Raw genomic sequence first — 229762 nt, forward strand, 5'->3', positions numbered from 1 at the left:
CCCAGGCTTTCCAGGTTGGCATCGGCACGGATACCTTCATCGCGACTGAATAGAAGGGGTTCGCCCTTGCGTTGCGTCACACTGACCGGGACGACTTCGGCTTCGAACCGGCCTTCGGCCCAGGCTTGTGCTGCTCGACGGTGGCTTTCAATCGCGTAGGCATCGCTGGCCTCACGGCTGATGCCATAGCTGCGGGCAAGATTTTCTGCCGTTTCGATCATCCCGGAGATGAAGCCGAAGCGCTCTTCCGGTTGAGAGCGTTCACGCCCACGCTCGAGGCGGTCATGCAGCTTGACCGTACCAGCCCGTGAGCCCCAGCGCATATCGGTGCTGTAGTACTCGATATTGCTCATGCTCTCGACGCCACCAGCGACCACCACATCAGCAGCGCCGGTTTGTACCATCATGGCAGCACTCAATATCGCTTGCAGTCCGCCGCCGCAGCGCCGGTCCAACTGCATGCCCGGGACTTCCACCGGCAGGCCTGCCTGCAGACCGATCCAGCGGCCCACGCAAGGGGTTTCGCTGTTGGCATAGGATTGGGCGAAGACGATATCGTCGATACGCGCGGGGTCCAGGCCGCTTTTGTTCAAAACTGCGTTCACTACATGGGCGCCGAGTACCTCTACGGCAAGTGGCCGCAGGCTACCCCCGAAAGTACCAACGGGGGTTCGCAGGGGGGCGACAATTGCTGCACGTCTCATGGTGGGCTCCTGTTGCCAGCTAAAGGCTGGCGGCGTCTCGTTTCAGTTGTTCGCGATAATCGGGGTGGGCAATTTCAATCATGCAGCGGGCACGCTGGCTGAGGCTCAAGCCGCGCAGGTCGGCAACGCCGTATTCGGTTACGATCAACCCCGCGTCGCTGCGCGGGGTGCTGACTGGGCCACTGAGTTGGGAAACGATACGGCTGCGCGCCCCGGCAGTGGAGGGCAGGGCAATGATTGGCAGGCCGCCCCGGGACTGTCGTGCCCCGCGCAGGAAGTCGACAGCGCCACCGAGCGCGCCAATGTAGTTGCCACCCACGCTTTCAGCGTTGATTTGCCCGGTCAGGTCAACCTCGATTGCCGAGTTGATGGCCACAAATTGATGTTGAGCCGCGAGGGTTTGTGCGCAATGGGTGTAGGCGGTAGAGCGCATGCGGATGGACGGGTTGCAATGAGCGAAGCGATGAAGCGCCTCACTGCCCATCAGTACGCCCGCCACCGTGACCCCTTTGTCCTGGCTCTTGCGGGAATTGGTAATCACGCCGTTCTGCATGAGGTCGGCTACTCCATCGCCGATAGTCCCTGAGTGAACGCCAAGCTCGCGATGGCCGTGCAGGGCATGAAGCACGGCTTCAGGGATTGCACCAATACCCAGTTGGAGGGTGGAGCCGTGCTGGATACGCTCGGCAACGCGCTGGGCGATGTCGCGCTCTACCGGGCCGGGCGCTATGGCTCGGCTTTGCAGGGGAGGACGGTTGGTGTGCACGATCAGGTCCAGTTCTTTGGCGTGCAGGTAGCGCTCGCCATACGTCCAAGGGCACGCCTGGTTCACTTCGGCAATGACCAGCCTGGCTTTTTCCAATGCTGGCAGAAGGTACTCGTGGGCAAGTCCCAGGCTGTACCGCCCCAATGCGTCTGCGGAAGCCAATTGCAACATCAGCACATCCACCTGCAGAAGGCCTTGGCGGATCAGGCTGGGAAACTCGGAATAATGGCTTGGCAGAATCTGCAGTGCACCCGCCTTGGCGAGCGCCCTGTTCTCGCCGCTGCCGCAATATGAGAGAAACTCAACACAGTCGGCATGTTCGGGGCGACAGGTGTCGCTGTCGGTTATCCCGAGGAAAACACGAAAATTGCCGATACGCTGACGCTGTTGCATCAAAGCCTGGGTTAACGCCAAGGGCTCCGCATTGGCCTGCCCCCACATCACGGTATCACCGCGCTTTACCAGGCCGCTGAGGTCGAGTGAATGTTCGCTAGCCAGCAATTCAGTCATGGTCATTTTTCTTGTGGGGGTGAGTCAGTTGGCCGAGACGGCTCATGGCATTGCGTGCGTCATCGATGATGTCGTCAAAGATGGCTTCAACAGGTTTGATGGCGTCGGCGAACACCACAGCAGGGCCGTAGTCGAGCATGCCCAGGCGGCTGTCGCCGCTTCTGTAGGCCTCGGTTGCCAGGGCGCCAACCACGTGAGGTCGGTACTGTTCGAAGTCGTTGGCCCCAGTAGCATCGAGCGCAGCAACGGCTTTGGCGCTTTCGTTGAGGAGCACCCGGTGATGGTCCCGCAGGCCGGTCTTGACCACGATGCTCTCAGTGCCGTCGCCGCATACCACCTGGGTTTTATAGGCCTCATGGATTGCCAACTCCTTGGCCACCAGCATGCGTGAACCCATGAGGATGGCGTCGGCACCCATGGCAAGCGTGGCCGCCAGCTGCCGGCCAGTGCCTATACCTCCGGCAATGACGATCGGGACGCTGAGTTCGGCTGTGGCCTGTGCGGCCTGGACCATGCTGCTGATGCCATGAATGCCGGGGTGACCGCCGCAGTCGTTACCGACCACGATCACCGCATCAACGCCTAGCCGTGCGGCACTGCGCGCATAACGCACGGCGGGAACTTTGTGCAGGACCTTGATGCCCGCATCGCGCAGTGCCGGTAGCACTGCCTCGGGGCTCGCGCCAGCGGTTTCCACGCACTTCACGCCTTCTTCGATAAGCACCTGTATCTGCCGCTCAAGGCGTTGGGCTCCGCCGGCCTGGCGAGAAATATACAAGTTGACCCCAAAGCCTTGGCCACCTGTGAGATGGCGGCAGCGCAGCAATTGCTCGCGAAACATCTCCGGGTCCGGGAAGCCGGCCGCGACCAGGAATCCCATGCCGCCCGCATTGACCACCGCAGCTACATACTCGGCGTCGGCAAGTGCAGGGCCCAGGCCGCCACACAGGATCGGGTGACGAATGCCGAGAAGTTCTGTGATGCGGGTAGTGAACAGTGCTTCTCGCATTGTTGTTACCTCTGAAATGAAGCGCCCGGTGAGGCTGCCTTGGGCGAATCGGGAGCAAGCGCAGGGTGTGCTTCACGGCTGATGTAGAGGGTGCAGCGGCCGCTGGCCAACAGCGTGCCTGCGCTGTCCAGGACACGTGCATGAGCAGTACACAGGCGCCCACCCCGATGCACCACACAACCTTCGACGCGCAGCGCGCCGGGTGTAGCTGCACGATGAAAATCGGTTTGCAGGCTGACGGTGCTGACCCCGCGACCATTGACGCACATCGCCGCGTATCCGCAGGCGACATCGATGAGGCTGGAGATAACGCCTCCATGCACCCGCTGCAATGCCTCGGTGCCAAGCATCTCCGGACGGCTCGGCAGGTGCAGTTCGATACCGTTCTCGCTGACCCGGTGAACACGAATTTGCATCCAGGAGCTGAACGCATTGGCGTCGATGACCCGTTGGAGCTGTGTAGATGTCAGGGGGTGCTCTATAGCGTTCATTTGCCGCTGTGCCCTCGGCGTGCTTTAGGGAAAAGCCAGTAAAGCAGTGACGAATTCACGTCAATTTAAACTGAACGCCGTTCGTATATCAATACGAATGATCACTTGCTCTGCCTTTTAAGCAAGCGTCCTGGGTAGGTTTCAAACGGTCTACTCGCTGAGAGTGCAGCACCTACGCTGCTTTGAATTTTTCAGATGCTTTCTTGCGTGGCGGAATCATCTGGTCTATTTATGGAACTCCATTCACAAATATGAATCTGCGACGGCCGTACCCTTCCAATAAAAAAGCCAAAATGGGTTATCAATGATGATGAAGGCGATGTCACCGGGGCGCTTGCAGCCCCATTTGCTTGGCGTAGCGATTGCGTGCATGACGGTAGGCCAGGCCCAGGCGTTCGAAGTTGACTTGGGTGATTCCGATTTCCGTCTCCGTTGGGACAACACGGTGCGTTACAACTGGGCCATGCGCCTGCAAGACCAGAGCCACTTGATCGACCGGGCAGGGGGCGGCGCTTACGATCAAAGCAATGCCGCGTTCGACAAGTACGACACCATCAGCAACCGTCTGGACTTGCTCAGTGAGATCGACCTGAACTACCAGGGGCGTTACGGGGCCCGTTTGAGTGCGGCGGCTTGGTACGACGAGGCATACGACGGCAAAAACCCTGCGACGGTCCCCGGTGGCACGAGCTACGTTGACAATCGATTCACGCATATCGTCAAGCGCTATTACGCGGGCCCTTCCGGGGAGTTTCTTGACGCCTACGTGTATGGCCGCTTCGAACCCGCAGGGCTCCCCACGGACCTGCGCCTTGGGCAGCATGCGGTAATCTGGGGCGAGGGGTTATTCGGCAGCACTAACGCAATTTCGTACTCGCAAGCGCCGGCAGACCTACGCAAAGCGACCGCCAACCCAGGCGCATCGGCCAAAGAAACGGCCTTGCCGATAGACCAGATATCGTTCATGACGCAGGCCAGCGACCAGATTGTCGTGGCAGGCCAGTATCTGTTCGAGTGGGACCCGAATCGCATTCCTGAAGGCGGTACTTACTTTGCGGGGAGCGATGCGATACTCGAAGGCCCCAACGTTGGTCGGGGCAAGGCTATCGAGGGCGACAAGGGGGATTACGGCTTGTCGGTACGCTATCGACCGGACTGGTTTGATGGCACGCTGGGCCTGTACTACCGCCGTTTCGATGAAAAGTCTGCATGGGTCTCCCAGCGCGACTTCGCCACTGGTTTGGTGCACGCTGTCTATGCCAAGGATATCGAGCTCTATGGCCTGAGCGTCAGCAGCAACATCGGCGGTGTGTCGATCGGCGCTGAGTTGTCCTACCGCGAAAACATGCCGCTCAACTCCAGTGGCGCCGCCGCTGACCAGGCTCGTCGTCTGGAGGGCGCGCGCGGCTCTACGTGGCATGCTTTGGTCAATGCTGTGCAGACCTATGGTGATACCGCGCTCTTCGATTCCGCCAGCCTTTCCGGTGAATTGGCCTGGGCCAAGCTGGACAAGGTCACCGACAACCGCAGTGCCTACCGCGCCAAGGGCTACAACGCCGGTTGCAACAGCAACGCCAAGATGCTCGGTTGTTCCGATGATGAGTTTTACTCGGTGGCCGTGGCCTTTACCCCGACATGGGTCCAGGTATTCCCCAGCATCGATCTCAAGCTGCCGATTTTTCTCTCTAGAAACCTCAGTGGCAACGCCCCTACCAATGGCGGTGGCAGCGAAGGGTTCACCACCGCCAAGGTGGGGATTTCTGCAGAAGCCTACTCACGCCATTTCGTAGACCTCGCCGTTACCTATTACGACCAGAAGAAAAGTGATTCGGACAACCTGATTCTTGGGGCTCCGTACCTGGACAAAGCGTGGGTGTCATTGACCTACCAGACCACCTTCTGATCTGCCGATAATCACCACGAGGCAAATCCATGTTTAGAAAAATGTGTGTAGCTTGCGCACTGGCAGGCCTGAGCAGCAGTGCCCTTGCGGCAGTCAGTGCTGATGAAGCGGCCCAACTGGGCAAGACCCTGACGCTGTTCGGATCTCAAGCCCAGGCCAGTGCCGACGGGAAAATACCCGCCTACGATGGTGGCCTGCCGACTACCACCAACCCGCCAGGCTTTGTAAAAGACAGCGGCAAATGGGTGAATCCGTACGCTGCAGAGAAGCCGCTATACGCTATCACGGCAAATAACATGGCCGAATACGCGGACAAGCTGTCGGAAGGTACCAAAGAAATGTTGCGGCGCCAGCCCAGTTATCGTCTGGACGTCTATCCCACACACCGCAGCGTCAGTTACCCGCAATTCATTCTCGACAAGACCCGCAACAATGCGACCCAGGCCAAACTGATCAAAGGTGGAGATGCACTTGAAGGCGCCATTGGCGGCATCCCTTTCCCGATCCCCAAGACCGGCCAGGAGGTCATGTGGAACCACATGGCAAGGTACAACGGGCTTGCGGTTGAAGACCACATGCGCAACTTCTACGTCGACAGTAACGGCAAATTGATCAACTCGGGTGAAATCAAGCTATCGCGCAACTTTGCGTTTCATAACCCGGAGGCTACCGCCGAGTCGGTCAAGAAGAACGATTCGTTCATCTTTCAAAACGCCTACCACTTTACCGGGCCGGCCCGCAGCGTAGGTGATGCGACCATGTATTACGACACGATCGACATGGTCGACATGCCCCGGCGGGCCTACACCTACTCGGCCAGTACGCGCCGTGTGCGCTTGAGCCCGGACATCGCCTACGACACACCAATCGCTTCCCAGGGCGGGGTGACTACCTATGACGACGCAGAGCTGTACACCGGCCGTCTTGACCGTTTCGACTGGAAGCTGGTGGGCAAGCGTGAGCTGTACATTCCTTACAACATCTATGACCTCAGCTTCAATGTCGGCTCTGACAAGTCACTGACGCCCAAGCACGTGAACCCCGACCATGTTCGCTGGGAGCTGCACCGGGTATGGGTAGTGGAAGGTACCCTCAAACCGGGCGTGCGACATGTATACAGCAAGCGGGTGTACTACTTCGATGAGGACTGGTCTGGCGCTGGGGTGGCTGACGAATACGATGGCTCGGGCAAGCTCTACAAGTCGATGCAGCAGGGGATGAGCCAGCTGTATGACAAGCAGGCGCCCATGTCGCGCACCTATTGGGCGTATGACTTTGCCACTGGGGCGTACTCGTTCTCGCAGCACTATGCCGACCTGAAGTTTGGCTGGCGGGTGATGGATAAGCTTCACCCGCGCTCTACGTTCACGCCAGAGGCCTTGCAGGCCCGCAGTGGCCGCTGATTATCGGTGATCGGCCCTGGCGCAGTGGCGCTCGGGGCCACCTACAAGGAGTGGCCGATGTTACTGATACAACGAAAACTGGCGCTCGTTGCCGGGCTGCTGTTGAGTGTCGCTTGCGCAGCGGCAGCCCAGTTCCGCGACCCGCTGGATATACCAGCCAGCCCCAGCAGGCTTGCCCAGCACAGCATGCTCACTGGTATCACCCAGACGCCAGAGGGTCGCTGGGTGGCAGTGGGCCGCCGCGGTCACGCCTTATATTCCGACGACGGCACTACATGGCATCAGGCCGATGTGCCGGTGTCTGTAGACCTTGTTGCCGTGCACTTCCCCACACCGGTTCAAGGCTGGGCGGTTGGGCATGGGGGCGTAATCCTGCACTCAGCCGATGGCGGCAAGACCTGGCTCAAACAATTGGACGGGCGAGCGCTGGCAGACCTGTTGATCGCGTACTGGAAGCCGCTTGCCGCGCAAGCTGACGAAAGTGATGCCGGTCCGTCAGCAGCACTGCTGGATGCCGAACGTTTCAAGGAGGAAGGGCCTGGCCGGCCGTTTCTGGACGTGCGCTTCAAGGACGCCCTGAGCGGTTACGCAGTCGGCGCCTACAACCTGCTACTCGCAACCGAAGATGGCGGGCAAAGCTGGCAGGTGCTCTCAGACAAGACCGACAACCCAGGTGGTTTGCACTTCAATGCGGTCCAGTTGGGTAACGCCGGGCAAGTCTACCTGGCGGGGGAACAAGGGCTGCTGCTGCAAAAAAATCTGCAGACTGGGCGCTTCGGCTCCGTCTCTACACCCTACGACGGCACCTGGTTCGGCATGCTCGAGCAGGGTAACCGCCTGCTGCTATTTGGCCTGCGCGGCAACGTATACGTCAGCCATGACCGGGGGCAGCACTGGAGCAAGGCCAATACCGGAACTGACAACACCATTACCGCTGCGACCTCATTGAAGGATATGCAGGTGGTGCTGGTTACTCAGGCTGGCGAAGTACTGATCAGTGAGGACAGGGCTGCGGAGCGCTTTCGGCCGGTCTCCACCCCAAGAACCATGCCGTTATATGGCGTGGCCCCGGCGGGCACTGCTGCCGTGGTCGCGGTGGGTGCCGGCGGGGTAGTGCATCTCGAACTTGGACGTCAGTGAGGAATCCCGCATGACCATTTTCCAAGACAGCGGCGCCGGTGACCGGCCCGCAGCCAGTGAGGCTGCGCAGTTCGATCCGCATTCAGGCAGCTACCTGGAGCAATTGCTGTTCAATCACCGCTTGTTCATCATGCTGGCGTGCGCCTTGCTGACGGTCTGGACTGCATTCCAAGCCAGCAACCTGCAAGTAAACGCTGGTTTCGAGGACATCATCCCGCAGTCTCACCCCTATATCCGCAATTACCTTGAAAACAAGGCAGACCTGCGCGGGTTGGGTAACAACCTTCGCGTTGTGGTCGAGAATACCCAGGGTGATATTTATGACCCTGAGTACCTCGAGGCGCTGAAGCAGGTCAATGACGCACTGTTCCTCATGCCCGGGGTAAATCGTTCTTTCGTCAAGTCAATCTGGATGCCAGTGGTGCGCTGGACCGAAGTGACTGAAGAGGGCTTTCGTGGCGGCCCGGTGATGCCGGACACCTATGACGGCTCCGCTCGGGCCATCAATGAGCTGCGCACTAATGTCAGTCGTGCTGGGTTACGTGCCAACCTGATAGCCAACGACCAACGCTCGGCAATGATCATTGCGCCGCTGCTGGAGCGTTATGCCGACACCGGCGAGCCGATCGACTACGGCACCCTGCACGCCCAGCTCGAAGCGGTGCGAGCGTTGCAAGATTCCGTTCTGCCAGACAAACCCGGGAAAGTTCGCATCCATATCGTCGGCTTCGGCAAGTTGGCGGGCGACCTGATCGCGGGCTTGTACCAGGTCATGATGTACTTCGCTGTCGCAGCGCTGGTCACTATAGTGATCCTTTACGGTTATACCCGGTGCGTGCGCAGCACGATGTTGGTGGTTGCCTGCTCACTCGTGGCGGTTGTCTGGCAGCTGGGCATGGTGCGGGCATTGGGATATTCACTTGACCCTTACTCGGTGTTGGTGCCGTTCCTAGTATTTGCCATTGGCATTTCCCATGGTGCGCAAAAGATGAATGGCATCATGCAGGACATCGCCAGGGGGACTGACAAGTATGTTGCTGCACGCTTTACGTTCCGTCGCCTGTTTCTGGCCGGGCTGACAGCCCTGATCGCTGACGCGGTTGGCTTTGGGGTGCTGATGATCATTGACATCCCTGTCATCAAATCGTTGGCACTGACAGCAAGCATTGGCGTGGCAGTGTTGGTGTTCACCAACCTTATCTTGCTGCCAATTCTCCTGTCGTACTTGGGCGTAGGGGCCAATGCGGCGCGGCGCAGCCATGAGTCCAGTCAAAACCCGCCAGGGGCATGGGACGTCCTGGTACGCTTCACCGAACCCAAGTGGGCGCTTTTGGCAATCGGTTTTGCGCTGGCTTTGGCGGCCGCTGGTTTTGTCATCAGCTTGCAATTGCAGATAGGTGATCTGGACGCGGGGGCTCCGGAGCTCCGGCCCGATGCGCGTTATAACCAGGATTCGGCATTCATTACTGGCCACTACGGGCTTTCCAGTGATCAGTTTGCGGTCATGGTCAAAACCCCGCCAGGCGGCTGCGAAGCATGGCAGACACAGATGGAGGTTGACCGCCTGGAATGGGCGCTACAGCAGGTGCCGGGCGTGCAGAGCACGGTGTCGCTGGCGGGGGCTGTCAGCCGGCTGTCTTCCGCGCTTTTCGAGGCATCGCCGAAGTGGATCACCATCAGCCATAACCAGGCCTTGGTCAACACATCCGTGCTGCGTGCGCAGGAGGCCAACCCGGATCTGGTCAACTCGGACTGTTCGCTGGTGCCCGTTATCGCTTACCTGGCTGACCACAAGGCGCAGACACTTGCTCGGGTCCTGGCTGCGGTGGAGGCCTTCGCCCGTGAGCATGACTCCGATCAGCTGAAATTCTTGCCGGCGGCAGGTTCCGCAGGTATTGACGCGGTGACCAATATCGTCGTGCGTGATGCCAACCGCACCATGCTGCTGTTCGTATACCTGGCGGTTGCCGCGCTCTGTTTCATCACCTTCCGCAGTTGGAGAGCGGTTGTGGTGGCGCTGGTGCCATTAGTGGTGACATCGATCCTGTGCGAGGCGCTGATGGTGGCATTGGGCATTGGCGTAAAGGTAGCGACGCTGCCAGTCATTGCCTTGGGCGTCGGTATCGGGGTCGACTACGCGCTGTATCTGCTCAGCGTGCAATTGGCGCAGCAGCGTAGCGGGGTGCCGCTTGCAGAAGCGTACCGGCGTGCCTTGCTGTTCACCGGCAAGGTAGTAGCGCTGGTAGGCATCACGCTTGCTGCAGGTGTCATCACCTGGGCCTGGTCACCCATCAAGTTCCAGGCAGACATGGGCATCCTGCTGACCTTCATGTTCCTCTGGAACATGCTCGGTGCGCTGGTTCTCATTCCTGCCTTGTCCTGCTTCCTGCTACGGGGTACTGCACGATGAAATTGGAAACGCCTGCTTTGGCAGCCAATCTGCAACCATTCCCTCGGCACACGACCGCGTGGTACATGACTGCGATCTTGTTCCTGCTTTATTGGTTGTCACTACTGGACCGACTGGTTATCTCGTTGCTGGTGGACCCGATCCGGCGGGACCTGGGCATCACCGACTTTGAACTGTCGCTGTTGCAAGGTTTTGCTTTCGGCCTGTTTTATGCCGTCTGCGGGTTGCCGCTGGGTTGGTTGGTCGACCGCTTCAGCCGCCGCTGGGTCATTTTTGGCGGTGTGACGATTTGGACGCTTTCAACCACTTTCTGCGGCTTGGCGCACAATTATTGGCAGCTGTTCCTGGCGCGTATTGGCGTGGGGGCGGGGGAAGCCGCATTGAGCCCAGCTGCCTATTCGTTAATGGCAGACAGTTTCCCTGCGCACCGGCTGACAACAGCCTTGGCGGTGTACTCCCTGGGCTCGCTGTTCGGAACAGGCATGGCCTACCTGATGGGCGGGGTAATCGTGGGCTTGGTGGCAGAGCATGAGTCGGTACTGCTGCCTGTCGTGGGTGAGGTCCGTTCCTGGCAAATGGTGTTCATCACCATTGGGTTGCCCGGCGTATTGCTAGGTTTACTGGTATTCACCTTCCGCGAGCCGGCCAGGCGCACAATGATGACGGTTCGGCCAGCCACTGCGCTCGCGACGGCGATTTTCGGGCAGGTGTTTGCTCACATACGCCGCCATGCGCGATTTTTCTTCTGTCACCATATCGGCTTTACCCTCTGTGTAATGGCCGTTGCCGGGCTGGCGTTGTGGGCGCCTTCCTACTTGCATCGCGCATTTGCCTGGAAGCCTGCTCAGATCGGGGTTTGGCTTGGAGTGGTGGGCACTTTGGGTGGGGTAATTGGCGCTGTGGGATGCGGACAGCTCATCGACCGACAGATCGCGCGCGGGCGTTTGGATGCGCATATGCGTTTGTTCTGTTTCACATCGTTGGTGAGCGTACCCGTCGCGGTCGTCGGGGTGCTATGGCACGACCCTTACGTGTTTCTGGGTGCGTTTTTTATAATACAGGTGCTGGTGAGCCCTATCATGGGGATTTCAGCTGCGGCATTGCAAATTGCCACACCCGCTGAATTGCGGGGGCGTTTGTCATCTCTCTACCTGTTTGTGATGATTTTGTTGGGGATAGGGGCTGGGCCGTCGGTGGTCGCGGCGTTCACTGACTTCATCTTCAAAGACGATAGTAAGGTGGGGCACTCACTGGCTTTGATCTTTGCCTTGGCGTTACCTTTGGCGGCGCTGGCCTTGCACCTGGGCAGGCCGGCGATGCGTTTGGCAGTTGAGGAAAACATGGTGAGCTAGGTTTCACATGGAAGTCGCCTAGCAACGATCAAAAAAAAGAGGCGTCATGTTGCACGCCTCTTGAAGGGGTCCATCGAAGGGGTGTTGCTAGCGATGCTCGATAAGGCTCAAGGCGCATCATCTCCAGGCAGGTTGACGAATTTGAAGATGCCGCTGGCAGTCGCTACCAGCCTTTCTTGGTCGTCAACCAGGTCACCCTCGCAAAACGCTAGCGTCTTGCTAGCGTAGCGCAGCTTGCCACGGGCTGACAGCCGACCGCCGCTGCCGCCCCCGGGGCGCAGGAAGTTGGTTTTCATTTCCACCGTGACGCATGAACGTTTTTTGCTGTCAGTGGTTCGCGCTGCAGCGGCCATGGCCATGTCAAGCAAGGTCATCATCAGCCCACCATGTGCCTGTTCGGCGCCGTTGAGATGCTTGCGTTCAAGATCGACAACCAGGCAAGGAGGCTCCGGCTCTGGTTCGACCAGGATATCGAGGTGGTCCAGAAAGGGTACTTCCACGCGGTACTCGGCATACCGAACGGCCTTTGAGGGGAGCGAATCGTGCTTTGCCATGGGGGCTCCTATCGGTGCTTGAACTGTGGCGGGCGTTTTTCCACGAATGCAGCCAGCCCTTCGCTTTGGTCCTCTGTGCCGAATGTCACGTAGGCCATACGGCGCTCGTACAGCACACCTTCGCTGAGACTGCTCTCAAAGGCCCGATTGACGCATTCTTTCGCCAGTGCCACCACCGGCTGGGAGAACCCAGCCATTTTTCCTGCCAATGCCAACGCTTCGGACTGTAGGTCCGCCAGTGGCACTATCCGGCTGACCAGTCCGCTACGCTCGGCCTCGTCGGCGAGCATCGGACGGCCGCTGAGAATCATCTCCATCGCCTTGTACTTGCCAATGGCGCGAGTCAAGCGTTGTGTTCCCCCTGCACCAGGGATGGTGGCCAGGGTGATTTCCGGCAGCGCGAATCGGGCGTTATCCGCAGCGATGATGACATCGCACATCATCGCCAGCTCACAGCCGCCACCCAGCGCCAGGCCACTCACCGCGGCAATTACCGGTTTGCGGCAGCGCGCGGCACGCTCCCAATTGGCCGTGATGAATTGGCGCTTGAACACGTCCATCATGTTCCATTCGCGCATCATCTTGATGTCTGCGCCTGCAGCAAACGCTTTTTCACTACCGATCAGCACGATGGCGCCAATGGCGTCGTCGGCCTCGAGGTCGTCGAGCGCGGCTGTCAGGTCATTCATCAGCTGGTCGTTCAGTGCGTTGTACGCTTCAGGCCGGTTAAGGCGAATCAGGCCGACCTTGTCATGTTTATCCAGAATCAGGGTTTCGTAATGCATCATTCTGCTCCTGTATTGGCACACGCATTGGGCGCCCGGGGTGGCTTACATGTTGGGGTAGTTGGGGCCGCCAGCGCCTTCTGGAGTCACCCAGGTGATGTTTTGAGCGGGGTCCTTGATGTCGCAGGTCTTGCAATGCACACAGTTTTGCGCGTTGATCTGGAACCGCTTGCCGCCATCGTCTTGTGTCACGACTTCATAAACGCCGGCGGGGCAGTAACGCTGCGCAGGTTCGTCATACCGAGGCAGGTTCCAGTTCAAGGGTACGTCCGGATCGGTCAGCCTCAGGTGGCAAGGTTGCTCTTCCTCGTGGTTGGTATTGGACAGGAACACCGATGACAGCTTGTCGAAGCTGAGCTTTCCGTCGGGTCTTGGGTAGGCAATCCTGGTGCACTCGGCGGCAGGTTTGAGGCAGGCGTGATCTGGCTTGTTGTCGTGCAAGGTGAAGGGCAGCTTGCCGCTGAAGATGTTCTGATCGATGAAGTTGAACGCCCCGCCTACCAATGCGCCGAACTTGTGCAAGGCTGGGCCGAAATTACGGCTGCGGAATAACTCGTCGTACAGCCAGCTGGCTTTGAACCCTTCAACGTAACCGTCAAGCATATCGCCACCTTCGCGCCCTGCGGCCAGTGCGGCCGCTACCGCTTCTGCGGCGAGCATCCCGGATTTCATGGCGGTATGGCTTCCCTTGATCTTGGCAAAGTTCAAGGTCCCCAGGTCGCAGCCTATGAGCGCGCCGCCGGGGAAGATCATCTTGGGCAGCGAGTTCAAGCCACCTTTGCAGATGGCCCGCGCACCGTAGGTGACGCGCTTTCCGCCCTCCAGGTACTGCTTGACCACAGGGTGGTGCTTGTAGCGTTGGAATTCGTCGAATGGCGATAAATAGGTATTGCTGTACGACAGGTCGATGATCAAACCCACGACCACCTGGTTATTCTCCAGGTGATAGAGGAACGAACCGCCAGGGTTGTCGTCATTGAGCGGCCAGCCAGCGGTGTGGACCACCAGCCCAGGCTGGTGCAGGGACGGGTCGATATCCCAGATTTCCTTGATCCCGATACCGTAGTGCTGTGCATCTGCCTCACTGTCCAGCTGATACTTACGGATAAGTTGTTTGCCTATATGGCCTCGGCAACCCTCGGCAAACAAAGTGTACTTGGCCCTCAGCTCCATACCTGGGGTGTACAGGCCATCTTTGGGCCGGCCCTCACGGTCTACCCCAAGATCACCTGTCACGATGCCGCGCACTACACCGTCGTCATCGATCAATGCCTGCTGGGCGGCAAAGCCTGGGTATATCTCGACGCCCAGATTCTCTGCCTGCTGGCCGAGCCAGCGGCACAGGTTGGCAAGTGAAATGATGTAGTTGCCTTGGTTATGCATGGTTTTAGGCACAAACAACCCCGGGATCTGGGTGGCTGTCTCCGGGCCTTGCAACAGGTAGATGTCGTCTCGCACCACCGGCGTATTCAGCGGTGCACCGAGTGCCTGCCAGTCGGGGAACAGTTCATTCAGCGCTCGGGGTTCGAACACTGCGCCAGAAAGAATATGCGCGCCCACTTCAGAGCCTTTTTCGACGATGCACACGCTGATGTCCTGGCCTGTCTGGGCAGCAAGCTGCTTCAGCCGACAGGCAGCCGAGAGGCCTGATGGGCCAGCGCCGACGATCACCACGTCGAATTCCATATACTCACGATCGGACAACAGATTTCTCCTAGGCCACGTCTTCGGTGGCGTCTGGTTTCACGGTTACGGCGTGGGAACGACGAGCAGGTAGTGAGACACGCTAGGGGTCGTCCCTGGCTGCAGGTAATGCGTCAGTTGTTTTTCTTGTTCGTGATCGGCGAGCGTGCTTCTGCGACGTTGCAGCAAATGCTCGCCCCAAGAAGCTGTGACAAAGCGTTCGCTGAATCGCTGCGGGTCAGCCAAGTCGCGATAGAGCAGCCACTGCGTGGCCCCATCGCGTTTGCGAATCTGGCCCAAACGGGAAATCAGCTGACAAAAATCTTGCTGATGCTCAATGGCCACGTGGTAATCGACTTGGACGACTACGGGGCCGTCACTCACGTCTGGGTTGATGTCTACACGGTGTTCGGCCCAATGCGAGGACAGGGTGACCTCGGCTTCGCGTCCCATTCGCAACGGGTAACGGCGGGTGACGGCCATGCCGAGAACGATCAGGCCAGCTGCCAGGGTCAAGGTCCACGACACACCCAGTTGGTTGGCTACAGCGCCCCAGAGCATGCCGCCAATTGCCATGGACCCTTGGAAGGTGAGCATGAAAATGGCCAGTGCACGGGCCCGTACCCAACCAGGCAGGGTTGTCTGGAACGCCGCACTGGTTGTCGAGTTGAAGTTGATCCAGGCTGCACCCGCGAGTACGAGAGTAACGCTGATCACTGTCAGGTACGGGGCCCAGGCGGCGACCAGCATGGCAAGCAGAAAAACCACCGTGGATAACGTCGAAAGGCGGTGAAAGTTGCTGATCCGCGGCCTTAGCTGGTTCAGCACGATTCCGCCTGCTACAGCGCCGGCACCAAGGCTGCCGACCAGCAGGCCGTAACCACCCACGTTGTCTCCGCCGGCAACCAAGGGAAGCAGTGCCCACAGGCTGCTCGCGCAGCTGACGAAGAACAATGTGCGCAGGATGTGACCGTGCAGCGGGTGTGCATGCCGAACATAACGCAACCCCGTACGCATGGCAGTGAATAGCGGCTCTTTGGGCGCGAGGGTGGTAGAGCCCGGTCGATAGGCAAAGATGAAAATCGCCAGAACGCTCACCAGTAGCACGATGTTCAAGGCGAATACCCATTCCAGGCTGGAATTGGCGATGATGATTCCGGCCAGGGCAGGGCCGACAGCACGCGCAGCATTGTAGGCGATAGCATTGAGGTTGATCGCTGCCCCGAGAACAGTGCGAGGCACTGCGTCGGAGGTGGTCGCCTGCCAGGCAGGAATGCTCACAGCGCTCCCAGTACCGAGGCTGAATGCCAGCAGCAGAAGCCCCCAAGGTGTCAGCTGGTCGCTGGTCAGCAGCAAGTAGAGCAGCAAGGTGGCTGCCAACATCCAGGCGTGGGTCCAGATAAGGATGCGTCGCTTGTCCAGCAGGTCGGCATAGACCCCAGCCGGCAGACCAAAGAGGAATGCCGGCAGGGTAATCGCGGTCTGCACCAGTGCAACCATCAACGGAGACGGGTCAAACTGGACCATCAGCCAGGCTGCGGCGACATTCTGCATCCACAGGCAAATGTTGGCCGTGAGGGTTGCGCACCACACGGCGCGGAATAGCGGGTAGCTCAGCGGTGGCAGGTTAGCTGCCGGTGAGGCTACAAGAGTGCTCTGGCCGTCTGGCTGCATACAGGGTCCGTGGGGCCTAATGCCCGGTTTGTTATTATGAACACTGTTTACAATTCTGAATGCGATCGGCCGTTGCTGTCAATCGCCTTGCTGTTTCTGTGAAGCCAGCAATGCACGCAGTACCGACACAAGCGCAAGCGGTTGGTCCAACATCAGATGATGATGACTGTTGGGAATGCCAACAGCACCGCGACAATGGCGTAGCCGGGCAGCGATCCTCTTTGCGCGCCACTGTTCCACTACGATGCTCTCTTCGCCGTAGACAAAATCCACCGGCACATTGATGCTCTCCAGTAACGCATCTCCGTCGGTTTCTCCCACGGTGAACGGCAGCGCCGGGTCGAGGCGCCAATGCCAGCCTTGTGGGCTTGAGGCAATGGAATGGAATGCAACATGCTCGAAGGTGTCGGCAAGGGGTAGCGGTTGTGCTGGGATAACCCGATAGCGCTGGCGAATGGTCGGGTAATCAGGGTAGTGCCGCGCGCGGCCGCTACGCGCTGGAGGTAAAGGGAACGCTGACTTTGGTTCATCGAGGAAGCGAACCCGGCTGTCGATGATCACCGCCTGCTGAACCAGGTCTGGACGATCGGCACAGACGCGCAAGGTCCGCAGTCCGCCATAACTATGGCCAACCACCGTGGCGGGGCCTAATTCGCGCTCGAGAATGGTAATAAGGTCGTCGGTGAACGCTTGTGCGTTGTAGCTGCTGCGTGGCCCGCTTTCACCCATACCCGAAAAGTCCATTGCATAGACGCGGAACCGGTCAATGAAGAAGGGGGCGATAAAATCCCACCAGTGGCTGTTTGCCCGATAGCCGTGGGCGAACAAGAGTACCGGTTTGGTAGTGTCGTCTGCGTTCCAGCTGCGATAGTGCAGCCGAGTGTCCGTGCATTGCACAAAATGAGAGCGCGTCGGTGCATTCACGGCGCGCAACAACCAGGGCTGGGCTTCGGTGTACTGAGGCGCCGGTAATGGCTCTGCAGGCGCCGAGGAGCTATCCAGCGCAGCTGCCAAGCTGGCGAGTTTGGCTTTCCAGATCTTGCCGGTGCTGCCTTGGGGCAGTTGCGCCATGAAGACGACTCGGTTGGGGCGCTTGTAGGGCGCAATCAACTCGCGTAGAGCACCATCGATCTGCTGTGCATCAATTTCATAGCCGGGGCGAACCTCGATGAAGGCAACGATTTCCTCATCACCATCGGCAAGCGCTCGTCCCACCACACCTGAGGCAACGATGGCCGGCAGGCTGTTGAGGGCGGCCTCGACCTCGGCGGGATATACATTGAAACCAGAGCGAATGATCATTTCCTTTTGCCGGCCCACCACCGCCACGGCGCCGTCCGGCAGGCGGCGGCCCAGATCGCCGGTTGCGACCCAGCCGCCTGGACGCAGGGTCGCAGCGGTTGCGGCCGGGTTGCGGTAGTAGCCGAGCATGGTGGCGGGGGCACGCATCCAGAGTTCGCCAATGCCGCCCTCGGGCACATCAAGACCCTGGTTATCGACAAAGCGCAGCTCTACGCCTTCTTCGGCAAAGCCAACGGTGCCGGGTTCGCTCGTGCGATCGGCCCGGGTACGCGCCCCAGGTGCGCATTCCGTCATGCCGTAGCCGTTGACCAGCGGCAACCCGAACAGTGCCTGTACACGCTGCTGCAGCGTGTGATCGAGTGGTGCGCCGCCACTGCTGATGTAGCGCAGACGATGACCTGACACATCGAGCTTTTGCGTGGCGATGTAATCGAGCAAACGTACGTAAACCGTCGGTACGAACGACAAGTGCGAGATGTCGCCTTGGGCTATGGCATTAGCCAGTTGTGGCAGTTCGAGTCGCCCCATCAAGCGCAGGCTGGCACCGGCGACCATCACCGACATCAGGTTGGCCACGCCCATGATATGGGCCAGAGGTGCTACGCCGTTGTAACAGTCCGTCGGGCTGACCTGGCGCGAGCGGCTGAGAATGGCACCTAGCGCCAATAGCCCGGTATGACTGTGCATGACTGCCTTGGGCTGGCCGGTGGTGCCGGAGGTGAAGATCAGTAGACCTACCTGGGCATCCGCTATTTGTGGTTCGGCGCAAACGTGCGCATGTGTATCGCCCATCGCGAGCGGGCCGGCCAACAACCCCTCGACTTGCGCCGCGCCCGCGCTTTGGGCATGTGCTGCGCAAGCCTTGCTGTCCGCAGTGGCATACACGCAGAGGCGGGGTTCAACGAGTGCTTGCAACCCGGCCAGCTCTGCCGCTGGCAATCTGGCGTTGACCACCGCCGGCCACGCTTCGAGCGCTTGGCAGGCAAACAGTACGACAACAGCGCCAATGTTGTTCTCCGCAACAATCAGCACTCGATCGCCAGCAGTGACACCCCTCGCGCTCAGCAGCTCACTGACTTCATCGATGGCGCGGGCCAACAAGCCATAGTCGAGCGCCAGGCTGGCGTCACTCAGTGCAGGTGCATCGGGGGTGACGCGAGCCCAATGACGGACTACGTCGCAGGCCAGAGACAAGCTGGGGAGGACCCCTGGAGCGATGTGTGACGAGCTTTCTTGAGGAGTCATGGCATTCAGGTCGGCAGGGTTGGAAGGTAAAGTGTTGTTCAAATATAAGACCGATGTTCTACTATGTGAAGATATTTGATGCGTCGCAGCTTCGCTCTGTGCTCAGAATCAAGGCGTGAATGCAATCTGGGAGCAGGGCATGGCACAACAATGCATCAGCAGTGAAGCCCTCAATCAATACCTATTCTGAAGAGGATTGCACCCCATGAGTGAAGCTCAACGCGACCCGGATGGTCGTATCAAGCTGGAGCAGCGCGGCCCCTTGTTGCTTATCGGCATCGACCGTCCTGAAAAGCGTAACGGGTTCACGCCAAAGATGTTTGCCGAGCTGGCGGCTGCGTATACCCGGCTGGAAGAAGATCCTGAGCTGCGGGTAGGTGTGCTGTATGCCGAAGGCGACCACTTTACGGCCGGCCTGGACATGCCCAAGTGCGCGCCACTGCGCAAGGAAGGTAAACCCTACATACCACCTGCCGAGGTCGATCCTTTCGGCCTGCGTGAACCAATTCGCACCAAGCCTATGGTCATGGCGCTGCAGGGCATCAGCTTCACTGTCGCTATCGAGTTGATGCTGGCTGCGGATATCGTTATCGCTGCGCAGAATTGCCGCTTTTCGCAAATCGAAGTCAAACGCGGGATCATGGCCGGCTGCGGCGCCACGTTCAGGTTTGTGGAGCGTGCAGGTTGGGGTAATGCCATGAAATTGCTGCTCACCGGTGACGAATTCGATGCCGCCGAAGCGCTGCGTCTTAATTTTGTTCAGGAAGTCGTACCGGTAGGCGAGGAGTTCAAGCGCGCCATCGAGCTGGCCGAGCGCATTGCCGAGCAGGCACCGCTGGCGGTGCAAGCGACGTTGCAGAACGCCCGTACGGCGGTAAACCATGGCTGGCAAGCGGCTTATGCCTCAATTGCCAATACCCAGCGCAGGCTGTTCAATACCGAAGACGCCAAAGAAGGCGTGCAGTCCTTTATCGAAAAGCGGCCTGCCCGTTTCGTTGGGCGATAACAAAAAAAGAGGAAACGATGATGAGTAAGGGCCCGCTTAGCAATGTCCGTGTGCTCGACATGAGCCGCATCCTCGCCGGCCCCTGGGCCGCGCAGATGCTTGCCGACCTTGGGGCTGAGGTGATCAAGATCGAACGCCCTGGCAAAGGTGACGATTCACGCCAGTTCGGCCCGCCTTTCCTGCAGAATGCGCAGGGGCAGGACACGCGAGAGTCTTCGTTCTACATCAGCACCAACCGCAACAAGAAATCCATTACTTGTGACATTGCAAAACCTGAAGGCCAGGCGCTGATCCGCCAGTTGGTGGGCAAGTGCGACGTTTTGCTGGAAAACTACAAGGTGGGGGACCTCAAGCGCTATGGCTTGGACTACGCCTCGTTGCGCGAAGTGAACCCACGGCTCATCTATTGCTCTCTGACGGGCTTTGGCCAGACGGGCCCTTACGCTCCGCGACCAGGTTACGATTCGATCTTCCAGGCCATGGGCGGGTTGATGAGCATCACCGGCTTGCCCGATGAAACCCCCGGCGGCGGTCCTATGAAAACCGGGCCGAGTCTGGCCGATATCCTGGCTGGCCAATACGCGGCCTATGCCATTCAAGCGGCGCTGTATGCGCGCGACGTCAATGGTGCCCCGGGTCAGCATATCGACATTGCCTTGCTCGATGCCCTGATCGCTTCGACCTCCCACTACGCCAGCCAATACCTGGTCTCAGGTGACATCCCCGTGCGCCGGGGCACAGAGGGCAACGGCGGCATGCCTTCGCGGATGTTCCGCTGCGCCGATGGCGACATCATGATCGTCGCCGGCAACAACGAACAGTACGCCCGTTTTTGTGAGGTGCTCGGCCATCCAGAGCTCGCGCTAGATGCGCGGTTCGCCGAGATCCCTCTACGGGTGGTCAACCGTCGGGCCCTGGGCGAGGTGTTCGAACCACTGGTGGCTACGTGGACAGTGCTTGATCTACTGCGCGCCCTGGATGAAGCGGGCGTGCCGGCCGGCCCTATCAACAACCTGGAACAAGTCTTCGCCGATCCGCATGTACAGGAACGTGGCATGTGCGTGGAAAGCCCACATGCCGCTTCAGCGAATGGCAAAGTCAGGATGGTCGCCAACCCGGTCAAGTTCTCGGCTACCCCCATCGTCGACTACAAGGCACCGCCGACTCAGGGTGAGCACACCAACAGTATCCTGGGTGAGTGGCTGGGCCTGGACGAAACCGAAATAAAAGCGCTGCGTGAGAAGCGTGTGATCTAGCGCAGAGGGGCGTCACTGCTGTACCGTCTTTGCCTATACCCAACCCGGCTCCGCCATGCGTAGCCGGGTTTTCTTTTGCTGGGGATAGGCATAAATGCAGGGCAAAAAAACGCCGCCGGCATAAAGCGGGCGGCAAAAGGGTACCAAGCCAAGGTGCGCCGATAACCCTGCAGTCACCCTGGCGATGCGCGCCAGGGGCTGACAGCAGTCATCTTGCGAGCATTCGGGTGATCATTTCACGTATTTGCGGAACTCAGGCTTGCGCTTCTCGCGGAACGCGTTGCCACCTTCCTTGGACTCTTCAGTGTCGTAGTACATGGCCAGGGCTTGCATGGCGAATGCGCCAATTCCTCGGATATTTTCGTTGTCCATGTTGAAGGAGCGTTTTGCCAGTGCGATAGCGGTTGGGCTCATCTGCAGGATGTCGTCACACCATTTTCTGACTTCGGCATCCAGTTGATCTGCCGGGACAACCGCATTGACCAAGCCCCAGTCCAGCGCTTGCTGGGCACTGTAGCGTTTGCACAGGTACCAGATCTCGCGGGCACGCTTGTCACCGGCCAGGCGGGCGAGCAGGGCGGTGCCGAAGCCCGGATCCACAGAGCCGACTTTCGGGCCAACCTGGCCAAGCTGCGCAGTATCGGCGGCGATCGCCAGGTCGCAGAGGGTTACCAGCACGTTGCCGCCGCCAATCGCGTAACCGTTGACGCGCGCAATGACCGGCTTGGGGATGTCACGGATGATGCTCTGCAGCTCTTCGATCGGCAGGCCAACCACCCCGCGGCCCTTGTGCCGGCCGCCAGATTGATCGCTGCCGGTGCAAAAGGCCTTGTCACCCGCGCCGGTGAGCACCACAACGCCGACGTCCTTGTTGTAGCCGGCCTGGCTGAACGCCACGATCAGCTCTTCACAGGTGTTGGCAGTGAAGGCGTTATAGACCTGAGGTCGGTTGATGGTGATGGTGGCGATGCCGTTGTCTTCGGTGTAGAGGATATCTTTGAATTCCATGCTTCACTCCTTTAAAAGTTTTTGGCTCAGCCGACCATCGTCAAGCCGCCGGACACGCTGATCACCTGACCGGTGATGAACGCAGCATCGTCACTGGCCAGGAACAGCACCGTCCCGGCGATATCGTCTGGTTGCCCCATACGTCCAAATGGCACAGCCTTGACCAGCCCGGCCTTGATCCGCTCGCCCTTTTCGCCCTGGGCGAGGTTGTCCAGCAGTGCAGTGGCGGTAGGCCCTGGGCATACGACGTTGACCGGTATCTGCTGGCGGGCCATTTCCCGCGCCATGGTTTTGCTGAAGGCGATCAGGCCGCCCTTGCAGAAGGAATACACGGCCTCCATCGAGGACCCGACGCGGCCGGCGTCGGAAGAGATGTTCACCACACGGCCATGCCCGCGCTCGCTCATCCGGCGCAATACTGCATGGTGCATGTTCAGCGGGCCGTACAGATTGATGGCGACAACCTTGTCCCAAAACGGCTTTTCGGTCTGCAGGAAGAACGCACCTGTGTCCCAGCCAGCGTTGTTAACCAGCACGTCGATCGGTCCCAGTTCTTCTTCCACGCGGGCGACCGCCGCGTGGACGACTTCATGGTCGGTGATATCGACGCTGTAACCGCGGGCGCGACCACCGGTTGCTTCGATTTCGCCAACCAGGGCGCTTGCAGCCTGGGTGTTCAGGTCGAACACGGCCACCACCGCCCCGGCTTCGCTAAAGCGTTTGCAAATGGCGCTACCGATACCACCCGCACCCCCGGTCACTACAACGACTTTGTCTTTCAGTCCTTTCATCACGAGTACCTTTGAGTCTTGCATCAGGGACGCGGCTGAGCCGCGGTTTCAGGGGTCATGCTCTCAGCGCTTGCGTGCGGCGCAGGTGCCGGCGCTGCTGCAGCAGGTGCACGGCCTGCGCAAAGTGCACTGATCTGCTCATGGCTGTAGCCCAGCTCGCCGAGAATTTCACTGCTGTGTTCGCCCAGATTCGGTGGCAAATAGCGCACGTTGCCGGGGGAGGCGGAGAACTCCACCGGAATCGAAGTCATGACCAGTTCACCCTCGGTGGGATGTTGGACTTTCTTGAAGAATTCGGTCCCCTTCAAATACTCATCGTTCATCATGTCGCTCAGTTCGCGGACCTGGCCATGGGGCACATCGGCTTGATCGAACAAGGTTTCCCAGTGCGCGGAGGTCTGCGTGGCGATCACATCCCCGAGGATGCTGTACAGCTCATTGATATGGCGCATGCGCTCGGTCATGCGACAGAAACGAGGATCTTCCAGCAGCTCAGGCCGGCCGATAGCTGTCAGCACACGTCGCCATTGCTCGTCATTGACCGCCAGCAGGCAAATGTAGCCGTCGCGCGTGGCGTACGGCCGGCGATTGGCCGAAAACATCCGGGTGTAGCCAAGGCCGTCGGACTTGCCCAGTGCGCCCTCCCAGAGATGTTCGAACAAGTTGAACTGAAGCATGGTCTCCATCATGGGGACGCGTACTTCCTGGCCCTGGCCGGTACGCTCGCGATGCAGCAAGGCCATGCTGATGGAGGATGCCAGTACGTAACCGCAGAACTTGTCGACGATCACCGTAGGGAAGTAACGAGGGCGGCCGTCGCTATCGCGGTTGATGGCCGCCAAGCCGCTCTCGCCCTGGATGACGTCATCGAACGCCGGCATGTTGGCGTACGGACCATCGCTACGGTAGCCAGGCGCGAAGGCGTAGATGATATTGGGGTTGCGGGCGCTCAGCTTCTCATAGCAGATACCCAGCCGCTTGGCGGCGCTGGGCCGCATGCTATGTACGACGACATCGGCTGTTTCTACCAGCTTGAGCAATGCCTCCATGCACGCCGGTTGCTTCAGGTCGAGCACCACGCTGCGTTTGTTGCGGTTCATGATGAGGTAGAACACCGACATACCGGGATTTCGACCCGGGCCGTTCTGCCGGTTCTGATCGCCCGTGGGCGGTTCTACCTTGATCACGTCGGCACCCATGTCGCCCAGAATCTGAGTGGCGACGGGGCCGAGGACGTTGATCGTGAGGTCGATCACACGCAGCCCCGACAGCGGGCCGGTGGGTTGTGCCAATGCCCGTTGGGTCATGATCAGTCAGCCCTGTAGTCCTTGCCTTTGACCAGGCGCAGAGGGGTGTACTCCTGCACCAGCGTGCCGTCTTGCTTGTAGATACGGTTGCGCGTACGCACCAGGCCCAGGCCAGGACGGCCCTTGCTTTCGCGGCACTCGATGACTTCACACTCGACATGAATGGTGTCACCGACGAATACCGGGCCCTTGATGTCCAGTTCCATATTGAGGAACGCAAAACCCACCCCTTGCATCGTCGCCTGGGTAAGCAAGCCTTCTGCAAAGGTGAACACCAAGGCACCAGGGGCGACGCGGCCCTTGATCGCAGACTGTTCTTTGAGGAATTCGACGTTGGTGAAAAGCACTTCAAGCATGCCGGTCACTGAAACGAAGTTGACGACATCCGCCTCAGTGACGGTGCGGCCCACGGTTTTGAAGCGGCGCCCGACCGGGAGGTCTTCCCAGTGAATGCCAAGGCCCACGGTTTCGATCTGTTCCATTCTTGTTGTTCCCTGAGGTTGGTTATTTGGAACTGCAACTGACTGCGCCTTAACGGGGTTTGGCGTCGTTGCGGGCAACACGTCCGAGCACGCTGTCGGCAATGATGTTTCGCTGAATCTGGTTGGTGCCTTCGATGATCTGCACCACCTTGGCGTCGCGGAAATAGCGGTTGATCGGGTATTCGTTGGAAATACCCGCAGCGCCGAACAGCTGCACGGCGTCCGTGGCGACTTTCATCGCCACGTCCGAGGCGAACATCTTCGACATGGCTGCCATCGGCGCGAGTGTGCGGCCGGTGACGCCGTCATCGACCATGGACGCGGTGCGATAGACCAACTGGCGGGCAGCTTCGGTCTGGGTGACCATGTCTGCGATCATCCAGCGTATGCCTTGGAAGTCGCTGACCTTCTGCTTGAAGGTGACGCGGTTCTGGATGTAGTCGACCGAATGATCGATGGCTCCCTGAGCCAACCCCACCGCCCTGGCAGCCACCAGTGGACGGCTGGTATTGAGCGCTTCCATGGCGATCTTGAAACCTTCCCCACCCTCGGGGCCGAGTCGGTTGGCGACTGGCACGAAGGCGTCATCGAAGAACAGCGGGCATGCTGCTACCCCCCTGGCCCCCATTTTGTGTTCTGGTGCGCCAATCGTCAGGCCGGGTGTATCGCGATCAACGATGAACAAGTTGATGCCCAAGCCCGTGCCATCCTCGGCGACAGTTTTGGCGGCGACCAGGATGAAGTCGGCGATGTTGGAGTTGGTGCACCAGATCTTCGAGCCGTTCAGCACATAGCCGCCATCGGTGCGGCGTGCAGAGGTCTTGATGCCGGAAACATCCGAGCCGCTTTGCGGTTCGGTGATCGATAGGGCGCCGCGCAAGTCGCCGCTGGCAAGACCTGGCAGTAAGCGTTGCTTCTGCTCCTCGGTACCGCCAGCGAGGATCGCCCCAAACGGCGTCCATTGCACAACGAGCAGATAGCCGGTGTTGTAGCAGACACGGCCCAGCTCCTCGACGGCGATGCAGGCCGACAGCAAGCTGTTGGTGCCACCGTATTCCGTCGGAAACGGCAGGGCGAACAGCCCCAACTCTTTCAGCAGCGCGAACATGTCATGGGGGTATTGCGCCGTGCGATCGATCTCGTCGGCGCGCGGCGCAACTTTTTCCCGTGCGACCCGACGAATCAGGTCCTGGATCTCACGCTGCTCATCGGTCAATTCGTAGTTCACGGTTCTGTCGGCTCCAATCGAGGACTGCTCACCCACTGCGCTCAATGTCGTTTGGGGTGGAGTGTTATTCTGAACGCTGTTCGTAAAAGTAAACGACGTGTATTGAAGGTGTCAAGGCGCACTGAGCGGGTAAACCGTCATGGCAGATCCTGATTTTGTGCTTGAGCCAGTCCTGGCGGGTGTTCAGGCGTGTCGCGGAGTTACTGGGCTGGAGGCACAAGGGAAGGGAAAGCGCAGAAAATAATGGAAACGGCGTTTGGCATAGTGCATAAGAGGAGGGGGAACGGTATCGAGCAGCTTGACGGATACAGATGTCAGCGTTTAGCATTCGGAACATCGTTCATAAAAACTAATTCTGCAGTTCAACGGAGGGCTTATGCAAAGCCTGTTGCCAGAATCGGATTACCAACAGTTCCTCAGTGAGGGGCGTTTCATGCTGCAGCGCAGCCGTCAGAACGGTGGTTATTGCTTCTATCCCCGGGTAGCTCAGCCCGGTACCGGCAATACCGACCTGGAATGGGTCGAGGCCAGTGGGCGCGGTGTGGTGTATTCCTCCACCGTGGTCCGCCAGCGTCCCCCCACCCCGAACTACAACGTCGCTTTGATCGACTTGGAGGAGGGCGTGCGCATGATGTCCCGGGTTGAGGGTGTGGCACCCGAAGACGTGCAGATAGGCATGAGCGTGCGGGCAAAGATCGTCCAGCCCGATGATGGCGCGGCGCTGCTGGTATTCGAGCCAGCCTGACCTGACCCGCGGCAAAACCATTCGCAACCTGCAGCAATAACAATAAAGGCAGGAAACTATGAAACAAAGTCTTCGTGGACAAACAGCCATCGTGGCGGGAGCCACATACGGGATGGGCGAGGCGCCAGGGCTGTCGTCCATGGACCTGGCCGCTGCTGCCAGCGTACGTGCCCTGGCGCAGGTAGGGCTGACACCGGCTGATGTAGACGGGCTGTTCGTCAGTGTGCCGGACGACATGCTCTCCGGGCTTACCTTTTCCGAGTACCTGGGCATTCACCCCCGGTTCACCGACAACAACCGCACCGGCGGTTCGGCTTTCCAGATCTATGCCCATACTGCCGCGATGGCCTTGGCCTCGGGGCAGATCGATGTCGCCCTGATCGCCTACGGCAGCAACCAGAAAAGCGCGTCGGGCAAACTGGTGCAGTCTTCACGCCCGTCGCCCTGGGAAACCCCCTACAGGCCGATGAACCCTGTGTCTTCTTACGCGCTGGCGGCCGCACGGCACATGCATCAGTACGGCACCACCCGTGAACAGCTTGCCGAGGTTGCCGTTGCGGCGCGTAAGTGGGCGCGGCTCAACCCCGATGCCTACATGCGCGATGAGCTGAGCATCAGCGACGTGCTGGGAGCGCGTATGGTCTCAGACCCGTTGACCGTACGTGATTGCTGCCTGGTGACCGACGGTGCTGCAGCGGTGGTCATGGTTCGGGCCGACCGTGCCCGTGATCTGGCCAAACGCCCTGCTTATGTGCTGGGCGCAGGTTCTGCCACCACGCACCGAGAGATTGCGTCGATGGCAGACCTGACGGTTACCGCAGCGCGGGAATCTGGCCAGCGTGCCTATGAGATGGCCGGTGTCAGCGCCTCGGATATTGACGTGGTGATGCTCTATGACGCCTTCACCATCAACCCGATTCTGTTTCTCGAGGACCTCGGGTTCTGTCCGAAAGGCGAGGGTGGGCGCTTTGTATCGGGCGGCGCGATCGCGCCCGGTGGCCGGCTGGCAGTGAATACCAACGGGGGCGGCCTGTCGTGTGTCCACCCGGGCATGTACGGCCTGTTCACCATGGTCGAAGCGACCCAGCAGTTGATGGGGCAATGCGGCGCGCGGCAAGTGGCCGACGCCAAGCTGGCTATCGCCCACGGCAATGGCGGTGTGCTGTCGAGCCAGGCAACGCTGATCCTGGGTACGGAGGAGACGCTGTGAGCGAGGTCCAGGCGAATACCGACGATATTGTCCAGGTCGAGTACGACGAAGGCGTCGCCATCGTTACGTTGAACTACCCCCAGCGACGCAATGCCTTCTCGCTCAAAATGCGCGAAACCCTGTATGAGCGCCTCTATGGCCTCATGTACCACGACGCTGCATGTCAGGCTATCGTGCTGACCGGCGCCAACGGCGTGTTCTGCGCAGGTGGTGACATCTCCGAAATGAAAGAGCGCACGGTGATGGAGTACCGCGAACGCAACCTGCTGCCGCTGAACATCTTCCGCCTGCTGGTTGAAGGGCCTAAGGCGGTGATCGCTGCTGTCGAAGGGTTTGCCATGGGCGCAGGCGTTTCGCTCGCCGCAGCCAGTGACTACGTTGTCTCGGCGCCCGGTACCCGCTATGCCTGCGCATTCGTCAAAGTTGGGCTGATGCCCGATACCGGGCTTTTCTGGTCCCTCGCTCAGCGCGTGGGCGCTGGCAAAGCCCGTGAACTGATGCTCACCGCCGATGAATTCAATGGCGAGCAAGCGTTGCGTAGCGGCTTTGCCAATGAGCTGGCGCCCGCTGGCGAAACTCGCCAGACCGCATTGGCGGTGGCTCGCCAGTATGCGCGGATGCCACCGCTGGCCGTTGCACACCTCAAGGCTGCTCTGGCCAATGGCATCGGCTCGCTGGATCAAGCGATCGAGACCGAAGTGAACCTGCAACCGATCATGCGCCGTAGCCAGGACCATCTGGAGGCAGCAAAAGCCTTCATGGAAAAACGCCCTGCCGTGTTCGTTGGCAACTGAGGAGAGCACGATGTCCGAACATACCGACGAACGCATTCAGGTTACCCGCGATGGCGAAGTGGCCATCATCACCCTCAACAATGCCGAGCGCCGCAATGCGATGGGCCGCCAGATGCGCCTGGCGTTGCGCGACACCGTGCATCGGCTGATGGTTGCCGACCCTGAGTCCCGTGCTGTGGTGCTGACGGGGGCGGGCGGACAGTTCAGTGCCGGCGCCGACATTTCCGAGATGACCAAGCGCACCGTGCTGCAGAGCCGAGAGATCCTTGCAGAGTCCTGCGAAGTGGTGCGCGACCTGCTGGGTGGCCCCAAGCCTGTGGTGGTGGCAGTGGAAGGCGTGGCGTTCGGCGCCGGCCTGTCGCTGGCCGTGGCGAGCGATTACCTGGTAGCGGCTTCGAACGCGCGGTTCTGCGCCGCCTTTCTGCGCATAGGGCTGATTCCCGACACCGGCGTGTTGTGGACCCTCCAAAACAGGGTTGGCCCCGCCAAGGCGCGCGAGCTGCTGTCGTTGGCGCGAGAGATTGACGGCGTCGAAGCCGGGCGCATCGGCTTGGCCAACCAGGTGGTCGAACCAGGCCAGGCGCTGAGCGTAGCCATCGAGTACGCCAAGACTTTGGCCAAATTGCCCCCGCTGGGCGTGGCCTTGACCAAGACGGCGTTGACGTTTTCAGCCGACGACATGGACGCTGCGTTGCGCGCCGAAATCGACTATCAGCCGCTGTTGCGTCAGTCATGCGATCACCTGGAGGCGGCCAATGCCTTCCTCGAAAAGCGCGCCCCTGTATTCACCGGCCAATAAGGAACCTGTGATGACTCAACACAGCGAAATCGTCCAGGTCGAGCATCGGGGCGCGGTGGCAATTGTCACCATGAACTACCCGGAGCGTCGCAACGCCTTCTCATTAAAGATGCGTTTGGCGTTGTTGGAGACTTTTCACCGGCTTCATCACCAGGACGACACTTGTCGCGCCATCGTTCTGACCGGTGCAGGTGAACACTTCTGTGCCGGCGGTGACCTTTCGGAGATGACCACCGTTTCGTCTTCGTTGCTGGACATGCGTGAGCGCATCAGCATCGGGGTCAGGCTCTTCCGTCTGATTTTCACCGGCGACAAGCCTGTGGTGGCCGCTGTTGAAGGCAACTGCATGGGGGCTGGACTGTCGCTTGCCGCAGCCTGCGACCTGGCCGTCGGGAGTGAGTCGGCCAAGCTGGCTTGCTCGTTCGTCAAGGTAGGTCTGCTGCCCGATACGGGGCTGTTGTGGACCCTGCCGCAGAAAGTCGGTGCCGGCAAGGCCCGCCAGTTGATGCTCAGTGCCGAACCGTTCGACGGCATCAGGGCTGGCGAACTGGGATTGTTCAATCAGGTGGTTGCGCCGGGGCAGGCCTTGGAGGCAGCGGTGCAGCGTGCGCAGAAGCTGGCGCACCTGCCACCTGTGACATTGGCGTTGCTCAAAGCTTCGCTGGTGCGTGGTGGTGACAGCGTGGAGGCCGCCTGGCGCCGTGAGGTCGACCTCAACCCGCTGACGCGCCAGACCCAGGATCACCAGGAAGCCGTTGCGGCCTTCATGGAAAAACGTCAACCGACATTCAGCGGGAATTGAAGCATGTACGCAAACGACCTTTTGGCTGGCAAGAAAATCCTCATCACCGGAGGCGGCACGGGGCTGGGCAAGAGCATTGGCAAGCGCTATCTGGAGCTGGGCGCTGAGCTGGTGATCGCCGGGCGCCGCAAAGAAGTGCTTGAAGCGACTGCTGAAGAGTTCCGTACTGCACTGCCAGGGGCACGTGTCGCCACCGTGCAAGCTGATGTGCGTGACGCCGAGTCGGTCGAAGCCATGATGGAAGAAGTGTGGCGTAGCGGCCCGTTGGATGTGTTGCTGTGCAACGCCGCCGCCAACTTCATCGCGCGTACCGAAACGTTGTCGCCGCGGGCAGTGGATGCGGTTTTGGACATCGTCCTGCACGGCAGCTTCTATTGTGCGATTGCAGCCGGCAAGCGCTGGATTGCCGAAGGGCGCCCGGGCAATGTCATCAGTACGGTGTCTACGCCAACCATGACCGGTTCGGCCTTTACCGCGCCCAGCGCAGCGGCCAAGGCTGGCGTGCTGGCCATGACCCGGAGCCTGGCCGTGGAGTGGGGGCCCAAGGGCATTCGTCTCAACTGCGTAGCACCGGGCTTGTTCCCCACCCCTGGCGCCTGGGAGCAGCTGTATCCGCCAGGTTCGCAGGTCGAGCCGCAGGAAAAGAGCGTGCCCTTGCGGCGTTTTGGCGACCACCGTGAGCTGGCTGACCTCTATAGCTACCTGGCTTGCGATGGTTCTTCCTACATCACGGGTGAAATGGTAGTGATTGATGGCGGGCGCTGGATGCAAGGGGTTGGCGGGCCCAGCTTCCGTGCCATGCAGGACTGGAATGAAGAGCAATGGCAAGCGATGCGCGGCCAGGGGCGCAGCTGACATGGCCGGCCCACTTTCCGGAATCAAGGTTGTCGAGCTCGCCGGCATCGGCCCAGGCCCTATGTGCGCCATGTTGTTGGCCGACCTGGGCGCAACGGTGATCCGCGTCGACCGTAAACAGCCGGCCAAGCTCGGTATCGAGCGCCCGCTGCAGTACAACACCCTGCTGCGCAACCGCTACGCAGTCGCCGTCGACCTCAAGGACCCGGCAGGGGTGGAGACCGTACTGCAGCTGGTTGAACAGGCCGACGCGCTGATCGAAGGCTTCCGCCCTGGGGTGACCGAACGCTTGGGCCTGGGCCCAGATGACTGCCTCGCGCGTAATCCACGCCTGGTGTATGGCCGCATGACCGGTTGGGGGCAGGACGGCCCCTTGGCCAAATATGCGGGGCACGACCTCAATTACCTGGCCTTGACCGGGATCCTCGATGCCATCGGCCGTGAGGGACAACCGCCAAGCATCCCGTTGAATCTCGTGGGAGACTACGCGGGTGGTTCGCTGTACCTCGCTCTGGGTTTGCTGGCTGGCATCCTAGAGGCGCGCGGCTCAGGCCAAGGCCAGGTCGTTGACGCGGCCATCGTCGATGGCGCGGCGCACCTGGCAACCACGTTCTTCGGCATGTTGGCCGCAGGCATGTGGAAAGAGGGGCGGGGCACAAACATTACTGACAGTGGGTCACCGTTCTACGACTGCTACCTGTGTGCCGATGGCAAGTTCATCAGCGTTGGCCCGATCGAAAGCAAGTTCTACGACGAGTTGCTGCGGCTGATGGACCTGGACCCGCAGCTCTTGGGGGAGCAGATGGATCGCGAGGCGTGGGCAAGCGCCAAGAAGGAGCTCGCCGCACGTTTCCGTACCCGCAGCCGTGATGAATGGGTTGCCGTGCTTGAGGCCAGCGATGCCTGTGCCACCGGCGTGCTGACGTTCTCTGAGGCGGCCGGGCATCCGCATCTGCGCGCCAGAGGCACGTTCATTGAGGTTGATGGCGTGACTCAACCTGCGCCAGCGCCCCGTTTCTCCCGCAGTGTGCCAGTTACGCCTTTCGCACCGCAGCCCATCACGCCGGCCAATACCGATGCAGCGTTGTCCGCCTGGTTCACCCCGGAGCGGGTTGAGCAATTGCGCGCCAGCGGCATCATCGACTGAGGAAACCCTTATGGATTTGCGATTTACACCGGAAGAACTGGCTTTTCGCGATGAGGTCAGGGCTTTTCTGAAAACGGCAGTGCCGGCGTCGATTCGGCGCAAGGTCGAATATGGCCAGCGACTCTCCAAAGAAGAAATGGTCAGCTGGGTACGGATCCTCAATGCCAAGGGCTGGGCGTGCCCGGCTTGGGCACCCGAGTGGGGCGGCCAGGCCTGGAGTGCAACACAGCACTACATCTTCAAGGAAGAGCTGCACATGGCACCTGCCCCGGAGCCGATCTCGTTCAACATGAACATGATCGGCCCGGTCTTGATCGCCTTCGGCACCCAAGCGCAGAAAGAGCATTTCCTGCCCCGCGTGGCAAACATGGACTACTGGTTCTGCCAAGGGTTCTCTGAGCCGGGTTCGGGGTCCGACCTTGCCTCATTGCGCACCAGCGCAGTACGCGATGGCGATCACTATGTGCTGAACGGCCAGAAACTATGGACCTCCACGGCCCATCATGCTGACTGGTGCTTCATGCTTGTGCGCACTGATGCGACGGCCAAAAAACAGCAGGGCATCAGTTTCGTGCTCATGGACATGAAGACACCGGGTATTTCGATTCGCCCGATCGTCACCCTCGATGGCCATCACGAAACCAACGAAATGTTCCTGGATAACGTCAGGGTTCCGGTGGCCAACCTTATTGGTGAGGAAAACCGCGGTTGGGATGTTGCCAAGTTCCTGCTCGGTAGCGAGCGTGGCGGCATCGCCCGAGTCGGCCTGTCGAAATTCCGCGTAAGACGGGCCAAGCAACTGGCCCGCAGCGTGGCCACGGGCGCAGGCGTTCTGGCGGACCAGCCACGCTTTCGCGAACGAGTCGCGGCGCTGGAAGTTGAACTCAAGGCACTGGAAATGACCCAGATGCGCGTTATCGCTGACAGCGAGAAGTACGGGCACACCCCAGACCCGCGCAGTTCGATCCTGAAAATGAAAGGCTCGCAACTGCAGCAGGCGGCGACTGAGCTGTTGATGGAGGTGGCAGGCTACAACGCGCTTGAATACGACCAGGCGTTCGTGGTGGGTGAGCGTGAGGTACAGCATGACGATGATTGGGCGCGCACCATCGCGCCAAATTACTACTGGGTGCGGCATGTCTCCATTGTCGGGGGCTCCAACGAAATCCAGCACAACATCCTGGCCAAAACTCTGCTCGGACTTTAAGCATGAATTTCGATTTCAATGAAGAACAGCGCATGCTCAAGGACGCGGTCGATCGCCTGGTCGGCGACCGTTATGGCTTCGAGCAACGCAGCCGTTATCTGGACACGAAGGAAGGCTGGAGCCGAGAGCTGTGGGCTCGCTACGCCGACCTGGGGTTGCTGGGTCTGCCGTTTAGCGAGGCCGATGGTGGCTTTGACGGTGGTCCGGCTGAAACCATGATCGTCATGGAAGCGGTGGGCCGCGGCCTGTTGCTTGAGCCTTACCTGGCCAGCGTGGTGCTCGCCGGCGGATTGCTGGCCAGTGCTGGCGACGTGCAACAGCGGGCCGAGATCATCCCGGCGCTGATCGCCGGCGAGCGCTTGCTGGCCTTTGCCCACAGTGAAGCCCAAGCACGCTACGACCTCGCTGATGTTGCCACCCGCGCCCGTCGCGAGGGCGACCATTGGGTGCTCGACGGTTGTAAACGCTTCGTGCTGCATGGCGATTGCGCTGACCAACTGATCGTTTCTGCGCGTACCCATGGCGGGCAACGAGATACCGACGGCATCGCACTGTTCATCGTCGACGCCAATACTGCGGGTATCAGCCGCCGCAGTTACCAGACTCAGGACCGCCTTCGCGCCGCAGACATCACGCTCGATGGCGTACGCCTGCCTCTGGCAGCATTGCTGGGTTCGTCCCGCCAAGCCTTGCCGCTGATCGAACACGCCGTGGATCGCGCCGTCGCCGCGCTGTGCGCCGAGGCTGTCGGGGCCATGCAGCAGGCTTTCGACATGACGGTCGAGTACCTCAAGGTCCGCAAGCAGTTCGGCGTGTTGATCGGCTCGTTCCAGGCGCTGCAGCACAGCGCCGTGGATATGTTGGTGATGATCGAGCAGGCGCGCAGCATGGCTTACTACGCCAGCATGATGGTGAACGATGACGATGCCCTTGAGCGCCGTCGGGCCATCGCTGCGGCGAAAGTGCAGATCAACCGCTCGGCACGCTTCGTGGCGCAACAGGCTGTGCAGTTGCACGGTGGCATCGGCGTCACCGAGGAATGCCAGGTGGGTCATTACATGCGCCGCCTGTCCATGATCGAAATACTGTTCGGCGACGCCGACCACCATTTGGCGCAACTGGCTAGCGATGGCGGCCTGATCGCCGCAGACGCTTGAATCGACGAGAGAACGCTATGAAACATGACGCTAACGATCCGTACCGTGAACTGCGTGACTCCCTGCGAGGCCTGTGTGGCGAATTTCCTGATGAATACTGGCGTCAGATCGACCATGCGCGGGTCTACCCCGAAGCGTTCGTCGACGCGCTGACCAAGGCGGGCTGGATGGCCGCATTGATTCCCGAGGAGTACGGCGGCTCGGGGCTGGGCTTGGCTGAGGCCTCGGTGATCATGGAGGAGATCAACCGCAATGGCGGCAACTCCGGGTTCTGCCACGGCCAGATGTACAACATGAACACCCTGTTGCGTAATGGTTCCGACGCACAGAAGCGCAAGTACCTGCCCAAGATCGCCAGTGGCGAATTACGCCTGCAGTCCATGGCCGTGACGGAGCCTACCACCGGCACAGATACCACCAAGTTGCGCACCACTGCGGTCAAGAAGGGTGATCGCTACGTGGTGAACGGGCAAAAGGTGTGGATTTCCCGTGTCCAGCACTCGGACATGATGATCCTGCTGGCGCGTACCACACCGCTGGCCGATGTGAAGAAAAAGTCCGAAGGCCTGTCCTGCTTCCTGGTCGACTTGCACGACGCCATCGGTAAAGGCCTCGATGTGCGGCCTATTCCCAATATGGTCAACCACGAAACCAACGAGCTGTTCTTCGATAACCTCGAGATCCCGGAAGAGAACCTGATTGGCGAGGAAGGCCAAGGGTTCAAGTACATTCTCGACGGGCTCAACGCCGAGCGTACCCTGATCGCCGCTGAATGCATCGGCGACGGCTATTGGTTTGTCGACCGTGCCACCCGCTATGCCAATGACCGCGTGGTGTTCGACCGGCCAATCGGGAAAAACCAGGGCATTCAGTTCCCCATCGCTGAAGCCTACATGGACATTCGGGCTGCCGACCTGATGCGCTACCGCGCCTGCGAGCTGTTCGACGCGCACCAGCCGTGCGGAGCCGAGGCCAACATGGCCAAGCACTTGGCGGCTACCTCATCGTGGAAAGCGGCCAACGCTTGCCTGCAAACCCATGGCGGTTTCGGCTTTGCCTGTGAATACGACGTAGAGCGCAAGTTCCGCGAGACGCGCCTGTATCAGGTGGCTCCGATTTCCACCAACCTGATCCTGTCCTATGTAGCCGAGCACATACTCGGCCTGCCACGGTCGTTCTAAGGGAGCTGGCATGAGCTACGAGAGCATTCTCTACGAGGTCAAGGACCGCATCGCCACCATCACCATCAATCGGCCTGACCAGCTCAACAGCTGGAATGACCAGGTCGCGACCGAGGTGTATGACGCCATGCAGGCTGCAGGCGCCGATAAAGGCGTGCGGGTGATCGTCTTCACCGGTGCAGGCAAGGCATTTTGTGCAGGCGGCGATATCAATAGTTTTGGCGGTGACCCCAACGGGTTGATGACCAAGCTGCCGCGGCCTTTCGACATGCGCAAGCGCGCCGATTGGCAAACGCGTTGCTCTTATTACCCCGCGATCCCGAAACCTGTGATCGCCATGCTCAATGGCGCCACCGTGGGCATAGGCCTGATCCATGCGCTGTTCTGTGACATCCGTTTCGCCGCAGAAGACGCCACGATCACCACCGCGTTCGCCCGCCGTGGCCTTACGGCCGAGTACGGCATGGCCTGGATCCTGGAGCACCATGTGGGCCAGGCTCATGCGCTGGACCTGTTGCTGTCCGGGCGCAAGATCAAAGGCGTCGAGGCCCAGCGTATGGGCCTGGTAAACCTTGCGGTACCGGCCGATCAACTGGTCGAGCACACCTATGCGTACGCCCGCGACCTGGCGCAGAACTGCTCGCCGCGCTCGATGCGCATCATGAAGCAGCAGCTTTGGGAAGTACCGTTCCAGACGTGCCACGAGGCGGTGATGAGCGCTGGCCTGGATATGCCAATTGCCAATCAGGGCCCGGATTACAAAGAGGGCATCGCCAGCTTCATGGAGAAGCGCCCGCCGCAGTTCCCTGACGACGAATGCTAAGCGTACAAGACCCTGCGCACCCAGGTGGGCAGCGGTACAACTAACAACAAGAGGAATACGCAATGAGTGGAATGGTTGAAGGCAAAGTGGTTGTAGTCAGCGGCGCGGGTAACGGCATTGGCCGCGCCATTGCATTGGCGATGGCCGCCGAAGGCGCCCGCGTCGTTGTCAATGACCTGGGTTCTTCCGTGCATGGCGAGGGCCAGGATGCAGGCCCGGCCCAGCGTGTGGTCGATGAGATCAAAGCCGCCGGTGGTGAAGCGGTGGCCAGCACCGACAGCGTCGCAGGCTGGGACTCGGCGCACCGTATCGTGCAGACCGCAATGGACACCTTTGGCCGTATCGACACGGTGGTGAACAACGCCGGTATCCTGCGCGACCGCATGTTCCATAAAATGGACGAACAGGAATGGCAGGCCGTGCTCAACGTGCACCTCAACGGCTCGTTCTTCCTGGCCCGCGCCGCAGCCCCGCACTTTCGTAACCAAAGCTCAGGTTGCTACATCCACATGACGTCCAACACCGGCCTGGTAGGTAACATCGGCCAGGTCAACTACGCGGCAGCGAAAATGGGCATTGTGGGTATGTCCAAGGCTATTGCGCTGGACATGGCCAACTTCGGTGTGCGCTCCAACTGCATCTCGCCGGCCGCCTGGAGCCGCATGATTGGCGCCGTGCCGACCGATACCCCAGAGAAAAAGCTGCAAGCCGAGCGCATGGAACGCATGATGCACCCGTCGCGCCAAGCGCCACTGGCCGTATTCCTGGCTTCCGACCAGGCCCAGGACGTGTCCGGGCAGATCTTCTACGTGCGCGCCAACGAAATCATGTTGGTCAGCCAGCCTCGCGTTACCCGTTCGGTGCACCGTGACAACGGCTGGACCCCGCGCGACGTCGCTGAACACGCCATTCCGGCCTTGCGTTCGAGCTTCCTGCCGTTGCACCAGACCCATGACGTGTACAGCTGGGAACCGATCTGAGCCATAAGCGACCGAGCCCCATCGGTGCCGCCGGTGGGGCGAGCCTGAGACCCGACTACGAGCTAACCCTATGCTGAACTATGAACGCGTCAAGCACTGGCCCATTGAAGAGGTCACGCGCACGTACACCGAGCGCGACACTATTCTTTATGCGCTCGGTCTGGGAGTGGGTGGCGACCCGATGGATCCTGTCCATCTGCGGTTCACTTTTGAGGACGGCTTGCAGGCAGTGCCAACCTTGGCGGCGGCGATTGCCTGGCCGAAGCCATGGATGACCAACCCCGAAACCGGAGTCAATTATTTGAAGCTGGTACACGGCGAGCAGGACACCCGTTGGTTCATGCCAATGCCAGTGAGCGGCACGGTCATCAGCCGCACCCAGGTCAATCGCATCTGTGACAAAGGCGAAGGCAAGGGCGCGATCGTCGAGCTGCTGCGCGATATCATCGACGCGGCCAGCGGCGAGCGCATTGCCCAGACGCGCCAGGTTTCGTTCCTGCGTGGCGATGGCGGCTACACCGCCCAAGGTGGCCGCAGCGATGAGCCGCCGCAAAGCCTGCCAAGCGTGCCTGACCGCGCTCCGGATTTCGAATACGAATTGCTCTCGCCTGCACAGGCTGCGCTGATCTACAGGCTGTCTGGCGATGCCAACCCGTTGCATGCCGACCCTGAAGTCGCTGCGCGTGCGGGTTTCAAACAACCGATCCTGCATGGCCTGGCCACCTACGGCATGGCCGCGTTCGCTGCAATCAAGCGCTGCGCCGAAGGCGACGCCAGGCGGCTGAAGCGTATAGCCGCCCGTTTTACCTCGCCTGTGTATCCTGGCGAAACGCTGCGCTTTCAGTTCTGGAATGGCGAGGGTGGCCAGGTACATTTGCGCGCACGCGTCGACAGCCGCGATACCGTTGTGCTGAACAACGGCGTGATCGAGCTCGCCTGAGGAGTATGAGTCGATGAACTTTCGGGAAAGCAGCGAAGAACTGGCGTTTCGCCTGGAAGTTCGTGCCTTTGTAGAGCGCGAGCTACCGGCTGATATCCGTGATCGGGTGTTGGACTTCCAGCACTTGGGGCGCGAGGACTATGTGCGCTGGCAACGCATCTTGCAACAACGCGGCTGGGGCGCGCCGGGCTGGCCGGTAGCCTTTGGCGGTACCGGCTGGACGGCTGCGCAACGTAATATCTTCGATGAAGAGTGCTTTACCGCTGGTGCTCCACGGCAGATGCCGTTCGGGTTGTCGATGGTGGCGCCGGTGCTGCAGAAATTCGGCACGCCGGAACAGCAAGCTCGGTTCCTCCCGCGCATCCTCGACATGAGCGACTGGTGGTGCCAGGGCTACTCCGAACCAGGCGCCGGCTCTGATTTGTCGGCGCTGCGCTGCCGCGCCGAAGTCAGTGGCGATGGTTACAGGGTCAACGGCCAGAAGATCTGGACCTCCTTCGCCCAGTGGGCGAACTGGATTTTCTGCCTGGTGCGCACGCATCATGAAGGCCGACAGCAGGAGGGAATCTCTTTCCTGCTGATCGATATGGCCACCCCGGGTATCCAGGTGCGACCGATCAAGACGCTCGATGGCGGGCACGACGTCAACGAAGTGTTCTTCGATGATGTGTGGGTGCCCCGTGACAACCTGGTTGGCGAAGAGCACAAAGGTTGGGGGATCGCCAAATACCTGCTCGGACATGAGCGCACCAACATTGCCGGTCTGGGCAACTGCAAGCGCTTCATGCGCCGACTCAGGGAGATCGCTGCCAGTAGCCAGAAGAAGGGCCGCCCGCTGCTTGAAGATGTTCGGTTTCGAGACAAGGTGGCCGTTATCGAGATGGAACTGCATGCCCATGAATGGTCACTGCTGCGCTTGATCGACCAAGAGGGGAAGGGCCAGGGCAAAGGAATTGAGGCTTCACTGCTGAAAATCCGGGGGTCCGAGATACAGCAGCGGCTGACCGAGCTGATCATGGAATGCGCAGGCCCGTACGCGGTGCCGTTCGTACCCCAGGCGCTGGAGGGAGATACGCAGGTCGATACCGCCAATGGGCAACTGCTCAATGCCTTGGCATCGCATTACCTGGACTGGCGCAAGATTTCGATCTACGGCGGCTCCACGGAAGTGCAGAAGAACATTATTGGCAAATTGACCCTTGGCCTGTGACCGGCGCTAACGCCCTGGAGGTTTTGCAATGGACTTCTCTCTCGATGAAGAGCAACAGATGCTCGCCGACATGGTCGCTCGCTTTGTCGAGCGCCAGTATGAGTTCGAGACCCGCCGCGCCCTGGCCCAGAGCCCCCGAGGCTGGTCCGAGGACAACTGGTCGGCCTTGGCTGAAACGGGCCTGCTGGCCCTAGGACTGGACGAGCAATACGGCGGTCTTGGTGCCGGCGCCGAAGAAACCCTGGTGGTGATGGAGGCCTTCGGTCGCGGACTGGTACTAGAACCCTTTCTCGCCAGCGCGTTGGTGGGGGGGCCGCTGCTCCAGCGGGTGGGCAGTGCGCAGCACAAAGAGCGGTTGCTGCCGTTGCTGGCGCGCGGCGAGTGCCGTATCAGCCTCGCGGCACTTGAGCCACAAAGCCGCTTTGACCTGGCGGATGTGACGTGCCAGGCCAGTGAAACTGGCACTAGCTATCGTCTGAACGGCCGCAAGAGCGTGGTTTCACACGGTGATTCTGCCCACTGGTTGATCGTTTCGGCCAGAACCCGCGGAGCCCAAAACGACCCTGATGGTATCAGCCTGTTCCTGGTTGAAGCAGCGGCGCCTGGTGTGAAAGTGCGCAGCTTCGCTGGGCTGGATGGTCAGCGCGTTGCTGAAATAGAGCTCTGCGACGTCAACGTGAGCCGCGAGGCGCTGCTGGGTATTGAGCACAAGGGGTTGGCGGATCTGGAGTGGGCCGCAGACCGAGCTTGCTTTGCCTTGTGCGCAGAAGCGGTTGGATGCATGGACCGCTTGATTGAATTGACAGTCGAGTACTTGAAGACGCGCAAGCAATTCGGCAAACCCATTGGCAGCTTCCAGGCGCTGCAGCATCGTGTGGCAGAGATGCTTGGCCTGAGTGAGCAGGCGCGGTCTATTACCCATTATGCCGCTGCCAACCTCGACAATGAGCGTGCCAATGAGCGTGCTCGGGCGATATCAGCGGCCAAGACACTGGTGGGGCGCGCAGGTAGGGTTATCGGGCAACAGGCCACCCAGTTGCATGGAGGCATGGGCATGACCGATGAACTGGCGGCCGGTTGGTACTTCAAGCGCCTGACCACGATCGATATGAGTTGGGGTGATAGCGATCACCACACCGAGCGATATGGTTCGCTGATGTAGCAACATCCGCGGCTTATTCGTACCCACACTGAAACCGGGCCGCCTAGCGGCCCGGTCTGCGTTGGCTGAAGTTGAATTCCCTGGATTTAACGGAGCATTGCCAGACTGGCAGAGGGGGTGTTGCAGGTATAAGGCTGGGCATGACATGCCGCGATGCGTGCTCGAAGATCCATCTGTCGAGCTTCGACGACAAAGTGGGCGACGATGACCAGTGCGAAAACCGACAGCGAAAGGCTCAAGGGTAAAGATAGCTTCATGTCGTTTATACCTGCTTCTGAGCAGTGTTATTGGAATGAGTAGCGCCTGTCCCTCTGTCAGGATGCGTGGTCCCTTGGAGGGTAGGTCAGGCGCTATCCGGATCTTGCCACACCGCCAAAATAAATTGAACGCTGTTTGTAAATATAAATAGCATACGTGCGCAGGCCTGCCAGCAGCAGAGGACGAATGGTCGCGCAGCGGCCTGCTCAACCGTCTCAGAAGGTTTGACATCCCTAAGAACTTTGTTCAACATCATGAATAACGTTCGTATAGATGCGAGGTTGCGATGAAAGTCCTGGTAGCTGTGAAGCGTGTTGTCGACTACAACGTCAAGGTTCGTGTCAAAGCGGATAACTCGGGTGTCGACCTGGCCAACGTGAAGATGGCCCTGAACCCGTTTTGCGAAATTGCGGTAGAAGAAGCGGTTCGTCTAAAAGAAAAAGGGGTGGCCACTGAAGTGGTCGCGGTAAGCGTGGGTTCAAGTATTGCGCAGGAACAATTGCGTACCGCGTTGGCTCTGGGTGCTGACCGGGCCATCCTGGTTGAGGCGGGTGACGAGCTCGGCTCTTTGGCTATCGCCAAAGCACTCAAGGCAGTGGTGGACAAGGAGCAGCCTCAACTGGTGATCCTTGGTAAGCAGGCCATTGACAGCGACAACAACCAGACCGGTCAAATGCTCGCTGCGCTCAGCGGGTATCCTCAAGGCACCTTCGCCTCGAAGGTCGACATCGCTGGCGACACGCTCAACGTCACCCGCGAAATTGATGGCGGCCTGCAGACGGTGGCCCTGAAACTGCCAGCGATCGTTACCACCGACCTGCGCCTTAACGAGCCGCGCTACGCCTCGCTACCCAACATCATGAAGGCCAAGAAAAAACCACTGGAGACTGTCACGCCAGATGCCCTGGGCGTGGCCCTGACCACCACCTTGCAGACTGTCAAAGTCGAGGCGCCCGCTGTTCGCGGTGCGGGCATCAAGGTCAAGTCGGTGGCTGAACTGGTCGAGAAACTGAAAAACGAAGCGAAGGTAATCTGAATGACTATCCTGGTTATCGCTGAACATGAGAACGGCGCCGTAGCGCCAGCGACCCTCAACACGGTTGCAGCTGCCACCCAGATTGGTGGCGATGTGCACATCCTGATCGCAGGCCAGAACGTCGGCGGTGTCGCTGAAAGTGCTGCCACGATTGCTGGCGTGGCCAAGGTCGTGGTTGCCGACCATTCTGCCTACGCCCACCGGCTGCCAGAAAATCTTGCGCCGCTTATCGTCGAACTGGCGGCAGCGTACAGCCATGTGCTCGCTCCGGCGACCACCAACGGCAAGAACGTCTTGCCGCGCGTTGCAGCGCTGCTGGATGTAGACCAGATCTCTGAAATCACTGCGGTCGTATCGGCCGATACCTTCCAGCGCCCGGTGTATGCGGGTAACGCCATCGCGACCGTGCAGTCGAGCGCCGCAGTGAAGGTGATCACCGTGCGCAGCACTGGGTTTGATGCGGTGGCCGGGCAGGGCGGTAGTGCCAGTGTCGAAATCGTCAACGCTGTCCATGATGCGGGCACTTCCTCATTCCTTGAAGAATCCCTGGCCAAGTCCGATCGCCCCGAACTGACCGCCGCAAAAATCGTCGTTTCTGGCGGCCGCGGTATGGGCAACGGCGACAACTTCAAACACCTTTACAGCCTCGCCGATACACTCGGCGCTGCGGTGGGTGCGTCGCGTGCTGCAGTCGATGCGGGTTTTGTACCCAACGACATGCAGGTGGGCCAAACCGGCAAGATCGTCGCGCCGCAGCTGTACATTGCCGTAGGCATCTCAGGTGCCATTCAGCACCTGGCCGGCATGAAGGATTCCAAGGTGATTGTCGCGATCAACAAAGACGAAGAGGCGCCAATCTTCCAGGTGGCTGACTACGGCCTGGTCGCTGACCTGTTCGAGGCTGTACCGGAGTTGACCGGAAGCCTAAAGTGATGAACCCGGGCGTCGCAGGATTTCAGTAGACTGTGTACGCCCCTTCAGGTGGGGCAGCCCCAAGCACCGTGCACGTTTGCCAGGCTGCCCACCCACGCCTCATCAGCAAAAGAGATAATAATGAAGACACTCGGTGAGTTGCTGGAACGCAACGCGCGCCTGTTTCCCCATCAAGAGGCGGTGGTCTACGACGATCGTCGCATCACCTATGCGCAATTGCTTGAACGTGCCCGCAGATTGTCGTCTGCACTTTATGCGCGCGGCATGCGCCATCAAGACCGCGTCGCGGTCCTGGCGATGAATTGCAATGAGTATTTCGACATCTACGGCGCATGCCAACTGACCGGTTACATCTGCGCGACGGTCAATTTTCGGCTTGCTGCCCCTGAGATCGAATACATCCTGCAGGACAGTGCCCCCCGGGTGCTGGTGTTCGAAGACCAGTACGCCGATGTGATAGACAGTCTCCGGCCGCAATTGAAGTCGGTTGAGCACTATCTGTGCATAGGCGCAGCCTGCCCGCCTTGGGCGCAGCCTTATGAGACGACGATTGCCGAGGCCGATACCGCCGGCGCCCCGTTGCGCGCGACTGCCGAGGATATCGTCCACTTGGTCTACACCAGTGGCACCACGGGTCGCCCCAAAGGTGCGGCGCGTAGCCAGCGTGGCGACCTCGCATTGGCACAGAACCAGGCCGAGGTGATGGACGTGCGCATCAACGGGCGTGTCCTGGTTATGATGCCGATGTTCCATGCTGGCGGTATTTCCATGATGCTGTCGGAGTTCTGGCATGCTGGCTGCGTCGTGCTGCATCGCAAGTTCGATGCCCGCGAGGTGCTGCGAACCGTAGAGCGCGAGCGTGTGGTCACCGTGCACATGGCGCCGACCATCGTGCAACAGGTGCTGGAGCTGCCTGACATCCGCGATTACGACTTGTCCAGCCTGGAAACCATCCTGTACGCCGCTGCCCCGATGCCTGTGGCGGTCCTGCGCCGCGGTGTCGAGTTGCTCGGGCCGATCTTCGTCAACTCCTGGGGGATGACTGAAACCAGCGGTACCGTCTTGCCGCGTCATCTTCACAAGCTTGAGGGTAATGAGGATGACCGGCGACGGCTGGGCTCAATAGGCCAGGCCATGGCCTATTGCGACATTCGCATTGTCGATGACCATGAGCAGGATTGCCCCGACGGTACGCCCGGCGAGATCTGGATTCGCTCGCCTGCCAACCTCGCTTACTACTGGAACAACAACGCTGCCACGCTGGACGCGCTGCGCGATGGCTGGCTGCGCACGGGGGACATGGCCTGGCGCGATGACCAAGGCTTTTTGTACTTGGTCGACCGCAAGAAGGACATGATCATTTCCGGCGGTGAAAACATCTATTGCCAGGAAGTCGAGCAGGCGCTCATGTTCCATCCGCAAGTTGGCGACGCTGCAGTAATAGGTGTTGCCCATGCGAAGTGGGGGGAGACCGTGAAGGCCATCGTAGTCCTCAAGGCCGGTGCCGAGTTAACCGCCGATGAGCTCATCGAGTACTCCGGCACACGCATCGCGCGTTACAAACGGCCCACCAGCGTGGATTTCGTGGCCGAACTCCCGCGCCTGCCCAGCGGCAAGGTCAATAAAATTGCCCTGCGGCAGTTGTTTTCTGCATAAGTAGTTGAGGCTGCGCTACCGTTGAAGTTCCCAGCGGTAGCCCCAGTCACCCGGCCTGGGCACGGGCTGGCGCTGCGATCTGCTGGCCCGTTGGGTAGTGCTCGAGCATGAAATCGACGAATGCGTGAATCTTGCTTGAGGCTCTTCTGCCTTGCGGGTACAGCAGCTCCATCGTCGGTGCAGTCATGGCCCAGTCCGGCAATACCTGGCAAAGCGCGCCACTGCGCAGGTGCTCCTCCAGATAAAATCCCATGCCTTGCATGATGCCCTGCCCATCGAGCGCCGCCTCGATCTGGATGCACCCTTGGGTGATGGACAGGCTGCAGGGCACGTCCAGTGTCTTGCGATGCCCATTGTGCTCAAAAGCCCATGGGTGCATGCGACCGGTCCTGGTGTTCCTGTAGCTGATGCAGTCATGCTCAAGCAGGTCTTCTGGAACTTGCGGCATCTTGCGAGTTGCAAAGTACCGAGGCGAGGCGACGGTAAGCAGCGGGGTATGGCCAAGCTGACGGGCGATCATGCTTGAGTCGCCCAATGGGCCGAGGCGCAGGATCACGTCATGTTGGCTTTCGACCGTGTCGTAGAGCTGCTCGGAGTCCGAAAAGTCCAGCTGAATATCCGGGTAGCGGCTGCGAAACGTCGACAGTAAAGGCACCACCAGGTACTGGCTTATGATGCTTGGTGCATCGACCCGCAGCCGCCCACGAGGTTGCACCTGCGAGCCGGCGAGCAAGGACTCGACGTCGGCGATCTCGTCATGCAGATGGCGGCAGTGTGCATAGTAGATCGTGCCTTCATCGGTGAGGTTGATGCGCCGCGTGGTACGGTTCAGCAGCCGCACCCTCAAGGCGCGCTCAAGGTTGCTCAGATGGGTGGAGACCATCGAGGGTGAAAGGCCCAATGCAGTTGCTGCACTGCTCAGGCTACCGTGATCGACGACAGCCATGAAGACCTCCATGCAGCGCAGCTTATCCAAATCCCTCTCCCGACTCAGCGATCTGCATGGATTCTAACAGGACAGTCCTGTGCCCCGGCTAGTGGCCGAGCGTACGTTCAATGATTGCGAATTCATCAGACAAGGAACCAGGGACGCTGAATTGGCTGATATCACTGATTTGCTGGAAGTGTTCGGCCAGCTTTTCTGCGCTAGCCGGATCATCTCGTGGGCCTGCCCAGCCTTCGGATACCCCGATAAAGGCGCGGGCATAGCGACCCAGCGCTGCAGAGTAAATCGACCGTGTGTTGGAACAGGCTTCGCTCGCCAGGTAGACCACTAGCGGGGTAACGAACTCCGGCAGGTAGGTGGTGCCCAGTTTCTCACCCAAAGCGGCATATTGAGCAGTGAATGCAGCGAGCTGCGCCGGGTCCATCGCTGCCTCCATGCGGCTTGTGGCGACCGGTAGCAGGGCGTTGCACTGTATGCCGTGTGCGCTACCTTCCAGGGCAAGCACATTCATGATGCCCACCAGCCCGGCTTTGGCGGCAGCATAGGCGGCCTGCTGAGGGTTACCAAACGCCGCGGCGGCAGAGGACATGAAGACGACCCGGCCATAGCCTTGCTGTTTCATGACTTTGTAAGCGGGCTGGGTGACATAAATGGCGCCTTTGAGGTGTACATCGATGATCGAGTCGAGTGTGTCATCATCGATCTCCTCGAAGGGAGCGTTGCGCAGGTGGCCGGCATTATTGATAACGATGTCGACCCTGCCAAAATGATCCAGTGCCGTTTGCACGATGTTCTCGCCACCGGCCCGGGTGGCCACCGAGTCGTAATTGGCGACAGCCGTGCCGCCGGCAGTGCGAATTTCCTCAACTACACGATCGGCCATGCCAGGCGAGCTACCTTGGCCATCGAAACGCCCCCCCAGGTCATTAACGACTACTGCGGCGCCTCTGGCCGCCAGCGCCATTGCAAAAGTACGGCCTAGTCCACCCCCGGCGCCGGTGACAATTGCGACGCGGCCGGTGAAGTCAATTGCAGTCATACGTTCCTCACTTTTTGTTGTTGTCGGGCGCAAAGCACGCGCGGGCTCGCACAACTGATCAGAAACTCGAAGCAGGCAACCTGATGATCAGCCCATCGAGTTCGGGGGCGACCATGATCTGGCAGCTCAGTCGGCTGTGCTCCGTGACGTCCACCGCGCAGGTCAACATGTCGTGTTCGTAGGGCTGGGCGGCGGGCATGTGCTGGGCCCACGCCTGGTCAACGTAGCCATGGCAGGTGGCACAGCTGCAACTGCCACCACAGTCTCCGAGGATGCCGGGCACCTGGTGGTTGATTGCCACTTGCATGACCGAGAGCCCGACAGGGGCATCTATGCGCTGCTCGCTGCCGTCCGGCTGGATGAAGGTGATTGTGGGCATGGCTATCCTCGTGGCGGGTTCAGGCGGGGGTAAGCAAGTCTTTGACGGGAATGGCTTCATCAGCCAAGCGGCGCGGGTCGACATGGATACGCTCGCTGATCAGCCGTTTGGCCACCATGAATTCTGGCGCGCGGTTAACCGTATCGACGGCCAGGATGTGACCGTCTTTCAGGTAGAAAGCGGCGAAAGAGTCTGTTTCAGGCGCCCCGCGCAACACCAATTGGTCATAGCCCTGGGACAGGCCGACCATTTTCAGCTTCAGCTGGTATTGGTCGGACCAGAACCACGGAACAGCCGCATAGGCCTTGGGCTTGCCGCAAAGGGATGCGGCTACGCAGCGTGCCTGTTCGAGGGCATTGGGCACCGACTCCAAGCGCAATCGCCTACCCAAAATCGGGTTGGGGTGGTTGGTGCAGTCGCCTGCCGCGTAAATGTTCGGGTCGCTGGTTTGGCCGAACTCGTCCACTACAATGCCGTCGTCCACAGCCAGGCCTGCCTGCGCTGCCAGCTCGACATTGGGCACAAGCCCGATGCCGACTACCACCAAGTCAGCGGGCACGCAGCTGCCATCCGCACACAGCACTGCCGTAACGGCTCCTCCGCAGGGCGCCAGCTGCACACCCTGCACTTGGCTATTGGTACGGATATCTACGCCTGCCTGGCGATGTCGCGACAAGTAAAAGGCCGATAGCTCCGGTGCAGTGACTCGCGCCAGCACGCGCGGTAGCGCCTCCAGCACCGTGACCTGCAGGCCGAACTCTACGGCCACGGCCGCAACTTCCAGGCCAACGTAACCGCCGCCAATGATAACCAGGCGCTTACCCGCTACGAACTGCTGGCGAATGCGCTCGACATCGTTGAGCGTGCGCAGGTAGTGGAAGTTGTTGGCGTTTTGCGCCTGCTCTATCTGCGGTATCGGAAGTGGCCGAGGCCTCCCGCCTGTAGTCAGGATCAGGCGGTCGTAGTGAATGGTCTTGCCATCTGCTAGCTCGACTGTGCAAGCCCTACGGTCGATTGCACTGACTCGTGTGCCACTGATGAACGCTACGTCAGCCTTGTCGAAGGTTGCTTTGGGCTTTATCAGCAGGCTTTCAGTGGTAACGGCGCCGCAAAGGTAGGCTTTGGACAGCGGCGGGCGGTGATAGGGAAGGGTTGGCTCTTCACCAATTAGAACGATACGGCCTTGCCAGCCGTTGTCACGTAAATGAGTTGCCAACTCAGCGGCGGCATGCCCCGCACCGACGATGATGGCAGTGCCTGTAACAACTTCAGTCATATCGACACCTTTGGTCAAAGCCCGCCAGCAAGGGCGGGGGAGTGAGCAAAGTATGCCTGTTTAATAACAGATGATTATTCAATTTCATTGAAAGATCCTGTCAGTCTTTGTGGATTTATTCCCTTTAAGTGGTTGCATAGAGTGGCCGAAACCGATCTTCAGGCAGAGGCTGGAAATGCTGAGTGCAAGACGTCGGGACAATAAACAAAGCCGGAGCAGCAACTGATGAGCGCAGTGAGCCCACTCGAGCAGTTTGACGATCCATCCTTCGATCCCTTTCTGGAGGATGCATTGGTGTTTGGCGACCATTTGGACCCTTATCCGAAGCTTGCCGAGTTGAGGGGTGAGGCGTCTGTGCTTCACGGGGAATACCGCGTGCTCATGGGGCTTGCTCCGGATGTCACCAGCCCTGCAGGTGCACAGCATTATTGTGTGTTGGGCTATGACGAAGTGGCGCAGGTGCTGGGAGACCCGCATACCTTCACCAATCACGCCTACACCTACAACCTGGGCATCAGTTTCGGGCGCAGTATTTCCACCATGGACGCCCCTGAGCACCCGCGATTTCGCCGAATTTTCCAGAAGGCGTTTCTGCCGCAGACGGTGGCTGCCTGGGGTGACGAACTGGTCGACCCGGTGGTGCATGAGCTGATGGCAGCGTTCGTTGAACGGGGCGAGGCCGACCTGGTCCAGGCGTTCACTCTGCATTACCCCTTCCAGATCATTTATCGGCAGCTGGCGCTGCCGCCGCAAGACGTAGCTACCTTTCACAAGATGGCCATTGCACAGACCATCGTTGCCGTGGATGTGGCACACGGCACGGAGGCATCACGCAAGCTCGGTGTCTATTTCAAAAACCTGGTCGCCGAGCGCAGACGTAACCCGGGGAGTGATCTGGTCAGCGCCTTGGCCCACGCCGAGGTCGATGGTGAGCGTCTGCCCGAGGATGTATTGATTTCCTTCCTGCGCCAGTTGGTCAACGCGGCGGGGGACACTACTTACCGTGCCACCAGCGTGTTGCTGAGTGCCTTGCTGCGTCATCCGCAGCAGCTGGAGGCGGTCCGCCAGGACCGCTCCTTGATCCCGCAGGCAATCGAGGAGGCCGTGCGCTGGGATGGTCCGGTGCTGATGCAGTCCCGCTTCGCCAGCAAGGCGGTCATGCTCGGGGGCGTTGATATCCCTCAAGGTGCTTTCATCGATGTCATCGCCGGCTCCGCCAACCGCGATGAGCGCAAATTCCCCGACCCTGACCGTTTCGATATTTTCCGCAAGCCCCAACACCGCCACTTCGCATTTGCCTTCGGCCCCCATGTCTGTATTGGCCAACATCTGGCACGTGTCGAGATGACCCGCGCACTCAATGCACTTCTGGATAAATTGCCCAACCTGCGTCTGGATCCGGACAAACCTGCCCCACAGATCCGTGGCGCGATGATGCGGGTACCGCACTCGATCCATGTGAAGTTCGGTTGAGCCTATGAACGATTACGACTACATCATCGTGGGTGCCGGCTCTGCCGGTTGCGTCTTGGCCGATCGACTGTCCGCCAATGGGCTTCATCGGGTTCTGCTGATAGAAGCGGGGCCTGAGGATCGCAACCCCTTGGTACGGATGCCCAGAGGCTTTGGCAAGTTGCTGAGCGACCCCACTCACGCCTGGCATCTACCCGTCACGGTGGACCCCGCCAGTGGGCGCACCCAAGAGATCTGGGCCCGCGGCAAGATGCTGGGTGGCTCCAGCGCTATAAATGGCATGGTATATATGCGCGGGCATCCTGCGGACTATGACGAGTGGGCCGCCAATGGTGCCAGCGGATGGGGCTGGGAAACCATGGCCAAGGCGTTTCGCCGCATCGAGAGACACGCGTTGGGCGAGACAGTGCTCAGGGGCGGCCAGGGCCCGCTGAAGGTTGCGCCCTATGCCCAGCGGTGTGATGTCAGCGAGGCTGTAATACAGGCCTGTGAGAGCCTGGGCTTGCCCCGCAAGCTCGATATCAACGAACTGGACCACGAAGGTGTCGCCTACCTCACCTATACCCTGTCAGGAGGAGTGAGGCAGAGCGCTGCGCATGCGTTTCTCGAACCGGCCCGAAAACGGCTCAATCTCAAGGTGTTGACCGATACCCAGGTACAGCGAGTGCTCTTCGAAGGGCAGCGGGCTGTCGGTGTCAGTGCACGCCACGGGAATGCAGCGCCCTGTGAATACCGCGCCCGTCGGGAGGTAATACTGTGCGCCGGTGCGTTGCAATCGCCTCGCTTGCTGCAGTTGTCCGGCATCGGCAACAGTAGCTTGCTGGGACGATTGGGGATACCTGTGATTGCGCACAGCCCCAATGTCGGACAGAACATGCGCGAGCACTTGCTGTGTTATCTGCAAACGCGCCTGAGCACCTGGCGCGGCAGCCAGAACCGAGAATTCTCAGGCGTGCGGCTGCTCAAGAACGTCATCCAGTATGGGCTCGCCCGGCGCGGCGTCATGGCGCTCGGTTCCTTCCCGGTCGGCGGGTTTTTCAAGACTCGCCCGGATCTTGATCGCCCCGATGCCCAGTTGATGATGGCCCCTTACTCGATGGACTTTTCCTCGCCGACTTACCGCTTCGAACCCCATCCGGGCATGCAGCTGTTCACCTATCCACTGCGTCCGCGTAGCCAGGGCAGCGTAACGATCGAGTCTGCGGACCCTGCACAGCCTGTGCGGATCGTCACCAACTACCTGGCCGATGAGTACGACCGGCAGGTATCGATTGGGGCTTTTAGAGTCATGCGCAAGGTCGTTGCCAGCGCCTCCATGCAGCATCTGGTAACGGCCGAGACCTACCCCGGCGCGCAGGTGCAGAGCGACGAGCAGATTCTTGAAGAATTCCGCCAACGGGGGCAGTCGGGTTATCACGCCTGTGGCACCTGCGCGATGGGTGCGGATAGCGCCTCGGTTCTGGATCCCAGGTTACGTGTCAGGGGTGTGCAGGGGCTGCGGGTAATGGACCTGTCGGTTATCCCGTCAATGATTTCCGGCAACACCAATGGCCCGATGATGGCCATGGCATGGCGCGCAGCAGAGCTCATCCTGGAGGATGCTCGCTGAGCTCTCTGCAGCCTCATATTGATCCTTCACTGAGTTTCACCGCACAAGAGAGAGGTAGTCCATGCAGCAGAAATTGGATCCGCGCGCTCAGGCGATGGTGCAGCATGCGCTGGACCACGCTACCACTGCCGGCGGTGAGGTCGGGTTGCAAGTAGCAGCGTATCTGGACGGCAAGTTGATCATCGATGCCTGGAGTGGCATTGCCGACCCGCGCAGCCGGCGCCCAGTGGACGGTGACACGCTGTTCAACGTCTATTCCGTAACCAAGGCCGTAGCGGCAACGGCCTTGCATATCCTGGCAGAGCGAGGGCACATCGAATACGACGCGTTGGTAAGCCGGTATTGGCCCGAGTACGCGGCCCAAGGTAAAGGGGCCACTACCGTGCGGGATGTGCTCACCCACAGGGCGTGTATTCCTCAGATGCCAGCGGGGGTTACGCCTGAATTAATGTGCGACTGGGCTTGGATGACCGATGCTATTGCGAACTTGAAGCCGCTGGCAGAGCCTGGCAGCAAGACCCTTTACTTGTCCATGACGTTTGGCTGGATCGTCGGCGAACTGGTGCGTCGGGCGGACCCGGAGCAACGCTCGCTCGGCCGGTTCGTGCGCGAGGAAATCGCCATACCCTTGGGGATCGATGATCTGTGGATCGGTATTCCTGACGCTGTCGAGCACCGCGTTGCGACGCAGGTCAATGCCATGGTTGCCAGCCCCATCCAAGACCTGCCACCGCTGTTTCTGGCTTCGATGCCAGAACAGGTCGCGCTGGTGCCCGAGGTGTTCGAGCGGGCAGATGTGCGCCGGGCCGAGGTGGCAGGGGTGGGCGGTATTTTCAACGCGCGTTCACAGGCGCGTTTCTGGGCCTTGCTGGCCAATGGTGGCGTGCTGGATGGCGTGCGCTTGCTTTCAGCGCAGCGGGTGGCTTCATTCAGCACACCCCGGGCCAACAGCCAGGAAGCGGACGCTGTGATGTTTGGTTTCCCTATTCCTATCACGGAGGGCGGCTTCTGGTTCGGCGGCGATCATCCGCCAGTCGGTTGCGTGCAAAACCCGAGGGCGATTTGCCACCCGGGGCAAGGTAATTCGATCGGCTGGGCTGACCCTGACCTGAACCTGGCGGTCGCCATTTGCCACAACCGACTGTTCAACCCCACCTCTGTCGCACAAGACCCGCTCGTCCCTGTGGCGCAGGCGATTCGCCAAGCCGCCGCGTTGCTGCGTTGAAGTGAATAACCAACCAGACAATACAACTACAAAGCTGCAAGCACCCGTGGAGGCTTCGATGATCCAACATACAACATGGACCGTACCTGACCATGTCCCCGAAGACCGTGTGGTCGATTTTGATTTCATGAACCCGCCCGACGCGGTCAACGATGTTCACCTGGCCTGGAAGAAGCTGCACGAAGGACCGGATATCGTTTGGTCGCCGTACAACGGAGGGCACTGGATTGCCACGCGGGCCGACGATATCGAGGCCATTCAGAAAGACCATCAGCGCTTTTCGCATGCCCAGGTCAATGTACCGCCGAGCCAGGACCTTCCCCTGGTGCCCCTTGAGCTCGATCCCCCCGAGCACACCGGCTACCGAGCACTGATCGCGCCGGCATTTCTGCCACAAGCCATCGCCGAACTGGAAGATGACATTCGCGCCCTGACGGTCGAGCTGATCGAAGGGTTTGCGGGGAGGGGGGGATGCGAGTTCGTGAGTGAGTTCGCCAAGATGCTGCCCATCGTGATTTTTTTGCGGCTGGTCAACTTGCCTCAGGAGGATCGACTGGAACTCCTGGAAATGACCGAGTTGGCCGTGCGTGGCAGCGTTGATGAACGACATCGCTCCCAGCAGATGCTCGCGGGCTACATCGGTAAATGGATCGAGGCCAGGCGCCGTGACCCTGGCGCCGACCTGATAAGTCGGATCGTCAACGCCAAGGTCAATGGAGAGCCGATTGCACCTGAGCGTATGTTTGGCCTGCTCACTGTGGTGATCTTCGGCGGCCTGGACACAGTTGCCGCGATGATGAGCTTCATTTGCCGTTTTCTGGCAGAGCATCCCGTCGAGCGCAAGCGCCTGGCAGAGCAGCCAGCGCTTATTCTGACTGCGGTCGATGAGTTGATCAGGCGACACGGGGTTACCAATACTGCCCGCGTGGTTGTAGCGGATGTGCAGTTCAACGGCGTAAGGCTCAAGCAAGGCGATCAGATCCAGGTGCCAAACGCTCTGTTCGGCCTTGATGAGCGGCGATTCAGCAACCCAATGATGGTGGACCTGGAGCGCAAGCCGGTTTTGCATGCTGCCTTCGGCAACGGTCCGCACCGCTGCCCTGGCTCATTCCTGGCCCGCATGGAAATCAAAGTTTTCCTGCAGGAGTGGCTCAAGCGCATTCCCGACTTTGAAACCGTGCCTGCCGACCCACCTCGATGCGCATCGGGCATGGTCAACGGCCTGCTCTATCTGCCGCTGCGCTGGCAAGTGGCAGGAAGGAGGATGAAATGAAACAGTGGCAATGCATATTCTGTGGGCACACCTATGACGAGGCTTTGGGTTGGCCTGATGACGGTATTGCCCCAGGCACCCGCTGGGAAGACGTGCCCGATGACTGGGTCTGCCCCGAGTGCGGGGCCACCAAAAGCGATTACACGATGGTTGAGGTCTGATCGGAGGAGGGCACCGAAGCAGCCCCCATTTACCCCTTTCTTTCTTTCACGGGGAGTAACCGGCAGTTGTTCATGCCTGGTCAATCCCCGCCCGCCTTGTTTGCAATGGGTGTTTCGCGTTGATCAGCAGTTCCTGACGCGTTGACACCCAATGTCGCCCCGTTTATAGTCTTGAACATCGTTCACAATAATGCAGGGTCGGTAATGCCGGCTCTACAACAAAAATACGAGCCCAGGCAGCTTTTCACAGGCTGCCGATGAAGGAGGTTTGCAGATGTCTGCTCGAGAATCGGCACCGAAGACCGTACGGCCTGACTTTGTACCCCGCGAAGCTTACTTGTCCAAGGATTACGTCCAGCTCGAAAAAGAGCGGATGTGGCCGAAGATCTGGCAGGTGGCCTGCCGTCTCGAAGAAATCCCCAATGTCGGTGACTACGTTACCTTCGACGTCATCGACGAGTCCATCATTGTTACCCGCCTTACCGGTGACAAGATCAAGGCCTACTACAACGTCTGCCAACATCGCGGCCGCCGCCTTACCAGCGGTTGTGGCCATGCCACCAAGTTTCACTGCAACTACCACGGCTGGCAGTGGAATCTCGATGGCAGCGTACTGCGCATCCTCGATGAGCAAGACTGGGCCGGTTGCCCGAACATGAGTCACGAAGAACTGGCGCTCAAGGAAGTGCTGGTGGATACCTGGGGCGGATTCGTATTCATCAATATGGACCCCAAGGCTGAACCGTTGGCCAAGTATCTCGCCCCGGTGCCCGAGATCACCGATTGCTACGAATTCGAGAAGATGCGGTACCGCTGGTACAAGTCGGTGCGGCTACCGTGTAATTGGAAAGTCGCACTGGAAGCCTTCAACGAGGGCTATCACGTCGCAGCGACCCACCCACAGATCCTCGATACACAAGGTGACGACGTTACCCGCAGCTTCGCCTTTGGCAAGCACGGCATGTTCGACTATTCAACCGCAACGCGTTTGCCGGGTACTCCGTCCCCGCGCACGGGCAAGCCGATCCCGGATGACATCCGCCCGGGGATGGTCAAGTTCTACCAGATCATGGAAGACCAGTTGAAGGCGATCTTCACCGATCGGGACAACGAGGCGACCAAACGGTTGTTGACGGAAGTCGAGCCGACGCAGGACCAGATGCTGGTGCTGGGCAAAGCCATGCAGTTTCAGGCCGAAGCGGCCATCGCCGACGGCGCTGGCTGGCCGAACATCTCCATGGAGCAAATGGCCCGCGCAGGTACCGACTGGCATGTCTTCCCCAACCTGGTGTTCCTCCTCTATCCGGACGGCGCGCTCTTCTACCGCGCCCGTCCTGATGGTGATAACCCCGACTCCTGCATCTACGACATCTGGTCGCTGAAGCGTTATGCGCCAGGCCAGGAGCCAAAGCTGGAGCGCGAGTTCTACCACGGTGTGGACGACTGGAAGAACGACACGGTGAAGAACTTCGGTCTGATCCTCAGTCAGGACTTCCAGAACATGGGGCAAGTGCAGGCGGGGATGAAGTCACGGGGCTTCAGCGGTTCGCGTACTAACCCCTTGCAGGAATCGTCGATTTCCAACTTCCACCGTGAACTGCAGGAATACCTGTTCGGCACGGAGTCCGCGCAATGAGCCAATGGGATGAGTCGTATGATCTGGTGATCATTGGCAGCGGTGGCGGCTCCATGTGCGCTGCACTCAAGGCCAAGGAGCTGGGCAAGCGTGCGCTGATCATCGAAAAACAAAGCAAGGTCGGTGGTTCGACTGGCTACTCCGGTGGTGTGTGGTGGGTGCCGAACAACGCGGTGATGAAGCGTCACGGCGTTGAGGATTCCTACGAACGGGCCCGCCAGTATTTCGACAGCGTCGTGACTTACGAAGGCCCTTCTACCAGTGTTCCGCGCCGTGAAGCGTTCTTGCGCACAGGCCCTGTGATTGTCGATTTTCTCGAGCGCAAAGGCATGGCATTCGAATATGCCGACGGTTGGTCCGATTACTACGATGACCGCCCAGGTGGCGAGCCACGCGGCCGCTCCCTGGTTGCCAAGTTGTTCGATGTAAGTGAGCTGGGGGAGTGGGAAGGGCGTCTGTCGCGTTACCGCGGCGCTGCGATGCCAGCCAATTCCAATGAATTTCCGACCCTGTTCCTGCTCAAACGCACGTGGGCAGGCAAGCGAAAAGCCATGCAATTGGGCTTGCGCCTGCTCAAACAGAAAGTACGCGGCCAGCATGTGCTCGGCGGTGGCGCCGCCATTCAGGGGCGGATGCTGCAGATCGCATTACGTGAACAACTGCCCATCTGGACCGAGTCGCCGGTCGAGGAACTGATCGTTGAACAAGGCCGGGTGGTGGGCGTAGTGGTGCGCAAGGGCGGCCAGTTGCGGCGCATTCAGGCCCATGATGGCGTGCTGATCAACACCGGTGGCTTTTCGCACAATGCCGAAATGCGCAAGCGCTACCAGCCGCAACCGGCGTCGGCGGCGTGGACCAATGCAAACCCAGGCGACACCGGCGAAGTGATCGAAGCCGCCATGCGCCTAGGTGCAGCAACAGATTGCATGGACGAGGCATGGTGGGTGGTGACCTCCCTCGGTCCAGGCGAGACGCTGCCCGAAGGGGCGCGCACGCCCGCCGGTGAGCCACTGCCATTCATGCATCACCTGGACTTGTCACTGCCTTACTCGATCATGGTCGATCAAGACGGCGAGCGCTTCTGCAACGAAGCCGGGTCGTACATGGAAATCGGCCAGCGCATGTACCAGCGCCAGGCCGAAACGGGCAAGGCCGTTCCAAGCTGGGTAGTGATGGATAGCCGGCAGCGCAAGTTCTACCCCTGGGGCACTGCCATGCCCGGCCAAATCCCCCAACAGTGGCTGGACAGCGGCTACATGATCAAGGCCGATACGCTCGAAGAGTTGTCGAGCAAGTGCGGCATCGAAACCGCCGGCCTGCTCAGGACCGTCAAACGCTTCAATCAATTTTGTGTCACTGGCAAGGACGAGGATTTTGCCCGGGGTGGCAAGGCCTTCGATCGTTGCCATGGGGACCCGACCATCAAGCCCAACCCCAACCTGGGTGCGATCGAGCAAGGCCCGTTCTATGCGGTGCGCATGTACCCAGGCGACGTCGGCACTGCTGGCGGCCTAGTGACCGATGAGTATGCACGGGTGCTGCGCGAGGACGGCCAACCCATTGCCGGGCTCTACGCCACGGGCAATGCGACCGCAGGGGTAAGCGGGCGAGCGTATCCGGGGGCCGGTACCAGCATCGCGGCATCGTTCATCTTTGCCTACATCGCTGCTGCGCATTCGGCAGGGCAAGAAAAGATCTGGTGAGTAAGTACTCAGCCTTGTGATTCGGTTCGAATGGAGAGCATTGAAATGACAGCCTCAGTTGCAGAAGGCGAGATCCTGGTCGGCATCTACCAGCGCATGACGCGGATCAAACAGAATGACGACCGTTTTCGTGCAGTGTTGAAGTCCGGCAAGCTGGTCATGCCGTATTACTCGCCACGCGGGCAGGAAGTGATTCCCTCGGCAGTATCGGCATGCCTGAACAACGAAGATTACATCTGCACCATCTACCGCGGCGTGCATGACATGATCGCCAAAGGTATCCCGCTCAAGGACCTCTGGGCCGAGTTTGGTGGCCGTGCGACCGGTACCTGCAAGGGCAAAGGTGGCCCTATGCATGTCACCCACCCGGCCACGGGGGTGATGGTTACCACCGGTATCGTCGGCAGCTCGATGCCGATAGCCAACGGCCTGGCCCTCGCCGCGCAGATTCGCGGTGAGAAGCGCGTCACCGTTGCGTATTTTGGTGACGGCGCGAGCAACATTGGCGCCTTCCACGAAGCGCTGAACATGGCGTCGGTGTGGAAATTGCCAGTGATCTTCGTGTGCCAGAACAACGGTTACGCCGAGCACACCAAGTATGCCTACGGCACTTCCGTGGCAAACATCGCACAGCGCGCAGCGGCTTATTCGATGCCCGGCATCACGGTAGATGGCAACGACCCGGTGGCCACCTACCGAGCAGCCCGCGAAGCGGTCGACCGTGCGCGCGACGGCCAAGGGCCGACACTGATCGAAGCCAAGACTTTCCGCTTCCATGGCCACGTGTTCGGTGACGCTGACGGCTACATGGACAAGGGCGAGAAAGAAGCCTGGATGGCCAAGGACCCAGTGCCACTGCTGCGTAACTGGCTCATCGCTACTGGCCTGGCCAGCGAAGACCACCTTGCCAGTATGGAAGCCGCTATCGAGCGCGAAATCGACGAAGCCGTGGAATTTACATTGAACAGCCCCTATCCGGATCTCGCAGAGCTCAAGCGCGACATCTTCAAGGACGAGGTGAACGTATGAACCAGCCAGCCAAGTTCAATACCATCCAGGCGATCAACCTGGCGCTCGACGACGCCATGGCTGCCGATCCAAACGTCATCGTCCTTGGTGAGGATGTCGGTGACAAGGAGGAGGGCGGCATCGTCGGCGTCACCCGCGGGCTGTCCCAAACCTACGGTGATTCGCGGGTACGCTCAACGCCGATTTCCGAGCAGGCGATTATCGGTGCGGCTATCGGTGCGGCCATCGTCGGCATGCGCCCAGTGGCAGAAATCATGCTGATGAACTTCACCACCGTGGCCATGGACATGATCATCAACCATGCCGCGAAGCTGCGCTTCATGTCAGGCGGCCAAACCCACGTACCCATGGTCATCCGTACCATGACCGGTGCGGGCTTCGGCACCGGTGGGCAGCACGCCGACTACCTGGAGGCCTGGTTCGCCCACACCGCCGGTATCAAGGTCGTGGCCCCGTCCAGCCCTGCTGATGCCTACGGCTTGATGCTCTCGGCGATCGAGGACGACGACCCGGTCCTGTTCATCGAAAACATGCCGACCTACTGGACACCAGGCCCTGCGCCAGAGCGTGGAAAGAAGATCCCGCTGGGCAAGGCCAATATCCTGCGCGAAGGTACCGATGTCACGCTGATCAGCTACAGCCGCCGCGTCCTGGACTGCTGCGCAGTGGCAGAGAAACTGGCGGCTGATGGTATCTCGGCCGAAGTGATCGACTTGCGCACCATTTCGCCATTGGACACCGACACTTTCCTCGCTTCGGTAGCCAAAACCGGCCGTGCGGTGATCGTCCATGAAGCGGTCAAGCCGTTCGGGGTCGGTGCCGAAATCGCCTCGCTGATCTACGAATCGCTCTATGGGCAGCTTAAGGCCCCCGTCCAGCGCGTAGGGTCCAACTATGCGCCTGTGCCTTTCTCCAAGCCGCTTGAAGACGCACATGTTCCCAGCCTCGAGCAGATTGAAGCGGCAGTCCGCGCAACGCTCAAGTGAAATTAAACCTAAGGAAACAGCCATGAGCACCCAGATCCTGCTGCCCAAACTGGGCTTTTCGATGAATGAAGGTACGTTGTCCGAATGGCTGGTTGCAGATGGCGCCACCGTGGAGGAAGGGCAAATCATCTATGCCCTGGAAAGCGACAAGTCGATCCAGGAGGTCGAGGCTCCGGCGAGTGGCACCTTGAAGATCATCGCTCAGGCCGGTGAAACCTACGAGGTTGGTACGGTGTTGGCCGAGATCGTCTGAAACGTCAGTCAGGTAGGGAGAAGCTAATGAGTGTCGAGAGCCCAGCGGCCAAACAGCCCAGTAACACCCAAGCCGCTCCAGCTGCACCGCTAAAGTTCGGTAGCGATCTGCCAGCTTGGCCGCAGGTTGATTTTGGCGAATTTGGCGAGATCGAGACGCGGCCGCTCAGTCGTGTGCAAGCGTTGACGGGCAAGTACATGGCGCGCAACTGGGTGATGATTCCCCATGTCACGCACCATGATGATGCTGACATTACCGAACTCGACGTCCGCCGCAAGGCGCTCAACGAGGCCGGGGCCACTACCAAGCTCACCCTGCTGCCCTACTTGATCAAGGCCGTTGTTGGCGCGCTGCAGAGCCTGCCACAGTTCAATGCATCACTGGACGGCAGTGGCAAGAACCTGGTGCTGAAGAAGTATTTCCACATCGGTGTGGCTGTTGATACGAAGTTTGGCCTGCTGGTACCGGTGCTTCGTGATTGCGACCGCAAGACCATTCATGAGCTGGCGGCCGAGCTGCAGGCCATCTCTGCCAAGGCCCGAGAGAAAGGCCTGGCCATGGCCGAAATGACTGGCGGTTGCTTCACCATCAGCTCGTTGGGAAGCTTCGGTGGCACTGCTTTCACGCCGATAGTCAACGCGCCGGAGGTGGCCATTCTTGGGGTTACGCGTACACAGGAAAAACCCCGTCGCGGTGCTGGCGACGCCATAGAGTGGCGCCAAACGCTGCCGTTGTCGTTGAGCTATGACCACCGGGTAATCAACGGTGCCGACGCCGCACGCTTTACTGCCAGGCTGGCCGAGTTGCTGGCAGACCCTGCCGCCTTGGAGTGCTGACCGCACACTTTGCACCTGCATAAACGTAATCCGTTCTACAACAGCCTGATAAGAATGACGGAATTTCGATGAAGACTCTTGGTGAGATGACCGAGCGCAACGCTCGCTATTTTCCTGCTGGCAATGCTTTCACCAGCGCGTCGCGCCGGGTTAGCAATCTTGAACTGGCCGTGCGTGCGCGTCGGCTTTCATCCCATCTCTATCGAGCTGGCCTGCGCCGCCAGGACCGTGTGGCAATCCTGTCGACCAACTGTGTCGAGTACTTTGAAACTTATCGTGCCTGTGAGTGGGCGGGCTTTATTGCGGCAACGGTGAACTTCCGCCTGGCGGCGCGGGAAGTTCACTACATTCTCCAGGATGCCTCGCCCAAGGTGCTGGTGTTCGAAGCACAGTACACGGCATTGGTCGACCAGCTGCGTGGCGAGCTGCCCACGATCGAACACTTTATTTGCATTGGCGTAACCCCACAGTGGGCTACACCGTTCGAGCAAGCCGTCAGCGACGGCGACGAGGCGGGGCCTCCTATCCGTTCGCAGCCCGAAGATTTCGCCTATCTGATGTACACGAGCGGCACCACCGGCACGCCGAAAGGCGTGGTGCGAACTCACCACGCCATGTGCAGAACGGCAGAAACCTGTGCATTGGTCACCGGGTTCAGCGGTGCGACGCGGGTACTGCAGACCACTCCGGCCTTTCATATCGGCGGTATTGGCTTTGTCAATTCCGCAGCGTGGGTGGGTGGTTCAACCGTGGTGCAAGCGGGCTTCGATCCGCTCGCGGCAATGCGGGCAATCGAGGATGAACGGGTGACGTTCACCTTCATGGTTGCCGCCATGCTGCAATCGTTCCTTGACCAGCCACAGATAGACCAGTTCTGCCTCAAGTCCCTCGATCATGTGGTCACGGCTGCGGCGCCCATTCCGGTGCCGCTGTTGAAACGTGCCATTGAAAAGCTCGGCCCGATTTTCTCGGTCCAGTATGGAATGACCGAAAGCAATGCCTGTGCATTACCACGCCATGAGGTAGATCCGTATGGCAGCGCCGACCAGATCAGACGACTGGAGTCGGTGGGTATCCCTGGCCCCGGGTTCGACCTGCGCATCGTCGATGACGAGGGCCGCGACTGCGACCAAGGTGTGCCTGGCGAGGTGTTGCTGCGCTCCGATACCCAACTGACCTGCTACTGGAACAATTCGGTAGCGACCATGGAAGCGCTGCGTGACGGCTGGTACCACACCGGTGACATGGGTTACCAGGATGCTGATGGCTACCTTTTCCTGGTCGATCGCAAGAAAGACATGATCATTTCCGGCGGTGAAAACATTTACAGCCGAGAAGTTGAAGTCGCGCTTGAGCTGCATCCCCAAGTTGTTGAGTCCGCGGTCATTGGCATCCCGGACAGCAAGTGGGGTGAGGCGGTGAAAGCCTTCATCGTGGCAACAACTGGGGCACACCTCAGCGAGGCCGAACTGATCGGCCACTGCAAGTCGGTCCTTGCAGGATACAAATGCCCCAAGGCCATCGAGTTCGTCAGCGAACTGCCGCGCATCGCCACCGGCAAGATCAACAAGGTGGCGCTGCGTCAACGCGCTCACGCTAGCCATGGTTAGGTGAAGATCATGCTGCCGCCAGACCTACCCTTCATCGACAATGAGAGACTGCAGTATGAATTTCGAATTCAGCCCCGAGGATGAGCGCTTCCGTCAGGAAGTCCGGCAGTTTTTTCAAGAAAGCGTAAGCCCCGAAGTAGCGCACTTCGGCTACGTGGGTGCACACCCTCCGCCCCGCGATGTGCTGCGTCAGTGGCAGAAGACCCTTCACGCAAGAGGCTGGGGCGCCCCGCACTGGCCCGAGGCCCATGGTGGTACCGATTGGTCACCCATTCGCAAGCATATCTTCCTTGAGGAAATGCTCAATGCCAATGGCCTGGACTACGGCTGGCAAGGCACCCACATGATGGCCCCGGTGGTGATTGCGTTTGGCAACGAGTGGCAGCAGCAAACCTTCCTCCCGCCTCTGCTGGCAGGCGAGGTGTTCTGGTGCCAAGGCTTCTCCGAACCCAACGCTGGCTCGGATTTGGCCAGCCTGAGAACCCGTGCCGAACTCGACGAAAGCGGGACGCACTACGTGGTCAATGGCCAGAAAATCTGGACCAGCGATGCGACGATTGCCGACTGGGGTTTCTTCCTCGTTCGCACTGATTCGACCGTCAAGCCACAACGGGGTATTTCGTTCCTGCTCATCGACATGAAAACCCCCGGTATCACCGTGCGGCCGATCATTTCAATCGACGGTGGGCATGGCTTGACCGAAGTGTTCCTGGAAAACGTCCGAGTTCCCAAGGAGCAACTGGTAGGCGAGCCGGGCATGGGTTGGACCTATGCGAAGTACCTTCTGGAGAAGGAGCGGACCTCCAGCGCATTCATTTATTTCAACAAGCGCGAGCTGGAGAAAGCCAAGGCCATTGCCCGCTCTGAAATGGTTGACGGTGTACCGCTGCTGGAAACGCCTGCGTTCGCTCGGAAAGTGGCGGAAATCGAATGCGACATTCTGGCGCTCGAATGGTCGGTACTGCGCATTCTCGCCAAGGAAGAGCTGCGCGATAACCTCGATGCTGTTGTCTCGACATTGAAAGTGCGAGGTTCAGAACTGCAGCAGCGCGTAACGGAGCTGCAGGTCGATGCCATGGGGCCTCGCGCGCTGCGCTTCTTCACCCACGACATGTTGGAACAAGACGCACCCGAAGCTGCGGATGATCTCTGGCCAGGCCATATGCTGGGACGTACCAACATGTACTTCTTCCAACGCGCCGCGACCATTTACGGCGGGGCACGTGAAGTGCAGAAGAACATCATCGCCAAACTGGCTTTCGGACTCTGAGGGTTTTCACATGGATTTCAATCTTTCCGAAGAGCAGTTGATGCTGCGCGATGGTGTAGAGCGTTATATCCGCGAGGATTACGGTTTTGAGCAGCGCCGGCATCAGGCGACTGCTGGTGAAGGCTTCAGCCGTGAACATTGGCAAACTTTTGCCGAACTTGGCTGGCTGGCATTGACACTGCCGGAGGATGTTGGCGGGCTGGACTGCTCATTCGTCGAGGCTGCAGTCGTACTCGAATCGTTTGGTCGGGGCATGGTGCTGGAGCCTTTCATCAGCAGCGTGATGTTGTGCGCGCGCATCGTCGACCGCTCGGGCAGCGACTACCACCGCAAGGATTTGCTGCCAGCCCTGGTCCAGGGGCGGATGTTGCTCGCGTTTGCCGACAGCGAATCTGGATCACGCTTCACGCTGGGTTGCATCGACGATACCGTAGCGCGTCGCGCCGGCGATGGTTATCAGCTTGATGGCTTGAAGACATTGGTATTCGATGCGCCCTCCGCAGACAAGTTGCTGGTCACTGCACGCCTGGATGACTATCAGCACCCGGCCGTATTCATCGTCGACCGCAAGGCTCCCGGTGTTGAGGTCATCGAATATGCCCTGGTAGATGGAACGCGGGCCGCCGATGTTCGGTTCAACCGGGTTGAGCTGGAAACGGCTGCCTTGCTCATCGAGCCTGCCCGCAGCCAGCCGATTCTTGAGGAAGCATTCGACCGTTCGGCGTTGGCTGTGGTGGCGCAGAGCCTTGGCGTGATGCACGGGGTGATGGACATGACGGCCGAATACATCAAGACGCGCAATCAGTTCGGCCAGCCTATCGGCAAGTTCCAGGCCTTGCAGCATCGTATGGCTGAAATGTTCGTAGAGGCGCAGCACGCGCGTTCCATCCTGTTCCGCGGCATGGCGTACCTCGACAAGCCCGTCAATGAACGCCGCCGAGCAGTCTCGGCGGCGAAAGCCGCGACTGGCAAGGCTGGGCGGTTTGTTTGCGCCCAGGGCGTGCAGTTGCATGGTGGTATTGGCATGACGGAAGAGTATCCGGTTGGCCACTATTTCCGCTTCATGACGCTGTTGGAAAAGCGCTTCGGTGACACTGATCACCATCTTGCGCGCTTTGCCAAGGGGTACTGACGGTCGTGTAGTCACCCACCATTTCACTTGAATGAGACGGGCTAGCCATGAGTAAGGCAGGACGGAACACGCCGTTGCTGAACACCACCAGGGTTCTGGTAGCGATACCCGGATGCCCTGGTTTACACGGCCTGGCGGATGCCATGCGTGATCAAGGAGCGGCCTGCCAGGTACTCGACGCCGACCAAGATTTCACTGACCTTGCGGCTGTCGAAGCAGCAGTCGCTCGGGCCAAGCTGGCATTGGGCGGCATAGACGCGGTTGTTCTGGCCGTGGGGAATGCGCAGAGCCGCGATGCCCAGCCCGTGGTGGCGCTTTCGCCTGAGCAATGGAGTTCAGCCTTGTTGGCTCCCCTGCGCACCAGCCGTCATTGCTTGCAAGCAGTATGGCGAGCATTGACCCCTGGCTCGGCAAGTGTGGTGCTGATCGGCCCTAACTTTTCACTCACAGGGGCGGGCGGATTTGCTGCCCTGTCTGCCTTGAGCGAGGCGCAGCGCGCAATGATGAAGTCGGCGGCGCGTCAGTGGGGAGGGCAGGGTATCCGGCTCAATTGGCTTGGGCTCGATCCCACTGTATTCGCTGGACAGCTGGTGGGCGCTGCACTGCCGCTGAGTCCGGAAATGGGCCCACCACCGCCTGCGCTAGGGTTCGTCCCAGGGATCGAGACGGGGGTCGTGCAAACCATCGCGATGCTGGTCGGCGCTAGCGCCGTGACAGGTGCATCAATCCCAGTGGACGGTGGCGTATGGATGGTCCCATGAAAAAGACAATGCCTGGCAACAGCCTGGCGGGGCAGACTGCCCTGGTTACCGGAGCGGGCGGAGGTATCGGGCGGGGTATCGCCCTGGAGCTGGCCGCCGCGGGTGCGCGTGTAGTGGTAGCGGCGCGCCGCGGTGCTACCGGCGAGGAGACCGTTCGACTGGTGCAGGCCGAGGGCGGGGAAGCGCTGGCAATTGAAGCAGACGTCACGTCTCTGCTGGACATGCAATCCGCAGTCAAGGCCTCCCTGGAACATTTCGGAGGGCTGGATATCCTCGTCCATAACGCCACCCACGGCGCCTCTGGTCATCCTAAACAGCTGCAGGACTTTGTAGACGAGGATTGGGACGCGCAGGTCGCTGTTGACCTTGTCGGGGCACATCATTGCGCGCTATCGGCCCATGAAGCGTTAAGCGCCAGCGGCGCCGGCCGCATGATTCTGCTGTGTTCGACATTCGGCCTACACGGCGCCGCGCTGAACCCTGCCTATGCCGCGATCAAGGGGGGCATCCGTGGTTTGACCAAGGCACTGGCTCGCGAATGGGGACCGCAGGGCATCACGGTCAATGCTATCTCGCCATCAGCGCTGACAGCGGCATCGGCAGCCTTCTTCGACAGCAACCCAGCACTGCGCGACGCGTACATCGCCAACTTTCCCCTCGGTCGCATGGGCCATGAGCGGAATGATATCGGTAGGGCGGTGGTTGGGCTTTGTGGCCAAGGCATGGGGTACATCACGGGGCAGGTAATCCAGGTCGATGGCGGCCTCTATACCGCCGTTTGAAGCGGGGAATGAAGATGAATCGACTTACAGGCAAGGTTGCCATCGTGACCGGGGCTGCGTCCGGTATCGGTTTGGCGACTGCCCGCCGCTTCGCGGAAGAAGGTGCTCGGGTGATGCTGGCCGATATCAACCAAGAAGGTGCATCGGAGCAGGCTGATGCCTTGTACCGCAGCGGGCTGCTGGCCAGCTCTGTGCGCGTGGACCTCGGTGATGAAAGCTCGATCCGCTCCATGATCGAGCGGACAGTGGCAACATTTGGCGGCGTCGACATTCTCTTCAACAATGCGGCTGCCACCCATTTGTCATCCCGGCTTGATTCGCCGGTTCAGGAAATGGATGTCCAGGTCTGGGACGACACCATGCGTATCAATCTGCGCGGCACCTTGTTGGCGATCAAGTACGCACTCGCGCCGATGCTGCAAAACGGTGGTGGCTCGATTATCAATACCAGCTCTGGCTCAGCGCAGGCAGGGGCAATGGGCTACAGCGCCTACGCGGTATCCAAGGCAGGTATTGAGAGCCTGACCCGTTATGTGGCGACACAACATGGCAAGCAAGGTATCCGCTGCAACGCCGTTGCGCCTGGCTTGATCCTGACGCCGGCCACGGCCGATGACTATGCAGGGGCGGCTGGCGAGATGATGTTGTCGCATCATCTGACGCCGAGGTTGGGCACGGTCGCGGACATCGCCAATGCGGCGCTGTTCCTTGCCAGCGAGGAGGCAGAGTTCATAACAGGCCAGGTGATCAACGTCGATGGCGGCTTGCTCGCCCATCAACCGTACGTGGCTGATGAGCGTCGCTGGGCCGCGGAGCGGTCGGCATGAGTCAGAACCCATTGCTGCAGCGTCTGGAGCGGGTGGAAGCACAGCTAGCCATAGGCCAGTTACCTGCACGCTATGCCTTGGCCGTGGATTCCCGCGATCTTGACGGCCTGGTTGGCTTGTTCGTGGACGATGTCGATTGCGGCCGCTGGGGCAAGGGGCGAGAGGCGCTCGCTGCGTTCTATGGCTCCGAGCAGATTCTCAAGGCGTTCCATCGCTGTGTTCACCAGATCTGCGGGCACACCATCGATTTTCAGGATGCGGACCATGCCACCGGCACCGTGTATTGCCGGGCAGAGCATGAGGACGGCGAGCACTGGGTGGTCATGGCCATCTGTTACTTCGACCACTACCAGCGTCGTGATGGGCAATGGTTTTTCCTTCGCCGCGATGAGCGCCACTGGTATTCCACCGACTGGTTGCAGCGCCCTGGCAATCCCCAGTGGCAGAACTGGCCGGGCAAATACACAACCGAGCGCCACCAGCCGCGCCTGCCTTCGAGTTTTCCAACCTGGGAAGGTTTCTGGTCTGGTTCTGGCAGCAATGCCCCTCGCCGATGATCCGCCACTCTATCTGAGGTGTCACACCATGGACTCGCTACTCGCTCCATTGTTCGAACCCCTGCGCATCGGCTCGCTTCAGCTGAAAAATCGCATCGTCATGTCGCCGATGACTCGTAATTTCAGCCCTGCGGGTGTACCCGGCGAGAGGGTGGCCGGATATTACCGGCGCCGCGCTGAAGGTGAGACCGGGTTGATCATCACCGAGGCCGTCGGGATCGATCACCCTGCTGCCTTGGGCGAGGCCGGGATCGGCGAATCGGATTTGCCTCACTTGTACGGTGAAAGCGCGCTCGCCGCCTGGCGCCACGTGGTGCAGCAGGTCCACGAGGCGGGTGGCGTGGTCTTCCCGCAACTCTGGCACCAAGGCGTCATGCGCCACCAGGGCACAGGGCCTTACCCAGAGGTCGCCTCCATGCGGCCATCGGGCATCTGGGGACCGCAGGGTGGGCTGACCTCATCCCCGGATAGCTATGTGCAAAGCCAGCTGGTGCCAACTCAGCCCATGACAGAGCGCGACATCGCCGACGTCATCCAGGCCTACGCACGCAGTGCTGCGCACGCCCGTGACTGTGGTTTCGATGGCATCGCCATTCATGGCGGTCATGGCTACCTGATCGATAACTTCTTCTGGTCGGTCACTAACCAGCGTCGCGATAGCTGGGGTGGCAACCATCGCGAACGGAGTCGCTTTGCAGCCGAGGTGGTGCGTGCCATCCGCAGCGCTGTGGGCCCGGACATGCCTATCGTGTTCCGGTTTTCACAATGGAAGCAGCAGGATTTCAAGGCGAAGCTTGCCTACAACCCCGAAGAGCTGGAACAGATACTGACACCGATCGCCGATGCGGGCGTCAGCGTCTTCGACGCCAGCGTGCGCTTCTTCGATCGTTCCGAGTTCCCCGATCAAGGTGGCGAAGATGGCCTGTTGAACCTCGCCGGCTGGGCCAAGAAGTTGACCGGGTGCTTGTCCATGACAGTTGGCGGCATTGGCCTGAACAACGGGATGTATGACAGCAACAAACAGGGCGGGGCGCAGGCCAGCGACAACTTGCCTGCGTTAATGAAGCGCTTTGACCGCGGTGAGTTCGACCTGGTGGGCGTTGGTCGGTCACTGCTACAGGATCCGCACTGGGCGCGCAAGGCACGCCTGGGCCTTGGTTTCGATACGTTTTCCAACGAAGCGCTGTCGGTCCTTAACTGACACATCCAGCTGCGATCACCTAACGTGCGTCGCCTCATTCCAATAACAAGAGGGTGCAGCATGACTGCCCATAACAACGATCAATGGCGTGTCGCGATGCGCGAATGGCGCGAGCACTGGCGCCTTGGGCTGGCGGCACTGATAGGCACGGGGATGTGCCTTTCGGTTTGGCCATCCGTGTCCAGTCTGTTCGTGGCACCGCTTCAGGAAGCTTTCGGGTGGAGCCGAGGCGACATATCGCTGGCACAAAACGCCAGCCTTGCCGCCGCACTGATCGCACCGGTACTTGGCCGGCTGGTGGACCGCGTTGGCGTTCGCCCAGTATTGATTGGCGGGCTTTTACTGACAGCTTGCGCGTACTTTTCGTTGGCCCTGATGCATGGGCCGCTACCGCTTTACTACCTGTTGTATGGGCTGCTCAGTGTTGTCGGTGCGGCGACTACGGGGTTGACCTTCACCCGCGTAGTCACAGGCGCTTTCGTGGGCTCTCGCGGCTTGGCACTGGCCATCACTCGCTCTGGCCTGGCGCTATCAGGCGCTTTGTTACCGCCAGCGGTGTTCGCCATAATCGCTACCTACGGCTGGCGCATGGGCTTCGTCGCCCTCGGTACACTCATTTTGTTGATTGCGTTACCCACGGCCTGGCTCTGGATACGGGGTGCGAGCGTAGCGCCCACTTCGGCGCCGGCGGGCGCAAAAGCCCAGATCTCACTCTGGGGGTTATTGAAAAATCACAAAGTGGTCCTGGTGTGCGTGGCCTCGGCATTGAACTATGCACCGATCGTTGCCTTGCTCTCGCAGTTTCAGCCGCTTTTGGTGGGCAAGGGGCTGGAGGCAGCCAGCGCTGCCGCACTGATCGGCGTAGTGGGTGTCTCAGCGCTGATTGGCGCCTTTGTCACCGGAATGCTGGTCGACCGCATCTGGGCTCCACTTGTGGCCTGCATCTTCACCCTGGGGCCTGCGGCAGGTTGTCTGTTACTGCTACCCGAATCGCTTGAGCCGTGGGTGGCGATTGTTGCGTTGATATTGCTGGGGCTAGGGCAGGGCGCCGAGATCGATGTCGTTGCATTCATGATCGCGCGTTATTTCGGCATGCGTTCCTACGCTTCGATCTACGGCATCAGCGTTTTCTGTATCGCCGTGATGATTGCGATACAAGGGTCGCTGATAGGACTCTCGTACGACTATTTCGGCAACTACAACGTGGCGTTGATGGTGGCAGCGGGCTGTTTCGTGCTGGCCGCGCTCAGTTACCTGGGCATGGGCCGGTACCCGACCGGCGATCAGGTATCCGCAGCCGCAATCGATACACAGGTCTCATCTAGCGCGAGCGCTGCGCCCTCGAAATGACAGCCAAAAAGCAGGCCGGCAAGCGCTGCCGGCCTCGTATTCGACCAGGAGCTTTGAAAATGATTGACAATGAAAACTGGAAAGCCGGCTATGACCTGATGGTCCGCATGATGGGCCCTGAGTTCGCCAAAACCATGGAGGCGAATGTCAACTCCGGGCGTTTTGCTGCGGATGTAGGGCGCATGGCAGTGGAACATGCTTTCGGCGCCGTATGGTCACGCCCAGGGCTGGACCTGAAGACGCGTAGCGTCGTGGTGATCAGCACGTTGATTGCGCTGCGCCAGACCGAAGAACTACGTAATCACTTGCGCTTCGGCATCACCAATGGTCTGACAGCCGATGACATTCAAGAAGTGATCATCCAGACCGTCCCTTATGTAGGGTTTCCTGCGGTATCCAGCGCCCTGGCTGTAGCGGTAGAGGTACTGCGCGAGCGTGGTATGGACGGCGGTGTGCAGACCGCTGCTGAGACAGGCCTGTTGTAACTCTGTAATCAGAAGGGGCGGCCGCGGCCAGGATCGCCCCTTCAGTCTCCTATACGCTGAACCGGCCTACGGCATCTTTTAGCTGTGAAACCAACACTGACAGTTGTCGGGACGCCTTCTCGGAGTGACCTGCTCCCGCCGCAGTGCACTCGCCCGTACGGTTGATTTCCAGGATATTGCGATCCATCTCAATGGCAACCGCATTCTGCTGCTGAGCCGCAGCGGCGATCTGCCGGCTTTGATCCAGGATGGCGCCAGTACAAGTCAGGACGTTGCCCAAGGCACTTTCCACCTGCTGCGACTGGGCCCTGCACAGGTTCGCTTTTTCGTGGCTGGCGTTCATGGTCTTGACAGCGACACCGACTCCTTGCCCTAGCATTTCGATCATGCCCTCGATTTCGCGGGTGGACTCCTGAGTGCGCTTGGCGAGGGTACGAACTTCATCGGCAACCACTGCAAAACCACGGCCTTGCTCGCCGGCACGCGCCGCTTCGATGGCGGCATTCAAGGCGAGCAAGTTGGTCTGTTGTGCGATGCTGTTGATGACCTCGACGATGCGACCTATCTCATGGCTGTTCTGGGCAAGCTGGTTGATGGCCGTGACCGATTTTTCCATTTCCCCGCTAAGGTCTGCAATCGCGCATACCTGTGAATCCACCAAGGTTTGGCCGGTAATAGTCTGCTGATTGACCTGTTGAGCGCTGTCCACAGCCAGTGCCGCATTCCCCGCAACCGACTCAGCGTTCGCCGACATCTGGCTCATGGCCGTTGCCAGCATGCCGAGCTGATCGCGCTGACTTGAAATTGCCTGGTAGCCATCAACCGAGTGCACTTCGACCTGCGCAGCGCTGCGTGCCACCTGTGCAGCGGTGGCGCTGACGCCAACGATCAGTTCGCGTATCCGGGCAAGGGCGCGAGCAAGCGTGCGCCCGAGATCGCCCAGCTCGTCCCGGCTCGGTGGTACGTAGGCGGCCGTCATATCGCCATTGGCGACCTGCTCGAGCAGCTTCCCCAGCCCTTGGAGCGAGGTTCGAATGGACATGTAATAGCCACCGAACAAGTAGGCTATGGCCAACAGCAACAACGCCTGCAGGGCGACAAAGGTCGTCAGGTTGACGACTTGGCGGTCGATGCGACTTTGCAGGTTCTCACCAACCTGATCGATAACGGCGCTGTTCAGCTGGTGGGTCTTGGCCATCTCTTCACTGACCTGGACAAAAAAAGCCTGCCAGGTACCCTTCAGTTCATCGCCAACCAGCAAGTCATTGGCCAGCAGGCGCTGCTGTTGCACCAGCGTTTGCAAGCTGTACGAGCCCAATTGGGCGAGGGCTGGCTCTTGCAGATCCGCAAGTGTCTGGCGGTATTCGTCTTCAAGGCCGCCCAGGGTCATCAGGTTTTGTTCCAGCCGTATGGCGTTGGCTGATCCAAGTTGTTGATCAAGCATCACCAAAGCACCGAGCCCACGGGTCGTGCCCAGCGCTGCGAGGACACGCGGCGTACTGCTGGTCACCAGGTCTACCCATTGCCGGATCACACGGCTGCCGTCTTGAGATAGACCGGCTTCGGAAATGATCGACTTGTTCAGGTTCAATGCATTTGCCAATTGCTTGCGGCGGACTTCCAGTTTGGTTGACCAGCGTGCCTCTTGGCCGGCTGCATTTAGCGCTTTAACGATAGCGTCACGCTTTTCGCCGAGTGCACTACCCGCGTCCCAAGGTATGCCGGCCAGCCGCTGTATAGCCGCAGCTTCAAGCGCCTCTGCCTGCTTGATTGCATCGGCGGCGCGGCCCGTAGTGCCATGTACCAGCAGCAACTCAGACAGGTCGACCAGCGCTTGGAGGTCACGACTGACATCCAGTGCCGTGCGTAGTGTGCGCAGGCTGTCGAGTTCAACCCGCGTTGTACTGATTTGTTCGTAGATATCGCGGGTCAGGTAATACTCGGCTGCCAGCAATGGCGCCAGCAGCAGTGCGCAGATCAAGCTGGATTTCAAGGTGAAGTTCAAACGGTTCATTAACGCGATCGCTGGGGTTAGCAAGAATTTCATGTTGGCTTCCTTTCCCGATTGGGTATCGGTTCTTATTGTTTGAAGGGGCGGGTCATCCGGCTCACGGCCGAATGGGTGCAACACCGTTTGCAAGTGAGTGCGGCCAGGGGTGTCGAGAGAGGGGTGTCAATTGGAGCGGCCTGCCCGGGCGGGCGGGCCGCTGTAACGCTGATAATTAAGCAGTTCTGGCCGTTGCAGCCTTTTTGTGACTCGGCTCGGCTGCCATTTCTGGTCGCATTTCATGCGCCTCCAGGCTGGCCGTCTGTGCTTGCTTGCGCTGTTCACGGCTTTGCAGCAGGAAGTAGGACAATGCAGGAATCAGAATCAGCGCGCCCAGCATGTTCCACAGGAACATGAATGCCAGGAGGATGCCCATGTCAGCCTGGAACTTGATCGGTGACCACGCCCAGGTAATCACGCCCGCCGCCATGGTCATGCCGACCAATGCGACAACCCTCCCAGTGAACTGCAGCGAAGCGGTGTAAGCCTGGAACAAGGTGAAACCACGGCGCTGCAACAGCAACTGGACCGACAACAGGTACAGCGCATAGTCGACCCCAACGCCAACCCCCAGGGCGATTACCGGAAGCGTCGCTACCTTGACCCCGATGCCAAGCCAGACCATCAGCGCTTCGCACAGAACCGTAGTGATCAGTAGTGGAATCAGTGCGACCAACACGGCACGCCAGCTGCGGAACGTGATCAGGCACAGCAGGATCACGCCCACATAAAGCAGCCCATGCATTTTGTAGAACGACTCTTTCACCACGATGTTGGTTACTGCCTCGATCCCCGCGCTACCTGCGGCTGGCAGGAACTGCACCTCGGCACTGTTGTGCTCCTTGGCAAACGCTTCGGCGCGCTCCAGCACACGGCTGAGCGTACTGGCCTTGTGATCGCTCAGGTACGCCATGACCGGGAACACCGAACACTTGGGGTTGAGCACGTCCGGGTTGTTGACCAGCACTTGCGACGCCGCATAGCCCAGCGACCGCGGCTCGCGGATGATGCTGTTCCACTTGAAGTAACCTTCGTAGGTACCCGCGACCCCACGCTTGGTGAGCGTGGCAAAGGACTCAGTGGCTTGCACCCCTGGGACATGGCTCAGCTCCCAGCCCAGCCGATCGGCTTCAAGCAAGTTGCTGAAATGGTCGCAGACGTTAGGTTGGGTCTTGACCAGGATCGCGAACTGGTCATTGGACAGACCGTAGTTCGCCGTGACGAAGGCGACATCCCGGTTGTAACGCGATTCTGGCCACAGTTCGGGTGCGCCGGCACTGAGGTCTCCGATCTGCAGGTCATGGCGAACGAATAGCGCGGCAGTGGTCAGCAGGGCAGCGACGATCACCGCACACCAGGCCCATTTGCGCTGGGTAAACGCTGCGAAGAAGGCCCATATCCCCGTGGGCCGGCTGTGATCGCCGCTCTGCTCACGCAAGGACCGCTCTGCGGCATGTTGACCAACGCCGGTGTAGGAAAGAAGGATAGGGATGAGGATGAGCTTGGTGAAGATCAGTACCGAGACGCCGATGCTGGTAGTCAGCGCGAGATCCCGAATCACCGGTATATCGACGATCATCAGTACCGCGAAGCCCACCACGTTCGCGAGCAGGGCAGTGAGTCCCGCCATGAACAAACGCCGGAAGGTGTAGCGCGCCGCCACATACTTGTGAGTGCCACGCCCGATATCCTGCATGATGCCATTCATTTTCTGCGCACCGTGGGACAGTCCGATGGCGAAAATAAGGAAAGGCACCAGGATCGTATAAGGATCCAGCTCATAGCCTGCCAGGTGCATTAGGCCCAGGAGCCAGACCACGCCGAGTATCGAAACGGCAACCAGCATCAGGGTACTGCGCAGACAGCGCGTGTAGCCATACACGAACACGGTGGCAATCAATGCAGAGATGCCGAAGAACATCAGGACTTTGTCCAAACCCTGAATCAGATCACCCACCAGCTTCGAGAAACCAACGATGTGAATCTTGATGCCGTCGCGTTCCTTGCTGCGCACTTTCTCTTCAAGGGCTTGGGACAACGCTTTGTAGTCAATGGGCAGACCGGTGTCGGCGTAGCGGTCCAGCACTGGCACGGTGATCATCGAGGACTTGTAATCGTTGGCAACGATTCGCCCTGGAGCGCCTGAGCGATTCAGGTTCTCGCGCAGCTCGGCGAGCTTTTCCGGTGAGCCATCAAAGTGGTCAGGCATGACCGGGCCACCGCGCATGCCATCTTCGGTCACCTGATTCCAACGCAGGATCGGGGTCCACAACGATTTCATCCATGGCCTATCGAGGCCCGGCGTCAGGAACACCTCATCGTTGACTTCTTTCAAGGTCTGCAAATATGCGGGGTCGAAGATATCGCCGTCGGTATTTTCGACCACGATCCGCAGGCTGTTGCCCAAGCCACTCAATTCGTTGCGATTGTCGATGAAGTTCTGGATGTAGGGGTGGGAGGTGGGAATCATCCGGTCGAAATTTGCGTTGACGACCAGACGCGTCGCTTGCCAGCCCAGAACTGCAGAGACCAATGCAATGATCAGTATGATCACCGCACGGTAGTTGAAAATAAGTCGCTCGATGCGGTTGCCGGTCTTCTCATCGAAGTCTCGACGATGCTTGATCACGGGATATTTGTCCGTGGCCTGGTCCATTTTTATAGCCATCGCGGTTTCTCCGATGGGGAAGCAGGTGCTCGCGCTGTCCAGAGGACGCACGACTCATTGTTGTTCAGGGTTGTGCCACGATCCGTACGCCATCAGGGCCAATTGCCACAAGTCCGGCGCTGGCTGAGGTCACCCCGTAGACGGGCGTGCGGCCAGCCGACGATTTGCTGACGATGCGACTGCCATCAGCGCTGCTGACCAGTAAGCTGCCGCCAGCGGTAGCGAGCACGACTCTGCCATCTGCCAGCACAGTGCCCGCGTTGATCGATTCGCTGCTACCCGTGTCAAGTTTTACCCAAGAGCTGCCGTCGTCGCGGCTGATGAATGCGTTGCCGCGAAGGCCGAAAATGACCAGCAAGCCATCTCGACCGGTCAGGCCAAAAAACGAACCAGGGTAGGGGCTTTCCAGCTTGACGAAACGTTGCTGATCGCGATCCAGGCGCATGAGCAGGCCCAATTCGCCCACGATATAAACTTGATCGCCAACTTTCCTGATGGCATGCAGCGAGTATTCATCAAGGTTTTCGGTACGTTCCATCCATGGCAGCCAATGTTCGCCGCCATCGGTGGTGTGGAGGATCAGGTTGTAGGCGCCTACGGCCCAACCGGTCTTCTCATCCTCGAAATACACATCCATGAGTGGCCGAACGGGCCCGCTTTGCTGCAGCGTCTGGGCATTCTCCCTGGCGCGATCCAAGGCTTCGCTGCTGCCTGCCAGGTTGGCGTAGTAGTGGGTCGCCAGTTCGCCGATCTGCCGCCCATCCAGTTGGCGCACCCAGCTTTCACCCCCGTCTTCACTGTGCAGGATGACGCCGTCGTGGCCTACCGCCCAACCTTGCGAAGCGGTTGGGAAATAAACCGCAGTCAAGTCGCTGCTAAGTGGCACCTTGCTTTGGCTGAAACGCTTGCCGGCATCGGCTGAGCGCAAAATGTGTCCGCGCGGGCCAACTACCACGATCTGAGCGTTGCCACTTGCCGCGAGCCCATAAAGGGCCGAGCCAGCCGCCCGGTCCGACATCATCGCTGGCTGATCGAGCGGGTCAGTGAAGGCCAGGGCAGGGGCTATGCAAGTGCACATCCCACCGCTCAACGCCAGCACCTTGAATAGTGCTTTCATTATTTTCTCCCTGTGTTGCCGAGCACCGGTCTACGTTGTGTCGCCGGTGATCGCTTTGAACGCTGAACGACAGCAGCAGGTCAGCCTGCTGCTGTCGTGTGCATCAACGCTGAGATTGACGAGCCAGCGATTCGGGAGTGAAGAACTGCACAGGTTGCATCTTGGCTTGCGGGAAGATGCCGCCTCGGGCACCACCGGTGATACTGGAGTGGTAGTAAACCCCGGTAGCGAAGTCGAACAGCCAGGTCGACGAGGTGTGGGGGATCTGTTTGTCATACATTTGATAGGCCGGCATGTAGACACCCTTGGCCAACTTGCCGGAAGCATCCCAGGCATCTGTCATACCGGCGCCGAGGATGTCTTCATCGTAATAAAGGGTACGCTTGGGCTGGACATGGCGCATGCCAGGTTTGAGGGTCAATTCGACCACGTGCACACGGTGCAGCTCCCAGCGGATGGCCTCAGGGTTCGGGTGGTTCGGCTGCAAAAGGTCATCCGGCGAGGTCGACGCCCAGTCGTAGTTGTTATACGGGATGATCATCTCTTTCTTGCCCACATACTTGAAATCGTAACGGTCTTGCTTGCCCGAGAAGCCGTAGATTTCGTCGTAAAGCATGGCACCGCCCGATGTGGAGACCGGGAAATCGTACTCGGCATCCGGTGAGCGGCGTACCCGACGTTGACCTGGCGAGTAAGCCCAGGTTGGGTTTGGTGTTGCAACTGGGTCAACATAGAAGCGCTGGAGGTTACCCTCGCCCACGTTACGCGACGGGGCAGTGTAAATGTTCAACTGGGTCAGGTAGGTGCCAATGGCGCTGAACTTGTCAGCATCGAGATCCTTGTTGTAATACTGCGCGTCGCCACGGTTGTTGATGCCCCCTGTCAGTACGCGGCTGCCCTTGGCGTCGACATACCAACCTTCACCCTTGGTGATGTTGGACTCACCTTTGTATTGCAGTTGAGCGTTCCAGACGACCTCGTGACCTGTCTTGGGAATCGGGAATGGCACGCCACCGAAGCAGCCCTCGACGGCCAGGCCATCCTTGGTGGTCTTGCAGCGGGTGGCATTGGCGATACTGTTCTTGTTGATCCAGTCTGGGTAGTTCGCGGTCCGGTGCGAGGGATACACCTGGACTTTGTAGGTATCTGGAAAACGCTTGAGCAACGCCTTGGTGCTTTCGGACAGCTTGTCAGCGTACTGGTCGACGTTTTTCGCAGTAATCACGTACAGCGGCTTTTCATTGGCGAATGGATTGACCCAGTGCCCGGTATCAGGCTGGAAGCCAGCGGGCTTGGTCGAAGTGGGAAGCCCGCCGGTATAGGCAGGAATGCTACCGTCCTTGTTGCCGGCGACCTCAGCGCCCCACGGAGTGAGTGACTTACCCAGCTCGGCGGCGTCCTGCGGCGAAACGGCTGCATGAGCGGCACTGGCTGAAAGGATGGCGATAGCCAGCGTTGGGGTAGTTATTTTCATGCTGGAACTCCCGATCAGAAAGCAGTCTGGTAAGTAAGGATCAGCGTGTCGCGGTCATGCAGGAAACCCAACCCGGAATAGGCATTGGCGCCTCCAATATTGCCGGTACGGCCATGACGCGCGGTATAGGCAAGATCAAACTGGTGCTTCATGGAACCTGCAAAATACTCCAGGCGTGGGCCCAGCTTGACCAGGTAGGAATCCTCTGGCGGGATGCCTGCGTTCTGGGCAGCCGGGTTACCGTACAAGCCGTAGGTGGCGAAAATTGGGAAAGACACATCCAGGCTAGGCATTACCTGTTGCCAAACCGGTGTGAACGAGACACTTGCAGACGCCGCATTGCGCGTTGAACAGCCACGCAGCAGCTCATTATCTTCGCAGCGCCCTGCAACCGAACCACCCTCGCTGTCGCTGGCGTTGAAGAATGCCTTGTTATCGGTCACTTTGACCAGATGCATGTAATCAAGCTGGGCGGCCACAGACCCGTTGTCGAAGAATGAATTTTTGTTGATGGTGAATACGCCGCTGAGCAGGGCATGCACAGTGTCGCCGCGCGCACCGTCCAGGTTGGAAGGCTCTGGCTGGCCGATCGCGACAAAGGTCTGGCCAGTGGTGTTAAGCGGCATGTTGGTGCGGTAGTTGACCTCGGCACCGATGCTGACCGACTTGTACACGCCGTTCCAGGTCAAGCCGTACAACTCGATATCCTTCGCATACACAGCCCGTGCATACGGTGCCCGGGGGTTGGATACGATGACCTGGTTAGCCCAGCTGGCGTTCTTGTCGTCAAATTTGCGGTACCACAGGCCAAAGCTGCTATCCAGGCCCCAGCTAGGTGACCAGCGCAGGCCGACGGAGACATCCCCGTTATCGCCTTCTTTTGCATCGTGACGTGCTACACCAGGCGCCAGGAAGTCCGGCCCGCGCAGGGCACCATCGGAAACGGCGTAGTAGGTACCGCCTTCCGACACCCGCGATGGCTCATAGTCGTAGGTGTACTGGAACATCAACGAGAGTTCCGGTACCAGTTGCCAAGTGGTTGCGAACTGGCCGATCGGGAGCGATGTTTCCTTGGCCGAGGCGCCTGGGCTGAGGTCGCTCAGGAGGCCATCGTTGGGGGCCATGGAGTACGACACACTGCTGCCGTTACCGAACAGGAATTCGCCCGGTAACCAGGCGAAGCTACCCACCTTCGCGTTGAGTTCGGTGGAGCCGATGTTGAAGTTGCCCCATACAAAGTAGTCACGAAACTCGGCCGAGGGGCCTGCGTAGTAGCGGTCCACCACGCTCGAATAGCGATTGTTGCGGTAGTTGGCTACGCCTTCGAGGCCGGGTGCGCTTTCGCTTTTGTCGGGGAAATTGTGGTCGTACCAAGCCGCACCGCTCACCCGCAGGCCGTACTTGTCCTGCCAGTTCAGGTCGAATTCGCTGAACAGATCAAGGCGCGAAAGGAACACATCACCTTTGTCGGCAAAGCGGTCGCCTTCGTCAAAATTCGGGTTGTTGGCCAGGTGATTGTCCCGCCCATCGACTCGCCAGCCCTGGTTGTAGCGCACGGTCGTGTCCAAGCTCATGTTGAGGTCGGGGATGCCGCTGTCAATGCGGAAGGCGAACGCTTCATCGCTGGCCCCCATGGCCAGGCAAAGGCCAGCAAGCATCATCGGCGCGGCAGTGAGGGGGCGAGAAACTAGCATTTTCCTTTTGTCCATCTGAAGTGCCCTCTGAATTGTTGTTTTTGTTTTCAAACGAAGCGCAGTGGCATAGAGGACCTGCGCTCGTAAATCTGTGCAACACCGGGAGCTCTGCTTTCTGACCCATGAGCCAGCCGGCTCATGGCGAATGCTCTAATTTCTCCTCTCCCGCAGCCTTATCCCTAGTGGTCCAAAACGTCTTTTTGTGAATCACGTTCACATACACGCACACCATTTATATGAGCAACCCGGAAGCAGTGCAAGTCCTCGAGAGTGATTGAGCGCGCTAATTTCATACAGCCGTTTTAATCGAAGTGAGGCAGCTCAACGGAGGCGGTGTGCGAGCTTGCCATGATTGAACGAATGGTAATATGCTGAACGCCGTTCGTCATCATGAATAGGTGGAGTTGCGTGATGCCACAGTCCAAGGTGCATAGGGAATGCCTGGGTCCGGTCGCTCTGCTGACGCTCGACGGGCCTCCAGTCAATGCTTTCAACCTGCGTATGCGCCGTGAATTACACGACGCGCTGCAATGGACCGGCGCTGATCGGCAGGTGAAGGCGGTGGTTATCACCGGTAGTGGGCGAGGTTTCAGTGCCGGGGGCGATATTCGCGAATTCGGTACGGCTGACGCCGGTGCGCTTCCGGGGCTTTCGAGCCATATCCACACGGCCATCGAACGCTTGCGCAAACCTGTAATCGCGGTTGTGCAAGGTTTTGCCTTGGGGGGTGGGTTGGAAACCGTACTGGCGAGCCATTACCGCGTTGCTGAAAACGATGCGTGGGTCGGGCTGCCAGAAGTCACACTGGGTACGCTGCCATTATCGGCCACACAGCGCCTGCCACGCCTTTTGGGCATTGTTCCTGCTGTGCAGTTGATGCTCGAAGGGCAGCGAGAAAGGGTATCTGAGTTTCATCAAACAGCATTGTTTGATCGCGTCGTCGAACCGGGGCAAGGGGTTTCGAGCGCCTGTGCCTGGGCCACCGAGATGGCGGCTTCACCGTTGTGCTATGCCGATCTGAAAAAGAGACTGGTGCGTTCCATGCCTATCCCAGGCAATGACCTGCAGCAGGATCTGACAGAGGCGAGGCAGTTATTGCAAGGCAGAACCGATGCCGCCTCCCACGCGTTACTGCAAGCCGTGCAAGCGGCCGTCGAGGGCCCGGACTTCGATGCGGGGCTCGCTTGCGCTCGACGCTTGTACGACCAGCTTATGTCCAGCGAAGCGCTGCGGCATGGCCGGGATCGATTTCTTGCCGGGACACCTGACTCTGGCGCCCTGGCTGACCCAAAGGCCCAATAAATGAGGATCGGCTAGCGTGCCTATCGATGAAAAGCTGCTTACGCAATGGATCGGTCGCCAGGAAACTCAGCGCGACCTGTTGACGTCCGTTCCTCTTCGCGCCCTCGCAGCTGTACTGGATCATGAAGACGACGCCTATGGTGGCGGTGCTCAAGTACCGCCGCTGTGGCATTGGCTGTATTTTCTGCCCTTGGCGCGGCAAACGAATGTTGGCGCCGATGGACATCCTCAACGAGGTGGTTTCCTGCCCCCAGTTAGCCTGCCCAGGCGCATGTGGGCGGGAGGGCGGCTCAGTTTCAGTGGCTCGTTGCCGGTAGGCTCTGAGGTCGAGCGTACTACGACGATTACTGATGTCACACATAAAGCTGGCCGTAGCGGAGAGCTGGTGTTCGTCAAGCTGTTGCACGAGCTGGCAGTTGCAGGCGAAGTTCGTGTGCGCGAAGAGCAAGATATCGTCTATCGCGATGCACCTGGACCCAATGACCCGCCCGCAGCGCCCCAGCCGGCACCGACAGGTGCACACTGGATAAAAGAGATTGTGCCGGACCCGGTTCTGCTGTTCCGTTATTCAGCCTTGACCTTCAATGGCCATCGCATCCATTACGACCGCCCGTACGCCACAGAAGAGGAAGGCTACCCAGGGCTGGTGGTGCATGGGCCATTGATCGCCACGCTACTCATGAACCTGCTGCGTGAACAGTTACCGCAGGCACAAATAACCGCATTTTCCTTCCGCGCGATGCGCCCCGCTTTCGACCAGCGGGCGCTGCGGCTGTGCGCGCGCGCTGAAGGCAACAGGGTGCATTTGTGGGCGGTAGATGAGCAGGGCTTCCTGTGCATGGACGCCCGAGCAGAACTTGCCTGATGCAACGGCGCAAACCGCTGTGCACCGACCTGATATGGGCGCTCCTGTGGGCGCTGGTTATTGTCATGACATTAATGGGCACGAGGTGAATATGCGTTCTTATCTTTTCGTACCTGGGGACCGCCCAGGGCGGTTTGCCAAAGCCTTGGCGGCCGGTGCCGACAGAGTCATTCTTGACCTTGAGGATGCTGTGGCCCCAGGTAACAAAGGGGCCGCGCGGGAGCACATTGCAAGGGCAGTCGAGGAGGGCGCGCAGGTGATGGTCCGCATCAATAGCCAAGGCTCAGATGCGTTTGCCGAAGACTTGGAGTTGATCCGCCGCCTGCCGGTGAAGGCCGTCATGCTGCCCAAGGCGGAATCTAGCGAGCCTTTGCGCGCATTGGCAGCGGTTACCACCGCCCCCATCGTGCCGCTGATTGAAAGCGCGTTGGGTGTTTGGCAGGTTATGGACGTTGCCAAGGGGGCTAACGTAGAACGGCTAGCGTTCGGGTCGATTGATTTTCAGGCTGACGTCGGGTGTGAACACACAGACGAAGCCCTGCTTTATTCACGCTCGCAGATCGTCCTGGCATCCCGTGTGGCTGGCCTGCAAGCGCCTATTGACGGCGTATCGGTCATACTCGATGACAGCCAGGTAATTACTGCCGAGGCCAAGCGCAGTCGAGCACTGGGCTTTGCTGGCAAGCTCTGTATCCACCCGCGCCAAGTGCCCATGGTTAACCTGGCATTCACGCCCTCGAGTGAGGAGCTGGCCTGGGCACGGCGCGTAGTGGAAGCCAGCAGCCGATCAGCGGGTGCGGCAGTTTCAGTCGATGGCGCCATGGTCGACCTTCCGGTGCTTGTCAGGGCACGGAGTCTGCTGGCAGTAGTGGGAGAGGGCTGAACACGCCCCCTCAGTACTGGGATGCTGGCAGCCGCACGACCAGCCCATCCAGAGCGGGGCTGACAATGACCTGGCAAGTGAGGCGGCTGTTCTCGGTGACTTCCGAGGCACAGCTGAGCATGTCGCGCTCATACTGCTGGGCTTCAGGAATTTTCGCGGCCCAGTTTGCCTTCTCGATATAGCCATGACAGGTCGCACAACTGCAATTGCCCCCGCAATCGCCGAGGATTCCAGGCACACGATTGTTCAAGGCCACTTGCATCAGGGACTGGCCGACATCGGCTTCAACGTGCTGTTCGCTGCCATCATGTTGAATAAAGGTGATCGTAGGCATTCTTGTTCTCTCGCCGCCTCTTGGCTGGGGCCGGTCAATCCGAGGCTCCGGCACCGTTGTGAAATATGTGTGACAGAGATATGTTATTTGGAACGACGTTAGAAATACTGAACGACTAAACAGGCTGCTGTCAAACGGGCCCGATTGCGGGCTGCCTTGTGAAGGCTCTCATTACTACCCACTGTGCAGGAATTTTCAATGACGCAAGATAATGCTTTCCGTCTCGATGATCGTATTGCCGTAGTAACGGGAGGCGGGGCAGGCATCGGCCGCAGCATCGCCGAAACCTTCGCCCTCGCCGGCGCACATGTGATCGTGGCAGATCTGGACGCAGCTGCAGCGCAACTGACCGCTGACGCTATTACCGAAGCTGGCGGGCAGGCGCATGCCTTGGCCGTCGATGTATCAAAGGAACAAGAGGTAATCGCGCTCTTCGAGGCGGTGGTCGGGCAACACGGTGGCCTGGACGTGCTGGTGAATAATGCGGCCATCTTTCCCAAAAAACCATTTCTGGAGGTCGATACGGCGTTCTGGGACAGCCTGCAGGCCGTCAATCTGCGTGGAACGTTCTTGTGCCTGCGCGAAGCGGTGCGCCATATGAAAGCAGGTAAAGGCGGCTCGATTGTGAATATTTCTTCGGTTTCGTCCATGCAGGCTGTGGTGCATCACAATGGCACCTATAACGCCACGAAGGCAGGGGTAAATAGCCTGACGCGCACCACCGCGCTCGAATTCGGCCCGGATGGAATTCGGGTGAATGCCGTGCTCCCAGGCGGTATCCCCACGCCAGGGGCGCGCACAGCATCGGCGGCCATTGAACTCAAGGGACCGATACTGGGTGAAGGGCGCATCCCGCTGGGAGGGATGGGTGATGTGCAGGATATCGCCAATGCAGCCTTGTTCTTGGCCAGCCCTGCGTCACGTTACATCACTGGCCAACTGCTGGCCGTTGACGGAGGGTTCTTGGTCAGCTGATGACACCTGAGGGCTCGCGCTGCTCTTGTGTAGCATCCGGTACTGGCTCGGGCTGGTACCGGCACACTCCTTGAACACCTTACGGAAGGTCTGCACATCGCTGTATCCGCTGAGGGTGGCGATCTGCGCGATCGAGCGACTGGTACGCAATAGCAAGCCTTGTGCTGATTTTATACGCAGTTGCCGAACGTACTCTTGTGGCGTGCTGCCAAGATGCCGCTGAAAATGCCGCAACACTGTCTGTTGGCTGACCGCCATGGCCTTGGCCAGCTCGGAAATGCGTACGTCCTGGGCGAACCGTTCTTCCAACCACAACTGGGCGTTCGCGGTGAGGGCGTCGTCAGCGAGGTGGTCTTCGGCCGCCTGATGCAAACTGGTCACATCGCTCAACCAACGGGCTAGTTCTGGCGTTGTAACATGCTCGATCAGTCGGGTGATCAACTGCATGTCCGCCGCCAGCCCACTACCAGTGATCACCCGGCCATGCTCGACCACGGCGCTGCGATGCTCGAGGCGAATATTGGGGTAACGACGTCGGAAAAGTGGCAACAGAGTGCGTCCTATCGTGGCCGTACCGCCGCTTAGCAGCCCTGTTTCTGCCAAAATGAACACCGCTGAGCCGCTTGCTGAAATCAGCGCGCCGCCGGCATGCTGGCGGATCAGCCACTCACACAGGGTGCTGTGCTTGGCAAGCCAATCAGGGAGAGAAAGCTGCTCGTCCAGGATGACAGCGGGCAAGTGAATCAGATCGAATTGCAAGCCGGCGTCCAGTCCGCCGTCGGAGGGTAGGGTGCGGCCTCCGGCTAATTTTGCGGCGCGGCCATCGGTTGTGAGCAAATGCACCCGGGTCTGCATGGTAATGGGGTGGCGGGTGCGATAAAGCTCCACGACCTGTCGGCCGATGAGCTCGAACGCATCGAGAAATACGCCCAGGCTCGAAAGGTATGCGCCTGTGATGCCTACTACTGCAAAGCCCGACATGGAGTGGTCCTTGGATCAGGAGAGTCGCTGCCGGAGTATGCCGCAAGCACGGTGTGAGGCGCACCCTTGCACTACTGGCAAGGGCTGGGCTCATACAAATCGCGCAGGGTTCAAAACCGGGCCTGCCAGGTGCTGGCCTCCGTCGCCGTGGAGGGTTTCACCATTGACGAAGCAGCAGGCATCCGAAGCCAGGAACAACGCGGCACCACCCACGTCCTCCACCGGATCGCCAAGGCGCCCCAGTGGCAGTTGCCCGATCATGAGGTCTATCACCCTGGGGCGTAGAGCATGGCAGTGTCGCACTTCGGGGGAATCGGCCAACGGTAGCAGCAGGTTGGTGGTTATCTGATATCGCCCCCAATCCAAAGCGGCCGTGCGGGTCAGCCCGACAAGGCTCCAGGCCGCAGCGTTGTATGCCGCCAGGCCTTCATTGATACCCTCCCCATAGCGGTGTCCAACGTTGATGATGCGCCCAGCGCCCGCCAATTGCATCGCTGGCACCGCGCACTGCATAGCGCAGATTGCTGCCTGCACACGTGCAAATGCCTCGTCGAATGCGGCGCGAGGCTGGTCTTCCAGAGGAGCAATGGTGGGTATTGGCAAGACGTTATTGATCAGCACATCGACACCGCTCAGCGCAGCGATGGCCATTTTCAAGGTGGCGCCAATCTGGCCGTCAAAGGCGGCGGCATACGCCAGCGCAGAACCGCCGTTGGCGTTAATGGCCTCGGCGACCTCAGTGGCTGCGCGGAGCGTGTGGTCCAGCACAGCGATTGAAGCTCCCTCGCGTGCCAAGCGGATGGCGATGCCGCGGCCGATACTGTCGGCGCCCAGTACCAATACCTTTTTACCTTGCAACAAGTTCATGGCGTGACCTTCTTGGCGAGTGTTTCCAGGGTATGCAACTGAGGCAGCCCGAGCAGGTTCTGGCCGCCATCAATGAAGAGCGATTGCCCCGTGATAAAACGGCTAGCCTCACTGGCAAGCCCTAGCACTGCCGAACCTATGTCCTCTAGCGCGCGACCGTGGCGACGCATCGGTGTCTGCCGCGCGACCGCTTCGAGCTTTTGCGTATCGTCGCCATAAAATGCCTGGTATGCAGCGCTCCAGCCGGAGGGCAGCACCGCATTTACCGTGACGTTATGCTGTCCCCACTCATTGGCCAGCGTGCGGGTCAGTCCTCGGATGGCTTCTTTGGTTGCGTTATAGGCCAAGCCGTAACGGCTGCCGTAGGCGCCATTCACGGATGCGAAGTTAATGACTCGACCGGCACCTGCCTGAATAAACCACGGCAGGGCGGCTTGCGCGGTCCAGAGCGAGGCGTACAGCCCGGAGCGAAGCGCCACATCGAGCAACCCATCATTGTCGTCTGAGCAGGCATGAGCCAAAGGCGGAACCACTTGGGCGTTATTAACCAGAATGTCGAGGCGCCCGAAGTGAGTAGCAGCTTGGCGGACCAGCGCCTGGGCCTGGTGTTTTTGGCTCAGATCGGCCTGCAGGAAAATCGCTTGCGCACCGAGCTCGCGTAACGCCTGCGCGACCTTTTCTCCGCGCTCCCGTGAGCGCCCGTTGACGATCACCATGGCACCCTCCTGCGCGAAACGCTGGGCGATGCCTTCGCCCAATCCTTGGGTAGAGCCGGTGACCAATGCTACCTTTCCGCTTAGTCGAGTCATGCTGTTTCTCCGTTGTTTCCCATGCGCTGATCGCACCAGGCCTACCCGGTCAGATTCGCATCGCCATCGATCCATTTCGCCAGCCGATCAGCGAGCTGCATATCCGCCAGCTCGACGAAATATCCCAGCTGGGTGACCGTGTCGAGGTGGATGATGGCGGGGTGGCCTTGCGCGTTGAGGTTGTCGATGGTCTCGAAGCAGACCTGCGCTCCACCTGGCCGCTGCTCCAGATTGGACGTGGCATAACCCAGGTGGAAAATGCCTTCACCCCGACTTTCCAGCCATTCAGACGCGCTGCTCTGGCCGCTACCAGGCTCTACCATTTCCAGATAAAGATCGCCCCAGCGCGCGAACGCATTGCGGTTGGCAATTCGCTGTTCGATACCCCGGTAACGCCCGGTGTAATCTGTATCGAGCCGTCGAAAAGGCCCGAGGCCAAACAGGGTTCGATAATGTTCCATGCTGGCTTCCAGATCGCGCACGACAACCCCGATCTGGTAGAGCTTTCCGTCGAATTCCATTGTGTTGATCCTTCGTTCAAACGGTGGAAAAGCGGCTGGCTTCACATCAACGACCAATGCCTGTGCAGAACAGCCGTGTGTATTGGTCGATGATATGGGCCACGTCCTGTCTGGCATTGCGCTGCAGCCTCAAGGCTGCGCAATGACACAGATCAACCAGCGCACGGACAGCCAGTGAGCAATCGATTGAGGTGTCTAACAAGCCCTGAGCACCTGCCTGTTCGAGCATTTCCTGGAGCAGCGTCCGATACTGGCGCGACTGGGCACTCACTGCCTCTTGCTGTTCCGCACTCAGGTATCGACGTTGTTCTGCAAGCACAATCATGCAGTCCCGATGGGCATCCAGGTCATGAAGGTAAGCGTGGATAACTGCGTAGACCCTATCGGCCAGCGTGGCGCTTGGAGTTCTACTGATCTCCCGTAGTCGAGCAGTGGCCGTTTCAACTGCGTAAAGACACACCGCATCCAATGCGGCCTCCTTGGTGGGAAAGTAGTAATACAAGCTGGCCTGTTTGAGCTCAAGCCGGTCTGCAATATCTTGGGTCCGGCACCCATGAAAGCCCTTTTCAGCAAAAACCGAGGCAGCGGCCATGAGAATTTCCAACCGGCGCTGTGTGAATTTGTCGGTGGTGGGCTTGATCGACATCTGAAGCATCCGCGCACAATTTAAAAAATGTCCTGCCAAGGTAAGCGACCGCCCTCTAGAAATTCAATAGCTCTATAGAAAATTCCCCCAGGGCTCTTGTGCGTGGATTGACACATAAGCCGATGCTTATTTTAATGCGTTACGGAAACAAGGCCTAAGGATGCATAAGTAATGGCTTATGATGAAAAGTTGCGAGCGCTTGCTGACTCTAGCCGGCGAGCCCTCTATGAAAGCCTGGCGCGGGAGCCTGCCTATACCGCCACGCTGGCTGAGGAATCACGCCTGAGCCAGCCGGCTGTATCGCAGCACCTGAAGGTGCTGCTCGAAGCTGGGCTGGTGTCTCTGCAGCGTGATGGACGGCGTACGTTGTATGCGGCAAGGCCCGGAGCACTGGACGAGTTGGTGAGCTATCTGGGAGGGCTGACAGCAGCGACTCCCAGCATCGAGCCGGGGCTGCCGCATGCGTTCGAAGCTGATGCAATCGCCTTGGCCGCGCTGCGTTGGGCGCGGGAGTGGCCGGGCCAGGATCCGAATGTCTACGCAGTGACCCAGCGTTTGCTGTTGATGGGGCGCCATGTGGAACGGGCGCTGAAGGAAACCGCTGAGCGTCATGGCCTGCAAGGCAGTGAGTTGCTGCTGCTGGATGCGATCAATCTGACGCCTGGGCATAGCCTTACGCCTTCGCAGTTGCAGATGCGGCTGGGCCTGACAAAAGGCGCAGTCACCAAACTGATGAACAATCTCGAGCGTTTGGGGCTGATTTGCCGATCGGCTTCCCAGCAGGACCGTCGCATCAGCCATGTCGCGTTGACCACCAAGGCTCAGGGCACGCTGAAAACCATTCTTGATCACCATGAATATGGTGCCGACCATGCCGCCGCCAAGCGCCTGACTGCCAACGGGCTGACCCAGTTGGCGCATCTGCTGCAGCACTTTCACGGCCTGATGGAGGAAGAGTTGGCGCGCCGCGCTGCGTCAGATAAATCTGAATAGCGTTCAAAAAAACTGTTGACGTTAAATGTTTCCTGGTGAACTATTGTTTCAAGGCGGTTGAGGCCTGTCATCTAGAAAGATGGTCGGTTGCTCCGCCAAACGTACTCACCTACGGAGAATAATAATGAGATCAGCGGTTTTTCACGCAGCCGGCGAGCCCTTGGTGATCGAGACGCGTCCCGATCCGGCACCTGGCCCAGGTGAAGTCGTCATGAAGGTTCACAGCTGCGGTATCTGCGGCACGGACCTTCACATGACCGAGGGCCATTCCCCCGGCTTTGACTACCCAGCCGGTACGGTCCCCGGGCATGAGTATGCAGGTGAGGTGGTGGCCGTCGGGGCGGATGTTCAGGGGCTGCAGATTGGCGACAGGATTAGTGCCTTGCCCTTTACCGGTTGCGGCCATTGCCTGGCGTGCAAGCGTGGTAGCCCGAGCCATTGTGCGGGGTTCCGCGGACTGGGTAGCGGTTTTAGCGAATATGTCGCAGTCAGCGAGCGTACCTCGATCAAGCTCCCGGACTCCTTGACCTACGATGACGGTGCCCTGGTGGAGCCTATGGCGGTGGGCCTGCATGGTGCAGCCATGGCAGGGATCACTCCTGGCGCCACGGTGCTGGTTCTGGGGGCTGGGCCTATCGGACTGGCAGCGACTTTTTTTGCGCGAAAACTGGGTGCTGGCCGAACTGTAGTCGCCGCCAATTCAACCCGCCGACAGGCGCTGGCACTGCAAATGGGCGCTGATTCCTTCATCGTCAAAGGCCAGGGGCAAGCGCTTGAAGCCGCGGTCATCGAAACCTTCGGTGCAGCGCCAGACATCGTGCTCGAATGCGCGGGCCAACCAGGCTGCATCAGTGAAGCCATCCAAACCGTTAACCGCGGCGGAACCGTTGTGGTGCTGGGCTACTGTACGACAGCGGACAGCTTTGTGCCCGCGACAGCGGTATGGAAGGAAATCACCTTGCGTTTTTCCAACACATACACCGTGGGTGATTTCCAGCATGTGGCGCAGGTGCTTGCGCGTGGGGCGCTGGAGCCGCGGGCAATGATCACCCAGCACGTTTCGCTGGACCAAGTGCCATCCGTGTTCGAAGCGCTGCGCGCACCCAGCGGGCAATGCAAGGTCATGATTCATCCCTGGGCCTGAACCGCCGGCGGCCATAGTGCTGCTCTTTCATCTATCTATCCAGATGCGCTCCACCGGAGGTGACTGAATGATTGCTTCCCTGCAACCATGGGCGGGCTACGTCGACCTGCTTAAAGCCGCCAGCGAAGTCGAACAACAGCTGTGGGATCCACTTGACGAACAATTGCGTGCCGAACTGTACCGCCAATTCGCGATGAACCTGTCGCAAGGTTACTTTCTGTATTTTCAGGCGGACCCCGATTACCCCGACTGGGCGCCTTTTGAAAATTCGGTGTTCCTGGCGCAGCCCAATCCGGACGCTGTTTACCACTTCAGTGCCGTAAGCGGGGAGGGGATCTACCGGGTGTCAGGCAACCGGGGGAATGTGCCGGTAGCGGGCTTCGCAACGGGCAAGCACATGATCGGTATGGGCAACCCACCTGGCCCGGGCTTCAACAACTATGACCTCAACCAGTTGGACATCTCCGAGGACGGCAGTTTTGAAGTCATCTTCAGCAGTGAGCGGCCGGAAGGCTACCTAGGCAACTGGTTTTACCTGAACCCAGAATCCCGCTTCTTGCTATTGCGCCAGTTTTCCTACGATTGGGGGAATGAACGCGAGGTCAAGGTATGTATCGAACGCCTGGGGGCGCAGCCGCTAAAACCACGCATGAGCGTGGCAACCATTGACCAGCAACTGCGCGAGCTGTTTGGCGGTTACGTGAAGCGTCTGTCACAACTGTGCCAAGGGATCATCGCCAACAGCCGCACCAGCCGCCCGCCGCACCAGATGCAGTTGGTCACCTTTGCCGAGCTGGGTAACGGAGATGACTGGCCACAGGCCTATTACGAATGCACCTACGACTTGCAGCCTGACGAGGCGCTGATTCTGGAAACCGAACTCCCGGAAAGCTTGGTGTATTGGAACGTTCAGGTCGTCGATGCCTTGTGGAACCAGGTCGAACTCGTTCATCGCCAGAGCAGCCTCAACGGTCATCAAGCACATGTGAATGGCGACGGGAAGTTTCGCGCGGTGCTATCCATCGAAGACCCAGGCGTTGCCAACTGGCTGGATACCGGCGGCAATCTGAAGGGTATGTTGATCGGGCGATGGTACCGCAGCAGCTCTCATCCCACGCCCACCCTGAAGAAAGTCAAACTGGCCGACCTGAATGAGCATTTGCCATTGGATACGTTGCGCGTCACGCCGGTGGAGCGCTGTGAGGCCCTGCGCGTGCGTCGCCTCGGGGCGCAATTACGCCGGCGTTGGTAGGAGGCAGCCAGCATGGAACAACTCAATGGCAAGGTGGCGGTCGTGCTGGGTGCCTCCACTAATCCGGGCATGGGCAGCGCTATCGCCCGACTGTTCGCGGCGCATGGCGCCAAGGTAGTGGTCGCGGCCAGGCGCATCGCTCCCCTAGAGCAACTTGCATGGGATATAGGCGGCAGTTGTCTGGCATGCGACGTGACCTGTAAGGCTGACCTTGAGCGCCTGGCCGAGATCACATTGCAACGCTACGGTCAGCTTGACATTGCGGTCAATGCTGCGGGCATGGGGTTGAGCAAGCCGTTTGCCGAGACCACCGAGGAGGACCTGGACCAGGTTTATCGCACCGTTTTCAAAGGCTCGTTCCAGTTTTTGCAAAGCATGCTGAGAGCGATGTCCGATGGGGGCTCGGTGATCATGCTGTCGTCGGCCATCGCCCGTATCGGCTTCCAGGACCAGACGTTGTACGGCGCCTGCAAGGCCGCCGGCGAGCATGTAGTGCGGGCGGTCGCCGATGAGTACGGGGTGCGCGGTATCCGTATCAACAGCATCGCCCCAGGCCTGACCGAGAGCGGAATGACCCAAGGCTTCACCGAAGTGCCCGGCGTGCGCCAGGCCTTCGAGCGGGAGTACCCGCTGGGCCGCTTGGGCACCGTGGACGATATCGCCCAAGCGGCATTGTTCCTGGCCGGCGAGGGGTGCTTCATGACCGGCCAGACCTTGCAAGTGAATGGCGGCCTGACGCTGCGCCGCAATCCTACCTTTGCCGAAATTCAGGCCGCTATCGCTACCGCCCGGCCGGGGTAACTGCAGCGACCGCAACGTGGCGTCCGCCATTTTCTATCACTAGCTAACGAGATGATCATCGTGACGATATCCGCCAACTTCAAGGGCGCGGAGGGGCAGTTGCACGCCGCCGCCAGCGCCGCAACGGGTTTGACAGACTTTGGTGACCCTGCTGAATACCTCCCGGGGTTGCAGCGGCTGCTGGCTGCCCTGGATGACAATGGCCCGGTCTTCAAGCCTGGCGGCCGCGAGTTTGCCTGGAACCTGCTGGTCGGCGTGCTGATTTCACGCGTGCTCAGCCAGCAGGGCTGGAAAGATCATCCAACCTGTTTGCAGCATCCAGTAACGCGCCCGCTGATCGTGATCGGCATCCCGCGTACGGGCACCACGGCACTTCACAAGTTGTTGTCGATGGACCCGCAATTCCAAGGGATGGAGCGCTGGCTCACTGCGTTTCCGATGCCGCGGCCAGAGCGCGCCACGTGGGCCACGAACCCTTGGTACCAGGCTTGCGCCGCCGGTCTCGAACAGTTTTTCGCAGCGGCGCCACACATGCGTGCTGCCCATGACATGCGAGCCGATGACGTAGACGAATGCCTGGAAGTGCTGAAGCAGAATTTTTGCAGCAACTTCTTCGGCTCTTCCCTGCGCGTACCCGACTACGACCGCTGGTGGCTGGAGCAGAGCGAGGCGAGCAGTTATCGGCACCTTCGCAAGGTCATTCAATTGATCGGCGCCAACAGCCCGGAGAAAACCTGGCTGTTGAAGAACCCAGGGCATGTGGCCCAAGTCGGCAACTTGCTGGACGTGTTTCCCGATGCTTGCGTGATCCAGACCCATCGCGCCCCGGCCAGCGCACTGCCTTCGCTGTGCAGTGTGCTTCGTGAGGCGCGCGGCATTCTGGAGGAGGGCGTTGATGCTCAGGCGATCGGTGAGCGTGAAGCCAGCTACTGGGGGGCGGCAGTGGAGGACGCACACCGCGCAAGAGCCAGGGCGCCAGGGCAGTTCCTGGACATTCTGCAACAGGACATCCAGCGGCAACCGATGGCTGTAATCCAGACGATCTACGACCACTTCGGCCTTACCTTAAGCGATGCGGCGCATGCGCGGATGCTTGCGCGGATAACCGCTGCGCCGGAAGCCCGCCACGGTGAGCACCGCTATAGCGCTGAAACCTATGGTTTGGACCCAGACCTGATCAACCAACGGTTCGCCCCCTACATCCAGCGCCAGGCACTGGCCTGAGCCACTTCCTGTACTTCAAGAGGTATCCCGATGGCCGATCCGACTATAGACGACGCCGAACTGGCGTTACGGCTGGCAACCGCTGCCGGCGAACATCTGCTCAAGCTGAGGGAGCATGGCCTGTTATCGAGTAGCTACCTTGGCGCGCATGGTGATCGCCTGGCGAATACCTTGCTGACCGACTTGTTGCGCAGACATCGCCCTGATGACGGCCTGCTTTCGGAAGAAGAGGCATCCGACGATGCTCGCTTGCACAAGCAACGGGTGTGGATTGTTGATCCGCTCGATGGCACCCGGGAATACGCGGAAGGCCGCTTGGATTGGGCCGTGCACATCGGCTTGGTCAAGGACGGCAAAGTCGCCGAGGCATGTGCTGTGAGCCTGCCTGGACTGGGCCAGGTGTTCAGTGCAGCTGCGTCAATCGCTCTACCTCCAGCGCCAGTAGGGGGCATGAAGATTCTGGTGAGCCGCACTCGAGCGCCGCGGATCGCCGAGCAGGTTGCACAGCGGCTGAACGCGCAATTGGTGCCCATGGGGTCGGCGGGCGCCAAGGCCATGGCGGTGGTGCGTGGTGAGGCCCACGCCTATCTGCACGCGGGTGGCCAGTACGAATGGGATTCTTGCGCCCCCGTGGGTGTGGCGCTGGCGGCGGGGCTGCATGCTTCGCGCATTGACGGTAGCCCCTGCAGCTACAACCAGCGTGACGTGTTTATGCCCGATCTTCTGATCTGCCGGCCAGAGGTTGCAGACGCTCTCCTTTCGACCATTGCCGAGTGCCAGCGGCACGAGGAGCTCCAACATGACTGATTTGACCCATCTGCAACGTCTGGAAGCAGACAGCATCGATATCCTCCGTGAAGCGGTATCGGAGTCAGAAAACCCGGTAATGCTTTACTCGATCGGTAAGGACAGCGCCGTGATGCTGCACTTGGCACGCAAAGCGTTCTTTCCGTCTCGCCCGCCGTTCCCGTTGTTGCATGTAGACACCACCTGGAAATTCCAGGCGATGTATCAGATGCGCGAAGAGATGGCGAAAGCATCGGGCATGCAGTTGCTGGTTCATCGCAACCCCGAGGCCCAAGCGCAGAACATCAATCCGTTCACCCACGGCTCGGCATTGCACACCGATATGTGGAAAACCGAAGGGCTGAAGCAGGCGCTGGCCCTGCACAAATTTGACCTGGCATTCGGCGGCGCACGCAGGGATGAGGAAAAGTCCCGTGCCAAGGAGCGGGTGTTCTCTTTTCGCTCAGCCCAGCAACGCTGGGACCCCAAGGCCCAGCGCCCGGAGTTGTGGCGCTTGTACAACGCGCGCAAACACCCAGGAGAAAGCATCCGCGTATTCCCGCTTTCCAATTGGACCGAGCTGGATATCTGGCAGTACATCTACCGCGAGAACATCCCCATCGTGCCGCTCTATCTCGCCGCTGAGCGGCCGGTGGTAGAGCGCGACGGCACGCTGATCATGGTGGATGACGAGCGCATGCCACTGCGAGACGGCGAGAGCGTGCAAATGCGCAGTGTGCGTTTCCGCACGTTGGGTTGCTACCCGTTGACCGGGGCGGTGGAATCTCAGGCAGACACGCTGCCGGCCATCATCCAGGAAATGCTGCTGTCCACCACCACTGAACGCCAAGGGCGCGTGATCGACCACGACAGCGCAGGCTCCATGGAAAAGAAAAAAGTCGAGGGGTACTTCTAATGAACGCAAACACTGCACTCATCGAGCAAGACATCGAGCAGTACCTCAACCTTCACGAGCAAAAGACGCTCTTGCGGTTCATTACCTGCGGTAGCGTCGATGATGGCAAGAGCACGCTCATCGGCCGCCTGCTGTATGAAGCGAAAGCCTTGCTCGAAGACCAGATGACCGCTCTGGAAGCAGATTCCCGCAAGTCTGGCACCCAGGGCGACCAGCTGGACTTTGCCCTGCTGGTCGATGGGCTGAGCGCCGAGCGCGAGCAAGGCATCACCATCGATGTCGCCTATCGGTTCTTTTCCACCGACAAGCGCAAGTTCATCGTCGCGGACACCCCCGGGCATGAGCAGTACACCCGCAACATGGTGACCGGTGCTTCCACTGCCGATGTCGCGATCATCCTGGTTGATGCTCGCCGAGGCCTATTGACCCAGACGTTTCGCCACAGCTACCTGGTATCACTGATCGGCATCAAGCATGTGGTGCTAGCGGTGAACAAGCTCGACATGGTCGATTACGCACAGGAAGTGTTCGAGCGTATCGACCAGGCCTACCGTACATTCGCTCAGCAACTGGAGTTCAGCTGCATCCAGAGCATCCCGCTTTCTGCCCTCAAGGGCGACAACATGACCGAACCCAGCCCCAATACCCCTTGGTATGCAGGGCCTAGCCTGATGCAATACCTGGAAAGCGTCGACATTGGCAATGTGAGTAACGACGCCCCTCTGCGCATGCCGGTGCAATGGGTCAATCGGCCCAATCTCGATTTCCGGGGTTTCTCCGGCCGCATGCTGGGGGGCTCGCTCAGGCCAGGTGACAATGTGCGGGTGTTGCCATCGGGTAATTGCAGTACGGTCAAACGCATCGTTACCTTCGACGGAGATCTGGCTCTCGCACAGCGGCATCAGTCCATCACCGTCACCCTGGCAGACGAAATCGATATCAGCCGCGGCGACGTACTGGTGGCAGCAGACGATCCGGCAGAGGTTTCGGACCAGTTCCAGATCACGCTGGTATGGATGGACGCCAACGAGATGCTGCCCGGCCGCCCCTATCTGCTGAAGATGGGCGCAAGCACAGTCAGCGCAACGTTCTCGACGCCGAAGCACCTCGTCGACGTGAACACATTGCAGCATCTGCCGGGCAAGACACTGCAGCTGAACGATATTGCTGTCTGCAACATAGCGCTTGACCGACCTCAGCCGTTTGACCCGTATAACCAGAATCGCGACATGGGCAGCTTCATCGTCATCGACCGTATCACCAACCTCACGGTCGGGGCAGGGATGCTGCAGTTTGCCCTGCGCAGAGCACAAAACGTGCATTGGCAGGCAGTGGAAGTGAACAAGGCCGCACGTAGCCGGCTCGGTGGGCATAAGCCTGTCGTTCTCTGGCTGACAGGGCTCTCGGGCACGGGCAAGTCCACCATTGCCAACCTGGTCGAGCAGCAGCTTCATGCGCTTGGTGTGCGTACCTACCTGCTTGATGGTGACAATGTACGCCATGGCCTGAACAAAGACCTTGGATTCACGGCCGCTGACAGGGTCGAGAATATCCGCCGTATCGCCGAGGTTTCCCACCTGATGGTCGATGCAGGGCTGGTGGTCATCAGTGCATTCATCTCACCGTTCAGGGCTGAGCGCGAATTGGCGCGTAGCCTGGTGGAAGAGGGTGAATTCGTCGAGGTCTTCATCGATACCCCACTGGCAGTGGTGGAGCAGCGTGACCCCAAAGGGCTATACAAAAAGGCGCGTCAGGGAACGTTGAAGAACTTCACTGGCATCGATTCGCCCTACGAGACTCCGCTTTCGCCGGAAGTCTACATCGACACCACACGCCAGAGCGCAGTGGATGCTGCCCAGCAGATCGTTGCCTGTCTGCGTGAGCGGGGCGTGGTGGCACGATAAGCATCGTTGCGCTGGGTCGACATCAATCGGAGGGTATTTCCATGGCTCGAATTGCGGGCAAGGTAGCAGTGGTCACAGGGGCGGGAGCGGGTATTGGCCGGGCAATGGCGCAACGGTTCGTGCAGGAGGGCGCGCGGGTAATAGCCGTGGACCTTGATACGGTCGAGCCTGTGCCGTCTGGTACGGGGGATAACGCCATGGGCAGTTTCGAGTCATGGCCGTGCGATGTCAGTGACCCAGCGGCGGTCGAAGCATTATTCGCGCATGTTCATGCGCGCTATGGCCGGCTCGATGTGCTGGCCAACAACGCCGGTATCGGTCCCACGCAGCGGGTACCCACTCATGAAGTGACTCTCACGGATTGGGATCGCGTCATCGATGTGAACCAACGGGGTGCGTTCCTGATGATGAGAAGCGCCTTGGTGTTGATGATGACCTCTGGGGGCGGTTCGATCATAAACACCGCTTCTGTCGGTGCATTTTCAGCCACCACCAATTCCATCGCCTATTTGGCATCCAAGGGGGCGCTGCTGATGATGACGCGGGCCGCGGCTTTGGAGTATCGACCCCATCGGATCCGCGTTAACGCCATTTGTCCAGGCATGACGCGTACGTCGATTTTTGAGGGGCTTTCCGATGAAAGCATGGCCAGCCTGTTAGCGCGAACCAGCGCCCGCATGATCGAACCGCACGAAGTGGCAAGCCTGGCGCTGTTCCTGGCTAGTGACGAAGCAGCAGGGATAACCGGCGCCATGCAGGTGATTGATGATGGCCGCACAGCGGGAGCGTAATCAATAGATACAACTCAGCGAATGAGGTGTCGAATTCACCCCCTAATTATGTTGAATTCGACACTAGTTGAGGCCCGAATTCCGATGTCAGCATGGGACATCATCAACCTGGTTGACTGAACTCAAGTCAGAAGGAAAGACGGTGTATGAACAATAACAACGCACAAACCGTACCGTTGAACCCGCCCAAACAAATGGGCCAATTGAAAACTGCTAATCACCTGCTCGGCGACCGAAAAGCGCTTGATCAGGCGTGGGAGCGTGACGGTTACTGGTACTTCAAAGGGGTCCTGGACAAGGGCGTTATCGGTGAAATGCGTGCTCGCTGGATTGATTATCTACAGCGCCATGGCCTGATTGACCCTGGCGTTACCGAAAATCGTTATAACGGCTCCAGCTTTGAAGGCAAGAGTGTATCCCCCGCCGAGCTCGCGCGTGTCAGCGAATTCAACCACAACGACATGCATCGCATGCTGACCGAAAACCCCAAGATCGTCGCGACCGTGAAAGAGCTGCTTGGTGACGATCCGTTCTGGCTGCCAATTGCCGAATACCGAGCCAATCCACCGGTAGAGGATCCAGGCCAGAACCGCTTCATCTACCCTCACCAGGATGGCTTCTACAGCCGCGGCCTGGAGATGAAAATCTGCTGGGTGCCAATCGATACGGTTGACGATGAAGTGGGTGGCTGCGCCTGGGTTGAGGGCGCGCACCGCGGCCCCATCTTGCATGACGTGACCAACCCTCCCTCATTCCCTATTCCGGCCGACCTTATTCCCATAGAAGGCTGGAAGCGGGCTGATTTCGAACCGGGCGACATTGTGATCTTCGATTTGAATCTGCCCCACAGTGGCTTGACCAATTTGTCGAAAGACCGCTTCCGGATGTCCATGGATATTCGCGTCACCGAAGCCTCGGGCAAGGTGCCGACGATTGGACAGGTACTCAGCATTACGCCGGATCAGGTTACCTTGCGTGACCAGCGCACTCAGCAGGAAAAGGGCTTTGAGATCGTACCGCAGACTTACGTGCGTGGGACCGACGGGAAGAAGCGCGAGGGCGATGACATCCCGAAAACCTTCCAGATCGGCGAGACAGTGCTGGTCAATAGCGACGATGGACTGATCGCAACACTGGTGCGGTCCATCCACTAACCCTTTACTTGGCGGGCTTGTCATTGATGCCCCGGCGCGAGCTCTTTTTAAGGGCACCGCGCCGGGGTGTTCGCCTGCCGGTTGAATACCTGCTTGCATCTGGAGCGCTGAATAATGCCTCAACCCAAACAATACAACTCAACGATGGCCGGCAAGGTCGCAATCGTCACCGGCGCTGGCGCCGAAGGCGACGGCATTGGTATTGGTCGTGCAATTGCAGTCGTCCTCGCCGGCGAAGGGGCCAAAGTGTGCCTTGTGGACCTGGACGCTCAGCGCGCGCAAGACACGCTCAAGCAGATAGAAAGCATGGGCGCTGAAGCGTTCGTTATCAGCGCAAATGTCACTCTGCGTGATGACTGTGCCCGAATCGTCGAGGAAACCATGAGCCGTTATGGCCGTCTCGACATCCTGGTGAACAACGTGGGTGTGGCTACGCCGGTCGCTCTGGAGGCAGACGATGAAGATGCGTGGACGCGTGTGCTTAACATCAACTTGACCAGCGCGATGCTTATGAGTCGTTACTCGGTGCCTGCAATGACCCAGAACGGCGGGGGCTCGATCATCAACATTTCGTCGATTGCGGGCATACGCGCACACGGCAGTATTGCCTACGGTCCTTCGAAAGCTGCCATGGCAGCACTGGCACGCGAGCTGACGGTGCTGTATGGCCGTCAAGGCATTCGGGCCAACACAGTTGCACCTGGCCACGTACTCACCCCGCTGGCGATGTCGCTGCTACCCGAACAGATGCGAGTCAAACGGCGCAATGTCGGCCCACTGGGCATCGAGGGTGATGGCTGGGATGTCGCCATGGCCGTGCGCTTCCTGGCCAGTGACGAGGCGCGCTTCATCACCGGTGTGCACCTCCCGGTAGACGGCGGGGTTACCGAAATCGGCCCACTGTCTGCCCATGCATTGATCGAGGCTGGCGCAGCGCAATAGCGCCGACAGGGGTCAAGAAGGCTGTCGCGCAGGGCATCAACAGTCATTTAAGAACGGCACCGCGAAAGGAATTCCAACGATGAAATTCATCGCTCCAAACGCTGCGGCGCATGCAGCGATTGCCGCGACACTGCCTGAAGTCAAACTATTGATCGGTGAACAGGCCCTTGTTCGAGGGAGTGGTGGGACTTTCAGCCACTGTAACGCCGCCACAGGCGAGTTCCAGATGGACGTACCCCTAGCCGGCCGAGACGAAGTGGATAAGGCAGTGGCTGCTGCCCGTGCTGCGTACCCGGCATGGCGTCTCACGAAACCAGCGCATCGCCGGTCGATTCTCGACCGTTTTGCAGGCTTGATCGATCAGAACATTGAACGGTTTTCCCAGATTGCGGTGGTCGAAAACGGCATTCCAATCAGCACCATGGTCGATGGCATTGCACCTCGGGTCGCCAATTGGGTGCGCTACTACGCCGGCTGGTCGGACAAAATAGAAGGGCTGGTGACGGGGAGCAATGCAGGAGGAGGCCACTTCGAGTACACCGTGCCTGAGCCGTATGGTGTCGTGGGGCATATCATCACTTGGAATGCTCCCTTGTTGTCGTTGGCCATGAAGGTCCCGGCTGCTCTTGCGGCCGGCAATTGCGTTGTCATCAAACCGGCTGAGTTCACCCCGTTCAGCTCCCAGCTTTTCGCGGAGTTGGCCTTTGAAGCAGGTGTGCCGCCTGGGGTCATCAACGTATTGCCAGGTGGAGTGGCGGCGGGCGCAGCACTTGTGAGTCATCCAGGCATCGATAAGATTTCATTTACAGGCGGGCCCGCTGCGGCACGTGCAATCATGCGGTCGGCCTCGGATACCCTAAAGCCCTTGGTGTTCGAGCTAGGGGGCAAATCGGCGAATGTAGTGTTCCCCGATGTGGATATCGACGCCACCGCAGCGTACTGCGCTGCGTTTGGGTTGTCCAACAGTGGGCAGGGGTGTGCCTTACCTACACGCTTGATCATCCATGAGGCGATCTACGAGCGCTTTATCGATGCGCTTCAAACCACCATTGAACATATACCTTACGGCGACCCGCTCGACAAAGACGTGATCGTAGGGCCTTTGATCAATGCCAATGCCTGCGAGCGGGTGCAGGACATGATTGACGCCGCGCGTGCAAGCGGTGCGGGCCGGTTCTTGAATGAGACCACAACTGCAAATACCCCTGGTAATTTCATCCCGCCGACGTTGATTGCAGATGTCGACCCTTATGCCTCCATTGCGCAGAAGGAAGTTTTCGGCCCGGTGCTATGCGCCTTCAAGTTTCATGATGAGCAGGAAGCTTTGGCCCTTGCTAATGCCACTGAGTACGGCTTGGCCGCATACGTTCAGACCAACAACCTCAATACTGCCCAACGCCTGGTCGAACGCCTGCACGCTGGGACTGTATATGTCAATCGCGCGACTCCTGCACTCCATCCGGGCTTGCCTTTCGGCGGATTAGGGAATTCAGGCTTTGGTCGGGAGGGCGGCAAAGCTGGCTTGGATGAGTTCATACGCACCAAAGGTGTGGGTGTCGGTATTTCACCAAGCTGAGGAGCCCAAGCATTGCCCGCACGGTGGTTTCATGATTCTGAATGTCGCTCAAATCAAGACCAATTCATGATCCCGCACAGGGAAAGAGGGCGTTATGAAGGCCGCAGTTACAGAGCTGTTTGGGATCCGAAAAACTGACTCGGGCTACCTGCAGGGGGCGCGCGACGGAGAAATTTTAAGCTGGTTGGGAGTCCCGTATGCGCAGGCGGAGCGCTTCGGTCCGCCTCAACCTGTAACGCCTTGGGAAGGCACCAGGCCCGCGATAAATTTCGCCGCGCAGTGCCCTCAAAGGCGCGGCAGCGAAGCCAAGCGCGCTCAGGTGGAATCCCCCGACTATGGGGAAAACTGCCTCAACCTTAACATCTGGGCACCCGTAGGAAAAAGTTCAGAGCTCAAGCCCGTAATGGTCTGGATCCACGGAGGCGCCTTCCTGATCGGCGGAAGCAACCCCTACAACGGCGCAGAACTCGCGGCCCTCGGCGACATGCTGGTGGTAACCCTGAATTACCGCTTGGGCATCCTCGGATTCGCGAATTTCGCTGAGGCGTTTGACCTTCCTGAAATACCCTCCAACCTAGGACTTCGCGATCAGATCGCCGCTTTAGAGTGGATCCGCGATAACATTCAGGCATTTGGCGGTGATCCGACCCGCGTTACCGTTGCCGGTGAATCCGCAGGATCCGTTAGCGTGTCTTTGCTGATGCTTAGTTCGAAAGCCTGGCCACTGTTCCATGGCGCCATCATGCAAAGCGGGGCAGTGAATCTCATACAGGATCGTGAAAAAAGTCGGGGGATTGGACGTCGCTATGCGAAGTTACTTGGGCTTGAAACGGTAACGATTGATACCTTGCGTCAAGTTAGCCTTGAGCAATTGTTAGAAGCCCAGGCCGCGATCAACTCGCAAGAGCTGTACGCACTGCCTGCTAGCCCATGGTTCGATGGCGACTTGTTACCAGGTTCACTGGCAGAGGCACATGCGGCGCCTACCGCGCCGGTACCTCTGCTGGCCGGCGCCAACCTGGATGAGGCGCGCAGATTCGAAATTTTTCCAGGCAACAAACTGGTGCCCGTCCGCTGGCTAGATATGGAAAAGCTACTGCGTAGCCAGCTTCCTTCCGATCAGGTCGAGCGTATTCTGGCCAGCTATCCCCGAACACGGGAAGGCCAGAGTGCCTTAGCCTCGGATCTTAACTTCATACTGCCCACGCGGCATTTTGCCGAGCGCCACAGTGCAGTTAATCCTACCTGGTTCTACCGATTCGACTACCGCCATCCGCTGCTGGGAGCCTGTCATGCGCTCGAACTTGCATTCCTGTGGCCGGTGCGGGGGATCTTTGGCTTCCTGATCAGAGGCGGCCCGATGTGCGGCGCGCGAGGGGCGCTCGGCAATTCGATGAAAGCCAACTGGGCGCACTTCGTCAGGAGTGGTTGCCCTCTGCCTGGCTGGCCTCAATACACCACCAATACCCCGAACGTACGAATATTTGACTTGCGAGAATCAGTCATCAGCGCACCAGAGCCCGAACGTTACACGGCGTGGGCTGGGCGGGATGTAATGACGGGGTTATGGGAATCCATGCAGCTAACGACTGAGCGGCATAAGCATTGTTCGCCTCACGATAAGCTGATAAATTGAACGTCGTTCACATAAAAGAACGAATGCGTGATCAATTGTTCAGGAGACAGTGCTGCATGAAGACTGCAATTACCGAGCTGCTTGGCATCCGCTACCCGATCGTACAAGGGGGCATGATGTGGGTGGGGCGCGCTGAACTTGCCTCTGCTGTTTCCAATGCCGGCGGGCTAGGTATTCTGACCGCTCTTACTCAGCCGACACCGGATGCTTTGCGCGCCGAGATCGACCGGTGCCGAGGGCTGACAGATCAGCCGTTCGGGGTCAATTTGACGGTACTCCCGTCAGCCAACCCGCCACCCTATGCCGACTACCTGCAGGCCATTATCGACAGCGGGGTGAAGATCGTCGAAACCGCTGGTAATTGTCCTAAAGAGTTTTTTGATCGGCTAAAGGCGGCTGGCATCAAAATCCTGCACAAATGCACTTCGGTACGTCATGCACTGAGCGCGCAGCGCAACGGCGTCGATATCATCAGCATCGACAGTTTTGAATGCGCTGGGCATCCGGGCGAGGATGATGTTGGTGGATTGGTTCTGATACCGGCAGCGGTCAAAGCCCTGACTATACCTGTGATTGCATCCGGCGGCATTGCTGACGGGTACGGCCTGGCGGCTGCGCTTGTACTGGGCGCCCAGGGGGTCAACATGGGTACCCGATTCATGCTTACCCAAGAAGCGCCCATCCATTCCAATATCAAGGAATCGGTTGTTCAAGGCAGCGAGCGTGACACGGTGGTTATTTTCCGCACGTTGAAAAACAGTGGTCGGGTCTTCCGTAACGAGATTTCCGAACAAGTGGTGGCGATCGAGCGTCGGCCGGGTGGTTGCACGTTCGAGGATGTCCGGCCCTTGGTAGTGGGTGCTCGAGGACGCGCGACTCTTGAGTCGGGGAGCGTCAACGATGGCTTGGTGTGGGCAAGCCAGGCGATTGGGTTGATGAATGACATTCCAACGTGCAAGGACTTGCTCGAGCGCATGATCGGGGAATGCCGCAAGCAGCTTGCTCAAGCATCCCTCTTTGCGTCGGCGTGAACGGCCCCCCCTAGGCAGTGACCGTGCTCAGCTCATCAGAGTAGCGGTTCGCGGTCACTGCACTTCAGATCCGATCTCTTGGAATTGCTATGTTCAAGACCAGAATCACAGAACTCTTCGGTATTGATTACCCTTTGATTCAGGGCGGCATGCGCTTCGTTTCGCGTGCAGAGCTTGTAGCAGCAGTTGCGAACGCCGGCGGGCTTGGCTTTCTGTCCGCCCACAGCTTCCCTTCACCTGGTGCCTTGCGAGAGGAAATCGAGAAGGTTCGCAGCCTCACCGACAACCCATTCGGCGTCAACCTTACGATCTTGTCTAAACTCAGCGTCAAGCCTGAGGACAGCGCCAAAGTGATTCTGGACGCTGGCGTGACATGCGTGGAAACGGCAGGTGGCAATCCCGCGTACTTTATTGCCGCTTTCAAGGAAGCAGGGATCAAGGTACTTCACAAATGTACTGCCGTGCGTTTTGCCCTGAAGGCACAGCAGCTCGGTGCAGACGCAGTGAGCTTGACCGGGTTTGAAGCGGCCGGGCATCCGGGCGAGGACCAAGTGCCCAGTATGGTGCTGGTCCCAGCGGCGGTCGACCAACTGACTATCCCTGTGGTAGCCAATGGCGGATTCGCTGACGGCCGTGGTTTAGTGGCTGCATTGGCATTGGGTGCAGAAGGGATAGCCATGGGAACGCGGTTTTTGATGACCCGTGAGTCACCGATGCCCGAAGCAGTCAAAGCCCGGTATCTGTCGGCGACGGAGCGTGATACCACGCTGATCTGCCGCAGCATCGGCGACTCCACCCGTGTGCTGAAAAATGCACTGACCGATCAGATTCTGGAGCTGGAGCGGGCAGGGGCGGACCACGACCAACTGATGACCTTGGCGAGCAGCCAGCGCTGGGTAAGTGCGGTGGAGCGTGGCGACGCGGATGATGGCGCCTACGCAGCCGGTATGGGGGCAGGCCTGATCCATGACATCCCGAGCTGCGATACGCTTGTGCAAACCATCATTGCTGGTGCCCGTGCAATCATTAATGAGCGGCTGCAGCGCTATGTAGAGCGCTGAGGCGTCTGACCTTCCCGAAACCGGCAGTCAGGTTTCGGGAAGGGAATCCAGCAGGCTCTCCAAAACGCTGTCCAGGCCCTCGCGCTGCGTCGGCGAAAGCGCGTTGAACCCGACGTAGCTGTGAGTGAACTGCTCGTGGCTGATCGCCTCGAAGGTGCGGGCGCCCGCCGCCGTCAAGCGCACTTTTACCGACCGACGATCCTGTTCGGCATGCGTGCGCTCAATCAAACCTGCCTGTTCAAGACGATTCAGGCGCTTGGCGATGCCCGTCACGGATATCAGCGAATGCCGACCTAATTCGGTCGGCGTGCAGGTGCTGTCATTCCCGAGCCTTTTCAAAGTGCCCAAGATCATCGCTTCGCCAACATTCAGCTGGTAAGCGGCTGCGGTGCGGGCGAGCAGACGCTCCATACGGTGACCCGCCACATAAAACCGCCCGGCCAATGAGACGGTTTGAGCGTCGACCTCGTCGTTCACGGCTGACCAATTCAATGCCCTCGACTCGCCTCGTTCCTGAAGGACAGATGGGGCACTTTTCGCATCCGCGTCGCCTGGCGGCGGGGCAACGAGCGACAGCGCATAATCGCTTAATCCCTTGAGCGCCCCCTGCGATTCGTTCATCACCGCATAAATGCGCTGCTGGCCCCGCTTGGCTTGTTGCACCAATCCCGCGGCCTTGAGCACCTTGAGGTGCTGCGACACCGCTGACCGTGACACTGGCACCTGCTGTGCCAACGCGGCCACATGGCTTGGAGCCTGGGCGAGGATTTCCAACAAGGTGCGCCGGGTGGGATCAGCCAGAGCAACAAATACAGCTTGGAGACACTCAGATCGGTTAGTCATAACTAACTAATAAATCTCGAAGGTATGTGCTCCATACATTATCAGCAGTGCTTGATACTGGCCAATTCTATTTCTCATGCGGGCTTTTCCCGTAAAGACAGCGCATTTTGTGCCGTTGACGCAGAGAAAAAACCGGTATATTAATTTCTACTGGAAAACAAAACGCCGTTCACATAAAAGAACAACACTGTGAGGTAAGCAATGAGTCCCGTACGTAAGCAATTGTTGTCGCACATACTCGACCCCGACAGCGCGTTCGATCAGCCGCCGGCTAAGGTGCATGAGATGCAGGTCCAGGCTGCCCAAGAGCTGTTCCAGGAACGTATTGAGCAGATACCGCTCCTGCGTCACCGGGCCGAGGAAGCCGGGATCACCCGCATCGACAGCCTCGAACAGCTGGTGCCCCTACTTTTCTCACACACGGTTTACAAGTCCTACCCGCAGTCCTTCATCGATAACAATCGTTGGGACCGGATGCTGCAGTGGCTGCAAACGCTATCGGTTGCTGACGTCAGCAATGTCAACGTGGACGGCGTGCGCGATGTTGATGAATGGCTTGAGCGCCTGTATGAAGCTGGCCATCGCCCATTGGCCACCAGCGGCTCGAGTGGCAAGTGCTCATTTCTCAACCACACGGCCGGCGACCAGGAAAACAAGGCGCTGCATTACAAGCATGCCACGGCCTGGCCATTTGCGAAGGCAGAGCCAAATCGTGCGTTGTTCTGGTTGGGCCCGATCAAGGGGTACAACAGCGCTATCGAATCGGCGCAGATCGGCCGCGTTAATTGGGGGCGGCCGGGCGCCATGTTTGCTCTGACTGAAGAGCCGCTGCTGATCAGTGAAGTGAGCCGTGCTGCGGCAATGCGCAAAGCCATCGCCGAGGGCACAGCGCTACCTGAAGAAATCCAGGCGTTTGAAGCCTCAGCACGGGTGAAAGCGCAGGAGGGCGCAGCGGCCATGCGCCTGCTTGCCGAGAAAATCCTCGACCACCGCCATGAACCGATCATGGTCAGTGGCCTTTGGGCCCAACACATGATGATTATCCAGTGCGCGCGCGAGCGCGGTATCGGCGACGGTGAATTCCACCCTGGGGCCATTATTCAGGCGGGTGGCGGTATCAAAGGCGTCGCACTGCCTGAAGACTACAAAGAGCAAGTGGAACGCTTCTACGGCAACGTCATCCGCCCGGCGGCCTATGGCATGACTGAAATGGCCCAGCTGATGCCCCGCTGTGAGGCCGGGCGCTACCATCGCGCCCCTGGCTTGATCTGGTTGATTACCGATGAGCCGGGGGAGCGCTTGCTGACGCCAGCGGATGCCGATGAAAACGGCAGGGTCGAAGGCCGATTTGCATTCCTTGACCTGCTGTTCGAAGGGCGCTGGGGGGGCGTGATCACCGGCGACAAAGTGACCGTCGACTTCTCTGATCAGTGCGCTTGCGGGCGCCACGGCCCTACCTTGCTCGACAACATCACGCGTTTTAGCCAGATTGGCCAGGACGACCATATCGGGTGCGCGGGTACGCTCGATGCCTACATTCGCGGAGCGCTTGCAGAATGACTACTTCCTCAGTTGCACAACCCGCATCCGAAGCGGTTGCTGTATGCCATATCATCAAAGGCGATGTGGTAGTAGGCGCCGAGTCGGTGCATGGTCCTGCTCAGGCGCGCTTCGCGACCCCTCGAATTGACCTCGATCAGTTGGTATGGACACGGGACAAGCCTGGCCCGGCCTTCGATACCCCAGTCAGCGAGATCATTGATGTATTGGAACAGACCGGCCAGTGGCTCAAGGCAGACCCTGAAGGGCTGGTAGCCCAAGCCTTGGAGAACTCCCTCAAAACAGGGCCGTTGCCGCGGCATATCATGGAGTTTTCCTATGAAAATATTTCAGCGCCGTTCAATCGGGCGGGGCTGGAATTTCAGATCCGCACTGAACTCGGCGGCGCGGATGTGCTCGACGGCTGGCGCGAGATCAAGGATTCGCCCAGTGGCCGCCAGAGCCGTATACGCGCATTTCCACCCAGGTTGATCCATATCGTTGCAGGTAACGCCCCGGGCGTTTCTGCATTGACGGTTGTACGTGGAGCACTGACCAAGGGCGTCCACCTGCTCAAGCTGCCTTCCAACGACCTGTTCACCGCGCCGGCTATTTTGCGGGCCATGGCGAGCGTGGCACCTGGGCATCCGCTGACGCGCTCGTTCTCGGCAGTGTACTGGCGAGGAGGCGATGAGCAGGTCGAGCGTGCACTGTTCAGGCCGCAGTTCTTCGACAAGGTGGTCGCTTGGGGCGGGGATAGCGCCATCCGCAGTGTCAGCAAGTACATTGGCCCTGGTTTTGAACTGGTGTCGTTCGATCCTAAAACCTCGATTTCGATGATTGGCCGGGAGGTGTTCGATTCACCAGAAACGCTGGCTGCAGTTGCCGACAAGGCAGCGTTTGATGTCACCCTCATGAACCAGCAGGCTTGCGCCTCCAGCCGCTTTCAGTTTGTCGAAGGCACGACCGAGCAAGTCGACCGGTACTGCGCACTGTTGCAGCAGCGCATGAATGTCGACCGACCTATGGCTTCGGCTATTGGGCCGCGAGTGCCAGCAGAGCTGCGTGACGAGATCGACGGTTTGCGGATGCTCGAGCCCGCCTACCGGGTGTGGGGTGGGTACGGCGGGGAGGGCGTGGTTATCCGTTCACACGATCCCGTTGACTTCCACCCTGATGGCAAGATCGTCAATGTCGTGCAGGTCCAGGACCTGCAAGATGCGATACGGCACGTGAACATCGCCACCCAGACGGTGGGTGTCTATCCAACGGAACGCAAAGCACTGCTGCGCGACCGGTTGGCAGGGGCGGGGGCGCAGCGGGTGGTGAATATCGGCGGCTCTGCTGGCATTGAGGCCGGGTTGCCTCATGACGGTTTCAATCCCCTGCAGCGCTTTGTCCGCTGGGTTAACGACGAGGGCTGAGCAGCTGCATGCGCAGCTATGACGCCGCTGCGCGCGGCGTCACTCCATTCACACGACTCAGCTCAGTGAGGGTAGGTATGCATTATCAACGACTAGGTCGCTCTGGTTTAAGGGTGTCGGAACTCTGCCTAGGAACAATGACCTTTGGCGCTAGGCAATGGGGCACCTCGGAGCAGGATGCTGGCCCGATTTACAAAATGTTCCGCGATGCGGGCGGCAACTTTTTCGACACGGCAAACGAAATCTATTCAGAAGGGCGCTCGGAGGAGATTCTAGGCAGACTGGTCAAAGGGCACCGAGATGAAGCGGTTATCGCCAGCAAATACAGCTTTCATGTGCCTGGGACAGGCAACCCCAACATTGCCGGCAACCATCGCAAAAGCCTGAAACGCTCCGTCGAGGCAAGCCTGCGCCGGTTGGACTCTGACTACATCGATGTCCTTTGGACCCACTGCTGGGACGGCATTACGCCCGTCGAGGAAGTGATGCGTGCACTCGACGACCTGGTGCGGGAGGGCAAGATCCTGCATGTCGGTGTTTCCAATACACCAGCTTGGGTCGTCGCGCAATCCAACACTTTAGCCGAGCTGCGAGGTTGGACTTCGTTTATTGGCCTGCAGATCGAATACAACCTGATCGAGCGCGCCGCTGAACGTGAGTTACTGCCCATGGCTGCTGCCCTAGGCTTGTCCGTTTGCGCCTGGTCGCCACTGGCCAGTGGCATTCTCAGCGGCAAGTACGGCGATCCACTCGACACGCAAAGCAAGCGTCTAGACACTTTCCAGCTCAAACCTCTGGATGAACGAAGTCTCGCCATTGCCCGAGGGGTAAGTGCGCTTGCCACTCGATTGGAAAGGCATCCGGTCCACGTGGCTTTGAACTGGCTGCGGGCCAAGAAAGGCGTGATACCGCTATTGGGCGCCAGAACCCTGGAGCAGCTAAGCGATAACCTGGCATGCCTGGATTTTCAGCTTGATGCGGAGCAGGTGGCATCACTGGACACACTCAGCGCCGTCGAACTGGGGTACCCCCATGACTTCATCAAGCGCACCCAGGGCATTGTCCTTGGTGGCTTTGAAGGGAAGATCAAACCGTAACAATGGTAAAAAGGAGCCGGCCAGCGGCTCTGTGGGTCTACACCGAATCCTGCTGGGGTCGCAGATAAATGCCGTACAGCATCAAATCTATGGCCTTTTGCAGATAGGCGTTCATCATCGCCGCATCACCCTTGGCAATCGGGTTCGCCAGTAATTCCCGCCTAGGCTGAGTTACGAGAATGTCGAAGACGATCGAGGCGGCGATCTGAATGGATTCCTCCTCGATCTCACCTCTATCGGCAGCCCCGCGCAGTAGAGACTCGATCAACGAAAGTCGACCTTTCTGAATGGTACCGGATACGCGCTGGTAGACATCGGGTATCCGGTATTGGACCAAGGCGATCAAGCGTTCCAGGCCGATCACCTCATGGCGCAGCGAAATCTGCATCATCTCGCCACCCAGAAAAAGCAGCTGATCCCGAAGCGCCCCATCGGGTATCGCAGTCGAGATCGGGGTGATCAACCTCTCGATACCATATTCAATCGCGTCCACCAATAGCGTTTCGCGGTCCTTGAAGCGTGTATACAGCGTGCGCTTGGATACCTGTGCCTCCTGGGCAATTTCGCTCAGGGTCACGCCATCAAGCCCATGCTGGCAGTAGGCACGCAGAGCCACTTCCAGGAGGTGATTGCGTAACTGCGCGGCGACCTCGCGGCTGGGCCGTCCACCTTTGCTGGAGCGCCCTTCAAGCAAGCCAGTAGCTTGCTGGTTCTCTTCTGTAGCTGCTCGTTTCAAACCTGTATCCCTTCAAATGTCGCCAATGATAGGCAAGCTATTCATGCATTAACGGAACTCATGAGTATACTTTACGATGATGAGCCTGTAGATTCCCAATCTGCTACCTCTGCTTGTCGCCTGAGACTGACGACAGCCCGACCCCGATGCACGATAAGCGAAAAGGACTGATAATGAGCGATGAATACAATTCCAAGTACACGTCCATCAAGCATTCCCATGCCGCGATAACCCTTGACGATGAGGGAACCCATTTCGAATCACTGTCCAAACCCTCTACCGAGACCGACTTCTGGGAAGAAACGGCGTTAGGTGTGGTCGGCCAGGCTGGCGATAATGATGTACTTCTGTGGGCCGCGGGTTATGCGTTGTCGGGCAATGGCGAAGGCATCTGGGGCGAAGGCCTGAGCGCAGAACGGGAGATTCAGCTCATCGTAGTGCCGCGGGCACAACGAGGCACGATGAGCGACAACAACTTCCTGCGCGTGGGCTGGACGCCGACAGAGCGCTTGTCGATGGAGCAACTGAAGGTGACCCGCACCGATGATAAAGTCACGTGGGATTTCAACGGCCTGCGCTTTGAGGCAGCCCCTCCGCTCTGGGCGTTGAAAGGGGAGGCGGGCGGCGCCCAGTTTGACCTCGCCTATGAACAAAACGGCACGCCACTCTGGAACTGGGGGCCGTTCAGCAACGCCGCTCAAGCGGATCGTGCTGGCTACGACACCTTCGTGAACGTCAATGGCTCGATCAAGCTACCTGAACAGACGCTGGAGCTTACCAACGCTTACGGCGTGCGCGAGCACATTCTGACTGGCCAGATGAACGACCCGGTCAAGAACCTTCCGGCGCCCAACTGGATGTGGTGGCTTTACACCATCGATGGCGACGTGAAGGTTAATTTCTTCCAGGTCAATGACGGCATGCAGCTCGGCTTCGTCAAGTACGGCGAACATGAACAGGTCAATATTGCATCGCATGGTGATGCGGGCTCGATCCGCTTTCAAGTGACAGAGAAATGGGAAGACCCGCGCACCGGTATGAACCTGCCGGTCAAATGGAGGCTGGACATGGAGCGTGAGGGATGCAAGGTTGCCGTTGATATCGCTGCTCATGGTCGAGCGTACAGCCACTGGCCGACTGCGCATGGGACACGCATGTACTGCTACTTGTTGTCGACCATGAGCGGCACAGTCGAATTGCCTGACGGCCGAACGATTGAGTTGCACCAGCACCTGACTGTAAATTCATTCTGCCGCACGGTCCTGACGGCTACTGAGTCTATCTCAGGAGCTGCTGCCAAGAAGCCTGTCTGATCGAGAAAATCAAAAGGCGATTGACTCGGTGAGTCGATCGCCTTTTGAGCGTTTACATGATTAACAACCAGGGGCGAGGCCAGAGTAAGCGGCAGCGTTAGCGACCTACAGCGCGATCGCGTTTAGCAGCCGCCAATGCTTCTGCAAATTCGGGGTTGACCGAGGCGATACCGGCCGATAGTTTCGCGCCCGATTGATCGGAGCTCTTTGGCACTGCGTAACCCGACTCATCGAGAATACGCGGCAACGCCTCGAGCAAGCCCTCCGGCGACATCGTATCGAGTGTGAAAGATGCGCCGGCAGTCTCACCTACAAATACGCGCGCAACGAACCCGCCGCCGCAATGAAACATTTCGCCATTGACAGGGCAATCGGTATGCGCGAGCAACAGCACCAGATTGCTGACCATTACCGGGGGCGCGAAGCGTTCCATGAGCGAAGGTATACCCTGAGCTTTGGACTGGTCGGTGAACGCTACAGGGCCTACCAAATTGACCTTGATACCTTGCCGGTCACCTTCGGTCGCAAGCACCTTGGTCATGCCGATGAGTGCGCTTTTGGCCACGCTGTAGGCTTGATCGCGGCGACGACCAAACATCCCGGCGCCTGACCCCGTCATGACGATGCGGCCGTGTCCATGACGCTGCATATGCGGCCAGACAGCATGGGTAACGTTCCAGCCCCCGGTAACATTCACGCGCATGATGCGTTCAAGGTCAGCCACACGGGTTGATTCGAATGGGCCAAGGTCAGCGTAGGTGCTGGCGTTATGGATCAGCATGTCAATCCTGCCCCATTGCGCGATAACCCCATTCACCATCTCTTCAACTTGGGCACTGTCACCGATATCGCAGCAAGCCACCATGGCTTGGCCGCCTGCGGCCCGAATTTCTGCCACCACTGAATCGGCCGGGCCCGTATTGCCACCGTGTTCGCCGCGCCCATCCACGCCGTAGTCATTTACCACGACGAAAGCCCCGCGCTCAGCGAGTGAAATGGCATGCTGTCGGCCTATGCCGCGCCCTGCGCCGGTAATGAGCGCGACTTGCCCATCGAATCTCAACATCGTGTTGTTCCCCTCAGTTGATTGCGGACGGAAATGGGTTTGCCAAGCAGTCAGTCTACAGTCAGCACAATTTTGCCTCTTGCCCTGCCGGACTCACTCCTTGCATGCGCCTGACTTGCTTGTGCCAAGGGGAGGACCTGGTCAATGATAGGTGTGAGCACACCGTCGTCCAACAGCGAGGCAAGCTTGGCGATACGTTTGCCATTTGCCGCGACCTCGACCAACGCCGTACGCACCCTCATCTGTTCTGCAAGCACAGCGTCGACCCCTGGCGGTTGCAGGGTTACGATCAGGCCATCGGTGCGCAGGACTCCCATCGATTTGACTTGGGTTTCGCCGCCCAAAGCGTCTAGGACAATGTCGATGTCTTTCACGGTGCTGGCGAAGTCAGCCATTCGGTAATCGATTACCTGGTCAGCACCCAACGAACGTACGAGTTCGACGTTGCCTGTAGAGGTGGTTGCTATGACTTCAGTACCGGCAAGCTTGGCCAACTGAACCGCATACACGCCTACGCCTCCGGATGCTGCATGAATGAGGACTCGCTGGCCCCGCTTGAGCTCGGCGTGGTCGAACAAGGCGCTCCAGGCCGTCAGCGCGGCCAGCGGCACGGCGGCTGCCTGAACGTGGCTCAACCGCTTTGGCTTTAAGGCAATTGCATCACTGCGCACGGCAATGTACTGGGCATAGCTTCCGCCCACCTGGACGTCCCGCATGCCGAATACTTCATCGCCTGGCTTGAAACCATGGACGCCTGGAGCGACCTGCTCGACCGTTCCGGAAAAATCCGCTCCGGGTATGAAGGGCAGGGTCAGGTTTACGAAATCCTTGAACCAGCCGGCGCGGAACTTGTAGTCGGCTGGATTGACGCCTGCGGCCTTGATCCGCACAAGGACTTCGCCTGCACAAAGATCCGGAGCTGGTACGTCATCCAGCACCAGCAGGTCAGGGCCACCGTAGTGGTGGAAGCGGATGGCTTTCATTCCATGTCCCCTCATTAGGCCCGGGGTCATCGACCGTCCGGTAGTTAATTGTCATCCGGTCTCACTGCGGACGCATCCGACTGCGTTCGCCAGCAGAAAGCAGAGGCGAACGCGGGACAAGGGTGCTATTGTTGCTGTGTTCCGTTATGCGCCCTATGTTCCGATATTCGCACGATAAGATTCATTGGTGAAGCGAATTTTCATCAACAAAAATAAGGATGAGCCATGAACAGCACAGCCATAGCCCCCGAACTGCAGGAACTGATTGACCGACAGAAAATCCATGACTGCATCGTTCGGTATTGCAGCGGCGTGGACCGGTTTGACCGGGAGATGGTGAGAGGCGTTTACCATTTTGATGCCATGGATGACCACGGGGCCTTTGTCGGGCCAGTCGAAGCGTTCATTGATTGGGCTTTCGCCTATCACTCGAAATACCAACACACCCACAAACACTACGTCCTCAACCACCGTTGCGAGCTCGATGGAAATACGGCACATACCGAAACCTATTGGATATTCTCGGGCAAGAACCAGATAGGGCCAGGGCTGACCCTGAGCGGCGGTCGGTACATCGACCGTTTCGAGAAGCGCGATGGGCGCTGGGCAATCGCTGCGCGTAAATGCGTCATTGAATGGAACGGTGCACTAGGCGAATTTCCCATGCCTCAGGAAGCACTTGACGCATTCGCAGCAACGGGCATCGCTTCTCGGGATAAAAACGATCCTTCCTACGAGCGTCCGCTATGTGTGACGCGCTCCAGCACAGTCTTGCCATTCTGAAGGCCCATCTCGTCCAACAATAGGGGTTATCCGATGTCTTTGAAGCGCAACTGGTTGATCACGGGTGTTTCAAGCGGGCTGGGCGAAGCACTGGCCAAGGCTGTGTTGGCGCGCGGCGAGGTCGTTATTGGCACATTGCGCCAGCCTGGGCAAATGGCGGCGTTCGAGGCCCTGGCACCTGGGCGTGCCCATGCGCTGGAGTTGGACCTGCGCAACTTTTCGCAGGTGTTGGAGCGTGTTACCGAAATCCAGCAACAGTTCGGCGGGGTCGATGTATTGGTGAACAACGCTGGCTATGGCCTTGCCGGTGCGCTGGAGGAGGTTAGCGAGCGCGAAGCCCGTGAGCAGATGGAAACAAACTTCTTCGGGGCCCTTGCGGCCACCCAGGCTGTGTTGTCATCGATGCGCGCCAAGGGCTGGGGGCATGTGGTGAATATCACCTCAATGGCTGGCTTCATGGGCATCCCAGGCATGCCGATTTACAGTGCCTCGAAATTTGCCCTGGAGGGGCTCGGCGCGGCCTTGGCAGCCGAAGCAGGGCCGCTGGGGATCCGAGTCACCAATGTCGAGCCTGGAGCCCTGCGCACGCGATGGGCCTCAGGTAATGCAATCGTTCGCTCGCAACGGGTAATCGAGGATTACCAGCGTACGGCAGGTGCCGTCCGTAGCGGGCTGGAGAAGATGGATGGCCACCAGGATGGCGATCCGGCAAAAGCGGCCTTGGCGATTCTTGCTGCAGTCGACGCAGAAAACCCGCCCCTGCATCTTCCGGTTCATCCTACTGCCTTTAGCACCTACAAATCGATCCTGAAGGCTACAGACGAACAGTTGGATAAATGGCGCGATGTCAGCGAGAACATCTTGTACGACTGATACCTGGACAGGTGCTGCTCAAACGCTGATTGCATCGTAACGTATATCTGCGGTTGCAAGGTGTTGCGCTATCGGGGCCGCTCTCGTGGCCCAGATGGCACCGGCAGTGCTGAAAGGATCAAGACCAGGCTGCCGAATCGTTATGCAGCGCGAATATTCACCTTTACCAGGATTGCTGAGTGAACGTAAATCCTACTTCTGAATTTCCGGTAGAGTTGGCTAGGGTTACCAAGCATTGGCGAGCCGCGCTCGACCAGAGGTTGGCTAAAATCGGGCTAAGTCAAGCACGGATGCAAGTCCTTGGGTATGTTCAGCAGTTTCCTATGCTGGCGCAGCAGCATGTGGCCAGAGGTTTAGGTATTGAAGGGTCCACGCTGGTCGCCCTGTTGCAGCAACTCGAGAAGGACGGCTTGGTTGAGCGTCGTGCGAACGCCAATGATAGCCGTGCCAGGCATGCTTTTTTGAGTGCGGCTGGGAAACTGCGATACGAGCAGGCTGAGGCCATATACCTGGAGTATTATCAATTGGCGATGGTCGGTGTGTCGCAACGCGAAATTGAATGCTTAAATAAAACTTATCAAAAATTACTCATGCATTTAAATATGCCTTCTGAATTCACTTCAAAAATAAATGCTACTCGGTAATCTGCACGACCTAGCCTGCGGACTTCATCCGTAAGGGCAAGAGTGAGCGACATGGAGCTTCATGGCACCCAGGCTACGGCTTCGCTTCTAGCGCGTGAATCAAATGTGGCACGGGCCCAATCAAGCAGATGCTTCTCGATTGCAGGGTATCTCTTACGCCCGATTTTTGAGTTAAACACGCTTGAGCGCGAAGGAAATCAGCTACCGCGTATGTTTCAGTAATGTTCATAATTTTCGGCAAGCTTTTAAGGCGTGCACGCGCGCGAATCCTTTTCACTCCCAATACCGAACCAGATGGCATACATGGCCGGCAGGAAAACCAAGGTCAGCACCGTCCCGGCGAAAGTGCCGCCAATCAGGGTATAGGCGAGCGTGCCCCAGAATATCGAGTGGGTCAGCGGGATAAACGCCAGGATCGCCGCCAACGCGGTGAGGATCACCGGCCTGGCGCGCTGCACCGTGGCTTCAACCACAGCGCGGAACGGATCGAGGCCGGCTTGTTCGTTCTGGCGGATCTGCCCGATCAGAATCAGCGTGTTGCGCATGAGGATGCCAGAGAGTGCGATCAGCCCCACCAGCGCATTGATACCGAATGGCTGCTGGAACAGGATCAGCGTCGGCACCACGCCGATCAGCCCCAGCGGGCTGGTAAGAAAAACCATGACCATCGCCGCGATCGAACGTACCTGCAGGATGATGATGATAAGCGTAACGGCCAGCATGATTGGGAACAGCGGCAGCATGGCCTTGCTGGCCTTGCCCGATTCCTCGATGGAGCCCGCCTGCTCGATACGATAGCCGCTCGGAAGCTTGTCGATGATTGGTTGCAACTGCTGACTGATAACGTCCGACACGTCTGGCGGCTGCAGGCCCTCGGCGATATCTCCGCGTACAGTGATGGTTGGTAGACGGTCGCGCCAGCGCATGATCGGTTCCTCCATGCGTACCTTCGCTTCACCCACCTGTGACAAAGGAATACGCTGGCCGTTGGCACCGGCCAAAGTAAAGTCCATCACCCGAGCCGGGTCCAAGCGAATATCGCCCGCGGCACGCGCCATAACCTGCACTGTGCGAATGTCTTCGCGCACGTCGGTAATGGGCACACCGCTGAGCAGAAACTGTAGTTGCTGCGCGACTGAGCGGGAGGTTAGTCCCACCGCTTGCAAGCGATCCTGCTGCAGGTTGAAGTGCAGCGTGGGAACGCGGGTGCCCCAGTCGGTATTGATCGTGCGCATCAGCGAGCTGGCGTCCAACACCTTTTGCACTTGGACGGCGATTTCCCGCAGACGCAATGGGTCTGGGCCTATTACCCGATAGGCCACCGGGTATGGCGAGTATGGGCCAAACACCAACTGAGTGACGCGCACCTGCGCCTCGTTCGCCAGCCCATCGGCAATCGCCTTGCGCAGCCGGTGCTTGAGCGCCTCGCGCTCCTCCGGGTTCTCGGTGCGTACGACGATCTTGGTAAATGACGGATCCGGCAGTTCCGGGCTCATGGCCATGAAGAAGCGCGGTGCGCCTTGGCCTATGTAAGCAGTGACAATCTTGGCTTCATCTTGCTGCGCCAACCAGGCTTCGACTTTTTCTGCTGCGGCACTTGTTTGAAGGATCGAGGTTCCGTAAGGCATCTGTAACTCAACCATGACTTCGGGACGGTCGGAGATGGGGAAGAACTGTTTCTTGACCAGTACCATGCCGAACACGGCCATCATGAACAGTCCGATCACGGAACCTGCGATCAGCCACTTGTGAGCGATCACACGGCCCAGCATCTGTCGAAAGCGGTCATAGCGCGGACTAACGTAGATGGCGTCGTGGCCGCCTTCGACCTTCTTGATCGCCGGCAGCAGCTTGACGCCGAAGTAAGGAGTGAAGATCACCGCGACCAACCAGGAAGCAATCAGAGCGATGCCGACGATCCAGAACATGTTGCTGGTGTATTCGCCAGCTGTGGAACGGGCGAAGCCGTTGGGCATGAAGCCGACTGCAGTGACCAGGGTGCCGGAAAGCATCGGTGCCGCTGTGTGGCTCCAGGCATAGGCGGAGGCACGCAGGCGGTCGTAGCCTTCCTCCATCTTCACCACCATCATCTCGATGGCGATGATGGCGTCATCCACCAGCAGGCCAAGGGCCAGGATCAGCGAGCCCAGCGTGATGCGGTCAAAGTTCTTCCCGGTAGCGGCCATTACCACGAAGACCATGGCCAGGGTGAGCGGCACTGCCACCGCGACCACCACGCCGACGCGCCAGCCCATACTGACAAAGCACACCAGCATGACCACCAAAAGCGCGACGAAGAACTTGATCATGAATTCATCGACTGACGCGCTGATGTTGACGGCTTGGTCTGTGACCTTGGTCAGGCTCATACCCAGAGGCAATTCACCGTTGATCTGCCGCACTTCGGCATTCAAAGCCCTACCCAGGTCAAGTCCGTTCCAGCCTTCACGCATGATGATGCCGAGCAACAGGGCCGGTTCGCCGCCGTTGCGAATCAGGAAGGTGGCCGGGTCTTCATAGCCGCGCGTGACGGTGGCGACATCGGAAAGCTTCAGGGTGCGGCCCTGGGCGATGATTGGGGTGTCGCGTATTTTCTGCAACTCGTCGAAGGCACCGTCGAGACGTAGGAACACCTCCGGGCCACGGGTTTCGACTGAGCCAGCCGGGGTAAGAGCGTTCTGCCCATTGAGCGCGGCGAAAACCTCCTCCGGTCCGATGCCCAAGGTGGCCAGACGCTCGTGGGAGAACTCGACGAAGATGCGCTCAGCCTGCTCCCCGATGATGTTGACCTTCTTCACGCCCGGCACATGCAGCAGTCGCTGTCGCAAGGCCTCGGCGTCGCGGACGAGGCGGCGTTGCGGCTCTCCCTTGGCCTTGAGCGCGAAAAGGGCGAAGGTTACATCCGAATATTCGTCGTTCACCAGTGGCCCGATCACACCAGCAGGCAAGTTCTTAGTCTCGTCGCTGATCTTCTTGCGGGCTTGGTAGAACTCCTCGGGCACCTCTGATGGCGGCGTGGTATCGAGCAGCGATAGCGTGGTGAAGGCCAGGCCAGGACGCGTATAGGTTTCGCTGCGATCGTACCAACGCAGTTCCTGAAGGCGCTTCTCGATTTTCTCGGCGACCTGATCGTGCATTTCTTGCGCGGTGGCACCAGGCCAGGCGGTGACTATCGTCATTACCTTGATCGTGAAGGCCGGGTCTTCAGCGCGCCCGAGCTTGAAGAAGGCGGCCAGACCCGCCAGGGAGATCAGGCAGACCAGGAACAGGGTGACGGAGCGCTCGCGTACGGCAAGCGCGGAAAGGTTGAATCGACCTTCGATCATGGCTGGCCTTCCTCGACCGCCGCTACAGTCGCTGGCTTGGCCAGGCGTACAGATTGGCCGTCGCGTAGAAGGTGGCTACCCAAGGCTACGATTTTATCCCCTGGTTTGATCGCGCCGGTAATGCGCGCGGTTTCGTCATCTATCAAGTGGACGGTAACTGGCGTCCACCTTACCTGCGCCGGCTCTCCGTTAATCATCCATATGCCAGGCCCCTTGCCAGCGTCGAACAGTGCTGCGATCGGTACTTGTACCTCATTGTCAGGGCCGGTTTGCGGATCGCTGATCTGCAAGGTGATGGTTGTGCCCAGTGGGGCATCGGCGATTTCGCCATCAAGCACGTAGCGCGCCTCGAAGGTCCGGGTAAGGCGATCTGCAACGTCCGACAGCTGGCGCAAATGGGTGGTGACACTGACATCGTGCCTGCCGAAGAGCGTGGCCTGGGCGGCGGACCCGATCGCCGGGCGCAGGGTTTCTGGCAGTTGCACCAGCGCTTCCCGTGGACCTGCATGCGCCACCCGCACCACGGTCTGGCCGGCGTTGACCACCTGGCCGGGTTCGGCCAAGGTTTCCATGACGATGCCGTCTGCATCAGCGAGTAATTCGGCATAGCGGGTCGCATTGTCGGCCACTTTGGCCTGAGCGTCGGTCGCGTTCAATTGTGCGCGTGCAGAATCAGCAGCCGCCTTGTATTGGTCGTAAGTCGAAGCGGATACCGCACCGGTGCCGCGCAGAGCGCGATAGCGCATCTCGTCATCGCTCGTCTGTTGAGCCCTGGCCCGCGCCGCAGTTACGGCCTCGCGCTGGGCATGAGCGGCGAGTTGCAGGTCGACAGGGTCCAGACGGAGCAGCACTTGCCCACGCTTGACCGTCTGGCCAGTGTCCACCAATCGCTGCAGCACCTTACCGGACACACGAAAACCTAAATCGCTCTGCACCCTGGCCGTGACGACGCCGGTGAAGGCGCGGGTGGACGCGGCCGACGATTTGGTCGTAGTGAAACGCACCAGAGGCGCATTGGTGCGAGGATCGGGAGGTGTCTGGTCACTGCAGGCAACCAGCGCAAACGGCATCACGCCGATCAAGGTGAACAGAAAAAGGTTGCGCCGGCGCATGAGTAGCCCGTAGTGAGGTATGAGATGACCTCACTTTGGGTCTTGTGACTAAATTAGTCAGTAGTCACTAATCAGGGGGCCAAGCTTCGCAGGATCTGGCTGGAGAGGAGGGCACGCGCCTCATCAGTAGTGTCGAGTCCATGCTGGAGCAGGAGCGGGTTGAAATAGGGCCGCATAATCAGGTGAATTGCCCTGGTGGTTTCGTCGAGCGGGGTCTTGCGCTCAAAATCTCCGCTCTGTCTACCCAGAACCAGGATTTCACGGATGCTCTGCTCGATGAAACCCTCATGGATGAGCGTTACCGGCCAGCGCTCAGAGGCGGCGGACGCGGCGATATCGTAAAGCTTGCGATCCTGGAAGAGCAGCCGTAGGCAGGCCTCGATCATCACCTTGAGCATTCGGCGCAGCTTCTCCGGGGGGCTATCTGCTTCAGCAATGGCGGCACTCACTTCCGAGTGAATCTGCTTCAGGCAGTTAGAGCAAATCATCTCGCCGATAGCTTGCTTGGACTCGAAAAATTTGTATATGTACGCCTTGGAAAAGCCTATAGCTTTGGCTAAGTCCGAAACCGTGGTCTTCTCATAGCCATAGAGGCGGAAGTGCTCGGTCGCCGCTGCGATGATCTGATCTCGGACTTCATGATCCACCGGACCGCGTGCGGTAATTCTGGGAGAGGATGTCTTGTTCATGAGGGCATAGCCTACAGAGCAGCACCGTGATGGACAATGAGTAACCAGCACGTATTCTGGTCACCATGTGCGCTACTCGGCAACGCCATGTCTATCAAGCTTTCTGATGAGCCCACCAAACTGCTTTCTTCAAAACCACAACTTGGATACCGCTTTTGGGTTCAGTGGCAGCCATGCAGGGCGACCAAGATGCGCTTCAGAAGCTATCGAGCCGCATTGTTCCCCAGCTGAAGGGGGTAACCATGGAGCGCTGGTACCCGCGCATCGGATCACAAACACTCACGGGCTCGAGGACGACCTTGTATTCGGTAGGCGTTTCTCGGGCGATCTCAGACTTTCGCAAAACACCGGAGGAGGAGGTCAGCGCTTCATTGCACCTGCCAGAACACGGCGCGGAGCAGACGGAATTCGAGTGGCACAACACGGCGTGGGAAGTGCTGGTCGCTATCTCTGCCAGGATGCACCGTCATCCGTTGCCCACGTGGTATCTCCAGAAGTGTGCTGCTAACCAAACCATTCCGTGAGCCGGCCAGAAGCCGTTGAGCAAATTGGTGCTTGCGAGAGGGGGGGCGCAAAAGGAGTACAAATGTTCCCACCAAACTGCTGAGCCGGCTCTACATAGCGAAGCGCGGATTTCATGTCGCGCCGGGCCACCTACTCCATCAGCGTTTTGATGTCCCAGCCCGACCTTGCGGCCACGTGGCAAAACAAGTACACAGGAGCTAAATGACGCACGCATGGAGGCGATAGCGGCCCACCAGCGTGAAGCAGGGCTAATGATCAGCTGAAACTCAAGGAAGCAGAGCTTGAGGGCCTTCATCACACCCTCAACCAGCATAAAGACGGTAAGCGAAACGCTGCGAGATTGCAGCTTGGATTTTCAAGGTCAACTCACCAAGGAGCAGGATTAATGCAGTTGAAGGCAGATTTCGTGGCAGATTGGACGGCTGAGCTGAAAAGGATCATGGAGCAGGACTGGTCAATGGATCTCAGGCGGACTCCAGATAAGGACATCTGCGTCTTGTTTCACCATGCAGGCAAACGCCGAATCGAGCCTCGGCCCCGTCAGGTAGTGCTGGCAAACACCTTCTAGGCAAGCGCGGTCATCAGGCCAGTTGGCCTGTAAGGCACTAAAGGCAACGATCTTGAAGATTGTTCGAACGCGGGGCAGGGTGGACGGCTATTTGGACTTCCGAACGAGCCTTCTACGCTATTCCAAGCCGGATGAGCCGCCTTTCGGCCCTAATGAAGTCGCAAGCTCCCTAATTCCTTTGAGATAGCGGCGAAGCCATTGCTCTTTAGCTGTCTGTCATCGATCAGATCTTGAGTAACAGCACGGCACCAACATGCTAGATGCGCAGCCCGTAAATGCGCTCAGTTCCGCATTAAATTTTCGGGATGATGCTTTGGAGCACCAAGCAGACTGTCTCATCCTGCAAAGCTCTCAGGTATCTTTGTGGCACCTCAATGCCAGCTAGAGCAGCCCAGCTCAAGCGCTCCTGATCTGGCAAAGGCCTCGTATTGCCACGACATCTGACTCAAGGGTGAAGCGCTTGCAATAGTTTTTAGAGCGAACCAATTCTTTGGCAGATGCTCCATAAGCCATGAAAGCCAGGGGATAGGTAGGTCTGGTGGGTGGGCCAATTAATTTTCAACGCTTACAACGGGATCCTGACAGAGACCTGAGCGCCTGCGGCATAATCAGTAATTTAACATAATATGCATTATGCGTGAGTCTATATATGGTCACCAATCCGTGAGTGAGGCACATTTCGACCAGGCTATGGCCTGTGGTCTGGATTTTTAGCCTCGATTTGTCGTTGGCTGACTACGGCAGTCATCAGAAGTAATTTGTAGGTCCTTCCCGGAGCGAAATCTTGGCCAGCGGGAATCTGCCGCGTGGCTCATGATTTTCTTGCCGCCACCGCTGTGCTGGTCTACGGTAGCCATACGGTACATCTCAACATCGTTTGCTTGACGTGGCGGCTTAACCTGCACGCGTTCAACGCTTCAAGTGCTGGCCAGAACATCCGTGAGGTCACTAAACGTGAACAGCGTCCTGCAGCTTCTGGTACGCGCACGGTAAACAGATCGTAGCAAGTTGTCCCTGTGGGCGCTGAGGGCTGCGAGCAATGTGGCACTGATTTGATGCGTGCCGGGGAAAATATTCTAGCGCGATGCGCATGAGGTCTGCTGCCGATCAAGCTCGCCAGCCAACTTCAGGTTAGCCACTTTCAACTGGGGTGCGCTCCAGAGTGAACGCCAGGCTCTGTCTGAAAAGCCTTGAAACTCGGTGATGCTGCGTTGAAAACAGCGTTTGAATGCTCATTTACAACCCGTAAAGTCAGCCGCGACCTTGGCCGTTGCTCGGTTGTTTTCGCCTTGTCTGACCTTAGTTGCAAGACTTTTCACACAGAGCCTAGGTTTCAAGGCCTATTTCTGGGGCTTATAAACTAGTTATGCAGCCAGTAATTTGGTACGGCGCTGCAAGGCATGTTAATGTAGCTCGGAAGATTAGCCTCCATGCCTTGTGGCACAACGTATGCGCTGTATTGCGATCAGGGATTGTTTACGGGGGTTATCTGCTCCGCCTAAATTCTTAGGATTTAAACTACCCCTACTCCAGTCACGCCTAAGTGCGATTGTGCACTAACTATACTAAATGACTATTTAGTGTAGTTATTACTGAGCAGCTCGCGAACATTGGCGAGAAGTTCGCCGTTATGCCCTTCACATATCCGAAGATTTCCAGGCCCGGATATCAATAAGCGTTGTGTGCAGAGCTACCTGACACGCTGTCGTCCACACCTCGGCTTGACGCCCCTGCCCTCGCCCCATGAATCGCACGCCAACGGCGCGAGTTGGCGGTATCCTGAAGCTACTCTCACGCGGGACACAGATCATGCTCAGGTCGATGCTGTTGCTCGTAATCACGGCAGTTGCTGGTTGTCAGGCGCCCCTGCCAACCGCCAACTCACAAATGGCCTGGGTCGATCTCTCGGTGCCATTCCCCAATGACAGGCTATTGATGGCCGAACGCCTGGATAAAGAGCGTTTGCGCGACGGGCGCTTTTTCCAGGTCAGCCCAGGTAGCCATGTGCTGCTCGTGCGCTTCGACTATGAAGTGGGCGGTGGTGGCGGCACGAGTTTGATGGGCGGCACCACTGTTCGCGAGTGCTACCTGACCATTCCATACGCGTATTTCAAAGCGGGCGAGCGTTACTTGCTGGAGGCTCGCTCGATGGCCCTGACACCGGAGGCACGCTTGTACAATGCCAAGCGCGAGGTGGTGGCAGAGGTCAGCGAATTCTATTGCTTGTAATCATCGCTGCCGGCGCGTCAGCGCTGAGCTTTGCGCTGGTAGCGCGTCACGGCGATATCAGCGAGCTCCTGCGCAGCGGGCCGAAATTTCAGCCGTGCTGACAGCCGGCCCGTCGGACTTTAACCCTTCGAGCAGATCAAAGGAGACAACATTGCCGCCCCGGACTTCCCACCCCGTCCGGCAGCGCGCTGCCGCAAACATTGCGGCGTCTTGCGGATGCGGTGCTGGAGGCTTGAGGCGCCAGACATCGGAGGACCCTCGTTTCACGACAAACGCGCCGTCGTCCTCGGCAAGGACTGTCGGTGACGAAACTTCACGCAGCACCTGGCGCCAACGCAAACGCGCTCTTTCTTTCTCCGACTTGTTGCGTGCATCAAAGAAGGCCGCCTCGGCTTGGTTCACCTCGTCATACCTTGGCACCGGCGCGAAATCAAACATGAACGTCTCCTGCACCGGCAAACCTGTCGATGCGTCGAGCACAGAGGCATAGGTGTCGCCTGACACCAGGATCCGCGCGCCGTCCTTAGAGACGATCGCATTCACGTTCGCGCCCTCGAAAGTCTCGTGCGAACTGAGCAGACGGAAGCGCCAGAGTTCTGAGTTTGTGGCCAGATCATAGGCCAATGTAAGTCCGGAGCTGCGGCTGACCACGACTGCGGACTCATTCACGAATGCCAGCGCGCCGAAAGTTGCCGGCCCCCTGAGACCCGCCCCGGAGAACCTGGAAGTAAGCTTCGGAATGATCCCATTCTCAAGATTGAAAACGAGAATCTCAGCGTTAACCACCATGGCAAGTCTCTGTCCGGACTTCGATATGGCTACATACCCGGGCGAGCCGCCATATTTGTCGCGTAAACTTTGCATAGTGAAATCGTGCAGGGTGGCGTCGCGCCGGTCGACAAGGCGGAACATCGGCTGCGTCACTTCATAAGCCCAGTCCCGAAGATAGACGAAACGGTCGAAGACGCGAGCTCCACTACTCCTGACACCCGGTGAAACGCAGACAGGCTGGGTGTCGGTTGGAATAAGGATACAGACATCTTCCTGCGCAACGCCTGCGTCGCCGGCTGTATGGAGGCGGATCAGGACGGGCGCGCCAGAACCCTGCGGTGTGAAATGGAACCAGTCACCCGTGCCGCATAATTGATACGGTTCGTCCGAAGCACAGAGCGCGGCGAGGTCGCCAACGGCTTCGTCCGGCGCATTCGCCGACTCAAGTCGCTCAGGCTGTTCCACGGGCGGTTGGGCGTCGATGTCGGCATAGATTGTGTCGAGCGACTGCGTGCGCACTCCGCAGGGTGTGCCATCGTCCTGCGGAGTGTGGGTGAACACCACCTCCGTCATCTCAACCACACCTGTTGCAGGATCAATGGTCGCGCACTGCTGCAGCGGTGCGGCGCGAGTGTCGTCTTCGTCGTCATAGTCATCGATCGATGGCGCGGCACCGACAAAGCTGACACGGCTCCCGTCCACACGGCCAGCTTGCCAGACGATATTGAGATCGAGCGCGGCAGCGAGCCTGATTTCCTCCGGTCGCCCTCCGGGTTTGGCACGCCAGAATTTTCCTTCACGGTCGATCGCGAAGATGACACCGTCATTACCGACCGCCACCGCAGTCTGAATATCAAACGGCAGAGCCCGCACTTTGCCAAGCTCTTTCAGGAACATCCGTTCGCCCGCGCGAAATACAGTGCCATTTTCGAGGTTGGCAATAACCGCCGCTCTATCGGGCCAGCGCGGAAGCCAGGCGCCCAGGACAGCGGAGTTCTTCGCCTGTTCTTCCGGCGTCATATCTGCGTAAAGATGCGTGAGAATGGTTGCACCACGGGTTTCGTCCCCATTCTCGAAGGCGGCGCGCATATTCACAACCAGTCGGGTGCGGTTTTCCTCGTCCGCGCGGTTGGATTGCAGGATCCAGGCAGTTGTCAAGATGCCGATCAAAGTCGCGGTCGCACCTGCAAGCGTTGCAATTCTGATTAACCTGCGACGCTTCTGGACTGCGTCTCGATTGATGAGCGAGCCGAGATTAACCCTGAGTATCCCTGCAAGTACCTTGAGCCATGCGTTGCGGAAACCGTCGAAACCTCGCCTCGCATCGCCTGCCAGTAGCTCAAGCGGCGCCGCTTCGCCAGCCCGGACCCGCGCATCGGTGCGCAGCGCCACTGGAAAACACTCCGCTGCGTCGTTACCTGTCTGCGCAACGCCTGGTTCGCCGCCCGCGATAACGGCGAAAATTCGGTCGCCACGTCCCAAACTCTGGTAGAAAAGGATCTCCTTGTTGACCCAGTCACTTTTCGCTGCGTTTGGCGAACAGATAACGATTAGCGCCCCTGATTCGCCAAGCGCATTCTTGATGCTTTCATTAAGGTCGCCGCTAGGCAGCTCTACCCGATCGAGGAAACAGGGATAGAGTCGGTTCTTGCCACGTGAGTCACTGCTCAGCGCAAACGAGCCAAGCTGAGGAGGAATCCGATAGCTCTCCAGGCTCCGATGCAAGCGCTTGGCGAAAGCGGCGTCCTTGCTTGAGTAACTGATAAAGGCTGCATAACGCTTAAGCTCCGACATTGGTTGCCTCCCGCGCCATCGGCAGGCGCCAATCGTAGGCGAACTCCAAAACTTTGTGGAATGATCACGTTAACTTCCTTGGCGTACGGCCTGATCATAACTAATACATACAGTAGTTGAACGCAGCGCTACCTTTATACTTATTCGTCAAGTGTGCATGCGCAAACACGCAGTCAATTCGGCAACCCGTCAGCCTCGTCGCTACGCTGGTAGATGTTGACGCTCCGTACCACCTCTTCCAGCACTGGCTGATAGGCTTCCAGGTCTTTCGCGTAATACGAGAAGGTAATCAGGATAGCCACTTGCGCTGTGAGCGTAGTCATGTAGTGCGTGCGATAGCCGATCACCTCGCTGTTGAGGTGAGTCCCTTCGACCCAGGTGCGGCCATTGATCACGGAGCGTTTGACCTGCTCTACGATCGATGTGGGCTCGTTGCTGGGTGAAGTGGGCATTTTCAAGTGGGTTTCATAGGCGGCGAACGTGTCCGTTTGCGGGTTTCGATACTTCATCGTCGCAATCAACATGGCGTGATAGGGTTGCGGCCCAGGTGGTGTGCAGACCAACTCGGAGCTTTCCATCTCGCACCCCCACCCCCTGGGCAGCGTAATGTCGTACACCGACATGCGGTAGATGTTCGCCGGGGCGGGCATCAGAAAGTTTGCAACTGCAAGGCCTGCTGCGGTCATTACGGCGAAGACCAGCGCCGCGGTGGCAATCGCTGTCAACAGGTTGCGCATCTAGTTGGCCTTCAGCGCAATCGCAGTTTCGGTGCTTGTAATACGCTGGGTGAAGAAGGCTTTTTCCCGCGTTAACGCCTCCCGCTGCGCTTCGCTGAGATCAAGGGCAAGCAGTTCGTCGGTAACGGCCAAGCCACGCTTGTCTACCACCACGCCTTCCGGCTGGCGACCGGTAGCGATCAACGCGGTTGCGCGTACCTCCTGGGCCAGAACTTCCTCCATGCGCAAGGCGATGTAGTATTCGTCGCCCTTCGTCGTCAGGCCAAGCCCTTCATTCACCAGTGCCAAGGCTGACGCCGTCGCGGCAAGCGAACCTGCATTGTCCCCGAGTTTCTCGGTAAGCAGCCAGCCCCGGCGGCGTTGAAACACAGCTGCCTGCTCAAAACCGGTGAGCTGCCGGCGATGCGCACCCTCCTCGGTTTCGCTTTTCATGCCCGGTTGTTTTTTCGCCATCGCTGCGAACAACCCGGCGGCTACCTCGGCCACCTGCGCCGAATCCCCGTAGTTGCCTGCCTTTTCCAACGCGTTGGTCAGCCAACCGACACGATCGGCATAATCGTTGGCCAGTGCTAGCGTGAGATGCGCCTTGAAAAGCTCGCCCTGCTCGCGCGCGTTGTCGCGTACAACGTGCAGTTGCGCGGCATCGTCCTGTGCTGACAGCAGGTTGATCCTGAGTTGCAGGTTGCTCAGCGATGAGACGGCTTCGGCCCAGTCAGCGGTGGATTTCTCGGCGTAGCGTGCTCGCACCTGGGCCTGCGTTTCCTTCAGGTACGTCTTTGCACGTTCCAAGTCAGGCAGCTCTATCAGGGTGCTGATGCGGTCAACGTCGCAGTTGAGGCTTGCGAGCTCGAACTTCTCCCGTGCGGCTTCATCCGCCATGTTGTCGAACAGGTCGCAAGCCATCATCAGCATGGACCGCCTCTGCCCCTCATGAGTCGGGCTAACGCTCAATGCGCTCGCGCCTTCGATGATCCGGCTGGCGGTGAACAGGCTGGTGTCGAGGGTATGCTGCGAGGCTCGCTGCTGGCTCAAGGCATACCAGGACAGCGCCACGGCGAACGCGATCGCACCGGCACTTCCCCCCAATACAATCGCCAATACGCGCTGTTGAGCCAACTCCTGCTCGCGCCTGAGCCTGGGCATGTCGGTGGCTGGCACATCGAACAGGGGCGCAACCAGTTTTATCCACTCATCCGCCAGGCGCGAAGTATGCAGGGGCGACATCATCGAAAAGAAACCCAAGCGCCTAAGGTCGATGATCTGGATATTGGGCGCGGTGACGTCAAGGTCGCCCGGTAGCTTCTCGAAAAGCTCGCCTGCTGCGCGCACGACCAGGATGTTCTCTTGGCCACGATGGGCACGAAAGTCCTGAATTTCACGCTGGATCCAGTCATCAGCGCCCGGTCGGTAAATGGCGTCCGGGGTGGCCAGCACGATCAATCGCCGCGAGGACAAGAGTGCTGGCCGGATATTGCGCTCGTAAAAGTCGTCAGCGCCGCGCTCGTACACCGTGTCGAGGAATACTTTGAGCTTTTCTCGCCGTAGATGCTTGAGCCGGCTGTGAATGTCATAGCGCTGAAGCTTTTGTCGCAGGCGACGTGCAGCCTGGGTGCCATCGGAGCGGCGATAGGAGATAAAAATATCAAAGGCGAAGTCTGTTGGCAGTTGCTCGTTCAGTGCAGGGAGTGGAGGTTGTGAAGACGCCACCATGTTTATTTCTCCCGCCTGCGATAACAGAAATCATCGCTACGAAAACGCGTTGGTGCTCACCGTTTACTCTAGCTCAGGAAATCAACGAAACGGCGTTACTGCAGCCGACCCCTCCCCTGGCATCTACACTCATTCGACACATGTCTGCATAGAGCCTGCCGCCATGCCTTCGCAAACTGCAATCGTCTTCGCCGGTGGCGGTAGCCTGGGTGCGGTGCAGGTGGGCATGCTGAGGGCTTTGGTCGAGGCCAATGTCAAATTCGACATGGTGATTGGCGCTTCGGTGGGCGCAATCAATGGCGCCTACTTTGCCGCAAGGCCCAATGCCCAAGGCGTCGAGACCCTTGCCAGTTTCTGGCTGGGGCTGAATAGAACCGATATCTTCCCTTTGTCCTGGCTCGACACCTGTAGAGGCCTGATCAAACGCCGCGGTTTTTTGCTGCAACCGGCGGCCCTGCGCCGGCTGCTTGGCCAGGCCCTACCTATTCATCGCATCGAGGATGCGCAGCTGCCCCTGCACATCGTCACCACCGACTTGCTCAGTGGTGCAGAGAAAGTCTTGTCTGAGGGTGAGCTTGAGCAAGCATTACTCGCCAGCGCCGCGATCCCGCTGGTGTTCCCTTGTGTGCAGATCGGCGGCCAGTTCCTGGTGGATGGCGGCGTTTCAAGCAACACGCCCATTTCGACTGCCGTAGCGTTGGGCGCCAACAACGTTGTGGTCATTCCTACCGGGCTCAGTTGCGCCTTGACACAGCCGCCAAAGGGCTTGGTTGCCCTGGCCCTGCACACCGTCAACCTGATGAGCATGCGCCAGCTTGTGAGCGACATCGAACACTTCCGCGCGCTCACCAGCCTGCACATCGTCCCGCCCTTGTGCCCTGTAGATGTCTCGGTGTTCAACTTTGATCAGACCGAGTCACTGCTGCAGCGTGCCTATGAGCAGACGCTACGATGGTTGGAGCACGGCGGGCTTGAACGAACCAAGGTGCCTGGTGCCCTGACCATTCACTCACATTAGTAGGGCGCCATGGGCCGATTACCAGGTTCGGTCAAGCTAGCCCGCCAAACCGCTTGTAGAAACTCTCGTTCACATCGGGCAAAGGCCCGTCTGCCGTCTCCAGTGCAGCGTTCAGCCATTCCTCCGCCTTGGCAAACACCAGGCGATAGAGGTTACGGCACAACTGGCGTGCGGCCCTTCCCTCCCAATCCCCTGGCAGCAACTCGTCGGGCAATTGCGGGTCGCGCAGCAGCAGGCGGCGGTACTCGTGAATCAGCAGCGTGCGTGCCAGGAAGCAATCTTGCGCTTCGAGCTGTTGCTGCTCTTTCAGGCCCTGCCACAGTGGGCGGAACAGCTGGATGAACTCGCTGTACTGCTGCCCCAACTCGTCGATACGCCAGCTTTCCCGCACCTGGGCGCGCATGGCCTTGGAGGCGAGTACTTCCTGGGTGTGGGTTTCGAAGACGATGCTGTCGTCGCTGGCCTCAAGGTCGCGCAAAGTGGCAGCCAGGTCGGCACGGTCTGCCCGTGGGCAACCCAGCAGGTTCGGTGCCATGACACCAAACCCTTGCCACTCCAGCTCTTCACGCAACGCCTTGCGCTTGCCACCTTCAAGTTGTGATAGCAACACCAGCGTCCAGGCCCCGTCCCAGGCCGGCTGGCTTGGGCTATAGACCCGCTTGAAGGCTTTTTCGAAACGCCGGCGGCCAGTGCCGGTCAGGCTGTAGTAACTGCGCCGGCCAACCTTTTCAGCAGTAAGCCAGCCTTCCTTGGTCAGGCGGAAGATCGACGTGCGGATCAGCCGTTCATTGATGCCGATCGGCTCCAGCAGGTTGATCAGGCTACCCAGCCAGACAGTCCCGCCGTGGGGCTCGATGGCATCGCCGTACAAGGTGATGATCAGCGAACTGGCGCGGATCGGCGTCTGTTCCTGAAAGCGAGTGATCAGAGTGTTCAGTGGGGCAAGATTGCTCATGGGCGAACTGTGCGCAGATAAAGCAGCGACTATACCTGCGCGGCGGGCCGCCTGGCCATTGCGTGACGCTGCCTGGTTCATGCCGGTGCCTGGCCTTTGGGCCTGACCCCGGTGTCTTCCATGCGTGGGCGACCCGGTTCGGCTTCGGCCAGTGGCGGGCACTCGACCATGCTGCTCATGCAACGCTGTGCCAGGTGCTGATACTCCGCCGTGCCGCGCTGCTTCCAGGCCAGCTCCTGTTCGCTCAGCGGCCGTTTGACCTGGGCGGGCGAGCCCATTACCAGGCTTTGCGCCGCACATTCGAAGCCTGCCTTAACGAACGCGGTAGCCGCGACGATGCAGCGTGGCGCGACATGCGCGCCGTCCATTACCACGGCGTTCATGCCAATCAAGGCGTCCTCGCCCACTCGGCAGCCGTGCAGCACAGCGCCATGGCCGACATGCCCGTTGCGCTCCACGACTGTGTCGCCCCCCGGAAAGCCATGCATGACGCAGGTGTCCTGCAGGTTGGCACCCTCCTCCAGCACGATGCGGCCGAAATCCCCCCTCAGCGACGCCAGTGGGCCGATGTAGCAACGAGGGCCGATGATCACATCGCCGATCAGCACTGCGCTTGGGTGCACGTAGGCGGTGGGATGAACCACGGGCGTCAGGCCGTCCAGTCGATAGCAAGGCATGGCGAAGCTCCTGAAATGATTTGAATTGCCATTCGATCTTGTATCACAAGGCATTTGGCCGTCAATCGTCTAAATCGTGTATCACTTTGACCGTACGTATATTTAATGGGCATTAATAGGCTATTTTCCGTGATAAATCTGTGATTAATCATTTCATCAGCTAGAAAAGCTCAGCCGTTTGTTCCGCCACAAACCAATAAAGAGATACATGATGCATTTTTTGATGTTGCATTCGTGTATCGCATAATGCATATACTGGCCTCACCTGGTCGTGACCCGCTCACACCCCTGCAAACAATTCCAAGAAATGCCGGCCCCACGATGAGCCGTGCCTGCAGCCAGAGGAACCCGACATGCCGCGATATCTCGATGTGCAGGCGCCGGAAAACGGCGTCCAGCTCATTACCCTGCAACGGCCCGAGGCACTGAACGCCCTGTGCACTGAGTTACTGGCAGAACTGGCCGCTGCGTTGGGCGCGGCCGCAGAAGACGAGCACACCGGCGCCGTGGTTATCACTGGCAGCCGCAAGGCATTCGCCGCAGGCGCCGACATCCGCGAAATGGCAGAGCGTAATCTGGTCGGCATCCTCAATGACCCGCGCGTGGCCCACTGGCAAAGCATCGCCGCCTTCGCCAAGCCGCTGGTTGCCGCAGTCAACGGCTACGCCCTGGGCGGCGGTTGCGAACTGGTGATGTGCGCCGACATCGTCATCGCCGGCAGCGATGCCCGTTTCGGCCAGCCGGAAATCAATCTCGGCATCATCCCCGGTGCCGGTGGTACCCAGCGCCTGCTGCGTGCCGTGGGCAAGCCGCTGGCCATGCAGATGGTGCTGACCGGCGAAGCCATCAGCGCCCGCCACGCACAGCAAGCCGGCCTGGTCAGTGAAATCACCCAGCCCGAATTCACTGTGGAGCGGGCCCTGCAGGTCGCTCGCAGCATCGCCGCCAAGGCCCCTTTGGCGGTGCGCCTGGCCAAGGAAGCACTGCTCAAGGCTGGTGATACCGACCTGGCCAGCGGCCTGCGCTTCGAGCGCCACGCATTCACGTTGCTGGCCGGCACTGCCGACCGCGACGAAGGCATTCGGGCCTTTCAGGAAAAGCGCCAGGCCCGCTTCCAAGGCCGCTGATCATCATTCCCTCGACTGACGGAGCGAGTCTGTCATGACTTTCCAGCACATCCTGTTTTCCATCGAGGACGGCGTCGCCCTCCTCTCGTTGAACCGCCCCGAGCAGTTGAACAGCTTCAACACCGCCATGCACCTGGAAGTGCGCGAAGCGCTCAAGCAAGTGCGCCAGAGCAGCGAAGCGCGGGTGTTGCTGCTGACCGGCGAAGGCCGTGGCTTCTGCGCCGGCCAGGACCTGTCCGACCGCAACGTCGCGCCAGGTGCCGAGATGCCGGACCTGGGCGAGTCGATCGACAAGTTCTACAACCCGCTGGTGCGCACCCTGCGCGACCTGCCGTTGCCGGTGATTTGTGCGGTCAACGGCGTGGCGGCCGGCGCCGGCGCCAATATCCCGCTGGCCTGCGACCTGGTGCTGGCTGCGCGCTCGGCCAGCTTTATCCAGGCCTTCTGCAAGATCGGCCTGGTGCCGGACTCCGGTGGCACCTGGCTGCTGCCGCGCCTGGTCGGCATGGCGCGGGCCAAGGCCCTGGCCATGCTGGGTGAGCGCCTTGGCGCGGAACAGGCCCAGCAATGGGGGCTGATCCACCGCGTGGTGGACGATGCGGCCCTGCGTGACGAAGCCCTCGCCCTCGCCCGCCAGCTTGCCACCCAGCCTACTTACGGCCTGGCCCTGATCAAGCGCAGCCTCAATGCCAGCTTCGACAACGGTTTTGATGAGCAGCTTGAGCTGGAGCGCGACCTGCAGCGCCTGGCCGGGCGCAGCGAAGACTACCGTGAAGGCGCAAGTGCCTTCATGAACAAGCGCACGCCAGCATTCAAGGGGCGCTGAACATGGGTCCACTCGCAAACAATGTGCAGGTGGCGGTTATCGGTGCCGGCGCCATGGGTGCCGGCATCGCCCAGGTCGCGGCCCAGGCCGGCCACCCGGTAAAGCTCTATGACAACCGCCCGGGGGCTGCCGCCCAAGCGGTCGCCGGCATTGATCGGCAACTGGCCCGCCTGGTGGAAAAAGGCAAGTTACAGGCCGCTGAGCACGCAGCGATCAGCGCCCGCCTGTGCCCGGTGGACATCCTCGACGCGTTGACCGATGCCCGCCTGGTGATCGAAGCCATTGTCGAGAACCTGGCAGTTAAACAGGCACTGTTCAGCCAGCTTGAAGCGTTGTGCGCCGACGACTGCATTCTCGCCAGCAACACCTCGTCGCTGTCCATCACCAGCCTGGCCGCCGGGCTGAAGCGCCCGCAGCAAGTGGTGGGCATGCACTTCTTCAACCCGGCGCCACTGATGGCCCTGGTCGAAGTGGTATCGGGCTTGGCGACCGACCCGGCTGTGGCCGCATGCATCTACGATACTGCCCATGCCTGGGGCAAAAAACCGGTACATACGCGCTCTACGCCGGGTTTCATCGTCAACCGTGTGGCGCGGCCGTTCTATGCCGAAAGCCTGCGCTTGTTGCAGGAAGGTGCAGCCGACTGCGCCAGCCTCGATGCACTGCTGCGTGACGCCGGCGGCTTCCGCATGGGCGCGTTCGAACTCACCGACCTGATCGGCCACGATGTCAATTACGCCGTTACTTGCTCGGTATTCGATGCTTTCTATGGCGACTTCCGCTTCCAGCCTTCGCTGGTGCAAAAAGAGCTGGTAGACGCCGGTCGCCTCGGCCGCAAGACCGGGCAAGGCTTCTATAGCTACGCCGAAGGCGCCGAGCGCCCGCAACCTGCCGAGCTGCACAGCCCCGCCAGCGCGCAAGCCTGCGTCGTCGAAGGCGACCTGGGCGTGCTGCGGCCGCTGGTCGAGCGCCTGCGTCAGAACGGCATTGCCGTAACCCAGCGTGCCGGCAGCGGCCTGATTCAGGTCGGTGACGCCACCCTGGCGCTGTCCGATGGCCGCCTGGCCAGCGAGCGTGCCCGTGAAGACGGCCTGCGCAACCTGGTGCTGCTTGACCTCGCGCTGGACTACAGCAGCGCCACGCGGATTGCCATCAGCTGGTCCGCCGATACCACCGACAGCGCCCGCGACCAGGCCGTGGCCCTGCTGCAACGCGCCGGCCTGAAAGTGACCGCCGTCGCCGACCTGCCCGGGCTGGTGGTACTGCGCACCGTGGCAATGCTCGCCAACGAGGCCGCCGATGCCGTGCTGCAAGGCGTCGGCAGCGCAGCCGACATCGACCTGGCCATGCGCGCCGGCGTCAACTACCCCTGCGGCCCGCTTGCCTGGGCCGCGAACATTGGCATCCGCCACACCCTGCGCGTGCTCGACAACCTGCAACGCAGCTATGGCGAGAGCCGTTACCGCCCATCCCTGCTGTTGCGCCGCTGCGAAGCCAAAGGAGGCACCCTGCATGACTGAAGTGGAACTGGCACAAGCCTGTGCCGACGCCATGTACGCCCGCGACCAGGCCACCCAGGGCCTGGGCATCAGCCTGCTGGATGCCGGCCCGGGCCAGGCCTGCCTGCGCATGCCGGTGCGTGCCGACATGATCCAGGGCCATGGCACCTGCCATGGCGGCTTCCTGTTCGCCCTGGCCGATTCGGCGTTTGCCTTCGCCTGCAACAGCTACGACCAGGCAACTGTGGCGCTGGGCTGCAGCATCGACTACCTGGCGCCGGCATTGCGCGACGACGTGCTTACCGCCCGCGCCAGCGAAGTCAGCCGCAAAGGCCGTACCGGCCTGTATGACGTGCGCATCGAGAACCAGCGCGGTGAGCTGGTGGCGATGTTCCATGGCAAATCCTACAAAGTGCGCGGCACCGTGCTGGCGCAGGAGACGCAAGATGACTGAACACACCCTCGCCGATGCCTTGATCATCGACGCCGTGCGCACGCCCATCGGCCGCTATGCCGGGGCCTTGAGCGGCGTACGCGCCGATGACCTCGCGGCGGTTCCGCTCAAGGCGCTGATCCAGCGCCACCCCGAGCTGGACTGGAAAGCCGTGGACGACGTTATCCTCGGTTGCGCCAACCAGGCCGGTGAAGACAACCGCAACGTGGCGCACATGGCCAGCCTGCTGGCCGGGCTGCCCCTCGAAGTACCGGGCACCACTATCAACCGCTTGTGCGGGTCGGGCCTGGATGCCATCGGCAATGCCGCCCGCGCCCTGCGCTGCGGCGAAGCCGGGCTGATGTTGGCCGGCGGCGTGGAGTCGATGTCTCGCGCGCCATTCGTCATGGGCAAGTCGGAGCAGGCATTCGGTCGTGCGGCCGAGCTGTTCGACACCACCATCGGCTGGCGTTTCGTCAACCCGCTGATGAAGGCTGCCTACGGCACCGATTCGATGCCCGAAACTGCCGAGAACGTGGCCGAACAGTTCGGCATCTCCCGTGCCGACCAGGACGCCTTTGCCCTGCGCAGCCAGCACAAGGCGGCAGCAGCCCAGGCTCGCGGCCGCCTGGCACAGGAAATCGTGCCGGTCGAGATCCCGCAGCGCAAAGGCCCGGCCAAAGTGGTCGAGCACGACGAGCACCCGCGCGGCGACACCACACTGGAGCAACTGGCCAAGCTCGGTACCCCGTTCCGTGAAGGCGGCAGCGTTACAGCCGGCAATGCTTCAGGTGTCAATGACGGTGCCTGCGCCTTGCTGCTGGCCAGCACCTCTGCCGCCCGCCGCCACGGCCTGAAGGCGCGCGGCCGTATCGTCGCCATGGCCGTGGCCGGGGTCGAACCACGGCTGATGGGCATCGGCCCGGTGCCGGCAACCCGCAAGGTGCTGGAGCTGGCCGGCTTGTCGCTGGCCGACATGGACGTCATCGAGCTCAACGAGGCGTTCGCCGCCCAAGGCCTGGCAGTGTTGCGCGAACTTGGCCTGGCCGACGACGACCCGCGGGTCAACCGCAATGGCGGTGCCATCGCCCTTGGCCATCCACTGGGCATGAGCGGTGCGCGCCTGGTCACCACCGCCCTGCACGAACTGGAAGAAACCGCCGGACGCTACGCCCTGTGCACCATGTGCATCGGCGTTGGCCAAGGCATTGCCATGGTTATCGAACGCCTCTGAGCGGTTCGGGCCATCGGCCTGTTACCGAACCGAACGCAGCCGTATATGCTGCGCTCATGACACTCACCGCGTGGCCGGCAACCGGTGCCACGCGGCGTACAAGAACAATTCGAGTGAAGCCATGAACATGTACCATAAAGCCGATCGTGCCCTGTTGGACCCGATGGAAACCGCCAGCGTTGACGCCCTGCGCCAGCACCAGCTGGAGCGCCTGCGCTGGAGCCTGAAGCACGCCTACGACAATGTGCCGCTGTACCGCCAGCGCTTCACCGAGTGCGGCGCTCACCCCGATGACCTCAAGTGCCTGGAAGACCTGGCCAAGTTCCCCTTCACCGGCAAGAACGACCTGCGTGACAACTACCCCTACGGCATGTTTGCCGTCCCCCAGGAAGAGGTGGTGCGCCTGCACGCGTCCAGCGGCACCACTGGCAAGCCGACTGTGGTCGGCTATACCCAGAACGACATCGACACCTGGGCCAATGTAGTCGCCCGCTCGATCCGTGCCGCTGGCGGGCGCAAGGGCGACAAGGTGCATGTTTCCTACGGCTACGGCCTGTTCACCGGCGGGCTTGGCGCGCATTACGGTGCCGAGCGCCTGGGCTGTACGGTGATCCCCATGTCGGGTGGCCAGACCGAGAAGCAGGTACAGCTGATTCGTGACTTCCAGCCCGACATCATCATGGTCACCCCGTCCTACATGCTCAACCTGGCCGACGAGATCGAGCGCCAAGGCATCGATCCGCAGGACCTCAAGCTGCGCCTGGGCATTTTCGGCGCCGAGCCGTGGACCGACGAGCTGCGCCGTTCGATCGAGCAACGCCTGGGCATCGATGCCCTCGACATCTATGGCCTGTCGGAAATCATGGGCCCCGGGGTGGCGATGGAGTGCATCGAGACCAAGGATGGCCCGACCATCTGGGAAGACCACTTCTACCCCGAGATCATCGACCCGGTCACCGGCGCGGTGTTGCCAGACGGCCAGCTGGGCGAGCTGGTGTTCACCTCGCTGAGCAAGGAAGCCCTGCCGATGGTGCGCTACCGCACCCGAGACCTCACCCGCCTGCTGCCCGGCACTGCCAGGCCAATGCGGCGGATTGGCAAGATTACCGGCCGCAGCGACGACATGCTGATCATTCGCGGGGTCAACGTGTTCCCGACCCAGATCGAGGAACAGGTGTTGAAAATAAAACAGCTTTCAGAGCTTTATGAGATTCATCTGTATCGCAATGGCAACCTGGACAGTGTCGAGGTGCATGTGGAATTGCGTGCGGAGTGCCAGCACCTCGATGAAGGCCAGCGCAAGCTGGTGGTCGGCGAGCTGAGCAAACAGATCAAGACCTACATTGGCATCAGCACCCAGGTGCACTTGCAGCCGTGCGGTACGCTCAAGCGTTCCGAGGGCAAGGCTTGTCACGTGTTCGACAAACGATTGGCCAGCTGATTCATTCGGCTGCCTTTTCGGCCCCGGCATTGTCCGGGGCTTTTTTTTTGCCTGCTCTCTGATAAAGCATCTTGGCTGTCAGGTGCTTGTCACAACATTTTCAGCGCCTATGAGATCGAGCGCCGCCCGCGCGGCGCTTCGCAGCACAAGGCTGCTCCTACATCTGTTTCGGGACAGTCACGCCTGTGAGGTCACCGCTGTCCGCCTTGTTTGTTCCATTTGATATCGAAGGGGATGCAGTTGCTCTTCATCGATCTCCAGCCATGCACCAAGGCTGCAACCCACCTGGCACAGGAATAACTGGCCCGAAACAGATGTAGGAGCAGCCTTGTGCTGCGAAGCGCCGCGCGGGCGGCGCTCGATCTGTGCATCAACCTTAATCCCAAGCCATCCACCTGGAAGCCCTCACCCCGCCTCCCCGACGGGCAAGCCCGCGAAGAGGCCGGCAATGTGATACACAAATCTTATTCGATACACATAAAACTGTTTGACGTTATGTTTTGTATCGCTTACAAATGACTCATGCCTTAGCAGGAGTCGCAGCACATGTACGCACAGCTAGTGGAAACCGGAGTCAAGCGCGTCAAGTCGCTGGAAGAGATGTCGCCCGAAGAGCGCAACTTCCAGGAAAAGATCGACGCCGAAATCAAGATCGAAGCCAAGAACTGGATGCCAGAGGCCTACCGCCAGACCCTGATCCGGCAGATCTCCCAGCACGCCCATTCGGAAATCGTCGGCATGCTGCCCGAAGGCAACTGGGTCACCCGTGCCCCCAGCCTCAAGCGCAAGCTGCAACTGATGGCCAAGATCCAGGACGAAGCCGGCCACGGCCTGTACCTGTACAGCGCCATGGAAACCCTGGGCGCCGACCGTGACGAAGAAATCGCCAAGCTGCACAGCGGCAAGGCCAAGTACTCGAGCATCTTCAACTACCCCACCCTCAGCTGGGCCGACATGGGCGCAGTGGGCTGGCTGGTGGATGGCGCCGCGATCGTCAACCAGGTCGTGCTGCAGCGCACCTCCTACGGCCCCTACTCGCGCGCCATGATCCGCATCTGCAAGGAAGAGAGCTTCCACCAGCGCCAGGGCTACGAAATCCTCCTGACCATGATGCGCCACGGCACCCAGGCGCAGCGCGACATGGTCCAGGACGCCATCAACCGCCTGTGGTGGCCGTCGCTGATGATGTTCGGCCCCAGCGACGAGCACTCGCCCAACAGCGCCCAGTCCATGGCCTGGAAGATCAAGCGCCAGACCAACGACGAACTGCGCCAGCGCTTCATCGACCAGACCGTGCCGCAGCTCGAACTGCTCGGCTGCACCGCCCCCGATCCTGAACTGAAGTGGAACGCCGAACGCGGCCACTACGATTTCGGCCAGATCCAGTGGGACGAGTTCTACGAAGTGCTCAAGGGCAATGGCCCGTGCAACCAGGAACGTGTCGCCACCCGGCGCAAGGCCATCGAGGACGGCGCCTGGGTACGCGAGGCCGCCGTGGCCTACGCGCGCAAGCAACAGAACAAGAACGCCGCCTGAGCGGCGATTGATGCGGAGATCGAAAATGTCTGTCTGGACCCTCTACGAAGTGTTCGTGCGCAGCAAGCACGGCCTTAACCACAAGCATGTCGGCAGCGTGCACGCCGCCGATGCCGCCATGGCCATTGAAAACGCCCGCGAGCTGTACACCCGCCGCAGCGAAGGCGTAAGCCTGTGGGTGGTGCCTTCGGCACTGATCACCGCCTCCTCCCCGGACGAGAAAGACCCACTGTTCGCCCCGTCGGACGACAAGGTCTACCGCCACGCCAGCTTTTATGAGCTGCCCGACGAAGTCGGACACATGTGAGGTTGGCCATGCACAAAGAAGCCCTTATTCCTTACCTGCTGCTGCTTGGCGACAGCGCCCTGGTGCAGGGCCAGCGCCTCTGCGAATGGTGTGGCCACGCGCCAGCCATCGAAGAAGAACTGGCCCTGATGAACGTCGGCCTCGACTTGGTCGGCCAGGCACGCAACTGGCTGGAGTACGCCGCCGAGCTGCTCGATGACGGCCGTGATGCCGATGCCCTGGCCTTCCGCCGCGATGAGCGGGCCTACCGCAACCTGCTGCTGGTCGAGCAACCCAACGGCGATTTTGCCGTGACCATGACCAAGCAGTTTTTCTACGACGCCTGGCACTTCGCCGTGCTGCAGGAGTTGGTCGAGTCCAGCGACGCGCGTATTGCCGGTATTGCCGCCAAGGCCCAGAAGGAAGTCACTTACCACCTGCGCCGTTCCAGCGAGTGGGTACAACGCCTGGGCGGTGGTACCGAAGAAAGCTGCCAGCGCATGCTCGCCGCCATCCCGGCACTGTGGCGCTTCACCGTCGAGCTGACCGCTGCCAGCGACAACGAAGTGCATCTGGCCGAAGCCGGGATCGCCGCTGACCCGGCGACTGTTGGCGCTACCTGGCTCAAGCAGGTGAGCGCGACCTTCGCTTCGGTCGAACTGCCGCTGCCGAACGCCGCCAGCCATTTCTACCTGGATGGCCGCAAAGGGCTGCACACCGAGCACCTGGGCCTGCTGCTGGCCGAGATGCAATTCCTGCCAAGGGCCTACCCCGATGCAACCTGGTGAGCTGATTGCCGGCGACCGCGGTGCGCGGGCGCAGCAAGGCGACGACCTGGCTCGGGCCTGGGCGGTGCTGGGCGAGGTCATGGACCCGGAAGTGCCTGTGGTCAGCGTGGTCGACCTGGGGATCGTGCGCGACCTCGACTGGCGCGCCGGCCACCTGCACCTGGTGGTTACCCCTACCTACTCCGGCTGCCCGGCCACCGAGGTGATCGAGGGCGATATCCGCCAGGCGCTGGAACAGGCGGGGTTTTCCGCGCCGGAGCTTGAGCGCCGGCTGACCCCGGCCTGGAGCACTGACTGGATCAGCGAGCTGGGCCGCGAGCGCCTGCGCGCTTATGGCATCGCGCCGCCGCAAGGCAGCGCCAGCAAGCGCAGCCTGCTCGGTGACACGCCCCAGGTGTGCTGCCCGCAGTGCGGCAGCGGCCATACCGAATTGCTCAGCCAGTTTGGCTCCACGGCCTGCAAGGCGCTGTATCGCTGCCGCGAGTGCCTGGAGCCGTTCGACTATTTCAAATGCATTTGAGCCGTGGAGAACGCCATGAGCCAGTTTCACAGCCTGACCATCAAGCAAGTGCGCAACGAGACCCGTGATGCGGTATCGATTGCCTTCGACGTGCCCGAGCACCTGCAGCAGCAGTTCCGTTTTACCCAGGGCCAGTACCTGGTCATGCGTACCCAGTTGGACAACGAAGAAGTCCGCCGCTCCTACTCCATCTGCAGCGCCGTGCAGGACGGCGAGCTGCGCGTAGCGGTCAAGCGCGTGCCGGGCGGGCGTTTCTCGGCGTTTGCCAACGAAGTGCTCAAGGCCGGCCAGCAGCTGGAAGTGATGCCGCCATCCGGTAGCTTCTTCGTGCCGCTGGACCCGGCCCGCCAGGGCAATTACCTGGGGGTGGCCGCCGGCAGCGGCATCACGCCGATCCTGTCGATCATCGCCACTACCCTGGCCAGCGAGCCACATAGCCGCTTTACCCTGTTGTACGGCAACCGTTCCAGTTCCGGTGCGCTGTTCCGCGACAAGCTCGAAGACCTGAAAAACCGCTACCTCGACCGCCTGAACCTGATTTTCGTGTTCAGCCGCGAGCAGCAGGACGTCGACCTGTACAACGGCCGTATCGATGCCGACAAGTGCGGCCAACTGTTCTCGCGCTGGATGGACGTTGCAAACCTGGACGCGGCGTTCATCTGCGGCCCCCAGGCCATGACCGAAACCGTGCGTGACAGCCTGCAGGCCAATGGCATGGCCAAGGAGCGCATCCACTTCGAACTGTTCGCCGCCGCCGGCAGCGAAGCCCGCCGCGAAGCCCGTGAAGCGGCACGCCAGGTGGACTCGGCGGTTAGCCACATCACCGTGATCAGCGACGGCCGCGCCCTCACCTTCGACCTGCCGCGCAACAGCCAGAACGTGCTGGACGCCGGCAACGCCATCGGCGCCGAGCTGCCCTATTCGTGCAAGGCCGGCGTGTGCTCCACCTGCAAATGCCGGGTGATCGAGGGCGAAGTGGAAATGGACAGCAACCATGCCCTGGAAGACTACGAAGTGGCCGCCGGGTATGTGCTGTCGTGCCAGAGCTACCCGGTAAGCGACAAGGTGGTGCTCGACTTCGATCAGCTCTGAGACCGCGTCGCCTGCTTCGCGGGCGCGCCCGCTCCCACAGGTTCGTCACCGCTCTCAGGCCTTGTGCGGTCCTTGTAGGAGCGGGTTCACCCGCGAATAGGCCATCAGCAACACCGCAACACCCGCGTGACCTCACAAAAAACAATTACAACACCCAGAGATCGCAACCCATGACACCCGAACGCATAGAAAGCATCGCCAACCACCCCGACTTCCAGCACCTGGTGCGGCGCAAGCGCCGCCTCAATGGCAGCCTGACCTTGGCCATGCTGGTGATCTACTACGGCTTCGTCCTGCTGGTGGCATTCTCCCCCAACACCCTCGGCCAGTCCCTCAGTGGCGGTGTGACCACCGTCGGCATGCTGGTGGGTGTGCTGATGGTGCTGTTGTCCTTCGCCCTGACCGGCATCTATGTGCACCGCGCCAACAACGTGCTCGACCCGCTCAACGACAAGGTCAAGCAGGAGTGCGCACAATGAACTGGACCGCCATCTCGATGTTCATGGTGTTTGTCTGCTTCACCTTGCTGGTGACCCGTTGGGCTGCCCTGCGCACCCGCTCGGCCAGCGACTTCTACACCGCCGGCGGTGGCCTGACCGGCATGCAGAACGGCCTGGCGATTGCTGGCGACATGATCAGCGCCGCCTCGTTCCTGGGCATTTCGGCGATGATGTTCATGAACGGCTACGACGGCCTGCTGTATGCCCTGGGCGTACTGGCCGGCTGGCCGATCATCCTGTTCCTGATTGCCGAGCGCCTGCGCAACCTGGGCAAGTACACCTTTGCCGATGTGGTCAGCTACCGCCTGGCACAAACCCCGGTGCGTTTGACCTCGGCCTTCGGCACCCTGGTCGTGGCGCTGATGTACCTGGTGGCCCAGATGGTCGGTGCCGGCAAGCTGATCGAACTGCTGTTCGGCATCAGCTACCTGTACGCGGTAATGCTGGTCGGCGTGCTGATGGTCGCCTACGTCACCTTCGGCGGCATGCTCGCCACCACCTGGGTGCAGATCATCAAGGCAGTGATGCTGCTGTCGGGCACCACCTTCATGGCCTTCATGGTGCTCAAGCACTTCGGCTTCAGCACCGAGACAATGTTCGCCAGTGCCGTGGCCGTGCATGCCAAGGGCCAGGCAATCATGGCCCCGGGTGGCTTGCTGTCCAACCCGATCGATGCCATTTCCCTCGGCCTGGGCATGATGTTCGGTACCGCTGGCCTGCCGCATATCCTGATGCGCTTCTTCACCGTCAGCGATGCCAAGGAAGCGCGCAAGAGCGTGTTCTACGCCACCGGTTTCATTGGCTACTTCTACCTGTTGCTGATCATTGTCGGCTTTGGCGCCATTGTCATGGTTGGCACCGAGCCGTCCTACCGTGACGCCACCGGCGCAATCATTGGCGGCGGCAACATGGTCGCCGTGCACCTGGCCCAGGCCGTGGGCGGCAACCTGTTCCTTGGCTTCATCTCTGCCGTGGCCTTCGCCACCATCCTGGCCGTGGTCGCCGGCCTGGCGCTGTCTGGCGCATCGGCGGTATCCCACGACCTGTATGCCTGCGTGATGCGCAAAGGCAAGGCCACCGAGCAAGAGGAAATGCGCGTGTCGCGTATCGCCACGCTGGTCATCGGCATGCTGGCGGTGATTCTGGGCCTGATGTTCGAGTCGCAGAACATCGCCTTCCTGTCCGGCCTGGTGCTGGCAGTCGCGGCCTCGGTCAACTTCCCGGTGCTGCTGCTCTCGATGTTCTGGAAGGGCCTGACCACCCGTGGCGCGGTGTGCGGCAGCATGGCCGGCCTGGTTTCGGCGGTACTGCTGGTGGTGCTGGGCCCGGCTGTGTGGGTCAACGTGCTGCACAACGAGAAGGCGCTGTTCCCCTACAGCAACCCGGCGTTGTTCTCCATGACCCTGGCCTTCCTCGGTGCCTGGGTGTTCTCGGTCACGGACAGCTCCGCACGCGCCACTGAAGAGCGTGGCCGCTACCTTGGCCAGTTCATCCGCTCCATGACCGGTATCGGCGCTGCCGGCGCCAGCAAGCACTGATTTTCAAGGACGAACAACCATGTCGGGTAAAACAACAACAATGAACCGCACGCACCTCATGTCAGCTGCCTGGCTGGCCACCCTCGCCCTGCCGTTGCCGGCACTGGCGGACTTTGTCGGCGACAGCCACGCACGGCTGGAACTGCGCAACCACTACATCAACCGTGACTTCCGCCAGAGCAACGCGCCGCAGGCCAAGGCCGAGGAATGGGGCCAGGGCTTTACCGCCAAGCTCGAGTCGGGCTTCACCGACGGCCCGGTCGGCTTTGGCGTCGATGCCATGGGCCAGCTGGGCATCAAGCTCGACTCCAGCCGCGACCGCCGCAATACCGGCCTGCTGCCCTTTGGCCCGAACAGCCATGAACCGGTCGACGACTACAGCGAGTTGGGCCTGACCGGCAAGGTGCGGGTGGCCAAAAGCACCCTGCGCCTGGGTACCCTGCAACCGATCCTGCCGGTAGTGGTGTACAACGATACCCGCCTGTTGGCGTCCACCTTCCAGGGCGGCCTGCTCACCAGCCAGGACCTTGCAGGCCTTACCTTCAACGCCGGCCGCCTGACCAAGGCCAACCTGCGCGACTCCTCGGGCCGAGACGACATGGGCTTCGGTGCCGCCCGCAGCGACAACCTGGACTTCGGTGGCGGCAGCTATGCCATTACCCCGCAAACCAGTGTCAGCTACTACTACGCCAAGCTTGAGGACATCTACCGCCAGCAGTTCGTCGGTTTGATCGACACCCGCCCGCTGGCCGAAGGCATAAGCTTGCGCAGCGACCTGCGCTACTTCGACAGCCGCAACGACGGTGCCGAGCGTGCCGGCAACATCGACAACCGCAACTTCAACGCCATGTTCACCCTTGGCGTGCGGGCGCACAAGTTCACGGCCGCCTGGCAGCAGATGTCGGGCGACAGCGCCTTCCCGTTCGTCAACGGCGGCGACCCGTTCACCGTCAACCTGGTCACCTTCAACACCTTCACCCGCGCCGGGCTGGACTCGTGGCAAGTGCGCTACGACTACGACTTCGTGGCCATGGGTGTCCCCGGCCTGAGCTTCATGACCCGCTATACCGACGGCCGCCACGCCGAAACCGCCACGGTCAGCAATGGCCGTGAGCGCGAACGCGACACCGACATCACCTATGTCATCCAGAGCGGCCCGTTCAAGGACGTCAGCCTGCGCTGGCGCAACGTCACCTTCCGCTCCGGCAATGGCCTGACCAACGCCGTGGACGAAAACCGCCTGATCATCGGCTACACCCTGGCGCTGTGGTAACAGCGCCCCCCTTACATTTGAACAGCATGGAGAACAGCATGTCTGCCGCCCCTACTCTGCAAAGCTTCATCGCCGGCCGTTGGCTCGGCCAGCACGGCGCCCAGGCCCTGCGCAGCGCCCTCGACGGCCACGTGCTGGCTTACAGCCACGAAGAACGCCCGGACTTCGCCGAAGCCGTGGACTTCGCCCGTGCCCGCGGCCTGGCCACGCTGATGGCCATGGACTTCCAGCAACGCGCCCAACGCCTCAAGGCGCTTGCGCTGTACCTGGCCGAGCACAAGGAACAGCTCTACGCCCTTTCCCACCACAGCGGCGCCACCCGTGCCGACAGCTGGATCGACATCGAAGGCGGCAATGCCACGTTGTTCGCCTATGCCGGCATGGGCAGCCGCGAGCTGCCGTCGGGCAACCTGGTGCACGAAGGCCCGGCCATCCCGCTGGGCAAGCAAGGTCATTTCGCCGGCAGCCATATCCTGGTGCCGCGCGCAGGCGTTGCGGTGCACATCAACGCCTTCAACTTCCCCATTTGGGGCATGCTGGAGAAGTTCGCCCCGACCTTCCTGGCCGGCATGCCGTGCATCGTCAAGCCGGCGACCTCGACCAGCTACCTGACCGAAGCCGTGGTGCGCCTGATGAACGCGTCCGGCCTGTTGCCTGAAGGCAGCCTGCAACTGGTGATCGGCAGCACCGGCGACCTGCTCGACCGCCTGCAAGGCCAGGACGTGGTGACCTTCACCGGTTCTGCCGACACCGCCGCCAAATTGCGTGTCACGCCTAACCTGGTGCGCAACTCTGTGCCTTTCACTGCCGAAGCCGACTCGCTGAACTGCGCCATCCTCGGCCCGGACGTAACCCCGGACAGCGAGGAGTTCGACCTGTACATCAAGGAGGTGGTGCGTGAAATGACCACCAAGGCCGGTCAAAAATGCACCGCCATCCGCCGCGCCATCGTCCCGGCCAAACACGTTGACGCGGTGGCCACGCGCCTGCGCGAGCGGCTGAGCAAGGTGGTGGTGGGTGACCCGTCGGTGGAAGGCGTGCGCATGGGTGCCCTGGCCTCCCACGACCAGCAACACGACGTGGCCGAGCGGGTGCGCAGCTTGCTGCAGAGCTGTGACCAACTGTTCGGCGCCAGCGATGGCTTTGCCCCGCGTGGCGAGGGCGTGGCCGAGGGCGCATTCTTCGCCCCGACCCTGCTGCAGGCCCGCGACCCGCATGCCGAAGGCGGTGCCCACGATATCGAAGCGTTCGGCCCGGTCAGCACGCTGATGGCCTACGACGGCCTCGACGAAGCCCTGGCCCTGGCCGCCCGTGGCAAGGGCAGCCTGGTGGCAACCCTGGTTACCGCCGACCGCAGCGTGGCCACCAAGGCCATCCCGGTGGCTGCTGCCTGGCATGGCCGCCTGCTGGTGCTCGACAGTGAGGCCGCCAAGGAATCTACCGGCCATGGTTCGCCTCTGCCACAGCTCAAGCACGGCGGCCCTGGCCGCGCTGGTGGCGGTGAAGAGCTGGGTGGCTTGCGCGCGGTCAAGCACTACCTGCAGCGCGCCGCGGTGCAGGGTTCGCCGAGCATGCTCACGGCCGTTACCGGCGAGTACGTGCGCGGTAGCGAAGTGATCGAGACCGAAGTACACCCGTTCCGCCGCTATTTCGAGCAGCTGCGCATCGGCGAGTCGTTGCTCACCCACCGCCGCACCGTGACCGAAGCCGACCTGGTCAACTTCGGCTGCCTGTCGGGCGACCACTTCTACATGCACTTCGACGAAATCGCCGCCAAGGAATCGCAGTTCGGCAAGCGCATCGCCCATGGCTACTTCGTGCTGTCGGCCGCGGCCGGGCTGTTCGTGTCGCCGGGGGCCGGGCCGGTGCTGGCCAACTATGGCCTGGATACCCTGCGCTTCATCAACCCGGTGGGCATAGGCGATACCATCCAGGCGCGGTTGACTTGCAAGCGCAAGATCGACCAGGGCAAGACCAGCCCGCTGGGCCAGCCGCAAGGCGTGGTGGCGTGGGATGTGGAGGTCACCAACCAGCTGGGTGAGCTGGTGGCCAGCTACGACATTCTGACTTTGGTATTGAAGCAGCCAGAGTGATGTGTTGACCTCGCGGGCCTCTTCGCGGGTGAACCCGCTCCTACGGGTTTGTGCAGTCCGTGTAGGAGCGGGTTCACCCGCGAAGCAGGCAACTGGGTATATGGCACCGGCTTCGCCGGTGTTCGCGGGTGAACCCGCTCCTACAGGGTTTTGTGCAGAGCTTTACACCATCGCCGCTGGGTCGCCCACCGACTGGTTCGGCTTGCTCCCGGAAAGCCGCCAACTTACCGCCGTAATCCCATAGCGCTCGGCCATCGGCCGGCTGACCTTCCTGATCTTCTCGCGGCCGAACTTGGGAATGATGCCGATGCCCGCATCGCAACTTGCCCAATGCCACGCCTCGGCATTGTCCATGCGCTCCAGACGAATGATGAAACTGCGCGGCTGGCCATGCAGTTGGTAGTCGATGATGTACAGCTGTGGGCTTGGCATCGCTGGGGCCTCCTCTTCTCCATGGATGACACCCTGATTGATCGGGGCATGGCCAGAAGATTCAATATATTGTCGAACTATTGGTACCAGTGGCCTTTGCAGCTTGCCCACAGCGGTAGTACGCGGCACCCGGCTCCCGCAGTGCCGGGCGCTTGGCGTCACTGCTGACGGCCCCCACCGTGGCTGTTCTGCCCACCCTTGCGGCCGGCTTCCGATGCCCGGTCACGGTCGTTGGCGAAGTTGCCGCCAGAGGCTTGGCCGCCCTTGTGGCCCGCGCGCGAAGCGCGTTCCCGGTCATTGGCGAAATTGCCTGGGTTGGTTTCCTTGGTACCGCCACGCTGGCTGGTTCGCTGTTGGTCCTGCGCCATGTCGTTTCTCCTTGCGATGGATTGGCTGCTCGCATGAATCTGAGCCATGCCTTATTTCCGAGCCGCCGGTTACCGGCTCTGCTCAATGCGTTTACCGGCAACTGACCGGTGGCACGAAACTCACGCAGGCAAAATGTTTGCGTGGCGGATGCAGGCAGATCGCACTTTGTGCCACCGGCAGCGGTCACAACTGCAAAGTGGCGGCCTATAATCCCGCCACTACACACGCCCGGCACAGCAGTTACGGGCTGCACGTAAGGCTCATGCACAAGGCTCCGTCGATGAAGTCGTCCTCCAAGCAACCCGCCTCGCCCCAGAACCCGGCGCTCAGCCCCAGCCATCTGGACTTCCCGGTGGTGGGCATCGGCGCCTCTGCAGGTGGCCTGGAGGCAATCTGCACGCTGTTCCGGCAAATGCCCAGCGATTGCGGCATGGCCTTTGTCGTGGTGCTGCACTTGTCGCCCGACCACCAGAGCGTGGCCGACCGCATCATCCAGGAAACCACGCGCATGCCGGTGCGCCAGGTCACCGAGCCGGTGCCCATCGAGCGCAACCACGTCTACGTGATTTCGCCGGCCAATCGGCTGTCCACCAACGACGGCTACCTGCGTGTAGCCCCGGCTAACCGGCGCCGTGGCGACCATGTGGCCATCGACCTGTTTTTCCGTGACCTGGCTGACGTGCACAAGGACCACGCCTTCTGCGTGGTGCTGTCCGGCACCGGTGCCGACGGTGCTGTGGGCCTGTCGCGGATCAAGGAGCAAGGCGGCGTGACCCTGGTGCAGACCCCGGACGACGCCCAATACGACAGCATGCCCCGCGCGGCCATCGAAACCGGCATGGTCGACCTGGTGCTGCCAGCGGCGGAAATACCGCAGAAGCTGTTGGAACTGTGGCGCAATGCGCGCCAGGTCAAGTTGCCGGAGATCGACGACGACACCTTGCCGCCCGCCCTGGGTACCCGTGCTGGCGACGCCCAGGCCTTCGAGCCGCTGCTTGAAGAAATCCTTCTGCAGCTGCGCAGCACCACCGGCCATGACTTCCAGCACTACAAGCGTGCCACCGTGCTGCGGCGAATCGAGCGCCGTCTGCACGTAACCGGGCAAGCGGACCTGGCTGGCTACCTGCATTACCTGGAGCAGCACCCGGCGGAATCCCGCGCCCTGCTGGCCGACATGCTGATTGGCGTGACCAATTTCTTCCGCGACCGCGACGCCTTCGAGGCCTTGGAGCGTCATGTACTGCCGCAGCTGGCCAGCGAGCGAGAGCCGGCCGACGGCGCCGACGAGATCCGCATTTGGTCGGCGGGTTGCTCCACCGGCGAAGAGGCCTACAGCCTGGTCATGCTGGTGTGCGAGCAATTGGCTCTGGAGCAGCGCGCGCGCAAGCTGCAGGTGTTCGCCACCGACCTGGATGAGCGCGCCATCGGCATCGCCCGCAGCGGTACCTACCCTGAGGCCATCGTCACCGACGTGCCGCCCAGCCGGCTGCGCCAGTTCTTCGTCAAGGAAGACCAGCATTACCGGGTACGCAAGGAAATCCGTGAAAAGGTGCTGTTTGCCCGCCATAACCTGCTGTCGGACCCTCCGTTTTCGCAGATCGACCTGATAGTCTGCCGCAACCTGCTGATCTACCTGGACCGCGAGGTGCAACGCGACATCCTGCAGATGTTCCACTTCGCCCTGCGCCCGGGTGGCTACCTGTTCCTTGGCTCGTCCGAGTCGGCCGACGTAGCCGGTGAACTGTTTGCCGCGGTGGACAAGCGCAACCGTATTTTTCGTGCCCGTGATGTCAGCAATGCCAGCCGCCGTTCAGGCCGCCAGTTACCCGGTACCCTCGCCGCCAGTAAAGCGCTGGATGCCTTGAGCAAGGCCAAGCCCGGGCGCAAGCCATCGTATGCCGAGCTGCACCATCGCGCGTTGGCGCGGCGCATGCCGCCCAGCCTTATCGTCGATATCGACGGCAACATCCTGCACATGAGTGACGGCGTGGGCCACTTCCTGCAACTGACCGGAGGCGAGCCGAGCCGCAACCTGCTCAACCTGGTGCTGCCCAGCCTGCGCCTGGCCCTGCGCAGCACCTTGTTCCAGGCGCGCCAGGGCAGCGTGGCGGTAAGCTCGCGCCCGGTCGACCTGGCGGACAGCGAACACCGGTTGCAGGTGGAGATCACCGTGCAACCGTACAAGGACGAACTCAATGGCAGCGATTACCTGCTGGTGGTGTTCGAAGAGCGTACGCCCGACCCGTCCTTGCCGTTGCCCGGGGTAATCCGCCAGACCGACAGCATGGTCCTGCACAACCTGGAACGCGAACTGCAACGTACACGCTTGCAACTGCAGGAGACCATCGAGCAATCGGAGGTCTCCAGTGAAGAGCTGACCGCCTCCAACGAAGAAATGCAGGCCATCAACGAAGAACTGCGCTCGGCCAGCGAAGAGCTGGAAACCAGCAAGGAAGAGCTGCAGTCGATCAACGAGGAACTGTTGACTGTCAACTACGAGCTGAAGAACAAGGTCGAGGAAACCGACAAGGTCAACGACTACCTCAGCAACCTGATTGCCTGCACCGAGATCGCCACGGTGTTCGTCGACCGCAACCTGCATATCCGCTGGTTCACCCCGCGCGCCACCGACCTGTTCAACATATTGCCGGTTGACACCGGCCGCTCTTTGCTCGATATCACCCACCGCCTGGATTACCCGGCGCTGGCCGATGATGCGCGCGCTGTGGCCCAGGGTGAAACCGTCATCGAGCGCGAAATCGGCGGCCAGAATGATCACTGGTACCTGGCACGCCTGCTGCCCTACCGCTCCAGCGAGCAGAAAATCGACGGCACGGTACTGACCTTCATCGACATCAGCACCAGCCACGCCGCCGAAGAGCGCGTGCGCCTGGGTGAAGAGCGCCTGAGCAAGCAACTGGCCGAGTCGCAGAGCAGCAGCCACATGAAGGACGAGTTCTTCGCGGTCATGTCCCACGAGCTCAAGCACCCGCTCAACCTGATCCAGCTGAATGCCGAAATCCTTCGTCGCCTGCCAACGATCAAGAACATCAGCGCCGCCAGCAAGGCCGTCGTCACCATCTGCGAGGCGGTCTCCAGCCAGGCGCGGATCATCGATGACCTGCTGGATGTGGCGCGCATCCGCACCGGCAAGCTGAAACTGAAGACCGAACCGGTAGACCTTGGCGCCATCCTGCAGGGTATCCATGGCGTGGTGCTGAGCGAGCAACACCCCTGCCCGGTGCGCCTGGAGCTGCCCGCCGACGGGTTGCCGCTGATGATCGAGGGCGACGTCACGCGGCTGGAGCAGATCATCTGGAACCTGTTGAACAACGCCCTGAAGTTCAGCCCGGCAGGCAGTGAGATACGCCTGGTGCTGAGCCACGACGATGACCAGGCACGCCTGCAGGTGATCGATCACGGCGTAGGGCTGAACCACGACAGCCTGGAGCATATCTTCGACCTGTTCAGCCAGGCGGCACCGCAATTGGCCAGCCACAGCCGCGAGGGCTTGGGCATTGGCCTGTCGTTGGTGCGGCAACTGGCCGAGGCCCAGGGCGGGACGGTGCAGGCCAGCTCGGCCGGGCTGGGCCTGGGCTGCACCTTTACCGTCTGCCTGCCATTGTGCGATGTGCAGGGCCCGCAGCGTGCGCAAGGCAGTGAACAGCTCAGCGAAGGCCGCTTGAACGGCATTCGCGTGCTGTTGGTGGACGACTCCGTGGACGTGCTGGAGGTGATGCAGGAACTGCTGGAAATGGAGAGCGCCAGCGTCTGCGCTTTCAGTGACCCGCGCAAGGCGCTGGAGGCCGCCGTAGGCGAAGAGTTCGACATCATCTTGTCTGATATCGGCATGCCAGTCATGGACGGCCACGCCTTGATCAAGGCGCTACGTGCCCATGTGCACCTGCGCCATACCCCGGCCATCGCCCTCACCGGCTATGGCGCCAGCGCCGATCAGCACAAGTCGCGGCAGTCGGGCTTCGACCGGCACCTGAACAAGCCGGTGGGCTACGACGAGCTGATCGAGGCTATCGAAGCCTTGAGTGGGAGCGTGCCGTACTGACCGTTCGTCAGCTTCAACGCAACGTTTATTGCCGCCTGGGGCCGAATCTTCATGGAATAAGGATTCGTCCAGGAGCCTGAATGAAACCCGTCAAGCACCGCGCCACCATCATTTGCCGGCATGGCAAGCAAACCCATAAATGGCTATGGGTAAGAAAGCCCAATGCCGCCTGGACCCTGCCCGGCGGCAAGATCGAGCCTGGCGAGACACCTGTGCAGGCGGCGGAGCGCGAATTGCTGGAAGAAACCGGGTTGCAGGCCGATTCGTTGACCTTGTTGATGCGCCATGAAGCGGCAGAGCGCATGCACTATGTGTTTGAGGCAGAGTTTGCCGATGCGCCGCACCCCAAGGCCCTGCATGAGATTGCCGACTGCCGGTTTGCCCACCTTGACCAGGTGGCGGTGCTCAAGGATGAGATCAAGTTGCTGATCCGGTTGTTGCTGGCCTGTGACAGGGCCACGGCGGCGTCGGTGCGGTAGGCCTGTTTCTTCTGTGCCGGCCTCTTCGCGGGTAAACCCGCTCCCACAGGATTAATGGTATCTCAGGCATACACTGTACCTGTGGGAGCGGGTTTACCCGCGAAGGGGCCGGCAAAGGAAAACGCTAGGCATGCACACTCCACTGCACCGCCTCCGCCTCGATCGGCATCTCGTCAATGGCATGGATCATGCCGCTCTCCAGCGCCTCCCGTGGCCCCAGTATGCGCGGGTAGGCCATGAGGTAACGCGGCACATCCAGCACCTCGGCCGCGCCTTCGGTCCGCTCGGCGACGATCTGGGCGTACAGCCGCAGGTCATAGTCCAGGCTCATCGCATACTCGGCCATGCGTGCATGGTCCACCGAGCCATGCAAGGTCCAGTGGAACGGGTGAAACAGGAATTTGCTCAAGCTGCACGCCGTGCGCCGCTCCCCGGCCAGGAACAGGATATTGCCCATGGACTCCACTGTGCCCAGGTTGTGGGTATGCACCTGCACCGGCAGTGATCGCAGGAAGTTATACAAGGTGAAGCCATAACTGCACTCGCCGCCCATGGTGGCGATGTTCAGCTGCAGGATATCAGCCCCCTGCTGCAGCGCCCGCGAGCAGTTGTTGATCAAGTTGCCACAGGTCGACGAGTTGATCGGCCCGGTAAAGTGAATGATGTGTCTGGCCATGCTTGCCTCCAGGGTTGGCAGGTCATTCCTTGGTGTTCTGCGCATCGTCACCCTGCCCGGCCATCTGCCGGTACTGTTTGCGCAAGGCATGCAGCTCGGCCGGGTCCATGTCTTCCAGGTCCAGCAGCGCTTTATGCGCCCGGCGCGTAGTGCGCAGCAGTTCGTCGATCTTGATGTGCAGTTCGTCGTTGTCGCGGTTCTGGGTGTTCTGGATCAGGAACACCATGAGGAAAGTGATGATGGTGGTCGACGTGTTGATCACCAGTTGCCAGGTGTCGTTGAAGTCGAACAGTGGCCCAGTGACAGCCCAGCTCACGATGAGCAGGCAGGCGACACCGAAGCTCAGCGGGCGGCCGGCCCAGTTGGCCAGCCATTGGGAGAAACGGTCGAATTTCATCCTCGCACCCTTCCTCATGGCAGGTATGCGGTGGAAAAGCCAGCGCCGGCAAAGTTCAACCCGCCATAGCCCTTTCCCGTTGGTCAACCGTGCTGAACCCTGGCCGGTGTTCACCAGTCGCACCTTCAGAGCGACCGAACAAGGAACCGGCTATGAGGAGCACAGCGTGAGCGATATCCGCATCGGTATCTCCGGGTGGCGCTATGGCCCCTGGCGCAAGGATTTCTACCCCAAGGGCCTGCGCCAGGCTGATGAGCTGGCGTTTGCTTCGCGGGCGGTGAACAGCATCGAGATCAATGGCTCGTTCTACAGCCTGCAAACCCCCAAGCGCTATCTGGACTGGCGCGACGAAACCCCGGAAGGCTTTGTCTTCGCAGTCAAAGGGCCGCGCTATATCACGCATGTACGGCGGTTGAAGGGCGTCGAAGAAGCCGTGGCCAACTTCTTCGCCTCCGGGCCGCTGTTACTGGGCAAGAAACTCGGGCCGTTCCTGTGGCAGTTTCCGCCGAACATGAAGTTCGATGAGGCGCGCTTTGCCCGGTTCTTCGAACTGCTGCCGCGCAACCGCAAGGCTGCCCGGGAATGCGCCCAAGGCTGCGCCGAACGCCTGAAAGATAATGGCAGCCTTGATATCCGCGGTAATTCCCGCTTGCGCCACGCCGTGGAAATCCGCCATGAGAGCTTTCTGTGCGACGCATTCGTCAAGCTGCTGCGCAAGCACCGGGTGGCCCTGGTGGTTGCCGACAGCGCTGGCAAGTGGCCCTATGTCGAAGACGTTACTGCCGACTTCGTGTATATGCGCCTGCACGGCGATGTGGAGCTGTACAGCAGCGGCTATACCGCGCGGGCCTTGCGGCGCTGGAAGCAACGCATCCAGCATTGGAGCCAGGGCAGCCAGGCAGACGACGCCCGCTTGATCATGCCGGGGCCGCCACCACGGCGCGCCGCGCGCGACGTGTACTGCTACTTCGACAACGACCAGAAAGTGCACGCGCCCTACGACGCCCGCCGCCTGCTGCAAAAGCTGTCACTGGACCATGAACTGATGACCGAACCGGGCGTGGTGCCGGAGGTGGCCTTGTGAACAGGACCCTGCCCGCCCCGCGCTGCATCATCGACAAGGTCACCGCGGTGCACCGGCTCAATGTGCTGACGCTGAACGTGCACAAGGGCTTCACCTTTTTCAACCGGCGTTTCATCCTGCCCGAACTGCGCGAGGCCGTGCGCGCCACCGGTGCCGACCTGGTGTTCTTGCAGGAAGTGCACGGCAGCCACCAGCAACATGCCCTGCGCCATCCAGCCTGGCCAGAAACGCCGCAGTATGAATTTCTCGCCGACAGCATGTGGCCGCAGTTCGCCTACGGCCGCAATGCCGTGTACCCGCATGGCGACCACGGCAACGCGCTACTGTCGAAATTCCCCATCAGCTGTTTCAACAACCTCGACGTTTCGGTGCACGGCAATGAGCAGCGCGGCTTGCTGCACTGCCAGCTTGAGGTCCCGGGGCACGACCAGGTGCATGCGGTGTGCGTGCACCTGGGCCTGCGCGAGTCCCACCGGCAGCGCCAGGTGAAGTTGTTGTTGGAGCTGCTCGATAGCCTGCCCCGCAAGGCGCCGGTTATTGTTGCCGGCGACTTCAACGACTGGCGGCTGAAGGCCGACACTGTACTGTGCGAACACCTGATTGAGGCCTTCGGTGAGCATTTTGGCACCCCGGCGCGCAGTTTTCCGGCCCGTTTGCCTATGTTGCGCCTGGACCGTATCTATTTGCGCAACGCCATGCCCGGCACGGCCCAGGTGCTGTCGAAATACCCATGGTCGCATCTGTCCGACCATGCCCCACTGGCTGCGGAGATCAACCTGTGAACCGGCCTTGGGTAGACGGCAACGCCGTGCAATTGCTGATCAATGGCGAACAGTACTACCCCCGTGTGTTCGAGGCCATGGCCCAGGCACGGGAAGAAATCCTGCTGGAGACCTTCATCATCTTCGATGACAAGGTTGGCCAGCAATTGCAGCAGGTGCTGATCGATGCCGCTGGCCGGGGCGTGCGTGTCGAAGTCGCCGTGGATGGCTATGGCACCGCCGACCTGCCAGCACCGTTCATTGCCGCCATGACCGACGCCGGGGTCAGCTTTCACGCCTTCGACCCGCAGCCTCGGCTGGTGGGCATGCGCACCAACCTGTTCCGGCGCCTGCACCGCAAGATCGTGGTAGTCGATGGTGAGCGGGCGTTCATTGGCGGCATCAACTACAGCGCCGATCACCTGGGCGACTTTGGTGCCATGGCCAAGCAGGACTATGCCGTCGAAGTCACCGGCCCGGTGGTGGCACAGGTACATGCCGCCAGCAAGCGCCTGATGTCGCCGGTGCTGCAACCACCCAGCGCGGTGCGGCCACTGACCGAGCCTGCCGGGGACAGCAGCGCAGTGTTGGTCGAGCGCGATAACGGGCTGCGCAGTACCGATATCGAGGCCCAGTACCTGCAGGCCTTTCGTGCTGCCAAGCAGCGCATCGTGGTGGCCAACGCGTACTTTTTCCCGGGCTACCGGCTGATGCGTGAACTGCGCAATGCGGCCCGGCGTGGTGTGGAGGTACGGCTGATCTTGCAGGGCCAGCCCGACATGCGCTGGGTTCGGGCGCTGTCGCGGCTGCTGTACAACTACCTGCTGCGCGATGGCGTGGCTATTTACGAATACTGCCAGCGGCCCTTGCACGGCAAGGTGGCGCTGGTGGACGAGCAGTGGGCGACTGTCGGCTCCAGCAACCTGGACCCGCTCAGCCTGTCGTTCAACCTGGAGGCCAACCTGTTCATCCGTGACCGTGCCTTCAACCAGCAACTGGACCAACATCTTCAGGCGCTGGCCAGTGAGCAATGCAAACCGGTCACCCTGGAACGTATGTTTCGCGGCTATTGGTGGCGGGCGCCATTGATCTTCGTGTGCTTCCACGTGATCCGCCATTTCCCGCGCATTGCCGGCTGGTTCCCGGCGCACCGCCAGCGTTTGCGTTCGGTGCAGCCGGAGGTCGAAGCCCACGGTGATCTACACGGGGGGCAGACATGATGGCGCGCAAAGGCTGGCATATCTGGGGCAAACGCCTGTTTACACTGGCCTTCCTGGTGCTGATCCCGACCCTGCTGTACGTGCTGGCACGCAACCTGGACTGGCACGAAGTGCGCCAGTCACTGCTGGCCTACAAGCCCGGTACGCTGGCCATCGGCCTGGCGATAGCCGTGTGCAGTTATTTGACGTTTGCCAGCTACGACCTGCTGGCACGGGCCTACACCGGCCACCACCTGCCAGCCCGCCAGGTACTGCCGGTTGCCTTTGTGTGCTACGCCTTCAACCTCAATTTCACCACCTGGGTGGGCGGCGTTGCCTTGCGCTACCGGCTTTACAGCCGCCTGGGCCTGGACACGGCGACCATCACGCGCATCCTGACCCTGGGCCTGCTGACCAATTGGATGGGCTACATGCTGTTGGCCGGCACGGTGTTCGCCCTGGGCCTGGTGGAACTGCCCAGCAACTGGGCGGTGGGTGCTACCGGCCTGAGACTGATCGGCCTGCTGTTGCTGGCCATTGCCGGGGGTTACCTGCTGGCCTGCGGCTTTGCCAAAAAGCGCACTTGGTGCTGGCGCGACCATGAGCTGACGCTACCGTCGCTGCGCCTGGCGCTGTGCCAAGTGGCGCTGGGCGCCAGCAACTGGGCACTGATGGCGCTGCTGATTTTCTGGTTGCTGCCTGGCCAAGCCTTCTACCCGTCGATACTCGGCATATTGCTGATCAGCTGCGTGGCAGGGGTGGTTGCGCATATTCCCGCCGGGCTGGGGGTGCTGGAGGCGGTGTTCCTGGCATTGCTGCACGGGCAGCTGGCCCAAGGCACGCTGGTGGCTGCGCTGCTAGGCTATCGCACGCTGTACTACCTGGTGCCGCTGCTGTTGGCAGTGGTTACTTACCTGATCCTGGAAAAGCGCGCCAAGGCCATGCGCCAGCGCGACAAGCCCGCCTAGACCTTGCAAGGGCCAATGGCCCGGGAGGTGGCAAATGCGTGTCCCTGTACTGATGTTGATGGTTGCCAGCCTGGCCAGCGGCCAAGCCCTGGCCGAAGCTTGTGACGTGCTCACCCGGTCCTCCAGCGACGCGGTAAAGCCGGTGGAGCGGCACACCTGCTACAGCTACGGCAACCTGCCCGCCGAAGCGATCAACTGGTCGTGCAGCAACGAGAGCAAAGACATGCTCAGCAGTACGAAGCACAAGGTCGCGCGTTGTGCCGACGGCAGTGTCGGCAGCTGCATTGCGCCATTGACCCAGGAAGCGCTGGCCAACCCCAAGGCCAGCGGCGGTGACAAGCCGGCGTTGCCCAAGGAGGCGCGGGTGATCACCTACTACTACGACACCCCCAGCCTGGGCCAGGCCCGCACCGATTGCGAGCGCAACAACGGCATCTGGCAGACGCACTGAGCCAAATGACCAAGCTGTGGCGCTCATGGAACTGCACACAACTCACTGCTTCAACAGGAACCCTGTGGGAGCGGGTTTACCCGCGAATGCGATGCTGATTCTACCGCCGCATTCGCGGGTGAACCCGCTCCCACAAGGTCTGCGACACGCTTGCGGGTTCTGTTCTCTGCGCGACAGCGCAGCCTGAAGGGCCGGGTGATCTCCCACAGGCGCCTGCCAACAGCAGGGATCAGCTATCAAGGCGAAATCGGGTCACTCGCCGGAAAGGTCTCATCCAGCGCATTGTCCACGGCGCTCTCCCCCGGCTTTTTCCCACAATTGCAATCCTGCATCCGGCACGGCTCAGCATTGCGATGCCCGCTGGCACAGGCCTCGCAGCAGTACAACTTACCGTCCCGTTGCACGGCATTGGCGTCCACAGTGCAGGAACAATGCGCACACGCACAGCGCTGCTCGTTCATGGTTTGTGCTCCTCGTCATCGATCACATCATCGGTCCACGGTTCGCCATCCAGCGGTGCGGAACGGGCCAGTTCGGCCTCGTCCAGGCCTATGCCGCCACCGATCTCATCGGCATTCACTCGCCGCAGGGTCTGGTCCGCCGGGCCGCCGCTGCCAGGTTCGTGTCGGTCGCGGGCGCCGGTTTCGTCCAGCAGGGTATCGGGGCTAAGGTCGTCATAGGTGACGTTGTCCTCATGCAGGCTGTCGCTCAGCGCCTCGCCGCCCGTCATGCCGCTTTCGGCCACGCGCCGGGGTGGAAACTCTTGGTCGGCTTCCTCGGCCGGGCGCTCATCTCCCACGCGCCCCTCACGCTCGTCCAGGCGCTCGTCGAAGTCCAGTTCGTGGACGCTGCCCATGCGGTCTTCGGTATCGTCGATCTCGGTTGGGGTATACGGCTTCGGTTCATCTGCTCGGGCCATGTGGGTTCTCCGTCAGGTGGCTTCATTCGGTCGACTACCCCCACCTGCGGAAGATTCAGAGTTTTTTGAACTACCACCCAGGCCGCCGCCTCCCACTTTAGAGAATGCAAAACCGCCCGGAGCCCGCCATGGCCAAGTCCCTGCAGGAATATGCGCGCAAGCGCGACTTCAACGCCACGCCTGAGCCCAGTGGCAAGGGCAGCCGTGGCAAGCGGGCCCATGCGCTGCAGTTCTGCATTCAGAAACACGATGCCAGCCACCTGCACTACGACTTTCGCCTTGAGCTTGATGGCACCCTGAAAAGCTGGGCGATCCCCAAGGGCCCGTCGCTGGACCCCAAGGTACGCCGCCTGGCTGTGCACGTGGAGGACCACCCGCTCGACTACGCCGACTTTGAAGGCAACATCCCCGAAGGCCACTATGGCGCAGGTGATGTGATTGTCTGGGACCGGGGCATCTGGGAGCCCGAAGGCGATGCGCATGAGGCCTATGCCAAGGGCAAGCTGCGCTTTCGCCTGCAAGGCGAAAAACTGAGCGGTGTGTGGAACCTGTTCCGCACCCACCTGGCCGGCAAGAAAGAGCAGTGGATGTTGGTCAAGTCGCACGATGGCCAGGCGCGCAGCGAAGCCGATTACAGTATCGTCGAGGCTCAGCCCGACAGTGTGCTCAGCGACCGCACCCTGGTGCCGCGCAAGGCTGCGGCGAAAAAGGCCGCTACCCCCCGCGCCAGCCGCAAACGTGCCGGCAAAGGCCATAAGGCGCCTTTGCCAGCGCAGCTGCAGCCGCAGCTGGCAACCCTGGTGGACTCCCCGCCCAGCGGCGACTGGCGCTATGAGGTCAAGTTCGACGGCTATCGCATCCTGGCCCGCATCGACGGCGACGACATCCGCCTGTTCACCCGCAACGGCCACGACTGGAGCAGCAAGATGCCCAGGCAAATCGCCGCCTTGCGCGCACTGGGCATAGATTCGGCATGGCTTGATGGCGAAATGGTGGTGCCCGACGACAACGGCGCGGCGGACTTCCAGGCGCTGCAGAACGCCTTTGACACCGACCACGACGAGCGCATTACCTATTACCTGTTCGACCTGCCCTTCCTCGGCGGCCAGGACCTGCGCCAGGTGCCGCTGCAGGATCGGCGCGACACCTTGCGGCGATTGCTTGAGCACGCTGAGTCGGACGTGCTCAAGTACTCCGCCGACTTTGACCAGCCCGTCGAGGCCCTGCTCGACAGCGCCTGCCGGCTGGAACTCGAAGGCCTGATCGGCAAGCGTGCCGACAGCCCCTACACTGGCCGCCGCAGCCCTGACTGGGTCAAGCTCAAGTGCAAGCAACGCCAGGAGTTCGTGATTGTCGGCTACACCGACCCCAAAGGCAGCCGCAGCGGCTTCGGTGCCCTGCTGCTGGCCCTGCACGACAACGACACTGGCGCGCTGCGTTATGCCGGCAAGGTCGGCACCGGTTTCAGCGCTGCGACACTCGCCAGTATCCACGCCCGGCTCAAGCCACTGCAAAGGGCCAAACCAGCCCTGGCCAAACCACCCGCGGGGGCCGAAGCCCGTGGCGTGCACTGGCTGCAACCGCAGCTGCTGGCTGAAGTTGCCTATGCCCAGATGACCCGTGACGGCATCGTGCGCCACTCGGTGTTCCATGGCCTGCGCGATGACAAGGCGGCCACCGCCATCGACCTGGAGCGCGCCATGCCTGCCAAGACCGTACCCAAAGGCGTCAAGCAGGCCAAGGGGCCAGGCACCTTGGGTGAACTGCGCCTGACCCACCCCGACCGGGTGATCGACGCCACCAGCGGTGTTACCAAACGTGAGGTCGCCGAGTTCTACGCCGCCGTCAGTCAGTGGATCCTGCCCCAACTCAAGCACCGCCCGGTAGCGCTGGTGCGCGCACCGGAAGGTCTGGCCGGCGAGCTGTTCTTCCAGAAAAACGCCGGCCAGCTGCACATACCCCATGTGCTCAGCTATGAAAAGGCCGAGGCAGGCCAGGCGGCGATGGTCATCAACCGCCCGGACACGTTGTTGGGCGCGGTGCAGATGAACATGCTCGAACTGCACACCTGGAACGCTACCGACAAGGACTTCGACAAGCCCGACCGATTCGTACTCGACCTCGACCCCGACCCCGCGCTGCCCTGGAAGGCCATGCTCGAAGCAACCCAGCTGACCCTGACCTTGCTTGACGAGCTGGGCCTGCAGGTGTTCCTGAAAACCAGCGGTGGCAAGGGCATGCACCTGGTAGTGCCGTTGACCCGCCGGGCTGGCTGGGACGAGGTCAAGGACTTCAGCCACGCCATCGTCAACTACCTGGCCCAGCTGTTCCCGGACCGCCTGAGTGCGGTATCGGGGCCGAAAAACCGCGTTGGGCGCATCTTCATCGACTACCTGCGCAACGGCAAAGGCGCCACCACGGCGTGCGCCTATACCTTGCGTGCCCGTGAGGGGTTGCCCGTTTCGGTACCGATCTGGCGCGAGGAGCTGGTGCAGATCAAGGCGGCCAACCAGTGGAACATTGCCAACCTGCGCGAGCGCCTGGCCGAGGTCGACGACCCTTGGGCCGACATGGGCAAGGTACGCCAGTCCATCACTGCCCGCATGCGCAAGCAACTGGGGCTTGAGTGATGGCGCTGCAGCGAATGGACATAACGCGGGAGACGCGCCCATGAGCATCGTTCAAGACTTCAACCTGACCACCCTTGACCGCTTGTTACGGGCCTTTGGTGAACGGCTGCAACCGCTCAACCTCGACACCCAGTTGCCGCAGCTGATCCAGGCGCTGCAAGCTGACCACCTCGACCTGCTGCCCTTACCGGGGCAAGGCAATACCTTGCGCCGCTGGCAGACCTTGGCGCGGGTGGCTGGCTGTGACCTGGCACTGGCCAAGCTTTATGAGGGCCACACCGATGCCTTGGCGATCCTGGCCGAGTGCGGTGCCGCGCACCACGTGGCTGACGGCATCTGGGGTGTATGGGCAGCAGAACCGCCCGATGCCCGCGCCTGTATCACGGCACGTGAGGGTGACCAGGTACGCTTGCATGGCCGCAAGGCCTGGTGTTCAGGTGCCTTGCAGATCGACCGGGCGCTGATCACCGCCTGGGATGAGGCTGGCCAACCGCAACTGGTGGCGATCGAGCTGTCGCAACCGAGCCAGGGGTTGAGCATCGAGCATTGGCAAGCCGTTGGCATGGCCACCACCGCCAGCGTAGACGTGGAATTCAACGATACCCCCGGCACGCTGATCGGCAAACCAGGCCAATACCTCACACGCCTGGGCTTCTGGCAAGGCGGTGCCGGTATCGCCGCCTGCTGGTACGGCGCGGCCGAAGCACTGGCGGATTACCTGCGCGAGCATTGCCGCAAGCCCCGCCCCGACCCGCATGCCGATGCGCACCTGGGCGCTGTGGATGCTGCATTGTACGGCGCACGCGCGGCGCTGCACGAGTGCGCCGCCTGGATCGACCGGCAGCCCGGGGTGGATGCCAGCTTCGAAGTGCGTCGTACCCGTGCCCAGGTAGAACAGGCGGTGGAACAAGTCATCAGCCACGTCGGGCGCGCCTTGGGCGCTACGCCGTTCTGCCGTAGCAGCCATTTTGCCCGGCTGAGCGCCGATTTGCCGGTGTTCCTGCGCCAAAGCCATGCCGAGCGTGACCTGGCGGTGTTGGGCCAGCAGTTGGCCCAGGTGCCGGCCGGGGCGTGGCAGCTATGAAGAAGAACCTGATCCAGGCCGCCAGCGGCACACCCTGGGCAGCCTGGCAGCAGGCGGCGCACCTGGCGCGTGCCACCTGGCTCGATCCACAGCAACTCTGCCCGCCGGGGCGTCGGCTGGTATTGATTGCGCCGCACCCGGATGACGAAATTCTCATGGCCGGCGGCCTGCTGGCAGGCTTCAAGGGCCGTGAGGATGACCTGCTGCTGATTTCCGCTACCGACGGTGAAGGCAGCCACCCCGGTTCCAGCCACTGGACCCCGCATCGCTTGCGCCGCCAACGCCCGCTGGAGAGCCGTCAGGCCCTCATGCAACTCGAGCTGGCTCCTAACCGGCTGGACTGGCGCAGGCTGCATCTCAAGGACGGCCAGTTGCCGCGCGAAGCCGCATTTCTGGTCAGTCACCTGACCCAGCTGCTGCGCCCCGACGATTTGTTGATGGCTACCTGGCGCGGCGATGGCCATTGCGACCACGAGGCCATCGGCCGCGCTGCGGCATACGCTGCGCAAGCCCGCCAGGTGCAGCTGGCCGAAGTACCGGTATGGGCCTGGCACTGGGCGCAACCCGACGACCCCCGGCTGCCGTGGCCCCGTGCGCACCGGTTGCAGCTGGACGAAGCCCGCGTGGCAGGCAAGCGCAAGGCCCTGTCCGCCCATGTCAGCCAACTGGAACCAGACGGCCACAACCCGCCCGTGCTACCGGCAAACCTGCTGGATTGCCTGCTACAACCCTTCGAACTGGTGTTCCTGTAAATGGAGTTGTCATGAGCCTCGATGCGCAGTATTTCGCCGACCTGTACGCCACCAACGAAGACCCTTGGGCCTTTCGCACCCGTTGGTACGAAAAGCGCAAGCGCGAGCTGGTGCTGGCCAGCCTGCCGCGTCAGTACTACCAGCGGGTGTTCGAGCCTGCCTGCGCCAATGGCGAGCTCAGCGCCTTGCTGGCCGAACGCTGCGCTGACCTGCTGTGCCAGGACCTGGACCCGACCGCTGTGGGGTTGGCCCGCGAACGCCTGGCTGATGTGCGAAATGCCTCGGTGGAACTGGCCCGGTTACCGGCGGACTGGCCAGGCGGGCGCTTCGACCTGATCGTGCTGAGCGAAGTGGGTTATTACCTCGACCCTACCGACTGGCTACAGGTGATCGAACAGTCGGTGGCCAGCCTTGGCTACGACGGCGGCCTGCTGGCGTGTCACTGGAAGCACCCCATCGCCGGGTGCCCGCAGGACGGGCGCGAAGTGCACCGCATGCTGGCCAGGCACCTGCCGCTGTATCAGCAGTTCCAGCATGAAGAAGCAGACTTCGTGCTCGAATACTGGGCCTGCCAGCCCAGCGTGGTTGACCTCGACGAGACCTGCCCATGATTGCCGTGGTCATCCCGGCGCATAACGAGGCCCGCCGCCTGGGGCGTTGCCTGCGGGCGGTGCTGATCGCTGCCCAGCAGGCATGGCAGTCGGGGCACCGCGTGGAAGTGCTGGTGGTGCTGGACCGCTGCAGCGACAGCAGTGCAGCGGTGGCGCGGCGTTTCGGTATACAGGTGCTGGAAGTGGATGCCGGTAACGTCGGTATGGCCCGCCGGGTGGGTGCGGCGCACATGGTCCAGCGTGGGGCGCAGTGGCTGGCGTGTACCGATGCCGACAGCCGGGTGCCGGCGCACTGGTTATTGTCGCAGCTGGCCTGTAGCGCCGATGTGGTGTGTGGCACGGTGCATGTGGCGTATTGGCAGCCTTGGCAGACCGCTGCCTTGCGCAAGCTGTATCGCAGCCGCTATGAAGCGCGGGAAGGCCACCGGCATGTGCATGGGGCGAATCTGGGGGTATGTGCCGATGCCTACGAGCGTGTGGGCGGCTTCCAGCCCTTGGCGGCACATGAAGATGTGCAATTGGTCAGCGACCTGCAGGCCAGTGGCGCGCAGATCGTCTGGACTGCCAGGCACAGTGTGGCCACTAGCAGCCGACGCGATAGCCGCGCCCGCGAGGGGTTTGGCGATTATCTGGCGGGGTTGCAGGCGCAGGTTTGATGGCGCTTGTACCGGCCTCATTGCCTGCAAGGCATGCACAGATCTGTAGGAGCAGCCTTGTGCTGCGAAGAGGCCATTACAGCCACACAGGATTTTTTGCCCTACCGGCCTCTTCGCAGCACAAGGCTGCTCCTACAGGATGGCATTGGCCCGAAGTCATGTGCAGTTCCTGTGGGAGCTGGCTTGCGGGCGATGAGGCCCTTGATGCCGGCTCAGGAACCTGGATGTTCACGAGGCCTTGCGCGTCTTCTTCGCGGGCTTCTTGCCACCCAGGCTGCGCTTGAGCAGTTCGGTCAGGTCGAGGATATCTGCGCCCTTCTCTGCCGCCGCACTTTCGCCCTTCTCCACCGTCTCGATCTTGCCCTTGCTGGCCTTCTCTTCTACCAGGTCCATGATGGTCTGGCGGAACGCATCGTGATACTCGTCGGGCTTCCATGGCCCGCTCATGTCCTCCACCAGCCGCTTGGCCATGTCCAGTTCGCGCTTGTCCACCTTGCTGTCAGTCACGCTGCTGTCCAGTTCCAGCGATTCCAACCCGCGCACTTCCTCGGGCCAACGCAGGGTGATCATCACCAGTGCATCGTCCAGCGGGCGCAGCAGCGCCAGGTGCTGACGGGTATGCAGTACCACCGTGGCCAGCGCCACCTTGCCAGTCTTCGCCAGGGTCTCGCGCAGCAAGGCATAGACCTTGCCACCTCGGCGGTCCGGGCTCAGGTAGTACGGCGTATCGAAGTGCTGCAGCGGGATCTCGCTGGCGTCGACGAAGGAAAATATATCGATGGTCTGGGTGGCTTCGGGCCGGGCCTTGCGGATCTCTTCCTCGCTGATCACTACATAGCGGCCTTTCTCGAACTCCACACCCTTGACGATGTTGTCCTTGTCGATTTCCTTGCCAGTGACCTTGTTTACCCGCTTGTAGCCCACCGGTTCCATGCTGCGTTTGTCGAGCCAGTCGAAATCCACACGCTCGGTGCGCACGGCGGTATTGAGGGCCACGGGGATGTGCACGAGGCCGAAACTGATGGCGCCTTTCCAGATTGCCCGAGCCATGACGGTTTACCCAAGGTTGCCTGCCGATACCTGTGCTGACTGCGGTGGGCGGCGAAGGTTTAGTTGGGCCGCCCTGTGGTTATGGGCTGGTGAAGCATTTTGGCTGGAAGGTGCCTGGCACAGCATTTTCAGCGCCTTTGAGATCGAGCGCCGCCCGCGCGGCGCTTCGCAGCACAAGGCTGCTCCTACATCTGTTTCGGGCCAATGAATCCTGTGCCACATGCGCGCGACCGCCTTGGCGCATGGCTCGATATTGAGGAGTACAAACAAGGGGCGCGCGCTGCCGCCTCAGGAATAACTGGCCCGAAACAGATGTAGGAGCAGCCTTGTGCTGCGAAGCGCCGCGCGGGCGGCGCTCGATCTGCGCACCACCTCAAATCCCAAGACATGCACCTGGAGCCCCACCTGGCCCCAACACCGCCCAGCCTTCAAACCTGGCTGAACAGCACCCGCTTGAACGCCTCGGCGGCCAGGTGCACCTGCACCGCCCAATCCCCCGCCGCATCGCTGCCGGCATCATCGGAAATGTACTTCAGGCACACGAACGGAATCCCTTCACCGCGGGCGATCAACGCCAGCACATAGGCTTCCATGTCAACCACGTCATAAGGCGCGTCGCCATGGTTGATCTCGAAGCTGTCGCCGCTGCCGCAGGTTTCCAGCGCCAGGCCAGGGATTACCGCCCCATGCTCCAGTACTACCGGGATATCCGACAATGGCGTTTCGTAACGAGCAAAGCCCAGCGGGGTCACGTCCATGTCGCGCTGCACGAAGCGGTTGCAGCACACCACCTCGCCCTTGCCATGCCGCTGGCTGCCGGCCGAACCGAGGTTGACGATCAGTTTGGGCCGGCGCAAGGCAACGGCTTTGGTCAGGGCGATGGCGGCATTGACCTTGCCAATGCCGGTGAACACGGTGTTCACCTCGGTAAATACATCGCCAGCCTCGGCCTCAAGGGCGAAGACGAACAACGTGTCATCCAGGGAAATCTCGGGGAATTGCTTGATCAGCATCATGGAGCAGGTGTTTCCGAATGGCTGCAAGGGGCGCGGCCATTGTCGGCCAACCCCGGCTAATTGCAAGTCCCGACAGCCACCACGGCCCGTAGCGCTTGCGCCTGGCCCTGCCCGGCAGCGGTGGCGTGTTCCAAGCAGCGCAGTTGCAGGTCGGCATGCGTACCGTCACGCAGCAGGTGCCGGGCATGCTGGTAGGCGCGCTCGGCGTCGACGCTGTCAATTGGCACTTGCTCCTGCAACTGGGCCAGCCAGCCTTCGGCGGTGACCGGCCGCTGTTCGTGCACGCCGATGAACTCGCCGTGGCGGCCATGGCGCATCGCGCGCCAGTAGTTCTCCTGAGCCACCCAGCGCAGCTCGCGGTTGCAAGGGGCCGGGGCATGAGGGTAGCTGATGTTGTGTTCCACCAGGTGACGAAACAGCGCGGCAATGCACAGGGCGTCCTCCAGTTGCGGGCAGCCATCGCATATGCGCAGCTCCACCGTCGGAAAGCGCCGTGAAGGCCGCAGCGCCCACCAGAAATCGCCATCTGCCGCCAACGAACCGGTGCGCTGCAACAGCGCACGGTAGCGTTCGTAGGCCGCCCAGTCTGGCAAGGCTTCCGGCAAGCCCATGTGCGGCCACTCCCCGCAAACCACTCGGCGGTAGCTCATGTAACCCGTACGCTGGCCGCCCCACAGCGGCGATGACGTACTCAATACCAGCAGCAACGGCAACCAGGCCAGCAGGCGGTTGATCAGCTGCATGCGGTCATACGCCGGGGGTACGCCAACATGTACATGCAGGCCATTGAGCAGGCTGCGCCGGGCAACCAGCTGGTAGTCATCGAACAGTTGCTGGTAATGCGTTGGCGCGGCAGGCTTTTGCCGCAGCCAGGCGGCGCTGGGGTGGCTGGCCGCAGCGTACAACCCCATGCCTTCCTCGGCCAACGTCAGGCGCAGCCGCTGGCGGCTCTGTTGAAAGAATTCGCGTGCTTCATGCAGGTTGCTGAATACCGGCGACGCCAGTTCGATCTGGCTGCGGAACATTTCCTGGGCAAAATGCTGCCCCAACGCTTCGCGACAGCGGCCAATAACGGCCGGCGATGGCGTGGCCGGCACCTGCCCGCTGGCCAGCCGCACCAGCAGGTACTCTTCCTCGATGCCGAATGTACAGGGCCGCGCCATGCTGCTTCAGCGGTTGCGGGTAACGGTAAGGGCCACGGCGGCGATGCGTTCGACCTGCTCATAGCCGGGTTCGGCCAGTTGCTCGCCGAACACGTCCGGGTCGATCTCGCGGTACACCCAGGCCCATTCCGGCCCCGCCAGGCGCAGGCGGATGGCTTCAAGCAATGCATCGCGGCCGTCAACAATGGCCACGCCGGTGTACAGCAGCAAAGTACCGTGCCGGCTCAGGCGCTCGCGGGCCTGTTCGATGATGCGCAGCGACAGCTCGGCACCCAGTGCGCCACCGCCGTGGCGATAGGTTCGCGCGCTGCGGTCAAACATGTAGGGCGGGTTGGCCACGATCAGGTCGAACGTGCCGGTGATACCGTCCAACAAGTCACTGGGTTCCACCGACACATTGCTCACGCCCGCCAGTGCGGCATTGATCGCGGTATAGCGCAGCGCCAAGGGGTTGATATCCACGGCGCTGACTTGTGCGTGCTGCGCGGCACGGGCAATCAGTAAAGCGCCTATGCCACTGCCGCAGCCGATATCTACCGCATGTTCGACCCGCGTGGGGTTGTGCTGCAGGTAGTCGTGAATGACCTGGGCAAAGCGGTAGCTGTCCGGCCCGAAGAACACGGCATCACTAGCGTCGGTTGGGAACGCCGAATGCACCAGCAGCAGTTCGTCCAGGCTGGACCAGCGTACCGTGCTGGCCAGCAGTTCGCCGTGCGGCACCAGTACCTGGGCGCGTTCGAGCAACTGCAGCTCGTCTGCCGATAGCAGCCCTGTGGCGAAGGGCCGGCTCCAGCCGAACACGTCGCGCAAGTTCTTTGCTTGCGCTGAGCCTTCGCGGGCATTGACCCTGGCGTGAGTGGCCGGCGTTACGCAGGTAAAGCGGTAGCCATCGGCACGCAGACGTTGGCCCAGTAGCAGCAGCGCCTGATCGGCCTCGGTTTGGCGGGGGTCAAGCATCATCAGCGGGGTTCCTCCTGCAGCAGCCCGGTTATGCGCATGTAGGCGCGTGTGGCCAACAGGCCGTCGGGGGTCGCATGGCGGTTGCCGGCCATGCACTTGATCAGCGTGGCTGGCGTTTCATCTGGCAGGCTGGCGGCGGGCTCGCCTTGTGCTTCAGGCATCTGCCAACTGCCGGGTGCCGCGCGGCGGATCGTTGGGCGCCAATCGTCAGCGATCCAGTCATGCCATAACTGTTTTTCGTAGGCATTAAATACGCCGAACATTGCGGCGGCAGGCCCTTCGATCAGCTTCCACCAGCGACTCTCTGCTGGCGGCTGGCCGCGGCGAATCCAGCCCTGGGCCTGCAAGGCGGCAACAAACGCTGGCATCGCGCCGGGCTCGGCCAGCCATTGATTGATGGTGCGCTGCTGCAGGCGGCAGCGGTCGGCATGCATGAACTGGCCGTAGACTCGCTTGCGCTCCAGCGCCGCGAACAGTTCGGCCTGCAGGTCGAACTGGCGGATCAACTCCGGCGCGGCAATGCCCAGGTCATTGAGGCGATAGCCGCAACGTACCCTGGTGTAGAACGACTGCTTGTCGTCTTGAGGGCACAGCTGGCGCAGCGCCTGAATGGACAGCTGGGCATGACCGCTGGCGGCATTGTCGATGGTCACGTGCAACTGGAAATAATGGCCGTCGATGCCCAGTTCGGCCAGCTCGAAGGTCGTGATCAGCAGGTGTAGCGGTGGCTGCTCGTATCCCAGGTTGTAGCCAATCACTTCTGGCAGGTACGTGTCGCCATGCTGCCCAAGGGCCAGTTGCAGGGTGCCTTGCAGGTAGCGTATGTCATCCAGCGGCATGGCTTCTACGCAGCCCAGCCGGCTGAGCAGGCGCTGGTAGATCAGCACGTGGTTGCATTGAGGATCGCCGTTGCCGAGTTCTTCAAGGTAAGTGCGGATCAGCCCATGGAAGCGCGGGTCGCGCCAATGCTGCAGGCTGCCGTGCAGCCAGGCCCCGTCCACGGCTTTGGTCGGCGCAACCTGTTGCAGAAACCACAGTGCGTGGGCGCGGTTGGTAAAAAAACGGCGTGGTGCGCCTTGCCGACGCTGCTGCAGGTAATCGGCGTAGGCGGCAGCGACCTTGGCGGCATGCATGGCGCTCCAGGCCGGCAAGTGTGACGGTGTATCGGGCAGGTCATCTGGCAAACTTGCGGCACGTGCCAGTTGCTCGTCGAGCCAGGCGACGCTGGTTTCATCATGGCCCTCCAGCAATGCACGGTAGCGCTGCTGCAAAATGTTTCCCCCGGCAGCCACGGGCGCAATTGCAGCAGTTTTGCGGTTCATCACCGTCATGCCGTGCTCCTTATGTGCTTACTGGCTCGGTTTCTGCCCCGGCATCGGCTCGGGGTCGGGTGCAGGCTGCGGTGCCGGCTGGGCATCGGGTTGCTGCATCTGCAGCGAGGGCTTGCTGGGGTCGGCGTCTTTGGCCGGGTGATCGTTATCGCGGTCGAAACAGCCGCTGAGCAGCGTGAGGGCGCCCATGAGGGCTATCAGAGGTGTCAAGCGCATACAGTCCTCCAGCGAGGGTAAATCGCAGTGCCGGTGCACCCGGCACTGCGTAGCTCACTTACGAACGGCCGCCTTTGCGGCTTGTGTCTTGGCTTTGGTTGCCACCGGAAGACTGGCCGCCCTTGCGGCCGGCTTCGGAAGCCTTCTCACGATCATTGGCGAAGTTGCCTGGGTTCTTGTTACCGCCCTGGCTACCTTGTTGATTGCCGGTACGGCTGTTCTCTTTGTTGGCCATGGTCTCAAACCTCATATGACTTCGGGGTGCACGGCTCGCTGCCGTACACAGGTTCGGAGTTCGGCGATATCGGGGGATTCGTTTTATTGCCAAGGGTTCGGACCGGTGGCGTTAAATAAGCGGCGGAGCCATATTTGGTGCGCCTGTCAGTCGTGCGGCGGGTTATCCAGGCGGGCTTGGCGACGGCCTAGCCAGGCACCGGTTGCTGCCCAGCCCAGGGCGATCAGCGCACCGATCAACATGGCCAACTGCGGGTGCTCGCCCATCACGTCCAGCGCGCGCTTGACCCAGCCGCTCAGGGCATCGCCGCCGCGGTAGACCACGGTGTCGATGAAGTTCTTGGCCTTGTACTTGTCCTCGGCGGGCAGCACGGTGAACAGCATCTCGCGCCCTGGCCGCACCAGCGCGTACTCACCGGCCCGGCGCACCACCATCACCACCACGAACACAGCGAACACCGGCGCCAGTGCCAGCCACAGGAAGCCCGCCGCCATTACCAGCGGCACGGCCACCAGCAATACCCCAACGCCCAGCCGACGGGCCAGGCGGCCAGTAAGGAATACCTGGGTAAGGATCGCCAGGGCCTGCACTACGGTGTCGATCAAGCCGAAGACTTGAGTTTGCCGGGTGCGGTCGGTGAAGGTTTCGCTGACGATGCGTGCCTGCTCGAAGTACAGGAAGGTGCTGACGCTGGCCAACAGCACCACGAACAGCGCAATGCCCAGCAGGTACGGCGAGCGCAACACGGCGGTTGCCCCGGCAAACGGGTTGCCACCCAATGGGCGCGAGTCGGGGCGTTCAGCTTGCACTGGCAGCGGCTGGCGCGCTCGCCAGCGTTGCAGGAAAACAGCCGCGCCAATGCTGGCCAGCAGAAAGGCTGCTGCCAGCACCAGCAGCCCGGCGTGGCCCAGCGGTGCCACCAGCAAGGTGCCGAGGATCGGGCCACTGAGCCCGCCGAGGCTGGCCCCCGCGGCCAGCAGGCCGAACAAGCGCTTGCCCTGGGCGGTGGAAAAAAGATCGGCGAGCACGCTCCATGCCAGCGAGATGGTCAGCAGGTTGAACACCGATAGCCAGATGTAGAAGGCCCGGGCAGTCCACAAGTCGTCCGGGTTACCGGCAAACAGCCCAGCGAACAGCAGCAGGTTGCCGGCAAAGAAGCCGTAGGTCCACGGCAGGATGTGCCGGCGTTGCACCCTGGAGGCCAGCCAGCCGAACAGTGGCAAGCAGGCCAGGGTGGCGATGAAGGTGCCGGTGAACAGCCATTGCAGGTTGTCTACGCCACCGGCAACCCCCATGGTTTCACGCACCGGGCGCAGCATGAAGTAACCCGTGAACAGCAGGTAGAACAGCAGCAAGCCGGCGATAACCGCCGGCCCCTCCCCTGGCTGGATGTTCAGCCCTTGGTCCAGGCGCCGCCGCCAGGCATTCATGGCTTCAGGCGAACTGCTTGATCAGCGCCTGTTGCTGCGCTTGGGTAAGCATCGGCTCATGCCCGGCCTTGAGCTGGTCGAGCTGGCGGTCGGGGCGCCCGGTCGCGGGAATGACCGTGGTCACCGCCGGGTGGCTGATGGCGAACTTGAGAAACAGCTGCGCCCAGCTGCTGATACCCGCCTCTGCAGCCCAGCCGGGCAAGGCCTGGTGCTTGACCCTGGCAAACAGGCGGCCATCGTCGAAGGCCCGGTTGATCAGTACCGCGACGCCTTTGTCCTGGCAAAGAGGGAGCAGTTCACGGGCGGCATCGGGCGCGTTGACCGAGTAGTTGATCTGGATGAAGTCCAGCGGCTCGCTACGCACCATGCGGGCGACTTCGTCGTGCCCGCTGTTGAGGTAGTGGGTGATGCCGACATACCGGGTCTTGCCCTGCTGCTTCAGTTCGCGGGCATAGGGCAGTTGGGTCTGCCAGTCGCGCAGATTGTGTATCTGCAGCAAGTCGACCTTGTCGGTGCGCAGGCTCTTCAGGCTGCCGGCCCATTGCGCTTCGGCGTCGGCCCGGCTGTCGGCGGCTATCTTGGTAGCAATGAAGCACTGCCGGTGCCAGCCACCCTCCTCCAGCAACTGGCCGAGAATGCTGTCGGCACCGCCGTAGTTGGGCGAGGTATCGATAACCCGGCCGCCGCCCTCGAAAAACGCCTTGAGCACCGTTTTCAGCTGCTGGTACTGGGGCGAGCCGGTTTCTACCTCGAAACTGCCGGAGGTACCGGCGCCGATCACCGGCAAGGCTTCACCGGTGGACGGCACTTTACGGGTCAGCAAGCCCGCCGGGGCGGCGGCGTGCAACCAGGGGGTTGCCGCCAGCAAGCCCAAAGTGGCACCTGCGCGTAGGACATCACGACGTGCGTACATGGAAAAGCCCCCGCCATGAATCGGAAACTTTCAAGGCTAGCCGCTCTACCCTGTGCCGGTGGGTGTTTCTGTATCTGGATGTTTAGTGATCAGGCCTGCAGCAGCGGGCTCAGGTCGACACCGGTCTCGCCCATTGGCGGGCACCAGTAGTAGCCACCGGTCAGTGGCCGGCTGAAGCGGTACAGGCCGTCGATGATGCCGTCTTCCAGGCCGCTCATACGGCGCAGCTGTACTTCGAATGCATCGAAGCTGTGGCCCAGGGCGACGAAGGCCAGGCCCGCACCGCGCTGGTCGGCCCAGGCCACCGAACGCCGGACCATGAACGCCTCGGGTTCGAAGCTTTCCTGGGCGGTGCGCTTGACATGCGCAGACTCGGGGGCGTCGTCGAGTTCTTCGTTGTCGCTCAGGCGGCGGCCGATGATGTTGTCCTGGTCAGCCTGGGGCAGCGACTTGAAGTACTCCAGGTCGTGCTTCCACAGTTGGAACGCAGCAAAACTGGAGCCGTCGGTGGCAATGGCCGCTTGCACGGCGTCTTCGTCCACCGGGTTTTCGGTGCCGTCTTCGTAGCCAGTCAGGTCATGGCCGCCACGGTGCAGGAAGCCATCAACGCTGTCGGCCAGGCGCAGGGCCGGTGCCAGCGCCTGCTCCAGCGCCTGGGCACGTAGCAGCAGGTCGCCACGTTCGTTGCCGCGCAGCCACAACCACAGGGCGTGCTGGGTGCTCGGGTTCTCCACTGCAGCATCCAGCTGCGGGAACGCGCGCAGGCCTGGCACTTCACGGCCCAGGGCCTTGGCCAGCGGGGCTCCGATACCCAGGATCAGTTGGTCGCCGTCGACTTGTGGCAGCAAGGCATCCAGGGCAGCAGGCAACGCCTCGGGCGACTGCAGGGTGAAGAACAGGTGACGGGCGTGGGCCGGCACCGGGGTGGCAAGCAGACCTGGCTGGAACGGCATCAGGCTAATCCTCGGTAAAAAAAGGAATGCTACTGCGCCTGCAGGCCTACTGCAACGCGGCATGCAGCCTTGCCAGCCGCTGCGCTTGGTAACAAACGGTTACCAAGAGCTGGCTGTTTGCATTTAGCCATCAATCCGGGCCGACCTACACTCCTGCAGATCCTTCGCCCGAGAGACCGCCCATGACCGCCTCGCCCCTGCTTACCGCCTTTCTACCGCTGGCCTTGGGCATCATCATGCTTGGCCTCGGGTTGTCACTGACCCTGGCCGACTTCGCGCGCGTGGTGAAGTACCCCAAGCCCGTGGTGGTGGGCCTGGCCTGTCAGATCCTGCTGCTGCCACTGGTGTGCTTTCTGATCGCCAACGGCTTTGGCCTGGAGTCGGCCCTGGCGGTGGGTTTGATGCTGCTGGCCGCGTCGCCGGGCGGTACCACGGCCAACCTGTTCAGCCACCTGGCCCACGGCGACGTGGCGTTGAACATCACCCTGACGGCGGTCAACTCGCTGATCGCGATCCTGACCATGCCGTTGCTGGTCAACTTGTCGCTGAGCTGGTTCATGGCCTCGGACCAAGCCATCCCATTGCAGTTTGCCAAGGTCATGCAGGTGTTCGCCATTGTGCTGCTGCCGGTGGCGCTGGGCATGCTGATTCGCCATTTCGCAGCCGCGTTCGCTGCACGCATGGCAAAGCCGATGAAGCTGGTGGCAGCGCTGTTCCTGGCGTTTACCATCGTCCTGGCCCTGGCCAAGGACTGGCAGACCGTGGTCGAGTACGCACCGGTGGTGGGGCTGGCTGCGCTGCTGTTCAACCTGCTGAGCCTGGCCGTGGGTTACTGGGTGCCGCGCTTGCTGAACATCCCCAAGCGCCAGGCGATTGCCATTGGCATGGAGATCGGTATTCACAACGGGACGTTGGCGATTGCCCTGGCGTTAAGCCCCTCGCTACTGAACAACGCGACCATGGCGGTGCCGGCGGCGCTATACAGCCTGATCATGTTCTTTACCGCAGCGGGGTTTGGCTGGTGGGTGAGCCGTGGGCATGTGGCGGTTCAGCCTAAAGGTGAAACAGTGAATTAAGGCTGATGGCCTCTTCGCGGGTGAACCCGCTCCCACAGGTACCTCTATCCCTGTGGGAGCGGGTTTGTTTACCCGCGAAGAGGCACGATCAGGCTGTCACAACTGGTTGCGCTTGCTGCGCAGCTGCTGCTTCAACACCTTCAACGGCGGCGCATAGAAAAACCCGAACGACACACTGCCGGTGCGCCCCTTCACCGCATGATGCAAGCGGTGCGCCCGATGCAAACGCTTGAGATAGCGATTGACCGGCCGTGGCTTAAGCGGCCAGTGCCGGTGAAAAAAGCCATCGTGGGCCAGCACATACAGCGCCCCGTACCCGGCCACGCCACCGCCCACCCACTGCAATGGCGCGTAACCACTCTTGCCCAGGGCCACCAAAGCCGTGGCGATCAGCCCCAGGGCCACCAGGTACAAGTCGTTGGTTTCGAGCATGCCGAGCTGTGGCTCATGGTGCGAGCGGTGCAGCCACCAGCCCCAGCCATGCATGATGTACTTGTGAGCCAGCGTGCCAACGCCCTCCATGGCCACCAGGGTGCCGAACAATACGGCGAGATTGAACAGCATGGAACGGTCCGGGTGATGGCAAAGGAAGGCGCAAGGGTACCGGCTACCCAGTTTTTTTTCCATGCAGGTGTGACCGGGTGCATGCCTGATGCCGATGAAGCTATCGTCATGTTTTTTTGAAGTGATCGAAGAGGGGCTGCTGAGTGAGCGGCTGCGGGGCATTCTGGCTAGCGAGCATGCCCACGGTCTCAACGGGCGTTGTGCCATGCGCTATCGTGTTGGTCCTTCGATCCCGGGGCCGCCATGCAGCCCATCGACGCGGTTCGTCGCCACGACAAGCCAGCCCCCACAGGGTTGGCGCCGAATTTGATATCTGCACCTTACCTGTGGGAGCTGGCTTGCCGGCGATAGGGCCAGTTCAGGCGATGCAAGGTTTACTGGTCTACGCCCGCCACCACACTCCCCGCCACACAATACCCGTCCCGCCCCTGCCTTTTGGCCTGGTACAGCGCCCCATCCGCCGCCGCCATCAGGCCTTCTGCAGTCACCTCGTCCCGCGCCAGGTCGCCCACTGCAATCCCGGCACTGAACGACACCCGCCCCAATGGGCTGCCGGCATGCTCCAGCAGCTGCCGTCGCAACAGTTGCTGCAGCTCCTGCACCAGCAGCTCTGCCCCTCGGCTATCGGTATCGGGCAGCAACAACGTGAACTCCTCGCCCCCGTAGCGCACAGCCAGGTCTGCTGGCCGTTTCAGCGCTTGTTGCAATACCTCGGCAAAGCGCCGCAAGCACTGGTCGCCCGCCGGGTGCCCATAACGGTCGTTGTAGGCCTTGAAGTAATCCAGGTCGAGCATCACCAGGGCCAGCGGATAACCCTGGCGCCGCGCCCGTCGCAGCTCCGGCTCGAATACCGCGTCCAGCCGCCGACGGTTACCCAGCCCGGTCAGGCTGTCAGTCAAGGCCAGCGCCTTCAGCGTCTGGTGTGCCTGGTGCAGCGCCCGCTCGATGACAATGCGTTCGCGCAACTGGCGCAGCACCACACTGCCGAAGGCGGCCAGCCCCACCAGCAAGAGCAGCAGTACCGCTACCGACTTGATCGCATCGTGCCGCCAGGGTGCGACGATCGATTCGCGCGACAAGCCTGCTTCCACTACCAGCGGGTAGCTCGACAGTGCTCGGTAGCCATATAGGCGTGGCGTGCCATCGACTACCGCGACCGCCTCAGCCACTCCTTCGGGGGCGTACGGCAGGTACTTGCGAAAGATATCGCTGTTGGCCAGGCTGCGGCCTACCACCTGCTCCACGAACGGGCGACGTACCAGGATGGTGCCGTCACGCTTGGCCAGCACCAGTGCGCCGCGTTCGTCAATCTTGAAGTCGCCGTAGTAGCGTACGAACCACTCCACTTTGATGGTGCCCAGCAATACGCCAGCGAAGCTGCCGTCGGCGTACTCCAGGCGGCGGGAAATGGGGATGATCAGGTCACCCGTGGAGCGGCTGCGCACCACCGAGCCTATGCGCACCCCGCGGTCCGTGTGGTCGCGGTGGTAGACAAAGTAGTCTCGGTCGCCATTGTTGGCATTGGGTGGAATTACCGCCTGGTCAGTAACGATCCAGCTGCCATCCGGGCCATACACGAACAACCCGTGCAGCTGCGGCATGATGCTTTTCTGCTGGGCCAGCAAGGCATGCAGGCGCGGCCGGTTGATGTGCTCGAAACCATCGCCTTCCAGGCGCTCGGCCAAGGCTGCGGTGATGGCATCGACCTGGCGGATGGCGTCTTCGGCATGTTGCGCTGTGGCTCGGGCCAGGTTGCTGACCATGTTCTCGGCATTGCTGTAGGCGTGCCGGTAGTCGCGCCAGATGCGCCAGCCTTCCACCATTACAAAGGCCAGCATCACCACCAGCATGAACGCCAGCACCAGGCGAAACAGCGCCACGGCGCGGCCTTCGCTGGTTACCGCGAGAAGCCCGTCATCATCCTGTTTCCTGGCTGCGCACATTGGAATCCCTAGCCATACCGCATTCGCCGCCTTTCACTATAGTTCAGCGCAGCACCGGCAAAACCAACGGCGAAAAAGATTAAACCTTTGCCCCGCCCTGCCCCTCAACCGTACGCGACACTGACGTCGCGTCAAGGTTAAGGAGTGAAGCATGAGCAGTCTCTTCATCAAACGCGTTGGTTTTTCCATGGTGTTGGGTTTGGCGTCGGTGCACGCAATGGCAGCGAGCTCCGATGACTTCGTCGACGCGGCAACCGAAGCCGGCATCGCCGAAGTGGTCACCGGCAACCTGGCCCAGGAAAAAAGCCAGCATGCCGAGATCAAGACATTCGCCCAGCAAATGGTCACTGACCACACCAAGGCCAACCAGAAACTCGGCGACATCGCCCGCAAGCTGGACATTTCCGTGCCCGATGACGCGGCAATGACCGACAAGGTCAAGAAAATGATCCTGGAATGGCGCGATGAATCGTTCGACAAGTCGTACATCAACAACCAGGTCGACGCCCACGAAAAAGCGGTGGAGCTGTTCAAGAAAGAGGCTGCATCGTCCGACAAGGCCGAGTTGAAGGCCTTTGCCAGTGAAACCCTGCCCAAACTCGAACAGCACCTGGAGCATGCCAAGGCGCTTCAGGCCAAGCATGGCAAGTGAGGCCCGAGATGAGTAACGATGCATTGAAAACCGAAGTGCTAACCCGGCTGTTGCACGCGCACCCTGAGGGGCTGGGCAAGGAAGTGCTGGACAACTATCGCGGTGAGAAAGCGGTGGCCGGAATGCTCAAGACATTGCAGGAAGCCGGCTTGATCCAGGATGGCAGTGTGGAGGTAAACAGTGATCACCAGATCAGTGTGAGCTACCCGATCAAGCTGTCGGCGGCGGGTGTGGAAGCAGCCAGGCAAGCCGAGCGCTAAAAGTTGCCAGCCCCGGCCTTATCGCCGGCAAGCCATGCGCTACCCCTGTGGGCGCTGGCTTGCCAGCGATGGGCTGCATGGCAGCCCCGGATTTACCTCTTTTTCTCGATGTCTCTGGGCGGCTTGGCCGGCCCTTGCGGGTCGACCTGTGGGTCATCGACATCCGGCGAGTCCGGGTCGAATCCCAGGTCATTCTGTTTATCGGCCTGCTCGGACGAGTGCGGCCCTTCTTTGTGCGGTGGTCGTGATTCAGGCATGGCGTCATCTCCCGTGAGTGTCTAGGGAAGAAAACGCTGGCCCGGAAAAGTTTGATTAATCTGCAGCTTCAGCCACCTGTGCCTTGCACTGCGCCAACGCCTCGTCACGTTCCTTTAGCTGCTCCTCGAAGCGCTGCAATTGCCGCGCCTGTTCAGCACACAAGTCGCGCCTGTCTTCCAGGCTCTGCGCCTGCACGTCCAGCTGCCGGCGCATTTCCTCGCTGGCGCCCTGGGCCTGGGCCAGGATCGTGCGCAAGCCCTGAATCTGCGCATCACGTTGTTCCAGCAACTCGTCCTGGGCCCGGCATTCGCTGGCGGCCTGGCGGTGTTCACCCAGCAAGCGCTCGTTATCGCGGTGCAGGCGGGTCAGCTCGTCCTGCTTGATGATCATGCCTTGCTGCAGTTGGCGCACTTCTACCTGCATCTGCTGCAGCTGCGCTTCATGGCGGCGTTGTTCCTGTTCACGCTGTTCGCGGCTGGCGCTGCGGTAGTGCTCCAAGGCATCGCGGGCATGGCGATGCTTGTCCTCCAGTGACTTTACTTGCTCGTCCTTGTCGGCCAGGCGCACCTGCAACTCACCTAGCGACTGGTTGAGGCTGGCACTGCGCAGCTGTTCGGCCTGCAGCGTACTTTGGGTGGAGAGCAGTTTTTCCGACTCGGCGGCCAGCGCGGCCACGTCTATCTGGTGTTGCTGGTGCGCTGCGGCCAATGCCTGCTGGGCGAGGGCCAGCTGCGCTTCCAGCTGTTCGCGCTGCTGGGTGAAGGTGCTTTCGGCCTGCTCGATCGTCAGGTCGGCTTCGTCCTGCAGTTGGGTTGCCAGTTGCCCTACCAAACGGCTCAGCACATCGCTCAGCGCCGCGCCGCCTTCCGACGCTACAGGCTGCTGACCGTTCAACTCCTTCAGGTAGCGGTGAATCGTGGTCTTGGAACCGGTATTGCCCAGCTCGATACGTATGGCATCGATGCTGGGGTTCTCGCCCCGGGCAATCAGCGCCTGACGCGCCTGTTGCACTACAACCTTGTTGATACCGCCCCGGGCCATGCTTGCTCCTACGATTTTGTACTGTGTTATGTAACATGTAATTACGTACCAATTATGAAGATAACAAATGGCAGCTGCAAACATTTCCTAAGGTTAAATAATCACGGCTTATCGCATCTGATAGGCTGATAGCGTCGAATAAGCGCAGCGCAAAGCGTACCGCCCACAGCAAAGCGCCCCGCCAGGCTCAAGGCCGGCGGGGCGCTGAATGGATCTGAAGGGTGCTTGGCGTCAGTGCGTCATGCGCTCAACCACGGCTGGCGTCCTGCGCATCAGCACCTTGCCGTTGCGCACCGACACCAATGCATGCCCCTGGCTGCGCGCCATCTCGTAATCATCCGGCGCCGACAGCAACAACAGGTTCGCCGGCCGCCCCACCTCGATGCCATAGCGCTCGCCCAGGTTCAGGGTGCGGGCGCTGTTGTCGGTGATCAGGTCCAGGCAACGCTGCAGGTCGTCGTAGCCAAGCATGTGGCAGATATGCAGGCCGGCTTCGAGAATGCGCAGGATGTTGCCATTGCCCAGTGGGTACCACGGGTCGACGATGGAGTCCTGACCAAAGCACACGTTCATCCCGGCGCGGTCGATTTCGGCCACACGGGTAACGCCGCGGCGTTTCGGGTAGTTGTCGAAGCGCCCCTGCAGGTGAATGCTCTCGGTCGGGCACGACACAAAATTGATGCCCGACAGCTTGAGCAGGCGGAACAGCTTGTAGCAGTAGGCATTGTCGTACGAGCCCATGGCCACGGTATGGCTGGCCGTCACCCGGGCACCCATGCCGCGTACCCGGGCTTCTTCGGCCAGTACTTCAAGGAAGCGCGACTGCGGGTCGTCGGTTTCGTCGCAATGCACGTCAACCAGGCAGCCGCTGCGCTCGGCCAGGTCCATAAGGAACTTCACCGACGATACACCCTGGTCACGGGTGTTCTCGAAATGTGGAATACCGCCGACCACATCGGCGCCAATCGCCACCGCTTCGGTCATCAGCGCCCGGCCGTTGGCGTACGACTCGATACCTTCCTGCGGGAAGGCAACGATTTGCAGGTCGACCAGCTCGCGTACTTCGTCACGCACCTCGACCATGGCCTTGAGCGCCGTGAGCTTCGGGTCAGTCACATCGACATGCGTGCGCACATGCTGGATGCCGTGGTCCACCAGCATGCCGATGGTCCTTTTCGCACGGCTCTTGATGTCGTCGTGGGTGGTGATTTCCTTGCGCTCGGCCCACCGCTCGATGCCTTCGAACAGGGTGCCGCTCATGTTCCACTTCGGTTCACCGGCAGTCAGCGTGGCGTCCAGGTGGATATGCGGCTCGACAAAAGGTGCCACCACCAGGTTCTGCCCGGCATCCAGGTCATGGGCAGCGCCCGGCACCAACACATCGGCCTGAGGCACGATGGCGGCTATGCGCTCGCCGTTCAGTTCGATGCGGAACAAGCCAGGCTTGCCGCGCAGGCGTGCGTTGAGGATGTTCATGCTGTTACTCCTTGCCGTGGGCTTCGCTGATGGTGCGGTAATGCCGAATAAGCATGATTAGCTTAGAACCCATGAACCTTTCAACTTGCGGCGCCAGCGCAAAATTGAAACGCCAGGATTTTATGGCTGGAAACTGCCGTGGAAACCGGGCGGAGTACATTTGTGCTCCAGCCAAGTGATGGAGAGCATTGTAGGAGCGGCCTTGTGTCGCGAACGGGGGTGCGTAGCGCCCCCAGGATTTGCGCATCAAGCTGATATCGCAGGGGCCGCCATGCGGCCCGATCGCGACACAAGGCCGCTCCTACAAGGGCCTGTACTCGCTCTAGAAAAAGGCTGTAAACAGCTTGCTAGAGCGGTTATTTCATTTTCATTAGGCAACTAATTAAGTTACCCTCGCCCGCGCCAGAACAACATCAAGGAGCAGGCATGAAGATCGAAATCGTACGCAATGAGCAGGACGCAGGCTGCAAGGTCATCATCGACGGGCACCCCGTGTCGTTCTCCGACATCCACCGCGCCCAAGCCTACGTGGACCAGTTGCAGTCCCGTGTTCAGGCCGCTCCAGAGGCTTTCGCCAACCCCGTGGCAGAAACCGCCTGACCCTGGTCAACACGCGAGGAAGCCGGTCAGCTTCCTCGACGTTGCAGTCACAGATTGACTATGATCCCGCCTTGAACGTTTCAGCATGTTTCAATAAGGATCCCGATGTCAGTCCAGGAACTACCCCCTCTCCCCAGTAAAAGCACCGTCGCCAAGATGGAAGCCGCCATGGCGCTGGGCAGCTTTGCCATCGGCACCGGCGAATTCGCCATCATGGGCCTGATGCCCGACATCGCAAGCAACCTGCAATTGAGCGAGCCCCAGGTGGGCCACGCCATCAGTGCCTATGCGTTGGGGGTGATGGTCGGCGCCCCGACACTGGCGATTCTCGGTGCCAAGCTGCTGCGCAAGCACATGCTGCTGCTATTGATGCTGCTGTATGCCCTGGGCAACCTGGCCACCGCCTTCGCCCCCTCGTTCAGCGGCCTGGTCGCCTTCCGCTTCATCAGCGGCCTGCCCCACGGCGCCTACTTTGGCATTGCCGCGGTAGTGGCATCGAGCATGGTGGCCAAGGACCAGCGCGCCGGTGCCGTTGCCCGGGTGATGATGGGCCTGACCTTGGCCATGTTGCTCGGCAACCCGGTCGCGACCTTCCTGGGCCAGTACTTTGGCTGGCGCTCGGCATTCGTGCTGGTGGGCCTGATCGCCTTGTGCACCATCGCCATGGTCTGGCGCTTCGTACCACAGCGCCACGATGAGGCGCGCAGCGACCCTCGCAAGGAGCTGCAAGCCTTCACCCTGCCCCAGGTGTGGATGGCACTGGCCATCGCCTCGATCGGCTTTGCCGGCATGTTCTGCGTGTTCAGCTACCTGGCGCCGACCATGCTGCAGGTGACCCAGGTGTCGCCGCAGTGGATTCCGTTCGGCCTGGCGGCGTTTGGCGTGGGCGGCATCGTCGGCAACATTGCTGGTGGCAAGCTGTTCGACCGCCTGCAGTTCCGCGCCGTGGGGTTGGTGTTGGTGTGGTCGATTGCCGTGCTGCTGTTCTTCACCTTTGCCGCACAGGCGCTGTGGAGCTTGCTGCTGGGCATCGGCCTGGTCGGCACCATGATTGCCTTGGCAGCGCCGCTGCAGATCCGCTTGATGGACATTGCCCATGAAGCACCGAGCCTGGCGGCTGCGTCGAACCATGCGGCGTTCAACCTGGCCAATGCTTTGGGGCCGTGGCTGGGTGGTATGGCGATTACGGCGGGGATGGGCTGGACCAGCACCGGGTACATTGGCGCTGCGACCGCGCTGGTTGGGTTGGGTATCTACCTGGTGGCGCGGCGGATGAAGGGCGGGCATTGACCCAGAAGCAGGTTTGGCACACGACCCCTTGTAGGAGCGGCCTTGTGTCGCGATTGGGCTGCAAAGCAGCCCCGGCGATTTGTGCATCAAAGCAGAAAAATTGGGGCAGCGTTGCGGCCCTATCGCGATACAAGGCCGCTCCAGGGGGACGCGTCAGGTCATCAAAATCGATGATCAACGCGGCAGGCTAAGCCGCACCACCTCGGCAAAATAGCGGGCCCCGGTCGCCAGGATCGCATCATTGAAATCATACGACGCATTATGCAGCGGCGTAGCCCCCGCATCACCCTCCGCACCATTACCGCCTACCCGGCATGAGGCGATCGCTTCGATGGGAATCACCGAAACGATCGAGATCCAGTTGGCCCAGGCCGCCAGAAAGCCCACCAGCGAGCCGGGGTTTTGTCCGGCCCTGGGGTGTGGGTCAGGCGCGTGCCCAGACGCACTGGCGGGCCAGCACCGAAGCGGCCGGCTCGCCCAGCAGTTCGGCGTAGACGCCTGGGGCGGTGGCGCCTTCGGTACTGATGAACAGGACGCGGGCATTGCCGTCGAGGCCCAGGTCCGTGGCTGCGCCGGCACCCTTGACCAATTGGACCAGCCCGGCCAGGCCGGCGACGCTGGACTCACCGGCCACCAATGGAATATCGCCGGCGCTGCCGGCCGCCAGGCGGCGCATGGCGGCGACGGCCTGGTCGTCGGTAATGGTCATGAAGTAATCGACGCTCGGCTCAAGGAAGCGCCAGGCCAATGGCGAGGTCTCGCCACAGGCCAGGCCGGCCATCACCGAGTCCACCGAGCCAGTCGCCTTGGCCGGCTTGCCGAGCAAGGCGCTCTGGTACAGGCAGTCTGCCTGCTCGGGCTCGACCATGACGAACAGCGGGCGCTGCTCACCGTAGTGCTCCCACAGGTAGCTGACGATGCCGGCCGCCAGGCCACCTACCCCGCCCTGCAGGAACACGTGGGTGAATGGCGGCTGCCCAGCGGTGGCTTCAATGATTTCCGCGGCGATGGTGCCGTAGCCCTGCATCACGTCACGCGGGATCACCTCGTAGCCTTCATAGGAAGTATCGGAAACCACGGTCCAGCCGTTGCCGCCCGCCAACTCGGCGGCGTGCTCGACCGACTCGTCGTAATTGCCGGCAATGCGTACGATCTTAGCCCCATAAGCGGCAATGGCTTGCTCGCGCTCGATGCTGACGTTGGCGTGCAGCACGATCACGCAACGGCAGCCAATGCTTTGCGCAGCCGCCGCCAGGCCCTTGCCATGGTTACCATCGGTGGCGCTGATTACAGTGAAATGGCCCAGCAGGTCGGCATAGCGGCCCTCCAACAAGCCGCGCGGGTCGAATTGCTGTTCGGGGAACGTGCGCAGGATCAGGCGAACCAAGGCAATCGGCGCACCCAGGGCCTTGAAGCTGCCCAGTTCCGAACGTACCGATTCGTCCTTGACCGAGAGCTGGGCAACACCCAGTTCGGCGGCCAGGTCGGGCAACGTGTACAGCGGCGTGGCCCCGATATTCAGCCGCGCCCAGCCGGTCAGCCACTGGCGGCTCTCCTCGGCCTTGGTGATGCTCATCACCGCTTGCAGCGCTTGCGGGTAAGGCTGCCGGCCAGCCTTGGGGTTGGAAACAAACATGCGGCACTCCTTTCTACAGGCAACAGGAAGCCCTTACCGCTGCAGCCGGGCTGCAGCGGGCGGGGCGTTTCAGTGGGGATCAGGCGTGGGTCAAGCGGCGGCTCACCACATCCAGCAGCACCTGTGCGCCCTGGATCAGCTGGTGGTCATCGGTATGCTCACGAGGGTTGTGGCTGATGCCGCCCTGGCTGGGCACGAAGATCATCGCCGCCGGGGCGATGCGGGCGATCATTTGCGCGTCGTGGCCGGCGCCAGAGGTCATGCGCCGGTGACTGAAGCCGAAACGTTGCGCCGAGGCTTCGATGGCATCGGCCAGGCCGGCATCGAAGATCACCGGCTCGAAGCGCACCAGGCGCTCTGTGCTGATGCTGACCCCTTCGCGCTCGGCGAGCGCCTCCAGGTATTGGCCCAGACGGTTTTCGGCGTAGGCCAGGCACGCTTCGTCGGGGTCGCGCAGGTCGACGGTGAAGGTGGCCTTGCGCGGGATCACGTTGATCACATTCGGCTCGAACTGCATGCAGCCGACCGTGGCCAGGGTGGTGCCGGAATCCACGGCCATGGCGCGCAGCTCGGCGACGATGGCGCTGGCGACAAAGCCTGCGTCATGGCGCAGGTGGGTCGGTGTGGTGCCGGCATGGTTGGCATGGCCTTTCACCTCCACCTGCTGCCAGGATATACCCTGCAGGTTCTCGACCACGCCAATCAGGGTGTTCTCGGCTTCAAGAATCGGCCCCTGCTCGATGTGCAGTTCGAGGTATTCGTGCGGCACAATAGCGCCTGGCTCCAGCGTGCCGGCATAACCGATGCGCGCCAGCTCGTCGCCAAGGCGCGTACCATCGGTGCCGAGGGTGTCGAGGGCCTGCTGCAGCGGCAGCCCGCCGGCATATACCAATGAGCCCATCATGTCCGGCTGGTAGCGCACACCCTCCTCGTTGGTAAAAGCGCCGACGGTGATCGAACGCTCGGGTAAGCGCCCGGCATCACGGTAGGCGCGGATCACTGCCAGCCCAGCCAGCACGCCGTAGCAGCCATCCAGGGCACCGGCGTTGGTAACGGTGTCGATGTGCGAGCCCATCATCAGCGGCCGCAGGTCGCCGCTGTCACCCGCTGCGCGCAAGGTACAGAAGATATTGCCGATACGGTCGACCTGCACATCAAGGTCCAGCTCGCGCATCCAGCCGACCAGCAGGTCGCGCCCGGCCTTTTCGGCATCGGTCAGCGCGATCCGGGTGCGCCCGCCGTGGGTGGCGTCGGCACCTACCTGCCCGAGTGCACGGATTTGCTGCAGCAGCAAAGGGCCGTTCAGTTGCAGTGGGGTACTCGCATTCATCAACCGTTTCTCCCTGGGGGCACAGCCATGGCTGCACACCGGTGTTTTTGTTCATGGGAGAATTTTATTCGCTTGCTTCGTACGAAAATCTTGATTTTTAGCCTTTGCATGCACTTCTATTACGCTTTTCTGGCATTTGGCGCTGTTGAACAACGGAGACCCGTACATGCCCCTCGATCACTTCGACCTGGCCCTGCTCGATGCCGTGCAGCGCGACGCCCGTACTTCGCAGCTGGACCTGGGCGCTCAGGTCAACCTGTCCTCGGCGGCCGTCAACCGGCGCTTGAAGAAGATGGCCGCCGACGGCGTGATTCGCGGCACCGTGGCGCAGGTGAATGCGGAACAGCTGGGCTACACGCTGACCGTGATCACCGAGGTGGAGGTGGAGAACGAGCGGCTGGACCTGCTGGACGAGATGAAGCGCAGCTTCCTCGCCTGCCCGCAGGTGCAGCAGTGCTACTACGTAGCCGGGGAATGCGATTTCGTGCTGATCATGCTGGTGCGGCACATGGAGCAGTACACCCAGCTGACCCGTGAGCTGTTTTTCGAGAACAACAACGTCAAGCGGTTCAAGACGCTGGTGTCGATGAGCAACGTGAAGACGGGGATGTTCGTGCCCACGCTCACGGATTGAAGCCTTATTGCGCCCCCTATGGGAAATCACCCGACTCTTCGGGCCGCGCCGCGCACCCTGTGGGAGCGGCTTTAGCCGCGAAGAATTCAACGCGGTGCATGGCACCGGCTGCGCCGGTGTTCGCGGCTAAAGCCGCTCCTACACAGGTTGCGTGCTCTTCAAGTATTACTATTAACTGTCATATCTGTAATATCCCGCTAACAGGCAACTGTGCATCATGAAATAACCACCCAGTTGCGCACTCTCAAAATAACAATATCCAGGCAGGTCGTATTACTCGCCCTGCCCACAACCGTGTCTGGAATATAATGACAGTCCAAACAGGCGCCGCCCAACAAAAGGGTTATCGAAGAATCATCCCTTCAATGACCGCCCTGCTGCAATTCGAAGCCGTTGCCCGGCTTAACAGTTTCACCCAGGCCGCCATTGAACTGGGTGTCACCCAGGCGGCAGTCAGCAAGCAGATCAAGGCCCTGGAGGAAAACCTCGGGGCGCTGCTGTTCCATCGCTCGCACCGCAGCATCCACCTGACCGAGGGCGGCGAGATTCTGTTCGCCAGCATCTCCGAATCCCTGCAACGGGTGGCCAGCGCGTTCGACCAGATCACCCACATCAGCCACCACCAGGAGATCGTGCTGGGCTCCACCGCACCGTTCTCGCAGCTGCGCATCATGCCCCGCCTGAACGCCTTGGCCGACGCCCTGCCGCAAGTGCAACTGCGCCTGGCCACGCAGATGTTTACCGGCGATCTGCGCAAGCGCGATTACGACCTGGACGTGCGCTACGGCAACGGCCAGTGGGACGATGGCGAAGCTATCTTGTTGTTTGAAGAGGAAGTTTTCCCGGTCTGCGCACCGGCTTGGCTGGCCCGTAACAACATGCCGTCCTCCCTTGAGGAGCTTGCCGCTGCCGGCCTGCTGGATGCCGATTCCACCACCGAGGGCTGGGTCGACTGGCCAAGCTGGTTCCGCGAACTGGGCCTGGCGCCGGCCGCGCCGCGCTACAACCTGCGCTGCAGCCTGTACACCGACGCCATCAATGCGGCCCTGGCCGGCTACGGTATCGCCCTGGGCTGGGGCCGGCTGGTGGAGCACCTGCTGAGTACCGGGGCACTGGTGCGGCTGGAGCCGTTCACCGTGCGCACCCGTGAGTCCTACTACATCGTCGTGCCGCATGGTCGGCCGGCACTGGCGCACACCCGGGCAATCGCCCACTGGCTGCAAAGCCCGGCGTGTACGGCTGCATAACTACAGGTAATGGGAAGTGGAAAATTAAGCGCATTGACGCTCTTTGGGCTCACTTTAATAATTCGCCGCACATGGCTTGGTTAATTAAAAATAAAAGTGCCTGAGGACAACAATGAGCAGCCCACTTACTAAATCCCATCGCGAACTTGTCGATGCGCGCCAACCGGGCTTCGGCATGCCTGGCGAGTTGTACAGCCGCCAGGATGTCTTCGACACCGACATGGATGTCTTCTTCAACAAACACTGGATTCAGGTGGCGGTCACGGCCGATGTCGACGAACCCGGTGACGTGTTTACCGTGGATATCGGCAAGGCTTCGGTGCTGATCCTGCGCGACGATGACGAACAGATCCGTGCCTACCGCAACGTTTGCCGCCACCGCGGCGCACGGCTGAAAGAACCGGGCAAGTCCACCGTTGGCATGCTGGTGTGCCCCTACCACCAGTGGACCTACGACCTCGACGGCAGCCTCAAACACGCCAGCCACATGGGCAAGGGCTTCGACCCCAAGTGCCGCAGCCTGATCCCGGTGCACTGCAAGGTCATCGGCACTCACGTGCTGGTGTGCCTCAGCGACAACCCCCCCGAGGACATCAACGACCTCGAAGAGGTCATGGGGCCACGCTTCGCCCCGTTCGACCTGACCAACACGCGCATCGCCTACGAGCTGGACTACATCGAGAACGGCAACTGGAAGCTGGTGATGGAAAACAACCGCGAGTGCTACCACTGCGCGGGCACCCACCCGGAGCTGATCGTTTCCTACCAGTCCGAAGACCTCGGTGTCAGCCTGGAAGAAATGAGCGACGATGCGCGTGCCTCCTATGACGCCTACCAGGTGCGCAAGGCCGGTATCGAAGCCGACTGGGCCAACGCCGGCCTGCTGTACGAGACCGTCGAGCACTTGCAGGACAGTTCGCCCACCCAGTTCCGCACCCAGCGCATGATCATCGCCGGCGCCGGCGAGTCGCAAACCCTCGACACCAAGGTGGCCTGCAGCAAGTTGCTGGGCAACCTCACCCGCCGCGACCTCGGTGACACCCACCTGTGGGGCAACAACGCCTGGGCTCACGTGATGAGCGACCACGCCATGATCAGCTGGATCATCCCGCTGTCGCCGGAGCGTACCTTGGTACGCACCAAATGGCTGGTGCACCGCGACGCCGTGGAAGGCGTGGACTACGACCTGCAGCGCTTGACCGAAGTGTGGGTGGCCACCACCCAGCAGGATGCCGCACTGGTCGCCATCACCCACAGTGGCACCCAGGACCCTGCCTTTGTGCCGGGCCCCTACTCCACTTTCACCGAGCCGTACGTGGACCAGTTCGCCCGCTGGTACACCTCGCGCCTCGCCGCACACGGGGTTTGAAGGCCATGACCGCACTGCACAACATCGCCGGCCTGCGCGCCGACCAGCGCTTCACCGACAGCGACCACTGGGCCGCCCATGGCGCTCAGTGGGCCAGCGGCGAAAGCCGGCGCATTGAATGCCTGAGCGTGGTGGACGAAACCCACGACGTGAAGACCTTTACCTTCCACAGCCCGGCCTACCACGCCCTGGCCTACGAACCCGGGCAGTTCCTGACCGTGTCGCCGGTGATCGACGGGGCCGGCGTGTCGCGCTGCTACACCCTGTCTTCCACGCCAACCCGGCCGTTCACCTTTTCGATCACGGTCAAGCGGGTACCGGGCGGCACGGTCTCCAACTGGCTGCACGACAACCTGCGCCCAGGCCACGCGCTGGCCGCCTCTGGCCCGGCCGGCGTGTTCACCCCGGTAGCCGGCCCGGCGCGCAAGTTGCTATACCTGTCCGCCGGCTCCGGGGTGACCCCGCTGATGGCCATGACCCGCGCCGCTGCCGATCTGCACGCAGACCTGGATATTGTCTTCGTGCACAGTGCCCGCACGCCGAAGGACATCATCTTCCGCGAAGAACTGGCGCGGCTGGAACGTGACATGCCGCAGCTGCGCACCCTGTTCTTCTGCGAAAGCCTGGGCGACGAGCCCGACTGGCATGGCCCGCTCGGGCGCCTTTCGCTGGAAGTGCTGCAACGCGAGATCCCCGACTTCAAGGACCGCGCCGTGTTCACCTGTGGCCCCAAAGGCTACATGGACGCGACCAAGGCACTGTTGGTCAACGCCGGTTTCGACCTGGCCCGCTACCACCAGGAAAGCTTCGACATCAGCGCCGAAGCAGAGCCTGAAGCCGCCCCGGTTGCCCCGGGCCAGGCGCTGGACACCTTCACGGTACGCCTGGCCCGCTCGGGCAAGACCTTCACCATGCGCGCCGACCAGACCGTGCTGGCTGCTGCCAAGCAGGCCGGCGCCGTGGTGCCCTCGTCCTGCAGCCAGGGGGTTTGTGGTACCTGCAAAACCGCACTGCTGGAGGGCAGCGTCGAGATGAAGCACAACGGCGGAATCCGCCAGCGTGAAATCGACAAGGGCCTGCGGTTGCTGTGCTGCAGCCGCCCGACCTCGGACCTGGTGGTCGACCTCTGACCACCGACAAAGGCGCTTGAAGTTCAGGCGCCCTTTTTTCGTTTGCACTCTTTACAACCTGCAACGCCGCCAGGCGGGTGCGTCTGCGCCTGCCTGCAAGAATAAGAAGGATATAGACGATGCGTGCAAAAGAAGGCCTGTTCAAGGGCCTCAATCCCATTGTGACCGTTGGGTCGCTCTCCATTGTCGTGGCGTTCGTGGTGCTTTGCGCCTCGTACGGCGACCAGGCCGCCGGGGTATTCAAAGGCGCCTCAGACGCCATTCTCGACCACCTGAAATGGTTCTACCTGGCGCTGGTCAGCGGCATTCTCGGGGTGCTGGTGTTCATCGCCTTCAGCCGCTTTGGCAGCCTAAAGCTCGGCCGTGCCGACGAAAAGCCGGAATTCAGCTTTGCCGCCTGGATCGCCATGTTGTTCAGCGCCGGCATGGGCGTGGGGCTGATCTTCTGGTCGGTGGCCGAACCGGTGCTGCACTACGCCAGCAACCCGTTCACCCCTGGGCTCACCGACCAGGCCGCGTCGATGGCCATGCGCATCACCCTGCTGCACTGGGGCCTGCACCCCTGGGCGATCTTCACCGTCATCGGCCTGGGCCTGGCCTATTTTGCCTACCGCGAAGGGCTGCCCCTGGCGTTGCGCTCGATCCTCTACCCACTGATCGGCAACCGCATCTACGGGCCGATTGGCCATGCCGTGGACATCATTGGCGGCGCGGTGACCGCCTTTGGCGTGTCGCAGTCGCTGGGGCTGGGCGTGGAGCAGATCAACATGGGCATGCACCAGGTGTTCGGCACCCCGGTCAGCCTGTCGTTCAAGCTGAGCATCATCGCCGTGGTCACCGTGATCGCTTCGATTTCATTGGTGGCTGGCGTATCGCGCGGCATGAAGCGCCTGTCGACGCTGAACATGTGGATTTCCCTGGGGTTGATGCTGGTGGTGCTGGGCCTGGGCCCGACCAACTACATCATGAACCTGCTGTTCGAATCGGCTGGCGACTACGCGCAGAATATCATCGGCATGAGCTTCTGGACCGACGCCCAGGCCGATAGCGCCTGGCAGAAGAGCTGGACCGCCTTCTACTGGCCGTGGTGGATGACCTGGGGCCCGTTCGTGGGGCTGTTCATTGCGCGCATCTCGCGTGGCCGCACCATCCGCGAGCTGGTGGTCGGCGCCCTGCTGGTACCGACGCTGGTGACGATCTTGTGGATGGCGGTGTTTGGTGGCACTGCGCTGAAGGATGAGCAGCAGGCGCGCCAGGCCTACCAGCAGTTGCCGGTCGCCGAGCAGGCCGCCGCCGGGCCGTTCCAGGGTGGCCCGGTGCTCGAAGCCACGCGCAAGGAAACCACCACGGCGATGTTCACCCTGCTCGACCGCCTGGATGGGCCGACCCTGGGTGCGGTGCTGAGCGTGATCATCTGCCTGTTGCTGGCCGTGCATTTCGTGACTGCCGCCGATGCCGGGACACAGGTGCTGTGCATGCTCAATTCGCTGGGCAGCATCAACCCGCCCAACTGGATACGCGTGTTGTGGTGTGTGCTGGAAGGCGCGATTGCGGCCAGCCTGGTGATTGCCGGTGGGTTGCTGGCTATTCAAATGGCCAGCATCGTGGTCGGGTTGCCGATTGCGTTCTATATGCTGCTGACGGGCTATAGCTTGATGCGGAGTCTGCTTGCCAGTGAGGTCGTGATTGCCCAGGAGGCGCCAGTGAGCATGGCTGTTGAGCAAGCCCACGCGACTGGGGAAGCGGCTTAAGTTAGCCGGGGCTCCGTGGGAGCGGGCGCGCCCGCGAAGAATCCAACGCGGTGCATGGCACCGGATTCGCCGGTGTTCGCGGGCTCGCCCGCTCCCACCTGGCCTGCATCACCTTCAAGGCAGGCACAGAACCTGTAGGAGCGGCCTTGTGTCGCGATGGGCTGCGCAGCAGCCCCAGGGTTTGCGCACAGATGCACAAATTGCCGGGGCTGCTGCGCAGCCCATCGCGACACAAGGCCGCTCCTACAAGGGCCTGTGCTGGCCAGAAGACTTATGCAAGACAGTTGTCCCCACAGAGTCACCGCTAAATAAGTTAGTCATGTGAAGTTCTATGAGAGCGGGCGTGCCCCAAGATGTCTGCCAAAGACACATTCGTGTCGCCCTTGGACTGCGGCGTCTCGTCGCACGCCCAAGCCCCTTGGGCAAAACCGTCCAAGCCCGTAGAATCGCGCTTCCTTTTCGCCCGTCGCCTTGAACGGTGGCAACCGGCAGCAATGACAGAGTCCGCGCCTGAACACATGACCGCACATGTGCAATAGGCTCAACCCTCCCCGCCCGGCCCAACTCTTACAGGGTCCAGCGGTTGAGTCTTGCCCAGGTCGCATCCGTGCAACCACTTGCCCCTGGTAGGGTCGAGCTGGTGTGCGCGTCCGAAGAGGCGCTCATTCCGCTTATCCAACTAGAGGTACGTATGTCTCCGCGTTTGCTGGCCATGGCGCTGGCGCCCCTGCTCGGGCTGTTCATCATTGCCCTGGGCAACGGCTTCATGTCTTCCCTGACCACCCTGCGCCTGGGCGCTGCTGGTGAGTCTGCCACCACCATCGGTGTCGTCTCGTCGACCTACTTCATCGGCTTGACCCTCGGTGCCATCTTCAACGACCGGCTGATCTTGCGCATCGGCCATATTCGCGCCTACACCAGCTTCGCCTCGCTGATCGCCGTGACCATCCTGCTGCAGGGGCTGTTCTACGACGTCACCTGGTGGTCGGTGCTGCGCCTGATCAATGGCTGGGCAGCCGTGGGCGTGTTCCTGGTGATCGAAAGCTGGCTGCTGCTGGCCGGCGACGCAAAGATCCGTGGCCGCCTGCTGGCGCTGTACATGATTGCCTTCTACGGTGCCGGGGTGATCGCCCAGGCTGGCCTGGGTGAAATCACCCAGCTTGGCGACACCGCTCCCTTCATGCTGGCTGGCGTGCTGGCCGCCCTGTCGGTACTGCCTATCGTGATCCTGCCGCGGGTGTCGCCGCTGCTGGACCAGGTCGAACCACTCAAGCCTCGCCAACTGCTGGGTGTGGCGCCTTCTGGCCTGGTCGGCTGCTTTGGCTCCGGCGTGGCCATTGCCGGCATCTATGCCCTGTTGCCGCTGTACCTGCAGCGCATCGGCCTGGCGGTGGGTGAGGTCGGCAACATGATGGCCTGGGTGATCCTGGGTGCCATGCTGCTGCAATACCCGGTCGGGCGCTGGTCCGACCGCAAGGACCGCCAGGATGTGCTGATCGCCCTGGCTGCGCTGTGCGTGGTGCTGTCGCTGGTCACCGTATTCCTGCCGTCGGACTCGGTCCTGCTGCCGGCCATGCTGTTCCTGCTGGGCGGTGGCGTGTTCACCCTGTACCCGGTGGCGGTCAGCCATGCGGCCGACCGGGCGCCGTCCGATGCCCTGGTGCCGATGATCCAGGGCCTGCTGCTGATCAACTCGCTGGGTTCGGCCATGGCGCCGGTGGCGATTTCGCCGATGATGACCGAGTTTGGCGAGGCCGGGTTGTTCTGGGCCTTTGCCGTGGTCAACCTGGCCATGGTGTGCTTCTTCCTGTGGCGCCGGGGCAAGCGCCCGGCGGCAGAGCACCCGGCGCCGTTCACCGCTTCGACCACCTTCTCGCCGACCGGCGCCGAGCTGCGGGTGACCGAAGACCTGATGCATGCGGCGCAGGAGCATCCGCCATTGGAGCCCACCGAGCCTGTGCAGGCTCCTCGTAGCGAAACCCATTGAGCCAAGGGGGCCGCACAGCGGCCCCCGCTCAAGTTACCACCCGTCGCCCTGAAGGCACCCTGCCCCCCGCCCCCGGCCAAACGAATGACAGATCATCCGCAAAGGAGACGTTCCATGATCCGCATTCGCCCACTCTCGCTGTGCCTGGCCCTCGCCCTCACCAGCCTCACCGGCACCAGTTTCGCCGCCAGCGACACCAATACCGATACCAACACCGACAGCCACCCGCAAACCGACCAGTACGGGGGCAAGACCGCCGGCGAAGGCAGCAGCGTCAACAGCCCCGGCGGTGGCAAAAGCAACGATAGCAGCGATACCGGCAGCAACTCCGACGCCGCCGACGGCGCCAGTGGCGGCTCCAACAGCACCGGCGAAGCCACAGGCTCCGGTGCCGGGCACAGCGGTGGCACTGCCGAGGACCAGGACAGCCGCTGACGCTGGCCTGGGCTACACTGCGCCCCATCGCCCTGCCAAGGATTCGCCATGAACCTCAAACCCTGGCTGCTCGCCGCCCTGCTGCCGTGTACTGCCTTGGCCACCGGCAGCAACCAGGGGGCGCTCTCGATCAGTTCCTCATCGTTCACTGACGGCGGCGTGATCGCCTTGCAGCAAGTGGGGCAGGACCCGGCCTGCGGCGCTGGCGAAGAGCGCACCCCGCAATTGAGCTGGGACAACCTCCCCGATGGCACCCAGTCGCTGGCCCTGATCATGTTCGACCCGGACGGTGGTAAGGGCATCGGCACAGTGCACTGGATCGCCTACAACATCGACCCTGAACAGGATGGGCTGAAGGAAGGCACGGCCGGGCTCAGCGGCCAGTACATAACCGTGGGGCGCAACTCGCGTGGCACCCAAAGCTATCGAGGCCCCTGCCCACCCGTCGGCGACAACCCACACCACTACGCACTGACCCTGATCGCCACCGACCTGCCGCTGGGCACCCTGCCGGCAGACCTCGACCACAGCGGCCTGCTGCAATTGCTGCAAGGCCATGCCCTGGGGGCGCAGAGCCTGGTCGGGCGCTATGGCCATTGAACCAATTAGTACAAAAATAAATGATCACCCCCATAGCATTTATCCATTGAATGGCCCGGCTGAACTGAAGTAAGCTCGGGCTCATTCACTGGAGAGCAACATGCCAAAAAACACCCGCAACCACGCCAACCACACCGGTCGCAACCTGCGCCCTGTGCTGGCCGTTGCCGGCTGCGTGGCGCCTGCCAGCTATTACTTTGGGTATTGGTTTAGCCACTAGGCGCCGATACCCACACGGCGCCCACCTTCGAGGGGCCGCCGAACATGAGAATACTCAAACCCCCGGTCGGCTCCCCGACCGGGGGTTTTGCTTTTCAGGCCTTTGAACAACACCGATTCATATTGAGGACAGATCCATGAACTACGCCACTTATTACTACGCAAACACCTATGCCTGGCGATTTAGCCAATCCCGTTCGGGCCAGCCTGCCGCCTCCGATCGGTCTTCTACAGGTGGCAATGCAGCAGCCAATACGAATTCAACGATCTGTCGAACACCTCGATAGGGCCGACCACGCGGGCCAGAACCCGCTGTCCGCCCAGGGAAAAACGCCATGCAAGCTTCCAACCTCGCCCTGACCCAACCGCAAGCTGCCAACACCACCGTCAGCAAGCGCCTGCCCAGCCCACACCTGCTCAAGCAGCAGATGCCGCTGCCTACCGAACTGGCCCAGCAAGTCCATGCTCACCGCCAGGCCATCCGTGACATCCTCGAAGGCCGCGATCAGCGCCTGCTGGTCATTGTCGGCCCCTGCTCGATCCACGACCCACGCTCGGCCCTGGAATACGCAGACCGCCTGGCCGCCCTTAGCCGCGAAGTCGACGACAAGCTGTTGCTGGTGATGCGCGCCTACGTCGAAAAGCCCCGCACCACGGTGGGCTGGAAAGGCCTGGCCTACGACCCGCACCTTGATGGCAGCGACGACATGCACTCGGGCATCGCCTTGTCCCGTGGCTTGATGCTGAGCATGATCGAACGCGGCCTGCCGATTGCCACCGAACTGCTGCAGCCTGTGGCCGCCGGCTACTTCGATGACCTGCTGGCCTGGGCCGCGATTGGCGCGCGCACCACCGAATCGCAAATTCACCGCGAAATGGTCAGTGGCCTGGAACTGCCGGTAGGCTTCAAGAACGGCACGGACGGCGGCATTGCTATCGCCAGCGACGCCATGCGCAGCGCCGCCCACCCGCACCGCCACTTCGGCATGGACGCGCAGGGCCACCCGGCAATCATCGAAACCCTGGGCAACCCGGACACCCACCTGGTACTGCGCGGTGGCCACAAGGGCCCGAACTACGATGCCAACAGTATCGCCATGGCCCGCCAGGCACTGGCCAAGGCCGGGTTGCAGGCACGGATCATGGTTGATTGCAGCCACGCCAACAGCGGCAAGGACCCGGCGCGCCAGCCAGCGGTGTTCAACGATGTGCTGGAGCAGCGCCTGGCCGGCGACCGCTCGATCGTTGGCGTGATGATCGAGGGGCACTTGTTCGATGGCTGCCAGGCGCTGGGCAAAGGCGCACTGAAATACGGCGTGTCGATCACCGACGGCTGCCTGGGCTGGGCCTCGACCGAAACCCTGTTGCGTGAGGCGGCACAAAAACTGTAGGAAGCGGGTTGCAAGCCTTGCGAGACATTTCCTGAACAAGTGCGCTAGGCTTGCCTTTTTTACCCCCAAGGAGCAGTACCCATGGCCCGTGCAACCGCCCGCCACATCCTCGTTGCCAGCGAAGACAAGTGCAACGAACTGAAAGCCCAGATCGAAGCAGGCGCCGACTTCGCTGAAATCGCCAAAGCCAACTCCACCTGCCCATCCAGCCGCCAGGGCGGCGACCTGGGCTCGTTCGGCCCAGGCCAGATGGTCAAGGAGTTCGACACCGTGGTGTTCAGCGCCCCGCTCAACACCGTGCAAGGCCCGGTGAAAACCCAGTTCGGCTACCACCTGCTCGAAGTGACCAGCCGCCAGGACTAAGTAGCCAGTAGCTGCTCATGCCCCGTGTAGGAGCGGGTTCACCCGCGAATGCGTCCGTTCATGCAACGTCGTTGCCTGATCTGGCGCATTCGCGGGTGAACCCGCTCCCACATGTACTGTGCTGTCTATTCCTGCTGTGTTTTACCTTCAACACCCAGGCCGCCCCCACCCACGCCCTCACCGTCTACGGCGAAGCCCCCCGCTACAACGCCAGCTTCCAGCACTTCGACTACGTAAACCCCACTGCCCCCAAAGGCGGCATCCTGCGCCGCTCGGCCATCGAGATCGGCCAGTTCGACCATATCCTGCCGTACATCGACAAGGGCATCGGCGTCAGCGAAGTCGATGGCCTGCTCTACGCGCCATTGGCCGTGCGTTCGTTCGATGAGCCCTACACCGTCTATGGCCTGATCGCCCGGCGCATGGAGCGCGGCCCGGATGACGCCTGGCTGCGCTTCGAAATAGACCCTCGCGCCACCTTCGCCGATGGCAAACCCGTGCGCGCCGAAGACGTACGTTTCACCTTCGAGTTGCTGATGAGCAAAGGCAGCCTCAAGTACCGCACCCAATTCGCCGACGTTGCCGGGGTTACCGTGGAAAGCCCGCAACGCGTTCGCTTCGACTTCAAACCCAACCACGGCCGCACCCTGGCGCTGGACCTCGCCAGCCTGCCGGTGCTGCCCGAACACGACTGGCAGCAGCGCGACTTCGCCAACGGCGCCGGCTTCGCCAAGCCGGTCGGCAGCGGGCCGTACCGAATCGGGCGCATCGACAACGGCCGCAGCATCACCTTCGAGCGCGACCCAAGCTGGTGGGCCCGCGACTTGCCAGCCAACCGTGGCCGCTACAATTTCGACAAGCTGCGCATCGAGTATTTCGGCGACACCGAAGTGGCGCGCCAGGTACTGAAGGGTGGCGGATACGACTACAACCGCGAGTTCTCCGCCACCGCCTACACCCTGGGCTACAACGGCGCACAACTGGACGATGGCCGCCTGCAACGCGCCCACCTGGGCCCGGCCAAACCGCAGGTGGCCCAGGGTTTCGTGTTCAACCTCGACCAGCCACAGTTCAAGGACCGGCGCGTACGCCAGGCGCTAGGCATGCTGTGGGACTACGAGTGGAGCAACCGGCAGATGATGCGCAATATGTACATCCGCCAGCAGAGCGTGTTTTCCAATACCCCATTGGCGGCGCGCCAGCTGCCGGATGCCCGCGAGCTGAAGCTGCTGGAGCCGTTGCGTGGCAAGGTGCCGGATGAAGTCTTCAGCACGGTATTCACCGCCCCGGTCACCGACGGTACGGGGATCATCCGCAAGCAGCAGCTGCAGGCCCTGGACCTGCTCGAACAGGCCGGCTGGCATCCCGAAGGTGACCGCCTGGTGAACAGCCAAGGCGCGCCGCTGACGTTCACCTTCCTCAATGGCCAAGCGGGCATGGAGCGCCTGCTGCTGCCGTGGAAACGCAACCTGGCCCAGATTGGCGTGACCTTGAACATTCGCAATGTCGACGCGGCCCAGTACGTGAACCGCCTGATGGCGCGTGACTACGACATGATCGTGACCGGCTACCCGGTCACCCTGTCGCCCGGTGCCGAGCTGTACAACTACTTTGGCTCGGCAGCGGCCCACGACCCCGGTTCGAACAACCTGATGGTGCTGCAGGACCCTGCCGTGGACCGCCTGGTCGACGGCCTGGTACGCGCCGGCACCCAGGCCGACATGCTGGCCCATGCCCATGCCCTGGACCGGGTGCTGCAATGGAATTACTACTGGATCCCCAACTACTACCCGCCAGGCAGCTCCACCGCCTGGTGGAACCGCTTCGGCCTGCCCAAGGTCCAGGCCACCTATGACGAAGGCCTGGACACCTGGTGGGAGGTCAGCCCCACCGCGCTCACCAACGCGCAAATGGCCGAACGCCGGAAATTTTCACCATGACCACCTACATCCTGCGCCGCCTGCTGCTGATCATCCCGACACTGCTGGCAATCCTGCTGGTCAATTTCGCCATCGTCCAGGCTGCGCCGGGTGGCCCAGTGGAGCAGGCCGTGGCGCGACTGCAAGGCATAGGCGGTGGCGCACCCGGTGCGCGGGCCGAGGTGGTGCACAGTGAGTCGCGGGCCACCCGCGGCCTGGACCCGAAACTGATCGAAGAGATCAAACGCCAGTACGGCTTCGACAAGTCTGCCCCCGAGCGTCTGTGGTTGATGCTCGGCCAGTATGCCCGGCTGGACTTTGGTAACAGCTTCTTCCGCGGCGCCAAGGTCACCGACCTGATCCTCGACAAGTTGCCGGTCACCCTGTCGCTGGGCCTGTGGGCCACGCTGATCACCTACCTGGTGTCGATCCCGTTGGGCATCCGCAAGGCAGTACGCCACGGCAGCCGCTTCGATGCCTGGAGCAGCGCACTGATTGTGGTCGGCTACGCCCTGCCCTCATTCCTGTTCGCCCTGCTGCTGATCGTGCTGTTCGCTGGCGGCACCTCGCTCAACTGGTTCCCGGTGCGCGGCCTGGTGTCGGAGAACTTCGACGAGCTCAGCTTGCTGGGCAAGGTTGCCGACTACTTCTGGCACCTGGTGCTGCCGGTCGGTGCCTTGGTAATCGGCGGTTTCGCCACCCTCACGCTGCTGACCAAAAACGCCTTCCTCGACGAAATTTCTCGCCAGTACGTGGTCACTGCCCGGGCCAAGGGCCTCAGCGAGCGCCGCGTGCTGTATGGCCACGTGTTGCGCAACGCCATGTTGCTGGTGGTGGCCGGGCTGCCGCAGGCGCTGATCACGGTGTTCTTCGCCGGATCGTTGCTGATCGAGGTGATCTTCTCGCTCGATGGCCTGGGCCGCATGAGCTACGAGGCGGCCGTGTCGCGGGACTACCCGGTAGTGTTCGGCATGCTGTTCATCTTCACCCTGGCCGGGCTGCTGATACGCCTGATCGGTGACCTGTCGTACACCTTGCTCGACCCGCGCATCGACTTCGACACGAGGGCGCACTGATGCTTTCGCCGTTATCGCGCCGTCGCGTGCAACGCTTTCGCCGCAACCGCCTCGGCTGGGTTTCGCTGTGGTTGTTCGCCGGCCTTCTGCTGCTGAGCCTGGGCGCTGAACTGGTAGCCAACGACAAGCCGCTGCTGCTGGGCTACAAGGGCGAGCTGTACGTCCCGGCGCTCAAGCGCTATACCGAGCAGCAGTTCGGCGGCCAGTTGCCGTTCCAGCCCGACTACCGCAGCGCCTATGTGCGCCAGCTGATCGCCGACCAGGGCGGCTGGATGCTGTTCGCGCCAATCCCGTTCAGCGCCGATACCCCCAACTATGACCTGCAAGTGCCTACGCCCAGCCCGCCGAGCGCGAGCAACTGGCTGGGCACTGATGACCAGGGCCGCGACGTGCTGGCCCGGGTACTGTATGGCACACGGGTATCGTTGCTGTTCGCTTTTGCCCTGACCGTGGTCAGCGTGCTGATTGGCATAGCGGCTGGCGCCCTGCAGGGCTACCGCGGCGGCTGGGTCGACCTGCTTGGCCAGCGCCTGCTGGAGGTGTGGTCGGGGTTGCCAGTGCTGTACCTGCTGATCATCCTCAGTGGTTTTGTCGAGCCGGATTTCTGGTGGCTGCTGGGGATCATGGCGCTGTTTTCCTGGCTGACCCTGGTCGACGTGGTGCGTGCCGAATTCCTGCGTGGGCGCAACCTTGAGTATGTGAAGGCCGCCCGGGCGTTGGGGCTGCCAGACAGTCAGGTAATGCTGCGGCACATCTTGCCCAATGCCATGAATGCGACGCTGACGTATGTGCCGTTCATGTTGACCGGGGCGATTACCACGCTCACCGCGCTGGATTTTCTGGGTTTCGGCATGCCGGCCGGTAGCGCTTCGCTGGGTGAGTTGGTGACCCAGGGCAAGCAGCACCTGGAGGCGCCGTGGCTGGGCTTTACCGCGTTCTTTGCACTGGCGGTGATCTTGTCGTTGCTGGTGTTTATCGGGGATGCCATGCGGGAGGCGTTTGACCCCAGGGGTTAGGGTTACAGGCCTGGCCTCTTCGCGGGTAAACCCGCTCCCACAGGGTCACCACAAATCCTCAGGGCTGTGGGATCCCTGTGGGAGCGGGTTTACCCGCGAAGAGGCCGGCCCTGCTATCAAAGAATTCAGGATTTTACCCATGCATGACAGCGACAGCCTCAATGACTACCCCAGGTACGGCAAAAGGAGCTTTGCATGACCCTCAACGGCAAAACCGCACTTGTAACCGGCTCCACCAGCGGCATCGGCCTGGGCATCGCCCAGGTGTTGGCCCGCGCTGGCGCGAATATCGTACTCAATGGCTTTGGCGACCCGGCAGCGGCAATAGCAGAAATTGCCCGGCACGGGGTGAAGGTTATCCATCACCCCGCCGACCTGTCGGACGTGGCGCAGATCGAAGCCTTGTTCGCCTTGGCCGAACGCGAATTTGGCGACGTCGACATTCTGATCAATAACGCCGGTATCCAGCATGTAGCGCCGGTCGAGCAGTTCCCGGTCGAGAGCTGGGACAAGATTATCGCCCTCAACCTCTCGGCCGTGTTCCATGGCACACGCCTGGCGCTGCCCGGCATGCGCACGCGCAACTGGGGGCGCATCATCAACATCGCCTCGGTGCATGGTCTGGTCGGCTCGACCGGCAAGGCGGCCTACGTGGCGGCCAAGCACGGCGTGGTTGGCCTGACCAAGGTGGTGGGCCTGGAAACTGCCACCAGCAATGTCACCTGCAATGCCATCTGCCCAGGCTGGGTGCTGACCCCGCTGGTACAGAAGCAGATCGACGATCGTGCTGCCATCGGTGGCGATCCGCTGCAAGCGCAACGCGATCTTCTGGCAGAAAAACAGCCGTCGCTGGCCTTCGTCACCCCCGAGCACCTGGGTGAACTGGTACTATTCCTGTGTAGCGAGGCCGGTAGCCAGGTTCGCGGTGCTGCCTGGAACGTCGATGGTGGCTGGTTGGCCCAGTGACGGGCGGCCTGGGCCTGGCGGCGCTCTCGCATTCGTTTATCTGCAAGGAGGCCCTATGCGCCCAACCCCAATGACCGCGATTCTGGCCCTGACTATGGCTGCTGCCGCACAGGCGTCTGCAGCCAGACTGAAGGACGTCGCGCCCTACCCCGAGGCGGAAAAAGGCTTCACCCGGCAGGTCATCCACCTGCCCGCCCAGGCTGACGAGTCGGCCTACCAACTGGAAATCATCGCCGGCAAGACCCTACTGGTGGACTGCAACCGCCAGCGTCTGGGCGGTAGCCTTGAGGAACGTACCCTGGAAGGCTGGGGCTACAACTACTACCGCCTGAACAAGGTCAGCGGCCCGGTCAGCACGCTGATGGCCTGCCCGGACGGCAAGAAGACCAAGGCCTTTGTGCCGGTGGTCGGTGATGGCTTCATGCTGCGCTACAACAGCAAGTTGCCGGTGGTGGTGTATGCGCCGAAAGATGTCGAGGTGCGCTACCGCGTGTGGTCGGCGTCGCAGGACGTGCAAAAGGCTAAAGTAGAGTAAATGCAGTACCCCTGTAGGAGCGGCCTTGCGTCGCGATGGGCCGCACAGCGGCCCCAGATTTTCAGCTTCGCAGCACAGATTGCCGGGGCCGCTGCGCGGCCCATCGCGACGCAAGGCCGCTCCTACAGTAGATAGCCGCTAGCAGTAGATACAGGAGGTTCGGCATGAACGATGTGCTCTGGCGCCCCTCCACGGCGCAGATCGAAGCCAGCCGGATGGACGCCTTCCGCCGCTGGGTCAACCTGCGTTACAACCTGCAACTGAACGACTACCAGGCGCTGCACCGCTGGAGCATCGAACAGCGGCCCGCCTTCTGGCAAACCCTTGCCGAGTATTTTCACGTCCACTGGCATACCCCGCCGAGCAAGGTGCTCAGCGAAGGCCCGCAGATGCCTGATGCGCAGTGGTTCAGCAACGCCACCCTCAACTTCGCCGAACACCTGCTACGCCGCCGCGACGACCGCCCGGCCGTGGTCGCCGTGCGCGAAGATGGCCAGCGCCAGGTGTTCACGCATGCCGAACTGGCTGCACAGGTGGCCGGGCTGCAAACCGCGTTCAAGGCCGCCGGTATCGTGCCCGGCGACCGGGTGGCCGCCGTGATGCCAAACACCTGGCAAACCCTGATCGCGATGCTCGCCTGCACCAGCCTCGGCGCAGTCTGGTCCACTTCCTCGCCCGAGTTCGGCGTGCACGGCATCATCGACCGCTTCGGCCAGATCGGGCCCAAACTGTTGATAGCCTGCGCCGGCTACCAGTACGCCGGCAAGGTCATCGACCAGGTAGACAAGGTCAACCAGGTGTGCGCGCAACTGCCTGGTCTTGAGCGGTTGATTGTGGTGCCGCATACCCGGAGCGGTACGCGTACAGACGAATTTCAGGCTGCCAGCGTCAGCCTGTGGGATGACTTCTTCCAGCCCGGTGGCGAGCCCCGGTTCACCCCGCGGCCCTTTGACCACCCCCTGTATATCGTCTATTCCAGCGGCACCACCGGCGTACCCAAGTGCATCGTCCACCGTGCCGGCGGCGTGCTGCTGCAGCATATGAAGGAACATGGCCTGCACAATGACCTGAAGGCCGATGACGTGCTGTTCTATTACACCACCTGTGGCTGGATGATGTGGAACTGGCTGGCCAGCGGCCTGGCGGTGGGTGCCACACTGGTCTTGTACGACGGCTCGCCCTTCCACCCGGGCCCCGAGCGCCTGCTGGACCTGATCGATGCCGAGGGCATCCAGGCTTTTGGTACCAGCGCCAAGTACCTGGCCGCGCTTGAACAGGCGGGCCTTGAGCCAGCAGCAAGCCACCGCCTGGCCAGCCTGCGACTGTTGCTGTCCACCGGGTCGCCCCTGTCGCCGCATAGTTATGACTATGTGTACGGCAAGATCAAAGGTGACCTGTGCCTGGCGTCGATGTCTGGTGGTACCGATATCCTCTGCTGTTTCGTACTGGGTAACCCGACCCTGCCGGTGCGCCGTGGCGAAATCCAGTGCAAGGGGCTCGGCATGGCCGTGGAAGTGTGGAACGAACATGGCCAGCCGGTAGAGGACGAAAAAGGCGAGCTGGTGTGCACCCAGAACTTCCCCTCCATGCCGCTGGGGTTCTGGCACGACCCTGACGGCAGCCGTTACCATGACGCCTATTTCAGCCAGTTTCCGGGGGTATGGGCCCAGGGCGACTACGCCGAGCAGCTTGCCAGCGGTGGCATGCTGATCCATGGTCGCTCCGATGCCGTACTCAACCCCGGCGGTGTGCGCATTGGCACGGCGGAGATCTACCGCCAGGTGGAAAAGGTCGAGCAGGTCGTGGAAAGCGTGGCCATCGGCCAGGACTGGAACGGCGATGTGCGGGTGGTGCTGTTCGTGCGCCTGCGGGATGGCTTGCAACTGGATGAGGCCCTGCGCCAGCAGATCCGCCAGGTGATACGCCAGTACACCACGCCCCGACATGTGCCGGCGGTGATTGCCCAGGTCAGCGACATCCCGCGTACCATCAGCGGCAAACTGGTGGAATTGGCGATTCGCAATGTGGTGCATGGCTTGCCGGTGAAGAACACCGATGCACTGGCCAACCCGGAGGCGCTGGAGCAGTTTCGTGATCGCGTGGAATTGCAAATCTGAAGCCTGGCGCGGTCCCTGTAGGAGCGGCCTTGTGTCGCGATGGGGCGCGAAGCGGCCCGGCAATCTGTGCTGCGAAGCTGAAAAACTGGGGCCGCTTTGCGGCCCATCGCGACACAACGCCGCTCCTACAAGGACCGCGCAAGCACTTCTAATCGGTTCAATCAGGCATAATGCATTCTTTTTGCCCCCGAAGCACAGGTACCCCATGAAAGCCCAAGCCCGCCACATCCTGGTCAAGACCGCTGACGAAGCCGAAAAGCTCAAGCAGCGCATCGCCAACGGCGAGGCTTTCGACGTACTCGCGAAAAAGTTCTCCACCTGCCCATCGGGCAAGCGCGGCGGCGACCTGGGTGAAATCCGCCCAGGGCAGATGGTTGGCGCCATCGACCAGGTGATCTTCAAGAAGCCCCTGCGCGTGGTGCACGGGCCTATCAAGAGCAAATTCGGCTACCACCTGGTGCAAACCTTCTATCGCGACTGATAGCCACGGGCCACCTAGCATTTTTGCCAGTTGTCCCCTCACCGCACAATACATTCAACTCAGGCAGGGCCGAAGCCGCCGCACTGGCGTTGTTTCAGGTAGTGGTCCCTTCAATGGACACGGAGACCTGCCTATGCGTTGCCCCCGCTTGCTGCTGCCTGTTGCATTTCCCCTGCTGACCCTGCCTTTGCTGTCTCATGCCCAAGCCCTGACGGTTTCACCGGGTGAAAACCTGGGCGCCACTGTGCAGACCCCTGCTGTTGACCAGTTCACCATCAGCGGCGGTACAGTCCAGTCATTGCAACAAGGCGATGGCGAGGACACGTTCACCATGTCTGGCGGCACGCTAGGGTCATTGAACCAAGGCGGTCACATGGACACGTTCACAATGACCAGCGGCACCATCACGGGCGCCTTTGAAGATGGTGACACGGCCACGTTCAAAGGCGGGAGCATTGGCCGGGTAGACCTCAAGCTCGCTGACAACACGTTTGTAATGTCCGAAGACATCGAGAAATACCATACTCAAACAATCGTTGTTGGCAACGTTGTCAGTGGCCTTGGCAGAGACACGATTATCCTGAATAGCGGCAACATCGGTGGTGATATCAGTACCAGTAGCGGCGTGGACAAGATCACCATCAGCGGCGGTACGCTCAAAGGTGAGATACGTGCTGGCAACGATAACGACATTTTCAACTGGTCGGGCGGGCGCATCGGCGGTCCGGTAACAATGGGTCCAGGTGACGACCAAGCGAATATCACGGGTCTCGACTCGGACACATTGATCACTGTCCTGGATGGGGGCCCTGGCAGCGATAGCCTGGTGTTCGAAAGAAGCCAGATCGACGGTGGAGCGCGGTATGTGAACTGGGAGGCCATAGGCCTGTTCGATAACAGCCATCTCACGCTCGACGACACACTAATCCTCGGTGACGACGGCACTGGCACCGGTGACCTGATCATCGATGACAGCAGCGCACTGCTGTCCCGTCAAGGCACGATCACCGCCAAGGGCGAAGGGCAAAGCGCAACCGTGCTCAATGCCGGGTTGATAGACCTCAGCACGGGTAATGACGCCCAGGGCCGACTGACTATAAACGGCAATTTTGAGGGCGATAACGGTCTGCTACGTGTCAACAGCGTACTCGCCGGTGACGATGCAGCGTCTGACCGACTTGTCGTCAGCCGCGGTACGATCAACGGCAGTACTCGCTTGCAAGTCAATAACCTGGGCGGCGCAGGTGCGGTGACGTCCCGGAACGGCATCCAGGTGGTCGAGGCGCGTGACGGCGCAACCAGCACTGCCACCGCCTTCGTCCAGACCCAGAAGCTTTCGGCCGGAGCCTTCGACTACCGGCTGTTCAAAGGGGGCGTGACTGCGGGTAGTGAAAACAGCTGGTACCTGCGCTCGACCTTGGTCGCGCCACCCGCTCCGGCCCCGGTGCCACAACCCGAAGAGCCAAATCAACCAACCCAGCCGGGTGAGCCGAGCCAGCCAACGGAACCAGGCGAGCCACCCGTCATCGCCCCGGCCACCACGCCACCTGTCGCGGCCCCTGCGCCCGGCCAGGTCGACCTGCCGGCACCGGTGCAAGGCGAAAGCCTGCCACTGTACCGCCCTGAGGTGCCGGTGTATGCCGTAGCGCCGCGGGGTGCCGCGATCATCGCCCGCCAGGCACTGGGCACCTTCCACCAGCGCCAGGGCGACCAGCAGTTGCTCAAAGGTGAAGGTGCCCTGCCCGCCAGTTGGGGCCAGGCCTATGGTGGTGCGCTGCGCCAGCAATGGAGCGGCACGGTGAGCCCGAGCCTGGATGGCGACCTGTACGGCTTCAAGGTGGGCCAGGACCTGTACGCCAAGGTTGGCGAAAACGGTTACCGCCAGCATGTCGGCATCTACGTCAGCCACAGCCGCCTGGACGCCGACGTCAAAGGTTTCGCCCTTGCCGTGGAAGACCGTAGCGTCGGCGACCTGCGGCTCGATGGCGACAGCGCCGGCACTTACTGGACGCTGGTCGGGCCGCAAGGCGAATACCTGGATGCAGTACTGCAGTACACCAGCCTCAATGGCCGTGCCCGCTCCGACCGTGGCGACAAGCTGAACATCGACGGCCACGCCTGGACCGCTTCGCTGGAATCCGGCTACCCCATCGCCCTGTCTGAACGCTGGACCCTGGAACCGCAAGCCCAGCTGATCGCGCAGAAGGTCTCGCTCGACAGCGCCAGCGACAGCGTCTCGCGCATCAGCCATGACGCCCAGGTCGAGCTTACCGGCCGGTTGGGTATGCGTCTGGAAGGTGCCTTCACGGGCAGCAGCGGCCGCCTGCTACAGCCCTATGCGCAGGTCAACCTGTGGCACGGCGACGGTGGCCGCGACACCTTGACCTTCGACGGCGTGGACAAGATCAAGACCGACTACCGCTATACCTCGGTGCAACTGGAAAGCGGCGTGGTTGCGCAGGTCAACGAAGCGCTGAGCCTGCATGGCGGCGTGCAGTACACCACCAACCTGGACAGCCGCCAGCAGGAAACCAGCGGCGTGAACCTGGGCGTACGCTGGCAGTTCTAGCGGCGCGCGGCCAGCAGACCGAGGCCGGCGCAACCCAGCAGGGAGGCGCTGACCCGGTTGAACAGGCGACGTGGGCCGGGCTGGCTGAACCAGCGCTGCATGTAGGCGCCCAGGCCTGAGTAAATGGCAATGGCCGCCCACTCCAGCAGCAGGAACAACACACCTAGCCAGAGGAACTGCTCACTCACCGGGGTGGCGCTGCCGACGGAGACGAACTGCGGCAGGAACGCAGTGAAAATCAGAATGGCCTTGGGGTTACCGGCCGCCACCCAGAACTCCTGGCGTGCCAGGCGCCAGGTGCCACGCGGGTGGTCGGTTGCCACCACCGCCTCGCCCACCGGTGCGCGCCACAGTTGCCAGGCGATGTAGAACAGGTACGCCGCGCCCACCACCTTGATCGCCAGAAACAGGTATTCGCTGGTGTGCAGCACCACAGCCAGGCCCATGGCCGCCAAGGCAATCATGCCGCTGAAGGCAAGAATGCGCCCGCCGCCGGCCACGCAGGCCGTGCGCAGGCCATAGCGGCTGGCGTTGTGCAGCGACAGCAGGTTGTTCGGCCCCGGCGCCATGTTCAGGGCGAAGCAGGCGGGGATGAAGAGCAGCAGGCTTGAAAGGTCCATTGTTGTTTTCCTATGATTACAGGTGTCTATTTCGGCGTGTGCCGGGCCATGCGGTCAAGTTACAGCCAGCGATAAAAACTGTACGGGTACGCGGCACCTGTTAGTCTGGCGCACATACCGAGGACCCTGTGATGCCCCGTTCCCACGCCGCGCTGTGGCGCGATTCGGCCCTGCCGCATGTCGAAAGCCGCCGCGCCTGCGATAGCCGCGCCTGCTACAAGGCCCACAGCCACCCGACGTTCTCAATTGGTGCGGTGGATGCTGGCGTCAGCCATTTCACCGGTGCTGCCCACGGACAGGAGCGGCTAACGCGTGGCACACTGGTGATGGTCCCGGCCCACCGTGTGCATGCCTGCAACCCGGCCCCTCGGCAAGCCTGGAGCTATCAGATGCTGCATGTGGATGCCGAGTGGCTGATACAGTTGCGCCTTGAGTCGGGGCTGGCCGGTGCGGGGGCAGGCGAGCCGGCGCGTATCTGCCGGGAGCCGCTGGTGTATGCGCAGTTTTGCGAGCTGAACAGCGTGTTGTTCTCCAGTGCCAGTAACCGTGAGAAGGATGCGGCGCTGATAGTCTTTCTGGGCGATCTGGACTTTTCCGCGCAGCCACCGTTGGCGCCGGCACCAGCCCTGGCGGCGACGGCCTTGAGCGGGCTGATCGCGCGGATCGAAGGCCTGGACCCGGCGCAGTTGAGCCTGGAGGTACTGGCGCGGGAGGCCGGGCTTGGGCGTTATCAGTTGATCCGTGCGTTTCGCGCGGCCACCGGGTTTACCCCGCATGCCTACCTGCTCAATGCCCGGGTCAACCGTGGGCGGCATTTGCTAAGTGAAGGGCAGGCCTTGGCCGATGTGGCCTACCAGCTTGGGTTTGCCGACCAGAGCCATTTCCAGCGGGTGTTCAAGGCCCATGTGGGGGTGACGCCGGGGCAATACCGACGAGACTGAAGGCCTGCACGGCCCCTGTGTAGGAGCGGCCTTGTGTCGCGATGGGCTGCGAAGCGGCCCCAAGTTCTCAGCTCCGTGGCATGGATTGCCGGGGCTGCTGCGCAGCCCATCGCGACACAAGGCCGCTCCTACAGGGACCTCGTCAGCTACTGGGCTTCGCAATATTGTTCAATACGCTATGGCATGGCCGGGAGCAGAGTGCGGTTTTTTCGCCGGAGCCGCCCATGCAACAATTCCTGATCATCGCCCTCGCCCACTTCCTCGCGCTGCTCTCACCCGGCCCGGATTTCTTCCTGGTCGCACGCTCCTCGATCAACAGCGGCTGGCGGGTCGCCAGCGGCGCCTGCCTGGGTATCGCCCTGGCCAATGGCGCATTCATCGCCATGGCCTTCACCGGGCTGTCGGTGTTGCAAGAGGGCAGCCTGGTGTTTACCGGCCTGCAGCTGGCCGGTGCCGGCTACCTGCTCTACATCGGCACGCTGTTTTTGCGCCGTGCCGGGCAAACCAGCCTAGGCAATGTCGCTGGCCAGCAGGCGGTTCAAGGTTGGTGGCGGGGGTTGGGCATGGGTTTGCTGTCTGGCATTCTCAACCCCAAGAACGCACTGTTCTATGCCAGCCTGGCCAGCATGGTCACCAGCACCAGCCCCGGCTGGAAAGCGGCCTACGCCCTGTGGATGTTCAGCATTGTCCTGCTCTGGGACCTGCTTGTTGCCGTGGCCATCGGCAACCAGCGCGTACTGAGGCGTTTTGCCCGCAGCCTGCCGTGGCTGGAACGGGCCTCCGGGGTCATGCTGGTGCTACTGGCTGCGGCACTGTTGCTGCGCCTGGCGCGGGGCTGACGAACTGCAGGCTCCGCATGTCCATCAAGGTGAAATGGCCGCTGGCCCAGCCTCCCGTGTCCAGGTGCCAGACGTTGCCCAACAGTTTGGCCTCCAGCACCGGCGTGTGGCCGACCAGCAAGGCACGCAGGCCCTGCACCGGCTGGGTATCACCTACCTTCAGCCGCCGCCGCGACCACTGGCACACTTCGCGTACTTTGGGGTCGTCATCCAGTTCCAGCCAGGTCCTTAATACTGCCCAATCGGCAAACGGGCTGTCGGCATGCAGCAGGCCTACCAGGCCCGCGGCACTTTCAACCTCAATCGCAATCGGCAACTGCTCGAAGCGCTCCACGAAACGCAATTGCTCAGCCCGTGGCAGGTCAAGAAACCAGCTGCCCCCAGCGGCGCGGTACATGTCCAGATCTAGCCGCCCACCGCGTACACGGGTAATTGCCAAGGCCTCATGGTTACCTTGCACGGCATGGAACCAGGGCTGCTTCAGCCACTCCAGCGCCGCCGCACTGTCCGGCCCGCGGTCGACCAGGTCTCCCACGCTGAACAAGCGGTCCACGGCCGGATCGAACCCCACCGTATCCAGACATTGCTGCAGGCGCTGGAAGTGACCATGGATATCCCCCACCGCCAAATCCCGTCCGCGCAGATTGGCCATTAGACGCCTGAACCGTCCCATTACAATCTTCCTCTGCTGGTGCCGCCATGCCAGGGGTAAAATGAAGGCACACGCAATCCACCCCGGAGGTGCATCATGCGTAACGCCCTCGTGTGTGCCGTGCTCATGGCGCTGTCACTGAACAGCATGGCACAAGGTGCCCCGGCCGCGCAGGTCGAGGTGCGTTTCGACCACCCGGAAAAATTCCGTGATGCCAGCCTCGACAGCCACGGTTACGAGCGTGGCGCCGACGACTATGTGATGAAAACCCTTACCCAATACCTGCAAAAACTCGGCCAGCGTTACCTGCAACCGGGCCAGCAACTGGTCATCGACATTCGCGATATCGACCTGGCCGGGCGCTTCGAGCCCTGGCACAGCCAGGCTTACGATGTGCGTTTCATGCGCGAAATTACCTGGCCAACCATCGACCTCAGCTACACGCTCAGCCAGCCAGGCAAACCCGACCAGCAAGCCCAGGAACGGGTCAGCGACAAGATGTACTTAAGCCGGCCGGGCCGGGTCGCCAGCAGCAGCGACCGCCTGTATGCCGAAAAGGCCATGCTCAACGACTGGTTCCGCCAGCGTTTCGCCGTGCACTCGCCGTCCTGAAACCCCCTTCGCTGGTACAGGTGCCGGGCCGATAGTATGCTCAGCCCTTCAACCTGTACCAGGGAAGGTTTTTCATGAAACTGTGCGCCGTACAACTGGCGTCGCTCAAGGGCGACCTGCCAGGCAACCTCCAGCGTCACCTGGCCTGCATCGAGCAGGCTGCAGCCCTTGGCGCCGAACTGGTGGTGTTCCCCGAACTGTCGCTGACCGGCTATGAACCCAGCCTCGCACGCCAGGCTGCCTTGCCGGTCACTTCTGCGCGCCTGGACCCGCTGCAGGCAGCCGCCGACCGCCTGGGCATCACCGTTGCCGTGGGCCTGCCACTGCCAACGCTCGACGGCATACGCATCGGCATGCCGATCTTCGGCCCTGGGGCACCGCGCCAGGCCTACGCCAAGCGGCGCCTGCATGAAGACGAGCTGCCTTATTTCATTCCTGGCGATCAGCAATTGTTGCTACGGGTGGGCACGCACCGGGTGGCACCGGCGATCTGCTACGAATCGATGTTCATGGCGCACGCGGCCACCGCACGCGAGCATGGCGCCGACCTGTACCTGGTCAGCGTGGCGAAAACCGCCAAGGGCATCCAAGAGGGTTACGCTCATTACCCAGAGGTCGCGCGCGAATTGGGCATGCCGGTTTTGATGGCCAACTGCGTTGGGCCGGCCGACAACTTCATCGGCGCCGGCGGCTCTGCCGCCTGGGACAGCCAGGGGCGTTTGCTGGCCAGCCTGGACGCGCACAGCGAGGGGCTGATCTTGCTGGACACCAGCAACCTCAGCGCCTTGGCACTGCCGCTCGCGCCTTAAAGGTCCAGCGCCAGGCTTTGCCGGCCCTCCAGAGCCAGCAGGTACTGCTTGGCCGCCAAGCCGCCGGCAAAGCCGGTCAGGCTGCCTGATGCCCCGATGACCCGGTGGCACGGGGCGATGATCGAGATGGGGTTACGGCCATTGGCAGCGCCAACCGCCCGCACCGCGCTGGGGTTGCCGATCTGCCGGGCGATGTCGCCATAGCTGCGGGTTTCGCCAAACGGTATCGCCAACAGCGCGGCCCACACCTGGCGCTGGAATTCAGTACCGGCAAAGTCCAGCGCCAGCTCAAATTGCTGGCGTTTGCCGGCAAAGTACTCGCCAAGCTGGCGGGCGGTTTCCAGCAGTACCGGGCAGCGGTCGTCACGGTGCAGCGCGCCGAGGCGTACACGGTTCTCCCGCTCCTCCTCCCACAGCACCGCGGCCAGCCGCTCGCCACGGGCCACCAGGGTCAAGGTGCCGACGGGCGACTGCATGAAAGTGAATGCGCTGGACATAAGCGGGCCCCTGCCTGGTTGCGATCAACGTACTGTACGCATCCACAGCCCTGCACGCACCCGCTTTCTTGCTCAGGTAATTGCGCAACCCGCAATACGCCGCGCTTCGTCGAGGCTGACTTTGGGGATCAGCGTTGCCGGGATACGCGAGTTAGCCGACAGGTTGTAGACATGGAAGTGATCGTTGATGACCTCCCTGGCCATCAGCGTAAGTGACGGCAGGATGCGGCTTTCCCAATGCTGGTCGAGCCCGCACGGCGATTGCTCGCCCTCGCCGGTCTCATAAAAGCGCCCAACGGTCTGGTCCAGGTCCACCCCTACCAGCAACACCTGCTCAAAGCCCAAGTGATAGGCAAGTTGCAGGGCCACGTACGCCACCGTACGGGCATCGAAGAAACCCTGGCCCAAATTCTTGCTGAAGGCGATCGAGCGCGCGCGTTTGCTCCACAGTGTACGGTTGCACACCCAGCTGTCACTGTGGCCGCGCAAGACATCCAGCACGCCCGGGGTGTCAGCCTTGTGCAAGGTATAACACTCGGTACTGGCAGGCACGGCCATGCCTTCATACTGCTCGGCCCACAGCGCCAAACGTTGGCTGTCGCGGATAGCGGTCGCAAAAAATGCCGGTTGCTGCGAGCGAAAACTCTTGTCGGTGCACACGTAGAAGAAAGGTTTGATGCCGTGTTCGGCGGTCATGGCGACCGAACCGTTCATGGCGATGATGGGCAAGTGCGCGAACTCGCCCAAGGGGAAATGCTTGGCAGAGGCACCCGAGGCAAGAATCACCACGGGGCCCTGTTGGGTATTGCGACACGCCTCGAAACTGGAGAACGCCCCGCGTTCAGCGCTAGGCTGCGACGGAAGTGTGTTCATCAAAGACAACTTTGGACTGTACAGAACAAACATGGTACCGGCTCATGTATTCTCCTGTGTCGCTTTTACACAGACCTTACACAAGGCGACCACCCAGTCCGAGGCTGCGCAACCACTAGCTTACAACAGCGCCTTGTTCCAGGCAGGCATCTTGGCGGATCCGTTTCTTGTCGATCTTGCCGACACTGGTTTTCGGGATTTCTGCCACACAGCGTAGCTGCCGGGGTATCGCCCATTTGTTCAGGTGGCCGCTATCGACATAGGGCTGCAGGTGCCTGGCCAACGCCGGCTGGTCCAACCGCGTGCCGTCACAACACACGACCAAGGCCAAGGGTTGTTCTCCCCACTGTGGATCAGGAATACCAATCACCGCCACCGAGGCGACGGACGGGTGCTGGCTGATCAGGTTTTCCAGCGCCACCGAGCTGATCCACTCACCGCCGGTCTTGATCACATCCTTGATCCGGTCACGAATGCGCACCACGCCCGTCGCGTCGATGCAGGCCAGGTCGCCGGTGTGCAGCCAGCCACCCTGCCACAGCGCGGCGCCCTGCTCCGGTTCGTTCAGGTAGCCTTGGGTCAGCCAGGGCGCACGCACCACGATTTCGCCCAGGCTTTCGCCGTCGTGTGGCACCTGCTGGCCCTCGCCATCGACAATGCGCAGGTCCACCAGTGCAATCGGCACGCCGGCATCAATTCGCAGCGGCAGCTGTTGTGCCATGGGCAATGCCAGCAGGTCGGCGCTCAGGTGGGTGATGCTGAGCAGCGGGCAGCTTTCCGACATGCCATAGCCGCAATGCACGCTGATGCCCCGCCCGCTGGCGCGCTGTGCCAGGCCCAGGGTCAGGGCGCTGCCGCCCAGCAGCATTTTCCAGCCGCCAAGGTCGGTGCGCTGCCCTTCTTCGCTGTCGAGCATCATTTGCAGCACCGTAGGTACGCAATGGGAGAAGGTCACCCCCTCGTCACGGAACAGGCGCACCAACCGGTTAGGCTCGTAACGCCCAGGGTAGACCTGCTTGATGCCCAGTGCCGTGGCCACATAGGGCACGCCCCAGGCATGTACGTGGAACATTGGCGTAATGGGCATGTACACGTCGCCCGTGCGCAGCAACGGTACCTCGCCGCACGCGGCCAGGGTGCCCTGCTCGACCAAGGTATGCAGCACCAGCTGGCGGTGGCTGAAGTACACGCCCTTGGGGTTGCCCGTGGTACCGCTGGTATAGAACAGCGTGGCCAGCGAATTTTCATCGAAATCGGCGAATTCGAACGCTGGCTCGGCGGCCGTCAGCAAGCCTTCGTACTCGCCCAACAACGGCAGGCTCTGCGGTTCGGGGCCGCCGTCGCTAAGGCGGATATAGCCCTCGACGGTTGGCAGGTCCGCGTGCAACTGCGCCATCAATGGCAGGAAGTCGTCATGCACCAGCACCAGCCGGTCCTCGGCATGGTTCATGGTATAGCGCACCTGCTCGGTAGAAAGCCGTACGTTCACCGTATGCAGCACCGCGCCCAGCATCGGCACGGCAAAGAAGCACTCCAGCGCACGGTGGCTGTCCCAGTCGAGCAAGGCCACGGTGTCGCCAGGCTTCACCCCGGCGGCGCTCAGCACATTGGCCAGCCGCTGGATGCGTTCAAGCAAGGTGGTGTAGGTGTAGCGCAGCTTGTCGGCGTAGACGATTTCCTGGTTGGGCTGGTAGCGCACGCCTGACAGCAGCAGGCACTTGATCAGCAGCGGGTAGGCATAGGCCTGCTCGGCTGCGGGCATTAGGCGGGTGGTGGTCATGCGGGTGTCCTTCACAGTTGCCCGGCCTCGAGCAGGTACAGGCTGTCGCTACCGGCCTTGACACTGGCGCTCAGCGAATGAATGCGTGGCAGCAAACGTGCGAAGTAGAACCGCGCGGTGCCCAGCTTGCTCAGGTGGAACGGCTCGGGCGCAGCATGGCCATGGCACACCACGGCCATGCGTGCCCACAGGTAGGCGTAGAAGGTGTAGCCAAACACCTGCAAATACTCCACCGCTGCCGCGCCAAGCTCGCGCGGGTTGCCCTGGGCCCGGTCGAGCAACCAGGCGGTCAGTTCGTCGAGGTTGCGCACGGCAGCCAGCAGCGGCGCGCTGAACTCAGCGCTCTCTACTGGCAGCGCCTCGGCAAAGGCAGCAATTTCGTTGGCCATGCTGCGATAGGCCTTGCCACCATCGGCAAAGAGCTTGCGCCCCACCAGGTCGAGGGCCTGGATGCCGTTGGTACCTTCATAGATCTGGGTAATGCGGCAGTCTCGGATCAACTGCTCCTGGCCCCATTCACGGATGTAACCATGGCCGCCCAGCACTTGCTGGCCGTGCAGCGTGGTTTCCAACCCCATGTCGGTGAGGAAGGCCTTGGCCACCGGCGTGAGCAACGCCACCTTGGCCTCGGCCTGGGCGCGTGCGACCGGGTCTTCACTGTACTTGGCCAGGTCCAGCTGCAACGCCACGTAGGTGGAAAATGCCCGCCCACCTTCGTTCAGCGCTTTCATGGTCAGCAGCATGCGCCGCACGTCGGGGTGCACGATGATCGGGTCGGCACTTTGCGCGGGTGCTTCGGCGCCTGCCGGGGCGCGCCCTTGCAGGCGGTCGCAAGCATAGGCGATGGCACCCTGGTACGACCGCTCACCCAAGGCCAGGCCCTGAATACCGACACCCAGGCGTTCGTAGTTCATCATGGTGAACATGGCGTTGAGGCCCTTGTTCGGCTCGCCGACCAGGTAACCCAGGGCGCCGTCGAAGTTCATCACGCAGGTGGCCGAAGCCTTGATACCCATCTTGTGCTCGATCGAGCCGCAGTTGACGGCATTCGCTTCGCCCAGCATGCCGTCGCCATCCACCAGCACCTTGGGCACCAGGAACAGCGAGATGCCCTTGGGCCCGGCGGGCGCATCCGGCAGCCGCGCCAGCACCATGTGGATGATGTTCTCGGTCAAGTCCTGCTCACCGCCGGTGATGAAGATTTTGGTGCCGCTGACGCGGTAGCGGCCATCGGCAGCCGGTTCGGCGCGGGTACGAATCAGGCCCAGGTCGGTACCGGCGTGCGGCTCGGTCAGGCACATCGAGCCGGTCCAGCGGCCTTCGTACATGGGCGGCAGGTACAGGGCCTTCAACGGCTCGCTGGCATGGTTGAGCAGCGACAAACAGGCCCCGGCGGTAAGCATCGGGTACAGGCCGAACGACAGGTTGGCGGCGTTGAGCATTTCTTCAAGCTGGGCGCCGATCACCTTCGGCATGCCCATGCCACCGTATTCCGGGGCACCGGCCACGCCGACCCAGCCGTCAGCGGCGAATGCCCGGTAGGCGTCGGCGAAACCATCGGGGGTAAACACCTGGCCGGCCTCCCAGCGGCAGCCCTGCTCGTCACCACTGCGGTTGAGCGGCGCCACTACCTCGGCAATCAGCTTGCCGGCCTGTTCGAGCACGGCCCGGGCGGTGTCGCCATCGACTTGCTCGGCCAGGGCGGGCGTTTGCGCCCACCAGGCCGGAATGTCGAACACTTCGTTGAACAGAAAATCCATGTCGCGCAGTGGCGGAAGGTAATCAGACATGAGGCGAACACTCGGTTTCTTGGGTTTGCGAAAGCGTTGCGGCCTGGGCTTCGGCAGCTGCCGGGGTGCCCTGACCACGCAGGAGGAAGTGCGACAGTGCCGGGATCAGCACCAACGCGCCGAGCATGTTCCAAAGGAACATGAAGGTCAGCAGCAGGCCCATGTCGGCCTGGAACTTGATTGGCGACCAGGCCCAGCCAACCACGCCGGTCGCCAGGGTAATGCCGACCAGCCCCACCACCCGGCCAGTAAAGGCCACAGCCTTCTGGTAGGCCTGGGCCAGGCTCAGCCCGGCGCGCTGGTAGTGCAGCTGCACGCTGAGCAGGTACAGCGCATAGTCCACGCCAATGCCCACGCCCAGGGCGATGACCGGCAAAGTAGCGACCTTGACGCCAATGCCCATGGCCACCATCAGCGCTTCACACAGCACCGAGGTGAGCATCAGCGGCAGGATCGCCACCAGCGTGGCGCGCCAGCTGCGGAAGGTGACCAGGCAGAACAGCGTGACTGCCAGGTACACCAGCAACAGCATGCGGTGGTTGGCCTCGCGGACCACCACGTTGGTGGCGGCTTCGATACCGGCGCTGCCGGCGGCCAGCAGGAACTGGTGCTCGGTGCTGCTGTTGGCCTGGGCGAACGCTTCGGCCGCAGCGGCCACCTGGGCCAAGGTGTCTGCGCGGTGGTCCTTGAGGTAGGCGATAACGGGCATCAGCGAGCAATCGTTGTTGAACAGCTCGGGGGCGTTGACCGAAGCCTGCTGGGCAGCGTAGTTGAGCACGTCCTGGTTGCGCTGCAGGCTGTTCAGGCGCGGGTTGCCTTCGTAGGTGCCGGCAGTGATCTGGCGCACGGCGTTAGCCAGCGAAACGGTGGTTTGCACACCCGGCAGTTGCTGCAGCTCCCAGGCCAGGCGATCGGCGAGGACCAGCGTCTGGTATTGCAGGCAGCCTTCGGGGGCGGTCTTGACCATTACCGCGAAGGTGTCGCTGGACAGCGCGTAGTGCTGGGTGATGTAGGCGTTGTCGAGGTTGTAGCGCGAGTCGGCGCGCAGCTCGGGGGCACCGCTGTCGAGGTCACCGATTTTCAGCTGCAGGCTGCCCCAGATGCCGAGGGCGGCCAGGCCCAGGGCAACCAGCAGTGCGGCGCTGGCCCATTTGCGTTCGGTGAAGCGGTCGAGCAAGTCCCACAGCCGGCCGAAACCACGGTGCTGCGCGGCGCGGGCATCGATGTACAGGGCGCGCTCGGCTGCCTTGCGGCCTACCCCGACATACGACAGTGCCACGGGCATCAGCAGCAGTGAGGTGAAGATCAGCACCGCCACACCAATACTGGCAGTAATCGCCAGGTCCTGGATCACCGGGATGTCGATCAGCATCAGCACGGCAAAGCCCACCGCATCGGCCAGCAACGCGGTTACCCCGGCCACGAACAGGCGGCGGAAGGTGTAGCGTGCGGCGATCTGCCGATGGGTACCACGGCCGATGTCCTGGAGGATGCCGTTCATCTTCTGCGCCGCGTGGGACACGCCAATAGCGAAGATCAGGAACGGCACCAGGATTGAATACGGGTCGATGGCATAGCCCAGCCAGGCGACGATGCCCAGCTGCCATACCACCGCAGTCAGTGAACACAGCACCACCAGCAAGGTACTGCGCACGCAGCGGGTGTAGCAGTAGATGATCACCAGGCTGGTGAGCACCGCCAGGGCAAAGAACGCCATCACTTCGATCAAGCCATCGATCAGGTCGCCCATCAGCTTGGCAAAGCCGATTACATGGATGCGGTACTGGCCGCTGGCCTGGTACTGGCTGCGCAACTGTTCGAGCTTTTGCGAAAAGGCGTGGTAGTCCAGGCCTTTGCCGGTGGCCGAGTCCTGGTCGAGCAGCGGCACGATCAGCATGCTCGACTTGAAGTCGCGCGCCACCAGGCTACCGACGATGTTGGCGCGCTCGATGTTCTGCCGCAGCTGCTCGATGTCGCCTGCAGCGCCCTGGTAGCCGTCGGGCATCACCGGGCCGCCCTGGAAGCCTTCCTCGGTGACCTCGGTCCAGCGTACCGCCGGGCTCCACAGCGACTTTACCCAGGCCCGGTCCACGCCCTGGCTGAGGAACAGCTCGTCGTTGATATGGCGCAGCGTCTGCAGGTAATCCGGGTCGAAAATGTCGCCTTGGGTGTTTTCCACCACCACCCGCACCGCGTTGCCCAAGCCGCGCAACGAGGGGCGGTTTTCCAGGTAGTTCTGGATGTAGGGGTGGCTCTGCGGCAGCATCTTGTCGAAACTGGGGCGCAGCTCCAGGCGGGTCAGGGCCATGAAGCCCAGCACCAGGGTCACCAGCAGCATGCACAACAGGAATGGCAGGCGATGGTTGAACACCAGGCGCTCCAGGCTGTTGCCCGAGCGCGGGTCGAAGTCTGCAAGATTGCGGATTACCGGAAGGGAATCTTGGCGGGTAGCGGCCATCAGGGTCTTCTCTTGTTATGGGTGCAGCGTGGGGTTGCCAGCCTGGTTACGCACGCCCCGCTCGCCCACCAGCACCAGGCCATTGCCGGTATCGGTGGCGAGCGCGGTGACCGGGCCGCGGGCGGTTTGCGGCACCGGGCTGAAGCTGGCACCGTCGTCCTGGCTGAGTAGCAAGTCGCCGGCCTGGCTGGCCAGCCACAGCTGCCCGTCGCGGTCGATGCCGGCGGCGGTCAGGCTGGTGTTCACGCCGGTGTTGACTGGCTGCCATTGCCGGCCACCGTCGGTACTGCGGTAGGCATGCCCGCGCAGGCCGTAAACCAGCAGCACGCCAGATTTGCCAACGGCGCCGAACAGGGTGCCGGCATAGGGTGTGTCAACGCGGCTGAAGCGCTCGCCGTTCCACTTCAGCAGCAGGCCCTGCTCACCGGTGATGTACAGCTCGTCACCTACCGCAGCCAGGCTGGTCAGGTGCAAGCCTTGCGGGTTGTCGCTGTGCTCCAGCCAGGGCTGCCAGTGCTCGCCGCCATCGACCGTGCGCAACAGCAGGTTGAACACGCCCACTGCGTAGCCTTGGCGGGCATCGCTGAACCACACGTCGAGCAAGGCGTTGTCGTTGCTCGCGCCCGGCAGTTGCTCCGCCAGCAGGCGACCATCAAGCTGTTTCTGCCAGTGCACACCGCCATCGCTACTGTGCAGTACCACACCATCATGGCCAACCGCCCAGCCCAGTTCGGGCGTGGCGAAGCTCACGGCATTCAGGTCGGCGCTGACGGGCACCTGGGCTTGCTGCCAGTGTGCGCCGTGGTCATCGGAATACAGAATGTGCCCGCGAGGGCCCACCGCGACCAGGCGTTGCCCTGCCAGGGTTACATCGCGCAAGGCGCTGCTGCTGGCCAGGGTGCTGGGCATGGCAGGCACATCCAGCACGTCGGTGAAAGGCGCCGCCTGGGCCGCGCCATGCAGCGCGGCCAGGGTCAGCATCACCACGCTGCATCGTTTGAAGACAGACATTGGCTATGCTCCGTGCGTTTAGCGAATGCCGTTGCCGGCCAGCGACTCGGGCGACCACTGGGTTTTCGACAGCGGGTCGATGTAGCGGATGCCTCCATAGGCGCCGACTACACCGTTAAGGTTGTAGGTGCCACCGATCAGGTCATAGATCATGAACGGCGTGGCGTCTGGGGTCTGCTTGTCGTAGCTCTGGGTCAGGAAGGCGAACGAGCCGCGGTACAGCTGGCCACGCGCGTCATACTGGTCCGAAGCCAGAGCGATCCAGCTGTCTTCGTCGAGGTAGAAGCGGCGCTTGTGGTAGATGTGCCGTGCGCCGTCCTTCAGCTTGCCTTCAACCACCCATACGCGGTGCTTTTCCCAGCGCACGAATTGCGGCGCCAGGTGGTTGGGGGTGATCACCTGCTTGACGTCGGTGTTGTAGGTGAGCTGGTAGGTGTTGTACGGCACGTACATTTCCTGCTTGCCGACCAAGGTCCAGTCGTAGCGGTCCAGTGCACCGTTGAAGACGAACACGTCATCGTAGGTGCCCGAGCCGGACGTGCCCGGGTTGGGCGTGTCGTAGGCCAGGTTCGGTGCCAGCTTGACCCGGCGCTGCCCCGGCAGGTACTGCCAGGCGTTGCGTGGCTGCACCAACGGGTTGGCTGCATCGCGCAGCATCATGGCTTCGCCAGCGCGGCGTGCAGGCCCGGTGTACACCAGCTTCATCTGGTAGTAGGTGTCCTTGGCACCAATCGGCTTGCTCATGTCTTCGTAGATCGGGTAGCTGATGTTGGCCTGGCCGGTGGTCGACAGCGACGGCTTGCCGGCAGCATCGACGTTCCACGAGTCGTACTTGGCGGTCATGCTCACGCCCTGGTAGCGCAGCAGGAAGTTCCACATGGCCTCGGCGCCGTTCTGCGGGATAGGGAACGGGATGCCGGGCAGCACGTTGTCTACCGCAGTGCCACCTTCCTGGCTTTTGGCGCCAGTGGCGTTCTTGCGGGTGTTGTCGAGCACCGCCTGTGGCAGCGCCACGCTGCGGTGAGTCGGGTAGACATCGACGCGATAGCTGGGGTAGCGCTTGAGCAGTTCCAGGGTGGTGGCAGTCAGTTGGCCTTTATACTGCTCGGCGTTCTTGCCATCGATCACCAGCAGCGGCTTCTCGCTGGCGAACGGGTCGGGGCGCATGCTGGCGCCGCTCTGGTAGCCGGCCGGCGGGGTTTGCAAGCCGCCTTGGTAAGCCGGGATGGAGCCGTCGGTATTGCCACCCTTCTCCGCGCCAATGGCGGTAAGGCTGGTGCCCAGGCGGGCAGCCTGGTCAGGGGAAACGGCGGCTTGGGCTGCGTTGAGGGCGGCCAGTGACAGGCACGAGGCCAGCAGGGTACGTACGAAATTCATGATGGTTGTCTTCCTGTGTAGGCTGTAGGAAACATGACTCAGAAGGTCGTCTTGACGGTCAGGTACAGGGCGCCACGGTCTTCGGTGGTGGCACCACCACCGGAGAAGGAGGCGTAACCGCCGCCGTAGCAGGTGTAATCCTGTTCGCCGTCCAGGGCATTGGGGGTGCTGCCGTCGGTCTGGCCGTCCTTGCAGGCCTTGGTCTCACCGAAGCTGTCGACGTATTTGAGGTCGACGAAGTACTGGTTGTAGATTGCGGCGCTTACGCCCACCGCGTAGTTGCCGGTGTTCTCGGCACCACCGCCCTGCACCGGCGACACGCCGTCGAGGCCGACGTTGACCGAGAGCGGCATGCTCAGGTCCATGCCTGGCATTACCTGGTACCAGGTGGGGGTGAAGTTGACGGCAATACCCCAGTTGTCGCGGGTAGCCTTGTCGATGCCGCGGTAGCTGCTCTTGCCCTTGTACAAGGCCTCGTTGTGGCTATCGAGCTTCAGCAGGTTGCTGTAGAACAGCTCGCCGAGCAGGGTTGCCGAGTCGAACAACGGCGTATCGCCAATGGTCATCAGGCCGTTGAGGGTCCAGTGCAGGGTGTCACCGGTGGCACTCAGGCTGTCGCCATCCTTGGGCACGTCGTAGATCACCCCGCTGCTGGGCAAGCGTGCCGGCAGCAGGCCGAAGCCGCCGCCCAGGCCACCCTGGCCGGGAGCACTGACAATTGCCGGAATGCTCGCCAGCGGCATGTTGTGGCGGATGTTCAGGTCACTGCCCACGCTGATACCGCCCACATCCTTGGACAGGCTCAGGCCATAGATGTCGATGTTGTCGGCGTAGGCGAACTGGTAAGTGGTGCTTTGCAGCGAGTTGTACAGGTTGCCGACCGCGCCCTGGCGGCTGCCTGGCGGGTTGCCGAACGGGCCGCGGGCCACGGTCATGCCGCGCGCGTCGAGCCAGGCCTGCGGCAGGATCTCGGACGTCTTGCGGTAGTAGAAGCCAAGGGTGCCGCCCAGCCACTCCGGCGACCACTTGGCCATGATGCCCCAGTCGCCACTGTTGCCCGGCTTCAGGTCATCGCCACGGCGGATGGTGGTCAGTGCTCCACGCACCGGGATCAAGCCCGGGGTGCCGGTGTGACCCAGCAGGAAGCTCTGCGCGCCCTCGCCTACCACATCCGAGCCGCCATAGTAGGTACCGGCTTCGGGCAGGCGGGCTGCATCCCAATCGAAGAAGTACTGTGCGCCCACGGTGAGTTCAGAGTTGACCAGGAACGAGGTCGACAGTTGGTTGCGCGGCACGAACAGTTCCTTGGCCTCGGTGCCCGGCGAGGCGGCCAGCTTGGCCAGGTCCAGGCCAGACTGGCCGTAGCTCAGCGAGTGCACCGGGTTGAGCAGGGTTTCACCCCAGAACAGGTTGTGCTGGCCCAGCTTGGCGCTGACTTGCGACTCATCGCCCACTTCGCGGCTCATGAACACGAAGGCATCCAGCACCTCGCCCGACGGCCCGCTGTAATAGCGCTGGGCGTAGTTGCTCAGGTGCGGGCTGCCCAGCGGCACGCCGGTGCCCGGCAGGCCATTGAGGCTGGGGTTGATGCCCGACTGGTCACCGTTGCCATTGACGAACGGGTTGCTGTTCGAGCCGGTGTTGTCGTAGGCCTTGTCGTACCAGCTGGCAGTGCTGACACGGAAACCGGTGTTGCCCTGGTACACCACGTCCAGCTCGGTCAGCAGGTCGACGCGGTTGGTGATGTTGGTACCGGCCTTGCGGAAGTTGTAGTCACCGTCGTTGCTGTTGGGCGTACCCAACATACGCTTGTCAGCGCTTTCAGTGCGTACGCCGTAGTTGTACTTGACGGTATTGTCGAAGCGTACGGCCCAGCTTTCATTGCCGGTGTCGACTTCGAACGCCTGTGCGGCGGGCAGCGTGAGCAGGCCGATGGCGCAGGCGAGCAGGCAACGCTGTGGCTTCACAGCGCGGTGAGTGCGGTGTTCTGGCATTACGATAGCTCCACGTATTGTTATTGTTTTTTACGCCGCCCGTCTTGTGCGGGCGTGGCTGGGGCGTCCATGCGCTATTGCAGGTTTGCGGTGTCCAGTCGGCGGATCAGGGCCTCGGCCAATGGCCAAGGGCCGAAACCGGAAGCCGGGTTGAGGTGGCCGACAGCACCCAGGCTGACCAGTTCGCTGCCCCAACGCCGGGCCAGTTCGCCGGCAGCGGCGTAGCTGGCCAGGTGGTCATTGCTGCTGGCGGCAACAATGCTGGGGAACGGCAGCGGTGTGGGTGGCAACGGTGACCAGCCCTTCTCGGCCAGGCTGGCCGGGCTTGGGTAATGCGCTGGCCAGTGCGCGTTGAGATCAGGCGGGGCCGCCAGCAACGCACCTTTGATTGGCCGCTGGTAGCGCGCCGCCCAATGGGCGACCATCAGCACGCCGGCACTGTGTGCCACCAGCAGCACTTCGCCTTCGATCTGTTCCAGCTCGCGCTGGATCGCCTCGACCCGGGCGTTGCAGCAAAGGCCATCCACTTGCAGTGGCGGTACGCTGCGCACCTTGGCCAGGCGGCCGGCTAGCAGTGTTTGCCAATGTTCGGCAACATGGTCGCGCAGGCCGGGGACGATCAGCACGGTGGCAGTGGTATTCAGTTTTTCCACGGTGAACCTCGTGTACGGTGTAGCTCTTGAGGTTCACAGTAAACAGCCCACCCTTTGAGTGCTTCACATTGGGCGTCAGTGGCTTTTCATTTGATGACATTGACCTAAACAGGGCTTTGCTTTTCAATTCATGACACGCAGGCTATAAAACTAGTGGCCCTGCAAGCCACGCTGGATTGCCTGAACAATCATGGATAACAATAAAAATGCCTGCCCTAGTCCGTGCCGCCAGTTTGACCAACTACCTGGAAGTGTCCCGTCATCTGGGCCTCAACCCGCAAGCGCTGTTGGCACAGGTTGGCCTCAGCGCCGCATTGCTCGACGACCCCAACCGGCGTATTCCGGTTGCCAGCGTCATCAGCTTGCTGGAGTCCTCCGCCAGCGCCACAAAGTGCGAAAGCTTTGGCCTGCGCATGGCCGAACTGCGCCAGCTGTCGGACTTTGGTGAAATCAGCCTGCTGCTCAGCCACCAACGCAACCTGCGCGATGCCTTGCAGGTGATCGTGCAGTACCGTCACCTGCTCAATGACGCCCTGGCCATTCATATCGAGGAAGCGGGCAAGACCGTCGTCATTCGTGAAGAGGTGATCAACGAGCGCGCGCCCAGCAGCCGCCAGGCCACCGAGCTGGCGATTGGCGTGATGATGCGCCTGTGCGCGGCGCTGCTGGGTGCCCACTGGCACCCGATCAGCGCCAACTTCACCCACGCAGCGCCCGTCGACCAAGCCATTCACCGGCGCATTTTCGGTTGCACGCTGGTGTTTGGCAGTGAATTCAACGGTATCGTCTGCCCCGCCGCCGACCTCGACAGCGCCAGCCCGCAGGCCAACGAAGCCATGGCGCGCCTGGCACGGCGCTATCTGGACACGTTGCCGGCCAGCGGCACACCTTCGCTGGAGCTGGAGCTGCGAAAGACCATCTACCTGCTGCTGCCCATCGGCCGCGCTACCATCGAGCAAGTGGCGCAGACCCAGGGCATGAACGTGCGCACGCTGCAGCGTCGGCTGGAAGAAAGTGGGCTGACGTTCAAGGACTTGATCAACAGCGTGCGCCGTGACCTGGTGATTCGATACCTGGAAAACCCCAACTATTCGCTGGGGCGCATTGCCGACATGCTCGGCTATTCGATGCCCAGTTCGTTCACCCGCTGGTTCATCGCCCAGTTCGGCATGCCGCCGGCCAGCTGGCGGGCGCAGCAGGATGATCAGATTGCGTCAGGGCCGCCAGGGGTTTGAGCGGAAATTTTTGGCGCCGGTGAGATCGAGCGCCGCCCGCGCGGCGCTTCGCAGCACAAGGCTGCTCCTACATCTGTTTCGGGCCAGTTACGCCTGTGCCAATGCACGCGACCGCCTTATTTGTCCGCCACGATATCGAGGTGAACACCAAGGGGCCGCGCGCCTTTACCTCAGGAATAATTGGCCCGAAACAGATGTAGGAGCAGCCTTGTGCTGCGAAGCGCCGCGCGGGCGGCGCTCGATCTCACAGGCGCCACAAAACTCAAACCGAACCCACCCAGTGCATCAACGCCAGCACCAGCAGCACGAGGAACACGCTTTCGCCCACCATCAGCGCAATGGGTTTGAGCCCAACCGAAGCCAGTGCCTTGAGCTGAGTTTTCATGCCCAGGGCACTGATAGCCACCACCAGGCAAACACGCGACAATTCGTTGATGCCGCCCTGCATCGCCGCTGGCACCCAACCCGTACTGTTAACGCAGGCCAGCAGTACGAAGCCCACCGCAAACCAGGGCAACAATGGCGGCCGCTCACCGCCGGTCTCCATACCCTGGCGCCGGGTGATCATTGCCGCACAGACGATCACCGGCAGCAACATGGCCACCCGCATCAGCTTGACCACCGTGGCGATGTCGCCGGTCTCGGTGGACATGCTGTAGCCCGCACCTACTACCTGAGCCACATCGTGGATGGTCGCGCCAAGGAAGACTCCAGCCTGCGGCGGCGACAGGTGCAGCCACTGGGCGATCATCGGATAGAGGATCATCGCCAGGGTCGACAGCGCCGACACCCCGATCACGGTGAACAGGGTGGCGTGCTCCTTGCGCGGGTGCTGGGGCAAGGCAGCCGCCAGCGCCAGCGCCGCCGATGCACCACAGATAGCCGTGGCGCCACCGGTAAGCATGCCGAACAGACGCGAAAAGCCCAGCGCCTTGGCCACCACCACTGAAACCAGTATCGTCACCACCACCAACGCAATCACCAGTACCACGGGCTTCCAGCCCAGGCTGGCGATCTGGCTCAGGGTGATACGCATGCCCAGCAGCGCCACACCCAGGCGCAGTACCGTGCGGGCGGTAAATTCGATACCGGCCTTGCACGGGCCGTCGACCGCCAGAAAGTTCAGGGCCATGCCCAGCAGCAAGGCAAACAGCATGACCGGCGCCGCGTAGTGCTCGCTGAGAAAGCTGGCAGCAGCGCCGACGATAAGGCTTACGGCCACCCCTGGTGCGAGGGCGCGGATGCGGTGATTGGCTGCGGTCAGCGTCAGTGTGTTCATTGCCCGGCCTCCTCGCCGTCAAGCACGATAAATACCTGCCCACCCTGCTGCTCGACCGGGTAGCTGGTGACTTTCAAGGCTTTGGAGTTGAGCAGGTAGCCGCTGGCCAGATCGAAGCGCAGCCCATGGGCGCAGCACTGGATCACCCTGCCCTCCAGGCGCCCACCGCACAGCGACGCGCCCTGGTGCGGGCAGCTGTCATCGATGGCGTACAGCGAATCGGCGACATTGAACAGGGCTACGCTGCGGCCTTCGCAGGCCAGCAGCACCCGACCATTGCGCTCCGGCACTTGGTTGGGGGCTAACGCGATACGCCGGCTCATGCTTGCTCCGCCACTTGCAATGCTTCGATCATGGCCGCAAACAGCGCCTCGGCAGGCTGTACCCCGGCAATCAGCGGGCCCTGGTTGAAGCGGTAGCGCGGCACGGCGCTGCCGGCACGCCCTGCTCCGTCAAGGAACGGGCTGCCGTCGTCACGCAAGCAGTCGATCACCTGCGCGACCTCCAGCCCGCAACCCTGGGCGATGGCGAGCAAGGTGCGGCTGTCACCCAGGTCACGGCCCTGATGAAAATAGGCAATGAAAAGGCGTGCCAGCAAGTCTTCCAGTTGCCGGGCATCGAGCAGGCCGCCGGCCCGTTGCACCAGTCGGTGGGCATTGCCGGTGTTGGGCATGCGGCGGATGCGCGAGAAGTCGATATCCTCGCCCACCACGCTGGCGGCGGCACGCACCTGGGCCTGGCGCTCGCGCACCGCCTGCTCGCTGCCCAGGCGTTGCAGGTAGAAGGTGTTGAAAGGCACCCCATTGGCTGGCAGGCCCGGCAGTAGCTGCACGCCCCGCCATTGCAGATGCACCTGTGCCTGCGGCTGCTCACGCTGCAATAGCAACAAGGCCGCCTGCAGGTGCCGCTGGCCAATCA

207 protein-coding genes and 4 pseudogenes (2 of these 211 only partly in view) are annotated in these 229762 nt (G+C 61.1%); 131 read left to right on the top strand and 80 right to left on the bottom strand.

Annotated features, from left to right (window positions below; all coding sequences use genetic code 11):
• The 4 genes in view from ACIP1G_RS02430 to ACIP1G_RS02445 are tightly spaced (at most 19 nt apart) and all read right to left on the bottom strand, a layout consistent with a single transcriptional unit that may run on beyond the window.
• Positions 1-704: the 5' portion of an acetyl-CoA C-acetyltransferase gene (locus tag ACIP1G_RS02430; protein ID WP_400733353.1), read on the bottom strand. It extends 493 nt beyond the left edge of the window; 704 of the gene's 1197 nt are visible here — the first part of the coding sequence; its start codon is at positions 702-704; its stop codon lies beyond the left edge, outside the window.
• 19 nt (positions 705-723) lie between these two features.
• Complete coding sequence (locus ACIP1G_RS02435) at positions 724-1980, bottom strand: acetyl-CoA hydrolase/transferase family protein (RefSeq protein ID WP_400733355.1); 1257 nt, start codon at positions 1978-1980, stop codon at positions 724-726.
• Positions 1973-2989, bottom strand: coding sequence for an NAD(P)H-dependent flavin oxidoreductase (locus ACIP1G_RS02440; protein WP_392510161.1), 1017 nt, complete (start codon positions 2987-2989; stop codon positions 1973-1975). The genes ACIP1G_RS02435 and ACIP1G_RS02440 overlap by 8 nt, the downstream gene beginning before the upstream one ends.
• Before the next feature lie 5 nt (positions 2990-2994).
• The gene (locus ACIP1G_RS02445; protein WP_400733358.1) at positions 2995-3480 is read right to left on the bottom strand and encodes a PaaI family thioesterase; all 486 of its coding nucleotides are present in this window, start codon (positions 3478-3480) and stop codon (positions 2995-2997) included.
• A gap of 304 nt (positions 3481-3784) precedes the next feature.
• Between ACIP1G_RS02445 and ACIP1G_RS02450 the strand changes: the two genes are divergently transcribed.
• Genes ACIP1G_RS02450 through ACIP1G_RS02470 form a run of 5 tightly spaced genes read left to right on the top strand, consistent with a single transcriptional unit; the run spans position 3785 to position 11688 of the window.
• Positions 3785-5383, top strand: a complete 1599-nt coding sequence (locus ACIP1G_RS02450; protein WP_400733360.1) for a DUF1302 domain-containing protein — start codon at positions 3785-3787, stop codon at positions 5381-5383.
• Positions 5384-5412: 29 nt separating this feature from the next.
• Positions 5413-6786, top strand: coding sequence for a DUF1329 domain-containing protein (locus tag ACIP1G_RS02455; RefSeq protein ID WP_400733363.1), 1374 nt, complete (start codon positions 5413-5415; stop codon positions 6784-6786).
• Positions 6787-6843: 57 nt separating this feature from the next.
• Positions 6844-7926 (top strand): WD40/YVTN/BNR-like repeat-containing protein, encoded by a 1083-nt coding sequence (locus ACIP1G_RS02460; RefSeq protein WP_400733365.1) that lies wholly within the window; start codon positions 6844-6846, stop codon positions 7924-7926.
• Positions 7927-7936: 10 nt separating this feature from the next.
• A complete protein-coding gene (locus tag ACIP1G_RS02465) occupies positions 7937-10336 on the top strand; it encodes an RND family transporter (RefSeq protein ID WP_400733814.1) in 2400 nt (799 codons plus the stop codon).
• Complete coding sequence (locus ACIP1G_RS02470) at positions 10333-11688, top strand: MFS transporter (protein WP_400733368.1); 1356 nt, start codon at positions 10333-10335, stop codon at positions 11686-11688. Before ACIP1G_RS02465 ends, ACIP1G_RS02470 begins: the two co-directional genes overlap by 4 nt.
• Positions 11689-11795: 107 nt before the next feature.
• Here the strand turns inward: ACIP1G_RS02470 and ACIP1G_RS02475 are convergent, their stop codons facing one another.
• From ACIP1G_RS02475 to ACIP1G_RS02495, 5 genes are all read right to left on the bottom strand, one after another.
• Positions 11796-12242 carry a PaaI family thioesterase gene (locus ACIP1G_RS02475; protein WP_400733371.1) on the bottom strand — a complete coding sequence of 149 codons (447 nt, stop codon included), beginning with the start codon at positions 12240-12242 and terminating at the stop codon, positions 11796-11798.
• Between the two features lie 8 nt (positions 12243-12250).
• A complete protein-coding gene (locus ACIP1G_RS02480) occupies positions 12251-13027 on the bottom strand; it encodes an enoyl-CoA hydratase (RefSeq protein WP_400733373.1) in 777 nt (258 codons plus the stop codon).
• 45 nt (positions 13028-13072) lie between these two features.
• Complete coding sequence (locus tag ACIP1G_RS02485; protein ID WP_400733816.1) at positions 13073-14713, bottom strand: electron transfer flavoprotein-ubiquinone oxidoreductase; 1641 nt, start codon at positions 14711-14713, stop codon at positions 13073-13075.
• Positions 14714-14776: 63 nt separating this feature from the next.
• Positions 14777-16384, bottom strand: a complete 1608-nt coding sequence (locus ACIP1G_RS02490) for an MFS transporter (RefSeq protein WP_400733376.1) — start codon at positions 16382-16384, stop codon at positions 14777-14779.
• 78 nt (positions 16385-16462) lie between these two features.
• A complete protein-coding gene (locus ACIP1G_RS02495) occupies positions 16463-18973 on the bottom strand; it encodes an alpha/beta fold hydrolase (RefSeq protein ID WP_400733378.1) in 2511 nt (836 codons plus the stop codon).
• A gap of 163 nt (positions 18974-19136) precedes the next feature.
• On the opposite strand from ACIP1G_RS02495, the gene ACIP1G_RS02500 reads away from it, so the two are divergent.
• A complete protein-coding gene (locus ACIP1G_RS02500) occupies positions 19137-19937 on the top strand; it encodes a crotonase/enoyl-CoA hydratase family protein (protein WP_392510136.1) in 801 nt (266 codons plus the stop codon).
• A gap of 20 nt (positions 19938-19957) precedes the next feature.
• The gene (locus ACIP1G_RS02505; RefSeq protein ID WP_400733381.1) at positions 19958-21193 is read left to right on the top strand and encodes a CaiB/BaiF CoA transferase family protein; all 1236 of its coding nucleotides are present in this window, start codon (positions 19958-19960) and stop codon (positions 21191-21193) included.
• 231 nt (positions 21194-21424) lie between these two features.
• Here the strand turns inward: ACIP1G_RS02505 and ACIP1G_RS02510 are convergent, their stop codons facing one another.
• From ACIP1G_RS02510 to ACIP1G_RS02530, 5 genes are read right to left on the bottom strand one after another with little or no spacing between them, the layout of a single operon-like run.
• Positions 21425-22201, bottom strand: coding sequence for an enoyl-CoA hydratase-related protein (locus ACIP1G_RS02510; protein ID WP_400733383.1), 777 nt, complete (start codon positions 22199-22201; stop codon positions 21425-21427).
• Positions 22202-22227: 26 nt separating this feature from the next.
• A complete protein-coding gene (locus ACIP1G_RS02515; protein ID WP_400733385.1) occupies positions 22228-22992 on the bottom strand; it encodes a glucose 1-dehydrogenase in 765 nt (254 codons plus the stop codon).
• Positions 22993-23015: 23 nt separating this feature from the next.
• Positions 23016-24299 carry a CaiB/BaiF CoA transferase family protein gene (locus ACIP1G_RS02520; protein ID WP_400733386.1) on the bottom strand — a complete coding sequence of 428 codons (1284 nt, stop codon included), beginning with the start codon at positions 24297-24299 and terminating at the stop codon, positions 23016-23018.
• Between the two features lie 2 nt (positions 24300-24301).
• Positions 24302-24781, bottom strand: a complete 480-nt coding sequence (locus tag ACIP1G_RS02525; protein ID WP_341798492.1) for a MaoC/PaaZ C-terminal domain-containing protein — start codon at positions 24779-24781, stop codon at positions 24302-24304.
• 49 nt (positions 24782-24830) lie between these two features.
• Positions 24831-26009, bottom strand: coding sequence for an acyl-CoA dehydrogenase family protein (locus tag ACIP1G_RS02530; RefSeq protein ID WP_400733387.1), 1179 nt, complete (start codon positions 26007-26009; stop codon positions 24831-24833).
• A 376-nt stretch (positions 26010-26385) separates the two neighbouring features.
• Here ACIP1G_RS02530 and ACIP1G_RS02535 point away from each other — a divergent pair, with 376 nt between their 5' ends.
• The 18 genes from ACIP1G_RS02535 (at position 26386) to ACIP1G_RS02620 (ending at position 44904) form a co-directional block, all read left to right on the top strand.
• Positions 26386-26754 carry a Zn-ribbon domain-containing OB-fold protein gene (locus ACIP1G_RS02535; protein ID WP_400733389.1) on the top strand — a complete coding sequence of 123 codons (369 nt, stop codon included), beginning with the start codon at positions 26386-26388 and terminating at the stop codon, positions 26752-26754.
• Between the two features lie 58 nt (positions 26755-26812).
• Complete coding sequence (locus ACIP1G_RS02540; protein ID WP_400733391.1) at positions 26813-27964, top strand: thiolase; 1152 nt, start codon at positions 26813-26815, stop codon at positions 27962-27964.
• Positions 27961-28758 (top strand): enoyl-CoA hydratase/isomerase family protein, encoded by a 798-nt coding sequence (locus ACIP1G_RS02545; RefSeq protein WP_400733393.1) that lies wholly within the window; start codon positions 27961-27963, stop codon positions 28756-28758. The genes ACIP1G_RS02540 and ACIP1G_RS02545 overlap by 4 nt, the downstream gene beginning before the upstream one ends.
• A gap of 10 nt (positions 28759-28768) precedes the next feature.
• Positions 28769-29557: an enoyl-CoA hydratase/isomerase family protein gene (locus tag ACIP1G_RS02550; RefSeq protein ID WP_400733395.1), complete on the top strand. Its 789-nt coding sequence runs from the start codon at positions 28769-28771 to the stop codon at positions 29555-29557.
• 10 nt (positions 29558-29567) lie between these two features.
• Positions 29568-30359: an enoyl-CoA hydratase/isomerase family protein gene (locus ACIP1G_RS02555; protein ID WP_400733397.1), complete on the top strand. Its 792-nt coding sequence runs from the start codon at positions 29568-29570 to the stop codon at positions 30357-30359.
• Between the two features lie 3 nt (positions 30360-30362).
• Positions 30363-31214, top strand: coding sequence for an SDR family oxidoreductase (locus ACIP1G_RS02560; protein ID WP_400733398.1), 852 nt, complete (start codon positions 30363-30365; stop codon positions 31212-31214).
• Position 31215: 1 nt separating this feature from the next.
• Positions 31216-32361, top strand: a complete 1146-nt coding sequence (locus ACIP1G_RS02565; RefSeq protein ID WP_400733400.1) for a CaiB/BaiF CoA transferase family protein — start codon at positions 31216-31218, stop codon at positions 32359-32361.
• A gap of 10 nt (positions 32362-32371) precedes the next feature.
• Positions 32372-33568, top strand: a complete 1197-nt coding sequence (locus tag ACIP1G_RS02570) for an acyl-CoA dehydrogenase family protein (RefSeq protein ID WP_400733402.1) — start codon at positions 32372-32374, stop codon at positions 33566-33568.
• Positions 33569-33570: 2 nt separating this feature from the next.
• Complete coding sequence (locus tag ACIP1G_RS02575; RefSeq protein ID WP_400733405.1) at positions 33571-34725, top strand: acyl-CoA dehydrogenase family protein; 1155 nt, start codon at positions 33571-33573, stop codon at positions 34723-34725.
• Positions 34726-34742: 17 nt separating this feature from the next.
• Positions 34743-35906 carry an acyl-CoA dehydrogenase family protein gene (locus ACIP1G_RS02580; RefSeq protein ID WP_341798503.1) on the top strand — a complete coding sequence of 388 codons (1164 nt, stop codon included), beginning with the start codon at positions 34743-34745 and terminating at the stop codon, positions 35904-35906.
• Between the two features lie 10 nt (positions 35907-35916).
• Positions 35917-36729 carry an enoyl-CoA hydratase gene (locus ACIP1G_RS02585; RefSeq protein ID WP_392510121.1) on the top strand — a complete coding sequence of 271 codons (813 nt, stop codon included), beginning with the start codon at positions 35917-35919 and terminating at the stop codon, positions 36727-36729.
• Between the two features lie 62 nt (positions 36730-36791).
• On the top strand, positions 36792-37709 hold the full coding sequence (locus tag ACIP1G_RS02590; RefSeq protein ID WP_400733408.1) for an SDR family oxidoreductase: 918 nt from the start codon (positions 36792-36794) through the stop codon (positions 37707-37709).
• 70 nt (positions 37710-37779) lie between these two features.
• A complete protein-coding gene (locus ACIP1G_RS02595) occupies positions 37780-38649 on the top strand; it encodes a MaoC/PaaZ C-terminal domain-containing protein (RefSeq protein WP_400733410.1) in 870 nt (289 codons plus the stop codon).
• 13 nt (positions 38650-38662) lie between these two features.
• Complete coding sequence (locus ACIP1G_RS02600) at positions 38663-39859, top strand: acyl-CoA dehydrogenase family protein (RefSeq protein WP_400733412.1); 1197 nt, start codon at positions 38663-38665, stop codon at positions 39857-39859.
• A gap of 28 nt (positions 39860-39887) precedes the next feature.
• Complete coding sequence (locus ACIP1G_RS02605; protein WP_400733414.1) at positions 39888-41021, top strand: acyl-CoA dehydrogenase family protein; 1134 nt, start codon at positions 39888-39890, stop codon at positions 41019-41021.
• A gap of 544 nt (positions 41022-41565) precedes the next feature.
• Positions 41566-42315, top strand: a complete 750-nt coding sequence (locus ACIP1G_RS02610) for an electron transfer flavoprotein subunit beta/FixA family protein (RefSeq protein ID WP_400733416.1) — start codon at positions 41566-41568, stop codon at positions 42313-42315.
• Complete coding sequence (locus ACIP1G_RS02615) at positions 42316-43248, top strand: electron transfer flavoprotein subunit alpha/FixB family protein (RefSeq protein WP_400733419.1); 933 nt, start codon at positions 42316-42318, stop codon at positions 43246-43248.
• Positions 43249-43368: 120 nt separating this feature from the next.
• Complete coding sequence (locus tag ACIP1G_RS02620) at positions 43369-44904, top strand: long-chain fatty acid--CoA ligase (RefSeq protein ID WP_400733422.1); 1536 nt, start codon at positions 43369-43371, stop codon at positions 44902-44904.
• Positions 44905-44950: 46 nt separating this feature from the next.
• Here ACIP1G_RS02620 and ACIP1G_RS02625 read toward each other — a convergent pair whose 3' ends face one another.
• The 4 genes from ACIP1G_RS02625 to ACIP1G_RS02640 form a co-directional block, all read right to left on the bottom strand.
• Entirely contained in the window at positions 44951-45862 is a 912-nt protein-coding gene (locus ACIP1G_RS02625) for a LysR family transcriptional regulator (protein ID WP_400733819.1), read from the bottom strand.
• A gap of 76 nt (positions 45863-45938) precedes the next feature.
• The gene (locus tag ACIP1G_RS02630; RefSeq protein WP_400733424.1) at positions 45939-46889 is read right to left on the bottom strand and encodes an SDR family NAD(P)-dependent oxidoreductase; all 951 of its coding nucleotides are present in this window, start codon (positions 46887-46889) and stop codon (positions 45939-45941) included.
• Positions 46890-46947: 58 nt separating this feature from the next.
• The gene (locus tag ACIP1G_RS02635) at positions 46948-47268 is read right to left on the bottom strand and encodes a 2Fe-2S iron-sulfur cluster-binding protein (protein ID WP_400733427.1); all 321 of its coding nucleotides are present in this window, start codon (positions 47266-47268) and stop codon (positions 46948-46950) included.
• A 19-nt stretch (positions 47269-47287) separates the two neighbouring features.
• Positions 47288-48544, bottom strand: coding sequence for an NAD(P)/FAD-dependent oxidoreductase (locus ACIP1G_RS02640; RefSeq protein ID WP_400733430.1), 1257 nt, complete (start codon positions 48542-48544; stop codon positions 47288-47290).
• A 225-nt stretch (positions 48545-48769) separates the two neighbouring features.
• On the opposite strand from ACIP1G_RS02640, the gene ACIP1G_RS02645 reads away from it, so the two are divergent.
• From ACIP1G_RS02645 to ACIP1G_RS02745, 21 genes are all read left to right on the top strand, one after another.
• Positions 48770-50017: a cytochrome P450 gene (locus ACIP1G_RS02645; protein WP_400733432.1), complete on the top strand. Its 1248-nt coding sequence runs from the start codon at positions 48770-48772 to the stop codon at positions 50015-50017.
• 4 nt (positions 50018-50021) lie between these two features.
• Positions 50022-51626 (top strand): GMC family oxidoreductase, encoded by a 1605-nt coding sequence (locus ACIP1G_RS02650; protein ID WP_400733433.1) that lies wholly within the window; start codon positions 50022-50024, stop codon positions 51624-51626.
• Between the two features lie 61 nt (positions 51627-51687).
• Positions 51688-52851 carry a serine hydrolase domain-containing protein gene (locus tag ACIP1G_RS02655; protein ID WP_400733436.1) on the top strand — a complete coding sequence of 388 codons (1164 nt, stop codon included), beginning with the start codon at positions 51688-51690 and terminating at the stop codon, positions 52849-52851.
• A gap of 58 nt (positions 52852-52909) precedes the next feature.
• A complete protein-coding gene (locus ACIP1G_RS02660; RefSeq protein ID WP_400733438.1) occupies positions 52910-54124 on the top strand; it encodes a cytochrome P450 in 1215 nt (404 codons plus the stop codon).
• Complete coding sequence (locus ACIP1G_RS02665) at positions 54121-54285, top strand: rubredoxin (RefSeq protein WP_392510105.1); 165 nt, start codon at positions 54121-54123, stop codon at positions 54283-54285. The genes ACIP1G_RS02660 and ACIP1G_RS02665 overlap by 4 nt, the downstream gene beginning before the upstream one ends.
• A gap of 274 nt (positions 54286-54559) precedes the next feature.
• A complete protein-coding gene (locus ACIP1G_RS02670; protein ID WP_400733441.1) occupies positions 54560-55921 on the top strand; it encodes an SRPBCC family protein in 1362 nt (453 codons plus the stop codon).
• On the top strand, positions 55918-57624 hold the full coding sequence (locus ACIP1G_RS02675; protein WP_400733443.1) for an FAD-dependent oxidoreductase: 1707 nt from the start codon (positions 55918-55920) through the stop codon (positions 57622-57624). The genes ACIP1G_RS02670 and ACIP1G_RS02675 overlap by 4 nt, the downstream gene beginning before the upstream one ends.
• Before the next feature lie 45 nt (positions 57625-57669).
• Positions 57670-58653, top strand: coding sequence for a thiamine pyrophosphate-dependent dehydrogenase E1 component subunit alpha (locus tag ACIP1G_RS02680; protein ID WP_400733445.1), 984 nt, complete (start codon positions 57670-57672; stop codon positions 58651-58653).
• Entirely contained in the window at positions 58650-59639 is a 990-nt protein-coding gene (locus ACIP1G_RS02685; RefSeq protein WP_400733446.1) for an alpha-ketoacid dehydrogenase subunit beta, read from the top strand. Before ACIP1G_RS02680 ends, ACIP1G_RS02685 begins: the two co-directional genes overlap by 4 nt.
• A 22-nt stretch (positions 59640-59661) precedes the next feature.
• Positions 59662-59892 carry a biotin/lipoyl-containing protein gene (locus tag ACIP1G_RS02690; protein WP_392510100.1) on the top strand — a complete coding sequence of 77 codons (231 nt, stop codon included), beginning with the start codon at positions 59662-59664 and terminating at the stop codon, positions 59890-59892.
• A gap of 26 nt (positions 59893-59918) precedes the next feature.
• A complete protein-coding gene (locus tag ACIP1G_RS02695; protein ID WP_400733448.1) occupies positions 59919-60728 on the top strand; it encodes a 2-oxo acid dehydrogenase subunit E2 in 810 nt (269 codons plus the stop codon).
• Positions 60729-60796: 68 nt separating this feature from the next.
• Positions 60797-62338 carry a class I adenylate-forming enzyme family protein gene (locus tag ACIP1G_RS02700; RefSeq protein ID WP_400733450.1) on the top strand — a complete coding sequence of 514 codons (1542 nt, stop codon included), beginning with the start codon at positions 60797-60799 and terminating at the stop codon, positions 62336-62338.
• A 55-nt stretch (positions 62339-62393) separates the two neighbouring features.
• Positions 62394-63608 (top strand): acyl-CoA dehydrogenase family protein, encoded by a 1215-nt coding sequence (locus tag ACIP1G_RS02705; protein ID WP_400733453.1) that lies wholly within the window; start codon positions 62394-62396, stop codon positions 63606-63608.
• Between the two features lie 10 nt (positions 63609-63618).
• The gene (locus tag ACIP1G_RS02710) at positions 63619-64740 is read left to right on the top strand and encodes an acyl-CoA dehydrogenase family protein (protein WP_400733821.1); all 1122 of its coding nucleotides are present in this window, start codon (positions 63619-63621) and stop codon (positions 64738-64740) included.
• A 143-nt stretch (positions 64741-64883) separates the two neighbouring features.
• On the top strand, positions 64884-65501 hold the full coding sequence (locus tag ACIP1G_RS02715) for an SDR family oxidoreductase (protein WP_400733456.1): 618 nt from the start codon (positions 64884-64886) through the stop codon (positions 65499-65501).
• Complete coding sequence (locus ACIP1G_RS02720; RefSeq protein WP_400733459.1) at positions 65498-66283, top strand: SDR family NAD(P)-dependent oxidoreductase; 786 nt, start codon at positions 65498-65500, stop codon at positions 66281-66283. Before ACIP1G_RS02715 ends, ACIP1G_RS02720 begins: the two co-directional genes overlap by 4 nt.
• 8 nt (positions 66284-66291) lie before the next feature.
• A complete protein-coding gene (locus ACIP1G_RS02725) occupies positions 66292-67110 on the top strand; it encodes an SDR family NAD(P)-dependent oxidoreductase (RefSeq protein ID WP_400733461.1) in 819 nt (272 codons plus the stop codon).
• On the top strand, positions 67107-67667 hold the full coding sequence (locus tag ACIP1G_RS02730) for a nuclear transport factor 2 family protein (RefSeq protein ID WP_400733463.1): 561 nt from the start codon (positions 67107-67109) through the stop codon (positions 67665-67667). Before ACIP1G_RS02725 ends, ACIP1G_RS02730 begins: the two co-directional genes overlap by 4 nt.
• Positions 67668-67695: 28 nt before the next feature.
• Positions 67696-68868: an NADH:flavin oxidoreductase gene (locus tag ACIP1G_RS02735; protein WP_400733823.1), complete on the top strand. Its 1173-nt coding sequence runs from the start codon at positions 67696-67698 to the stop codon at positions 68866-68868.
• 60 nt (positions 68869-68928) lie between these two features.
• Positions 68929-70218, top strand: coding sequence for an MFS transporter (locus ACIP1G_RS02740; RefSeq protein ID WP_400733465.1), 1290 nt, complete (start codon positions 68929-68931; stop codon positions 70216-70218).
• Between the two features lie 59 nt (positions 70219-70277).
• Positions 70278-70703, top strand: a complete 426-nt coding sequence (locus ACIP1G_RS02745; RefSeq protein ID WP_392510090.1) for a carboxymuconolactone decarboxylase family protein — start codon at positions 70278-70280, stop codon at positions 70701-70703.
• A 49-nt stretch (positions 70704-70752) separates the two neighbouring features.
• On the opposite strand, the gene ACIP1G_RS02750 is transcribed toward ACIP1G_RS02745, so the two are convergent.
• From ACIP1G_RS02750 to ACIP1G_RS02775, 6 genes and pseudogenes are all read right to left on the bottom strand, one after another.
• Positions 70753-71481 carry a methyl-accepting chemotaxis protein gene (locus tag ACIP1G_RS02750; protein WP_400733824.1) on the bottom strand — a complete coding sequence of 243 codons (729 nt, stop codon included), beginning with the start codon at positions 71479-71481 and terminating at the stop codon, positions 70753-70755.
• Between the two features lie 126 nt (positions 71482-71607).
• Positions 71608-72750, bottom strand: a pseudogene (locus ACIP1G_RS02755) (hypothetical protein); the annotation flags it as partial.
• 175 nt (positions 72751-72925) lie between these two features.
• On the bottom strand, positions 72926-75406 hold the full coding sequence (locus ACIP1G_RS02760) for an RND family transporter (RefSeq protein ID WP_400733468.1): 2481 nt from the start codon (positions 75404-75406) through the stop codon (positions 72926-72928).
• A gap of 76 nt (positions 75407-75482) precedes the next feature.
• Positions 75483-76535 carry a YCF48-related protein gene (locus tag ACIP1G_RS02765; RefSeq protein ID WP_400733470.1) on the bottom strand — a complete coding sequence of 351 codons (1053 nt, stop codon included), beginning with the start codon at positions 76533-76535 and terminating at the stop codon, positions 75483-75485.
• Between the two features lie 103 nt (positions 76536-76638).
• Positions 76639-78009: a DUF1329 domain-containing protein gene (locus ACIP1G_RS02770; RefSeq protein ID WP_400733472.1), complete on the bottom strand. Its 1371-nt coding sequence runs from the start codon at positions 78007-78009 to the stop codon at positions 76639-76641.
• A gap of 14 nt (positions 78010-78023) precedes the next feature.
• Positions 78024-79703: a DUF1302 domain-containing protein gene (locus ACIP1G_RS02775; RefSeq protein WP_400733475.1), complete on the bottom strand. Its 1680-nt coding sequence runs from the start codon at positions 79701-79703 to the stop codon at positions 78024-78026.
• Between the two features lie 411 nt (positions 79704-80114).
• Here ACIP1G_RS02775 and ACIP1G_RS02780 point away from each other — a divergent pair, with 411 nt between their 5' ends.
• From ACIP1G_RS02780 to ACIP1G_RS02790, 3 genes are read left to right on the top strand one after another with little or no spacing between them, the layout of a single operon-like run.
• Complete coding sequence (locus ACIP1G_RS02780) at positions 80115-81005, top strand: enoyl-CoA hydratase/isomerase family protein (RefSeq protein WP_400733477.1); 891 nt, start codon at positions 80115-80117, stop codon at positions 81003-81005.
• A 16-nt stretch (positions 81006-81021) separates the two neighbouring features.
• A complete protein-coding gene (locus ACIP1G_RS02785; protein WP_400733480.1) occupies positions 81022-81870 on the top strand; it encodes a MaoC family dehydratase N-terminal domain-containing protein in 849 nt (282 codons plus the stop codon).
• Positions 81863-82753, top strand: coding sequence for an HpcH/HpaI aldolase/citrate lyase family protein (locus ACIP1G_RS02790; RefSeq protein WP_400733483.1), 891 nt, complete (start codon positions 81863-81865; stop codon positions 82751-82753). The genes ACIP1G_RS02785 and ACIP1G_RS02790 overlap by 8 nt, the downstream gene beginning before the upstream one ends.
• A gap of 10 nt (positions 82754-82763) precedes the next feature.
• On the opposite strand, the gene ACIP1G_RS02795 is transcribed toward ACIP1G_RS02790, so the two are convergent.
• Positions 82764-83087 carry a 2Fe-2S iron-sulfur cluster-binding protein gene (locus ACIP1G_RS02795; RefSeq protein ID WP_400733484.1) on the bottom strand — a complete coding sequence of 108 codons (324 nt, stop codon included), beginning with the start codon at positions 83085-83087 and terminating at the stop codon, positions 82764-82766.
• Between the two features lie 198 nt (positions 83088-83285).
• On the opposite strand from ACIP1G_RS02795, the gene ACIP1G_RS02800 reads away from it, so the two are divergent.
• The gene (locus tag ACIP1G_RS02800; RefSeq protein WP_400733486.1) at positions 83286-84062 is read left to right on the top strand and encodes an SDR family NAD(P)-dependent oxidoreductase; all 777 of its coding nucleotides are present in this window, start codon (positions 83286-83288) and stop codon (positions 84060-84062) included.
• On the opposite strand, the gene ACIP1G_RS02805 is transcribed toward ACIP1G_RS02800, so the two are convergent.
• The 5 genes from ACIP1G_RS02805 to ACIP1G_RS02825 form a co-directional block, all read right to left on the bottom strand.
• A complete protein-coding gene (locus tag ACIP1G_RS02805) occupies positions 84006-85043 on the bottom strand; it encodes a GlxA family transcriptional regulator (RefSeq protein WP_400733488.1) in 1038 nt (345 codons plus the stop codon). The two genes, ACIP1G_RS02800 and ACIP1G_RS02805, sit on opposite strands and share 57 nt — an antisense overlap.
• A 90-nt stretch (positions 85044-85133) precedes the next feature.
• Positions 85134-85910, bottom strand: a complete 777-nt coding sequence (locus ACIP1G_RS02810; RefSeq protein WP_400733490.1) for an SDR family NAD(P)-dependent oxidoreductase — start codon at positions 85908-85910, stop codon at positions 85134-85136.
• Complete coding sequence (locus ACIP1G_RS02815) at positions 85907-86719, bottom strand: SDR family NAD(P)-dependent oxidoreductase (RefSeq protein WP_400733492.1); 813 nt, start codon at positions 86717-86719, stop codon at positions 85907-85909. Before ACIP1G_RS02815 ends, ACIP1G_RS02810 begins: the two co-directional genes overlap by 4 nt.
• Positions 86720-86760: 41 nt before the next feature.
• Positions 86761-87240 carry a VOC family protein gene (locus ACIP1G_RS02820; RefSeq protein WP_400733494.1) on the bottom strand — a complete coding sequence of 160 codons (480 nt, stop codon included), beginning with the start codon at positions 87238-87240 and terminating at the stop codon, positions 86761-86763.
• A gap of 46 nt (positions 87241-87286) precedes the next feature.
• Positions 87287-87886: a TetR/AcrR family transcriptional regulator gene (locus tag ACIP1G_RS02825; protein WP_400733496.1), complete on the bottom strand. Its 600-nt coding sequence runs from the start codon at positions 87884-87886 to the stop codon at positions 87287-87289.
• A 171-nt stretch (positions 87887-88057) separates the two neighbouring features.
• Between ACIP1G_RS02825 and ACIP1G_RS02830 the strand changes: the two genes are divergently transcribed.
• From ACIP1G_RS02830 to ACIP1G_RS02905, 16 genes and pseudogenes are all read left to right on the top strand, one after another.
• Complete coding sequence (locus ACIP1G_RS02830; RefSeq protein WP_400733498.1) at positions 88058-88879, top strand: metalloregulator ArsR/SmtB family transcription factor; 822 nt, start codon at positions 88058-88060, stop codon at positions 88877-88879.
• A gap of 124 nt (positions 88880-89003) precedes the next feature.
• Positions 89004-89387: pseudogene (locus ACIP1G_RS02835) on the top strand (alcohol dehydrogenase catalytic domain-containing protein); the annotation flags it as partial.
• Positions 89388-89435: 48 nt separating this feature from the next.
• Positions 89436-90023, top strand: coding sequence for a zinc-binding dehydrogenase (locus tag ACIP1G_RS02840; RefSeq protein ID WP_400733826.1), 588 nt, complete (start codon positions 89436-89438; stop codon positions 90021-90023).
• Positions 90024-90090: 67 nt separating this feature from the next.
• Positions 90091-91275, top strand: coding sequence for a DUF1214 domain-containing protein (locus tag ACIP1G_RS02845; protein ID WP_400733501.1), 1185 nt, complete (start codon positions 90091-90093; stop codon positions 91273-91275).
• A gap of 12 nt (positions 91276-91287) precedes the next feature.
• A complete protein-coding gene (locus ACIP1G_RS02850; RefSeq protein ID WP_400733504.1) occupies positions 91288-92076 on the top strand; it encodes an SDR family NAD(P)-dependent oxidoreductase in 789 nt (262 codons plus the stop codon).
• A 60-nt stretch (positions 92077-92136) separates the two neighbouring features.
• Positions 92137-93300, top strand: a complete 1164-nt coding sequence (locus ACIP1G_RS02855) for a sulfotransferase family protein (protein ID WP_400733507.1) — start codon at positions 92137-92139, stop codon at positions 93298-93300.
• A 30-nt stretch (positions 93301-93330) separates the two neighbouring features.
• On the top strand, positions 93331-94107 hold the full coding sequence (locus tag ACIP1G_RS02860) for a 3'(2'),5'-bisphosphate nucleotidase CysQ (RefSeq protein WP_400733508.1): 777 nt from the start codon (positions 93331-93333) through the stop codon (positions 94105-94107).
• Positions 94100-95002: a sulfate adenylyltransferase subunit CysD gene (gene cysD / locus ACIP1G_RS02865; RefSeq protein ID WP_400733509.1), complete on the top strand. Its 903-nt coding sequence runs from the start codon at positions 94100-94102 to the stop codon at positions 95000-95002. The genes ACIP1G_RS02860 and cysD overlap by 8 nt, the downstream gene beginning before the upstream one ends.
• Positions 95002-96906: a sulfate adenylyltransferase subunit CysN gene (cysN, locus tag ACIP1G_RS02870; RefSeq protein WP_400733510.1), complete on the top strand. Its 1905-nt coding sequence runs from the start codon at positions 95002-95004 to the stop codon at positions 96904-96906. The genes cysD and cysN overlap by 1 nt, the downstream gene beginning before the upstream one ends.
• A gap of 41 nt (positions 96907-96947) precedes the next feature.
• On the top strand, positions 96948-97697 hold the full coding sequence (locus ACIP1G_RS02875) for an SDR family NAD(P)-dependent oxidoreductase (RefSeq protein WP_400733511.1): 750 nt from the start codon (positions 96948-96950) through the stop codon (positions 97695-97697).
• Positions 97698-97843: 146 nt separating this feature from the next.
• Complete coding sequence (locus tag ACIP1G_RS02880; protein WP_400733512.1) at positions 97844-98851, top strand: phytanoyl-CoA dioxygenase family protein; 1008 nt, start codon at positions 97844-97846, stop codon at positions 98849-98851.
• 114 nt (positions 98852-98965) lie between these two features.
• The gene (locus ACIP1G_RS02885; protein WP_400733513.1) at positions 98966-99793 is read left to right on the top strand and encodes an SDR family NAD(P)-dependent oxidoreductase; all 828 of its coding nucleotides are present in this window, start codon (positions 98966-98968) and stop codon (positions 99791-99793) included.
• 79 nt (positions 99794-99872) lie between these two features.
• Positions 99873-101369 (top strand): aldehyde dehydrogenase family protein, encoded by a 1497-nt coding sequence (locus tag ACIP1G_RS02890; RefSeq protein WP_400733514.1) that lies wholly within the window; start codon positions 99873-99875, stop codon positions 101367-101369.
• Positions 101370-101463: 94 nt separating this feature from the next.
• Complete coding sequence (locus tag ACIP1G_RS02895) at positions 101464-103005, top strand: carboxylesterase/lipase family protein (RefSeq protein WP_400733515.1); 1542 nt, start codon at positions 101464-101466, stop codon at positions 103003-103005.
• Positions 103006-103061: 56 nt separating this feature from the next.
• Complete coding sequence (locus tag ACIP1G_RS02900; RefSeq protein ID WP_400733516.1) at positions 103062-104036, top strand: NAD(P)H-dependent flavin oxidoreductase; 975 nt, start codon at positions 103062-103064, stop codon at positions 104034-104036.
• Between the two features lie 83 nt (positions 104037-104119).
• A complete protein-coding gene (locus tag ACIP1G_RS02905; protein ID WP_400733828.1) occupies positions 104120-105097 on the top strand; it encodes an NAD(P)H-dependent flavin oxidoreductase in 978 nt (325 codons plus the stop codon).
• Between the two features lie 27 nt (positions 105098-105124).
• On the opposite strand, the gene ACIP1G_RS02910 is transcribed toward ACIP1G_RS02905, so the two are convergent.
• The gene (locus ACIP1G_RS02910) at positions 105125-105940 is read right to left on the bottom strand and encodes a metalloregulator ArsR/SmtB family transcription factor (RefSeq protein WP_400733517.1); all 816 of its coding nucleotides are present in this window, start codon (positions 105938-105940) and stop codon (positions 105125-105127) included.
• A 201-nt stretch (positions 105941-106141) separates the two neighbouring features.
• On the opposite strand from ACIP1G_RS02910, the gene ACIP1G_RS02915 reads away from it, so the two are divergent.
• The 3 genes from ACIP1G_RS02915 to ACIP1G_RS02925 are packed head-to-tail and all read left to right on the top strand — an operon-like array spanning position 106142 to position 110000.
• Positions 106142-107500 (top strand): hypothetical protein, encoded by a 1359-nt coding sequence (locus tag ACIP1G_RS02915; protein WP_400733519.1) that lies wholly within the window; start codon positions 106142-106144, stop codon positions 107498-107500.
• Entirely contained in the window at positions 107497-108903 is a 1407-nt protein-coding gene (locus ACIP1G_RS02920; RefSeq protein WP_400733521.1) for an acyl-CoA reductase, read from the top strand. Before ACIP1G_RS02915 ends, ACIP1G_RS02920 begins: the two co-directional genes overlap by 4 nt.
• A gap of 8 nt (positions 108904-108911) precedes the next feature.
• Entirely contained in the window at positions 108912-110000 is a 1089-nt protein-coding gene (locus ACIP1G_RS02925; RefSeq protein ID WP_400733523.1) for an aldo/keto reductase, read from the top strand.
• A 37-nt stretch (positions 110001-110037) separates the two neighbouring features.
• Here the strand turns inward: ACIP1G_RS02925 and ACIP1G_RS02930 are convergent, their stop codons facing one another.
• Positions 110038-110736, bottom strand: a complete 699-nt coding sequence (locus ACIP1G_RS02930) for a TetR/AcrR family transcriptional regulator (RefSeq protein WP_400733524.1) — start codon at positions 110734-110736, stop codon at positions 110038-110040.
• A gap of 173 nt (positions 110737-110909) precedes the next feature.
• On the opposite strand from ACIP1G_RS02930, the gene ACIP1G_RS02935 reads away from it, so the two are divergent.
• On the top strand, positions 110910-112049 hold the full coding sequence (locus ACIP1G_RS02935) for a hypothetical protein (RefSeq protein ID WP_400733526.1): 1140 nt from the start codon (positions 110910-110912) through the stop codon (positions 112047-112049).
• Between the two features lie 97 nt (positions 112050-112146).
• Here the strand turns inward: ACIP1G_RS02935 and ACIP1G_RS02940 are convergent, their stop codons facing one another.
• Together ACIP1G_RS02940 and ACIP1G_RS02945 are read right to left on the bottom strand one after the other, a co-directional pair.
• Positions 112147-113115, bottom strand: a complete 969-nt coding sequence (locus ACIP1G_RS02940; RefSeq protein WP_400733527.1) for an SDR family NAD(P)-dependent oxidoreductase — start codon at positions 113113-113115, stop codon at positions 112147-112149.
• A 50-nt stretch (positions 113116-113165) separates the two neighbouring features.
• A complete protein-coding gene (locus ACIP1G_RS02945; RefSeq protein ID WP_400733528.1) occupies positions 113166-114098 on the bottom strand; it encodes an NADP-dependent oxidoreductase in 933 nt (310 codons plus the stop codon).
• A 225-nt stretch (positions 114099-114323) separates the two neighbouring features.
• Here ACIP1G_RS02945 and ACIP1G_RS02950 point away from each other — a divergent pair, with 225 nt between their 5' ends.
• From ACIP1G_RS02950 to ACIP1G_RS02960, 3 genes are all read left to right on the top strand, one after another.
• Positions 114324-114881, top strand: coding sequence for a nuclear transport factor 2 family protein (locus ACIP1G_RS02950; protein WP_400733530.1), 558 nt, complete (start codon positions 114324-114326; stop codon positions 114879-114881).
• A gap of 33 nt (positions 114882-114914) precedes the next feature.
• On the top strand, positions 114915-115754 hold the full coding sequence (locus ACIP1G_RS02955; protein WP_400733531.1) for an oxidoreductase: 840 nt from the start codon (positions 114915-114917) through the stop codon (positions 115752-115754).
• 179 nt (positions 115755-115933) lie between these two features.
• Complete coding sequence (locus tag ACIP1G_RS02960; RefSeq protein WP_400733533.1) at positions 115934-116398, top strand: MarR family winged helix-turn-helix transcriptional regulator; 465 nt, start codon at positions 115934-115936, stop codon at positions 116396-116398.
• A 245-nt stretch (positions 116399-116643) separates the two neighbouring features.
• Here the strand turns inward: ACIP1G_RS02960 and ACIP1G_RS02965 are convergent, their stop codons facing one another.
• The 3 genes from ACIP1G_RS02965 to ACIP1G_RS02975 form a co-directional block, all read right to left on the bottom strand.
• Positions 116644-119724: an efflux RND transporter permease subunit gene (locus ACIP1G_RS02965; RefSeq protein WP_400733535.1), complete on the bottom strand. Its 3081-nt coding sequence runs from the start codon at positions 119722-119724 to the stop codon at positions 116644-116646.
• Positions 119721-120836 carry an efflux RND transporter periplasmic adaptor subunit gene (locus tag ACIP1G_RS02970; protein WP_400733536.1) on the bottom strand — a complete coding sequence of 372 codons (1116 nt, stop codon included), beginning with the start codon at positions 120834-120836 and terminating at the stop codon, positions 119721-119723. The genes ACIP1G_RS02965 and ACIP1G_RS02970 overlap by 4 nt, the downstream gene beginning before the upstream one ends.
• Positions 120837-120907: 71 nt before the next feature.
• Complete coding sequence (locus ACIP1G_RS02975; protein ID WP_400733538.1) at positions 120908-121525, bottom strand: TetR/AcrR family transcriptional regulator; 618 nt, start codon at positions 121523-121525, stop codon at positions 120908-120910.
• Positions 121526-124427: 2902 nt separating this feature from the next.
• Between ACIP1G_RS02975 and ACIP1G_RS02980 the strand changes: the two genes are divergently transcribed.
• Complete coding sequence (locus ACIP1G_RS02980) at positions 124428-124847, top strand: hypothetical protein (protein WP_400733830.1); 420 nt, start codon at positions 124428-124430, stop codon at positions 124845-124847.
• 57 nt (positions 124848-124904) lie between these two features.
• On the opposite strand, the gene ACIP1G_RS02985 is transcribed toward ACIP1G_RS02980, so the two are convergent.
• The 3 genes from ACIP1G_RS02985 to ACIP1G_RS02995 form a co-directional block, all read right to left on the bottom strand.
• The gene (locus tag ACIP1G_RS02985) at positions 124905-127412 is read right to left on the bottom strand and encodes a toll/interleukin-1 receptor domain-containing protein (protein WP_400733539.1); all 2508 of its coding nucleotides are present in this window, start codon (positions 127410-127412) and stop codon (positions 124905-124907) included.
• A gap of 173 nt (positions 127413-127585) precedes the next feature.
• Entirely contained in the window at positions 127586-128149 is a 564-nt protein-coding gene (locus tag ACIP1G_RS02990) for a hypothetical protein (protein WP_400733540.1), read from the bottom strand.
• Positions 128150-129859 (bottom strand): toll/interleukin-1 receptor domain-containing protein, encoded by a 1710-nt coding sequence (locus ACIP1G_RS02995; RefSeq protein ID WP_400733542.1) that lies wholly within the window; start codon positions 129857-129859, stop codon positions 128150-128152.
• A 163-nt stretch (positions 129860-130022) separates the two neighbouring features.
• Here ACIP1G_RS02995 and ACIP1G_RS03000 point away from each other — a divergent pair, with 163 nt between their 5' ends.
• Complete coding sequence (locus ACIP1G_RS03000; protein WP_400733544.1) at positions 130023-130877, top strand: patatin-like phospholipase family protein; 855 nt, start codon at positions 130023-130025, stop codon at positions 130875-130877.
• Between the two features lie 31 nt (positions 130878-130908).
• Here the strand turns inward: ACIP1G_RS03000 and paaX are convergent, their stop codons facing one another.
• Positions 130909-131832, bottom strand: coding sequence for a phenylacetic acid degradation operon negative regulatory protein PaaX (paaX, locus tag ACIP1G_RS03005; RefSeq protein ID WP_400733545.1), 924 nt, complete (start codon positions 131830-131832; stop codon positions 130909-130911).
• 77 nt (positions 131833-131909) lie between these two features.
• Complete coding sequence (paaY, locus tag ACIP1G_RS03010) at positions 131910-132509, bottom strand: phenylacetic acid degradation protein PaaY (RefSeq protein ID WP_400733547.1); 600 nt, start codon at positions 132507-132509, stop codon at positions 131910-131912.
• Positions 132510-132862: 353 nt separating this feature from the next.
• Here paaY and paaF point away from each other — a divergent pair, with 353 nt between their 5' ends.
• From paaF to paaZ, 15 genes and pseudogenes are all read left to right on the top strand, one after another.
• Positions 132863-133636, top strand: coding sequence for a 2,3-dehydroadipyl-CoA hydratase PaaF (gene paaF, locus ACIP1G_RS03015; protein ID WP_400733548.1), 774 nt, complete (start codon positions 132863-132865; stop codon positions 133634-133636).
• A gap of 34 nt (positions 133637-133670) precedes the next feature.
• Positions 133671-134462: a 2-(1,2-epoxy-1,2-dihydrophenyl)acetyl-CoA isomerase PaaG gene (paaG, locus tag ACIP1G_RS03020; protein WP_400733551.1), complete on the top strand. Its 792-nt coding sequence runs from the start codon at positions 133671-133673 to the stop codon at positions 134460-134462.
• A 2-nt stretch (positions 134463-134464) separates the two neighbouring features.
• Entirely contained in the window at positions 134465-135982 is a 1518-nt protein-coding gene (gene paaH, locus ACIP1G_RS03025; protein ID WP_400733554.1) for a 3-hydroxyacyl-CoA dehydrogenase PaaH, read from the top strand.
• Positions 135975-136415 (top strand): hydroxyphenylacetyl-CoA thioesterase PaaI, encoded by a 441-nt coding sequence (gene paaI / locus ACIP1G_RS03030; protein ID WP_400733555.1) that lies wholly within the window; start codon positions 135975-135977, stop codon positions 136413-136415. The genes paaH and paaI overlap by 8 nt, the downstream gene beginning before the upstream one ends.
• Positions 136408-137628 (top strand): 3-oxoadipyl-CoA thiolase, encoded by a 1221-nt coding sequence (pcaF, locus tag ACIP1G_RS03035; protein ID WP_400733558.1) that lies wholly within the window; start codon positions 136408-136410, stop codon positions 137626-137628. The genes paaI and pcaF overlap by 8 nt, the downstream gene beginning before the upstream one ends.
• A gap of 121 nt (positions 137629-137749) precedes the next feature.
• Positions 137750-139069, top strand: a complete 1320-nt coding sequence (gene paaK / locus ACIP1G_RS03040; protein ID WP_400733561.1) for a phenylacetate--CoA ligase PaaK — start codon at positions 137750-137752, stop codon at positions 139067-139069.
• A 546-nt stretch (positions 139070-139615) separates the two neighbouring features.
• Entirely contained in the window at positions 139616-140605 is a 990-nt protein-coding gene (gene paaA, locus ACIP1G_RS03045; protein ID WP_400733563.1) for a 1,2-phenylacetyl-CoA epoxidase subunit PaaA, read from the top strand.
• A gap of 25 nt (positions 140606-140630) precedes the next feature.
• Positions 140631-140912: a 1,2-phenylacetyl-CoA epoxidase subunit PaaB gene (gene paaB, locus ACIP1G_RS03050; RefSeq protein ID WP_004374528.1), complete on the top strand. Its 282-nt coding sequence runs from the start codon at positions 140631-140633 to the stop codon at positions 140910-140912.
• An 8-nt stretch (positions 140913-140920) separates the two neighbouring features.
• Positions 140921-141679, top strand: coding sequence for a 1,2-phenylacetyl-CoA epoxidase subunit PaaC (gene paaC / locus ACIP1G_RS03055; protein ID WP_400733566.1), 759 nt, complete (start codon positions 140921-140923; stop codon positions 141677-141679).
• Positions 141666-142199, top strand: a complete 534-nt coding sequence (paaD, locus tag ACIP1G_RS03060) for a 1,2-phenylacetyl-CoA epoxidase subunit PaaD (RefSeq protein WP_400733567.1) — start codon at positions 141666-141668, stop codon at positions 142197-142199. The genes paaC and paaD overlap by 14 nt, the downstream gene beginning before the upstream one ends.
• 15 nt (positions 142200-142214) lie before the next feature.
• Positions 142215-143291: a 1,2-phenylacetyl-CoA epoxidase subunit PaaE gene (gene paaE, locus ACIP1G_RS03065; protein ID WP_400733569.1), complete on the top strand. Its 1077-nt coding sequence runs from the start codon at positions 142215-142217 to the stop codon at positions 143289-143291.
• A 170-nt stretch (positions 143292-143461) separates the two neighbouring features.
• Positions 143462-143770 (top strand): DUF485 domain-containing protein, encoded by a 309-nt coding sequence (locus tag ACIP1G_RS03070; RefSeq protein ID WP_400733572.1) that lies wholly within the window; start codon positions 143462-143464, stop codon positions 143768-143770.
• Positions 143761-145329 (top strand): annotated as a pseudogene (locus tag ACIP1G_RS03075) (cation acetate symporter); the annotation flags it as partial. The gene ACIP1G_RS03070 and the pseudogene ACIP1G_RS03075, both read left to right, overlap by 10 nt.
• Positions 145330-145369: 40 nt before the next feature.
• On the top strand, positions 145370-146602 hold the full coding sequence (locus ACIP1G_RS03080; protein ID WP_400733574.1) for an OprD family porin: 1233 nt from the start codon (positions 145370-145372) through the stop codon (positions 146600-146602).
• Positions 146603-146640: 38 nt separating this feature from the next.
• Positions 146641-148695, top strand: coding sequence for a phenylacetic acid degradation bifunctional protein PaaZ (paaZ, locus tag ACIP1G_RS03085; protein ID WP_400733577.1), 2055 nt, complete (start codon positions 146641-146643; stop codon positions 148693-148695).
• A gap of 162 nt (positions 148696-148857) precedes the next feature.
• On the opposite strand, the gene ACIP1G_RS03090 is transcribed toward paaZ, so the two are convergent.
• Both ACIP1G_RS03090 and ACIP1G_RS03095 read right to left on the bottom strand, forming a co-directional pair.
• Positions 148858-149127 carry a DUF6555 family protein gene (locus ACIP1G_RS03090; RefSeq protein ID WP_400733580.1) on the bottom strand — a complete coding sequence of 90 codons (270 nt, stop codon included), beginning with the start codon at positions 149125-149127 and terminating at the stop codon, positions 148858-148860.
• Between the two features lie 158 nt (positions 149128-149285).
• Positions 149286-149495: a general stress protein gene (locus ACIP1G_RS03095; RefSeq protein ID WP_400733582.1), complete on the bottom strand. Its 210-nt coding sequence runs from the start codon at positions 149493-149495 to the stop codon at positions 149286-149288.
• A 281-nt stretch (positions 149496-149776) separates the two neighbouring features.
• Here ACIP1G_RS03095 and ACIP1G_RS03100 point away from each other — a divergent pair, with 281 nt between their 5' ends.
• Together ACIP1G_RS03100 and ACIP1G_RS03105 are read left to right on the top strand one after the other, a co-directional pair.
• Positions 149777-153559 carry a CheR family methyltransferase gene (locus tag ACIP1G_RS03100; RefSeq protein WP_400733585.1) on the top strand — a complete coding sequence of 1261 codons (3783 nt, stop codon included), beginning with the start codon at positions 149777-149779 and terminating at the stop codon, positions 153557-153559.
• A gap of 80 nt (positions 153560-153639) precedes the next feature.
• On the top strand, positions 153640-154038 hold the full coding sequence (locus ACIP1G_RS03105; protein WP_400733588.1) for an NUDIX hydrolase: 399 nt from the start codon (positions 153640-153642) through the stop codon (positions 154036-154038).
• Between the two features lie 124 nt (positions 154039-154162).
• On the opposite strand, the gene ACIP1G_RS03110 is transcribed toward ACIP1G_RS03105, so the two are convergent.
• Together ACIP1G_RS03110 and ACIP1G_RS03115 are read right to left on the bottom strand one after the other, a co-directional pair.
• The gene (locus ACIP1G_RS03110; RefSeq protein WP_400733590.1) at positions 154163-154714 is read right to left on the bottom strand and encodes an ATP-dependent Clp protease proteolytic subunit; all 552 of its coding nucleotides are present in this window, start codon (positions 154712-154714) and stop codon (positions 154163-154165) included.
• A gap of 22 nt (positions 154715-154736) precedes the next feature.
• Positions 154737-155111 carry a low affinity iron permease family protein gene (locus ACIP1G_RS03115; protein WP_400733593.1) on the bottom strand — a complete coding sequence of 125 codons (375 nt, stop codon included), beginning with the start codon at positions 155109-155111 and terminating at the stop codon, positions 154737-154739.
• A 166-nt stretch (positions 155112-155277) separates the two neighbouring features.
• Between ACIP1G_RS03115 and ACIP1G_RS03120 the strand changes: the two genes are divergently transcribed.
• From ACIP1G_RS03120 to ACIP1G_RS03140, 5 genes are read left to right on the top strand one after another with little or no spacing between them, the layout of a single operon-like run.
• Positions 155278-156195 (top strand): DUF72 domain-containing protein, encoded by a 918-nt coding sequence (locus tag ACIP1G_RS03120; RefSeq protein WP_400733595.1) that lies wholly within the window; start codon positions 155278-155280, stop codon positions 156193-156195.
• Positions 156192-156977, top strand: coding sequence for an endonuclease/exonuclease/phosphatase family protein (locus ACIP1G_RS03125; RefSeq protein ID WP_400733598.1), 786 nt, complete (start codon positions 156192-156194; stop codon positions 156975-156977). Before ACIP1G_RS03120 ends, ACIP1G_RS03125 begins: the two co-directional genes overlap by 4 nt.
• Entirely contained in the window at positions 156974-158176 is a 1203-nt protein-coding gene (clsB, locus tag ACIP1G_RS03130; protein ID WP_400733600.1) for a cardiolipin synthase ClsB, read from the top strand. Before ACIP1G_RS03125 ends, clsB begins: the two co-directional genes overlap by 4 nt.
• Positions 158176-159123 carry a lysylphosphatidylglycerol synthase domain-containing protein gene (locus ACIP1G_RS03135; protein ID WP_400733832.1) on the top strand — a complete coding sequence of 316 codons (948 nt, stop codon included), beginning with the start codon at positions 158176-158178 and terminating at the stop codon, positions 159121-159123. Before clsB ends, ACIP1G_RS03135 begins: the two co-directional genes overlap by 1 nt.
• A gap of 34 nt (positions 159124-159157) precedes the next feature.
• Positions 159158-159574, top strand: a complete 417-nt coding sequence (locus ACIP1G_RS03140; protein ID WP_400733602.1) for a hypothetical protein — start codon at positions 159158-159160, stop codon at positions 159572-159574.
• Positions 159575-159810: 236 nt separating this feature from the next.
• On the opposite strand, the gene ACIP1G_RS03145 is transcribed toward ACIP1G_RS03140, so the two are convergent.
• Together ACIP1G_RS03145 and ACIP1G_RS03150 are read right to left on the bottom strand one after the other, a co-directional pair.
• Positions 159811-160035, bottom strand: a complete 225-nt coding sequence (locus ACIP1G_RS03145) for a metallothionein (RefSeq protein WP_400733605.1) — start codon at positions 160033-160035, stop codon at positions 159811-159813.
• Positions 160032-160493, bottom strand: coding sequence for a phosphotransferase system, HPr-related protein (locus ACIP1G_RS03150; protein WP_400733606.1), 462 nt, complete (start codon positions 160491-160493; stop codon positions 160032-160034). The genes ACIP1G_RS03145 and ACIP1G_RS03150 overlap by 4 nt, the downstream gene beginning before the upstream one ends.
• A gap of 128 nt (positions 160494-160621) precedes the next feature.
• Here ACIP1G_RS03150 and ligD point away from each other — a divergent pair, with 128 nt between their 5' ends.
• Genes ligD through ACIP1G_RS03175 form a run of 5 tightly spaced genes read left to right on the top strand, consistent with a single transcriptional unit; the run spans position 160622 to position 166226 of the window.
• Entirely contained in the window at positions 160622-163123 is a 2502-nt protein-coding gene (gene ligD / locus ACIP1G_RS03155) for a DNA ligase D (protein ID WP_400733609.1), read from the top strand.
• A gap of 40 nt (positions 163124-163163) precedes the next feature.
• Positions 163164-164207, top strand: a complete 1044-nt coding sequence (locus ACIP1G_RS03160; RefSeq protein WP_400733611.1) for an acyl-CoA dehydrogenase — start codon at positions 163164-163166, stop codon at positions 164205-164207.
• Positions 164204-164959 (top strand): PIG-L deacetylase family protein, encoded by a 756-nt coding sequence (locus ACIP1G_RS03165; protein ID WP_400733613.1) that lies wholly within the window; start codon positions 164204-164206, stop codon positions 164957-164959. Before ACIP1G_RS03160 ends, ACIP1G_RS03165 begins: the two co-directional genes overlap by 4 nt.
• Positions 164960-164970: 11 nt before the next feature.
• Positions 164971-165570, top strand: a complete 600-nt coding sequence (locus ACIP1G_RS03170) for a class I SAM-dependent methyltransferase (RefSeq protein ID WP_400733616.1) — start codon at positions 164971-164973, stop codon at positions 165568-165570.
• Positions 165567-166226: a glycosyltransferase gene (locus tag ACIP1G_RS03175; protein ID WP_400733619.1), complete on the top strand. Its 660-nt coding sequence runs from the start codon at positions 165567-165569 to the stop codon at positions 166224-166226. The genes ACIP1G_RS03170 and ACIP1G_RS03175 overlap by 4 nt, the downstream gene beginning before the upstream one ends.
• Positions 166227-166454: 228 nt before the next feature.
• Here the strand turns inward: ACIP1G_RS03175 and ACIP1G_RS03180 are convergent, their stop codons facing one another.
• The 10 genes from ACIP1G_RS03180 to ACIP1G_RS03225 form a co-directional block, all read right to left on the bottom strand.
• Positions 166455-167276, bottom strand: a complete 822-nt coding sequence (locus ACIP1G_RS03180) for a Ku protein (RefSeq protein ID WP_400733620.1) — start codon at positions 167274-167276, stop codon at positions 166455-166457.
• Positions 167277-167704: 428 nt separating this feature from the next.
• Entirely contained in the window at positions 167705-168292 is a 588-nt protein-coding gene (locus ACIP1G_RS03185; protein ID WP_400733622.1) for a nucleosidase, read from the bottom strand.
• Positions 168293-168348: 56 nt separating this feature from the next.
• Positions 168349-169455 carry a carboxylate-amine ligase gene (locus ACIP1G_RS03190; protein WP_400733625.1) on the bottom strand — a complete coding sequence of 369 codons (1107 nt, stop codon included), beginning with the start codon at positions 169453-169455 and terminating at the stop codon, positions 168349-168351.
• A 6-nt stretch (positions 169456-169461) separates the two neighbouring features.
• Positions 169462-170415, bottom strand: a complete 954-nt coding sequence (locus tag ACIP1G_RS03195) for a methyltransferase (protein WP_400733628.1) — start codon at positions 170413-170415, stop codon at positions 169462-169464.
• Positions 170415-171746, bottom strand: coding sequence for an iron-containing redox enzyme family protein (locus ACIP1G_RS03200; protein WP_400733630.1), 1332 nt, complete (start codon positions 171744-171746; stop codon positions 170415-170417). The genes ACIP1G_RS03195 and ACIP1G_RS03200 overlap by 1 nt, the downstream gene beginning before the upstream one ends.
• A gap of 18 nt (positions 171747-171764) precedes the next feature.
• On the bottom strand, positions 171765-171962 hold the full coding sequence (locus ACIP1G_RS03205; RefSeq protein WP_400733632.1) for a hypothetical protein: 198 nt from the start codon (positions 171960-171962) through the stop codon (positions 171765-171767).
• A gap of 58 nt (positions 171963-172020) precedes the next feature.
• Positions 172021-172197 (bottom strand): general stress protein, encoded by a 177-nt coding sequence (locus ACIP1G_RS03210; RefSeq protein ID WP_400733635.1) that lies wholly within the window; start codon positions 172195-172197, stop codon positions 172021-172023.
• 146 nt (positions 172198-172343) lie between these two features.
• Complete coding sequence (locus tag ACIP1G_RS03215; RefSeq protein WP_400733638.1) at positions 172344-173627, bottom strand: NTP/NDP exchange transporter; 1284 nt, start codon at positions 173625-173627, stop codon at positions 172344-172346.
• Positions 173628-173631: 4 nt separating this feature from the next.
• A complete protein-coding gene (locus tag ACIP1G_RS03220; protein ID WP_400733641.1) occupies positions 173632-174540 on the bottom strand; it encodes an aldo/keto reductase in 909 nt (302 codons plus the stop codon).
• An 89-nt stretch (positions 174541-174629) separates the two neighbouring features.
• Positions 174630-175493 (bottom strand): Dyp-type peroxidase, encoded by an 864-nt coding sequence (locus ACIP1G_RS03225; protein WP_400733643.1) that lies wholly within the window; start codon positions 175491-175493, stop codon positions 174630-174632.
• A 182-nt stretch (positions 175494-175675) separates the two neighbouring features.
• On the opposite strand from ACIP1G_RS03225, the gene ACIP1G_RS03230 reads away from it, so the two are divergent.
• Positions 175676-176569, top strand: a complete 894-nt coding sequence (locus ACIP1G_RS03230) for a bile acid:sodium symporter family protein (protein ID WP_400733646.1) — start codon at positions 175676-175678, stop codon at positions 176567-176569.
• A gap of 96 nt (positions 176570-176665) precedes the next feature.
• On the opposite strand, the gene ACIP1G_RS03235 is transcribed toward ACIP1G_RS03230, so the two are convergent.
• Positions 176666-177133, bottom strand: a complete 468-nt coding sequence (locus ACIP1G_RS03235; RefSeq protein ID WP_400733649.1) for a sterol desaturase family protein — start codon at positions 177131-177133, stop codon at positions 176666-176668.
• 115 nt (positions 177134-177248) lie between these two features.
• On the opposite strand from ACIP1G_RS03235, the pseudogene ACIP1G_RS03240 reads away from it, so the two are divergent.
• Positions 177249-177353: pseudogene (locus ACIP1G_RS03240) on the top strand (N-acetyltransferase); the annotation flags it as partial.
• A gap of 154 nt (positions 177354-177507) precedes the next feature.
• On the opposite strand, the gene ACIP1G_RS03245 reads toward ACIP1G_RS03240, so the two are convergent.
• Positions 177508-179076: a diguanylate cyclase gene (locus ACIP1G_RS03245; RefSeq protein WP_400733651.1), complete on the bottom strand. Its 1569-nt coding sequence runs from the start codon at positions 179074-179076 to the stop codon at positions 177508-177510.
• A gap of 151 nt (positions 179077-179227) precedes the next feature.
• Between ACIP1G_RS03245 and ACIP1G_RS03250 the strand changes: the two genes are divergently transcribed.
• Positions 179228-179728 (top strand): DUF4142 domain-containing protein, encoded by a 501-nt coding sequence (locus ACIP1G_RS03250; protein ID WP_400733654.1) that lies wholly within the window; start codon positions 179228-179230, stop codon positions 179726-179728.
• A gap of 8 nt (positions 179729-179736) precedes the next feature.
• Positions 179737-179988 carry a hypothetical protein gene (locus ACIP1G_RS03255; protein WP_400733657.1) on the top strand — a complete coding sequence of 84 codons (252 nt, stop codon included), beginning with the start codon at positions 179737-179739 and terminating at the stop codon, positions 179986-179988.
• 92 nt (positions 179989-180080) lie between these two features.
• On the opposite strand, the gene ACIP1G_RS03260 is transcribed toward ACIP1G_RS03255, so the two are convergent.
• The 3 genes from ACIP1G_RS03260 to codA form a co-directional block, all read right to left on the bottom strand.
• Positions 180081-180245 (bottom strand): DUF6021 family protein, encoded by a 165-nt coding sequence (locus ACIP1G_RS03260; RefSeq protein WP_400733660.1) that lies wholly within the window; start codon positions 180243-180245, stop codon positions 180081-180083.
• 55 nt (positions 180246-180300) lie between these two features.
• Positions 180301-181287, bottom strand: coding sequence for a DNA-binding protein (locus tag ACIP1G_RS03265; protein ID WP_400733662.1), 987 nt, complete (start codon positions 181285-181287; stop codon positions 180301-180303).
• A 231-nt stretch (positions 181288-181518) separates the two neighbouring features.
• The gene (gene codA, locus ACIP1G_RS03270; RefSeq protein WP_400733665.1) at positions 181519-182763 is read right to left on the bottom strand and encodes a cytosine deaminase; all 1245 of its coding nucleotides are present in this window, start codon (positions 182761-182763) and stop codon (positions 181519-181521) included.
• Positions 182764-183189: 426 nt separating this feature from the next.
• Between codA and ACIP1G_RS03275 the strand changes: the two genes are divergently transcribed.
• Together ACIP1G_RS03275 and ACIP1G_RS03280 are read left to right on the top strand one after the other, a co-directional pair.
• Complete coding sequence (locus ACIP1G_RS03275; RefSeq protein WP_400733668.1) at positions 183190-183363, top strand: hypothetical protein; 174 nt, start codon at positions 183190-183192, stop codon at positions 183361-183363.
• A 105-nt stretch (positions 183364-183468) separates the two neighbouring features.
• Positions 183469-184653, top strand: a complete 1185-nt coding sequence (locus tag ACIP1G_RS03280) for an MFS transporter (RefSeq protein ID WP_400733670.1) — start codon at positions 183469-183471, stop codon at positions 184651-184653.
• 174 nt (positions 184654-184827) lie between these two features.
• On the opposite strand, the gene ACIP1G_RS03285 is transcribed toward ACIP1G_RS03280, so the two are convergent.
• The 3 genes from ACIP1G_RS03285 to ACIP1G_RS03295 form a co-directional block, all read right to left on the bottom strand.
• Positions 184828-185040: a hypothetical protein gene (locus ACIP1G_RS03285; RefSeq protein ID WP_400733673.1), complete on the bottom strand. Its 213-nt coding sequence runs from the start codon at positions 185038-185040 to the stop codon at positions 184828-184830.
• A gap of 37 nt (positions 185041-185077) precedes the next feature.
• Positions 185078-186289, bottom strand: coding sequence for a diaminopropionate ammonia-lyase (locus ACIP1G_RS03290; RefSeq protein ID WP_400733676.1), 1212 nt, complete (start codon positions 186287-186289; stop codon positions 185078-185080).
• Between the two features lie 79 nt (positions 186290-186368).
• On the bottom strand, positions 186369-187619 hold the full coding sequence (locus ACIP1G_RS03295) for a Zn-dependent hydrolase (protein ID WP_400733679.1): 1251 nt from the start codon (positions 187617-187619) through the stop codon (positions 186369-186371).
• A 166-nt stretch (positions 187620-187785) separates the two neighbouring features.
• On the opposite strand from ACIP1G_RS03295, the gene ACIP1G_RS03300 reads away from it, so the two are divergent.
• The 18 genes from ACIP1G_RS03300 to ACIP1G_RS03385 all read left to right on the top strand — a co-directional run bounded on the left by ACIP1G_RS03300 (position 187786) and on the right by ACIP1G_RS03385 (position 209424).
• Complete coding sequence (locus ACIP1G_RS03300) at positions 187786-188253, top strand: Lrp/AsnC family transcriptional regulator (RefSeq protein ID WP_400733682.1); 468 nt, start codon at positions 187786-187788, stop codon at positions 188251-188253.
• 365 nt (positions 188254-188618) lie between these two features.
• Positions 188619-189500 carry a LysR substrate-binding domain-containing protein gene (locus tag ACIP1G_RS03305; RefSeq protein WP_400733685.1) on the top strand — a complete coding sequence of 294 codons (882 nt, stop codon included), beginning with the start codon at positions 188619-188621 and terminating at the stop codon, positions 189498-189500.
• A gap of 112 nt (positions 189501-189612) precedes the next feature.
• Positions 189613-190869, top strand: coding sequence for an SRPBCC family protein (locus ACIP1G_RS03310; protein WP_400733687.1), 1257 nt, complete (start codon positions 189613-189615; stop codon positions 190867-190869).
• A gap of 5 nt (positions 190870-190874) precedes the next feature.
• Positions 190875-191999: an FAD-binding oxidoreductase gene (locus tag ACIP1G_RS03315; RefSeq protein ID WP_400733690.1), complete on the top strand. Its 1125-nt coding sequence runs from the start codon at positions 190875-190877 to the stop codon at positions 191997-191999.
• Positions 192000-192118: 119 nt separating this feature from the next.
• A complete protein-coding gene (locus ACIP1G_RS03320) occupies positions 192119-193750 on the top strand; it encodes a BCCT family transporter (RefSeq protein ID WP_400733692.1) in 1632 nt (543 codons plus the stop codon).
• Between the two features lie 691 nt (positions 193751-194441).
• Positions 194442-195737: an MFS transporter gene (locus tag ACIP1G_RS03325; protein WP_400733695.1), complete on the top strand. Its 1296-nt coding sequence runs from the start codon at positions 194442-194444 to the stop codon at positions 195735-195737.
• A 114-nt stretch (positions 195738-195851) separates the two neighbouring features.
• On the top strand, positions 195852-196172 hold the full coding sequence (locus tag ACIP1G_RS03330; protein ID WP_400733697.1) for a hypothetical protein: 321 nt from the start codon (positions 195852-195854) through the stop codon (positions 196170-196172).
• Positions 196173-196220: 48 nt separating this feature from the next.
• On the top strand, positions 196221-196772 hold the full coding sequence (locus tag ACIP1G_RS03335) for a YbhB/YbcL family Raf kinase inhibitor-like protein (protein WP_400733698.1): 552 nt from the start codon (positions 196221-196223) through the stop codon (positions 196770-196772).
• Between the two features lie 554 nt (positions 196773-197326).
• A complete protein-coding gene (locus ACIP1G_RS03340; protein WP_400733699.1) occupies positions 197327-198382 on the top strand; it encodes a 3-deoxy-7-phosphoheptulonate synthase in 1056 nt (351 codons plus the stop codon).
• A gap of 81 nt (positions 198383-198463) precedes the next feature.
• Positions 198464-198745, top strand: a complete 282-nt coding sequence (locus tag ACIP1G_RS03345; RefSeq protein ID WP_346646749.1) for a peptidylprolyl isomerase — start codon at positions 198464-198466, stop codon at positions 198743-198745.
• Positions 198746-198762: 17 nt separating this feature from the next.
• On the top strand, positions 198763-200685 hold the full coding sequence (locus ACIP1G_RS03350; protein WP_400733702.1) for an extracellular solute-binding protein: 1923 nt from the start codon (positions 198763-198765) through the stop codon (positions 200683-200685).
• Positions 200682-201740, top strand: a complete 1059-nt coding sequence (locus ACIP1G_RS03355; protein ID WP_400733704.1) for a microcin C ABC transporter permease YejB — start codon at positions 200682-200684, stop codon at positions 201738-201740. The genes ACIP1G_RS03350 and ACIP1G_RS03355 overlap by 4 nt, the downstream gene beginning before the upstream one ends.
• Positions 201740-202756, top strand: a complete 1017-nt coding sequence (locus ACIP1G_RS03360) for an ABC transporter permease (RefSeq protein WP_400733707.1) — start codon at positions 201740-201742, stop codon at positions 202754-202756. Before ACIP1G_RS03355 ends, ACIP1G_RS03360 begins: the two co-directional genes overlap by 1 nt.
• Positions 202757-202951: 195 nt before the next feature.
• Complete coding sequence (gene hbdH / locus ACIP1G_RS03365; RefSeq protein ID WP_400733708.1) at positions 202952-203722, top strand: 3-hydroxybutyrate dehydrogenase; 771 nt, start codon at positions 202952-202954, stop codon at positions 203720-203722.
• Between the two features lie 55 nt (positions 203723-203777).
• Positions 203778-204257 carry a serine protease inhibitor ecotin gene (gene eco, locus ACIP1G_RS03370; RefSeq protein WP_400733709.1) on the top strand — a complete coding sequence of 160 codons (480 nt, stop codon included), beginning with the start codon at positions 203778-203780 and terminating at the stop codon, positions 204255-204257.
• A 164-nt stretch (positions 204258-204421) separates the two neighbouring features.
• Positions 204422-206374, top strand: a complete 1953-nt coding sequence (locus ACIP1G_RS03375) for an acetoacetate--CoA ligase (protein WP_400733711.1) — start codon at positions 204422-204424, stop codon at positions 206372-206374.
• A gap of 205 nt (positions 206375-206579) precedes the next feature.
• Positions 206580-206855, top strand: coding sequence for a peptidylprolyl isomerase (locus ACIP1G_RS03380; RefSeq protein WP_013972552.1), 276 nt, complete (start codon positions 206580-206582; stop codon positions 206853-206855).
• 133 nt (positions 206856-206988) lie between these two features.
• On the top strand, positions 206989-209424 hold the full coding sequence (locus ACIP1G_RS03385) for an autotransporter outer membrane beta-barrel domain-containing protein (RefSeq protein WP_400733712.1): 2436 nt from the start codon (positions 206989-206991) through the stop codon (positions 209422-209424).
• Here the strand turns inward: ACIP1G_RS03385 and ACIP1G_RS03390 are convergent.
• Complete coding sequence (locus ACIP1G_RS03390; protein WP_400733713.1) at positions 209421-210044, bottom strand: LysE family translocator; 624 nt, start codon at positions 210042-210044, stop codon at positions 209421-209423. The two genes, ACIP1G_RS03385 and ACIP1G_RS03390, sit on opposite strands and share 4 nt — an antisense overlap.
• A gap of 131 nt (positions 210045-210175) precedes the next feature.
• On the opposite strand from ACIP1G_RS03390, the gene ACIP1G_RS03395 reads away from it, so the two are divergent.
• The gene (locus ACIP1G_RS03395; RefSeq protein WP_400733715.1) at positions 210176-210985 is read left to right on the top strand and encodes an AraC family transcriptional regulator; all 810 of its coding nucleotides are present in this window, start codon (positions 210176-210178) and stop codon (positions 210983-210985) included.
• A gap of 224 nt (positions 210986-211209) precedes the next feature.
• Positions 211210-211824, top strand: coding sequence for a LysE family translocator (locus ACIP1G_RS03400; RefSeq protein ID WP_400733716.1), 615 nt, complete (start codon positions 211210-211212; stop codon positions 211822-211824).
• Here the strand turns inward: ACIP1G_RS03400 and ACIP1G_RS03405 are convergent.
• The gene (locus ACIP1G_RS03405) at positions 211772-212497 is read right to left on the bottom strand and encodes a metallophosphoesterase (RefSeq protein WP_400733717.1); all 726 of its coding nucleotides are present in this window, start codon (positions 212495-212497) and stop codon (positions 211772-211774) included. The two genes, ACIP1G_RS03400 and ACIP1G_RS03405, sit on opposite strands and share 53 nt — an antisense overlap.
• 75 nt (positions 212498-212572) lie before the next feature.
• Here ACIP1G_RS03405 and ACIP1G_RS03410 point away from each other — a divergent pair, with 75 nt between their 5' ends.
• The gene (locus ACIP1G_RS03410) at positions 212573-213088 is read left to right on the top strand and encodes a DUF3016 domain-containing protein (RefSeq protein ID WP_400733719.1); all 516 of its coding nucleotides are present in this window, start codon (positions 212573-212575) and stop codon (positions 213086-213088) included.
• A 74-nt stretch (positions 213089-213162) separates the two neighbouring features.
• Entirely contained in the window at positions 213163-213897 is a 735-nt protein-coding gene (locus ACIP1G_RS03415) for a carbon-nitrogen hydrolase family protein (RefSeq protein ID WP_400733720.1), read from the top strand.
• Here the strand turns inward: ACIP1G_RS03415 and ACIP1G_RS03420 are convergent.
• From ACIP1G_RS03420 to ACIP1G_RS03460, 9 genes are all read right to left on the bottom strand, one after another.
• Entirely contained in the window at positions 213894-214394 is a 501-nt protein-coding gene (locus tag ACIP1G_RS03420) for a methylated-DNA--[protein]-cysteine S-methyltransferase (RefSeq protein ID WP_400733722.1), read from the bottom strand. The genes ACIP1G_RS03415 and ACIP1G_RS03420 overlap by 4 nt on opposite strands.
• A 72-nt stretch (positions 214395-214466) precedes the next feature.
• The gene (locus ACIP1G_RS03425) at positions 214467-215267 is read right to left on the bottom strand and encodes a 6-hydroxymethylpterin diphosphokinase MptE-like protein (RefSeq protein ID WP_400733723.1); all 801 of its coding nucleotides are present in this window, start codon (positions 215265-215267) and stop codon (positions 214467-214469) included.
• A 115-nt stretch (positions 215268-215382) separates the two neighbouring features.
• A complete protein-coding gene (locus tag ACIP1G_RS03430) occupies positions 215383-217047 on the bottom strand; it encodes a fatty acid--CoA ligase (protein ID WP_400733724.1) in 1665 nt (554 codons plus the stop codon).
• 11 nt (positions 217048-217058) lie between these two features.
• Entirely contained in the window at positions 217059-218837 is a 1779-nt protein-coding gene (locus tag ACIP1G_RS03435) for an acyl-CoA dehydrogenase C-terminal domain-containing protein (protein ID WP_400733725.1), read from the bottom strand.
• Positions 218830-221295 carry an RND family transporter gene (locus ACIP1G_RS03440; RefSeq protein WP_400733726.1) on the bottom strand — a complete coding sequence of 822 codons (2466 nt, stop codon included), beginning with the start codon at positions 221293-221295 and terminating at the stop codon, positions 218830-218832. Before ACIP1G_RS03440 ends, ACIP1G_RS03435 begins: the two co-directional genes overlap by 8 nt.
• Before the next feature lie 15 nt (positions 221296-221310).
• Positions 221311-222306 carry a WD40/YVTN/BNR-like repeat-containing protein gene (locus ACIP1G_RS03445; protein WP_400733728.1) on the bottom strand — a complete coding sequence of 332 codons (996 nt, stop codon included), beginning with the start codon at positions 222304-222306 and terminating at the stop codon, positions 221311-221313.
• Between the two features lie 18 nt (positions 222307-222324).
• Complete coding sequence (locus ACIP1G_RS03450; RefSeq protein ID WP_400733729.1) at positions 222325-223683, bottom strand: DUF1329 domain-containing protein; 1359 nt, start codon at positions 223681-223683, stop codon at positions 222325-222327.
• A 38-nt stretch (positions 223684-223721) separates the two neighbouring features.
• Positions 223722-225677, bottom strand: coding sequence for a DUF1302 domain-containing protein (locus ACIP1G_RS03455; RefSeq protein ID WP_400733731.1), 1956 nt, complete (start codon positions 225675-225677; stop codon positions 223722-223724).
• 74 nt (positions 225678-225751) lie between these two features.
• On the bottom strand, positions 225752-226330 hold the full coding sequence (locus tag ACIP1G_RS03460) for an RBBP9/YdeN family alpha/beta hydrolase (RefSeq protein WP_400733733.1): 579 nt from the start codon (positions 226328-226330) through the stop codon (positions 225752-225754).
• 206 nt (positions 226331-226536) lie between these two features.
• Between ACIP1G_RS03460 and ACIP1G_RS03465 the strand changes: the two genes are divergently transcribed.
• Entirely contained in the window at positions 226537-227565 is a 1029-nt protein-coding gene (locus tag ACIP1G_RS03465; RefSeq protein WP_400733735.1) for an AraC family transcriptional regulator, read from the top strand.
• A 262-nt stretch (positions 227566-227827) separates the two neighbouring features.
• Here the strand turns inward: ACIP1G_RS03465 and ACIP1G_RS03470 are convergent, their stop codons facing one another.
• The 3 genes in view from ACIP1G_RS03470 to ACIP1G_RS03480 are tightly spaced (each overlapping or abutting the next) and all read right to left on the bottom strand, a layout consistent with a single transcriptional unit that may run on beyond the window.
• Complete coding sequence (locus ACIP1G_RS03470) at positions 227828-228844, bottom strand: YeiH family protein (protein WP_400733737.1); 1017 nt, start codon at positions 228842-228844, stop codon at positions 227828-227830.
• A complete protein-coding gene (locus ACIP1G_RS03475) occupies positions 228841-229167 on the bottom strand; it encodes a Rieske (2Fe-2S) protein (RefSeq protein WP_400733740.1) in 327 nt (108 codons plus the stop codon). Before ACIP1G_RS03475 ends, ACIP1G_RS03470 begins: the two co-directional genes overlap by 4 nt.
• A protein-coding gene (locus tag ACIP1G_RS03480; RefSeq protein ID WP_400733742.1) for a DsbA family protein crosses the window boundary here: on the bottom strand, positions 229164-229762 show its 3' portion. The gene runs 55 nt beyond the window's last position; 599 of the gene's 654 nt are visible here — the last part of the coding sequence; its start codon lies off the right edge, out of view — the gene reads right to left on this strand; it ends in the stop codon at positions 229164-229166. The genes ACIP1G_RS03475 and ACIP1G_RS03480 overlap by 4 nt, the downstream gene beginning before the upstream one ends.

Source organism: Pseudomonas sp. NPDC089392 (genome assembly GCF_044749595.1).
GTDB lineage: Bacteria > Pseudomonadota > Gammaproteobacteria > Pseudomonadales > Pseudomonadaceae > Aquipseudomonas.

Coding starts and splice junctions, on each gene's coding strand:
- ACIP1G_RS03275 (WP_400733668.1), top strand. CDS start 183,190: ATGAAGATCGAAATCGTACGCAATGAGCAGGACGCAGGCTGCAAGGTC.
- ACIP1G_RS03325 (WP_400733695.1), top strand. CDS start 194,442: ATGTCTCCGCGTTTGCTGGCCATGGCGCTGGCGCCCCTGCTCGGGCTG.
- paaA (WP_400733563.1), top strand. CDS start 139,616: ATGTACGCACAGCTAGTGGAAACCGGAGTCAAGCGCGTCAAGTCGCTG.
- ACIP1G_RS02540 (WP_400733391.1), top strand. CDS start 26,813: ATGAAACAAAGTCTTCGTGGACAAACAGCCATCGTGGCGGGAGCCACA.
- ACIP1G_RS03165 (WP_400733613.1), top strand. CDS start 164,204: ATGAAGAAGAACCTGATCCAGGCCGCCAGCGGCACACCCTGGGCAGCC.
- ACIP1G_RS02650 (WP_400733433.1), top strand. CDS start 50,022: ATGAACGATTACGACTACATCATCGTGGGTGCCGGCTCTGCCGGTTGC.
- ACIP1G_RS03080 (WP_400733574.1), top strand. CDS start 145,370: ATGAACCGCACGCACCTCATGTCAGCTGCCTGGCTGGCCACCCTCGCC.
- ACIP1G_RS03000 (WP_400733544.1), top strand. CDS start 130,023: ATGCCTTCGCAAACTGCAATCGTCTTCGCCGGTGGCGGTAGCCTGGGT.
- ACIP1G_RS03345 (WP_346646749.1), top strand. CDS start 198,464: ATGGCCCGTGCAACCGCCCGCCACATCCTCGTTGCCAGCGAAGACAAG.
- ACIP1G_RS02800 (WP_400733486.1), top strand. CDS start 83,286: ATGACGCAAGATAATGCTTTCCGTCTCGATGATCGTATTGCCGTAGTA.
- paaH (WP_400733554.1), top strand. CDS start 134,465: ATGGGTCCACTCGCAAACAATGTGCAGGTGGCGGTTATCGGTGCCGGC.
- ACIP1G_RS02500 (WP_392510136.1), top strand. CDS start 19,137: ATGAGTGAAGCTCAACGCGACCCGGATGGTCGTATCAAGCTGGAGCAG.
- ACIP1G_RS02460 (WP_400733365.1), top strand. CDS start 6,844: ATGTTACTGATACAACGAAAACTGGCGCTCGTTGCCGGGCTGCTGTTG.
- ACIP1G_RS03100 (WP_400733585.1), top strand. CDS start 149,777: ATGAAGTCGTCCTCCAAGCAACCCGCCTCGCCCCAGAACCCGGCGCTC.
- ACIP1G_RS03105 (WP_400733588.1), top strand. CDS start 153,640: ATGAAACCCGTCAAGCACCGCGCCACCATCATTTGCCGGCATGGCAAG.
- ACIP1G_RS03185 (WP_400733622.1), bottom strand. CDS start 168,292: ATGATGCTGATCAAGCAATTCCCCGAGATTTCCCTGGATGACACGTTG.
- ACIP1G_RS03200 (WP_400733630.1), bottom strand. CDS start 171,746: ATGACGGTGATGAACCGCAAAACTGCTGCAATTGCGCCCGTGGCTGCC.
- ACIP1G_RS03310 (WP_400733687.1), top strand. CDS start 189,613: ATGAGCAGCCCACTTACTAAATCCCATCGCGAACTTGTCGATGCGCGC.
- ACIP1G_RS03160 (WP_400733611.1), top strand. CDS start 163,164: ATGAGCATCGTTCAAGACTTCAACCTGACCACCCTTGACCGCTTGTTA.
- ACIP1G_RS02580 (WP_341798503.1), top strand. CDS start 34,743: ATGAAACATGACGCTAACGATCCGTACCGTGAACTGCGTGACTCCCTG.
- ACIP1G_RS02885 (WP_400733513.1), top strand. CDS start 98,966: ATGCCTCAACCCAAACAATACAACTCAACGATGGCCGGCAAGGTCGCA.
- ACIP1G_RS03355 (WP_400733704.1), top strand. CDS start 200,682: ATGACCACCTACATCCTGCGCCGCCTGCTGCTGATCATCCCGACACTG.
- ACIP1G_RS02815 (WP_400733492.1), bottom strand. CDS start 86,719: ATGACTCGACTAAGCGGAAAGGTAGCATTGGTCACCGGCTCTACCCAA.
- ACIP1G_RS02585 (WP_392510121.1), top strand. CDS start 35,917: ATGAGCTACGAGAGCATTCTCTACGAGGTCAAGGACCGCATCGCCACC.
- ACIP1G_RS02660 (WP_400733438.1), top strand. CDS start 52,910: ATGATCCAACATACAACATGGACCGTACCTGACCATGTCCCCGAAGAC.
- ACIP1G_RS02440 (WP_392510161.1), bottom strand. CDS start 2,989: ATGCGAGAAGCACTGTTCACTACCCGCATCACAGAACTTCTCGGCATT.
- ACIP1G_RS02655 (WP_400733436.1), top strand. CDS start 51,688: ATGCAGCAGAAATTGGATCCGCGCGCTCAGGCGATGGTGCAGCATGCG.
- ACIP1G_RS02570 (WP_400733402.1), top strand. CDS start 32,372: ATGGATTTGCGATTTACACCGGAAGAACTGGCTTTTCGCGATGAGGTC.
- ACIP1G_RS03440 (WP_400733726.1), bottom strand. CDS start 221,295: ATGGCCGCTACCCGCCAAGATTCCCTTCCGGTAATCCGCAATCTTGCA.
- ACIP1G_RS02935 (WP_400733526.1), top strand. CDS start 110,910: ATGAGCGATGAATACAATTCCAAGTACACGTCCATCAAGCATTCCCAT.
- ACIP1G_RS03235 (WP_400733649.1), bottom strand. CDS start 177,133: ATGCTGTTCAATCTCGCCGTATTGTTCGGCACCCTGGTGGCCATGGAG.
- ACIP1G_RS03195 (WP_400733628.1), bottom strand. CDS start 170,415: ATGATGCTTGACCCCCGCCAAACCGAGGCCGATCAGGCGCTGCTGCTA.
- paaI (WP_400733555.1), top strand. CDS start 135,975: ATGACTGAAGTGGAACTGGCACAAGCCTGTGCCGACGCCATGTACGCC.
- ACIP1G_RS02985 (WP_400733539.1), bottom strand. CDS start 127,412: ATGTCGGAGCTTAAGCGTTATGCAGCCTTTATCAGTTACTCAAGCAAG.
- ACIP1G_RS02645 (WP_400733432.1), top strand. CDS start 48,770: ATGAGCGCAGTGAGCCCACTCGAGCAGTTTGACGATCCATCCTTCGAT.
- ACIP1G_RS02975 (WP_400733538.1), bottom strand. CDS start 121,525: ATGAACAAGACATCCTCTCCCAGAATTACCGCACGCGGTCCGGTGGAT.
- ACIP1G_RS02920 (WP_400733521.1), top strand. CDS start 107,497: ATGACTACTTCCTCAGTTGCACAACCCGCATCCGAAGCGGTTGCTGTA.
- ACIP1G_RS03230 (WP_400733646.1), top strand. CDS start 175,676: ATGACCGCCTCGCCCCTGCTTACCGCCTTTCTACCGCTGGCCTTGGGC.
- ACIP1G_RS02705 (WP_400733453.1), top strand. CDS start 62,394: ATGAATTTCGAATTCAGCCCCGAGGATGAGCGCTTCCGTCAGGAAGTC.
- ACIP1G_RS02990 (WP_400733540.1), bottom strand. CDS start 128,149: ATGCGCAACCTGTTGACAGCGATTGCCACCGCGGCGCTGGTCTTCGCC.
- ACIP1G_RS03435 (WP_400733725.1), bottom strand. CDS start 218,837: ATGTCTGATTACCTTCCGCCACTGCGCGACATGGATTTTCTGTTCAAC.
- paaG (WP_400733551.1), top strand. CDS start 133,671: ATGACTTTCCAGCACATCCTGTTTTCCATCGAGGACGGCGTCGCCCTC.
- ACIP1G_RS03140 (WP_400733602.1), top strand. CDS start 159,158: ATGCGTGTCCCTGTACTGATGTTGATGGTTGCCAGCCTGGCCAGCGGC.
- ACIP1G_RS02605 (WP_400733414.1), top strand. CDS start 39,888: ATGGACTTCTCTCTCGATGAAGAGCAACAGATGCTCGCCGACATGGTC.
- ACIP1G_RS03305 (WP_400733685.1), top strand. CDS start 188,619: ATGACCGCCCTGCTGCAATTCGAAGCCGTTGCCCGGCTTAACAGTTTC.
- ACIP1G_RS02750 (WP_400733824.1), bottom strand. CDS start 71,481: ATGCTGGCAACGGCCATGAGCCAGATGTCGGCGAACGCTGAGTCGGTT.
- cysD (WP_400733509.1), top strand. CDS start 94,100: ATGACTGATTTGACCCATCTGCAACGTCTGGAAGCAGACAGCATCGAT.
- codA (WP_400733665.1), bottom strand. CDS start 182,763: ATGAACATCCTCAACGCACGCCTGCGCGGCAAGCCTGGCTTGTTCCGC.
- ACIP1G_RS03410 (WP_400733719.1), top strand. CDS start 212,573: ATGCGTAACGCCCTCGTGTGTGCCGTGCTCATGGCGCTGTCACTGAAC.
- ACIP1G_RS03475 (WP_400733740.1), bottom strand. CDS start 229,167: ATGAGCCGGCGTATCGCGTTAGCCCCCAACCAAGTGCCGGAGCGCAAT.
- ACIP1G_RS03395 (WP_400733715.1), top strand. CDS start 210,176: ATGCCCCGTTCCCACGCCGCGCTGTGGCGCGATTCGGCCCTGCCGCAT.
- ACIP1G_RS03175 (WP_400733619.1), top strand. CDS start 165,567: ATGATTGCCGTGGTCATCCCGGCGCATAACGAGGCCCGCCGCCTGGGG.
- ACIP1G_RS03280 (WP_400733670.1), top strand. CDS start 183,469: ATGTCAGTCCAGGAACTACCCCCTCTCCCCAGTAAAAGCACCGTCGCC.
- ACIP1G_RS03110 (WP_400733590.1), bottom strand. CDS start 154,714: ATGGCCAGACACATCATTCACTTTACCGGGCCGATCAACTCGTCGACC.
- pcaF (WP_400733558.1), top strand. CDS start 136,408: ATGACTGAACACACCCTCGCCGATGCCTTGATCATCGACGCCGTGCGC.
- ACIP1G_RS02995 (WP_400733542.1), bottom strand. CDS start 129,859: ATGGTGGCGTCTTCACAACCTCCACTCCCTGCACTGAACGAGCAACTG.
- ACIP1G_RS02825 (WP_400733496.1), bottom strand. CDS start 87,886: ATGTCGATCAAGCCCACCACCGACAAATTCACACAGCGCCGGTTGGAA.
- ACIP1G_RS02745 (WP_392510090.1), top strand. CDS start 70,278: ATGATTGACAATGAAAACTGGAAAGCCGGCTATGACCTGATGGTCCGC.
- ACIP1G_RS03445 (WP_400733728.1), bottom strand. CDS start 222,306: ATGTCTGTCTTCAAACGATGCAGCGTGGTGATGCTGACCCTGGCCGCG.
- ACIP1G_RS02795 (WP_400733484.1), bottom strand. CDS start 83,087: ATGCCTACGATCACCTTTATTCAACATGATGGCAGCGAACAGCACGTT.
- eco (WP_400733709.1), top strand. CDS start 203,778: ATGCGCCCAACCCCAATGACCGCGATTCTGGCCCTGACTATGGCTGCT.
- ACIP1G_RS03450 (WP_400733729.1), bottom strand. CDS start 223,683: ATGAATTTCGTACGTACCCTGCTGGCCTCGTGCCTGTCACTGGCCGCC.
- paaC (WP_400733566.1), top strand. CDS start 140,921: ATGCACAAAGAAGCCCTTATTCCTTACCTGCTGCTGCTTGGCGACAGC.
- ACIP1G_RS03465 (WP_400733735.1), top strand. CDS start 226,537: ATGCCTGCCCTAGTCCGTGCCGCCAGTTTGACCAACTACCTGGAAGTG.
- ACIP1G_RS03150 (WP_400733606.1), bottom strand. CDS start 160,493: ATGGCCCGAGCAGATGAACCGAAGCCGTATACCCCAACCGAGATCGAC.
- ACIP1G_RS03330 (WP_400733697.1), top strand. CDS start 195,852: ATGATCCGCATTCGCCCACTCTCGCTGTGCCTGGCCCTCGCCCTCACC.
- ACIP1G_RS02625 (WP_400733819.1), bottom strand. CDS start 45,862: ATGGAGGTCTTCATGGCTGTCGTCGATCACGGTAGCCTGAGCAGTGCA.
- ACIP1G_RS03245 (WP_400733651.1), bottom strand. CDS start 179,076: ATGTGCGCAGCCAGGAAACAGGATGATGACGGGCTTCTCGCGGTAACC.
- ACIP1G_RS03095 (WP_400733582.1), bottom strand. CDS start 149,495: ATGGCGCAGGACCAACAGCGAACCAGCCAGCGTGGCGGTACCAAGGAA.
- ACIP1G_RS02595 (WP_400733410.1), top strand. CDS start 37,780: ATGCTGAACTATGAACGCGTCAAGCACTGGCCCATTGAAGAGGTCACG.
- ACIP1G_RS03215 (WP_400733638.1), bottom strand. CDS start 173,627: ATGAATGCCTGGCGGCGGCGCCTGGACCAAGGGCTGAACATCCAGCCA.
- ACIP1G_RS03335 (WP_400733698.1), top strand. CDS start 196,221: ATGAACCTCAAACCCTGGCTGCTCGCCGCCCTGCTGCCGTGTACTGCC.
- ACIP1G_RS03255 (WP_400733657.1), top strand. CDS start 179,737: ATGAGTAACGATGCATTGAAAACCGAAGTGCTAACCCGGCTGTTGCAC.
- ACIP1G_RS03265 (WP_400733662.1), bottom strand. CDS start 181,287: ATGGCCCGGGGCGGTATCAACAAGGTTGTAGTGCAACAGGCGCGTCAG.
- ACIP1G_RS03205 (WP_400733632.1), bottom strand. CDS start 171,962: ATGCGCTTGACACCTCTGATAGCCCTCATGGGCGCCCTCACGCTGCTC.
- ACIP1G_RS03250 (WP_400733654.1), top strand. CDS start 179,228: ATGAGCAGTCTCTTCATCAAACGCGTTGGTTTTTCCATGGTGTTGGGT.
- ACIP1G_RS02535 (WP_400733389.1), top strand. CDS start 26,386: ATGCAAAGCCTGTTGCCAGAATCGGATTACCAACAGTTCCTCAGTGAG.
- ACIP1G_RS02740 (WP_400733465.1), top strand. CDS start 68,929: ATGACTGCCCATAACAACGATCAATGGCGTGTCGCGATGCGCGAATGG.
- ACIP1G_RS02925 (WP_400733523.1), top strand. CDS start 108,912: ATGCGCAGCTATGACGCCGCTGCGCGCGGCGTCACTCCATTCACACGA.
- ACIP1G_RS02525 (WP_341798492.1), bottom strand. CDS start 24,781: ATGGAACAGATCGAAACCGTGGGCCTTGGCATTCACTGGGAAGACCTC.
- ACIP1G_RS02515 (WP_400733385.1), bottom strand. CDS start 22,992: ATGAAAGGACTGAAAGACAAAGTCGTTGTAGTGACCGGGGGTGCGGGT.
- ACIP1G_RS03090 (WP_400733580.1), bottom strand. CDS start 149,127: ATGCCAAGCCCACAGCTGTACATCATCGACTACCAACTGCATGGCCAG.
- ACIP1G_RS02810 (WP_400733490.1), bottom strand. CDS start 85,910: ATGAACTTGTTGCAAGGTAAAAAGGTATTGGTACTGGGCGCCGACAGT.
- hbdH (WP_400733708.1), top strand. CDS start 202,952: ATGACCCTCAACGGCAAAACCGCACTTGTAACCGGCTCCACCAGCGGC.
- ACIP1G_RS02880 (WP_400733512.1), top strand. CDS start 97,844: ATGAACAATAACAACGCACAAACCGTACCGTTGAACCCGCCCAAACAA.
- ACIP1G_RS03135 (WP_400733832.1), top strand. CDS start 158,176: ATGGCGCGCAAAGGCTGGCATATCTGGGGCAAACGCCTGTTTACACTG.
- paaY (WP_400733547.1), bottom strand. CDS start 132,509: ATGCCTTGCTATCGACTGGACGGCCTGACGCCCGTGGTTCATCCCACC.
- ACIP1G_RS02635 (WP_400733427.1), bottom strand. CDS start 47,268: ATGCCCACAATCACCTTCATCCAGCCGGACGGCAGCGAGCAGCGCATA.
- ACIP1G_RS02715 (WP_400733456.1), top strand. CDS start 64,884: ATGCGTGATCAAGGAGCGGCCTGCCAGGTACTCGACGCCGACCAAGAT.
- ACIP1G_RS02965 (WP_400733535.1), bottom strand. CDS start 119,724: ATGATCGAAGGTCGATTCAACCTTTCCGCGCTTGCCGTACGCGAGCGC.
- ACIP1G_RS02910 (WP_400733517.1), bottom strand. CDS start 105,940: ATGACTAACCGATCTGAGTGTCTCCAAGCTGTATTTGTTGCTCTGGCT.
- ACIP1G_RS03070 (WP_400733572.1), top strand. CDS start 143,462: ATGACACCCGAACGCATAGAAAGCATCGCCAACCACCCCGACTTCCAG.
- ACIP1G_RS02470 (WP_400733368.1), top strand. CDS start 10,333: ATGAAATTGGAAACGCCTGCTTTGGCAGCCAATCTGCAACCATTCCCT.
- ACIP1G_RS02590 (WP_400733408.1), top strand. CDS start 36,792: ATGAGTGGAATGGTTGAAGGCAAAGTGGTTGTAGTCAGCGGCGCGGGT.
- ACIP1G_RS02695 (WP_400733448.1), top strand. CDS start 59,919: ATGAGTGTCGAGAGCCCAGCGGCCAAACAGCCCAGTAACACCCAAGCC.
- ACIP1G_RS02665 (WP_392510105.1), top strand. CDS start 54,121: ATGAAACAGTGGCAATGCATATTCTGTGGGCACACCTATGACGAGGCT.
- ACIP1G_RS02915 (WP_400733519.1), top strand. CDS start 106,142: ATGAGTCCCGTACGTAAGCAATTGTTGTCGCACATACTCGACCCCGAC.
- ACIP1G_RS02875 (WP_400733511.1), top strand. CDS start 96,948: ATGGCTCGAATTGCGGGCAAGGTAGCAGTGGTCACAGGGGCGGGAGCG.
- ACIP1G_RS02615 (WP_400733419.1), top strand. CDS start 42,316: ATGACTATCCTGGTTATCGCTGAACATGAGAACGGCGCCGTAGCGCCA.
- ACIP1G_RS03300 (WP_400733682.1), top strand. CDS start 187,786: ATGCCCCTCGATCACTTCGACCTGGCCCTGCTCGATGCCGTGCAGCGC.
- ACIP1G_RS03385 (WP_400733712.1), top strand. CDS start 206,989: ATGCGTTGCCCCCGCTTGCTGCTGCCTGTTGCATTTCCCCTGCTGACC.
- ACIP1G_RS03145 (WP_400733605.1), bottom strand. CDS start 160,035: ATGAACGAGCAGCGCTGTGCGTGTGCGCATTGTTCCTGCACTGTGGAC.
- ACIP1G_RS02505 (WP_400733381.1), top strand. CDS start 19,958: ATGAGTAAGGGCCCGCTTAGCAATGTCCGTGTGCTCGACATGAGCCGC.
- ACIP1G_RS02685 (WP_400733446.1), top strand. CDS start 58,650: ATGAACCAGCCAGCCAAGTTCAATACCATCCAGGCGATCAACCTGGCG.
- ACIP1G_RS03225 (WP_400733643.1), bottom strand. CDS start 175,493: ATGCCGTTCCAGCCAGGTCTGCTTGCCACCCCGGTGCCGGCCCACGCC.
- ACIP1G_RS03180 (WP_400733620.1), bottom strand. CDS start 167,276: ATGGCTCGGGCAATCTGGAAAGGCGCCATCAGTTTCGGCCTCGTGCAC.
- ACIP1G_RS02900 (WP_400733516.1), top strand. CDS start 103,062: ATGAAGACTGCAATTACCGAGCTGCTTGGCATCCGCTACCCGATCGTA.
- paaK (WP_400733561.1), top strand. CDS start 137,750: ATGAACATGTACCATAAAGCCGATCGTGCCCTGTTGGACCCGATGGAA.
- ACIP1G_RS02775 (WP_400733475.1), bottom strand. CDS start 79,703: ATGCTAGTTTCTCGCCCCCTCACTGCCGCGCCGATGATGCTTGCTGGC.
- ACIP1G_RS02560 (WP_400733398.1), top strand. CDS start 30,363: ATGTACGCAAACGACCTTTTGGCTGGCAAGAAAATCCTCATCACCGGA.
- ACIP1G_RS03290 (WP_400733676.1), bottom strand. CDS start 186,289: ATGTTTGTTTCCAACCCCAAGGCTGGCCGGCAGCCTTACCCGCAAGCG.
- ACIP1G_RS02980 (WP_400733830.1), top strand. CDS start 124,428: ATGCTCAGGTCGATGCTGTTGCTCGTAATCACGGCAGTTGCTGGTTGT.
- ACIP1G_RS02730 (WP_400733463.1), top strand. CDS start 67,107: ATGAGTCAGAACCCATTGCTGCAGCGTCTGGAGCGGGTGGAAGCACAG.
- ACIP1G_RS02675 (WP_400733443.1), top strand. CDS start 55,918: ATGAGCCAATGGGATGAGTCGTATGATCTGGTGATCATTGGCAGCGGT.
- ACIP1G_RS02555 (WP_400733397.1), top strand. CDS start 29,568: ATGACTCAACACAGCGAAATCGTCCAGGTCGAGCATCGGGGCGCGGTG.
- ACIP1G_RS03360 (WP_400733707.1), top strand. CDS start 201,740: ATGCTTTCGCCGTTATCGCGCCGTCGCGTGCAACGCTTTCGCCGCAAC.
- ACIP1G_RS02895 (WP_400733515.1), top strand. CDS start 101,464: ATGAAGGCCGCAGTTACAGAGCTGTTTGGGATCCGAAAAACTGACTCG.
- ACIP1G_RS03380 (WP_013972552.1), top strand. CDS start 206,580: ATGAAAGCCCAAGCCCGCCACATCCTGGTCAAGACCGCTGACGAAGCC.
- ACIP1G_RS03210 (WP_400733635.1), bottom strand. CDS start 172,197: ATGGCCAACAAAGAGAACAGCCGTACCGGCAATCAACAAGGTAGCCAG.
- ACIP1G_RS02450 (WP_400733360.1), top strand. CDS start 3,785: ATGATGATGAAGGCGATGTCACCGGGGCGCTTGCAGCCCCATTTGCTT.
- ACIP1G_RS02575 (WP_400733405.1), top strand. CDS start 33,571: ATGAATTTCGATTTCAATGAAGAACAGCGCATGCTCAAGGACGCGGTC.
- ACIP1G_RS02940 (WP_400733527.1), bottom strand. CDS start 113,115: ATGTTGAGATTCGATGGGCAAGTCGCGCTCATTACCGGCGCAGGGCGC.
- ACIP1G_RS03220 (WP_400733641.1), bottom strand. CDS start 174,540: ATGTACGCACGTCGTGATGTCCTACGCGCAGGTGCCACTTTGGGCTTG.
- ACIP1G_RS02610 (WP_400733416.1), top strand. CDS start 41,566: ATGAAAGTCCTGGTAGCTGTGAAGCGTGTTGTCGACTACAACGTCAAG.
- ACIP1G_RS02480 (WP_400733373.1), bottom strand. CDS start 13,027: ATGCATTACGAAACCCTGATTCTGGATAAACATGACAAGGTCGGCCTG.
- ACIP1G_RS03260 (WP_400733660.1), bottom strand. CDS start 180,245: ATGCCTGAATCACGACCACCGCACAAAGAAGGGCCGCACTCGTCCGAG.
- ACIP1G_RS02630 (WP_400733424.1), bottom strand. CDS start 46,889: ATGACTGCAATTGACTTCACCGGCCGCGTCGCAATTGTCACCGGCGCC.
- ACIP1G_RS02840 (WP_400733826.1), top strand. CDS start 89,436: ATGGCGGTGGGCCTGCATGGTGCAGCCATGGCAGGGATCACTCCTGGC.
- ACIP1G_RS02950 (WP_400733530.1), top strand. CDS start 114,324: ATGAACAGCACAGCCATAGCCCCCGAACTGCAGGAACTGATTGACCGA.
- ACIP1G_RS02520 (WP_400733386.1), bottom strand. CDS start 24,299: ATGACCCAACGGGCATTGGCACAACCCACCGGCCCGCTGTCGGGGCTG.
- ACIP1G_RS02475 (WP_400733371.1), bottom strand. CDS start 12,242: ATGGCAAAGCACGATTCGCTCCCCTCAAAGGCCGTTCGGTATGCCGAG.
- ACIP1G_RS02765 (WP_400733470.1), bottom strand. CDS start 76,535: ATGAAAGCACTATTCAAGGTGCTGGCGTTGAGCGGTGGGATGTGCACT.
- ACIP1G_RS02565 (WP_400733400.1), top strand. CDS start 31,216: ATGGCCGGCCCACTTTCCGGAATCAAGGTTGTCGAGCTCGCCGGCATC.
- ACIP1G_RS02735 (WP_400733823.1), top strand. CDS start 67,696: ATGGACTCGCTACTCGCTCCATTGTTCGAACCCCTGCGCATCGGCTCG.
- ACIP1G_RS02465 (WP_400733814.1), top strand. CDS start 7,937: ATGACCATTTTCCAAGACAGCGGCGCCGGTGACCGGCCCGCAGCCAGT.
- ACIP1G_RS02690 (WP_392510100.1), top strand. CDS start 59,662: ATGAGCACCCAGATCCTGCTGCCCAAACTGGGCTTTTCGATGAATGAA.
- ACIP1G_RS02830 (WP_400733498.1), top strand. CDS start 88,058: ATGGCTTATGATGAAAAGTTGCGAGCGCTTGCTGACTCTAGCCGGCGA.
- ACIP1G_RS02720 (WP_400733459.1), top strand. CDS start 65,498: ATGAAAAAGACAATGCCTGGCAACAGCCTGGCGGGGCAGACTGCCCTG.
- ACIP1G_RS02710 (WP_400733821.1), top strand. CDS start 63,619: ATGGATTTCAATCTTTCCGAAGAGCAGTTGATGCTGCGCGATGGTGTA.
- ACIP1G_RS02680 (WP_400733445.1), top strand. CDS start 57,670: ATGACAGCCTCAGTTGCAGAAGGCGAGATCCTGGTCGGCATCTACCAG.
- ACIP1G_RS02485 (WP_400733816.1), bottom strand. CDS start 14,713: ATGGAATTCGACGTGGTGATCGTCGGCGCTGGCCCATCAGGCCTCTCG.
- ACIP1G_RS03115 (WP_400733593.1), bottom strand. CDS start 155,111: ATGAAATTCGACCGTTTCTCCCAATGGCTGGCCAACTGGGCCGGCCGC.
- ACIP1G_RS03470 (WP_400733737.1), bottom strand. CDS start 228,844: ATGAACACACTGACGCTGACCGCAGCCAATCACCGCATCCGCGCCCTC.
- ACIP1G_RS02850 (WP_400733504.1), top strand. CDS start 91,288: ATGGAACAACTCAATGGCAAGGTGGCGGTCGTGCTGGGTGCCTCCACT.
- ACIP1G_RS03170 (WP_400733616.1), top strand. CDS start 164,971: ATGAGCCTCGATGCGCAGTATTTCGCCGACCTGTACGCCACCAACGAA.
- ACIP1G_RS02955 (WP_400733531.1), top strand. CDS start 114,915: ATGTCTTTGAAGCGCAACTGGTTGATCACGGGTGTTTCAAGCGGGCTG.
- ACIP1G_RS03295 (WP_400733679.1), bottom strand. CDS start 187,619: ATGAATGCGAGTACCCCACTGCAACTGAACGGCCCTTTGCTGCTGCAG.
- ACIP1G_RS03405 (WP_400733717.1), bottom strand. CDS start 212,497: ATGGGACGGTTCAGGCGTCTAATGGCCAATCTGCGCGGACGGGATTTG.
- ACIP1G_RS02640 (WP_400733430.1), bottom strand. CDS start 48,544: ATGACTGAAGTTGTTACAGGCACTGCCATCATCGTCGGTGCGGGGCAT.
- paaZ (WP_400733577.1), top strand. CDS start 146,641: ATGTCTGCCGCCCCTACTCTGCAAAGCTTCATCGCCGGCCGTTGGCTC.
- cysN (WP_400733510.1), top strand. CDS start 95,002: ATGAACGCAAACACTGCACTCATCGAGCAAGACATCGAGCAGTACCTC.
- ACIP1G_RS02845 (WP_400733501.1), top strand. CDS start 90,091: ATGATTGCTTCCCTGCAACCATGGGCGGGCTACGTCGACCTGCTTAAA.
- ACIP1G_RS03320 (WP_400733692.1), top strand. CDS start 192,119: ATGCGTGCAAAAGAAGGCCTGTTCAAGGGCCTCAATCCCATTGTGACC.
- paaB (WP_004374528.1), top strand. CDS start 140,631: ATGTCTGTCTGGACCCTCTACGAAGTGTTCGTGCGCAGCAAGCACGGC.
- paaD (WP_400733567.1), top strand. CDS start 141,666: ATGCAACCTGGTGAGCTGATTGCCGGCGACCGCGGTGCGCGGGCGCAG.
- ACIP1G_RS02805 (WP_400733488.1), bottom strand. CDS start 85,043: ATGTCGGGCTTTGCAGTAGTAGGCATCACAGGCGCATACCTTTCGAGC.
- ACIP1G_RS02510 (WP_400733383.1), bottom strand. CDS start 22,201: ATGGAATTCAAAGATATCCTCTACACCGAAGACAACGGCATCGCCACC.
- ACIP1G_RS03425 (WP_400733723.1), bottom strand. CDS start 215,267: ATGAACACACTTCCGTCGCAGCCTAGCGCTGAACGCGGGGCGTTCTCC.
- ACIP1G_RS02490 (WP_400733376.1), bottom strand. CDS start 16,384: ATGCAGCCAGACGGCCAGAGCACTCTTGTAGCCTCACCGGCAGCTAAC.
- ACIP1G_RS02970 (WP_400733536.1), bottom strand. CDS start 120,836: ATGCGCCGGCGCAACCTTTTTCTGTTCACCTTGATCGGCGTGATGCCG.
- ACIP1G_RS03340 (WP_400733699.1), top strand. CDS start 197,327: ATGCAAGCTTCCAACCTCGCCCTGACCCAACCGCAAGCTGCCAACACC.
- ACIP1G_RS02820 (WP_400733494.1), bottom strand. CDS start 87,240: ATGGAATTCGACGGAAAGCTCTACCAGATCGGGGTTGTCGTGCGCGAT.
- paaE (WP_400733569.1), top strand. CDS start 142,215: ATGAGCCAGTTTCACAGCCTGACCATCAAGCAAGTGCGCAACGAGACC.
- ACIP1G_RS02725 (WP_400733461.1), top strand. CDS start 66,292: ATGAAGATGAATCGACTTACAGGCAAGGTTGCCATCGTGACCGGGGCT.
- ACIP1G_RS03375 (WP_400733711.1), top strand. CDS start 204,422: ATGAACGATGTGCTCTGGCGCCCCTCCACGGCGCAGATCGAAGCCAGC.
- ACIP1G_RS03415 (WP_400733720.1), top strand. CDS start 213,163: ATGAAACTGTGCGCCGTACAACTGGCGTCGCTCAAGGGCGACCTGCCA.
- ACIP1G_RS02600 (WP_400733412.1), top strand. CDS start 38,663: ATGAACTTTCGGGAAAGCAGCGAAGAACTGGCGTTTCGCCTGGAAGTT.
- ACIP1G_RS03315 (WP_400733690.1), top strand. CDS start 190,875: ATGACCGCACTGCACAACATCGCCGGCCTGCGCGCCGACCAGCGCTTC.
- ACIP1G_RS03390 (WP_400733713.1), bottom strand. CDS start 210,044: ATGGACCTTTCAAGCCTGCTGCTCTTCATCCCCGCCTGCTTCGCCCTG.
- ACIP1G_RS02620 (WP_400733422.1), top strand. CDS start 43,369: ATGAAGACACTCGGTGAGTTGCTGGAACGCAACGCGCGCCTGTTTCCC.
- ACIP1G_RS03400 (WP_400733716.1), top strand. CDS start 211,210: ATGCAACAATTCCTGATCATCGCCCTCGCCCACTTCCTCGCGCTGCTC.
- ACIP1G_RS02455 (WP_400733363.1), top strand. CDS start 5,413: ATGTTTAGAAAAATGTGTGTAGCTTGCGCACTGGCAGGCCTGAGCAGC.
- ACIP1G_RS03420 (WP_400733722.1), bottom strand. CDS start 214,394: ATGTCCAGCGCATTCACTTTCATGCAGTCGCCCGTCGGCACCTTGACC.
- paaX (WP_400733545.1), bottom strand. CDS start 131,832: ATGAGCAATCTTGCCCCACTGAACACTCTGATCACTCGCTTTCAGGAA.
- ACIP1G_RS02770 (WP_400733472.1), bottom strand. CDS start 78,009: ATGAAAATAACTACCCCAACGCTGGCTATCGCCATCCTTTCAGCCAGT.
- ligD (WP_400733609.1), top strand. CDS start 160,622: ATGGCCAAGTCCCTGCAGGAATATGCGCGCAAGCGCGACTTCAACGCC.
- ACIP1G_RS02550 (WP_400733395.1), top strand. CDS start 28,769: ATGTCCGAACATACCGACGAACGCATTCAGGTTACCCGCGATGGCGAA.
- ACIP1G_RS02760 (WP_400733468.1), bottom strand. CDS start 75,406: ATGGACCAGGCCACGGACAAATATCCCGTGATCAAGCATCGTCGAGAC.
- ACIP1G_RS03190 (WP_400733625.1), bottom strand. CDS start 169,455: ATGGCGCGGCCCTGTACATTCGGCATCGAGGAAGAGTACCTGCTGGTG.
- ACIP1G_RS02445 (WP_400733358.1), bottom strand. CDS start 3,480: ATGAACGCTATAGAGCACCCCCTGACATCTACACAGCTCCAACGGGTC.
- ACIP1G_RS02890 (WP_400733514.1), top strand. CDS start 99,873: ATGAAATTCATCGCTCCAAACGCTGCGGCGCATGCAGCGATTGCCGCG.
- ACIP1G_RS02860 (WP_400733508.1), top strand. CDS start 93,331: ATGGCCGATCCGACTATAGACGACGCCGAACTGGCGTTACGGCTGGCA.
- ACIP1G_RS02700 (WP_400733450.1), top strand. CDS start 60,797: ATGAAGACTCTTGGTGAGATGACCGAGCGCAACGCTCGCTATTTTCCT.
- paaF (WP_400733548.1), top strand. CDS start 132,863: ATGCCGCGATATCTCGATGTGCAGGCGCCGGAAAACGGCGTCCAGCTC.
- ACIP1G_RS03455 (WP_400733731.1), bottom strand. CDS start 225,677: ATGCCAGAACACCGCACTCACCGCGCTGTGAAGCCACAGCGTTGCCTG.
- ACIP1G_RS02435 (WP_400733355.1), bottom strand. CDS start 1,980: ATGACTGAATTGCTGGCTAGCGAACATTCACTCGACCTCAGCGGCCTG.
- ACIP1G_RS02945 (WP_400733528.1), bottom strand. CDS start 114,098: ATGAAAGCCATCCGCTTCCACCACTACGGTGGCCCTGACCTGCTGGTG.
- ACIP1G_RS02780 (WP_400733477.1), top strand. CDS start 80,115: ATGCCACAGTCCAAGGTGCATAGGGAATGCCTGGGTCCGGTCGCTCTG.
- ACIP1G_RS03430 (WP_400733724.1), bottom strand. CDS start 217,047: ATGACCACCACCCGCCTAATGCCCGCAGCCGAGCAGGCCTATGCCTAC.
- ACIP1G_RS03350 (WP_400733702.1), top strand. CDS start 198,763: ATGCCCCGTGTAGGAGCGGGTTCACCCGCGAATGCGTCCGTTCATGCA.
- ACIP1G_RS02670 (WP_400733441.1), top strand. CDS start 54,560: ATGTCTGCTCGAGAATCGGCACCGAAGACCGTACGGCCTGACTTTGTA.